Annotated in this window: 222 protein-coding genes, 3 tRNA genes, 1 other RNA gene and 1 pseudogene (2 of these 227 running past the window's edge); 76 read left to right on the forward strand and 151 right to left on the reverse strand. The window is 74.2% G+C overall.

From position 1 onward, the window contains the following. The 6 genes from LG324_RS18045 to LG324_RS18070 form a co-directional block, all read right to left on the reverse strand. Positions 1-168: the beginning of a DUF2568 domain-containing protein gene (locus tag LG324_RS18045; RefSeq protein WP_207022508.1), read on the reverse strand. It extends 201 nt beyond the left edge of the window; only the first 168 of its 369 coding nucleotides appear in the window; its start codon is at positions 166-168; the stop codon falls past the left edge of the window. Then, entirely contained in the window at positions 165-746 is a 582-nt protein-coding gene (locus LG324_RS18050; protein WP_030526734.1) for an NADH-quinone oxidoreductase subunit B, read from the reverse strand. Before LG324_RS18050 ends, LG324_RS18045 begins: the two co-directional genes overlap by 4 nt. Positions 747-759: 13 nt before the next feature. Further along, on the reverse strand, positions 760-1,125 hold the full coding sequence (locus LG324_RS18055; protein WP_207022507.1) for an NADH-quinone oxidoreductase subunit A: 366 nt from the start codon (positions 1,123-1,125) through the stop codon (positions 760-762). Between the two features lie 46 nt (positions 1,126-1,171). Further along, on the reverse strand, positions 1,172-1,618 hold the full coding sequence (locus tag LG324_RS18060) for an LppA family lipoprotein (protein WP_404350180.1): 447 nt from the start codon (positions 1,616-1,618) through the stop codon (positions 1,172-1,174). Between the two features lie 140 nt (positions 1,619-1,758). Then, positions 1,759-3,489, reverse strand: coding sequence for an alpha/beta hydrolase (locus LG324_RS18065; protein WP_404350183.1), 1,731 nt, complete (start codon positions 3,487-3,489; stop codon positions 1,759-1,761). Further along, a complete protein-coding gene (locus LG324_RS18070) occupies positions 3,486-3,791 on the reverse strand; it encodes a hypothetical protein (RefSeq protein ID WP_207022505.1) in 306 nt (101 codons plus the stop codon). Before LG324_RS18070 ends, LG324_RS18065 begins: the two co-directional genes overlap by 4 nt. A gap of 229 nt (positions 3,792-4,020) precedes the next feature. Between LG324_RS18070 and LG324_RS18075 the strand changes: the two genes are divergently transcribed. From LG324_RS18075 to LG324_RS18100, 6 genes are all read left to right on the forward strand, one after another. Continuing rightward, positions 4,021-5,886, forward strand: a complete 1,866-nt coding sequence (locus LG324_RS18075; RefSeq protein WP_404350186.1) for a 2-oxoacid:acceptor oxidoreductase subunit alpha — start codon at positions 4,021-4,023, stop codon at positions 5,884-5,886. A 17-nt stretch (positions 5,887-5,903) separates the two neighbouring features. After that, the gene (locus LG324_RS18080) at positions 5,904-6,971 is read left to right on the forward strand and encodes a 2-oxoacid:ferredoxin oxidoreductase subunit beta (RefSeq protein ID WP_030526728.1); all 1,068 of its coding nucleotides are present in this window, start codon (positions 5,904-5,906) and stop codon (positions 6,969-6,971) included. Further along, the gene (gene rarD, locus LG324_RS18085; RefSeq protein WP_404350188.1) at positions 6,968-7,957 is read left to right on the forward strand and encodes an EamA family transporter RarD; all 990 of its coding nucleotides are present in this window, start codon (positions 6,968-6,970) and stop codon (positions 7,955-7,957) included. Before LG324_RS18080 ends, rarD begins: the two co-directional genes overlap by 4 nt. A gap of 139 nt (positions 7,958-8,096) precedes the next feature. Then, positions 8,097-9,881 carry an AAA family ATPase gene (locus LG324_RS18090; RefSeq protein ID WP_404350191.1) on the forward strand — a complete coding sequence of 595 codons (1,785 nt, stop codon included), beginning with the start codon at positions 8,097-8,099 and terminating at the stop codon, positions 9,879-9,881. Between the two features lie 137 nt (positions 9,882-10,018). Beyond that, positions 10,019-10,318: a hypothetical protein gene (locus LG324_RS18095; protein ID WP_404350194.1), complete on the forward strand. Its 300-nt coding sequence runs from the start codon at positions 10,019-10,021 to the stop codon at positions 10,316-10,318. 84 nt (positions 10,319-10,402) lie between these two features. Further along, on the forward strand, positions 10,403-11,410 hold the full coding sequence (locus tag LG324_RS18100) for an ATP-binding protein (protein WP_404350196.1): 1,008 nt from the start codon (positions 10,403-10,405) through the stop codon (positions 11,408-11,410). Positions 11,411-11,428: 18 nt separating this feature from the next. On the opposite strand, the gene LG324_RS18105 is transcribed toward LG324_RS18100, so the two are convergent. From LG324_RS18105 to LG324_RS18120, 4 genes are all read right to left on the reverse strand, one after another. Beyond that, complete coding sequence (locus LG324_RS18105; protein ID WP_404350198.1) at positions 11,429-12,319, reverse strand: SDR family NAD(P)-dependent oxidoreductase; 891 nt, start codon at positions 12,317-12,319, stop codon at positions 11,429-11,431. Then, complete coding sequence (locus LG324_RS18110) at positions 12,316-13,500, reverse strand: zinc-dependent alcohol dehydrogenase (protein ID WP_404350200.1); 1,185 nt, start codon at positions 13,498-13,500, stop codon at positions 12,316-12,318. Before LG324_RS18110 ends, LG324_RS18105 begins: the two co-directional genes overlap by 4 nt. A 222-nt stretch (positions 13,501-13,722) precedes the next feature. Beyond that, positions 13,723-15,027, reverse strand: coding sequence for a D-arabinono-1,4-lactone oxidase (locus LG324_RS18115; protein ID WP_404350202.1), 1,305 nt, complete (start codon positions 15,025-15,027; stop codon positions 13,723-13,725). Beyond that, positions 15,024-16,190 carry an alanine racemase gene (locus tag LG324_RS18120; protein ID WP_404350204.1) on the reverse strand — a complete coding sequence of 389 codons (1,167 nt, stop codon included), beginning with the start codon at positions 16,188-16,190 and terminating at the stop codon, positions 15,024-15,026. The genes LG324_RS18115 and LG324_RS18120 overlap by 4 nt, the downstream gene beginning before the upstream one ends. A 29-nt stretch (positions 16,191-16,219) precedes the next feature. Between LG324_RS18120 and LG324_RS18125 the strand changes: the two genes are divergently transcribed. After that, complete coding sequence (locus tag LG324_RS18125) at positions 16,220-17,539, forward strand: MFS transporter (RefSeq protein ID WP_404350206.1); 1,320 nt, start codon at positions 16,220-16,222, stop codon at positions 17,537-17,539. Here LG324_RS18125 and LG324_RS18130 read toward each other — a convergent pair. The 16 genes and pseudogenes from LG324_RS18130 to LG324_RS18205 all read right to left on the reverse strand — a co-directional run bounded on the left by LG324_RS18130 (position 17,523) and on the right by LG324_RS18205 (position 35,776). Further along, positions 17,523-18,533 (reverse strand): polyprenyl synthetase family protein, encoded by a 1,011-nt coding sequence (locus LG324_RS18130; RefSeq protein WP_404350208.1) that lies wholly within the window; start codon positions 18,531-18,533, stop codon positions 17,523-17,525. The two genes, LG324_RS18125 and LG324_RS18130, sit on opposite strands and share 17 nt — an antisense overlap. Before the next feature lie 11 nt (positions 18,534-18,544). After that, the gene (gene nuoN / locus LG324_RS18135; RefSeq protein WP_030526717.1) at positions 18,545-20,104 is read right to left on the reverse strand and encodes an NADH-quinone oxidoreductase subunit NuoN; all 1,560 of its coding nucleotides are present in this window, start codon (positions 20,102-20,104) and stop codon (positions 18,545-18,547) included. After that, complete coding sequence (locus LG324_RS18140) at positions 20,104-21,645, reverse strand: NADH-quinone oxidoreductase subunit M (RefSeq protein ID WP_404350210.1); 1,542 nt, start codon at positions 21,643-21,645, stop codon at positions 20,104-20,106. Before LG324_RS18140 ends, nuoN begins: the two co-directional genes overlap by 1 nt. After that, positions 21,642-23,555 (reverse strand): NADH-quinone oxidoreductase subunit L, encoded by a 1,914-nt coding sequence (gene nuoL, locus LG324_RS18145; RefSeq protein ID WP_404353161.1) that lies wholly within the window; start codon positions 23,553-23,555, stop codon positions 21,642-21,644. The genes LG324_RS18140 and nuoL overlap by 4 nt, the downstream gene beginning before the upstream one ends. A 41-nt stretch (positions 23,556-23,596) precedes the next feature. Then, positions 23,597-23,896, reverse strand: coding sequence for an NADH-quinone oxidoreductase subunit NuoK (nuoK, locus tag LG324_RS18150; RefSeq protein WP_404350212.1), 300 nt, complete (start codon positions 23,894-23,896; stop codon positions 23,597-23,599). After that, on the reverse strand, positions 23,893-24,663 hold the full coding sequence (locus LG324_RS18155; protein WP_404350214.1) for an NADH-quinone oxidoreductase subunit J: 771 nt from the start codon (positions 24,661-24,663) through the stop codon (positions 23,893-23,895). The genes nuoK and LG324_RS18155 overlap by 4 nt, the downstream gene beginning before the upstream one ends. After that, positions 24,660-25,277, reverse strand: a complete 618-nt coding sequence (nuoI, locus tag LG324_RS18160; protein WP_036828718.1) for an NADH-quinone oxidoreductase subunit NuoI — start codon at positions 25,275-25,277, stop codon at positions 24,660-24,662. The genes LG324_RS18155 and nuoI overlap by 4 nt, the downstream gene beginning before the upstream one ends. Next, the gene (gene nuoH / locus LG324_RS18165) at positions 25,270-26,646 is read right to left on the reverse strand and encodes an NADH-quinone oxidoreductase subunit NuoH (protein WP_207022494.1); all 1,377 of its coding nucleotides are present in this window, start codon (positions 26,644-26,646) and stop codon (positions 25,270-25,272) included. The genes nuoI and nuoH overlap by 8 nt, the downstream gene beginning before the upstream one ends. Further along, positions 26,643-29,117, reverse strand: coding sequence for an NADH-quinone oxidoreductase subunit G (locus LG324_RS18170; protein ID WP_404350216.1), 2,475 nt, complete (start codon positions 29,115-29,117; stop codon positions 26,643-26,645). Before LG324_RS18170 ends, nuoH begins: the two co-directional genes overlap by 4 nt. Continuing rightward, a complete protein-coding gene (gene nuoF, locus LG324_RS18175; protein WP_404350218.1) occupies positions 29,114-30,439 on the reverse strand; it encodes an NADH-quinone oxidoreductase subunit NuoF in 1,326 nt (441 codons plus the stop codon). The genes LG324_RS18170 and nuoF overlap by 4 nt, the downstream gene beginning before the upstream one ends. 371 nt (positions 30,440-30,810) lie before the next feature. Beyond that, a pseudogene (gene nuoE, locus LG324_RS18180) lies at positions 30,811-31,623 on the reverse strand (NADH-quinone oxidoreductase subunit NuoE); the annotation flags it as partial. Beyond that, the gene (locus LG324_RS18185) at positions 31,623-32,996 is read right to left on the reverse strand and encodes an NADH-quinone oxidoreductase subunit D (RefSeq protein ID WP_404350220.1); all 1,374 of its coding nucleotides are present in this window, start codon (positions 32,994-32,996) and stop codon (positions 31,623-31,625) included. The pseudogene nuoE and the gene LG324_RS18185, both read right to left, overlap by 1 nt. Then, positions 32,996-33,826, reverse strand: coding sequence for an NADH-quinone oxidoreductase subunit C (locus LG324_RS18190; RefSeq protein WP_084696536.1), 831 nt, complete (start codon positions 33,824-33,826; stop codon positions 32,996-32,998). The genes LG324_RS18185 and LG324_RS18190 overlap by 1 nt, the downstream gene beginning before the upstream one ends. Continuing rightward, positions 33,823-34,422, reverse strand: coding sequence for an NADH-quinone oxidoreductase subunit B family protein (locus LG324_RS18195; RefSeq protein WP_030526705.1), 600 nt, complete (start codon positions 34,420-34,422; stop codon positions 33,823-33,825). The genes LG324_RS18190 and LG324_RS18195 overlap by 4 nt, the downstream gene beginning before the upstream one ends. 40 nt (positions 34,423-34,462) lie before the next feature. Beyond that, entirely contained in the window at positions 34,463-34,825 is a 363-nt protein-coding gene (locus LG324_RS18200) for an NADH-quinone oxidoreductase subunit A (RefSeq protein ID WP_030526704.1), read from the reverse strand. Between the two features lie 246 nt (positions 34,826-35,071). Beyond that, complete coding sequence (locus LG324_RS18205) at positions 35,072-35,776, reverse strand: demethylmenaquinone methyltransferase (RefSeq protein ID WP_207022491.1); 705 nt, start codon at positions 35,774-35,776, stop codon at positions 35,072-35,074. Positions 35,777-35,836: 60 nt separating this feature from the next. Between LG324_RS18205 and LG324_RS18210 the strand changes: the two genes are divergently transcribed. Continuing rightward, on the forward strand, positions 35,837-37,156 hold the full coding sequence (locus tag LG324_RS18210) for an isochorismate synthase MenF (protein ID WP_404350223.1): 1,320 nt from the start codon (positions 35,837-35,839) through the stop codon (positions 37,154-37,156). Between the two features lie 141 nt (positions 37,157-37,297). Here the strand turns inward: LG324_RS18210 and LG324_RS18215 are convergent, their stop codons facing one another. From LG324_RS18215 to LG324_RS18230, 4 genes are read right to left on the reverse strand one after another with little or no spacing between them, the layout of a single operon-like run. After that, the gene (locus tag LG324_RS18215; protein ID WP_404350225.1) at positions 37,298-38,533 is read right to left on the reverse strand and encodes a geranylgeranyl reductase family protein; all 1,236 of its coding nucleotides are present in this window, start codon (positions 38,531-38,533) and stop codon (positions 37,298-37,300) included. Between the two features lie 47 nt (positions 38,534-38,580). Then, a complete protein-coding gene (menD, locus tag LG324_RS18220) occupies positions 38,581-40,311 on the reverse strand; it encodes a 2-succinyl-5-enolpyruvyl-6-hydroxy-3-cyclohexene-1-carboxylic-acid synthase (RefSeq protein WP_404350227.1) in 1,731 nt (576 codons plus the stop codon). After that, positions 40,308-41,483, reverse strand: a complete 1,176-nt coding sequence (locus tag LG324_RS18225) for a hypothetical protein (protein WP_404350229.1) — start codon at positions 41,481-41,483, stop codon at positions 40,308-40,310. Before LG324_RS18225 ends, menD begins: the two co-directional genes overlap by 4 nt. After that, positions 41,480-41,743 carry a hypothetical protein gene (locus tag LG324_RS18230; protein WP_404350231.1) on the reverse strand — a complete coding sequence of 88 codons (264 nt, stop codon included), beginning with the start codon at positions 41,741-41,743 and terminating at the stop codon, positions 41,480-41,482. The genes LG324_RS18225 and LG324_RS18230 overlap by 4 nt, the downstream gene beginning before the upstream one ends. Before the next feature lie 136 nt (positions 41,744-41,879). Between LG324_RS18230 and LG324_RS18235 the strand changes: the two genes are divergently transcribed. After that, entirely contained in the window at positions 41,880-43,277 is a 1,398-nt protein-coding gene (locus tag LG324_RS18235) for a mycothione reductase (protein WP_404350233.1), read from the forward strand. Positions 43,278-43,304: 27 nt separating this feature from the next. On the opposite strand, the gene LG324_RS18240 is transcribed toward LG324_RS18235, so the two are convergent. The 3 genes from LG324_RS18240 to LG324_RS18250 form a co-directional block, all read right to left on the reverse strand. Next, positions 43,305-44,078 carry a VOC family protein gene (locus tag LG324_RS18240; RefSeq protein ID WP_404350234.1) on the reverse strand — a complete coding sequence of 258 codons (774 nt, stop codon included), beginning with the start codon at positions 44,076-44,078 and terminating at the stop codon, positions 43,305-43,307. Further along, entirely contained in the window at positions 44,075-45,016 is a 942-nt protein-coding gene (locus tag LG324_RS18245; protein ID WP_404353162.1) for an o-succinylbenzoate synthase, read from the reverse strand. The genes LG324_RS18240 and LG324_RS18245 overlap by 4 nt, the downstream gene beginning before the upstream one ends. An 89-nt stretch (positions 45,017-45,105) precedes the next feature. Continuing rightward, positions 45,106-46,377, reverse strand: coding sequence for an Nramp family divalent metal transporter (locus LG324_RS18250; protein ID WP_404350236.1), 1,272 nt, complete (start codon positions 46,375-46,377; stop codon positions 45,106-45,108). Positions 46,378-46,445: 68 nt separating this feature from the next. Between LG324_RS18250 and LG324_RS18255 the strand changes: the two genes are divergently transcribed. Beyond that, entirely contained in the window at positions 46,446-47,393 is a 948-nt protein-coding gene (locus LG324_RS18255) for a 1,4-dihydroxy-2-naphthoyl-CoA synthase (RefSeq protein ID WP_030526693.1), read from the forward strand. A 27-nt stretch (positions 47,394-47,420) separates the two neighbouring features. Continuing rightward, positions 47,421-48,851, forward strand: a complete 1,431-nt coding sequence (locus tag LG324_RS18260) for a short-chain fatty acid transporter (RefSeq protein WP_404350238.1) — start codon at positions 47,421-47,423, stop codon at positions 48,849-48,851. An 11-nt stretch (positions 48,852-48,862) separates the two neighbouring features. Here the strand turns inward: LG324_RS18260 and LG324_RS18265 are convergent, their stop codons facing one another. Continuing rightward, positions 48,863-49,318: a hypothetical protein gene (locus LG324_RS18265; RefSeq protein WP_404350240.1), complete on the reverse strand. Its 456-nt coding sequence runs from the start codon at positions 49,316-49,318 to the stop codon at positions 48,863-48,865. A 103-nt stretch (positions 49,319-49,421) separates the two neighbouring features. Between LG324_RS18265 and menE the strand changes: the two genes are divergently transcribed. From menE to LG324_RS18280, 3 genes are read left to right on the forward strand one after another with little or no spacing between them, the layout of a single operon-like run. Next, on the forward strand, positions 49,422-50,582 hold the full coding sequence (menE, locus tag LG324_RS18270) for an o-succinylbenzoate--CoA ligase (RefSeq protein WP_404350242.1): 1,161 nt from the start codon (positions 49,422-49,424) through the stop codon (positions 50,580-50,582). A 4-nt stretch (positions 50,583-50,586) separates the two neighbouring features. Beyond that, positions 50,587-50,868 carry a PLDc N-terminal domain-containing protein gene (locus tag LG324_RS18275; protein WP_404350244.1) on the forward strand — a complete coding sequence of 94 codons (282 nt, stop codon included), beginning with the start codon at positions 50,587-50,589 and terminating at the stop codon, positions 50,866-50,868. Between the two features lie 7 nt (positions 50,869-50,875). Then, a complete protein-coding gene (locus tag LG324_RS18280; RefSeq protein ID WP_030526688.1) occupies positions 50,876-51,760 on the forward strand; it encodes a 1,4-dihydroxy-2-naphthoate polyprenyltransferase in 885 nt (294 codons plus the stop codon). A gap of 298 nt (positions 51,761-52,058) precedes the next feature. On the opposite strand, the gene LG324_RS18285 is transcribed toward LG324_RS18280, so the two are convergent. The 8 genes from LG324_RS18285 to LG324_RS18320 form a co-directional block, all read right to left on the reverse strand. Beyond that, the gene (locus tag LG324_RS18285) at positions 52,059-52,394 is read right to left on the reverse strand and encodes a DUF4229 domain-containing protein (RefSeq protein WP_051750097.1); all 336 of its coding nucleotides are present in this window, start codon (positions 52,392-52,394) and stop codon (positions 52,059-52,061) included. A gap of 13 nt (positions 52,395-52,407) precedes the next feature. Beyond that, a complete protein-coding gene (gene ccsB, locus LG324_RS18290; protein WP_404350247.1) occupies positions 52,408-53,394 on the reverse strand; it encodes a c-type cytochrome biogenesis protein CcsB in 987 nt (328 codons plus the stop codon). Beyond that, positions 53,391-54,998 carry a cytochrome c biogenesis protein ResB gene (locus tag LG324_RS18295; protein ID WP_404350249.1) on the reverse strand — a complete coding sequence of 536 codons (1,608 nt, stop codon included), beginning with the start codon at positions 54,996-54,998 and terminating at the stop codon, positions 53,391-53,393. Before LG324_RS18295 ends, ccsB begins: the two co-directional genes overlap by 4 nt. Then, positions 54,995-55,756, reverse strand: a complete 762-nt coding sequence (locus tag LG324_RS18300) for a cytochrome c biogenesis CcdA family protein (RefSeq protein WP_404350251.1) — start codon at positions 55,754-55,756, stop codon at positions 54,995-54,997. The genes LG324_RS18295 and LG324_RS18300 overlap by 4 nt, the downstream gene beginning before the upstream one ends. Next, the gene (locus tag LG324_RS18305) at positions 55,753-56,352 is read right to left on the reverse strand and encodes a TlpA disulfide reductase family protein (RefSeq protein ID WP_207022476.1); all 600 of its coding nucleotides are present in this window, start codon (positions 56,350-56,352) and stop codon (positions 55,753-55,755) included. Before LG324_RS18305 ends, LG324_RS18300 begins: the two co-directional genes overlap by 4 nt. Beyond that, positions 56,349-57,023, reverse strand: a complete 675-nt coding sequence (locus LG324_RS18310) for a histidine phosphatase family protein (RefSeq protein WP_404350253.1) — start codon at positions 57,021-57,023, stop codon at positions 56,349-56,351. The genes LG324_RS18305 and LG324_RS18310 overlap by 4 nt, the downstream gene beginning before the upstream one ends. Before the next feature lie 73 nt (positions 57,024-57,096). Further along, positions 57,097-58,425 (reverse strand): glutamate-1-semialdehyde 2,1-aminomutase, encoded by a 1,329-nt coding sequence (gene hemL, locus LG324_RS18315; RefSeq protein WP_404350256.1) that lies wholly within the window; start codon positions 58,423-58,425, stop codon positions 57,097-57,099. Positions 58,426-58,440: 15 nt separating this feature from the next. Next, positions 58,441-58,929: a MarR family winged helix-turn-helix transcriptional regulator gene (locus LG324_RS18320; RefSeq protein ID WP_207022473.1), complete on the reverse strand. Its 489-nt coding sequence runs from the start codon at positions 58,927-58,929 to the stop codon at positions 58,441-58,443. Positions 58,930-59,030: 101 nt separating this feature from the next. On the opposite strand from LG324_RS18320, the gene LG324_RS18325 reads away from it, so the two are divergent. The 3 genes from LG324_RS18325 to LG324_RS18335 all read left to right on the forward strand — a co-directional run bounded on the left by LG324_RS18325 (position 59,031) and on the right by LG324_RS18335 (position 60,467). Then, positions 59,031-59,567: a YceI family protein gene (locus LG324_RS18325; RefSeq protein WP_207022472.1), complete on the forward strand. Its 537-nt coding sequence runs from the start codon at positions 59,031-59,033 to the stop codon at positions 59,565-59,567. Between the two features lie 242 nt (positions 59,568-59,809). Beyond that, entirely contained in the window at positions 59,810-60,256 is a 447-nt protein-coding gene (locus LG324_RS18330) for a hypothetical protein (RefSeq protein ID WP_404350259.1), read from the forward strand. A 13-nt stretch (positions 60,257-60,269) separates the two neighbouring features. After that, the gene (locus LG324_RS18335; protein WP_404350261.1) at positions 60,270-60,467 is read left to right on the forward strand and encodes a hypothetical protein; all 198 of its coding nucleotides are present in this window, start codon (positions 60,270-60,272) and stop codon (positions 60,465-60,467) included. A 96-nt stretch (positions 60,468-60,563) separates the two neighbouring features. Here LG324_RS18335 and hemB read toward each other — a convergent pair whose 3' ends face one another. The 11 genes from hemB to LG324_RS18390 all read right to left on the reverse strand — a co-directional run bounded on the left by hemB (position 60,564) and on the right by LG324_RS18390 (position 71,151). Beyond that, positions 60,564-61,562: a porphobilinogen synthase gene (hemB, locus tag LG324_RS18340; RefSeq protein WP_404350263.1), complete on the reverse strand. Its 999-nt coding sequence runs from the start codon at positions 61,560-61,562 to the stop codon at positions 60,564-60,566. Then, entirely contained in the window at positions 61,559-63,178 is a 1,620-nt protein-coding gene (locus LG324_RS18345) for a uroporphyrinogen-III synthase (RefSeq protein WP_404350264.1), read from the reverse strand. The genes hemB and LG324_RS18345 overlap by 4 nt, the downstream gene beginning before the upstream one ends. Further along, positions 63,175-64,125, reverse strand: coding sequence for a hydroxymethylbilane synthase (gene hemC / locus LG324_RS18350; RefSeq protein ID WP_030526676.1), 951 nt, complete (start codon positions 64,123-64,125; stop codon positions 63,175-63,177). Before hemC ends, LG324_RS18345 begins: the two co-directional genes overlap by 4 nt. After that, complete coding sequence (locus tag LG324_RS18355; protein ID WP_030526675.1) at positions 64,122-65,432, reverse strand: glutamyl-tRNA reductase; 1,311 nt, start codon at positions 65,430-65,432, stop codon at positions 64,122-64,124. Before LG324_RS18355 ends, hemC begins: the two co-directional genes overlap by 4 nt. Next, positions 65,429-66,094 (reverse strand): redox-sensing transcriptional repressor Rex, encoded by a 666-nt coding sequence (locus LG324_RS18360; RefSeq protein ID WP_404350267.1) that lies wholly within the window; start codon positions 66,092-66,094, stop codon positions 65,429-65,431. Before LG324_RS18360 ends, LG324_RS18355 begins: the two co-directional genes overlap by 4 nt. A 166-nt stretch (positions 66,095-66,260) precedes the next feature. Next, entirely contained in the window at positions 66,261-66,545 is a 285-nt protein-coding gene (locus LG324_RS18365; RefSeq protein ID WP_036828712.1) for a glutaredoxin family protein, read from the reverse strand. A 19-nt stretch (positions 66,546-66,564) separates the two neighbouring features. Then, positions 66,565-68,055: a lysophospholipid acyltransferase family protein gene (locus LG324_RS18370; RefSeq protein WP_404350269.1), complete on the reverse strand. Its 1,491-nt coding sequence runs from the start codon at positions 68,053-68,055 to the stop codon at positions 66,565-66,567. Next, on the reverse strand, positions 68,055-69,104 hold the full coding sequence (locus LG324_RS18375) for an SDR family oxidoreductase (protein WP_036828709.1): 1,050 nt from the start codon (positions 69,102-69,104) through the stop codon (positions 68,055-68,057). The genes LG324_RS18370 and LG324_RS18375 overlap by 1 nt, the downstream gene beginning before the upstream one ends. Before the next feature lie 159 nt (positions 69,105-69,263). Next, positions 69,264-69,362, reverse strand: a complete 99-nt coding sequence (locus LG324_RS18380) for a 30S ribosomal protein bS22 (RefSeq protein ID WP_003792170.1) — start codon at positions 69,360-69,362, stop codon at positions 69,264-69,266. A 156-nt stretch (positions 69,363-69,518) separates the two neighbouring features. Further along, positions 69,519-69,719, reverse strand: coding sequence for a helix-turn-helix domain-containing protein (locus LG324_RS18385; RefSeq protein WP_030526670.1), 201 nt, complete (start codon positions 69,717-69,719; stop codon positions 69,519-69,521). A gap of 241 nt (positions 69,720-69,960) precedes the next feature. Further along, complete coding sequence (locus LG324_RS18390; protein ID WP_404350273.1) at positions 69,961-71,151, reverse strand: acetoin utilization protein AcuC; 1,191 nt, start codon at positions 71,149-71,151, stop codon at positions 69,961-69,963. 74 nt (positions 71,152-71,225) lie between these two features. Between LG324_RS18390 and LG324_RS18395 the strand changes: the two genes are divergently transcribed. Next, a complete protein-coding gene (locus LG324_RS18395; protein WP_030526668.1) occupies positions 71,226-71,891 on the forward strand; it encodes a TrkA family potassium uptake protein in 666 nt (221 codons plus the stop codon). A 15-nt stretch (positions 71,892-71,906) separates the two neighbouring features. Here LG324_RS18395 and LG324_RS18400 read toward each other — a convergent pair whose 3' ends face one another. The 4 genes from LG324_RS18400 to LG324_RS18415 form a co-directional block, all read right to left on the reverse strand. After that, positions 71,907-72,437, reverse strand: a complete 531-nt coding sequence (locus tag LG324_RS18400) for a GNAT family N-acetyltransferase (RefSeq protein ID WP_030526667.1) — start codon at positions 72,435-72,437, stop codon at positions 71,907-71,909. A gap of 73 nt (positions 72,438-72,510) precedes the next feature. After that, positions 72,511-73,029 carry a GNAT family N-acetyltransferase gene (locus LG324_RS18405; protein ID WP_404350275.1) on the reverse strand — a complete coding sequence of 173 codons (519 nt, stop codon included), beginning with the start codon at positions 73,027-73,029 and terminating at the stop codon, positions 72,511-72,513. Further along, positions 73,022-73,822, reverse strand: a complete 801-nt coding sequence (gene proC / locus LG324_RS18410; RefSeq protein WP_404350277.1) for a pyrroline-5-carboxylate reductase — start codon at positions 73,820-73,822, stop codon at positions 73,022-73,024. Before proC ends, LG324_RS18405 begins: the two co-directional genes overlap by 8 nt. A 43-nt stretch (positions 73,823-73,865) precedes the next feature. Continuing rightward, a complete protein-coding gene (locus LG324_RS18415) occupies positions 73,866-74,816 on the reverse strand; it encodes a proline dehydrogenase family protein (RefSeq protein WP_157577305.1) in 951 nt (316 codons plus the stop codon). A 133-nt stretch (positions 74,817-74,949) separates the two neighbouring features. Here LG324_RS18415 and LG324_RS18420 point away from each other — a divergent pair, with 133 nt between their 5' ends. Then, complete coding sequence (locus LG324_RS18420) at positions 74,950-75,684, forward strand: M15 family metallopeptidase (protein ID WP_404350280.1); 735 nt, start codon at positions 74,950-74,952, stop codon at positions 75,682-75,684. A 13-nt stretch (positions 75,685-75,697) separates the two neighbouring features. Here the strand turns inward: LG324_RS18420 and LG324_RS18425 are convergent, their stop codons facing one another. Then, a complete protein-coding gene (locus LG324_RS18425; protein WP_404350282.1) occupies positions 75,698-76,438 on the reverse strand; it encodes an ABC transporter permease in 741 nt (246 codons plus the stop codon). Further along, on the reverse strand, positions 76,435-77,208 hold the full coding sequence (locus LG324_RS18430) for an ABC transporter ATP-binding protein (RefSeq protein ID WP_404350284.1): 774 nt from the start codon (positions 77,206-77,208) through the stop codon (positions 76,435-76,437). The genes LG324_RS18425 and LG324_RS18430 overlap by 4 nt, the downstream gene beginning before the upstream one ends. 92 nt (positions 77,209-77,300) lie before the next feature. Between LG324_RS18430 and LG324_RS18435 the strand changes: the two genes are divergently transcribed. Genes LG324_RS18435 through LG324_RS18445 form a run of 3 tightly spaced genes read left to right on the forward strand, consistent with a single transcriptional unit; the run spans position 77,301 to position 80,096 of the window. After that, positions 77,301-78,035 carry a response regulator gene (locus LG324_RS18435; RefSeq protein WP_404350287.1) on the forward strand — a complete coding sequence of 245 codons (735 nt, stop codon included), beginning with the start codon at positions 77,301-77,303 and terminating at the stop codon, positions 78,033-78,035. Then, the gene (locus LG324_RS18440) at positions 78,032-79,333 is read left to right on the forward strand and encodes an ATP-binding protein (protein WP_404350289.1); all 1,302 of its coding nucleotides are present in this window, start codon (positions 78,032-78,034) and stop codon (positions 79,331-79,333) included. Before LG324_RS18435 ends, LG324_RS18440 begins: the two co-directional genes overlap by 4 nt. A 52-nt stretch (positions 79,334-79,385) precedes the next feature. Beyond that, positions 79,386-80,096 carry a DUF4232 domain-containing protein gene (locus LG324_RS18445; protein ID WP_404350290.1) on the forward strand — a complete coding sequence of 237 codons (711 nt, stop codon included), beginning with the start codon at positions 79,386-79,388 and terminating at the stop codon, positions 80,094-80,096. Between the two features lie 39 nt (positions 80,097-80,135). Here LG324_RS18445 and LG324_RS18450 read toward each other — a convergent pair whose 3' ends face one another. Then, positions 80,136-80,963 (reverse strand): sugar phosphate isomerase/epimerase family protein, encoded by an 828-nt coding sequence (locus tag LG324_RS18450; protein WP_404350293.1) that lies wholly within the window; start codon positions 80,961-80,963, stop codon positions 80,136-80,138. Between the two features lie 2 nt (positions 80,964-80,965). Beyond that, positions 80,966-81,892, reverse strand: coding sequence for a Ppx/GppA family phosphatase (locus LG324_RS18455; RefSeq protein WP_404350296.1), 927 nt, complete (start codon positions 81,890-81,892; stop codon positions 80,966-80,968). A 77-nt stretch (positions 81,893-81,969) separates the two neighbouring features. Between LG324_RS18455 and LG324_RS18460 the strand changes: the two genes are divergently transcribed. Next, entirely contained in the window at positions 81,970-82,908 is a 939-nt protein-coding gene (locus tag LG324_RS18460) for a hypothetical protein (RefSeq protein ID WP_404350299.1), read from the forward strand. After that, on the forward strand, positions 82,905-83,603 hold the full coding sequence (locus tag LG324_RS18465) for a class I SAM-dependent methyltransferase (protein ID WP_207022453.1): 699 nt from the start codon (positions 82,905-82,907) through the stop codon (positions 83,601-83,603). The genes LG324_RS18460 and LG324_RS18465 overlap by 4 nt, the downstream gene beginning before the upstream one ends. Before the next feature lie 88 nt (positions 83,604-83,691). Here the strand turns inward: LG324_RS18465 and LG324_RS18470 are convergent, their stop codons facing one another. Together LG324_RS18470 and LG324_RS18475 are read right to left on the reverse strand one after the other, a co-directional pair. Next, complete coding sequence (locus LG324_RS18470) at positions 83,692-84,156, reverse strand: NUDIX hydrolase (protein ID WP_404350301.1); 465 nt, start codon at positions 84,154-84,156, stop codon at positions 83,692-83,694. Continuing rightward, complete coding sequence (locus LG324_RS18475) at positions 84,156-84,785, reverse strand: flavin reductase family protein (protein ID WP_404350303.1); 630 nt, start codon at positions 84,783-84,785, stop codon at positions 84,156-84,158. Before LG324_RS18475 ends, LG324_RS18470 begins: the two co-directional genes overlap by 1 nt. Positions 84,786-84,836: 51 nt before the next feature. Between LG324_RS18475 and LG324_RS18480 the strand changes: the two genes are divergently transcribed. Beyond that, the gene (locus tag LG324_RS18480; RefSeq protein ID WP_404350305.1) at positions 84,837-85,199 is read left to right on the forward strand and encodes a hypothetical protein; all 363 of its coding nucleotides are present in this window, start codon (positions 84,837-84,839) and stop codon (positions 85,197-85,199) included. 4 nt (positions 85,200-85,203) lie between these two features. Here LG324_RS18480 and nadC read toward each other — a convergent pair whose 3' ends face one another. From nadC to LG324_RS18500, 4 genes are all read right to left on the reverse strand, one after another. Further along, positions 85,204-86,097 carry a carboxylating nicotinate-nucleotide diphosphorylase gene (nadC, locus tag LG324_RS18485; RefSeq protein WP_404350307.1) on the reverse strand — a complete coding sequence of 298 codons (894 nt, stop codon included), beginning with the start codon at positions 86,095-86,097 and terminating at the stop codon, positions 85,204-85,206. Next, positions 86,094-87,833, reverse strand: coding sequence for an L-aspartate oxidase (locus LG324_RS18490; protein WP_404350309.1), 1,740 nt, complete (start codon positions 87,831-87,833; stop codon positions 86,094-86,096). Before LG324_RS18490 ends, nadC begins: the two co-directional genes overlap by 4 nt. Next, positions 87,826-88,755 carry a pantoate--beta-alanine ligase gene (gene panC, locus LG324_RS18495; RefSeq protein WP_404350311.1) on the reverse strand — a complete coding sequence of 310 codons (930 nt, stop codon included), beginning with the start codon at positions 88,753-88,755 and terminating at the stop codon, positions 87,826-87,828. The genes LG324_RS18490 and panC overlap by 8 nt, the downstream gene beginning before the upstream one ends. Before the next feature lie 67 nt (positions 88,756-88,822). Then, entirely contained in the window at positions 88,823-89,707 is an 885-nt protein-coding gene (locus LG324_RS18500) for a Rossmann-like and DUF2520 domain-containing protein (protein ID WP_030526649.1), read from the reverse strand. Positions 89,708-89,750: 43 nt separating this feature from the next. On the opposite strand from LG324_RS18500, the gene LG324_RS18505 reads away from it, so the two are divergent. The 4 genes from LG324_RS18505 to LG324_RS18520 all read left to right on the forward strand — a co-directional run bounded on the left by LG324_RS18505 (position 89,751) and on the right by LG324_RS18520 (position 93,290). Then, positions 89,751-90,710 (forward strand): SAM-dependent methyltransferase, encoded by a 960-nt coding sequence (locus LG324_RS18505; RefSeq protein ID WP_404350313.1) that lies wholly within the window; start codon positions 89,751-89,753, stop codon positions 90,708-90,710. A gap of 113 nt (positions 90,711-90,823) precedes the next feature. After that, on the forward strand, positions 90,824-91,927 hold the full coding sequence (locus tag LG324_RS18510) for an NADH-quinone oxidoreductase subunit D (RefSeq protein WP_404353163.1): 1,104 nt from the start codon (positions 90,824-90,826) through the stop codon (positions 91,925-91,927). Between the two features lie 533 nt (positions 91,928-92,460). Then, positions 92,461-92,604, forward strand: a complete 144-nt coding sequence (locus tag LG324_RS18515) for a hypothetical protein (RefSeq protein ID WP_404350315.1) — start codon at positions 92,461-92,463, stop codon at positions 92,602-92,604. A 5-nt stretch (positions 92,605-92,609) separates the two neighbouring features. Next, positions 92,610-93,290, forward strand: a complete 681-nt coding sequence (locus tag LG324_RS18520; RefSeq protein WP_404350317.1) for a class F sortase — start codon at positions 92,610-92,612, stop codon at positions 93,288-93,290. A 122-nt stretch (positions 93,291-93,412) separates the two neighbouring features. Here LG324_RS18520 and LG324_RS18525 read toward each other — a convergent pair whose 3' ends face one another. The 9 genes from LG324_RS18525 to LG324_RS18565 form a co-directional block, all read right to left on the reverse strand. After that, positions 93,413-93,907, reverse strand: a complete 495-nt coding sequence (locus LG324_RS18525) for a DUF3180 domain-containing protein (protein WP_404350319.1) — start codon at positions 93,905-93,907, stop codon at positions 93,413-93,415. Next, entirely contained in the window at positions 93,904-94,812 is a 909-nt protein-coding gene (folK, locus tag LG324_RS18530) for a 2-amino-4-hydroxy-6-hydroxymethyldihydropteridine diphosphokinase (RefSeq protein WP_404350321.1), read from the reverse strand. Before folK ends, LG324_RS18525 begins: the two co-directional genes overlap by 4 nt. Next, positions 94,809-95,648, reverse strand: coding sequence for a dihydropteroate synthase (folP, locus tag LG324_RS18535; protein ID WP_404350323.1), 840 nt, complete (start codon positions 95,646-95,648; stop codon positions 94,809-94,811). Before folP ends, folK begins: the two co-directional genes overlap by 4 nt. Positions 95,649-95,656: 8 nt before the next feature. Then, positions 95,657-96,256 (reverse strand): GTP cyclohydrolase I FolE, encoded by a 600-nt coding sequence (folE, locus tag LG324_RS18540; protein WP_036828937.1) that lies wholly within the window; start codon positions 96,254-96,256, stop codon positions 95,657-95,659. 13 nt (positions 96,257-96,269) lie between these two features. Beyond that, a complete protein-coding gene (ftsH, locus tag LG324_RS18545) occupies positions 96,270-98,369 on the reverse strand; it encodes an ATP-dependent zinc metalloprotease FtsH (RefSeq protein WP_030526641.1) in 2,100 nt (699 codons plus the stop codon). Positions 98,370-98,529: 160 nt separating this feature from the next. Continuing rightward, a complete protein-coding gene (hpt, locus tag LG324_RS18550; protein ID WP_157577342.1) occupies positions 98,530-99,066 on the reverse strand; it encodes a hypoxanthine phosphoribosyltransferase in 537 nt (178 codons plus the stop codon). Positions 99,067-99,117: 51 nt separating this feature from the next. Next, on the reverse strand, positions 99,118-100,116 hold the full coding sequence (gene tilS / locus LG324_RS18555) for a tRNA lysidine(34) synthetase TilS (RefSeq protein ID WP_404350326.1): 999 nt from the start codon (positions 100,114-100,116) through the stop codon (positions 99,118-99,120). Between the two features lie 33 nt (positions 100,117-100,149). Continuing rightward, the gene (locus tag LG324_RS18560; protein WP_207022439.1) at positions 100,150-101,190 is read right to left on the reverse strand and encodes a zinc-dependent metalloprotease; all 1,041 of its coding nucleotides are present in this window, start codon (positions 101,188-101,190) and stop codon (positions 100,150-100,152) included. Between the two features lie 21 nt (positions 101,191-101,211). Continuing rightward, positions 101,212-102,669 (reverse strand): D-alanyl-D-alanine carboxypeptidase/D-alanyl-D-alanine-endopeptidase, encoded by a 1,458-nt coding sequence (locus LG324_RS18565; protein WP_404350328.1) that lies wholly within the window; start codon positions 102,667-102,669, stop codon positions 101,212-101,214. Between the two features lie 84 nt (positions 102,670-102,753). Here LG324_RS18565 and LG324_RS18570 point away from each other — a divergent pair, with 84 nt between their 5' ends. Continuing rightward, complete coding sequence (locus LG324_RS18570) at positions 102,754-103,386, forward strand: inorganic diphosphatase (RefSeq protein ID WP_030526636.1); 633 nt, start codon at positions 102,754-102,756, stop codon at positions 103,384-103,386. Positions 103,387-103,494: 108 nt separating this feature from the next. Here LG324_RS18570 and LG324_RS18575 read toward each other — a convergent pair whose 3' ends face one another. The 16 genes from LG324_RS18575 to LG324_RS18650 all read right to left on the reverse strand — a co-directional run bounded on the left by LG324_RS18575 (position 103,495) and on the right by LG324_RS18650 (position 118,400). Next, the gene (locus tag LG324_RS18575; protein WP_207022437.1) at positions 103,495-103,992 is read right to left on the reverse strand and encodes a DUF427 domain-containing protein; all 498 of its coding nucleotides are present in this window, start codon (positions 103,990-103,992) and stop codon (positions 103,495-103,497) included. A gap of 201 nt (positions 103,993-104,193) precedes the next feature. Then, positions 104,194-104,270, reverse strand: a tRNA-Thr gene (locus LG324_RS18580). Positions 104,271-104,450: 180 nt separating this feature from the next. Continuing rightward, positions 104,451-105,998 (reverse strand): alpha/beta hydrolase, encoded by a 1,548-nt coding sequence (locus tag LG324_RS18585; RefSeq protein WP_404350331.1) that lies wholly within the window; start codon positions 105,996-105,998, stop codon positions 104,451-104,453. 79 nt (positions 105,999-106,077) lie between these two features. Continuing rightward, complete coding sequence (locus LG324_RS18590; protein ID WP_404350333.1) at positions 106,078-107,217, reverse strand: DNA polymerase III subunit delta'; 1,140 nt, start codon at positions 107,215-107,217, stop codon at positions 106,078-106,080. Next, positions 107,214-107,867, reverse strand: a complete 654-nt coding sequence (gene tmk, locus LG324_RS18595; protein ID WP_404350335.1) for a dTMP kinase — start codon at positions 107,865-107,867, stop codon at positions 107,214-107,216. Before tmk ends, LG324_RS18590 begins: the two co-directional genes overlap by 4 nt. Before the next feature lie 44 nt (positions 107,868-107,911). Beyond that, complete coding sequence (locus LG324_RS18600) at positions 107,912-108,544, reverse strand: response regulator transcription factor (RefSeq protein ID WP_030526585.1); 633 nt, start codon at positions 108,542-108,544, stop codon at positions 107,912-107,914. Beyond that, positions 108,541-109,905: a sensor histidine kinase gene (locus LG324_RS18605; protein WP_404350337.1), complete on the reverse strand. Its 1,365-nt coding sequence runs from the start codon at positions 109,903-109,905 to the stop codon at positions 108,541-108,543. Before LG324_RS18605 ends, LG324_RS18600 begins: the two co-directional genes overlap by 4 nt. Before the next feature lie 64 nt (positions 109,906-109,969). Next, the gene (locus LG324_RS18610) at positions 109,970-110,578 is read right to left on the reverse strand and encodes a hypothetical protein (protein WP_404350339.1); all 609 of its coding nucleotides are present in this window, start codon (positions 110,576-110,578) and stop codon (positions 109,970-109,972) included. 35 nt (positions 110,579-110,613) lie between these two features. Then, the gene (locus LG324_RS18615; protein ID WP_404350341.1) at positions 110,614-111,012 is read right to left on the reverse strand and encodes a hypothetical protein; all 399 of its coding nucleotides are present in this window, start codon (positions 111,010-111,012) and stop codon (positions 110,614-110,616) included. Between the two features lie 197 nt (positions 111,013-111,209). Next, positions 111,210-112,007 (reverse strand): MerR family transcriptional regulator, encoded by a 798-nt coding sequence (locus LG324_RS18620; protein WP_245616059.1) that lies wholly within the window; start codon positions 112,005-112,007, stop codon positions 111,210-111,212. 55 nt (positions 112,008-112,062) lie between these two features. Then, a complete protein-coding gene (locus LG324_RS18625; RefSeq protein WP_030526580.1) occupies positions 112,063-112,494 on the reverse strand; it encodes a VOC family protein in 432 nt (143 codons plus the stop codon). A gap of 184 nt (positions 112,495-112,678) precedes the next feature. Continuing rightward, on the reverse strand, positions 112,679-113,128 hold the full coding sequence (locus LG324_RS18630; protein WP_404350343.1) for an SCP2 sterol-binding domain-containing protein: 450 nt from the start codon (positions 113,126-113,128) through the stop codon (positions 112,679-112,681). 181 nt (positions 113,129-113,309) lie between these two features. Next, a complete protein-coding gene (gene topA, locus LG324_RS18635; protein WP_404350345.1) occupies positions 113,310-116,084 on the reverse strand; it encodes a type I DNA topoisomerase in 2,775 nt (924 codons plus the stop codon). A 135-nt stretch (positions 116,085-116,219) separates the two neighbouring features. Then, on the reverse strand, positions 116,220-116,576 hold the full coding sequence (locus tag LG324_RS18640; RefSeq protein ID WP_030526577.1) for a hypothetical protein: 357 nt from the start codon (positions 116,574-116,576) through the stop codon (positions 116,220-116,222). 124 nt (positions 116,577-116,700) lie between these two features. Further along, the gene (locus LG324_RS18645) at positions 116,701-117,510 is read right to left on the reverse strand and encodes an ABC transporter permease (RefSeq protein WP_404350347.1); all 810 of its coding nucleotides are present in this window, start codon (positions 117,508-117,510) and stop codon (positions 116,701-116,703) included. Continuing rightward, positions 117,507-118,400 (reverse strand): ATP-binding cassette domain-containing protein, encoded by an 894-nt coding sequence (locus LG324_RS18650; protein WP_030526575.1) that lies wholly within the window; start codon positions 118,398-118,400, stop codon positions 117,507-117,509. The genes LG324_RS18645 and LG324_RS18650 overlap by 4 nt, the downstream gene beginning before the upstream one ends. A gap of 141 nt (positions 118,401-118,541) precedes the next feature. Between LG324_RS18650 and LG324_RS18655 the strand changes: the two genes are divergently transcribed. From LG324_RS18655 to LG324_RS18670, 4 genes are read left to right on the forward strand one after another with little or no spacing between them, the layout of a single operon-like run. Next, entirely contained in the window at positions 118,542-119,723 is a 1,182-nt protein-coding gene (locus LG324_RS18655; RefSeq protein ID WP_404350350.1) for a sensor histidine kinase, read from the forward strand. Continuing rightward, positions 119,720-120,388: a response regulator gene (locus LG324_RS18660; protein ID WP_404350352.1), complete on the forward strand. Its 669-nt coding sequence runs from the start codon at positions 119,720-119,722 to the stop codon at positions 120,386-120,388. The genes LG324_RS18655 and LG324_RS18660 overlap by 4 nt, the downstream gene beginning before the upstream one ends. A 58-nt stretch (positions 120,389-120,446) precedes the next feature. Beyond that, positions 120,447-121,250: a dioxygenase gene (locus LG324_RS18665; protein WP_030526572.1), complete on the forward strand. Its 804-nt coding sequence runs from the start codon at positions 120,447-120,449 to the stop codon at positions 121,248-121,250. A gap of 49 nt (positions 121,251-121,299) precedes the next feature. Continuing rightward, a complete protein-coding gene (locus LG324_RS18670; protein WP_084696525.1) occupies positions 121,300-122,076 on the forward strand; it encodes a maleylpyruvate isomerase family mycothiol-dependent enzyme in 777 nt (258 codons plus the stop codon). Here LG324_RS18670 and LG324_RS18675 read toward each other — a convergent pair. The 4 genes from LG324_RS18675 to LG324_RS18690 all read right to left on the reverse strand — a co-directional run bounded on the left by LG324_RS18675 (position 122,073) and on the right by LG324_RS18690 (position 125,278). Next, positions 122,073-122,756: a dienelactone hydrolase family protein gene (locus tag LG324_RS18675; RefSeq protein ID WP_242525723.1), complete on the reverse strand. Its 684-nt coding sequence runs from the start codon at positions 122,754-122,756 to the stop codon at positions 122,073-122,075. The two genes, LG324_RS18670 and LG324_RS18675, sit on opposite strands and share 4 nt — an antisense overlap. 30 nt (positions 122,757-122,786) lie before the next feature. Further along, entirely contained in the window at positions 122,787-123,077 is a 291-nt protein-coding gene (locus tag LG324_RS18680) for a hypothetical protein (protein WP_051750061.1), read from the reverse strand. A 12-nt stretch (positions 123,078-123,089) separates the two neighbouring features. Further along, positions 123,090-124,841: a sodium:solute symporter family protein gene (locus LG324_RS18685; RefSeq protein ID WP_404353164.1), complete on the reverse strand. Its 1,752-nt coding sequence runs from the start codon at positions 124,839-124,841 to the stop codon at positions 123,090-123,092. Between the two features lie 164 nt (positions 124,842-125,005). Further along, positions 125,006-125,278 carry a hypothetical protein gene (locus tag LG324_RS18690; RefSeq protein WP_157577281.1) on the reverse strand — a complete coding sequence of 91 codons (273 nt, stop codon included), beginning with the start codon at positions 125,276-125,278 and terminating at the stop codon, positions 125,006-125,008. Positions 125,279-125,317: 39 nt separating this feature from the next. On the opposite strand from LG324_RS18690, the gene LG324_RS18695 reads away from it, so the two are divergent. After that, the gene (locus LG324_RS18695) at positions 125,318-126,175 is read left to right on the forward strand and encodes an SGNH hydrolase domain-containing protein (protein WP_404350355.1); all 858 of its coding nucleotides are present in this window, start codon (positions 125,318-125,320) and stop codon (positions 126,173-126,175) included. On the opposite strand, the gene LG324_RS18700 is transcribed toward LG324_RS18695, so the two are convergent. From LG324_RS18700 to LG324_RS18725, 6 genes are all read right to left on the reverse strand, one after another. Next, positions 126,165-128,171, reverse strand: coding sequence for an ABC transporter ATP-binding protein (locus tag LG324_RS18700; RefSeq protein ID WP_404350357.1), 2,007 nt, complete (start codon positions 128,169-128,171; stop codon positions 126,165-126,167). The two genes, LG324_RS18695 and LG324_RS18700, sit on opposite strands and share 11 nt — an antisense overlap. After that, positions 128,168-129,901, reverse strand: coding sequence for an ABC transporter ATP-binding protein (locus tag LG324_RS18705; protein WP_404350359.1), 1,734 nt, complete (start codon positions 129,899-129,901; stop codon positions 128,168-128,170). Before LG324_RS18705 ends, LG324_RS18700 begins: the two co-directional genes overlap by 4 nt. Further along, on the reverse strand, positions 129,901-130,503 hold the full coding sequence (locus LG324_RS18710; RefSeq protein ID WP_207022415.1) for a TetR/AcrR family transcriptional regulator: 603 nt from the start codon (positions 130,501-130,503) through the stop codon (positions 129,901-129,903). Before LG324_RS18710 ends, LG324_RS18705 begins: the two co-directional genes overlap by 1 nt. A 240-nt stretch (positions 130,504-130,743) precedes the next feature. Next, on the reverse strand, positions 130,744-132,252 hold the full coding sequence (locus LG324_RS18715) for a methyltransferase (RefSeq protein ID WP_404350361.1): 1,509 nt from the start codon (positions 132,250-132,252) through the stop codon (positions 130,744-130,746). Between the two features lie 84 nt (positions 132,253-132,336). Next, positions 132,337-134,706 (reverse strand): sodium-translocating pyrophosphatase, encoded by a 2,370-nt coding sequence (locus LG324_RS18720; RefSeq protein WP_404350363.1) that lies wholly within the window; start codon positions 134,704-134,706, stop codon positions 132,337-132,339. Between the two features lie 200 nt (positions 134,707-134,906). Continuing rightward, on the reverse strand, positions 134,907-135,242 hold the full coding sequence (locus tag LG324_RS18725; RefSeq protein ID WP_030526560.1) for an STAS domain-containing protein: 336 nt from the start codon (positions 135,240-135,242) through the stop codon (positions 134,907-134,909). 88 nt (positions 135,243-135,330) lie between these two features. Here LG324_RS18725 and LG324_RS18730 point away from each other — a divergent pair, with 88 nt between their 5' ends. Further along, a complete protein-coding gene (locus LG324_RS18730; protein WP_404350365.1) occupies positions 135,331-137,613 on the forward strand; it encodes a DEAD/DEAH box helicase in 2,283 nt (760 codons plus the stop codon). A 132-nt stretch (positions 137,614-137,745) separates the two neighbouring features. Next, complete coding sequence (locus LG324_RS18735; RefSeq protein WP_404350367.1) at positions 137,746-138,228, forward strand: hypothetical protein; 483 nt, start codon at positions 137,746-137,748, stop codon at positions 138,226-138,228. Positions 138,229-138,251: 23 nt separating this feature from the next. Here the strand turns inward: LG324_RS18735 and LG324_RS18740 are convergent, their stop codons facing one another. The 9 genes from LG324_RS18740 to LG324_RS18780 all read right to left on the reverse strand — a co-directional run bounded on the left by LG324_RS18740 (position 138,252) and on the right by LG324_RS18780 (position 145,073). Then, complete coding sequence (locus LG324_RS18740; RefSeq protein WP_404350369.1) at positions 138,252-138,608, reverse strand: Rv3654c family TadE-like protein; 357 nt, start codon at positions 138,606-138,608, stop codon at positions 138,252-138,254. Beyond that, a complete protein-coding gene (locus LG324_RS18745) occupies positions 138,605-138,973 on the reverse strand; it encodes a TadE family type IV pilus minor pilin (protein ID WP_404350371.1) in 369 nt (122 codons plus the stop codon). Before LG324_RS18745 ends, LG324_RS18740 begins: the two co-directional genes overlap by 4 nt. Then, positions 138,970-139,122: a DUF4244 domain-containing protein gene (locus tag LG324_RS18750; RefSeq protein WP_342666147.1), complete on the reverse strand. Its 153-nt coding sequence runs from the start codon at positions 139,120-139,122 to the stop codon at positions 138,970-138,972. The genes LG324_RS18745 and LG324_RS18750 overlap by 4 nt, the downstream gene beginning before the upstream one ends. 249 nt (positions 139,123-139,371) lie before the next feature. After that, positions 139,372-139,911 (reverse strand): type II secretion system F family protein, encoded by a 540-nt coding sequence (locus LG324_RS18755; RefSeq protein ID WP_404353165.1) that lies wholly within the window; start codon positions 139,909-139,911, stop codon positions 139,372-139,374. After that, positions 139,911-140,468, reverse strand: coding sequence for a hypothetical protein (locus LG324_RS18760; RefSeq protein ID WP_404350373.1), 558 nt, complete (start codon positions 140,466-140,468; stop codon positions 139,911-139,913). The genes LG324_RS18755 and LG324_RS18760 overlap by 1 nt, the downstream gene beginning before the upstream one ends. A gap of 164 nt (positions 140,469-140,632) precedes the next feature. Next, positions 140,633-141,826: a TadA family conjugal transfer-associated ATPase gene (locus LG324_RS18765; RefSeq protein WP_404350375.1), complete on the reverse strand. Its 1,194-nt coding sequence runs from the start codon at positions 141,824-141,826 to the stop codon at positions 140,633-140,635. Beyond that, a complete protein-coding gene (locus LG324_RS18770; RefSeq protein ID WP_404350377.1) occupies positions 141,823-142,551 on the reverse strand; it encodes a hypothetical protein in 729 nt (242 codons plus the stop codon). The genes LG324_RS18765 and LG324_RS18770 overlap by 4 nt, the downstream gene beginning before the upstream one ends. A 773-nt stretch (positions 142,552-143,324) precedes the next feature. Beyond that, the gene (locus LG324_RS18775) at positions 143,325-144,191 is read right to left on the reverse strand and encodes a hypothetical protein (RefSeq protein WP_404350379.1); all 867 of its coding nucleotides are present in this window, start codon (positions 144,189-144,191) and stop codon (positions 143,325-143,327) included. 9 nt (positions 144,192-144,200) lie between these two features. After that, positions 144,201-145,073, reverse strand: coding sequence for a thioesterase family protein (locus tag LG324_RS18780; RefSeq protein ID WP_404350381.1), 873 nt, complete (start codon positions 145,071-145,073; stop codon positions 144,201-144,203). A 57-nt stretch (positions 145,074-145,130) separates the two neighbouring features. Here LG324_RS18780 and LG324_RS18785 point away from each other — a divergent pair, with 57 nt between their 5' ends. Genes LG324_RS18785 through LG324_RS18800 form a run of 4 tightly spaced genes read left to right on the forward strand, consistent with a single transcriptional unit; the run spans position 145,131 to position 149,045 of the window. Beyond that, complete coding sequence (locus LG324_RS18785; RefSeq protein ID WP_404350383.1) at positions 145,131-146,327, forward strand: sensor histidine kinase; 1,197 nt, start codon at positions 145,131-145,133, stop codon at positions 146,325-146,327. Between the two features lie 22 nt (positions 146,328-146,349). Then, complete coding sequence (locus LG324_RS18790; RefSeq protein WP_030526548.1) at positions 146,350-147,132, forward strand: LytTR family DNA-binding domain-containing protein; 783 nt, start codon at positions 146,350-146,352, stop codon at positions 147,130-147,132. Positions 147,133-147,135: 3 nt separating this feature from the next. Continuing rightward, positions 147,136-147,516, forward strand: coding sequence for a membrane protein (locus tag LG324_RS18795; RefSeq protein ID WP_030526547.1), 381 nt, complete (start codon positions 147,136-147,138; stop codon positions 147,514-147,516). Beyond that, a complete protein-coding gene (locus LG324_RS18800) occupies positions 147,513-149,045 on the forward strand; it encodes a cation acetate symporter (protein WP_030526546.1) in 1,533 nt (510 codons plus the stop codon). The genes LG324_RS18795 and LG324_RS18800 overlap by 4 nt, the downstream gene beginning before the upstream one ends. Before the next feature lie 93 nt (positions 149,046-149,138). Here the strand turns inward: LG324_RS18800 and LG324_RS18805 are convergent, their stop codons facing one another. Both LG324_RS18805 and tdh read right to left on the reverse strand, forming a co-directional pair. Next, positions 149,139-150,332, reverse strand: a complete 1,194-nt coding sequence (locus LG324_RS18805; RefSeq protein ID WP_030526545.1) for a glycine C-acetyltransferase — start codon at positions 150,330-150,332, stop codon at positions 149,139-149,141. 73 nt (positions 150,333-150,405) lie between these two features. After that, positions 150,406-151,446: an L-threonine 3-dehydrogenase gene (tdh, locus tag LG324_RS18810; RefSeq protein ID WP_404350386.1), complete on the reverse strand. Its 1,041-nt coding sequence runs from the start codon at positions 151,444-151,446 to the stop codon at positions 150,406-150,408. 212 nt (positions 151,447-151,658) lie between these two features. Between tdh and LG324_RS18815 the strand changes: the two genes are divergently transcribed. The 3 genes from LG324_RS18815 (at position 151,659) to LG324_RS18825 (ending at position 154,400) form a co-directional block, all read left to right on the forward strand. Beyond that, entirely contained in the window at positions 151,659-151,997 is a 339-nt protein-coding gene (locus LG324_RS18815) for a DUF485 domain-containing protein (protein ID WP_030526543.1), read from the forward strand. A gap of 2 nt (positions 151,998-151,999) precedes the next feature. After that, positions 152,000-153,649, forward strand: coding sequence for a cation acetate symporter (locus tag LG324_RS18820; RefSeq protein WP_404350388.1), 1,650 nt, complete (start codon positions 152,000-152,002; stop codon positions 153,647-153,649). 178 nt (positions 153,650-153,827) lie between these two features. Beyond that, positions 153,828-154,400, forward strand: coding sequence for a hypothetical protein (locus LG324_RS18825; protein WP_404350390.1), 573 nt, complete (start codon positions 153,828-153,830; stop codon positions 154,398-154,400). A gap of 91 nt (positions 154,401-154,491) precedes the next feature. On the opposite strand, the gene LG324_RS18830 is transcribed toward LG324_RS18825, so the two are convergent. Beyond that, positions 154,492-155,397 carry a phenylalanine 4-monooxygenase gene (locus LG324_RS18830; protein ID WP_245616057.1) on the reverse strand — a complete coding sequence of 302 codons (906 nt, stop codon included), beginning with the start codon at positions 155,395-155,397 and terminating at the stop codon, positions 154,492-154,494. A 382-nt stretch (positions 155,398-155,779) separates the two neighbouring features. Here LG324_RS18830 and acs point away from each other — a divergent pair, with 382 nt between their 5' ends. The 3 genes from acs (at position 155,780) to LG324_RS18845 (ending at position 159,773) form a co-directional block, all read left to right on the forward strand. Continuing rightward, a complete protein-coding gene (gene acs, locus LG324_RS18835) occupies positions 155,780-157,747 on the forward strand; it encodes an acetate--CoA ligase (protein WP_404350392.1) in 1,968 nt (655 codons plus the stop codon). Positions 157,748-157,967: 220 nt separating this feature from the next. Next, entirely contained in the window at positions 157,968-159,335 is a 1,368-nt protein-coding gene (gene nhaA / locus LG324_RS18840) for a Na+/H+ antiporter NhaA (protein WP_030526537.1), read from the forward strand. 48 nt (positions 159,336-159,383) lie between these two features. Further along, positions 159,384-159,773 carry a phage holin family protein gene (locus LG324_RS18845; protein ID WP_404350394.1) on the forward strand — a complete coding sequence of 130 codons (390 nt, stop codon included), beginning with the start codon at positions 159,384-159,386 and terminating at the stop codon, positions 159,771-159,773. 16 nt (positions 159,774-159,789) lie between these two features. Here LG324_RS18845 and LG324_RS18850 read toward each other — a convergent pair whose 3' ends face one another. Beyond that, positions 159,790-161,001, reverse strand: a complete 1,212-nt coding sequence (locus LG324_RS18850) for a MarP family serine protease (RefSeq protein WP_404350396.1) — start codon at positions 160,999-161,001, stop codon at positions 159,790-159,792. After that, positions 160,998-161,693 (reverse strand): NUDIX hydrolase, encoded by a 696-nt coding sequence (locus LG324_RS18855; RefSeq protein WP_404350398.1) that lies wholly within the window; start codon positions 161,691-161,693, stop codon positions 160,998-161,000. The genes LG324_RS18850 and LG324_RS18855 overlap by 4 nt, the downstream gene beginning before the upstream one ends. 181 nt (positions 161,694-161,874) lie before the next feature. Between LG324_RS18855 and LG324_RS18860 the strand changes: the two genes are divergently transcribed. Next, the gene (locus LG324_RS18860; RefSeq protein WP_404350400.1) at positions 161,875-163,596 is read left to right on the forward strand and encodes a thiamine pyrophosphate-dependent enzyme; all 1,722 of its coding nucleotides are present in this window, start codon (positions 161,875-161,877) and stop codon (positions 163,594-163,596) included. 3 nt (positions 163,597-163,599) lie between these two features. Here the strand turns inward: LG324_RS18860 and nth are convergent, their stop codons facing one another. Further along, the gene (gene nth, locus LG324_RS18865; protein ID WP_404350402.1) at positions 163,600-164,388 is read right to left on the reverse strand and encodes an endonuclease III; all 789 of its coding nucleotides are present in this window, start codon (positions 164,386-164,388) and stop codon (positions 163,600-163,602) included. Between the two features lie 114 nt (positions 164,389-164,502). On the opposite strand from nth, the gene LG324_RS18870 reads away from it, so the two are divergent. Further along, complete coding sequence (locus LG324_RS18870; RefSeq protein WP_286175981.1) at positions 164,503-165,180, forward strand: Crp/Fnr family transcriptional regulator; 678 nt, start codon at positions 164,503-164,505, stop codon at positions 165,178-165,180. Positions 165,181-165,333: 153 nt separating this feature from the next. Here the strand turns inward: LG324_RS18870 and LG324_RS18875 are convergent, their stop codons facing one another. The 4 genes from LG324_RS18875 to LG324_RS18890 form a co-directional block, all read right to left on the reverse strand. Next, entirely contained in the window at positions 165,334-166,170 is an 837-nt protein-coding gene (locus LG324_RS18875; RefSeq protein ID WP_404350404.1) for an MBL fold metallo-hydrolase, read from the reverse strand. Between the two features lie 95 nt (positions 166,171-166,265). Beyond that, entirely contained in the window at positions 166,266-166,973 is a 708-nt protein-coding gene (locus tag LG324_RS18880) for an NUDIX hydrolase (protein ID WP_404350406.1), read from the reverse strand. Then, the gene (locus tag LG324_RS18885; protein ID WP_404350408.1) at positions 166,966-167,439 is read right to left on the reverse strand and encodes a RidA family protein; all 474 of its coding nucleotides are present in this window, start codon (positions 167,437-167,439) and stop codon (positions 166,966-166,968) included. The genes LG324_RS18880 and LG324_RS18885 overlap by 8 nt, the downstream gene beginning before the upstream one ends. Before the next feature lies 1 nt (position 167,440). Then, a complete protein-coding gene (locus tag LG324_RS18890; protein ID WP_157577275.1) occupies positions 167,441-167,593 on the reverse strand; it encodes a DUF4177 domain-containing protein in 153 nt (50 codons plus the stop codon). A 47-nt stretch (positions 167,594-167,640) separates the two neighbouring features. On the opposite strand from LG324_RS18890, the gene LG324_RS18895 reads away from it, so the two are divergent. From LG324_RS18895 to LG324_RS18905, 3 genes are read left to right on the forward strand one after another with little or no spacing between them, the layout of a single operon-like run. After that, on the forward strand, positions 167,641-168,429 hold the full coding sequence (locus LG324_RS18895; RefSeq protein WP_404350411.1) for an alpha/beta hydrolase family protein: 789 nt from the start codon (positions 167,641-167,643) through the stop codon (positions 168,427-168,429). A gap of 30 nt (positions 168,430-168,459) precedes the next feature. After that, positions 168,460-169,473: an ArsA family ATPase gene (locus LG324_RS18900; protein WP_404350413.1), complete on the forward strand. Its 1,014-nt coding sequence runs from the start codon at positions 168,460-168,462 to the stop codon at positions 169,471-169,473. After that, entirely contained in the window at positions 169,473-170,648 is a 1,176-nt protein-coding gene (locus tag LG324_RS18905; protein WP_404350415.1) for an ArsA family ATPase, read from the forward strand. Before LG324_RS18900 ends, LG324_RS18905 begins: the two co-directional genes overlap by 1 nt. A gap of 180 nt (positions 170,649-170,828) precedes the next feature. Here LG324_RS18905 and LG324_RS18910 read toward each other — a convergent pair whose 3' ends face one another. After that, complete coding sequence (locus tag LG324_RS18910) at positions 170,829-171,152, reverse strand: WhiB family transcriptional regulator (RefSeq protein ID WP_051750177.1); 324 nt, start codon at positions 171,150-171,152, stop codon at positions 170,829-170,831. Between the two features lie 235 nt (positions 171,153-171,387). On the opposite strand from LG324_RS18910, the gene LG324_RS18915 reads away from it, so the two are divergent. After that, the gene (locus LG324_RS18915) at positions 171,388-173,823 is read left to right on the forward strand and encodes a transglycosylase domain-containing protein (protein ID WP_404350417.1); all 2,436 of its coding nucleotides are present in this window, start codon (positions 171,388-171,390) and stop codon (positions 173,821-173,823) included. 70 nt (positions 173,824-173,893) lie between these two features. On the opposite strand, the gene LG324_RS18920 is transcribed toward LG324_RS18915, so the two are convergent. Beyond that, on the reverse strand, positions 173,894-174,358 hold the full coding sequence (locus LG324_RS18920) for a GatB/YqeY domain-containing protein (protein ID WP_404350419.1): 465 nt from the start codon (positions 174,356-174,358) through the stop codon (positions 173,894-173,896). A 79-nt stretch (positions 174,359-174,437) separates the two neighbouring features. On the opposite strand from LG324_RS18920, the gene LG324_RS18925 reads away from it, so the two are divergent. Continuing rightward, positions 174,438-175,418 (forward strand): metallophosphoesterase, encoded by a 981-nt coding sequence (locus LG324_RS18925; protein WP_404350421.1) that lies wholly within the window; start codon positions 174,438-174,440, stop codon positions 175,416-175,418. Between the two features lie 109 nt (positions 175,419-175,527). After that, positions 175,528-175,601 (forward strand) — tRNA-Pro (locus tag LG324_RS18930). 160 nt (positions 175,602-175,761) lie between these two features. Here LG324_RS18930 and LG324_RS18935 read toward each other — a convergent pair. Both LG324_RS18935 and LG324_RS18940 read right to left on the reverse strand, forming a co-directional pair. Continuing rightward, positions 175,762-177,660 (reverse strand): potassium transporter Kup, encoded by a 1,899-nt coding sequence (locus LG324_RS18935; protein WP_404350423.1) that lies wholly within the window; start codon positions 177,658-177,660, stop codon positions 175,762-175,764. A 168-nt stretch (positions 177,661-177,828) separates the two neighbouring features. Continuing rightward, entirely contained in the window at positions 177,829-178,977 is a 1,149-nt protein-coding gene (locus tag LG324_RS18940; RefSeq protein ID WP_404350425.1) for an ROK family protein, read from the reverse strand. Positions 178,978-179,071: 94 nt separating this feature from the next. Between LG324_RS18940 and LG324_RS18945 the strand changes: the two genes are divergently transcribed. Then, positions 179,072-180,382 (forward strand): DUF1479 domain-containing protein, encoded by a 1,311-nt coding sequence (locus LG324_RS18945; RefSeq protein ID WP_404350427.1) that lies wholly within the window; start codon positions 179,072-179,074, stop codon positions 180,380-180,382. A 46-nt stretch (positions 180,383-180,428) separates the two neighbouring features. Here LG324_RS18945 and LG324_RS18950 read toward each other — a convergent pair whose 3' ends face one another. Then, on the reverse strand, positions 180,429-182,018 hold the full coding sequence (locus LG324_RS18950; protein ID WP_404350429.1) for an alpha-amylase family glycosyl hydrolase: 1,590 nt from the start codon (positions 182,016-182,018) through the stop codon (positions 180,429-180,431). Positions 182,019-182,270: 252 nt separating this feature from the next. On the opposite strand from LG324_RS18950, the gene LG324_RS18955 reads away from it, so the two are divergent. Together LG324_RS18955 and LG324_RS18960 are read left to right on the forward strand one after the other, a co-directional pair. Continuing rightward, complete coding sequence (locus tag LG324_RS18955) at positions 182,271-183,554, forward strand: DUF222 domain-containing protein (RefSeq protein WP_404350431.1); 1,284 nt, start codon at positions 182,271-182,273, stop codon at positions 183,552-183,554. Positions 183,555-184,015: 461 nt separating this feature from the next. Beyond that, positions 184,016-184,819, forward strand: coding sequence for a class I SAM-dependent methyltransferase (locus LG324_RS18960; protein ID WP_404350433.1), 804 nt, complete (start codon positions 184,016-184,018; stop codon positions 184,817-184,819). Positions 184,820-185,165: 346 nt separating this feature from the next. Here the strand turns inward: LG324_RS18960 and LG324_RS18965 are convergent, their stop codons facing one another. The 4 genes from LG324_RS18965 to LG324_RS18980 are packed head-to-tail and all read right to left on the reverse strand — an operon-like array spanning position 185,166 to position 190,541. Next, positions 185,166-187,337, reverse strand: coding sequence for an alpha-galactosidase (locus LG324_RS18965; protein ID WP_404350435.1), 2,172 nt, complete (start codon positions 187,335-187,337; stop codon positions 185,166-185,168). Continuing rightward, on the reverse strand, positions 187,334-188,263 hold the full coding sequence (locus LG324_RS18970; RefSeq protein WP_030526511.1) for a carbohydrate ABC transporter permease: 930 nt from the start codon (positions 188,261-188,263) through the stop codon (positions 187,334-187,336). Before LG324_RS18970 ends, LG324_RS18965 begins: the two co-directional genes overlap by 4 nt. Next, positions 188,260-189,168, reverse strand: a complete 909-nt coding sequence (locus tag LG324_RS18975) for a carbohydrate ABC transporter permease (protein WP_404350438.1) — start codon at positions 189,166-189,168, stop codon at positions 188,260-188,262. Before LG324_RS18975 ends, LG324_RS18970 begins: the two co-directional genes overlap by 4 nt. A 20-nt stretch (positions 189,169-189,188) precedes the next feature. Continuing rightward, positions 189,189-190,541 (reverse strand): ABC transporter substrate-binding protein, encoded by a 1,353-nt coding sequence (locus LG324_RS18980; protein WP_030526509.1) that lies wholly within the window; start codon positions 190,539-190,541, stop codon positions 189,189-189,191. 234 nt (positions 190,542-190,775) lie between these two features. Between LG324_RS18980 and LG324_RS18985 the strand changes: the two genes are divergently transcribed. The 6 genes from LG324_RS18985 (at position 190,776) to LG324_RS19010 (ending at position 196,802) form a co-directional block, all read left to right on the forward strand. Beyond that, positions 190,776-192,764 carry a beta-galactosidase gene (locus LG324_RS18985; RefSeq protein WP_404350441.1) on the forward strand — a complete coding sequence of 663 codons (1,989 nt, stop codon included), beginning with the start codon at positions 190,776-190,778 and terminating at the stop codon, positions 192,762-192,764. Next, positions 192,764-193,567 carry a DeoR/GlpR family DNA-binding transcription regulator gene (locus LG324_RS18990; RefSeq protein ID WP_030526507.1) on the forward strand — a complete coding sequence of 268 codons (804 nt, stop codon included), beginning with the start codon at positions 192,764-192,766 and terminating at the stop codon, positions 193,565-193,567. The genes LG324_RS18985 and LG324_RS18990 overlap by 1 nt, the downstream gene beginning before the upstream one ends. After that, a complete protein-coding gene (galT, locus tag LG324_RS18995) occupies positions 193,564-194,682 on the forward strand; it encodes a galactose-1-phosphate uridylyltransferase (RefSeq protein WP_030526506.1) in 1,119 nt (372 codons plus the stop codon). The genes LG324_RS18990 and galT overlap by 4 nt, the downstream gene beginning before the upstream one ends. Positions 194,683-194,913: 231 nt before the next feature. Beyond that, positions 194,914-195,546: a ScbR family autoregulator-binding transcription factor gene (locus LG324_RS19000; protein WP_404350444.1), complete on the forward strand. Its 633-nt coding sequence runs from the start codon at positions 194,914-194,916 to the stop codon at positions 195,544-195,546. Between the two features lie 37 nt (positions 195,547-195,583). After that, complete coding sequence (locus tag LG324_RS19005) at positions 195,584-196,192, forward strand: flavodoxin family protein (RefSeq protein ID WP_404350446.1); 609 nt, start codon at positions 195,584-195,586, stop codon at positions 196,190-196,192. Positions 196,193-196,292: 100 nt separating this feature from the next. Further along, positions 196,293-196,802, forward strand: coding sequence for a hypothetical protein (locus tag LG324_RS19010; protein ID WP_404350448.1), 510 nt, complete (start codon positions 196,293-196,295; stop codon positions 196,800-196,802). A 53-nt stretch (positions 196,803-196,855) separates the two neighbouring features. Here the strand turns inward: LG324_RS19010 and LG324_RS19015 are convergent, their stop codons facing one another. From LG324_RS19015 to LG324_RS19040, 6 genes are all read right to left on the reverse strand, one after another. Continuing rightward, positions 196,856-197,161 carry a hypothetical protein gene (locus tag LG324_RS19015; protein ID WP_030526502.1) on the reverse strand — a complete coding sequence of 102 codons (306 nt, stop codon included), beginning with the start codon at positions 197,159-197,161 and terminating at the stop codon, positions 196,856-196,858. A 47-nt stretch (positions 197,162-197,208) separates the two neighbouring features. After that, complete coding sequence (locus tag LG324_RS19020; protein ID WP_030526501.1) at positions 197,209-197,937, reverse strand: aspartate/glutamate racemase family protein; 729 nt, start codon at positions 197,935-197,937, stop codon at positions 197,209-197,211. Then, positions 197,934-199,178 (reverse strand): carboxylate--amine ligase, encoded by a 1,245-nt coding sequence (locus tag LG324_RS19025; protein ID WP_404350450.1) that lies wholly within the window; start codon positions 199,176-199,178, stop codon positions 197,934-197,936. The genes LG324_RS19020 and LG324_RS19025 overlap by 4 nt, the downstream gene beginning before the upstream one ends. Before the next feature lie 94 nt (positions 199,179-199,272). After that, positions 199,273-199,800, reverse strand: coding sequence for a hypothetical protein (locus tag LG324_RS19030; protein WP_404350451.1), 528 nt, complete (start codon positions 199,798-199,800; stop codon positions 199,273-199,275). Continuing rightward, positions 199,797-200,420: a hypothetical protein gene (locus tag LG324_RS19035; RefSeq protein WP_404350453.1), complete on the reverse strand. Its 624-nt coding sequence runs from the start codon at positions 200,418-200,420 to the stop codon at positions 199,797-199,799. Before LG324_RS19035 ends, LG324_RS19030 begins: the two co-directional genes overlap by 4 nt. 401 nt (positions 200,421-200,821) lie before the next feature. Continuing rightward, a complete protein-coding gene (locus LG324_RS19040; protein ID WP_404350455.1) occupies positions 200,822-202,501 on the reverse strand; it encodes a phospholipase D family protein in 1,680 nt (559 codons plus the stop codon). A 112-nt stretch (positions 202,502-202,613) separates the two neighbouring features. Between LG324_RS19040 and LG324_RS19045 the strand changes: the two genes are divergently transcribed. Both LG324_RS19045 and LG324_RS19050 read left to right on the forward strand, forming a co-directional pair. Then, entirely contained in the window at positions 202,614-203,303 is a 690-nt protein-coding gene (locus LG324_RS19045; protein WP_404353166.1) for a response regulator transcription factor, read from the forward strand. 2 nt (positions 203,304-203,305) lie between these two features. Further along, entirely contained in the window at positions 203,306-204,526 is a 1,221-nt protein-coding gene (locus LG324_RS19050; protein ID WP_207022372.1) for a sensor histidine kinase, read from the forward strand. 233 nt (positions 204,527-204,759) lie between these two features. Here the strand turns inward: LG324_RS19050 and LG324_RS19055 are convergent, their stop codons facing one another. From LG324_RS19055 to LG324_RS19075, 5 genes are all read right to left on the reverse strand, one after another. After that, complete coding sequence (locus tag LG324_RS19055) at positions 204,760-204,993, reverse strand: hypothetical protein (protein WP_030526495.1); 234 nt, start codon at positions 204,991-204,993, stop codon at positions 204,760-204,762. A gap of 13 nt (positions 204,994-205,006) precedes the next feature. Further along, positions 205,007-206,206: a pyrophosphate--fructose-6-phosphate 1-phosphotransferase gene (locus LG324_RS19060; protein ID WP_207022371.1), complete on the reverse strand. Its 1,200-nt coding sequence runs from the start codon at positions 206,204-206,206 to the stop codon at positions 205,007-205,009. Between the two features lie 171 nt (positions 206,207-206,377). Beyond that, entirely contained in the window at positions 206,378-207,064 is a 687-nt protein-coding gene (locus tag LG324_RS19065; protein WP_404350458.1) for a YoaK family protein, read from the reverse strand. 7 nt (positions 207,065-207,071) lie between these two features. Next, on the reverse strand, positions 207,072-208,157 hold the full coding sequence (locus LG324_RS19070; protein ID WP_404350460.1) for an aspartate-semialdehyde dehydrogenase: 1,086 nt from the start codon (positions 208,155-208,157) through the stop codon (positions 207,072-207,074). A gap of 1 nt (position 208,158) precedes the next feature. Next, positions 208,159-209,433, reverse strand: a complete 1,275-nt coding sequence (locus LG324_RS19075) for an aspartate kinase (RefSeq protein ID WP_030526491.1) — start codon at positions 209,431-209,433, stop codon at positions 208,159-208,161. A 332-nt stretch (positions 209,434-209,765) separates the two neighbouring features. Here LG324_RS19075 and LG324_RS19080 point away from each other — a divergent pair, with 332 nt between their 5' ends. Both LG324_RS19080 and LG324_RS19085 read left to right on the forward strand, forming a co-directional pair. Beyond that, positions 209,766-210,896: an NAD(P)/FAD-dependent oxidoreductase gene (locus LG324_RS19080; RefSeq protein WP_404350462.1), complete on the forward strand. Its 1,131-nt coding sequence runs from the start codon at positions 209,766-209,768 to the stop codon at positions 210,894-210,896. A 130-nt stretch (positions 210,897-211,026) separates the two neighbouring features. Beyond that, positions 211,027-211,473 (forward strand): hypothetical protein, encoded by a 447-nt coding sequence (locus LG324_RS19085; protein ID WP_404350464.1) that lies wholly within the window; start codon positions 211,027-211,029, stop codon positions 211,471-211,473. Positions 211,474-211,510: 37 nt separating this feature from the next. Here the strand turns inward: LG324_RS19085 and LG324_RS19090 are convergent, their stop codons facing one another. The 5 genes from LG324_RS19090 to LG324_RS19110 form a co-directional block, all read right to left on the reverse strand. Then, complete coding sequence (locus LG324_RS19090; RefSeq protein ID WP_207022365.1) at positions 211,511-212,086, reverse strand: DUF5063 domain-containing protein; 576 nt, start codon at positions 212,084-212,086, stop codon at positions 211,511-211,513. Continuing rightward, complete coding sequence (recR, locus tag LG324_RS19095; RefSeq protein ID WP_030526487.1) at positions 212,079-212,681, reverse strand: recombination mediator RecR; 603 nt, start codon at positions 212,679-212,681, stop codon at positions 212,079-212,081. Before recR ends, LG324_RS19090 begins: the two co-directional genes overlap by 8 nt. A 68-nt stretch (positions 212,682-212,749) precedes the next feature. Next, positions 212,750-212,971, reverse strand: coding sequence for a heavy-metal-associated domain-containing protein (locus LG324_RS19100; RefSeq protein ID WP_404350467.1), 222 nt, complete (start codon positions 212,969-212,971; stop codon positions 212,750-212,752). A gap of 74 nt (positions 212,972-213,045) precedes the next feature. Then, the gene (locus tag LG324_RS19105) at positions 213,046-213,741 is read right to left on the reverse strand and encodes a 1-acyl-sn-glycerol-3-phosphate acyltransferase (protein ID WP_207022364.1); all 696 of its coding nucleotides are present in this window, start codon (positions 213,739-213,741) and stop codon (positions 213,046-213,048) included. Next, complete coding sequence (locus LG324_RS19110; protein WP_404350469.1) at positions 213,738-215,921, reverse strand: DNA polymerase III subunit gamma and tau; 2,184 nt, start codon at positions 215,919-215,921, stop codon at positions 213,738-213,740. The genes LG324_RS19105 and LG324_RS19110 overlap by 4 nt, the downstream gene beginning before the upstream one ends. A gap of 85 nt (positions 215,922-216,006) precedes the next feature. Here LG324_RS19110 and LG324_RS19115 point away from each other — a divergent pair, with 85 nt between their 5' ends. The 3 genes from LG324_RS19115 to LG324_RS19125 are packed head-to-tail and all read left to right on the forward strand — an operon-like array spanning position 216,007 to position 218,963. Further along, positions 216,007-216,651 (forward strand): ATP-binding cassette domain-containing protein, encoded by a 645-nt coding sequence (locus LG324_RS19115; RefSeq protein ID WP_404350471.1) that lies wholly within the window; start codon positions 216,007-216,009, stop codon positions 216,649-216,651. After that, positions 216,648-218,096 (forward strand): hypothetical protein, encoded by a 1,449-nt coding sequence (locus LG324_RS19120; protein ID WP_404350473.1) that lies wholly within the window; start codon positions 216,648-216,650, stop codon positions 218,094-218,096. The genes LG324_RS19115 and LG324_RS19120 overlap by 4 nt, the downstream gene beginning before the upstream one ends. Before the next feature lie 36 nt (positions 218,097-218,132). Next, positions 218,133-218,963, forward strand: coding sequence for a DsbA family oxidoreductase (locus LG324_RS19125; protein WP_404350474.1), 831 nt, complete (start codon positions 218,133-218,135; stop codon positions 218,961-218,963). Between the two features lie 22 nt (positions 218,964-218,985). On the opposite strand, the gene ffs is transcribed toward LG324_RS19125, so the two are convergent. After that, positions 218,986-219,082: signal recognition particle sRNA small type (gene ffs / locus LG324_RS19130), an RNA gene on the reverse strand. A gap of 158 nt (positions 219,083-219,240) precedes the next feature. On the opposite strand from ffs, the gene LG324_RS19135 reads away from it, so the two are divergent. From LG324_RS19135 to LG324_RS19150, 4 genes are all read left to right on the forward strand, one after another. Continuing rightward, positions 219,241-220,224 (forward strand): MFS transporter, encoded by a 984-nt coding sequence (locus LG324_RS19135; RefSeq protein ID WP_404350476.1) that lies wholly within the window; start codon positions 219,241-219,243, stop codon positions 220,222-220,224. Further along, positions 220,224-220,598: a hypothetical protein gene (locus LG324_RS19140; protein ID WP_404350478.1), complete on the forward strand. Its 375-nt coding sequence runs from the start codon at positions 220,224-220,226 to the stop codon at positions 220,596-220,598. Before LG324_RS19135 ends, LG324_RS19140 begins: the two co-directional genes overlap by 1 nt. Positions 220,599-220,759: 161 nt before the next feature. After that, on the forward strand, positions 220,760-221,884 hold the full coding sequence (locus LG324_RS19145) for a ScyD/ScyE family protein (RefSeq protein ID WP_404350480.1): 1,125 nt from the start codon (positions 220,760-220,762) through the stop codon (positions 221,882-221,884). Positions 221,885-222,013: 129 nt separating this feature from the next. After that, complete coding sequence (locus tag LG324_RS19150) at positions 222,014-222,478, forward strand: DUF3817 domain-containing protein (RefSeq protein WP_404350482.1); 465 nt, start codon at positions 222,014-222,016, stop codon at positions 222,476-222,478. Between the two features lie 4 nt (positions 222,479-222,482). Here LG324_RS19150 and LG324_RS19155 read toward each other — a convergent pair whose 3' ends face one another. Beyond that, positions 222,483-223,250: a hypothetical protein gene (locus LG324_RS19155; RefSeq protein WP_404350484.1), complete on the reverse strand. Its 768-nt coding sequence runs from the start codon at positions 223,248-223,250 to the stop codon at positions 222,483-222,485. Beyond that, positions 223,247-224,059 carry a hypothetical protein gene (locus LG324_RS19160; protein WP_404350486.1) on the reverse strand — a complete coding sequence of 271 codons (813 nt, stop codon included), beginning with the start codon at positions 224,057-224,059 and terminating at the stop codon, positions 223,247-223,249. The genes LG324_RS19155 and LG324_RS19160 overlap by 4 nt, the downstream gene beginning before the upstream one ends. Positions 224,060-224,161: 102 nt before the next feature. On the opposite strand from LG324_RS19160, the gene LG324_RS19165 reads away from it, so the two are divergent. Beyond that, positions 224,162-224,249: transfer RNA gene (locus tag LG324_RS19165), tRNA-Ser, on the forward strand. A gap of 164 nt (positions 224,250-224,413) precedes the next feature. Here the strand turns inward: LG324_RS19165 and LG324_RS19170 are convergent. Together LG324_RS19170 and LG324_RS19175 are read right to left on the reverse strand one after the other, a co-directional pair. Continuing rightward, positions 224,414-225,499 carry a hypothetical protein gene (locus LG324_RS19170; RefSeq protein WP_051750023.1) on the reverse strand — a complete coding sequence of 362 codons (1,086 nt, stop codon included), beginning with the start codon at positions 225,497-225,499 and terminating at the stop codon, positions 224,414-224,416. Between the two features lie 14 nt (positions 225,500-225,513). Beyond that, positions 225,514-226,385: the 3' portion of a BadF/BadG/BcrA/BcrD ATPase family protein gene (locus LG324_RS19175; protein WP_404350488.1), read on the reverse strand. The gene runs 61 nt beyond the window's last position; the window shows 872 of its 933 coding nt (coding positions 62-933); its start codon lies beyond the right edge, outside the window — the gene reads right to left on this strand; it ends in the stop codon at positions 225,514-225,516.

Below are 226,385 nucleotides of genomic sequence, written 5' to 3' on the forward strand. Positions count from 1 at the left end.
GAACAGGCCCCAGAGGACGAGCACCAGCAGCGTGGCGACGACGGCCGCGGCCCAGCCGGCCGCTCCCCCGCCGACCGCGTGGTGGGCAAGCGCCCCGACCCCGCCGAAGAGCGCGAGCTCGGTGACGAAGGCGACGAGCGCCAGCAGCGCGAGGACGGGCGTGCTCACGGGCGCGCGACCAGCCCGCGGGTGACGTCGGCGGCCGTGGCCGCGCGGTGGCCGGCGAACCGGCCCCGCCGGCGCTCGGCGATGGCGGCGCCGCTGACCCGCTCGGCGGCGATCTTCTGCTGCAGCGTGATGATCCCCTGGAGCAGCGCCTCGGGCCGCGGCGGGCACCCCGGCACGTAGACGTCGACGGGCACGAGCTGGTCGACGCCCTTGGTCACCGAGTACGAGTCCCAGTACGGCCCACCGGAGTTGCTGCACGCCCCGAACGAGATGACGTACTTGGGCTCGGGCATCTGGTCGTAGAGGCGGCGGATGGCCGGCGCCATCTTGTCGGTGACGGTGCCGGAGACGACCATGAGGTCGGCCTGCCGCGGACCGGGCGCGAACGGGATGACCCCGAGCCGGATGAAGTCGTGCCGGCCCATCGACGTGGCGATGAACTCGATGGCGCAGCAGGCGAGCCCGAAGTTGAAGACCCAGAGGCTGTAGCGGCGGCCCCAGTTGAGGACCATCCGCACCGGCTTGGGTGCGTGCTCGGCGAGCGGCCCGACGCGGGGCATCGGCAGGTCGACGCTCATCGGCGCTCCTCCGTCATCGCAGGTCCCAGCGGAGCAGGCCGCGCCGGCCGGCGTGGACGAGCCCGAGGAGCAGGACGCCGACGAAGACGACGACCTCGACGAGCGAGGCGACCCCGAGGTCGGCGTCGCGCAGGACGAGCGCCCACGGGAAGAGGTAGACGGCGTCGACGGCGAAGACGACGTAGAGGAACGCGAAGGACAGGTAGCGCACCTGCGACTGCGCCCAGCCGGTGCCGACCGGGTCGACGCCCGACTCGTAGGTCGCGCGGCCGGCGGCGTCGGCGGCGCGGGGCGCGACGAGGCGACGGACGACCATCGCGGCGGCCACGAGGAGCACGCCCGCGAGGACGACCGCCGCGACGGCGAGGTAGCCCTCCATGACGCGCCAGCCTAGCCGGGTGCGCCGACGCCGGTCCCGGCCGCGGTCAGGAGCCCTGCGCGGGCAGGAAGCAGGCGCCGTAGAGCGTGAGGACGGTCCCGGCCTTGGTGCCGAACTCGACCCGCGCGCCCGTGGCGGGGTCGCCGGCGGAGACCTGGTGCGCCCCCGGCTCGTCCTGGAGGACGGTCACCTCGCTGAAGCCCTGCTCGCGCAGCGGCACGAGCATCGCGTCGACCGTCGCCTGCCACCGCTCGTCGGGGACGACGCCCTTGGCGCCTCGGCCGATCGAGTAGTTGGCGTTCTCGGCGCCCTCGACGGAGTCGAAGGGGGCCGAGCAGACGCTCCGGCTGCGCTGCGACGGCGCGTCGGCCTGCCACTCCAGCCCCGGGGCCTGGGCGTCGATCGTGTCGCGCAGCTCCACGAGGAGCGCGAGGTACCCCTTCTCCGCCTCCTCGAAGGTGGGCCGCTGCGCCAGCTGCTCCCTGGGGTCCATGCTGCCTCCCGTGCTCGTCGTCGAAGAACATCCCGCCGTGGCCGCGAGCGCCACGGCGGCCAGCACCGTCGCGCCCCGACGCCACGCACCGCGCCCGCCCCGGTGACCGCCCATGGTCGGCCAGCCTAGGCGGCGGGCCGTCACCCCCCGAGCCACGAGGGCCACCAGTCCCAGGCGCGGGGGTCGTCGGTGATGCCGGTGTTGTTGCCCTCCACGGCGTCCTGCGGGTGGCCGGAGACGACGGTCGCCATGTTGTACTGGCTCGTCGAGTGCTGCTCGAGGTAGCTGGAGTGGCCGCTCACCCCCGCGTAGTCCTGCCCGTCGACCGTCGCGTCACTGGTCTCGAGGTGGTTGATGCCGTCCATCGCCGAGGGGTCGATGCCGAACCGGCCGAGGTCCCCGACCCCGTCCCACTTCGCCTCGGCGTAGTAGGCGCTGCCGCTCGGGATGTCGAGGTCGTCGACGTCGCTCGTGCCGAGGCCGGGCGAGCCGAAGAACACCGCCCGGTCCACCCCCGTGCCCTCGTGCTGGAGGCCGTACCCGGTCGTCGTCGACCCGTAGGAGTGGCCCAGCGCGGTGAGGTCGGGGTCGGTCGCGCGCGAGGAGTTGATCCCCCGGTAGAAGTCGGCGAGCGAGGCACCCCCGTCCTCGGCCGCGCCGGAGAGCGCGACCGAGTCGCCGGAGAACGTCGAGCCCCACTGTGGCGCCTGGTAGTCCAGCCACACGACCGTGGCGACCGTGCTGTCGAAGTCGCCGTTGCGGGCGAGCTGGTCCAGGGTCGCGTCGCGCAGGTCGGCCATGTCGTTGACGTAGCCGCCCATCCCCTCGACCGTGCTCGTCAGGCCGGGGGTGAAGACCCCGACGTGGTCGGCGGTGTCGACGTCGCCGATGGAGACCGCGGCCTGCGGGCGCTGCCCCGGGGTCAGGTCGAACACGAGCAGGTGGGTGTCGGGCTTGTCGAGCGTCTCCTCGAGCGTCCCGATGGCGCCCAGCTGCTCCCGGATGGTCTGCGCCTCGGCGAGCAGCGCGAGGTACTCGGGGTCGTAGGGGTCGGGGTCCATCGCGGCGAGCTCGTCCTCGATGTCCTGCTGCCGGTCGCGCAGCTCGGTGGCGGTCTCCTCCAGGCGGGTCCGGTTGGCCTCGTCGCGCACGCCCATCGGGATGCCGTCGAGGTTGCCGACCCAGTCCGGGTGCTCGTCGAGGACACGCTGCTGCTCCTCCGGCGAGAGCGACTCCCACCATCCGGTGTTGTCGGCGGGGGTGCCTCCGCTCGGCGGGCCGAGGAGCGAGAGGTGGCGGGCGGCGTCCCCGTCACGGGCGGCCTCGTCGAGCGAGAGGTCCGAGCCGTCGGCGATCGTCCCGTCGCGGACGGAGGTGAGCACGGCGACGAGGTCGACGTCGACGTCGTTCGCCTTCCGCAGCGCCTGCTCGACGCGGGCGACGCACTCGTCGACGAGCACCTGGCGCTCCTGGCGGGCGACCTGCTCGTCGTGCTCGGTGGCGTAGCACATCTGGAGGCCGGCCTCGTCGCTCACCGTGCCGTCGGCCGAGATCGTCAGGCCGTGGGCGCTCGCGTACTCGACCGCGGCGTCGACGGCGTGCTCGACACCGGTCACGGCGTCACCGGCCTCGATGACGGCCCGGCGGGCGGCGCTCACCTCGGCGACGAGGATCTCGAGGTCGTCGGTGACGCGGCGCAGCCGGGTGCTCGCGGTCGAGGCGGCCGAGCCGGTCCAGCGGGCCGGGCCGGCCATCGTGCGCAGGTCGTCGGCGCGGTCGGTCAGGGTGCGCCGGCTGGTCGTCAGCGCCTCCTCGGCCGTCGTGAAGGGCGCGGCCCTCCACTGCTTCACCTGGCCCCAGGTGAGGCTCATCGCGGCTGGTTGGGGCCGGCGGGCGTGAACGCGGCGCGGGCGGCGGCGTCGTCGCTCTCGTACTGCGTCGCCGCGGACTCCAGGCCCTCGGCGTAGCGGCGGGCGCCGCGGACCCAGGAGCGCACGTCGGCCTCCCAGCCGGTGGCGACGGTCTCGACGAGCGAGGCGGCGCTCGCGCCGGGGATCGCGGCGGCGATGCCGCGCAGGTCGTCCGGCGCCTTGGTGTCCTCGACGACGTCGAGCGCGTCGCGGGCCGCCTGCGCCGAGCTGCGCAGGTCCTCGATCTGGACCTCGTACCCCATGCCTCCCCCTCGTGCGGTGGACCTCTCTGCGTCCACCCTCCCGGCTGTCCCCCGACCGTACAAGGGGGAGCACTCCCCGCCGGAGCGGTCGCGACGACCCGTGGACGGGCGGGTGGCCGATACGTGGATGCGAGGAAGGGTGCCCTCACCTGCGACGTACGATGGAACACGGTGCGCCCACCAGCGGGTTGGGCCCCACGAGAGCACTCCCGACACCCCAGGGACCACCGTGACCAGCAAGACCGTCCAGACCCTCGACCGCGTCGTCATCCGGTTCGCCGGGGACTCCGGCGACGGGATGCAGCTGACCGGCGACCGCTTCACCTCCGAGACCGCGGCGCTCGGCAACGACCTGTCGACGCTGCCGAACTTCCCGGCCGAGATCCGCGCGCCCCAGGGCACGCTGCCCGGCGTCTCGAGCTTCCAGCTGCACTTCGCCGACCACGACGTCCTCACGCCGGGCGACGCCCCCGACGTCCTCGTCGCGATGAACCCGGCGGCGCTCAAGGCCAACCTCGCCGACGTGCCGCGCGGCGCGACGATCGTCGCGAACACCGACGAGTTCACCAAGCGCAACCTCGCGAAGGTCGGCTACGACGCCAACCCGCTCGAGGACGGCAGCCTCGACTCGTGGCACGTGCACCCGGTGGCGCTCACCTCGATCACCGTCGAGGCGCTCGCGCCGTTCGAGGGCCTGAGCCGCAAGGAGAAGGAGCGGGCGAAGAACATGTTCGCCCTCGGGCTGCTGTCGTGGATGTACACGCGGCCGACCACCGGCACCGAGGCCTTCCTCGCGAAGAAGTTCGGCGGCCGCCCCGAGATCCTCGAGGCCAACCTCACCGCCCTGCGTGCCGGCTGGAACTACGGCGAGACGACCGAGGACTTCGCCTCCTCGTACGTCGTCAAGGCCGCGCCGATGGCCCCGGGCACCTACCGCAACGTCACCGGCAACACGGCGCTCGCGCTCGGTCTCGTGGCCGCCGCGCACCGGGCCGGTCGCCCTCTCGTGCTCGGCTCGTACCCGATCACGCCGGCGTCCGACATCCTCCACGCGCTGTCGTCGATGAAGCGCCACGGCGTGACGACGATCCAGGCCGAGGACGAGATCGCCGGCATCGGCATCGCGCTCGGTGCGTCCTACGGCGGCTCGATCGGCGTGACGACGACGTCCGGCCCGGGCATCGCCCTGAAGTCCGAGACGATCGGCCTCGCGGTCTCGCTCGAGCTGCCGCTGGTCGTCGTCGACATCCAGCGCGGCGGCCCCTCGACCGGCCTGCCGACCAAGACCGAGCAGGCCGACCTGCTCCAGGTGATGTACGGACGCAACGGCGAGTCGCCGGTGCCCGTCGTCGCCGCGCAGACGCCGGCCGACTGCTTCGACGCGGCGATGGACGCGGTCCGTATCGCGACGACGTACCGCACGCCGGTCATCCTCCTGTCCGACGGCTACCTCGCGAACGGCTCCGAGCCGTGGTCGGTGCCGTCCGTGTCGGACCTGCCCGAGATGGCGGTCGGCCTCGCCGTCGAGCCGAACGCGGTCGACGACAAGGGCGCTGCGGTCTTCCGCCCGTACCTGCGCGACCCCGAGACGCTCGCGCGGCCGTGGGCCGTCCCGGGCACGCCGGGCCTCGAGCACCGCATCGGCGGCATCGAGAAGGCCGACGTCACGGGCGACATCAGCTACGACCCCGACAACCACGACCGGATGGTCCGGTTGCGCGCGGCCAAGGTCGCGGGTGTCACCGTGCCCGACGTCGAGGTCGACGACCCGAGCGGCGACGCGAAGGTCCTCGTGCTCGGCTGGGGCTCGACCTACGGGCCGATCGCGTCGGCCACGCGCACGGTCCGCAACGCCGGCCACCACGTGGCCCGCGCGCACCTGCGCCACCTCAACCCCTTCCCCGCGAACCTCGGCGAGGTCCTGCGCCGCTACGAGCGCGTCGTCGTGCCGGAGATGAACACCGGCCAGCTCGCGCTGCTCCTGCGCGCCGAGTACCTCGTCGACGTCCGCTCGTACACGTCGGTGCGGGGGCTGCCGTTCACCACGGTCGAGCTCGCCGACGTCGTCTCGACCACCCTCGAGGAGATCCTGTGACCACCGTCGAGCTCGGCATGCCCGTGACCGGCCTCCAGCACGTCCCGCACCTGCCGGACGACGCCGCGAAGCAGACGAAGAAGGACTTCACCTCCGACCAGGAGGTGCGCTGGTGCCCCGGCTGCGGCGACTACGTCATCCTCGCCGCGGTCCAGTCCTTCCTGCCCGAGCTCGGGCTGCGCCGCGAGAACATCGTCTTCGTCTCGGGCATCGGCTGCTCCTCGCGCTTCCCGTACTACCTCGACACCTACGGGATGCACTCGATCCACGGCCGCGCCCCGGCCATCGCGACCGGTCTCGCGACCTCCCGGCCCGACCTGTCGGTGTGGGTCGTCACCGGTGACGGCGACGCGCTGTCGATCGGCGGCAACCACCTCATCCACGCGCTGCGCCGCAACGTCAACATGACGATCCTGTTGTTCAACAACCAGATCTACGGCCTGACCAAGGGGCAGTACTCGCCCACGTCGCGCACCGGGTCGGTCACGAAGTCGAGCCCGCTCGGGTCGGTCGACGCGCCGTTCAACCCGGTGTCGCTGGCGCTCGGGGCCGAGGCGACGTTCGTCGCGCGGGCGATGGAGTCCGACCGCGACGAGCTGAAGTCGGTGCTCAAGGCCGCGGCCGAGCACCGGGGCGCCGCGCTCGTCGAGATCTACCAGAACTGCCCGATCTTCAACGACGGCGCGTTCGAGGTGCTCAAGGACCGCACGCAGCAGGCCGCGCGCATCGTGCGCCTGCGCTCGGGCGAGCCCGTGACCGTCGGGCCGGAGGACGACCGCCGCGTGCTCGTGCGGGTCGCCGGGGGCGCGTCGGAGTTCGTGCCGGAGGCCGAGGTCGGGGCCCGCGAGGTCGTCGTCCACGACGCCGCGGCCGAGGACCCGTCGGCGGCCTTCGCGCTCTCGCGCCTGGACTCCCCCGAGATGACGCACGTGCCGATGGGCATCTTCCGCCAGGTCGCGCGGCCGACGTACGACGACCTCGTGCGCGCGCAGGTCGAGGGCGCCGTCGACGCCGCCGGCGGGCCCGCCGGTGACGCGGACCTCGACGAGCTGCTGCGCGGTCGCGACACGTGGACCGTGGAGTGACCGCGGCCGGCGACGAACGCTCATCGTCGGGGGACACCGCGGCCGAGGCTGCGGCGGAGGTCCGCCGGGGCACCGGCTACGGCTTCCTCGCCTACGGCATCTGGGGGCTCTTCCCGCTCTACTTCGCGGCGCTCGAGCCGTCCGGGGCGTTCGAGATCCTCGCGCACCGCATCCTCTGGACGCTCGCCGTCTGCGTGCTCGTGCTGCTCGTGCGGCGCGACCTCGCGTGGATCCGGTCGTTCGTCTCGCGGCCCCGGCTCGTCGCGGGCATCACCGTCGCCGGGTTGCTCATCGCCGCGAACTGGGTCATCTACGTGCTCGCCGTGCTGACCGGGCGCACCTACGAGGCGGCGCTCGGGTACTTCCTCAACCCGATCGTGACGGTGGCGCTCGGCGTGTTCGTGCTGCGCGAGCGGCTGCGGCCGCTGCAGTGGGCGGCGGTCGGCATCGGGGCCCTGGCCTCGGTGTGGCTGGCCGTGGCCGGCGGCGTCGTGCCGTGGATCCCTCTCGCGCTGGCGTTCTCGTTCGGTCTCTACGGGCTCGTCAAGAAGAAGGTCGGCGCCTCGCTCGAGGCGATGCACTCGCTCGCGGCCGAGACGACGGTGCTCGCGCCGGTCGCGGTGGTCGTCCTGTTCGTGCTCGCGGCGCGCGACGAGATCACCTTCGCCGGGCACGGCGGCTGGCACACGACGCTGCTCGTGCTGTCCGGGGTCGTCACGGCGGTCCCGTTGCTGCTGTTCGCCGCTGCCGCGCGGCGCATCCCGCTCGTGACCGTCGGGCTCATCCAGTTCATCACCCCCGTGCTCCAGCTCGTCGTCGGCGTCACGCTGCTCGGCGAGCACGTGTCGGGACGGCTCTGGATCGGGTTCGGCATCGTCTGGGTGGCGCTCGTGCTGCTCTCCTACGACTCCCTCACCGCGGCCCGCACCTCCCGTCGCGCCGCCGCGGCCGCCCGCTCGCCGGAGTGCCCCGAGCCCACGGTCTGAGGATCCCGGAGCCAAACCGGAGAGCAAATCCCCCGCCCTCCCGGCCCCGTGGCAGGCCGAATAATGGCAGGGCCACAGCCTCGGCATGGCAAGGAGCGTGGGTCGCTGACCCGTGGTCGAGTGCATGAACGGGTCGCCCATGGTCGAACCATTGACCTCCCCTGAGATTGGTCCGAAGTTGCCCGCGATCAAGGCGCCCGCAAGCAGCAGTGTGCGTCCGCTCGGCTACGGTAAGCATCCCAGTTGTCGCGCAGCAAGCGTTCGCCTGCCCTACGGAGGCCAACTTTCCATGACCGAACAGTTACCCATCCGGGGCACCTCCATTAGTTTGGATGTAGGGCCTGGAACTTCCACCATGCTTGTGGGCGCCAACGGCAGTGGAAAATCGCGGCTAGCCGTTGAACTAGAAGGATCTCTTGGCGAGAGGGCTCACCGAATCTCAGCCCAGCGCGCACTCGCCCTCGATCCATCCATCGAAAAGGTTTCGGAAGAGAACGCGAGAAATCTTCTGCGCTTCGGATACGAGAATCCAGAAGGCTATGGGGGCGGCCCGGCCGCGCGAAAGATTGTCAGGTGGGGGAACGACAACCCACGCTTTGTCTTCAATGACGCAAGCGCGCTTATGCAACTTCTTTTCGCTGAGCAGGCAAACATAGCTGTAAGCGCGTACAACTCAAGCGCAACCTCCGAAGCACCTCAGCCAGTCGATAGCTATTTGCGCAGACTGAAGGTGATCTATGAGCGCATTCTGCCGACTAGACAGCTGACAATCACAGCAGACCAAGTACAGGTATCGCGGTCGGACATCGGGAATCTATCTTCAAGCTACTCCATCACTCAAATGAGCGACGGTGAGAAAGCGGTCTTTTACATAGTAGGACAGGTGCTCGCAGCGCCGCCCGAAGCGGTGTTTATCATGGATGAGCCCGAAATCCACGTGCACAGGTCTATTCTCGGTCGCCTGTGGGATGAACTTGAGGCCGCACGGCCCGATTGTGCCTTCATCGTCATAACGCACGATCTTGAGTTCGCAGGGTCCCGCGCGGGCCACAAGTACCTGATTAGGCAATACTTACCTGATAGCGGTTGGGATGTTGAGGAGATCCCCGAAGCGGCCGGGTTCTCAGATGAAACGGTGGCTCTGATCCTCGGCAGTCGCTCGCCAGTGCTCTTCGTTGAGGGAAGAAATGCCAGTTTGGACCTGGCTTTTTACCGCGCCTGCTACCCCGGCTTCACCGTCATCGCTCGCGGCAGTTGCGAAGAAGTAATACATTCTGTGGTCACCATGCGTTCCAACTCTTCCTTGACGCGGGTCGATTGTTTCGGCTTGGTCGATGCAGATAGCCGAAGCCAAGAGGACCAGCAGAGCTTGGCGGACATGGGGATCCAGTCACTTCCGGTGGCGGAGATTGAAAACATTCTCTTGCTTCCGAGCGTTTCGCGCCGCATTCTGGAGATCGAGGGATACCCCCCAGAGGCCATTGAGACCAAGCTTCAGGACCTCTCCGACGAGATCTTTTCTCAAGCCGCAGATGAAGCAAACGCCAATCGCGTTGCCCTCGACTTCTGTCGCCGGCGCATAGATCGAGCATTGAAAATTGTGGATCTGTCAGATGCTACGGTCGTGGCAGATTTGCAGAGAACTTTTGATGAACGCACGCGAGATCTTAACATTCACTCTCTAGCAGATTCCGCTCGTCGCGAGATCACCGACTCGATCACATCACGTGACCTTCCTCGACTACTAGCGATATACGACCGCAAAGGGCCTCTTCTCGCCCTTGCTTCAAGTCGCCTAAGAAATGCTAGGGTCGATGTCTTTTCAGCTTGGGTCACACGTATGCTCACAAGCCCAAACGACTCGCGATTGCGAGACGCGATCTCACAGGCTCTCCCGACAATCCCACCAACAGATCCCGATTAATGTTTGGTCCCACAGTCAACGGTGCATAAGTGCAGACTTCATTCCACAAGAGGGTCGCAAGCGCCACGACATTATGAGCGCTGTGATATAGCGCTCGGAGGCTTGACCAACTCGCACACTTGCGACAACCCTTCATCATGCCGAAGCCCGTGAACGACTATGTCGAGGTCAGCGCGATGGCGATCAACGTCGCCGTGCCGGAGCGCCTGCGGTGGACGGACTCGCGTCGCGGCGAGGAGTTCCTCCTGACGACGCTCAACGTCCGGATGCTTACCGACGGCACGCTCGCCGCGAAGGCCTACGGGCGTCCCACGGCGGGTGGGCGCGGTGCGTACACGTCCTTCCGGGTGCCCGACTCCCCCGAGCTGCGGGCCCTCGTCGAGGCGGCCGCCACCCGGGCTGCGGAGCGGTGGTCCGCCCATCGCGGCCTGGCGTGACGCTCGTCGCGCCCTCTCCACCCCTGCCGGGCCGGTCCGTCACTGCGGTCCCCCCCGGCCGGCGGGGCGCCCATGATGGGCTCCATGGACTGGTACCTCGACCGGCACGACCAGCTCGGCGAGCTGCGCCGCGAGATCGGCCGGTACCTGGCCCGGCACGCGCTCCCGGACCGGGAGGCGGTCGAGGACGCCGAGCTCGTCGTCAGCGAGGCAGTCGGCAACGCGCTGCGCCACACCGCCGGCCCGGTGTGGGTGTCCCTCTCCTGGGCCGAGGAGCACCCCGCGCTCACCGTCTACGACGTCGGAGGCTCCCTCCCGCGGCCCCTGCCGCCGGGCACCGCGCCGGCCCCGTCGACGGACGCGGACGACCTCGCCGGGCTCGCCGACCTTCCGGAGTCGGGCCGCGGCACGGGGATCATCGGGCTGCTCGCCCACGACGTCGTCTCGCGGCTGCGACGGGAGTCCGGGACCGTCGTCTCGATGCGGTTGGCCGTCTCGCGCAGGCCGACCCACAGCGTCGACCCGCCACGACGCGACGGCGGGCTCCTGCCCGCGCTCGACGAGGCCGGCCCGGACGGCGGCTTCGGCCGCGAGTCGTTCCTGCGCGCCCTCGTCGTCCAGATGTCGCGGGCGGTCGAGCACCACCACGGGCCGGACGCGGCGGAGGCCACGGTCGCCCAGGTGGGCATCGACGTCGGGGGGCAGATGGAGGCCGAGTTCCGCCTCGCCGAGCAGGTCGTCGGCCGGCTCTCGCCGCAGGACCTCGGCCGCTGCTACGTCCGCCTCAAGCACGCCATCGACGGTGGGTTCAGCGTGCTCGAGGCCACCGACGAGCGCGTGGTCCTCGTCAACACCCGCTGCCCCTTCGGCGAGACGGTCCGCCAGGCGCCGGCCCTCTGCCGGATGACCTCGAGCGTCTTCGGCGGCATCGCCGCGCGCAACCACGACGTCGGCGCCTCCGTGCTCCTCGAGGAGCGGATCGCCGTCGGCGACCCCGGCTGCCGCGTCGTCGTCTACCTCGGGCAGGCGCCGGCCGACGTCTCGCCGTTCGCCCACCACTACGGCACGCCGGCCGGCCCCGCCGCGGTGTGAGGCCGCCCGGACGAGCGCTCAGGACAGGCGGCGGCTCCAGCGGCCGTGGACGGCCTCGCCCTCCGGCGTGGGGTCGAGGACGTTGCCCGGCGAGTTCGCCACCTCCTCGCGGCCGAGGCCGCTCAGCCGCATGAGCGGTGTGACGAGCACGTCGAAGACGGCCGGCAGGAGCCGGAACCCCGCCACGACGACGCCGTTCAGCGGACCGACCATCACCTCGCGCTTCGGCGACCAGAGCGCGCGGACCGCCGCGGCGGCCACCTTCTCGGGCGGGTCGACCGGGGGCGGCGGACGGCCGTGCCGCTGCAGGTAGGTCCCCGCCTGGAGGTAGACGGGCGTGTCGACGCCACCGGGCCAGACGAGGCTCACGTCGATGCCGGGAGTGGCGCGCGCCTCGATCTGCAGGGTGCGCACGAGGCCGTGCACGCCCCACTTGGCCGTGACGTAGGAGCTCATGTAGGGCGTGCTGATCTTGCCGAGCAGCGACCCGACGACGACGAGGCTGCCCCGTCCCCGGGCGCGGAACGCCTCGAGCGCCAGGCGCGCCACGTTGGCGGTGCCCCCCAGCGTGCTCGCGAGCGCGCCGTCGAACACCGCGGCCGGGACGTCCTCGAACCGTCCGTAGGTGAGCGCGGCGGCGGAGTGGACGACGCCGTCGAGCGGCCCGAGCTCGGTCCGCGCCCGCTCGAACGCGGCCTCCAGCGCGTCGCGGTCGGTCACGTCCGCGACGGTGACGACGGCTCGCACCCCGAGCTCTTCGCACTGCGCGCGGACCTCCTCGAGCACCTCCTCCGAGCGCGACAGCAGGGCGACGTCGACGCCCGAGGCCGCCAGCTGCAGCGCCGTCGCGCGCCCGATGCCGCTCGACGCGCCGGTCACGAGCACGGTGCGCCCGGGGACACCCCTCACGGCTGGAGCACCACCTTGACGCAGCCGTCGGACTTGGCCTGGAACATCTCGTAGCCGCGGGGCGCCTCGGCCAGCGGGAGCACGTGGGTCGCCAGGTCCTCGAGGCCGAGCGGGTCGGCGGAGTCCAGGACGTGCGGCATGATCTCGTCGATCCACCGCTTGACGTGGCACTGCCCCATCCGGACGGTGATGCCGCGGTCGAACATCTCCATCATCGGCAGCGGGTCGACCTCGCCGCCGTAGACCCCGCTGATGCTCACCGTGCCCGCGCGCCGCACGGACTTGAAGGACGCGGTGAGCGCCGCGAGCCGGTCGATGGCGACGCGGTCGATGAGCGGTCGGGCCAGCGCGTCGGGCAGCAGCCCCACCGCGGCCTGCGCGGTCGCGGCGAGCGGCGACCCGTGCGCCTCCATCCCCACGGCCTCGAGCACGCCGTCCGGGCCGCGCCCGCCGGTGAGGTCGAGCAGCGCGCCGGGGACGTCGTCGACCTCGCGCAGGTCCACCGTCTCGATGCCGTACCGCTGCGCGAGGGCGAGCCGCTCGGGCACGAGGTCGACGCCGATGACCCGCTCCACGCCCAGCTGCTTCGCGATGCGGGTCGCCAGCTGCCCGACCGGCCCCAGGCCCATGACGGCGAGCGTGCCGCCCGGCTCGACGTCGGCGTAGCGCACGCCCTGCCAGGCCGTCGGCAGGATGTCGGAGAGGTAGAGGAAGCGGGTGTCGGGGTGCTCGTCCGGCACCTTGACGGGCCCGAAGTGCGCCTGCGGCACCCGCAGGTACTCGGCCTGCCCGCCGGGGACCGCACCGTAGAGGCTCGTGTAGCCGAAGAGCGACGCGCCCTTGCCCTGGTCGCGCACCTGCGTGGTCTCGCACTGCGCGTAGAAGCCGCGCTCGCACATCCAGCAGGAGCCGCAGGAGATGTTGAAGGGGATGACGACCCGGTCCCCCGGCGCGATGTGCGTCACCTCGGGGCCGACCTCCTCGACGACCCCCATCGTCTCGTGCCCGAGGACGTCACCCGGCGTGAGGTACGCGCCGAGCACCTCGTACAGGTGCAGGTCGGAGCCGCAGATCGCCGTCGAGGTCACGCGGATCACCGCGTCGGTCGGTTCCTGGATGCGCGGGTCCGGCACGTCCTCGACCCGCACGTCCCGCTTGCCCTGCCACGTCAGTGCCTTCACGCCGTCGTCCTCTCGTCCCCGAGCGCGACGTGGTCGTCGCGCTCGTCATGAGGACCCCTCCCCCGGATCGCCCGTCCGCAAACGGTCCGGCGCGGGGTTCGTCGCACCGATGTCGAGGGTTGCCGATCCGGTCGAGCGAACAGGACACGCCGTCCGCCGGCGCGCGGGACGGCGTGTCCTGCTCACTCGACGGGGTGCAGCCGCCGGGCGGGGGTGCTGGTGTCAGGCGTCCAGGAGGTGCGCGACGTGGGGGTTGGTGAAGAGGCGGGTCGGGTCGAGGCGGTCGCGAACGGCCCGGTAGTCGTCGAACCGGGGGTAGAGCGCCTGCAGCCGCTCGGCCCCGAGGGTGTGGACCTTGCCCCAGTGCGGCCGCCCCTCGTGCTCGGCGACGATCGCCTCGAAGGCGGCGAACAGGCGCGAGGGGTCCATCCGGTGGTACTGGTGCACGGCGACGTAGGCGTTGTCGCGCTCGTAGGCCGTCGAGAGCCAGACGTCGTCGGCCCCGACGAAGCGCACCTCGACCGGGAAGGGCACCGGCTCACCGGAGCGCTCGAACCAGGCGCGCAGCTCCTCGAGCACCGGAACGACCGACGCCCGCGGCACCGCGTACTCCGACTCCACGAACCGCACCTCGCGCGAGGAGCAGAACACCCTCCACGAGTCGTCGGCGTACTCGCGCGCCCCGAGCACCCGGGCGCTCAGCCGGTTGACGCGCGCCGTCGCGGCCGGCGCGCGGGTCAGCACCCGGTTGACCCCCTCGTAGAGGCGGTTGGCCAGCAGGTCGTCGTCGAGGCGCCGACGCCATCCGGGCAGTGGCCCGGGCCCCTCCCCCGGCGCGACCCGGTCGTTGCGCTTGAGCAGCACCCGGTCGGTGTGCGGGAACCAGTGCATGTCGACGTGGTCGTGCGCGTCGGCCAGGTCGTGGATGCCCTCGAGCACCGCCGAGAACGACTCCCCCGACTCGCGGGCGTGCAGCCGGAACGCCGGCACGCACTGCAGCTCGACCTCGACGACCACCCCGAGCGCGCCCAGCCCGACCCGCGCGGCCTCGAACACCTCGGGCGACTCCTCGGCCGAGCAGCGCAGCAGCGACCCGTCGGCGAGCACGAGCACCAGCCCGCAGACCGCCGCCGCGATGCCCTGCAACCGCACCCCGGTGCCGTGCGTCCCGGTCGAGATCGCCCCGCTGATGGTCTGCCGGTCGATGTCGCCGAGGTTGGGCAGCGCCAGGCCGAGCGCCTGCAGCGCGGGGTTGAGGCGGTGCAGCGGGGTGCCGGCCGCGACGCGCACCCGCATCCGGTCGCGGTCCACGACGAGGACGCCGGTCAGGCCGTCGAGGCGCAGCAGCACCCCGTCGGTGGCGACGAGCGGCGTGAACGAGTGCCCGGTGCCCGCCACCCGCAGCCGGAGCCCGCGCCCGGCCGCCGACCGCACGGCGCCGACGACGCCTTCGACCGTCGAGGTGTCCGTGACGACGCGTGGGTGCGCGACGACGTTGCCGCCCCAGTTGCGCCAGGTCGCGCTCATCCGTGGTTCCATCCCTCTCCGCGGTAGGTCGGCACCGAGTCGACGAGCCGCCCGCCCCGCACGAGGTGGAGGGTGTCGAAGCGCTCGAGCAGCTCGCCGGCCTTCGCGCCGCGCATCCACACACGGTCGCCGAGCGCGAGGCCGTGGACGCCGTCGCCGCTGACGGGCGTCTGCACCTCGCCCGCCGCCTCGGTGCGCAGCAGCGACCACCCGCGCCGCACGGGTGCCGGCACCCGCGACCAGCCGGGCTCGCCGCTCGCGACGTACCCGCCGCCGAAGGCCGTGACGACGTCGCGGGCGGGCCGCCGGACGACGTCGAGCGCGTAGGCCATCGCGGGGCGGGGGCTGAAGGCGTCGTAGCCGTCGAACAGGGTCGGGGCGTAGAGGCCGGACCCGGCCGCGAGCTCGGTGACGGAGTCGTCGCCCGTGAACGTGTGCAGGCTGCCGGTGCCGCCGCCGTTGACGAAGCGCAGGTCCGCCTCGGCCCGCACCGCCGCCACGACGGCCGCCCGCCGCTCACGCAGCTCGGCCACCGAGCGCCGCTTGAGCAGGCGGACCGGCGGGGTGTCGGGCAGGCCGGCCACCTGCGCGTCGTAGAACATCAGGCCACGCACCTCCAGGCCGATGCCCTGCGCAGCCCGCGCCACCGCGAGGGCCTGGGCCGGCGTGCGGGTCGGCGAGCGGCGCACCCCGAGGTGCAGCCGGCCGACGCGCACGGAGCAGTCGACGTCGACGGCCACCCCGACGCCCCGCACCGCCGGTCCGAGGGTGTCGCGCAGCCACCGGACGTGCTCGACCGAGTCGACGGTCAGCGTCACCTCGCGCCGCAGGTCGTCGTCGCCGGCCACCTCGCCGACGGCCGCGGCGTCGACCGAGGGGTACGCGACGTAGAGGTCGCGCAGGCCGGCGCGTCCGAGGCGCACGGCCTCGCGCACGGCGTAGGCCATCACCCCGGCGAACCCCGGGCGCGCCAGCACGTCGTCGAGCACCCACCGGCAGCGCAGCGACTTCGACGCGACCCGGACCGGCCGGCCGCCCGCCCGGCGCACGAGGTCGGCGGCGTTGGCCTCGTAGGCGTCGAGGTCGAGGACGACGAGCGGCGCGGGCAGGCCCACGGTCGCCGCGTCCCACTGGGCGGTCACGCCGTCGGGCACCGGTTCCACGGGGCCGACCCTAGTGCGATGCTGGCGCCGTGACACCGGACGACGGGGACTTCGTCGGGGAGCGCGTGCTCCCGCCGCGCGGTCTCCCCCACCGTGCGTGGCTCGTCGCCGCCGTCACCCTCGCCGCGCTCGTCGCGGCCGCGGCCTTCCGCTCCTCGACCGGGGTGCTGCTCGAGCCGGTCGAGGCCGAGTTCGGGTGGTCGCGCGCGACGACCTCCGGCGCGGTCAGCCTCAACCTCGTCCTCTACGGGCTGACGGCCCCGTTCGCCGCCGCCTTCATGGAACGGTTCGGGGTGCGGCGCACCGTCGCCGTCGCGCTCGTCGTCGTCGGCCTGTCGAGCGCCGCGACGACCGTGATGACCTCCGCCTGGCAGCTCTGGCTGCTCTGGGGCGTGCTCATCGGGATCGGCACCGGCGCGATGGCGCTCGTCCTCGGCGCCGTCGTCGCCAACCGCTGGTTCGAGCGGCACCGCGGGCTCGTCACCGGCATCTTCTCCGCCGCCAACGCCACCGGCCAGCTGCTGTTCCTGCCGGTCATCGCGCGGGCCGCGGCGGGGCCGGGATGGCGTTGGGCCGCCGGCGTCGTCGCCGTCCTCGCCCTGCTCGTCGCCGTCCTCGTCGCGCTGCTGCTCACCGACCACCCGCGCGACCGCGGCCTGCTGCCCTGGGGCGCGACCTCGGCCGCCCCTCCGGTGGCCGCCTCGACCGAGTCACCGGCCCGCCGCGCCGTCTCGACCCTCGTGCGCGTCTCGCGCCGCTGGACGTTCTGGGCGCTCGTGCTGACCTTCTGGGTCTGCGGCTGGTCGACCAACGGCATCATCCAGACGCACTTCGTCCCCGCCGCCCACGACCACGGGATGCCCGCGACGACCGCCGCCGGGCTGCTCGCCGTCGTCGGCGTCTTCGACATCGCCGGCACGGTCGGGTCCGGCTGGCTGACCGACCGGGTCGACCCCCGGCTCCTGCTGGCCGGCTACTACGGCGGGCGCGGGCTGTCGCTGCTCGCGCTCGACGCCGTGCTCGCGCCGGGTGTCGAGCCGGGGATGTGGGTGTTCATCGTCTTCTACGGCCTCGACTGGGTCGCGACCGTGCCACCGACGGTCGCCCTGTGCCGCACGCACTTCGGGGTCGCGGACTCCGGCGTCGTCTTCGGGTGGGTGTTCGCGTCGCACATGGTCGGCGCCGGGGTCGGGGCGAGCGTCGCGGGCTGGGTCCGCACCGCGCAGGGCGACTACCACTGGGCGTGGGTCGGGGCCGCCGTCCTCTGCTTCGCCGCCGTCGCGCTCGCGCTGGCCATCCCTCGGCGGCCGGTGCGCGAGCAGGAGCCGGTGCTCAGCCCACTCGGGTGACGACGCCGGTGGCGAGCGCGTACAGCGCGTCCTTGGCGTCGCCGGCCGGCAGCGGCTCGAGCACCGACTGGGCCCGGCTCGCCACGGCGAAGGTGTGCTCGCGCGCCCGGTCCATCGCGGGGTGGGCGCGCAGCAGCTCCAGCGCCTCGGCGAGGCGCGCGTCGTCGTCGAGGTCACCGCGCAGCAGCTCCTGGAGCCGCGCGTCGGCCGGGTCGGTGGAGGCGAGCACGTGCAGCACCGGGAGGGTGCGCTTGCCCTCGCGCAGGTCGGTGCCGGGGGTCTTGCCGGTCTCGTCGGCCTCGGAGGAGATGTCGATGAGGTCGTCGGCCAGCTGGAAGGCGACCCCGAGCCGCTCGCCGTACTCGCGCATCACCTCGACGGTCGCGTCGTCGCAGCCGCCGAACATCGCGCCGTAGCGGGCGGCGGTGGCGATGAGGACTCCGGTCTTGTCGGCGAGCACCCGCAGGTAGTACTCGACCGGGTCCTGCCCCTCGGGGCACGGCCGGTCGTCGCGGATCTGCCCGGCGCACAGCCGGACGAAGGTCTGCGCCTGGATCTTGACCGCCTGCGGCCCGAGGTCGGCGACGATGTCGGACGCCGTGCCGAAGAGCAGGTCCCCGACGAGGATCGCGGTCGAGTTGTCGTACAGCGCGTTGGCCGAGGGCGCCCCACGGCGCACGTCGGCCTCGTCCATCACGTCGTCGTGGTAGAGCGACGCGAGGTGGGTCAGCTCGACGCCCGCGGCCGCCGCGACGACCTCGTCGGACACCCCCGTGCCGAGCTCGGAGGCGAGCAGGGTGAGCAGCGGCCGGAACCGCTTGCCCCCGGCGGCGGTGAGGTGCGACGACGCCTGCGCGATGAACGGGTCGTCGTGGTCGACGCGCTGCGTGATGAGCGCCTCGACCCGGGCGAGCCCGTCGGTCAGCCGCTCGCGCAGCGCGTCCCCGGCGCCGGGCAGCGCGAGGACCGACGGGGTCCCCCGCTGCGCCGTCACCCCACCGGTGCTCACAGCAGGAACTGCGAGGCGTTGTTCGCGAGCTGCAGCACCACGGCCGGGGCGACGCCCGCGACGACGGTGATCGCGACACCGAGGGTGATGCCGATCGTCGACGGCACCGACGGCTGGAGGGCGACGACGCCCTCGGCCGGCTCGGTGAAGTACATGAGCACGATGAGCCGCACGTAGACGAACGCGGTGACCGCGGAGGCGAGGACACCGACGACCACCATGACGACACCCGAGGTGCCCGACTCGACGGCCGGCGCGAACGCCGCGAACTTGGCCGTGAAGCCGCTGGTCAGCGGGATGCCCGCGAAGGCCAGGAGCAGGAAGGCGAAGACGCCGGCGACGACCGGGTGGTTGCGGCCCAGGCCCGCCCACTGCGACAGGTGCGAGGCCTCGGAGCCGTCCTGGCGGACCATCGCCACGATGGCGAAGGCGGCGATGGTCGTCGCGCCGTAGGCGAGCAGGTAGAACATCACACCGCCGATCGCGCTCTGCGAGAACGCGAGCACACCGACGAGGATGAACCCGGCGTGGGCCACCGACGAGTACGCGAGCAGGCGCTTGACGTCGGTCTGGGTCACCGAGAGGACAGCGCCGACGACCATCGTGAGGATGGCGATGACGACGACGCCGATCTGCCAGTCCCAGCGGTTGGCGCCGACACCGACGTAGGTGAGGCGCAGGATCGCGCCGAAGGCCGCGAGCTTGGTGCAGGCCGCCATGAAGCCGGTGACCGGGGTCGGCGCGCCCTGGTAGGCGTCCGGCGTCCACGAGTGGAACGGCACCGCGCCGACCTTGAACAGCAGGCCCACGAGCACGAGCACGACGCCCGGCAGGAGCAGGCCCTCGAGGTCGCCCGAGTTGGTGCGGATGGCCGTCGCGATGGCCGCGAGGTCCGAGGAGCCGGCGTAGCCGAACAGCAGCGCCGCCCCGAAGAGGAAGAACGCGCTGGAGAAGGCCCCGAGGAGGAAGTACTTCAGGGCCGCCTCCTGCGAGAGCAGCCGGCGCCGGCGGGCCAGGCCCGTCATGACGTAGAGCGGCAGCGAGAGGACCTCGAGCCCGACGAAGAGCGTGATGAGGTCGTTCGCCGAGACGAACACCATCATCCCGAGCACCGCGAAGAGCGTCAGCGGGAAGACCTCGGAGGTCGCGTACCCGGCGCGGGTCGCGGCGTCCTCCTGGTGCGAGCCCGGCGTCGAGGCGCCCATCGGCGTGAACGCGTCCGAGCCGGTGCCGCCGAAGCGCTCGGCCATGACGAGGACGCCGATCGTCGCGAGGAGCAGCAGCGTGCCCTGGAGGAAGAGCGAGACCCCGTCGACGGCGACCGAGCCACCGAGGGTGATCGACTGGTGGTCACGGCTCCACACGGCGAGGACGACGAGGGCGGCGACGAGGACGCCCGTCGTCAGCCAGACCTGGATGGCGTGCCGCTTCGCCCGGGGCGCGAAGGCCTCGACGAGGACACCGACGAGGGCACCCGCGACGACGAGGAACATCGGCAGGACCGCGAGGTAGTCGATGCTCACGGCCTTGAACTCGGCCGGCATCACGCTCGGCATCACTTGGCACTCCCGGAGGCGTCGGTGGCGGCGGCCGGGTCGGTGACGCCGACGATCTGCAGCGTCTTGTCCACGGCCGGGTTGATGATGTCGAGCACCGGCTTCGGGTAGAAGCCGAGGACGACGAACGAGGCGATGATCGGCGCGACGACCCACCGCTCGCGCGAGGAGAGGTCGCGCGGGGCGCTCCCCTCGGCGAAGGAGGGCTTCGGGCCGGTCATGACGCGCTGGTACATGAGGAGGATGTACAGCGCGGCGAGCACGATGCCGAGCGCCGCGATGACGGCCGCGACCTTGTAGCGCATGAACGTGCCCTGCAGCACGAGGAACTCGGAGACGAAGCTCGACAGGCCGGGCAGCGCCAGCGAGGACAGGCCCGCGATGAGGAAGGTGCCGGCGAGGACGGGCGTGACCCGCTGCCAGCCGCCGTAGTCGGGGATGCGCTTGCTGCCGTGCCGGGTCACGAGGAAGCCGGCGATGAGGAACAGGCCGGCCGTCGAGAAGCCGTGGTTGACCATGTAGAGGGTCGACCCGGCGCCGCCGACGCTCGTCATCGCGAAGATGCCGAGGACGATGAAGCCGAAGTGGCTGATCGAGGTGAAGGCGATGAGCCGCATCATGTCGGTCTGGCCGATCGCGAGCAGCGCGCCGTAGATGACCGAGATGACCGCGAGGGTGATGACCACCGGGGTCGCCCACTGCGAGGCCTCCGGGAAGAGCTGGAGGCAGAAGCGGATCATCCCGTAGGTGCCGACCTTGTCGAGGACGCCGACGAGGAGCACGGCGGTCGCCGGGCGCGACTCGGTGGCGGCGTCGGGCAGCCAGGTGTGGACCGGCCACATCGGGGCCTTGACCGCGAAGGCGATGAAGAAGCCGACGAACATCCAGCGCAGGGCGGCCGTCGAGCCGTCCATGCCGCCGATGAGGTTCTCGACGAGGAAGCCGTCCTGCCCGCCCGGGCCCGCGAAGTACACCGCGATGACCGACACGAGCATGACGAGCCCGCCGGCGAGCGAGAAGAGGAGGAACTTGACCGCCGCGTACTGCCGCTGCGGGCCGCCGTACAGCCCGATGAGGAAGTACACCGGGATGAGCATCGCCTCGAAGAAGACGTAGAAGAGGAAGACGTCGGTGGCGGCGAAGACGCCGACCATGAACGCCTCGAGGACGAGCATGAGCGCGAAGTAGCGCTTGAGCCGCCCGGCCTCGGCCTCGCGGACGTCGTTCCAGGCCGCGAGGAGGCAGACCGGCACGAGGATCGCGGCCATGACGATGAGCGCCAGCGCGATGCCGTCGACCCCGAGCGCGTACGAGACGCCGAACTGCGGGATCCACGCGTGCGTCTCGGTCAGCTGGAACATCGCGGTCGACCCGGAGTCGAACGCCACCCACGCGAGGACCGCGAGGACGAGGGTCACCAGCGAGGCCCCGAGGGCGACCGGGCGCGCGAGGCGCACCGAGCCGTTCGGCAGGGCCGCGACGACGACCGCGCCGAGGACCGGCACGACCATCATCAGGGTGAGGAGGGGCAGGGAGGTCACTGGATCACCCACAGAGCACCGAGGACGGCGACGACACCGGTGAGCATCGTCAGGGCATACGACCGGGCGTAGCCGGTCTGGAGGCGACGCAGCCTCGAGGAGAACCCGCCGACGAGGGCGGCGAGGCCGCCGACCGCGCCGTCGACCCCCTTGCCGTCGACGTAGACGAGCGAGCGGGTCAGGTGGATGCCCGGCCGCATGAACAGGCCCTCGTTGACGGCGTCCTGGTAGAGGTCGACGCGCGCCGCGCGGGTGAGCACCGAGCCGCGCGGGGCGACCTCGGGCACGTCCTCGTTCCAGTACTGCCGCCACGCGAGGAAGATCCCGACGGCGACGAAGAGCAGGGTCAGGCCCATGAGCACCGGCACCGCGAGCACCGGGTGCTCCTCGCCGTGCTCGCCGACGACCGGCGCGAGCCACGAGACGATCGGGGCGGTCTCGGCGAACGGCCACGCGAGCAGGAGGCCGAGGAAGGCCGAGCCGCCGGCGAGGACCATCATCGGGACGGTCATGATCTTGGGCGACTCGTGCGGGTGCACGTCGTCGGTCCAGCGCTTCTCGCCGTGGAAGGTCATGAAGAACAGGCGCGACATGTAGAAGGCCGTGACCCCGGCGCCGACGAGCGCGGCGGTGCCGAGGACCCAGGGCTGCCAGCCCTCGCCGACGAAGGCGGCCTCGATGATCTTGTCCTTGGACCAGAAGCCCGAGAACGGCGGGACACCGAGGATCGCGAGCCAGCCGAGGCCGAAGGTGGCCCAGGTGATCTTCATGGCGCCCGACAGCCCGCCGAAGCGGCGCATGTTGACCTGGTCGTTCATGCCGTGCATGACCGACCCGGCGCCGAGGAACATCCCGGCCTTGAAGAAGCCGTGCGTCAGCAGGTGGAAGATCGCGAAGGCGTAGCCGACCGGGCCCAGGCCCGCCGCGAGCATCATGTAGCCGATCTGGCTCATCGTCGAGGCCGCGAGGGCCTTCTTGATGTCGTCCTTGGCGCAGCCGACGACCGCACCGAAGACCAGCGTGATCGCGCCGACGATGGCGACGGCGAGCGCGGCGTCCGGGGCGGCGTCGAAGATGACGTGCGAGCGCACGACGAGGTAGACGCCGGCGGTGACCATCGTCGCCGCGTGGATGAGCGCGGACACCGGCGTCGGGCCGGCCATCGCGTCACCGAGCCAGGACTGGAGCGGGAACTGCGCCGACTTGCCGCAGGCCCCGACGAGCAGGAGCAGGCCGATCGCCGTGAGGGTCGACTGGTTCGCGCCCGCGACGCCCTCGTTGACGGTCGCGTAGTCGACGCCGCCGAAGGTGATGAACATCGTCATGATCGCGATGGACAGGCCGAGGTCGCCGACGCGGTTGACGAAGAACGCCTTGTTGGCCGCGCTCGCGTAGGCCGGGTTCCAGTTCCAGAAGCCGATGAGGAGGTAGGACGCCAGGCCCACGCCCTCCCAGCCGACGAAGAGGAGCAGGTAGCTGTCGGCGAGGACGAGGACGAGCATCGCCGCGACGAAGAGGTTGAGGTAGGCGAAGAAGCGCCGCTTGTCGGGGTCGTGCTCCATGTACCCGAGCGAGTACACGTGGATGAGCGAGCCGACGAACGTGATGAGCATGACGAACGCGACCGACAGCGGGTCGACGAGCATCCCGAGGTCGAGGTCGAACGACCCCGCCGGGACCCAGCTCCACAGCGTCAGGTGGTGGGCGCGCGCCCCCGCGTCCTGGCCGAGCAGCTGGACGAGCACGACGACGCCGACGCCGAAGCTCGCCCAGGACAGGCCCGTGGCCAGCGCGGGGCCGACCTTGTTCGTGCGGCGTCCCCCGAGGAGGAGGATCGCCGCACCGAGGAGGGGCAGCGCGACGAGCAGCCACGCGACCGACGCGGCGCCGGTCGCGGGGGCCGCGGTCATCGCGTCGCCCTCGGTGATCAGAGAGTGCACGTCCTACTCCTTCAGAGCTTCAGCAGGTTCGCGTCGTCGACCGAGGCCGACCGGCGGGACCGGAAGATCGCCATGATGATCGCGAGGCCGACGACGACCTCCGCGGCCGCGACGACCATGACGAAGAGGGCGAGGACCTGGCCGTCGAGCGAGCCGTGCATCCGCGCGAACGTCACGAAGACGAGGTTCGCGGCGTTGAGCATCAGCTCGACCCCCATGAAGACGATGATCGCGTTGCGCCGGGTGAGGACGGTGGCCGCCCCGACGGCGAAGAGGATGGTCGCCAGGTAGACGTAGTTGACCAGGCTCATCGCTCGCCTCCTTCGCGCACGTCGCGCTCGATCTGGCGCTCACCCTCGGTGTAGACCTCGGGCGAGCGGTTCTGGTCGCGGGCGGTGAGCACGCGCGAGACGGACAGCTCCGACGGGGTGCCGTCGGGCAGGAGGGCCGGGGTGTCGACGGCGTTGTGGCGCGCGTAGACACCGGGCGCCGGCAGGCCGGCGAGGTGCTCGCCGCCCTGGAAGCGCCGCTTGCTCCACTCCTTCTGGTTCGGGCCCTTGCCGAGGCGCTCGCGGTGGGCGAGGACCATGGCGCCGAGGGCCGCGGTGATGAGCAGCGCGCTCGTGATCTCGAAGACCCAGACGTAGCGGCCGAAGATCAGCTGCGCGACGCCCGACACGTTGCCCTGGTCGGCGTTGATCGACGCGACGCCGACCGGGTCGCCGAGGGTGACGTGGCCGACCGAGAACCCGAGCAGCCCGCCGAGGCCGAGCACGAGGACGACGGTGGCCCAGCGCTGGCCGGACAGCGTCTCGACGAGGCTGTCGCTGGAGTCGACCCCGACGAGCATGAGCACGAAGAGGAAGAGCATCATCACGGCGCCGGTGTAGACGAAGATCTGGATGACGCCGAGGAAGTCGGCGTCCTGCGCGATGTAGAAGACGCCGAGGATGATCATCGTCAGGGCCATGCCGAGGGCGGCGTGGACGGCCTTCCTCGCAAAGACCAGGCCCAGGGCCCCGAGCACCGCGAGGGGCCCGAGGATCCAGAACATGACCTCCTCACCGGTGCCGGTCACGAGCCCACCTCCGCGTCCTGCTCGCCGCCGGCGCGGGCCGCGACGACCTCGCGCTGGCTGTCCGTGGCCTCGGTGACCTTGCCGAGGTAGTAGTCGCGCTCCTCCATGCCGTCGGCCATCGGGAACGGCGGCTGGAGCATGCCCGGCTGGAGCGGGGCGAGGAGCTGGTCCTTGGTGAAGATGAGGTCCGCGCGGTTGTTGTCGGCGAGCTCGTAGAAGTTCGTCATCGTCAGCGCACGCGTCGGGCACGCCTCGATGCACAGCCCGCAGAAGATGCAGCGCAGGTAGTTGATCTGGTAGACGCGGCCGTAGCGCTCGCCCGGGCTGAACCGGCCCGCGCCGCCCTCGGTGTCGTCGTTGTTCGCGCCCTCGACGAGGATCGCGTCGGCCGGGCAGGCCCATGCGCACAGCTCGCAGCCGACGCACTTCTCGAGCCCGTCGGGGTGACGGTTGAGCTGGTGGCGCCCGTGGAAGCGCGCCTGGGTCGGACGCTTCTCCTCCGGGTACTCCTCGGTGATGACCTTGCGGAACATCGTCGAGAACGTGACGCCGAAGCCGGCGACGGGGGCGAACAGGTCGGAGAAGAAGCCGGACTTCTTCTGCTCGTCAGCCACGAGTGGCCTCCTCGGTCTCGGGACGGGCGGCGAGGGCGGGGGCGAGCGAGGGCTCGCGCAGGCGCTGCCCGGGCATCGGCGGGACGGGGTGCCCACCGGCGTAGGGGTCGATCTCGTCGGGCACGCCCGGGTGCATCGAGGCCTCCTTGCGCTCGGCCCGGCTGTCCCACAGCCAGCCGGCCACGAGCGCCGCGACCGCGATGATGCCGACGAGGGCGAGCGAGAAGGTCGGGAAGCTGCGGCCCGCGACGACGACGTCACCGCCGAGCCAGCCGTTCTGGCCGGCGCGGAAGAACGCGACGAGGACGACCCAGCCGAGCGTCGTCGGGATGAGGAACTTCCACCCGAAGCGCATGAACTGGTCGTAGCGGACGCGCGGGAGGGAGCCACGCAGCCAGACGAAGACGAACATGAAGGCCCACAGCTTGGCGGTGAACCACAGGACGCCCCACCAGCCCTCGTTGAACATGCCGCCGTTGATGGCCGCGATGCCGGGAGGAGCCTCGGGCCCGCCGAGGAACATCGTCGTCGCCAGGGCCGCGACGGTGAACATGTTGATGTACTCGCCGAGGAAGAACATGGCGAAGCGCATCGAGCCGTACTCGGTGTGGAACCCACCGGTCAGCTCGCCCTCGCCCTCGGCGAGGTCGAAGGGGAGGCGGTTGGTCTCGCCGACCATCGTGATGACGTAGACGAAGAAGCTGAAGAACGCCGGGACGATGAACCAGAGGTCACGCTGCGCGCCGACGATCTGCGAGGTCGACATCGAGCCGGCGTAGAGGAAGACCGCCACGAGCGAGAGGCCCATCGCGATCTCGTAGGAGATCATCTGGGCCGACGCGCGCAGGCCACCCATGAGCGGGTAGGGCGAGCCGGAGGACCAGCCGGCGAGGACGACTCCGTAGATGCCGATGCCCGCGACGGCGAGCACGAGGAGCACCGCGACGGGGGTGTCGGTCAGCTGGAACGGCGTCGTGTGCCCGAACATCGACACCTCGCCGGCCAGCGGCATGATCGAGAACGAGACGAAGCACATCGTCGCCGTGATGAGCGGCGCGAGGGTGAAGACGAACGCGTCGGACGCCTTGGGCCGCACGTCCTCCTTGAGCATCGACTTCATGCCGTCGGCGAGGGTCTGGAGCAGACCGAACGGGCCGTTGCGGTTCGGGCCCGGACGCTGCTGCATCCGACCGATGACGCGGCGCTCGAACCAGATGACGAGCAGCGTCGAGACCAGCAGGTAGACGAAGATGATCAGCGCCTTGACCAGGCTGAGCCACAGCGGGGTGTCGCTGAAGTCGGCCGCGGGGTTGTCGGTGCCCGCCGTGGCGAGCGTGCCGAGACCGGCCAGCGCGGTGACGGTGCTCATCGCGCACCCTCCTTCGAGACGGTGACGAGCGCACCGGGTGCGCCCGCGAGGGTCGCCCGCAGGTCGCAGCCCTGCGAGTTGGTCGGGAGCCAGACGACGTGGTCCGCCATCTCGCTCACGAGGACGGGCGCGGTGACCGTGGTCTGCGCCGCGCGCACGGTGAGGTGGTCGCCGTCGACGACGCCGAGCGCCTGCGCGGTGGCCGCCGAGATGCGGGCCACGGGCTTCGGGGCGGTGCCCGCGAGGAACGGCTCGCCGTCCTGGAGGGTGCCGCGGTCGAGCAGGTGGCGCCACGTCGCGAGGACGAGCGTGCCCTCGGTCAGCTCCGGGACCTCGCCGGCCTCGGCGACCGGGGCCGCCGGACGCGCGCCGGCCCACGGCCCGAGCGACTGCATCTCGGACCGGACCTCGCGCAGCGTGCGGGTCCCGAGGAACTCGCCCATCTCGTCGGCGAGCATCTCGAGCGCGCGGTAGTCGCTGACGTAGGAGGTGTCGAGCGCGGCCTCGAAGGCGCGGACCCGGCCCTCCCAGTCGACGAACGAGCCGCCCTTCTCGGCGTGCGCCGCGACGGGCAGGACGATGTCGGCGTGCTCGGTGACCGCCGAGCGGCGGATCTCGAGGGAGACGACGAACGGGGCGGCGAGGGCCGCGGCCGCGGCGTCGCTGCCGAGGTCGGCCGGGTCGACACCACCGACGACGAGGGCGCCCAGCTCACCGGAGGCGGCCGCGGCGACGATGCCCGCGGTGTCGCGGCCCGGTGCCTCCGGCAGCGCGGCGACCTGCCACGCGGCGGCGATCTCGGCGCGGGCGGCGGCGTCGGCGACCGGACGGCCACCGGGCAGGAGGGTCGGGAGCGCGCCGGCCTCGAGTGCCCCGCGCTCGCCCGCCCGACGCGGCACCCACGCGAGGCGCGCGCCGGTGGACTCGGCGAGGGCGGCCGCCGCGCTCAGCGCGCCGGGGACCATCGCGAGCCGCTCGCCGACGAGGACGATGCCGCCCTCGCGCAGGCCGCGGGCGGCCTCCTCGACGACCTCGCTGCCGGAGCCCTCGGCGAGGGCGCCCAGCACCTCGGGCTCGGTGCCCGGGGCGGTCGGGATGAGCGTGCCGCCCATCTTCGCCAGGCCCCGGGTGGCGACCGCGGAGACGGCGAAGACGCGGGTCTTGTGCTTGCGGTAGGCCTTGCGCAGGCGCAGGAACACGATCGGGGACTCGTCCTCGGGCTCGAAGCCGACGAGGAGGACCTGACCGGCCCGCTCGAGGTCCGTGTACGTGACGGCGCCACCCTCCGGCCCCGTGCCGACGACGGTCGAGGCGAGGAAGTCCGCCTCCTCGGCCGAGTGCGGGCGGGCGCGGAAGTCGACGTCGTTCGTGCCGAGCACGGTGCGGGCGAACTTGCCGTAGGCGTAGGCGTCCTCGGCGCTGACGCGACCGCCGACGAGCACGCCGGCCTTCGCGCCGCGCAGGCCCTCGGCCGCGCGCTCGAGCGCCTCGCGCCACGACGCGACGCGCAGCTCGCCGTCCTCGCCGCGGACCATCGGGTACTCGAGGCGGTCGGCGGTGCTCGCGTAGGCGAAGGCCCAGCGGCCCTTGTCGCAGTTCCACTCGTCGTTGACGAGCGGGTCGGCGGTCGCCATCCGGCGCAGGACCGTGCCGCGGCGGTGGTCGGTGCGGGTCGCGCAACCGCTTGCGCAGTGCTCGCAGACGCTCGGGGTCGACACGAGGTCGAACGGGCGGCTGCGGAAGCGGTAGGCCGAGCCGGTCAGCGCGCCGACCGGGCAGATCTGGACGGTGTTGCCCGAGAAGTAGGACTCGAACGGCTTCTCCTCGTAGATGCCGACCTGCTGCAGCGCACCGCGCTCGACGAGGGCGATGAACGGGTCACCGGCGATCTGGTCGGAGAAGCGGGTGCAGCGCGCGCACAGGACACAGCGCTCGCGGTCGAGCAGCACCTGCGAGGAGATGTTGATCGGCTTGGGGTAGGTGCGCTTGACGTCCTCGAAGCGCGAGGTGCTGCGCCCGTTGCTCATCGCCTGGTTCTGCAGGGGGCACTCGCCGCCCTTGTCGCAGACCGGGCAGTCCAGCGGGTGGTTGATGAGCAGCAGCTCCATGACGCCCTTCTGCGCCTTGTCGGCGCCCTCGGACGTGTACTGCGTCTTGACGACCATGCCGGGGGCGACGGTCATCGTGCAGGAGGCCTGCGGCTTCATCCGGCCGGGCGGGCCCTGCATCTGCGTGGGCTCGCCCGGGGTGCCGTCCGGGCCCGGGCGGCCGGGCATCCAGACCTCGACGAGGCACTGGCGGCAGGCACCGACGGGGTCCAGGCCCGGGTGGTCGCAGAAGCGCGGGATGTCGATCCCGGCGGTCTCGGCGGCGCGGATGATGAGGGTGCCCTTGGGCACCGACACCTCGACGTCGTCGATGGTCAGCGCGACGAGCTCGACCGGGGCCTGGGTCTCGGGCGTGGCAGTCATGCGGAGACGGTCTCCTTCGCGCCGCCGGCCGTCGCCCACAGGGTCGAGGCGGCCCGGTCGAACGGGCAGCCTCCGTGGGTCAGGTGGGCGACGTACTCGTCACGGAAGTACTGGATCGAGCTCGTGATGGGGCTCGTCGCGCCGTCACCGAGGGCGCAGAAGCTGCGGCCCAGGATGTTGTCGCAGATGTCGAGGAGCTTGTCGAGGTCCTCCTCGCTGCCCTCCCCGTGCTCGAGCCGGCCGAGGATCTGCTTGAGCCACCACGTGCCCTCGCGGCACGGGGTGCACTTGCCGCAGGACTCGTGCTTGTAGAAGTCGGTCCACCGGTCGACGGCGCGCACGACGCAGACCGTCTCGTCGAAGACCTGGAGGGCGCGGGTGCCGAGCATCGAGCCGGCCGCGGCGACGTTCTCGAAGTCGAGCGGCACGTCGAGGTGCTCGTCGGTGAAGAGCGGGGTCGAGGACCCGCCGGGGGTCCAGAACTTCAGCCTCTTCTCGGGGTCGCGCATCCCGCCGCAGAGCTCGATGAGCTCGCGCATCGTGATGCCGAGCGGGGCCTCGAACTGGCCGGGGTTCTTCACGTGGCCGGAGACCGAGAAGATGCCGAAGCCGGTGGACTTCTCGGTGCCCATGCCGGTGAACCAGTCGACACCCTCGAGGATGATCCCGGGAACGGAGGCGATGGACTCGACGTTGTTCACCGACGTGGGGCGGGCGTAGAGGCCCGCCGCACCCGGGAACGGCGGCTTGCTGCGCGGCTGGCCGCGGCGGCCCTCGAGCGAGTCGAGGAGCGCGGTCTCCTCGCCGCAGATGTACGCGCCGGCGCCGGCGTGGACGGTGATGTCGACGGTGCGCCCGGAGCCCTTGATGTCGGCGCCGAGCAGGCCGGCCTCGCGGGCCTCCTCGACCGCGCGCAGGAGGCGGCGGTAGACGTGGACGACCTCGCCGCGCAGGTAGATGAAGGCGTGCTCGCAGCCGATGGCGATCGAGCTGATGATGATGCCCTCGATGAGGACGTGCGGGTTCGCCATCATCAGCGGGGTGTCCTTGCACGTCCCCGGCTCGGACTCGTCGGCGTTGACGACGAGGTAGCGCGGGCCGCCGTCCGGCGGGGCCATGAAGGACCACTTCATGCCGGTCGGGAAGCCGGCGCCGCCGCGGCCGCGGAGGCTGGAGTCCTTGACCATCGCGAGGATGTCGGCCGGCTCCATCGAGAGGGCCTTGTCGAGGGCCCGGTAGCCACCGCCGTCGCGGTAGGTCGCGAGCGTCCAGGACGTGGGGTGGTCCCAGTCGCGGGTGAGGATCGGGGTCAGCGCGGTCATCACTTGCCCTTCCCGTCGCTGTCGTCGGTGTCGTCGCCGGTGGCGTCGAAGAGGGTCGCCTCGGGCGAGGCGTCGTGGTCGGTCGGGACGCTGGCCGTCTGGGCCGAGACGACGGCGCGGCGGGCCTTGCCGGTCGGCTCGGACTTCTGGCCGGGGGCGACGTCGACGGCGTCGGCCTTCGCCTCGGCCTGGCGGGCCACGCCCTGGACGCCGTCACCCGTCGAGACGACGGCGGGGCCCTCGTCCTTCGTGGGGGTCGCGTCGTCGCTGTCGTCCGCGGCCCTCGCGTCGCCCTCGTGCTTCTCGCCGGGGGTGTCGTCGGTCTCGTCACGCTGCGCGGCGGGCTCGGCCTTGTCGGCCTTGACGTCGTCGCTGGCCGGCGTGGTCTCGGTGCTGCCCGGGGCCTCGTCGGTGGCGGTGGGTGCGGACCCGGAGCCGTGCGCGGAGGAGGAGGCGTGCGCCCCCTCGCCCTCGGGGGCGCTCCAGCCGTTGCGCCGGGCGATCTCGAGGCCGAGGAGCGAGGCCGGACCGGCGCCCACGCCCTCGTCGGCGAGCCCGTCGGAGAAACCGGCGAGCGTGCGGCTGACCTGCTTGAAGGTGCACAGGCGGTTCGGGCCGCGGGTGGGGCGGACCTCCTTGCCGGCGCGCAGGTCGTCGACGAGCTCCTTGGTGGAGTCCGGCGTCTGGTTGTCGAAGAACTCCCAGTTCGCCATGACGACCGGCGCGTAGTCGCACGCGGCGTTGCACTCGACGCGCTCGAGGGTGATCTTGCCGTCCTCGGTCGTCTCGTCGTGGCCGATCCCGAGGTGCTCCGAGACGGCGTCCCAGATCTCGTCGCCGCCCATGACCGCGCAGAGGGTGTTGGTGCAGACGCCGATCGTGTACTCGCCGTTGGGGTGGCGCTTGTACTGCGTGTAGAACGTCGCGACCCCGCTGACCTCGGCGGTCGTCAGGTCGAGCAGCTCCGCGCACAGGTCGATGCCCCGACCGGTGACGTAGCCGTCGACCGACTGCACGAGGTGCAGCAGCGGCAGGAGCGCCGAGCGCTTCTGCGGGTAGCGGGCGATGACCTCCGCGGCGTCGGCGCGGAAGGTCGCCTCGACGTCGGCGGGGTAACGCTCCTTGGACTCCTCGGGCACCGTGAGGTGACCGGAAGCGGACTGCAGACCGAAGTCGCCGGCCATCAGCGGTCGACACCTCCCATGACGGGGTCGATGGAGGCGACGGCGACGATGACGTCGGCGACCTGCGAGCCTTCGCACATCGCGGCCGTGGCCTGGAGGTTGTTGAAGCTCGGGTCGCGGAAGTGCGCCCGGTAGGGGCGGGTGCCGCCGTCGGAGACGGTGTGGCAGCCCAGCTCGCCCTTCGCGGACTCCACCGCGACGTAGGCCTGGCCCGGGGGGACCCGGAAGCCCTCGGTGACGAGCTTGAAGTGGTGGATCAGCGCCTCCATCGAGGTGCCCATGATCTCGCGGATGTGGTCGAGGCTGTTGCCCTGGCCGTCGCCGCCGACCGACAGCTGCGCCGGCCACGCGATCTTCTTGTCCTCGACCATGACCGGCTGGCCGTCAGTGCGCTGGAGGCGCTCGAGGCACTGCTCGACGATCTTCAGCGACTCGTACATCTCGTCGATGCGGATGCGCAGGCGGTCGTAGGCGTCGCAGCCGGTGCGGGTGACGACCTCGAAGTCGTAGGTCTCGTACCCGCAGTACGGCGTGGCCTTGCGCAGGTCGTGCGGCAGGCCGGTCGAGCGCAGCACCGGGCCGGTGACGCCGAGGGCGATGCAGCCGGTGAGGTCGAGGTAGCCGACGCCGACGGTGCGGCCCTTGAGCAGCGGGTTCTCGTTGAGGAGCTTCTCGAGCTCACCGAGGCCGGTGCGCAGCTCGGCGATCACCTCGCGGACCATGTCGACCGCGCCGTGGGGGACGTCCTGCGCCACGCCGCCGGGGCGGATGTAGGCGTTGTTCATCCGCAGGCCGGTGATGGCCTCGAAGACGCGCAGGATGCGCTCGCGCTCGCGGAAGCCGACGGTCATGACCGTCGTCGCGCCCATCTCCATGCCACCGGTGCCGAGGGCGACGAGGTGGGAGTTGACGCGGGTGAGCTCCATCATCATGACGCGGATGATCGAGGCGCGCTCCGGGATCCGGTCCTCGATGCCGAGCAGGCGCTCGACCGAGAGGCAGTAGGCCGCCTCCTGGAACATCGGGGTCAGGTAGTCCATCCGGGTGCAGAACGTCACGCCCTGCGTCCAGGTGCGGAACTCCATGTTCTTCTCGATGCCGGTGTGCAGGTAGCCGATGCCCGCGCGGGCCTCGGTCACCGTCTCGCCGTCGAGCTCGAGGATGAGCCGGAGCACGCCGTGGGTCGACGGGTGCTGCGGGCCCATGTTGACGACGATCCGCTCCTCGTGGAGGGCGGTGGCCTCGTCGACGAGGTCGTTCCAGTCGCCGCCGGAGACGGTGAAGACGCGCGCGCCCTCGGTGTCGTCGTCGACGGATGCGCCGTAGGGGTCGGTGAGGTCCTCGGCGACGGTGTCGTGCTCGTGGGTCGTCATCAGCTGTACGCCCTCCGCTGGTCCGGCGGCGGGACGGTGCCGCCCTTGTACTCGACGGGGATGCCGCCGAGGGGGTAGTCCTTGCGCTGCGGGTGGCCCGGCCAGTCGTCGGGCATGAGGATGCGGGTCAGGGCCGGGTGGCCGTCGAACTCGATCCCGAACATGTCCCAGGTCTCGCGCTCGTGCCAGTCGTTGCCCGGCCAGATGCTCACGAGCGAGGGCACGTGCGCGTCGTCGTCGGGGCAGGTGACCTCGAGGCGGACCCGGCGGCTGCCGTGGGTGATCGACAGCAGCGGGTAGACGACGTGGAGCTCGCGCCCGGTCTCGCCGGGGTAGTGGACGCCGGAGGCGCCCATGCACATCTCGAAGCGCAGGCCCGGGTGGTCGCGCAGGACGCGGGCGACCTCGAGGAGGTGCTCGCGCCGAACGAAGACGGTCATCTCGCCGCGGTCGACGACGACCTTCTCGACGGCGGCGCCGAGACCGGGGCCGGCCTCGAGGGCGGTGCCGAGGAGGTCGGCGACCTCGTCGTAGTAGCCGCCGTACGGGCGGGGGGAGGCGCCGGGCAGGAGCGTCGGGGTGACGAGGCCGCCGTAGCCCGTGGTGTCCTGGCCGCGGGTCGCGCCGAACATGCCGCGCCGCTCACCGATCTGCACCGGCTCGGAGTCGGCGCCGGCGAGCTCGACGACGCGGCCGCCGCCGGTGTGCTGCGCGGTGTCGGACGAGCGGGGGTCGTCGTCGGTGCGGGTGGCCGCGGTGTCGAGGGCCTTGTCGGGCACCGGGGCGCCCTCGCCGCTCTCGAGGTGCTTGGGGTCCTTGGCGTCGCTCATGCGAGGAGGTTCTTCCCGGCCGGCGCCGCGAGGTGCGCGAGGTGGTCGTGGGTCGGCGCCATGAGCGAGGTCGGGGTGGCGCGCAGGGCGGCCTCCTCGGCGGCGCGGGCGGCGGCGACGCGGTTGACGCCGAGCTTGCTGTTCTGGATCTGGTCGTGGAGCTCGATGATCGCGTTGAGCAGCATCTCGGGGCGCGGCGGGCAGCCTGGCAGGTAGATGTCGACCGGGATGACGTGGTCGACGCCCTGGACGATGGCGTAGTTGTTGAACATGCCGCCCGAGGAGGCGCAGACGCCCATCGAGATGACCCACTTGGGGTTCGGCATCTGGTCGTAGACCTGGCGGACGACGGGAGCCATCTTCTGGCTGACCCGCCCGGCGACGATCATCAGGTCCGCCTGGCGCGGCGTGGCCGAGAACCGCTCCATGCCGAAGCGGGCGATGTCGTAGTCGGGCGTGCCGACGGCCATCATCTCGATCGCGCAGCAGGCGAGCCCGAAGGTCGCCGGCCAGATCGAGGCCTTGCGCATGTACCCGGCGACGTTCTCGAGCGTCGTCAGGACGAACCCTGCGGGCAGCTTCTCCTCGAGTCCCATCACGCCTCCTCGGCGGTGTTGACGGTTGTGCGGGCGGTGCTCAGTCCCACTCGAGCCCACCCCGCTTCCAGACGTAGGCGTAGGCGACGAACACCGTGATGATGAACAGGACCATCTCGACGAGGGCGAACAGGCCCAGCTGGTCGAAGGCCACGGCGAACGGGTAGAGGAAGACCGACTCGATGTCGAAGATGATGAAGAGCATCGCGGTCAGGAAGTACTTGATCGGCACGCGCCCGCCGCCGGCGGCGCGGGGCGTCGGCTGGATGCCGCACTCGTAGGCCTCGAGCTTGGCGCGGTTGTAGCGCTTCGGTCCGACGACCAGGCTCGTCCCCACCGACAGCGCCGCGAAGCCGAAGCCGAGCGCCAGGAGGATGAGGAGGGGGACGTAGGGGTTGCTCATCGCGGGCGAACTCCCCTTTCGCTGCTCGGGTGCGACGGGTGGTCGACGGGCGCCGGGGCCGCACACGGCGTCCCCGCCATCCTAGGGGCGTTGACCGACGGCGCACCCAGGGGCGTCTCGCCCCCGGCCACGGCGCGTCGAGACGCGCGGTCAGTGCAGGTCACAGGTCCCTCGGATGCTTGTGAACGTGTTCACGAACGGTCGGAAGTCTAGGACGCGCCTCGCGGCGCCCGAACTGAGGTCTGCCTAACCCTCGACGACCGGCTTGGTCGCGCGGTGCAGGGCGACGATCCCACCGCTCAGGTCGCGCCACTGGACGGCCCCCCAGCCGGCGTCCGCCACCTGCCGGGCGAGACCCCGCTGGTCCGGCCAGGCCTGGATGGACTCGGCGAGGTAGACGTAGGAGTCGGGGTTGGAGCTGACCGCGCGGGCGATCCGCGGCAGCGAGCCCATGAGGTAGGTCGAGTAGACGCGGCGGAAGGCCTTGTTGGTCGGGCTGCTGAACTCGCAGACCACGAGGCGGCCTCCGGGCCTGGTCACCCGGAGGAACTCGCGCAGGGCGACGGACGGCTCGGCGACGTTGCGCAGGCCGAAGCTCATCGTCACGACGTCGAAGGAGTCGTCGGCGAAGGGCAGGCGCATCGCGTCGGCGGCGGTGAACCCGAGGTCCGAGCGGCGCCGGTGGCCGACGCGGAGCATCCCGAGGGAGAAGTCGGCCGGGACGACGTCGACGCCGGAGTCGGCGAACGGCTCGCTGCTCGTGCCGGTGCCGGCGGCGATGTCGAGGACGCGCTGGCCGGGTCTCGCGTCGCACGCGGCGACGACGGCCCGGCGCCACAGCCGGTCCTGGCCGAGGGAGAGGACGTCGTTCGTCACGTCGTAGCGGTCGGCGACGTCGTCGAACATCGACGCGACGTCGCGGGGGTCCTTCTCGAGGGAGGCGCGGGACATGGTGGCCATCCTCCCACCGATGCCGGAGGGCCCCGCACCGCGCCGTATCGTTGTCTGCTGATGACCTCGCTCCCCGCGGGCCGGCCGGCCCCCTCCGCACCGGCGGTGCACGCCCCGGCGGCCCCCCTCGTGGCCCGGACCGTGCCGCTGGACGCCGCGCTCGCCGCGGACCTGCTGGCCGTCCTCCCGGCGGGCGGCCCGACCGACGCGTGCTCCTGGGTGCGCCGCGGCGAGGGCCTCGTCGGGTGGGGCCGCGCCGCGTCGCACGTCGCCGTCGGGCCCGACCGGTTCGGCGAGCTCGAGCGCTGGTGGAGCGGGTTCGTCGACGGCGCCGTCGTGCGCGACGAGGTCGACCTGCCCGGCACCGGCCCGGTGGCCTTCGGGTCCGTCGCCTACGCCGCCGGGTCGGCCGAGGGCGGCACGCTCGTCGTCCCCGAGGTCGTCGTCGGACGTCGCGGCGAGGTCGCCTGGCTGACGACGATGAGCGCCGGCGCCGCCGTCCCCGGCGCGGCCGAGGTCGCCCCGCAGCCGGCGCCCCCGCGCCCCGTCGACGTCGCCTTCTCCGACGGCGCGCTCTCCCCCGCCGACTGGTCCGCCGCCGTCGCGACCGCCGTCGCGCGCATCACCGCCGGCGAGCTCGACAAGGTCGTGCTCGCCCGCGACCTCGGCGTGACCACCCGCTCGCCGCTCGACGTCCGCTGGCTGCTGCACCGGCTCGCGGAGCGCTACGACACGACGTGGGTCTTCGCGGTCGACGGCCTCGTCGGCGCGACGCCCGAGCTGCTCGTGCGCCGCGAAAAGGGGCTCGTGACGTCGCGGGTGCTCGCGGGGACCATCCGGCCGACCGGGGACGACGCCCACGACCTCGCGCTCGCGGCGTCGCTGGCCCGCTCGTCGAAGGACCTCGAGGAGCACGAGTACGCGGTGCGGTCCGTGGCCGACGCGCTGGCGCCGCACTGCTCGTCGATGAACGTGCCCGAGGCGCCCTTCGTCCTGCACCTGTCCAACGTCATGCACCTGGCCACCGACGTGGCCGGGGTGCTCGTCGACGACACCTCGTCGCTGACCCTCGCGGCCTCGCTCCATCCCTCCGCGGCCGTGTGCGGCACGCCGCGGCTCGTCGCCGACGACGTCATCACCGAGCTCGAGCACATGGACCGCGGGCGCTACGCCGGCCCGGTCGGGTGGATCGACGCCGCCGGCGACGGCGAGTGGGGCATCGCCCTGCGGTGCGGGGCGGTCGACCGGGACGACGCCTCGCGGATGCGGCTGTTCGCCGGCTGCGGCATCGTCGCGGGGTCCGACCCCGACGACGAGCTCGCCGAGTCCTCGGCCAAGCTCGTGCCGATGCGCGACGCCCTCACCGCCGACGCCCCCTGATCGCGGCCCCTTCGCGTCGAGTGCGGAAGCGGCAGCCCCGGCGACCGCCTGCGCCCTCGACTCCACGGGGTCTCGCGTCGAGTGCGGAAGCGGCGGCCCCGGCGACCGCCTGCGCCCTCGACTCCGCGGGGTCGGGGTCGGTCAGGTGAAGGGCGGGCGGGCGTCGACGGCGACCGAGCGCCGGCCGGCCCAGCGCCAGATGCGCGCGGAGGCGTCGCGGTCCTCGTCCGTGATGAGGTTGCCCATCCAGCGCAGCGCGAGCGTCATCAGCCAGTCGCTGCGCATGCCGACCGGGCCGAGGGCGGCGAGCGTGCGCGGCACCGTGAAGATCGCCGCCATCCGCCGGGCGATGGAGAACGCCTCGCCGTAGTGGTCGCGCAGCAGCGCGGGCCACACGGTCACGAGGTCGTCGTCGAGGTGCAGCGCCGCGAGCCGGCCGGTCTCGAGGCCGTAGTCGATGCCCTCGCCGTTGAGCGGGTTGACGCACGCGGCGGCGTCGCCGACGAGCGCCCAGTTCGGTCCGGCGACGTTCGACACGGCGCCGCCCATCGGCAGGAGCGCGCTCGTCGGCATCCGCTGCTCGCCGGTCAGCCCGAAGTCGGCGCGGCGCTCGTCGGTGTACCGGCGCATGAGCGGCTTGATGGCGACCTCCGCCGGGCGGCGGGTCGTGGCCAGCGTGCCGACGCCGACGTTCACCTGCCCCCCGCCGAGCGGGAAGATCCAGCCGTAGCCGGGCAGCGCCTCGCCGGCGTCGCCGCGCAGCTCGAGGTGGCTGGAGATCCACGGGTCGTCGGCCCGGTCGGAGTCGACGTAGCAGCGGCCGGCGACGGCGTAGACGGTGTCCTTGTGCCACTCGCGGCCGAGGACCTTGCCCAGGCCCGAGCGCACCCCGTCGGCGACGACGAGGCGCTCGCACTCGATCTCGTGGGTGCTGCCGTCGTCGCGGCGGAAGGTGACCGACCGGACGCGGCCGCCCTCGAGCGAGGCGTCGACCGCCTTGGCGCCCTCGACGCCGGTCGCGCCGGAGTCGAGCGCGGCCTCGCGGATACCGGCGTCGAGCTCGGTCCGCGGCACGGCCGAGCCGTGCGACGGCAGCGTGCCCCCCGGCCAGGGCAGGTGCAGCGTCTGGCCGAAGCCGTGCGCGCGCAGGCCCTGGTTGACGGTGTGCGAGCGCACCCAGTCGCCGAGGCCGAGCCGGTCGAGCTCGGCGACCGCGCGCGGGGTCAGCCCGTCGCCGCAGGTCTTGTCACGCGGGAAGGTGGCGGCGTCGGCGAGCACGACGTCACGGCCGGCGCGCGCGGCCCAGGCCGCGGCGGAGGCGCCCGCGGGGCCGGCGCCGACGACGAGGACGTCGGTACGGGTGGGGGTGGTCGGCACGGGTCGATTCTCGCAACCGCGGGCGCCGTGGCCGAATCGGCCCCCGGTCAGCTGTCGAGGGTGCGGGCGGCGAGCGCCCGGAGCGCGGCGTGCGCGTCGCGATGGGTCGAGCGGTCGAGGCGGACCTCGACGACGCGCAGCCCGTCGGGGCGGCGGGCGACGGCGGCGGCGAGCGCCTCGCGGTCGGCGACGCGCTCGTGGGCGACCCCGTGCGCCCGGCACACGGCGGCGAGGTCGGTACCGGTCGGCGTCCCGAAGACGCGCTCGAACGAGTCCGCACGCTCGGGCGCCCCGTGCTCGAGGGTGGTGAAGATGCCGCCGCCGTCGTCGTTGACGACGACGAGCGTGAGGTCGGGGCGCGGCTCGTGGGGTCCGACCAGCAACCCGTTGGCGTCGTGGAGGAAGGTCAGGTCCCCGAGCAACGCGTGGGTCGGGCGGCCGGTCCCGAGGGCGACGCCCACGGCCGTCGAGACGACGCCGTCGATGCCCGCCAGCCCGCGGTTGGCGTGGACCCGGACGCCGACGTGCGGGTCACCGGTGCGACCGGCCGTCGCGAGGTCGAGGTCGCGCACCGGGTTGGACGAGCCGAGGACGAGGACCCCGTCGGCGGGGAGGGCGTCGTGGACCACCGCCGCGACCGCGAGGCCGCTCGGCCAGGGCAGGCCCTGCGCGGCGACGGCCTCGGCGAGCCGGCGGCCGGCCTCGTGCCACGACCGCGCCCAGTCGCCGGGGGGGACGGGGTCGGCACCCGCGTCCGCGTGCAGGGCCGCCAGGGGATGGACCACCGCCGCCACGTGCGAGGGGTCGGGCCACGTGGTCGCCCCGGTGACGACCTCGACCCGCACCCCCGGCCGGCGGAGCACGGCCGCCACCGGCCGGGCGAGGGTGATTCGTCCGACGACGAGGACGCGCTCGGGCAGGTGCGCGTCGACCCACCCGGTGGCGGTGAGCAGGAGAGGACCGTGCGGCAGCGTGGCCGCCCGCGCGGACGGACCGGCGAACGGTTCCGCGACGACCGGGTACCCGCGCGAGGCCGCCCAGGCGACGGCCTCGTCGCCACCGCCCCCCGGCAGGTCGCCGACCACGACGAGGGTGCGCTCGACGTGCTCGATGCTCCCTGCCGGCGCCGTGGCGACCGCGGGCCGCACCGCGGTCCACGGCCCGTCGTCCGGCCGCCCGGTGAGGTGCTCCGGCAGCGGCTCGGGCCCTCCGGCCCCGGGCGCCAGCGGGTCGCGGAAGGCGACGTCGAGGTGGACCGGCCCGGGCTCGCCGCCGGTCGAGCCCTGCGCCGCGGCGAGCCCCCGGCAGACCGTGGCCCGCCACCAGGCGCCCCGGCCGTCGCCGTCCACCGGGACGGCGTCGGGGGCGGGCACGTCGGCCTCCCAGCGCACGGCACCGGAGAGCATCCCCGGCTGGCGGGTCGTCTGGTTCGCGCCGCTCCCCCGCAGCTCGTGCGGGCGGTCGGCCGACACGACGACGAGGGGCACGCCGGTGTGGGAGGCCTCGAGGACGGCCGGGTGGAGGTTCGCCACCGCGGTGCCGGAGGTCGTGACGACGGGCACCGGGCGGCCGGAGCCCTTCGCGAGCCCCAGCGCGAGGAAGCCCGCCGACCGCTCGTCGACCCGCACGTGCAGCCGCAGCCGACCCGCCCGGTCGGCCGCGAGCAGCGCGTAGGCGAGCGGGGCCGAGCGCGAGCCCGGCGCGAGGACGGCGTCGCGGACCCCGCCGCGCACGAGCTCGTCGACGAGCACGGTGGCGAGCGCGGTGGAGGGGGTCACGGGCCGCGATTCTGCCAGCCGGCCCCGGGCGGTGTCCGGGCCCCGCGCGTGACGGCGACCTCGCTGACCCCGAGCACCGGCCGCCCGAGCACGGACCCCGCGGACGCCTGCCACGCGCGCAGGCCCGGCACGGCGCCGAGGGGCGCTCCGGCCGCCGCTCTCACCGTGCGCTCGTAGCCGTCGAGTCCGTGGCGGGCCACGTCGACCGGCGGGCCGGCGCCGACCCGCAGCGTGAGCCAGGACGCACGCGCCGGGTTGGGGGCGAGGTCGAGCGCCGGCACCGGGTCGTCGGCGTGCTCGACGGACAGGACGCGCACGTCCTCCGGTATCTCCACGAGCCCGATGGGTGCGCCGGTGGTCAGGACGTGGGTGACCCGGTGCCCGCGCCGGAAGCCGTCGTCGGCCGCGAGGGACGCGGCGTGCAGGCCACCCTGGCTGTGCCCGACGAGGACCACCGGCTCGGTCGCGAGCGCACCCGGCGGCAGCGCCCGGCGGCGGGCGGACGCCGCGCGGGCCGCGTCGAGCGCGGCCACGACGCCGGCCCCGGCGAGCGTCGCGTCCCCGGTGACCGCCGCGAGGTCGGTCGTCAGGTCGAACGGCTGCGGCCCGGCCCGGGGGGACCACGACTGCGTGCCCGGCACGACGACGACCCAGGCCGACCCGCCGCCCGGCGCCGCGACCTCGACGACCCGCACCCGCCCGCCGTCGAGCCCGTCGCCGAGGGCCACGAGGTCGCCGGGGCCGGCGAGCGTGCGGGGCGTCCACCGCGGCGGCACCCGCTCCACCACTACCCGGGCGCCGGTCTCGTCGAACCACCCGACCGAGGCGGCCCGTGCGACCCCGGAACGCACCCCCGCGAGCGCCGCCGCCGCGAGGTCCTCGGCCCCGGCGTACGCCACGGCCGCGAGCCGCAGCCGGACCGCCAGAACGTCGAGCGCGAGCGCCTCGCCCCACAGGCCGGCCGGGCCCGCCACCCGCGCGGCGTCGGCCTCGACCCCGACCCACGCGCCGAGCACGCCGACCCCGGGCAGCCCGCCCCCGCCCACGCCGGACGCCAGCCGGGCCGCCCCACCGGCGACGGCCGACCCCTCGTCGCGCAGGACCTCGGCCGTCGACGCCAGCGCACCGGCCCAGGCCAGCAGGGCCTCGGACCGCACGGCCACCCGCGTCACGAGGCCCTCCCCAGCCCGTCGTCGGCCGAGGCCCGCAGCGCCGACGCGAGCGCGCGCAGCGAGCGTGCCAGCCACGCGAGCTCGTCGGCGAGGGCCACCAGCCGGGCGCGACGCGTGTCCACCGACGCGCGCAGGGCGTCCGCCGCCGGGCCCTCCCACCACTCGCCGGACGACCGCGTCAGGCCGCCCGCGCGCACCCCGACGACCTCGACCGCCTCCTCGACCCGCCGGGCCAGCGCCTCCACCTCCGCCACGTCCACCGCGGCCTCCTCCCGTCTCGCCTGCGCCAACCCCACCCCACGGGCCCGTCCCCGCACCAGCACCGGCGCCCGGTCTGTGGACGAGCGCCCGCGCACCGGCGCCCTGTGGATGAGCGGCACCACGTAGCGTGGCGCCATGCCCCACCACGACCTCGTGATCATCGGCAGCGGCTCGGGCAACTCGCTCCTCACCCCGGAGCTCGAGGGCCTCGACGTCGCGATCGTCGAGAAGGGGACCTTCGGGGGGACCTGCCTCAACGTCGGCTGCATCCCCACGAAGATGTTCGTCCTGCCCGCCGACCGCGTCGTCGAGGCCGAGGACGCCCACCGGCTCGGCGTCACCTTCGACCCGCCGCAGGTCGACTGGCCGGCCATCCGCGACCGCGTCTTCGGCCGGATCGACCCGATCTCGCACGGCGGCGAGGACTACCGCGCCGGCCAGGAGAACGTCGCCCTCTACCGCTCCCGGGCGCGCTTCACCGGCCCCCGGACCCTCGTCCTCGACTCCGGCGAGGAGGTCACCGCCGAGCGCGTCGTCGTCGCCGCCGGCAGCCGGCCCGTCGGCCTCGCCCTCGACGGCCTGACCGGCGCCGACCCCGCGAACGGCGTGCACACCTCCGACACCGTCATGCGCCTGGACGCCCTGCCCGCACGGATGGCCGTCGTCGGCGGCGGCTTCGTGGCCTGCGAGATGGCCCACGTCTTCTCGGCGCTCGGCGTCCACGTGACGCAGGTGCAGCGCTCGGGCCGGCTGCTCATGGCCGAGGAGTTCGAGGTCTCCGAGCGCTACACCGAGGTCGCGCGCTCGCGCTACGACGTGCGCCTGTCGACGACCGTCACGAGCGCCGAGCACGTCTCGGGCGTCTGGCGGCTGGGCACCGAGGGGCCCGAGGGCGCCGCGCACGTCGAGGCCGAGGTCGTGCTCCTCGCCGTCGGCCGCCGCCCCAACAGCGACCTCCTCGATGCCGTCACGGGCGGGCTCGACACCCACCCCGACGGGCGGCTCGTCGTCGACCGGCAGGGGCGCACGAGCGTCCCGCGCGTCTGGGCGCTCGGTGACATCAGCTCCGAGCACCAGCTGAAGCACGTCGCCAACGGGGAGGCGCGGATCGTCGCGCACAACCTCGCGGTCGACCTCGGCCGGCTCGACGGCCCGCCGCACGAGGCCGACGACCGGCCGGTGCCCCACGCCGTCTTCGGCCACCCGCAGGTCGCCTCGTTCGGCCCGACGGCGGCGCAGCTGGAGTCCGACGGCACCGAGTTCGTCACGTACACGCAGAAGGTCGGCGACGTCGCCTACGGCTGGGCGCTCGAGGACACCACCGGGGTCCTGACCCTCCACGCGACCCCGGACGGCCGCCTCCTCGCGGCGCACATGGTCGGGCCGCAGGCGTCGAGCATCGTCCAGCCCCTCGTCCAGGCGGCGAGCTTCGGCCAGCACGTGCACGACGTCGCGCGCGGGCAGTACTGGATCCACCCCGCCCTCGCCGAGGTCGTCGAGAACGCGCTGCTCGGGCTGCCGCTCGAGCGCTGAGCGCGGCCGGCAGGACCGGCGCGGACGTCAGCGCGCCGGGCTCGGCGGACGGTCGGTGAGGCAGTGCACGCGGCCGACCGGGTCGAGCAGCACCGTCCAGAACGAGCGCTCCTCGAGCACCACGGCGCCGGCGGCGACGTGCCGCGCGGTGTCCGCGGCCCGGTCCGCGCACGCGAGGTCGACGTGCCCGCGCACCTCGCCGTCCTCCTCGCCGAGGGTCTGCAGGAGGATGCGCACCGGCATCGCGGCGCCGGCGCTGACCGACGCGTACCGGGGCTCGTCGGAGGCCCGCCAGGTCCATCCGGTCAGCCTCTGCCAGTACGTGTTCTCCGCCTCCCACCGCGAGCGCGGCACGTCGAGGCAGCACTGGTCGAGGATGCTGGTCAGCCCGTCGCGTGGCTGGCCCCGACGGCCGGCCCGACCGTCCCACGTCGTGAGGCAGTGGACGAACCCTCCGGGCGAGCGCAGGACGACGACGGTGTCGCCGATGGCGCCCACGCGCGTGGCGCCGAGCGCCTCGGCCCGCGCGGCGGCGAGGTGCACGTCCTCGACATCGAGGTCGAGGTGCACTCCCCCGCGCCCCGAGCCGACGGCCTGCAGCTTGACCCACGGGTCGCCGTGCACCGGTGCGAGGGTGGCGAACTCGTCACGCTCGCCGCGGCGGTCGACGACCTCCTGCCCGGTCACCTCGGACCAGAAGGCCCAGGACCGCTCGGCGTCGGCCACGGGGGTGTCGAGGAAGAGCCAGACCCACCGGACGGCCGCGCCGTCGGGGACCTCGTCGTTCGTGGCTCCGGTCATGCGGGTGCTCCCGTCAGGTGGTCGTGGGCGGCCGCGACGCGCTCGCGCCACCAGTCGGTCCGTTCCCGGGGCGCCGCCCATCGCTCGAGCAGCCCCGGGTCGGCGGCGACGCGGCGCACCGGCAGCGCGCCGCCGGCGGGCCGCATCGGCTCGGTCGTCACGTCGCCGGCGAGCAGGGCCACCGTGCCGAGCCCGCACGCGAACGGCAGCTCGGGGAGGGCCGCGGCGAGCGCCACGCCGGCGGCCATCCCGACGCTCGTGTCGAGCGCGGACGACACGACCGCGGGCAGCCCGCAGGCCTCGACGACCTCGAGCGCCTGCCGCACGCCACCGAGCGGCGCCACCTTGACGACGACGACGTCCGCGGCCTCGAGGTCGCGCACGCGCAGCGGGTCGGACGCCTTGCGGATGGACTCGTCGGCCGCGACCGGGACGTCGAGCCCGCGACGGCCGAGCAGGAGCCGCAGGTCGCGCAGCTCCTCGACCGTGGCGCACGGCTGCTCCGCGTACTCGAGGTCGTACCGGGCCAGCCGGCCGAGGACCTGCGCGGCCTCCTCGACCCCCCAGCCCCCGTTGGCGTCGACCCGGACGCGGCCGCTGCGCCCGAGGACGGACCGTACGGCGGCGACCCGGTCGACGTCGGCGGCGGACGGCTGGCCGCGCTCGGCGACCTTGACCTTCGCGGTCGTGCAGCCCGGGAAGCGGGCGAGGACCCCGGCCACCTCGTCGGGCGCGACGGCGGGGACGGTGGCGTTGACGGGCACGCTGTCGCGCAGCGGCTCCGGCCATCCCGTCCACGCGGCCTCGATCCCGGCGGCCAGCCAGCGCGCCGCCTCGGCCGGCCCGTACTCGAGGAAGGGTGCGAACTCCCCCCACCCGCGGGGCCCCCGCAGGAGCGCCGCCTCGCGGACGAGGACCCCCCGGAAGGGGACCCGCATCGGGACGGCGACGACGTGGAGGCCGGCGAGGACCTCCGGCAGGGCTGCGACCGTCACCGCACCACCGTAGGACGGACCGCGTGCCGCGGTCAGTCGCCCGTGACGACCTTCACGAGCTCGTTGGCCGCGAGCGCGACGAAGGCGACGGCGGTGATCCCCATCCAGAGGTTCGACCACCACTTGTTGCGCCACTCGCGCGGGACCCGGTCGGTGTTGAGCAGCCAGATGAGCGTCACGGCGAGGAACGGCATGAAGAACGCCCCGAGGACGCCGTAGGCGAGCAGCAGCCAGACGGGGCGGCCGACGAGGATGAGCGCGATCGGCGGCAGGGTCAGCCAGAGGATGTACGCGCGGTACCAGCGGCCGCCGATGCCGCGCTCGGGCGCGTCCTCGGGCAGCTTGCGGACGTGGCCGACGAAGTCGGCGAACATCAGGCTGACGCCGTTCCAGACACCGAGGAGCGAGGACATCGCGGCGGCCCAGAAGCCGACGAGGAAGACCTTGCTCGCCCACGTGCCGTAGCGGTCGTCGAGGACGTTCGCGAGGTCGAGGAGCCCCTGGTCGCCGGTCTGCACGGCGATCTTCGCGGAGTAGAGCAGCTCGGCCCCGACGATGAGCGTGGCGACGACGAAGATCCCGGTGACGATGTAGGCGACACGGTTGTCGAGACGCATGACGCGCATGAACCGAGGTGTCGTCCAACCCTTCTCGCGGATCCAGTAGCCGTAGGCCGCGAGCGTGATGGTGCCGCCGACGCCGCCGGCGACCGACAGCACGTTGACGACCGACCCGGCGGGCACGGTCGGCACCAGCCCGACGAGCAGGTCCGGGACGTTGGGGACGGTCAGCACCGCTGCGCCGACGACGGTGACGAACATCAGGCCGACGAGCGCGGCGCAGAGCTTCTCGAAGAGCTCGTACCGGCCGAACCAGACGAGCAGGGCGCCGACCACGCCGGACCCGATGCCCCACACCGGGACCGACACGGCGGGGAAGAGCGAGTGCAGCGGGAGCCCCGTGCCGGCCATCGCCGCCGCGCCGTAGACGAAGCCCCAGACGACGATGTACGGCCCGAAGTAGAACGTCGTCCAGCGGCCGAGACTCGACCATCCCTCGTAGATCGTCGAGCCCGTCGCGAGCGTCCACCGGCCGGCGCCCTCGACGAGGACGATCTTCATGAGGCAGCCGACGACGACGGCCCACAGGAGGGCGTAGCCGTACTTCTGCCCGGCGATGAGGGTGGCGACGAGGTCGGCCGCCCCGACGCCGGTGGCGGCGACCACGAGGCCCGGCCCGACGAGGCGCCATCGCGGCGAGGAACCGGACTCGGACTGCTGGGGCGGCAAGGTCGCCGTCGACATGCGTCCTCACCCTGCCGGACGAGGCAGCCCGTCGGGGCTTTGCGCGCTGCCCGGCTAGCCTTGCCGCCGTGAGCGCGATCCCCGGAGTCAGCGAGACCTTCGACCCCTCGGCCTGGGAGGACGTGCCCGGCTTCGAGGACCTCACCGACGTCACGTACCACCGCGCGGTCGGGCTCGGTTGTGTCCGAGTCGCGTTCGACCGGCCCGAGGTGCTCAACGCGTTCCGGCCGCACACCGTCGACGAGCTGTACCGCGTCCTCGACCACGCCCGCCGCACCGCCGACGTCGGCGTCGTCCTCCTGACCGGCAACGGCCCGACGCCGCGCGAGGGCCAGTCGGCGCGCACGGCCGGCTGGGCGTTCTGCACCGGCGGCGACCAGCGCATCCGCGGCCGCTCGGGCTACCAGTACGCCGAGGGCGAGACCGCCGACACCGTCGACGAGCGCCGGGTCAAGGCCGAGGGCGGGCGGTTGCACATCCTCGAGGTGCAGCGGCTGATCCGCACCATGCCGAAGGTCGTCGTGGCCGTCGTGGGCGGCTGGGCGGCCGGCGGCGGGCACAGCCTCCACGTCGTCTGCGACCTCACCGTCGCCTCCCGCGAGAACGCCCGATTCAAGCAGACCGACGCCGACGTGGGCTCGTTCGACGGCGGCTACGGCAGCGCCTACCTCGCGAAGATGGTGGGGCAGAAGTTCGCCCGCGAGATCTTCTTCCTCGGCCGCGAGTACACCGCCGAGGACATGCACCGGATGGGCGCGGTCAACATCGTCGCCGACCACGCCGAGCTCGAGGCCACCGCGCTCGGGCTCGCCCGCGACGTGATGTCGAAGTCGCCGCAGGCGCAGCGGATGCTCAAGTTCGCCTTCAACCTGCTCGACGACGGGCTGATGGGCCAGCAGGTGTTCGCCGGCGAGGCCACCCGGCTCGCGTACATGACCGACGAGGCCGTCGAGGGCCGCGACCAGTTCCTGGAGAAGCGCGACCCCGACTGGTCGCCCTTCCCCTGGTACTTCTGAGACCCGACCCCTGACGCGAGGACGACCATGTCGACGACGACCGCTCCCACGACCGACGAGCGCGGGCTCGCCCGCGTCGCCCAGACCTTCGCCGCGTTCACCGAGAAGTGGTTCCCCGACGCGTGGGTCTTCGCCGCGCTCGGTGTCGTCATCGTCTCGGTCGCCGCGCTGGCCAACGGGTCCACGCCGGCCGCCGTCGTCGAGACCTTCGGCACCGGCTTCTGGGACCTGACGGCCTTCACGCTCCAGATGGCGATGGTCGTCCTCACCGGCTACGTCGTGGCGACCGCTCCCCCGGTGGCCCGGCTCATCGAGGCGCTGGCCCACCTGCCCAACGACCCCCGCCGCGCGGTGGCGTTCGTCGCGTTCCTGTCGATGAGCGTCTCGCTGCTCAACTGGGGCCTGTCGTTGATCTTCGGCGGCCTGCTCGCCCGGGCCGTCGCCCGCCGCGAGGACCTCAGCGTCGACTACCGCGCGCTCGGTGCCGCCGCGTTCATGGGCCTGGGCGCCGTCTGGGCGCTGGGCCTCTCGTCGTCGGCCGCCCAGCTCCAGGCGACGCCGGCCTCGCTGCCCGCCCCGCTGCTCGAGATCACCGGCGTCCTCGACTTCGGGAAGACCATCTTCACCTGGCAGTCGATGGTCTCGGCGCTGCTCCTCATCGTCCTGACCACCGTCATCGCGTGGGCCTCGTGCCCCCGAGGCGCGTCGGTGCGCACGGCGCAGGACATGGGCATCGACACCGAGGACCTGCCCGAGGCGCCCCCGGAGCGCGAGCGCCCCGGCGAGTGGCTCGAGTACTCGCGCGTGCTGCCGGTCCTGCTCGGGGTCATCACGCTCGGCTGGCTCGTCGGGCAGCTGCTCGAGAAGTCCGCGGTCGCGGTGCTCAGCAGCCTCAACGGCTACCTGCTCGTCTTCCTCGTCCTCGGGCTCGTCCTGCACGGCACGCCGCGGCGCTTCCTCATGGCCGTCCAGAAGGCCGTGCCCGCGACGGCCGGCATCCTCGTCCAGTTCCCGCTCTACGCGGCGATGGCGGCCGTCCTCACCAAGGCCGAGGGCCGCGGCGGCGAGACCCTCTCGGACCACCTGTCCTCGATCTTCACCTCGTTCGGCGGGGGCGGCGGGTTCGCCGTCGCGCTGGCCGTCTACACCGCCGTGCTCGGCATCCTCGTGCCCTCCGGCGGCGGCAAGTGGCTCGTCGAGGCCCCGTACGTGATGCAGGCCGCCACCGACGTGCAGATGAACCTCGGCTGGACCGTCCAGATCTACAACATGGCGGAGGCGCTGCCCAACCTCGTCAACCCGTTCTTCATGCTGCCGCTGCTCGCCGTGCTCAAGCTGCGCGCCCGTGACCTCGTCGGGTTCACGTTCCTGCAGTTCGCGATCCACCTGCCGGTGGTGCTGCTGCTCGTGTGGCTGCTGGGCAACACCTTCGACTTCGTGCCCGCCGTCCAGCCGTAACCGGCGCTCCCTCAGCCGGACCCGCCGAGGTCGACGTCGTAGGCGGCGTAGACGAGGTCGGACCCGCGCTGACGGTGGCGCACGAGGCGGCCGAGCAGCTGCGTCGCCGCCTCGCGGTGGATCCGGACGGCGTCCTCGTCGGCGAGCCCGTCGTCGCGCTCGTCGAGGAGCCGCTCGACCTCGGCGACGACCTCGACGTGGTCGACGAGCTGGCGGGCCACGTCGTGCGCCAGCCGCGGGGCGCGGGTGCGCAGGTCCGCGTAGAGGCCGTCGGGCGCCTCCGTCAGCGCGACGTGGTCGCGCAGGTCGTGGGCGAGCTCGGTCAGGGCGGCGCGCACCCGGCGCCGCCACACCGGCCCGAGCCCGACCGGCAGCGCGAGCGCCGCGTCGAGGGCGGCCATCGACTCCCCGAGCTCGGCGCGGTGCGCGCGCAGGCGCTCAAGGTCCGTCGTCGTGGTCCCGAGCATCCGGCCACCTCCTCGCGCTCGCCCCATGGTCCCGCGGGACGCCGCGGATGACCAGCCCGGGGCGGCGGCCGGGCGGCGCGCTGCGGCTGGGTACGGTGACCGCATGGACGTCGAGCCGCTGCCCGTGCCCGCGGGCGAGGAGGCCGTCGCGGTCCTCCCCCGGCTGCGCCGGGCCCTCGCCGGCGGCGGCGCGGTCGCGCCCTACGTCGCCGGGTCGCAGCCCCCGCAGCTGCCCGCGCGGGCGGCCGCGGCCGACGACCTCGCCGTCGTCGTGGGCACCTCCGGCTCCACCGGCGCACCGAAGCTCGCGATGCTCGGGGCATCTGCGCTGGGCGCGAGCGCCCGCGCCACCCACGAGCGGCTCGGGGGTCCCGGCCAGTGGCTGCTCACCCTGCCCGCCGGCCACGTCGCCGGCCTCCAGGTCCTCCTGCGCGGCCTCGACGCCGACACCGAGCCGGTCGCCACGGACCTCTCCGCCGGCTTCATCCCCGGCGCCTTCGTCGCGGCCGTGCGGCGGATGGACCCCCGCCACCGCCACTACACCTCGCTCGTGCCCACCCAGCTCGTCCGGCTGCTCGCCGACCCCGCCGCGACCCACGCCCTGACCACGCTGCACGGCGTCCTCGTCGGGGGCGCCGCCACTCCCCCGGTGCTGCGCCGCCGGGCCGAGGCCGCGGGCGTCCGCGTCCTCACGACCTACGGGATGAGCGAGACGTGCGGCGGCTGCGTCTACGACGGCACCGCCCTGCGCGGCGCGGAGGTCCGCCTCGACGACGACGGGCGCATCCGGCTCGGAGGCGCCACGCTCGCGCACGGCTACCTCGGGCGGCCGGACCTCACCTTCCGCGCCTTCGAGGTCGACCCCGACGGCTCGCGCTGGTACCGCACCGACGACGCCGGGCACCTCGACGACGACGGCCGGCTGCACGTGGACGGCCGGCTCGACGACCTCGTGACGACCGGCGGGCTCAAGGTCGCGCCCCGCGTCGTCGAGGAGGCCGCCCTCGAGCACGTCCCCGGCGTCCTCGAGGCCGTCGTCGTCGGTACGCCGGACCCGGAGTGGGGTCAGGCGGTCAGCCTCCTCGTCGTTCCGGCCCCCGACGCGCGGCCGCTCTCGCTCGCCGAGGTCCGCGACCTCCTGCGCCCCCACCTGCCGGCGCACGCCCTGCCGCGGCGTGTCACCGCGGCGGGCGCCGTCCCCCTGCGCGGGCCGGGCAAGCCGGACCGGGCCGCCGTGGCCGCGCTCTTCCCCGTGGGAGGATGACGGGGTGCTGCGGTTCCTGCCCGTCGTCCTCAGCCTCGCGCTGACGATCTGGACCCTCGTCGACTGCATCCAGACCGACGACGGGTCCGTCCGGAACCTGCCCAAGATCGCCTGGATGCTCCTCATCCTCCTCTTCCCGGTCGTCGGGCCGGTCGCCTGGCTCGTCGCCGGGCGCCCTGCCGGGCCTCTCCTCCGGGGCGGTCGGCCGGGCCGCGGCACTCCCGGGCCGACGCGGCGCCCGCCGCGCGGCCCCGACGACGACCCCGACTTCCTCAAGGGACTCTGACCGACCGATGGCCACTCTCGCCCAGTGGGTGGCGGGCGCCCGCCCGCGCACCCTGCCCGCCGCCGTCGCCCCCGTCGTCCTCGGCACCGCCGCCGCCCTGCGCGTCGGCGAGGCGGACGCCGGGCTCGCGCTGCTCGCCCTGCTCGTCGCCCTCGCGCTGCAGGTCGGCGTCAACTACGCCAACGACTACTCCGACGGCATCCGCGGCACCGACGAGGTCCGCTCGGGCCCCGTGCGGCTCGTCGGCCAGCGGCTCGCCGACCCGCGCAACGTCAAGGTCGCGGCCTTCCTCTCCTTTGGGGCGGCCGGGGTCGTCGGGCTGGCGCTCGTCGCGCTCTCGCAGGCCTGGCTGATGCTCCCGCTCGGCGCGCTGGCCGTCCTCGCGGCGTGGCGCTACACCGGCGGCGACAACCCCTACGGCTACCGCGGCCTCGGCGAGGTCTACGTCTTCGTGTTCTTCGGCCTGATGGCGACGCTGGGCACGGAGTACACCCAGGCCGGCGCGGTCTCGTGGTTCGGCCTCGCGGGCGCCGTCGGCGTCGGGGCCATCGCCTCGGGCATCCTCGTGGCGAACAACCTGCGCGACATCCCCACCGACGTCGAGCACGGCAAGCGGACCCTCGCGGTGCGGCTCGGTGACGCCCGGACGCGCGCGTTCTACGTCGGGCTCGTCGGGGTGTCGGTGCTGGCCCTGCTCGTCATGGCCCTCTGGCAGCCGTGGGCGCTGCTCGGCCTGCTCGCGCTCGTCGTCGGGTGGCGCGGGGTGCGGGTCGTGCGCGCCGGCACGACCGGGCCCGGGCTCATCCCGGTGCTCGCCGCGACCGGGCTGTACGAGGTGGCGTACGCCGTCCTCGTCCTCGCCGGCGTCGCCCTCGGCCGCGCCCTCACCTGACCCTCCCGCCCCACCCGCCTCGACATTTCGGGGTCACCCCGAAATGTCCACGAGACACGAGCTCGGAGCCGGGGTCTCGTGGACGAACCCCCGTGTCGAGGCGATGCTCGACCCCCGCAGGGTCGGGTTTCACCTCGACCCGGGACCGAGGCCGCCGTCGCGCGCGGGTCGAGGTGAAAAGCGACCACGGGAGGGTCGGGTTTCACCTCGACCCGGGACCGAGGCCGCCGGCGCGCGCGGGTAGAGGTGATGTTCGACCACGAGAGGGTCGGGTTTCACCTCGACCGGGCGGAGCGGGTCAGCGGAAGTCGTCGTCCTCGGCAGTGGCCGGGCGGGCCGCGGTCGACGGCCGGACGATGACCTCCTCGTCCTCGGCCTGCTCGTCGGTGCGCCGGTCGCCGCCCTTCTCCCGGCGGGCGGCCGCACGCCGCTCGATGGTCTCGGACAGCTGCGCCGAGTAGTCCTGGCGGAAGCGCCGCAGCGCCACGTACGAGATGGCCATCGACGCCAGGGCCGCGAGGACGACGAGGAGCAGCAGCTGCTCCTCGTCGCGCAGCCCCGCGAGCCACAGCGCGAGGACGCAGCCGAAGAAGATGAGCAGGCGCAGGACGGTGTAGCGCAGGAAGGCGTTCATCGAGCGGGGTCCCTCACATGCCCGAGTAGGAGTGCTGGCCGACGAAGAACACGTTGACCACGGCGAAGTTGAGCAGCACGCAGACGAACCCCGCGAGCGAGATCCACACGGCGTTCTGACGCTTCCAGCCGGTCGTCGCGCGGGCGTGCAGGTAGGCCGCGTAGACGGTCCAGATGACGAAGCTCCAGACCTCCTTCGGGTCCCAGTTCCAGTACGAGCCCCAGGCCTGGCGGGCCCAGATGGCGCCGGCGATGACGGTGAAGGTCCACATCGGGAAGGCGACGATGTGCGTCGCGTACGTCAGCCGCTCCAGCGCCCGGGCCGTGGGCAGCCGCCGCATGAAGGCCGCCCGGTCGGTCGCCCCGCCCTCGCGCGCCTCGACGCGGTCCTGGATCAGGTAGAGGATGCCGAGCGAGGCGCCGATGGTGAACACCGCGACCGACATCGTCGCGACCGTGACGTGGATGGCCAGCCACACCGAGCGCAGCGACGGCATGAGCTCGGAGGCGTCGGTGTACCAGACGGTGATGGCCGCGCCGAGCACGAGCAGCACCGGGCCGGTGACGAAGACCCCGAGCCAGCGCAGGTCGCGGCGGGTCGACCACGCGACGTAGGCGAGCAGCGTGAACATCGCCCCGACGATGGCGAACTCGTACATGTTGCCGAGCGGCCAGCGGTGCACCTCGAGAGCGCGCAGCACGACGCCGGCGACGACCAGCAGCGTCCCGAGGACGGTCAGCGAGTGCCCGATGCCGGCGGCCTTGCGCGCGCCGGCCGGCTCGTCGGCCCTCTCGGTGGGGACGGCGGGCGCGTCGTCCCCCGGCGCGGAGCCGCCACCGGCCGCGACGAGCTCGCGCTCGGGCGCCTCGACGGCGACGGCCTCCCGGGCGGGCACGACGCGGGCCAGGTACAGGCCGTGCGCGAGCATCGCGAGGGTCAGGACGACCATCGCCGAGTAGACGGACAGGTTCGACAGCTGCGCGAGCGTCAGGTCGGTCATCGGGTTCCTCCGGGTGCGGTGAGGACGGCGGCGACCTCGTCGGCCATCCCCTCGTCGTCGTCCTTGGCCAAGCCGCCGACGGAGACCACGGTACGACCCGTGCCCTCCTCGGGGCGAACCCGGACGAAGACCCGGCGGCGCCGGACGACGAGGCTGAGGACGAGCCCGGCGAGCGCGAGCAGCGCCGAGACGAGGGTGAGGGTCTTGCCGGGGTCGGTGCGGATCGAGAGGCCGGCGAAGCGCTCGACCCCGTCGAAGGTGATGGAGCCGCGCCCCTCGGGCAGCTCGTAGGTCTGGCCGGGCTTGAGGAGGATGCGCAGCTGGTCGGCGCCGTCCTTGCCGGGCAGCGGCTTCATCTCGGCCGTGTCGAGCGTGTAGACCGACTGCGGGCCACCGCCGGGGAACAGCGTCCCGGAGAACCCGCTGAGTGCCAGCTGCGGGTCGAGGGTGTCGGGGAAGGTCGAGTGCGGCCCGCGCTTGGAGTCGATGACACCGGTCGGCAGGAACAGCCCCGTGAAGCCGAGCTCGTCGGGCTGGGCCCCGGGCACCTTGATGGCGCCGACCGACGTGTAGTTGTTGTCCTGCGGGAGGAACGGCGTCGCCGAGGTGTAGATGGCCTTACCGGCGGCGTTGCGCACGGTCACCTTCGGGGCGTAGCCGTTGCCGAGGAGGAACACGCTGCCGCCGCCAGTCTCGAGCGGGTGGTTGACGGCGATCTCGCGCGCCTCGGTACGACCCTCGGGCGTCGTGAAGGTCGTGTACGCCCGGAAGTCGCGCGGCATCCCGAACTGCCCGCGCCCGGTGTCCTCGGTCTCGAACTTCACGTCGAGCCGGTCCAGCCGGATCGAGTACGGCGAGAGGTCGTTGACGTCGACCCACGGGCCGGGGCTGAAGGTGTCGTACGACGAGAGGCTGTTGGCGAAGGTGTCGCCGACCGGGACGATGACGTCGCCCTTCCACCCGAGCAGGTGGCCCCACGCGACGCCGACGAGGACGCCGATGAGCGCGAGGTGGAAGACGAGGTTGCCGGTCTCCTTGAGGTAGCCCTTCTCGGCCGACAGCGAGGTGTCGTCGTGGGCGTGCACCCGGTAGCGCTTCGAGCGCAGGACGCCGCGCAGCCGCTCGCGCACCTCGTCGGGGGTGCCGTCGACGACCTCCTCGGAGTGCGCGGCGAGGCGCTCGAGGCGACGCGGGGCCCGCGGCGGCCGCGAGCGCAGCTGGTGCCAGTGGATGCGGCTGCGGGGCGCGACGCACCCGATGAGCGACACGAACAGGAGGAGGTAGATCGCGGCGAACCACGGCGACGCGTAGACCGCGAAGAACCCGAGCTTGTCGAGGATGGGCCCCGCCGTCGGGTGGTCGGTGATGAACTGCGTCGTGCGCGCGGCGTCGATGGAGCGCTGCGGGAAGGTCGAGCCGGGGATGGCCGCGACCGAGAGCAGGAGCAGCAGGAACAGCGCGGTGCGCATGCTCGTCAGCTGTCGCCAGAGGAAGCGCAGCCAGCCGACGGCGCCGAGCCGCGGCTGGGTGACCGGCGCCCGAGGGGGCGTGCCGTCGCCGGCGGGGGCGGTCTCGGTCGTCGGACGGTCGTCGGTCGTGCTCACAGGGACACCTCGAAGCCGGAGACGAGCTCGGTCTGGACCCAGCGGTTCATCGTCTCCCAGACGCCGGTGAGCATGAGCAGCCCGACGACGACGAGCAGGACGCCGCCGAGGAGCTGGATGGTGCGCATGTGCCGGCGCAGCCAGGCGGACGCGCGGCCCGCGCGGTCGAGCCCGGCCGCGACGAGCAGGAACGGCAGGCCCAGCCCGAGGCCGTACGCGAGCGCGAGCGTGACCCCGCGGGTGACCTGGGCGTCGCCGGACGCGGTGGCCATCACGAGGACGGCGGCCAGGGTCGGGCCGGTGCAGGGAGCCCATCCCAGCGCGAACACCGCACCGAGCAGGGGCGCCCCGAGCAGGCCGGCCCGCGGGCGCCAGTGGATGCGCACCTCCCGCTGGCTGCCGAGGCCGACGAAGACCAGCCCCATGAGGACGACGACCGCGCCGCCGACCCGCAGCAGCACCTCGCGCTGCTCGACGAGGACGCTGCCGATGCCGGTGACGAAGATCGACCCGAGGACGAAGACGACGGTGAACCCGACGACGAACAGCAGCGCGCCCGCAAGGGTGCGCCCGCGCGAACGGTCGGCGGCGGACTCGCCGGTCAGCCCCGTGACGTAGCCGAGGAAGCCGGGGACGAGGGGCAGCACGCAGGGGCTCGCGAACGAGACGAGCCCGGCGAGCGCGGCGACACCGACCGCGAGCGGGAGCGCCCCGCTCGTCACGGTGTCGCCGGTGGCGGCGACGAGGCCGGCGGTCACTTCTCCGCGACCACGTCGTCGACGAGGCCGGAGAGGGTCGTGGCGTCGACGGGGCCGTTGACCCGGGCGGCGATGCGTCCCTCCCGGTCGAGGACGAGGGTGCTCGGCGTCGTCGGGGCCTTGCCCTGGAGGCGCAGGATGAGCAGGCCCGGCTTGTCGCTGAGGCTCGGGTAGGTGATGCCCGCCTTCTCGACGAACGCCGCGCCGCGCTCGGCCTCCTCGCGGAAGTCGATGCCCATGAACTGCACCGGCGCCTTCTTCGCCTGCTGCTCCTCCCAGGCCTTCTGGAGGTCGGGGGCCTCGGCGACGCACGGGGCGCACCAGGAGCCCCAGACGTTGAGGACGAGCACCTGCCCGCGGGTCGAGGTGATGTCCCACGCGGTGCCGTCGAGCAGCTGCCCGTCCATCGTCACCGGCTCCAGCCGGTCGGCGACCGGGATGGTCTCGACGGCGCCGTCGCCGCTGATGTACCCCTTCTGGTCGCCGGCCTTCGCCTGCGCGGCCACCGAGTTGGGGTCGCTGCTGCAGCCGGCCAGCACGAGGGCGGCCAGCGCCGCGGCGCCGAGCGCGGCCCGGCGGGACGGCGTCCGGCTCATGCGCCGGCCCCCTTCTGGGCGCGGGGCAGCAGCTGGGCGGCGGGCTCGGCGTACGACAGCGAGAGCAGCTCGTCGCCGAGGAAGGTCAGGGAGGTGAGGCTCGCGAGGGAGCACTCGCGGCGGGCGGGGTTGTGCACGAGGGGGCGTCCTTCGGTGGCGAGCCGGATCATCCAGATCGGCGCCTGGTGGCTGACGATGACCGCCTCGTGGCCGCGGGCGGCGGCCCGGGCGTCGACGATGGCGGAGCGCATCCGCTCGACGATCTCGCCGTAGGGCTCGCCCCACGACGGCCGCAGCGGGTTGAGCATCTTCGGCCACAGGCGCGGGTGGCGCAGCAGCCCCTGGCCGCCGGCGACCGGCAGTCCCTCGAACTCGTTGCCGGCCTCGAGGACCCGCTCGTCGACGGTGACGGGGAGGTCGTGCGCGGCCGCGACCGGCGCCGCGGTCTCCTGCGCCCGCTCGAGGGGGCTGGAGACGACGTGGACGACGTCGTGGTCGGCGAGGTGCTCGGCGGCGAGCTCGGCCATGTGGCGCCCGAGCTCGGAGAGGTGGTACCCGGGCAGCCGCCCGTAGAGGACCTGCCCGGGGTTGTGGACCTCGCCGTGCCGCAGCAGGTGCACGGTCGTGCGCTGCGGCTCGGCGGGGACGGCGCCACCGGCGGTCGGGGTCATGCTCGCGATTGTCGCAAACCCACCTGAGTGCCGCGGACGGGGTTCGACACCGCCGCGGCGACCCGGCGGGCCGTCAGCCGGCCGCCGCCGCGGCGGCGGCGCCGGGCAGGGCGTCGAGCACGCGCTGGACGGCCGCGTCGTCGTGCGAGGCCGAGACGAACCAGCACTCGTAGGCGCTCGGCGGCAGGTAGACGCCGGCCGAGAGCATCGCGTGGAAGAACCGACCGAAGGCGGCGGTGTCCTGGTCGCGGGCGTCGTCGTAGTCGCGCACCTCTCCGTCACGGAAGAAGACGGAGAACATCGAGGAGGCGTACTGGACGCGGTGCGCGACGCCGGCGGCCGAGAGCGCCTCGGACGCAGCGGTGCTGATGGCGCGGGACACCTCGTCGAGGCGGGCGTAGACGGCGTCGTCGCAGTGCTGCAGCGTGGCGAGGCCGGCGGCGGTCGCGACGGGGTTCCCGCTGAGGGTGCCCGCCTGGTAGACCGGCCCGTCGGGCGCGAGGAGCGCCATGACGTCAGCGCGGCCGCCGAACGCCGCCGCCGGGAAGCCGCCGCCCATCACCTTGCCGAAGGTCAGCAGGTCCGGGGCGAGGTCGAGGCCCTCGTGGCCCCACCAGCCGGCGCGGCTGCAGCGGAAGCCGGTCATCACCTCGTCCGAGACCAGGAGCGCGCCGTGCTGCGCGGTGACCCGGCGCAGCGCCTCGGTGAACCCGGGCTGCGGCGCGACGACGCCCATGTTGCCGGCGGCGGCCTCGGTGATGACGCACGCGATCTGGTCGCCGCGGGCGGCGAAGAGCTCCTCGAGGGCGGCGACGTCGTTGTACGGCAGCACGATCGTCTCGGCGGCCATCTGCTCGGGCACGCCGGCGGAGTCGGGCAGCGCGAGCGTGGCGACGCCCGAGCCGGCGGCGACGAGGAGGGAGTCGACGTGGCCGTGGTAGTGCCCGGCGAACTTGACGACGAGCGGGCGGCCCGTGAAGCCGCGGGCGAGGCGGATGGCGCTCATCGTCGCCTCGGTGCCGCTGCTCACGAGGCGGACCTGCTCGACGGGCCGGACGCGGGCCACGATCTCCTCGGCGAGCGCGACCTCGTTCTCGCTCGGGGTGCCGAAGGACGTGCCGCGCGAGGCCGCGGTGTGCACGGCGTCGAGGACGGCCGGGTGGGCGTGGCCGAGGATCATCGGGCCCCAGCTGCCGACGAGGTCGACGTACTCCTGGCCGTCGGCGTCGGTGAGGAGCGGTCCCTCGCCGCGGACCATGAAGCGGGGCGTGCCGCCGACCGAGCGGAAGGCGCGGACCGGGCTGTTGACGCCACCGGGGGTGACGGCGCGGGCCCGGGCGAGGAGGGCGGCGGAGGCGGGCGCCTCGTCAGCGGCGGCGGGGGCGGTGGAGGTGTCGGTCACCTCCCCATTGTCGGGTCAGCAGGGCTCGCAGGGGGATGCCGGGGTCGTCGGGTCGCTGGCGTACGCGTCGCGGACGGCCTCCATCGCCTCGCCGAGGGCGCGGAACTGGTACGGCGTGAGGACGTCGACGAGGTGGCGGCGGACGCTGGCGACGTGCGCGGCGGCGAGCCGCTCGACGGCGCCGAGGCCGTCGTCGGTCAGCTCGAGGACGACCCCGCGGCCGTCGTCGGGCGCCGGGGTGCGTCGCACCCAGCCGCGGCGCTCGAGGCGGGCCGCGGTGTGCGTGACCCGGCTGCGCGACTGGACGATGAGCTCGGCGAGGGCGGACATCCGCAGCCGGCGGCCCTCGGCCTCCGAGAGCATCGAGAGCAGCTCGTAGTCCGAGAGGCTCACACCCTCGCGGGAGAGGTCGCGGTCGAGGGCGACGTCGAGCTCGCGGTTGCCGCGCAGGTAGGCGCGCCACCACCGCTGCTCGTCGCTCGCCAGCCACCGGGTCGTTTCCACGGGGTCATCGTCCCACGACCCGGGAGGCGGAATAGTCGACGATGGTGCATAGTTGAAGCGTCAACTACCGCACGCCCCACCCTCTCGAAGGAGCACCACCCATGACCGACACCCTCACCGGCCTCTCCACCGGCACCTGGACCATCGACCCCACCCACACCGAGGTCGGCTTCGTCGCCCGCCACCTCATGGTGAGCAAGGTCCGCGGCTCGTTCACCGACGTCGCCGGCACCGTCGTCGTCGGCGAGACCCTCGCGGACTCCACCGCCGAGGTCACCATCAAGACCGCCTCCGTCGCCACCGGCACCGCCGACCGCGACGGCCACCTGCGCAGCGGTGACTTCTTCGACTCCGAGAACCACCCCGACATGACCTTCCGCTCGACCTCGTTCGACGGCTCCACCCTCACCGGCGACCTCACGATCAAGGGCGTCACCAAGCCGGTCTCGCTCGACGTCGAGTTCGGCGGCGTCGCGACCGACCCGTGGGGCAACGAGAAGGCGGCCTTCGAGGCCTCCGGCGAGCTCGACCGCACGCAGTGGGGCCTCACCTGGAACGCCAACCTCGAGAAGGGCGGCGTCCTCGTCTCCGAGAAGATCAAGCTCGTCATCGACCTCCAGCTCGCCAAGCAGGCCTGAGCGAGGTCCCTCCCCGGCTCCGCTCCCTCCGGCGAGCCGCCCGGGCATCCCGTCGTGCAGGGACGACGGGATGCCCCACCCCGGACCGCCCGTCACGCAGCGCGTGGCGGGCGGTTCGCCGTCCCCGCCCCATCCCGTCCGGAGTCGAGTGCGGAAGCGGTCGCCCCGGCGACCGTGTGCGCCCTCGACCCCCGGTGGATGCCGCCGCGGCCCCGTCGGTGGCGGCCCGTAGCGTCCGCGGCATGACGGAGTGGAGCGCGGTCCTGGCCGGCGTGACGCAGGCGCTCGGCGGCGAGCGCGAGGACGGGCGGGCCCGGATGCTCGCCGCCTGGGAGGGGACCGGGCCGGGCGAGCACGCCACGCGCTGCGTGCTCGCGCACTACCTCGCCGACCTCGAGCCCGCCCTCGCCGACGAGGTGGCGTGGGACGAGGCCGCGCTGCGCGAGCACGCGCACCTGGCCGACGACGCGCTGGCGCCGGTCGGCATCCCCTCGGCCGCGGCCCTCGCGCCCAGCCTCCACCTCAACCTCGGCGACGGCTACCGCCGCCAGGGGCGTATCACCGAGGCCCGTCGCGAGCTCGAGGCGGCCGAGACCACGGCCCACCTGCTCGGTGACGACGGCTACGGCGAGCTCCTGCGCGGTGGCATCGAGCGCCTGCGCGCCCGCCTCGACGCCGGCGACCACTGACGCCCGCCGTCGAGTGCGGAAGTGGTCGCTTCGGCAGCCACTTCCGCACTCACCATCGAGTGTCACCGCCTTCGTCACGGACGCGGAGGAGAAGGAGCTCGTCGTCGCCGACCTCGGCACCGGGAAGGTCCTCGCCCGGCACGCGCTCGAGCACACGCCCGTCGAGATGGTCGCGGTCACCGGCGAGGCCCCGCACGCCCACGAGCACTGACGCGGCACCCCCCGAGCGCGGGCTACACCGCAGTAACTGACGCCTCAGCGTCACGTACTGCGGTGTAGCCCGCACCTGGACAGGCTGCGTGGGCGCTCAGAGGCGCTGGGCGGCCTCGATGGCGTGGTAGCTGAGGATGATGCTCGCGCCGGCCCGGCGGATGCCGAGCAGCGCCTCCATCATGACCCGCTCGCGGTCGACCCACCCGCGCTCGGCGGCGGCCTCGATCTGGGCGTACTCGCCGGAGATCTGGTAGGCCGCGACGGGGACCGGCGAGACCGCGGCGGCCGCGGCGACGACGTCGAGGTGCGGCCCGGCGGGCTTGACCATGACGATGTCGGCGCCCTCGGCGATGTCGGCCTCGAGCTCGCGCAGCGCCTCGCGGCCGTTGGCCGGGTCCTGCTGGTAGGTCGCGCGGTCCCCGACGAGGGAGGACTGCACGGCCTCGCGGAACGGCCCGTAGAGCCCCGAGGTGTACTTCGCGGCGTACGCGAGGATCGAGGTGTCGGTGTACCCGGCAGCGTCGAGGGCCGCCCGGACGTACCCGACCTGGCCGTCCATCATCCCGGACAGGCCGAGGACCGGCGTGCCGGTCGCGGCCTGCGCGAGGGCCATCGACGCGTAGCGCTCGAGCGTCGCGTCGTTGTCGACCGAGCCGTCGGCCGCGAGCACGCCGCAGTGGCCGTGGTCGGTGAACTCGTCGAGGCAGAGGTCGCTCATGACGACGAGGTCGTCACCGACCGCCTCGACGACCCGCGAGAGCCCGACGTTGAGGATGCCGTCGGGGTCGTCGGCGCCGGAGCCCCGACCGTCCTTGGCCGACGGCACACCGAAGAGCATGATCCCGCCGAGTCCGGCGTCGGCGCAGCGCCGCGCCTCCTCGACGAGCGAGTCGAGCGTGTGCTGGACGACGCCCGGCATCGACGAGATGGCGACGGGGGCGTCGATGCCCTCGCGGACGAAGACCGGCAGGACGAGCTCGGCCGGGTGCAGCCGCGTCTCGGCGACGAGCCGCCGCAGCGCCGGGGTGCGGCGCAGCCGGCGCGGCCGGCCGACCGGGAACGGCGCCCCCGGCAGCGGCAGGCCCGCCGTCACGTGGCGCGCTTCCGGCCGCCGGCGCGACGCTGGCTCGGGCGCACGACCTCCTCGCCGGCCTCGGCGGCGTCGAGGGCGATCGAGCGGCCGTGGTCGGCGAGCGCGTCGACGAGCGCCGCGGCGCTCGGCTCCGGCGCGAGGACGTCGACCCGCAGGCCGTGCTCCTCGGCCGTCTTCGCCGTGGCCGGGCCGATGCAGGCGATGACCGTGCTCGGGTGCGGCTTGCCGGCGATGCCGACGAGGTTTCGCACGGTCGAGCTCGACGTGAAGAGCACGGCGTCGAAGGCCCCGGACTTGATGGCGTCGCGCACCGGCGCGGGCGGCGGGGCGGCCCGGACGGTGCGGTAGGCGGTGACGTCGTCGACCTCCCAGCCGGTGGCCTGCAGGCCCGCGACGAGGGTGTCGGTGGCGATGTCGGCGCGCGGCAGGAAGACCCGGTTGATGGGGTCGAGGTCGGCGTCGAACGGCGGCCACGCGTCGAGCAGGCCCTGGGCGGACTGCTCGTCGGTGGGCACGAGGTCGGGGTTGATGCCCCACTCGCGCAGCGCGTCGGCCGTGACGCCACCGACGGCGGCGACCTTGAGACCGGCGAAGGAGCGCGCGTCGAGCCCGAACTCGTCGAACTTCTCGCGGATGGCGCGCACGGCGTTGACCGACGTGAAGCCGACCCACTCGTAGCGTCCGGTGACCATGCCCTTGACGGCGCGCTCCAGCTGCTGCGGCGTGCGCGGCGGCTCGACCGAGATGGTCGGGACGATCTCGGCGTGCGCGCCGTGGTGCTCGAGGCGGGCGGTCATCGTGCCCGACTGCTCCTTCGTGCGCGGCACGAGGACCGACCAGCCGTAGAGCGGCTTGGTCTCGAACCACGAGAGGGCGTCGCGCATCCGGACGGTGTCACCGACGACGGCGAGGACGGGGAAGCGGCTGTCGGCCATGACGCCGGGCGCCTCGCCGAGGGTCGTGACGAGCGTGCGCTGCTCGGTCGTCGTGCCGCGCTCGGTGAGGGCGACCGGGGTCGCGGCGTCACGGCCGGCGTCGAGCAGCGCCCGGAGCGCGACGGCAGCGCGGTCCGGGGCGCCGAGGACGACGACGGTGACCGAGGCGTCGACCCCGCCGGCGACGGCCGGCGCACCGGGACCGGCGACGACGACGTGGACGGCCGAGGTGGACTTGGCCGTGAGCGGCACGCCGGCGTAGGCCGGCACCGCGCTCAGGCTGCTGACACCGGGCACGACCTCGAAGGAGATGCCGGCCTTGACGAGCGCCTGCGCCTCCTCGGCCAGCCCGTTGAAGACGGCCGGGTCGCCGTACATGAGGCGGACGACGAGGCCGCCGGCGTGCGCCTTGGCCGCCTTGACGACGAGCTTGGCGCGCGAGGCCTGGGTCAGGGCCTCGCCCTGGTCGCCGTGACCGGCGTCGACGACCTCGACGTCCTCGCGGGCGTGCCGCAGGGCGATCGCCTCGCGGGCGACCTGGTCGATGACGACGGCGTCGGCCGCGGCGAGCAGCTCGACGGCACGCACCGTGAGCAGGCCGGGGTCGCCCGGCCCGCCGCCGACGAAGGCGACGCGCGCGGGGGCGCGGGAGGGGCGGGTGGACGAGCGCGTGGGGCTCACTGGGCACGCTCCGTGACGGATCGGTCGGTGGACGTGGGCATGAGGTCGGCGGCGCCGTCCTCGAGGAGGAGGCGGGCCGTCCTCCGGCCGAGGTCTGCGGCCTCGGCGGGGTCACCGGTCAGGGACCGGCGCAGGTCGTGGGAGCCGTCGGGGGCGGCGACGACGGCCCGCAGGGACAGCTCGGGCCCGTCCACCCCCTCGACGACCTCGGCGAGCGCGCCGACCGGGGCAGAGCACCCGGCCTCGAGCTCGGCGAGCAGGGTGCGCTCGGCGGTGACGCAGGCGCGGGCGTCGGCGTCCTCAAGCGGGGCGACGGCGGCGCGCGTGGCGTCGTCGTCGCGGCGGACCTCGACCGCGAGGGCGCCCTGGCCGGGGGCCGGCAGCACCTGGAGCGGGTCGAGCAGCTCGGTCACCTCGTCGGCCCGGCCGAGCCGGCGCAGGCCGGCCGCCGCGAGGACGACGGCGTCGAGCCGGCCCTCGTGCACGGCGCGCAGCCGGGTGTCGACGTTGCCGCGCAGGTCGGTGAGGACCAGGCCGAGGCCGAGGGCCTCGAGCTGCGCGCGGCGGCGCGGCGAGCCGGTGCCGACGGTGGCACCGGCCGGCAGCTCGCCGAGGGTCAGGCCGTCGCGCGCGACGAGGGCGTCGCGGACGTCCTCGCGGACGGGAACGGCGGCGACGTCGACGCGGGGGTCGGGCGCGGTCGGGAGGTCCTTGAGCGAGTGGACGGCGAGGTCGACCCGGCCGTCGGCGAGCGCCTCGCGCAGCGCGGAGACGAAGACGCCGGTGCCGCCGAGCTGGGCGAGCGGGGTCGTGCGGTCGCGGTCGCCCTCGGTCGTGATCTCGACGAGCTCGACCTCGTGCCCGAGGGCGCGCAGCCGGTCGGCGACCCAGGAGGACTGGGTCGTCGCGAGGGCGGAGCGGCGGGTGCCGAGGCGCAGCGCGGTCATGCGTCCTCCCCCGGGATGGCCGGCGGCGCCGAGACGAGCGAGACGTCGCGCGGGTCGAGGTCGAACAGGTCCGAGAGGGCGCGGGCGTAGCTGCCGCCCTGGCCGTCGCGGGCGAGCTCCTTGACCCGGACGGTCGGGGTGTGGAGCAGCTTGTCGACGACGCGCTCGACGGCGCGGCGGACCTCGGCCCGCTCGTGGTCGTCGAGGCCGGGCGTGCGTCGTTCGAGGCGGGTCAGCTCGGCGTCGACGACCTCGCCGGCGCGGGCGCGCAGCGCGGTGACGGTGGGGGCGACGGCCTGCGCGGAGCGCTGGAGGAGGTAGGCGGCGACCTCGGCGGTGACGAGCTCGCGCGCGACGGCGACCTGCGGGGCGGAGCCGGCCTCGGCGAGGTCCTCACCGAGCTCGGCGAGACCGACCCGGGTGGCGCCCTCGAGGGCGTCGACGTCGAGCTCGACGTCGTGCGGCAGGGCGAGGTCGACGTAGACCTGCGGGCGTCCGCCGCGGGTGGCGAGGGCGGCGGCGACGTGCTCGGCCGTGACGACCTGGCCCCGCGCGCCGGTCGAGGCGATGACGAGGTCGGCGTCCGCGAGCGCCTCCGTCAGCTCGGCGAGCGGGCGGGCGCGACCGCCGACCCGCTCGGCGACCCCGACCGCACGGTCGGGGTTGCGGTTGACGACGACGACCTCGCGAGCGCCGTGGCGCGAGACCGTGGTCGCGGCGAGCGCGCCCATCCCGCCGGCGCCGACGACGAGGACGGACCGGGCGCCGAGGCCCCCGAGCACGGCCTCGGCGCGGGTGATGCCCGCCTGCACGAGGGAGCCGCTCACGAGGTCGATCTCGGTCTCGGAGTGGACGCGCTTGGCGACGCGCAGGCCCTGCTGGAGCAGCCCGTTGAGCGCCGGACCGACGTGGCCGTGCTTCTGGGCGCGCGAGAGGCTGCGGCGCACCTGACCGAGGATCTGCGCCTCGCCGACGGCCATCGAGTCCAGGCCGGCCGCGACGGTGAAGGCGTGCGCGATGCCGCGGTCCTCGTAGTGCACGTACAGGTGGGGCTGCAGCTCGGCGCGGTCGACCGAACAGGCCTGTGCGAGAGCGTTGGTGATGTCGACGAGCGCGCCGTGGAAGGTCAGGCTCTCGGCGTAGACCTCGGTGCGGTTGCACGTCGAGAGGACGACCGCCTCGGTGACGTGCTCCGAGCGCAGGACGGCGGTCTCGAGGTCGGTCGCGGCGGGACCGTCGAGGGCCACCGACTCGAGCAGCCCGAGGGGCGCCCCGTGGTGGGAGAGGCCGAGGACGACGAGGCTCACGGCGCCACCGCCTCGGCGACGGCGTTGCGCTGGCCGTGGAAGGCGAGGATCTGGAGCTCGGTCGAGAGGTCGACGGTGCGCACGGCGACGTCCTCGGGGACCGACAGCAGCACCGGCGCGAAGTTGAGCACGGAGCGGATGCCGGCCGCGACGAGCGCGTCGCAGGCGTCCTGCGCGCCGTCGGAGGCGGTGGCGATGACGCCGACCGAGAGCCCCTCGTCGCGCACGAGCGTCGCGAGGTCGGTCATCGGGCGCACGACGCGGCCCGACACCTCCTCGCCGACGACCCGCGGGTCGCGGTCGAGCAGGGCGATGACCCGGAAGCCGCGCTCGGCGAACCCGCGGTAGGCGGCGAGCGCCCGCCCGAGGTTGCCCATCCCGACGATGGCGACCGGCCAGTCCTGGGTCAGCCCGAGCGCCGCGGCGATCTCGGAGGCGAGCCGCTCGACGTCGTACCCGACCCCGCGCACGCCGTAGCTGCCGAGGTGCGAGAGGTCCTTGCGGAGCATCGCCGAGCTGACCCCGGCGGCGCCGGCCAGCTCCTCGGAGCTGACCGAGGCGATGCCGGCGTCGGCGAGGGCGGTGAGGGCTCGCAGGTACCCGGGCAGACGGGCCACCGACGCGTCCGGGATGCCCCGGCGGGTGGCTGCTGCGGTGGACACAGGCGGTCACCGACTCCTTTCGCGGGTCACGGGCTGCGGCGAGAGGCACGGCGAGACGCCGCACGGTCGCCCGCGGAACCCGGTCAGCCTACGACTTTGTGAAGGGAGGCACAAAGTTGCGCGGGACCCCGGTGACGTGCCTCACGACGACGATGTGCTAGTGCGCTCAACGTCCGGTCTGGCCGGATGCTTCCCCTCGGGGCGGGGTCGCGAGGGCCGCCCGCAGCCGGGTCTCGTCGACCCGCCAGAAGTCGTGCTGGCGCCCGTCGACGAGGGTGACCGGCACCTCCTCCGACCAGCGTCCGAGCAGGTCGAGGTCGCCGTCGACGTCGAGCTCGCGCCACCCGACGCCGAGGTCGGCGCACACCCGGGCGACCGTCTCGCGGGCGCTCGTGCACAGGTGACAGCCCTCGCGGGTCACGAGGGTCACGCGGGGCTCGGGGGTGCTCACGGCGCGGTACCCACGGCGCTCAGAAGAAGACCGACCGACGCTGCATGAGCAGCGTGTAGAGGGTCTGCTGGATGGTCTCGCGCACCTGGTCGGTGAGGTCGAAGACGAGCATGGGGTCCTCGGCGGCCCCCTCGTCGTGGCCGGAGGTGTCGATCGGGGCGCCGAACTCGATGATCCACTTGCTCGGCAGCGGGACCATCCCCAGCGGGCCGAGCCACGGGAAGGTCGGGGTCACCGGCGCGTACGGCAGGCCGAGCAGCCGCGCCAGGCTGCCCATGTTGCCGATGATCGGGTAGGTCTCCTCGGCGCCGACGACCGAGCACGGGACGATGGGCACCCCGGCGGCGAGCGCCGCGGAGACGAAGCCACCGCGGCCGAAGCGCTGCAGCTTGTAGCGCTCGCTGAAGGGCTTGCCGGTGCCCTTGAAGCCCTCGGGGAAGACGCCGACGAGCTCGCCGCGGCCGAAGAGACGCGCGGCGTCCTCGCTCGCGGCGAGGGTCGAGCCGGAGCGGCGGGCCATCGTCCCGACGAACGGGGTCTGGAAGACGAGGTCGGCCCCCAGCGCGCGCATCGTCCGGTGCTGCGGGTGCTCGTCGTGGATGGCCAGCTGCACCATGAGCGAGTCGAGCGCGATCGTGCCCGAGTGGTTGGAGACCACGAGGGCGCCGCCCTCCGCCGGGATGTTCTCGATGCCCCGCACCTCGACCCGGAACCAGTGCCGGTAGAGCGGCCGGAGCATCGGGTAGAAGACGTTCTCGGTGAAGTGCTCGTCGTAGCCGAAGTCGTCGACGTCGTAGTCGCCCTCGACCCGGCGGCGCAGGTACGCGAGCACCTGCGCGACCCGGCGCTCCACGTCCTCGGGCGCGACGCCGGCGGCCTCGGCCGCGACCCGCAGGCCGACGACGAGCGCGTCGAGGACGTCGGCGAGGTCGGGCACCGGCAGGCCGGAGCGGCCGGGCGCCGACGCGGTGGTGGGGTCGAGCGGGGGCACGGCGGCCAGCGGCGGGGCGGCCGCCGGCGGCGTGGCCGGGGCGGGCGGCGCGGGTCGCGCGGCCCGGCGGCGGGGCGCGGCGGGGTCGGCGACCCGCAGCTGCGGACGACGCGCGGCGGCGTCGCGGCGGGCCTTCTCGCGCGGGGTGAGGCGGCCGGCGCCGGTGCGCTCCCCCGCCTGCGTCGTCGCGCGTGGCGAGGGGGCGGAGGTGACCCGGGGCGCCGGACGGTGCTTGCGGACCGACGCGACGGGGGCGGGAGGGGCGGGAGCGGCCTTCTTCGCCGGCGCGGCCTTCCTCGCGGGAGCGGACTTCGCCGCCGCGGCCTTCCTGGCGGGCGCGGTCTTCTTCGCCGGGGTGGCCTTCTTCGCCGGGGTGGCCTTCGACGTCGCGCTCGTCGTCGCCGCCACCGGTGCGGCCGCCACCGGCTCGGCCCCGATGAGCGGCGTCGAGCGGCGGCGGGCCCGCTCGCCACCGGCGCGCGCGGCACCGGCCGCGAGGGCTCCCGGGCGGGCGGCCATCAGCGCACGCTCCCGGCGCCGAGCGCCGTGAGGACCGACTGGCTCGCGGCGCCGGCGACCCCGCTCACGGCGTCGACGACCGAGCCGAGACCCGGTCCCTGCGAGCCGAGGGTGGCGGCGAAGGCCTCGAACGCCTCCCGGGTCGTGTACCGGGGCTCGAACCCGAGCCGGTCGCGCATCCGCGTCGTGTCGAGGCCGCGGCCGTAGGCGAGGAAGGACATCTGGTCGGGCGAGAAGTCGGCGAGCCCGAGCCGGCGGGTGACGCCGCCGACGAACGAGGCGCTCCCGAGCGGCAGCGGGACCGCGGGCCGGCCGGCGAGGGCGACGGCCTGCAGGACGGTGACCACCCCGTCGCCGGCGACGTTGACGACCCCGGTCGCGTCACCGGTGGTGCCGAGCACGAGGGCGTCGATGGCGTCCTCCTCGTGGAGGAACTGCATCCGGGCGTCGTAGCCGAGCGGGACCGGCACGGCCGGCATCGAGAAGTAGTCGGTGATCGAGGTGCGGATGCGCGGGCCGATGACGTTGGCGAGGCGGAGCATGAGGATGTCGACGTCCGGGCGGCGCCGGGCGAAGCCGCGCACGTATCCCTCGACCTCGATGGAGTCCTTGCCGAAGCCGCTGCTCGGGGTGCGGCGCGCGTCCATGTCCTCGGTGAACAGCGCGGGGTCGCGCGGGGTCGAGCCGTAGACCGCGGCAGAGGACTTGACGACCAGGCGCCGCACGGTGGAGGACTTCTGGCACGCCGCGAGGAGCTGCATCGTGCCGATGACGTTGATCTCCTTCTGCGGGGTCCGGCCCCCGACGAAGGTCGGCGTCGCGATGACGTTCATGTGGACGACGGTGTCGACGCCCGAGGACTCGATGACGCGGGAGATCATCGGGTTGCGGATGTCGGCGCGCACGAACTCGACGCCGGGGACGGGGTGCGGCGGCGGGATGACGTCGACGCCGACGACGCGCTCGACGCCCGGCTCGGCCGCGACCCGCCGCGCGAGCAGCCCCCCGAGGTACCGGGACACCCCGGTGACCAGCACCACCTTCGCCACCGCGACTCCTCCCATGCCGGTCCGACGGGACCGAGACTACCGGGGCGCTCCCGGGACCCACAGGGGGAGCCGGGACGTGGTCGCGGGCCGGGCGCCCGGGGGACGACAAAGGTCCCCGGCAACGGCCGGGGACCCTCGACGCTCAGAGGTGACGCGTGGTCACTTCTTGTTGCGACGCTGGTGACGCGTCTTGCGCAGCAGCTTGCGGTGCTTCTTCTTCGCCATCCGCTTGCGCCGCTTCTTGATGACAGAGCCCATGGGTGTTCCTCACGGTGGTACGGGGGTACGGCGGCCCACCCTACCGGCGGGCCCCCACCGGCCCCAAACCGCGGGGGCCGGAGACGGTGTGCGGGTGACGCACGAGGGGCGCCCCGCCGGCCGGCGGGGCGCCCCTCCTCGGTCGGCGGGACCGGGTCACGCGGTGTCGACGAACGAGCTGCGCAGGTACGCGTGCACCTCGTCCTCCGGGACCCGGAAGGACCGGCCGACCCGGATCGCCGGCAGCTCACCGGCGTGGACCATGCGGTAGACCGTCATCTTCGAGACGCGCATGATCGTGGCGACCTCGGCGACGGTGAGGAAGCGCACCTCGCCGAGCTGACGCTCCGTGGACATCTGGACCTCGATCTTCTGCTCGCCGCAGTGCCGGATCCAGCCCGGACAGCTCCCTGTGGCGTGCTGTCGCAACCATAGGGGCAGTTGTGACCACTGTGAAGGGGAATGAACGCACTCGTGGACGTTGTCCAGCCGACACGCCGTCTGCGACAGCAGAATTTCGGCGTGTCGAGCCGATGGGCCGAACCCCCGCTCGGGCGCTCGGCCCCGGCCGGACGGCCGACCCCGGGGCGTGCGGGCATCAGTCGAACCAGGGGTCGAGGCCGTGCAGCGGGAAGACGGCCTGCCGGGTCGCGAACACCGCGCGGTCGAGCGGGCTGTCCGGGTTGTGCCCCGTCCCCCACGGCTGCACCCAGATCGGGAGCCGGTCCTTCGGCAGGTCGCCCATCCGGCGCGGCCCGGGCCGCCCGAGCAGCGACTCGACGTGGTCGAGCCAGTCCTGCGGGACCGGCGTCTGCACGTCGACCGGCGCGTGCGCCGCGATCGCCGTCAGGTGCGTCCACGAGCGCGGCACGACGTCGACGAGCTCGTAGCCCCCGCCGCCGAGCGCGACCCAGCGCCCGCCGCACACCTCGTGGGCCAGCGAGTGCAGCTCGTCGTGGGCGCGCCGCTGCGCGTCGACGGTGATGGCGAGGTGCGCGAGCGGGTCCTCGAGGTGGGTGTCGCAGCCGTGCTGGGTCACGAGGACGTCCGGCGCGAAGGCGCGCACCAGGTGCGGCACGACCGAGTCGATGGCCCGCAGCCACGACGCGTCGCCGGTGCCCGGGGGCAGGGCGACGTTGGCGACCGTGCCGCGCGCGTCGGGCCCGCCGACGTCGGCCGGCCACCCGGTGCCGGGGAAGAGGTGCTGGCCGCTCTCGTGGAGCGAGATCGTCATCACCCGCGGGTCGTTCCAGAACGCGCGCTCGACGCCGTCGCCGTGGTGGACGTCGATGTCGACGTAGGCGACGCGCTCGGCGCCGTGGTCGAGCAGCCACTGGATGCCGACGGCGATGTCGTTGTAGATGCAGAAGCCGCTCGCGTGCGTGCGCATCGCGTGGTGCAGGCCACCGCAGTAGTTGACGCCGTGCTCGGCCTCGCCCTCCCAGACGCGCCGGCAGACCTCGACGGTGCCCTGGACGATCCGGGCCGAGGCCTCGTGCATCCCCCGGAAGGCCGGGTCGTCGTCGGTCCCCAGGCCGCGGTGCACGTCGGCCCGCGCCGGGTCGGCCGAGGCGACCTTGACCGCCTCGACGTAGGCGGGGTCGTGGACGGTCGCGAGCAGGTCGTCGACCGCCACACCGGGGCTCACGAGGTCGACGTGGTCGAGGACGCCGAGGGAGCGCGCGAGGCGCGTCGTGAGGTCGAGGCGGACGGGGCCCATCGGGTGGCCGGGACCGAAGTCGTAGGCGGTGAACACGTCATCCCAGATGACGCTCGTCCGTGGGGCCATGGCTGCACGCTACTCGGTGGTCGGTCCGTGGCAGGCTGGGACCGCACGGACCCACCACCGGGAGGAACGCACCCATGGGCAGGAACGCCCGCGACGACGAGGTCCTCATCATCGGCCTCGGCCGCTTCGGCGCCGCGGCGGCCCTCGAGCTGCGACGGCTCGGGCACAAGGTCACCGCCATCGAGAAGGACGGCTTCCTCGCCGAGAAGTTCCTCGGCCGCATCTCGCAGGTCGTCCACGGCGACGCCAGCGACGCCGGCGTCATCCGCGACGCGAAGGCCGGCCGCTTCCAGATCGCCGTCGTCGCCATCGGGTCCTCGGTCGAGGCCTCGGTGCTCGCGGCGGCCAACCTCGTCGACGCGCAGGTGCCGGCCATCTGGGCCAAGGCGCTCTCGCCGGAGCACGCCCGCATCCTCGACCGGATCGGCGTGCACCACATCGTGCGTCCCGAGGCCGACACCGGCCGGCGCGTGGCCCACCTCGTCGGCGGGCGGATGCAGGACTACATCGAGTTCGACGACGGCTTCGCCATCGTCAAGATGCGGCCGCCGACCGAGACGATCGGGTTCACGCTCGAGCAGAGCCAGGTCCGCAGCAAGTACGGCGTCACCGTCGTCGGCGTCAAGGCGCCCGGCGAGGACTTCACCTACGCGGTGCCGACGACCAAGGTCTCGGCCCACGACACGCTCATCGTCAGCGGGCCGACGACGCTCATCGAGCGGCTGGCCGCCCGGCCGTAACCGGGCCGGCCGGGCTCAGATCGCGCTGGGGATGCCCCCGCGGTCACCGGCGAGGGAGAGGGTCATCGCGACCTCCTCCTCGCCGTCGTCCTCGGAGACGACGCGCATCGGACGGCGGCTCTCGGTCGGACGGAAGCCGAAGCTGCTGGCGAAGGCCACGGCGCGACCGTTGTCGGTGCCGACCCAGTAGAGGAGCTGGCGGCGGCCGTCCTCGGCGGCGACGCGCGAGGCGGCCCGCACGAGCGCGGCCGCGACGCCGGTGCCCCGGGCCGCCGGGGTGACGAAGAGGCCGAAGAGCTGGGCGTGGTCCGGGCGGTCCTCGTCGACGTCCCCGACGCTGGCGATGCCGAGGGGCTCGCCGTCGCGCTCGGCGAGCAGGCGGGTCGAGCGCTCCATCCGGGCGCGCCAGAAGTCCTCGGGTTCGGCCTCTTCCTCGTCGTGGGAGGCGACGAACGCCTCGGGCGACTCGCGCAGCGCCGTGAGGCGCATGGAGCGGTAGTGCTCCCACTCCTCGGCGCCCAGGGTGCGGACCGTGATGTCGCTCATGGCCGTCACTCTCCCACGACACCCACGGTGTGCGGCAACCGGGGAGGTGAACAGCGGGTGCGCCCCGGGTCCGTCACGCGAGCTCGAGGACCATCCGCTCCTCGACGCACGTGGGGTCCCACGGCATCGTCCCGGTCTCACCGGTGAGGGCGAAGCCGCGCCGCAGGTAGAAGCGCAGCGCCCGGGAGTTCTCGCGGGCGACGTCGAGGACGACGCGGCGCCGGCCGTCGGCGCGGGCCCGCGCCAGCGCGGCGTCGACGAGGTCGGCGGCGGCGCCGCTCCCCCGGGCGGCGCCGGCCACCCACATCCCGACGAGGTACACCTCGTCGTCCGGCTGGTCCTCGCCGTGGGCGAGGCCGACGGTGCCGACCGGGCGGTCGAGGTCCCAGGCGAGCCACAGCGCCGGGCCGGTGGCCACGAGCGCGCGCCAGTCGTCGTCGGTGCGGGCCGCGCTCTGCGCGTACGTCGTCCAGAAGGCGCGCGGGCTGTCGATGAGGGCGGCCTGGCGCACGTCGCGGTAGGCGCGCCACGTGGCGTCGGTGACCGGCTCCACCCGCAGGCCGGGGTGCACGCCCGGCGCCGCCTCAGCCACCGGCGAGCTCGCGGCTGCGGGTGGCAGCGGCCTCCATCGCGCTGATGAACGCGGCCCGCACCTTGTGGTCGTCCATGACGCGCAGCGCGGCCGCGGTCGTGCCGCCCGGCGAGGTGACCTGCTCGCGCAGGACGGTCGGGTGCTGGCCGGTCTCCTTGATCATCGTCGCGGCGCCGAAGAGGGTCTGGACGACGAGCTCGGTGGCCGTCGAGCGCGGCATGCCGAGGACGACGCCGGCCTCGATCATCGCCTCGACGACGTAGAAGATGTAGGCCGGGCCGCTGCCGGAGATGGCGGTGACGGCGTCCTGGAGCTTCTCGGGGACCTCGAGGACCTTGCCCGTCGCGGCGAGCAGCGACTGCGCCTCGGTGAGGTGCTCGGGCCCGCAGTGCGCCCCGGCCGAGACGGCGGCCATCCCCTGGTCGACGAGGGCCGGCGTGTTGGGCATCACCCGGACGACCGAACGGCCCTGCGGCAGACGGGACTCGACGAACGAGGTCGTGATGCCGGCCGCGAGGCTGACGACGAGGTCACCGGGCTCGACGTGCGGCGCGATCTCGTCGAGGAGCGCCCCCATGTCCTGCGGCTTGACGACGAGGACGAGCGTGCTCGCGGCGGCGGCGGCCTCGGCGTTCTCGAGGACGCGCACCCCGTAGCGCTCGGTCAGCTCGGCGGCGCGGTCGGCCCGGCGCTCGGTGATGACGAGGGAGTCGGCCGGCCGCCCTGCGCGGAGCAGCCCCGAGAGGAGCGTCTCGCCCATGACACCGGCACCGAAGATCGCAGTCGTGGCCATGGCGCCGAGTATGCCGTCCGGCCGCGTCGGCGGCGCGGGGGTTTCAGCTGCTGCCGGCGAGCGAGCGCAGGAAGAAGCGCAGGTTGGCCGGCCGCTCGGCGAGCCGGCGCACGAGGTAGCCGTACCAGTCCTCGCCGAAGGGCAGGTAGACGCGCATCTGGTGGCCGCGGTCGGCGATCCGCTTCTGCTCGGTGGAGCGCACACCGAGGAGCATCTGGAACTCGTAGGAGTCGGGCGTGCGACCGTGGTGCGACGCGAGCGCCTCGGCGATCTCGACGAGGCGGGGGTCGTGGCTGGCGACCATCGGGTAGCCCTCGCCGGCCATGAGCACCTTGAGGCAACGGACGTAGGAGAGGTCGACCTCGCCGCCGTCCTGGTAGGCGACGGACGCGGGCTCCTTGTAGGCGCCCTTGCACAGCCGCACCCGGCTGCCGGGGCCGGCGAGGTCGCGGCAGTCGGCCTCGGTGCGGTGGAGGTAGGCCTGGAGGACCGCCCCGACCCACGGGAAGTCGGCGCGCAGCGCGCGCACGGCCTCGAGGGTGCGGTCGGTCGTCGTGTGGTCCTCCATGTCGAGGGTCACGGTCGTCCCGGCGCGGTCGGCCGCCTCGCAGATGGCGCGGGCGTTCTCGAGGGCGATGGCGTCCCCGTCGCCGGGGATGGCCTGCCCGACGGCGCTCAGCTTGACGCTGACCTCGGCCGCGCCGAAGCGGGCGAGGTCGGCCTCGGCGAGCGCGTCGAGGAGCGCGAGGTAGGTGTCGCGGGTGCGCTCGGCCTGCGCGCGGTCGGTGACGTCCTCGCCGAGGTAGTCGATCGTCGCGAGGCGGTTGGTGCCGCGCAGCTCGCCGGTGACGGCGACGGCCTCGGGGACGAGGTCCCCGGCGACGTAGCGCTGGACGACCGACCGGCTGACCGGCGCCTTCGTCACGGCGGTGCGCACCGCGTCGGAGCCGGAGATCTGGAGCAGGGCTCCACGGAGCAGGTCGGAGGCGTCCACGACGAGCAGGCTAGCCCGGCCGCGGGCCCGCCCCGGACCGCAGGGGCGCCCGAGACCGCTCGACGCGCGCGGCGGGCGGTGCGCGCCTAGCGTGGCCGGGTCCGTCCGACCCCCTGCTCCGGAAGGCCCACCGATGCGCCTGCGCCCCACCGCCGTCCTCGCCACCGCCACCGCCCTCCTCGCGGCCCTCGCCGCGCCGGCGACCGCCCGGCCGTCGTCGCCCGACGTCGCGGCCGCCTCCGCGGCAGGCCTCGACCGGGCGGTCGCCCACTGGCGCCCGGGCCACCACCTGCCCTTCCTCGCGGTCGTCACGCCGGTCGACCGCCGGACGCGCGCCACGATGGTCGGGGTCAGCTGGAAGCCGGGGTGCCCCGTCCCGATCGAGGACCTGCGGATCGTCACGATGACGTACTGGGGCTTCGACGACCGCCCGCACCTCGGGCGGCTCATGGTGCACGAGGACGTCGCCCGCGACGTGGCCCATGTCTTCGGCGACCTCTACCGCGACCGCTTCCCGATCCGGCGGATGGAGCTCATCGAGCGCTACGACGCCGACGACGACGCCTCGATGGCCGCGGACAACACCTCGGCGTTCAACTGCCGGCCGATCACCGGGACGACCGATCGCTTCTCGATCCACAGCTACGGCAAGGCGATCGACGTCAACACCATCGAGAACCCCTACGTCAAGGGCGACCTCGTGCTGCCGACCGCCGGGTCTGCCTACCTGGACCGCACCGACGTGCGCCCGGGGATGGTCGTCGCGGGCGACGAGGTGGTCCGCGCGTTCGCGGCCCGCGGGTTCACGTGGGGCGGCGACTACACGAGGCTCAAGGACTACCAGCACTTCGAGATCGCGACCCCCTGAGGCGCGGCCGGGATCAGGGGGTGCGGCGGCGCAGGGTCAGGCTGCCGAGGACGAGCGCGACGACGATCCAGACCAGCATCACCCCGAGGCTCGGCAGCACGTCGCCGAGCGGCTCGGTCCGCGTCGCCACGTCCTTCATCGCGTCCACGGCGTACGACAGCGGCAGGACGTCCGACACCGCCTCGAGCACCCCGGGCATCCGGTCGCGCGGCACGATGAGGCCGCAGAGCAGGAACTGCGGCAGGACGAACGCGGGCATGAACTGCACGGCCTGGAACTCGGTGCGCGCGAACCCGCTCGCGAGCAGGCCGAGCGCCGTGCCGAGGACCGCGTCGACGACCGCGATGACGACGAGCAGCCACAGCGGGCCGGCGACGCCGAGCCCGCACACCCACACCGCGAACGCGCTGGCGACGACGGCCTGGACGAGCGCCATCACGCCGAAGGCCAGGGCGTAGCCGAGCATGAGATCGCCCTTGCCCAGCGGCGTCGTGAGCAGCCGCTCGAGCGTGCCCGACGTGCGCTCGCGCAGGGTCGCGATGCTCGTGACGATGAACATGACGACGAGCGGGAAGACGCCGAGCAGCGCGGGCCCGACGGAGTCGAAGACGTCGACCGGGGAGTCGGCGTAGAGCCAGGCCAGCAGGCCGAGGAGCACGCAGGGGACGACGAGCATGAGGGCGACGGTGCGGTGGTCGCCGCGCAGCTGGCGCAGGATGCGCGCGGCGGTCGCGAGCGTGATGCGCGCGTTCACGACCCCTCCCCCGCGTGCCGTCCCCGGTAGCCCTCCGGCGGTGGGTCGACGGCCCGCCCGTCGTCGGCGTCGACGAGGGCGAGGAAGGCCGACTCCGCGTCGGTGGTGCCGGTGCGCTCCAGGAGACCGGGCAGCGTCGAGTCGCTGAGCACCCGTCCGGCCCGCAGCAGCACGAGCCGGTCGCAGCGGACGGCCTCGTCCATCACGTGGCTGGAGACGAGGAGGGTGCGGCCGTCGGCGGCGAGCCCACGGAAGATGCGCCACAGGTCGCGGCGCAGCACGGGGTCGAGGCCGACGGTCGGCTCGTCGAGCACGAGGACGTCCGGGTCGCCGACGAGCGTGCACGCCAGCCCGGCCCGCGACAGCTGCCCGCCCGAGAGCGCCCCGGCCCGCGCGTCCGCGTGGTCGGTCAGGTCGACGGCGGCGATGGCGCGCTCGGCGGCCGCGGCGTCGGCGCCGACGACCCGGGCGAGGTAGCGGACGTTCTCGCGCACGGTGAGGTCGGCGTAGACGCTCGGGGCCTGCGTGAGGTAGCCGACCCTGCGCCGCAGCGCGGGCGAGCCGGCGGGCTCGCCGAGCACCGTCACCGTGCCGCTCGCGACGACCTGGACGCCGACGACGGCCCGCATCAGCGTCGACTTGCCGCCACCGCTCGGACCGAGGAGCCCGACGATCTCGCCGCGCGGCACGGTCATCGACAGGCCGGGGATCACCTCGCGCCCGCCCCGGACCACCCGGAGGTCGTCGACCACGACCGCGTCGTCGGTCATGACCCCGACGATGGCACCGCCCGCGCGCCGTGTCGAGCACCGCCGGCGTCCCGTCGGGCCACGGGGCGCGACGTCGCGCCTACTGTGGCCGCGTGAGCGAGAGCACCACCGCGACCGGACGGCGCCGCGTCCTCCTCGTCGAGGACGACGCCGTCATCGGGGAGGCCACGGCCGCCCACCTCGAGCGCGACGGCTACGACGTCGTCTGGCACACCGACGGGCTGGAGGCGTGGGATGCCTGGCGCTGTGCCGCACCGCCGTTCGACCTCGTCGTGTCGGACGTGATGCTCCCCGGCCTCGACGGCGCGAGCCTGACGCGGCGCATCCGCGAGAGCGACCAGGTGCCCGTCGTCCTCGTCTCGGCGCGCACCGACAGCCTCGACGTCGTGGGCGGGCTCGAGGCCGGCGCGGACGACTACGTGACCAAGCCCTTCGACGTGCAGGTCCTGCGGGCCCGGCTGCGCAACGCCCTGCGCCGGTCCGCCGCCGACCGGGCGCCCACCGCCACCGAGCCCTCTCCCTCGTCCGCCGACGGGACGGGCCCGGAGACCTTCGGCGACCTCGTCCTGGACCGCCGGGCCGTCCAGCTGCGCCGCGGCGACGAGGTGCTGCGCCTCACCCCGACCGAGATGCGCCTCTTCCTCGAGCTCGCCGACGAGCCCGGCCGCGTGCTCTCGCGTCGGGCGCTGCTGGAACGGGTCTGGGGCTACGGCGACACCGAGGACGACGACCACGTCGTCAACGTCCACGTCCAGCGGCTGCGCTCCAAGGTCGGCGCCGACCGGGTCGAGACCGTCCGCGGCTTCGGCTACCGGCTGGTGCGGTGAGCCGGCGGGCGCGCGGCCTGCGCGGCCGGATCGCGACGGCCGTCATCGTCGTCGCCCTCGCCGCGGTGGCCGCGCTCGGGGTCGCCGTCCACCTCCTCGTCCTGCGCGAGCAGGTCGACACCGCCCGGCGCACGGCCGCCGACCGGATCTCCGCCGCCGTCGACGTCCGGACGGCCACCGGGCTGCTCGCCTTCGACGCGCGCGTCGACGACCCGTCCGTCCCGGCCGAGCTGCGCGACGCGGTGCGTGCCGACGGCGCCCGCGCCACTCTCGTGACCGGTGGCTCGGTGCGGACGGTGTGGGCGGCGGCGCGGGACGGCGAGGTGGTCCTCTCGACGCGGACGCGGTTCGTCCCGGCCGACGGCACGGTCGCGCAGGTCGACCGCGCGCTGCTGCTCGCCGGGGCGGTCGTCGTCCTCGTCGCCGGGCTCGTCGGCTGGGTGACCGCCGGACGGCTGGCGCAGCGCCTGCGCCGGGCCGCGGACACCGCGCGCGGTGTGGCCTCCGGCGGTGACCCCGCGTCGCTGCGCCGCGTCATCGGCGAGCGGCACGACGAGGTCGGCGCGCTGGCCGACGCCGTCGACGCGATGGCCGCCCGGCTGGCCGACCGGGTCCGCGCCGAGCAGCGCTTCACCGCCGACGTCGCCCACGGCCTGCGCACCCCCGTGACCGGTCTGCTGACCGCGGCCGAGCTGCTCGAGCCCTCACGCGCAGCCGATCTCGTGCGGGACCGGGCCCGCGCCCTCGCCGCCCTGGTCGAGGAGCTGCTCGAGGTCGCCCGCCTCGACGGTGGTCGCGAGCAGGCCCTCGCCGAGCAGGTGGACCTCGGCGAGGTCGTGCACCGCGTGGTCCGCCGCGGCGTCGCGTCAGGGGAGCTGCCGGAGGGCGCCGTCACCGTCCGCACCGGCGGCGGGGCCGAGGTGGTCACCGACCCGCGCCGCGTCGACCGGGTCGTCAGCAACCTCGTCCGCAACGCCCTGCGGCACGGGGCACCCCCGGTCGAGGTCGTCCAGGACGGTCGGGTCGTGGAGGTGCGGGACCACGGCCCCGGCTTCGAGGCGTCGCTGCTCCGCGAGGGCCCTCAGCGGCTGCGGCACAGCCGGACCGCCGGCGACGGGCACGGCCTCGGGCTCGTCATCGCCACCGGGCAGGCCCGCGTGCTCGGGGCGACGCTCGAGCTCGACAACCCCGCCGGTGGCGGTGCCCGGGCACGGCTCCGGCTGCCCGAGAGCCCGTCCGGTGGACCTCACGACGAGGTCACGGCCGGGTCACCGGACCGTGAGCGGACCGGTGCGTGACGGTGACCGCCGTGAGGCGCGTCGGAGACCTCGCCGTCCTAGCGTCGTCGGCATGAGCACACGACGCCTCCGTCCCGTCCTCGCGGCGACCGCCCTGGTCGCCGCCCTCGGCCTCACCGCCTGCGGCAACGGCCTCGAGTCCTCCGGCAGCGCCTCCACGGGCCTGTCCGGCAGCCCGAGCGAGACCAGCAGCGCCGACCCGTCGGCCTCGCCGAGCACCTCCTCCACGGGCTCCAGGCCGTCGAGCTCCGCCACCTCCACCGGCGGCTCGTCGCCGACGACCTCCTCCGGCTCCGGCGCCTCCACGACGTCGACCTCGTCGACCGGCCGGGTCGGTCGGTGCCCGATCGGCTCGCTCGACGTCGGCGTCCGCAGCCCGTCCGGCGGCGCGGCGGCCGGCAGCACCTACCTGCTGATCAGCTTCCGCAACACCGGGTCCCGCAGCTGTGTCCTCGACGGCTTCCCGGGGGTGTCCTTCGTCGGCGAGGGTGACGGCACGCAGCTCGGGGCCGCCGCCGAGCGCACCGGCACGGCACGCACGGTCACCCTCGCCCCGGGCCGCTCGACGACCTCCCTCCTGCAGGTCGCCGACGCGGGCAACTACCCCCAGCGCAGCTGCGCCCCGACGACGGCGGACGGGTTCCGGGTCTACCCGCCCGGGTCGACCGAGGCCGCGTTCGTCGAGCAGTCCGTCCAGGCCTGCCAGGGCTCGACCGGCGGCTCGCCGCAGCTCGTCGTCTCGTCGGTCGGCACCTCGGGCTGACCGACCGCCGCCGCCCGCGCGCAGCCCCGGTCCCTCTGCTCAGGAGGGCACCGGGGCGAGGTGCAGCCGGGCGAAGGCCAGCGACTCCGCGAGGTCGAGGTCGCGGCGCTCGTCGTCGGCCCGGCGGGTCGAGACCTCGACGACGACGTCGCCCGCGAACCCCCGCGTCGCGAGGGCCTCCAGCACCTCGCCGCAGGGCTGGGTGCCCCGTCCGGGCACGAGGTGCTCGTCGCGGGGCGCCCCGGAGCCGTCCGCGAGGTGCAGGTGGACGAGCCGGGGTCCGAGGTCGGCAGCCATCGACAGCGCGTCCGAGCCCGCGGTCGCGGTGTGCGACAGGTCGAGCGTCACGTGGTCGTAGGGCTGGGCCACCGGGTCCCAGTGCGGCAGGTAGGCCTCCACCTCGCGCGAGCGGGCCCCCGCCTTCCACGGGTACATGTTCTCGACGGCCAGCCGCAGCCCGGTGCGCTCCTCGCGCAGCGCCACCCCGTCCGCGAAGCCCCGGGCGTAGTCGCGCTGCCAGCGGAAGGGCGGGTGGAGCACGACCGTGCCGGCGCCGAGCTCCGCGGCGAGGTCGAGCGAGCGGTCGACCTTCTCCCACGGGTCGGTCCCCCACACCCGCTGGGTCACGAGCAGCGTCGGCGCGTGCACCGAGACGACCGGCACGCCGTGGTGCTCCACGAGCCGGCGCAGCGCCCCGGCCTCGCGGGTCACTGGGTCCGTCCACACCATGACCTCGACCCCGTCGTAACCCAGCCGGGCCGCCGTGGCGAAGGCCGCGGCGCAGCCGAGCGGGTAGACCGACGACGTCGAGAGCGCGACCCGCGGCGCCGCCGGTCGGCGGCGGCGCGGGGTGCGCGGGCCCGGCACGGTCACTGCATCCGGTCGAGGTGGCGCAGGAGGATGCCCTCGCGCAGCGCCCACGGGCAGATCTCGAGGGCCTCGAGACCGAGCAGGTCCATCGTGGCGTCGGCGACGACGGCCGCGGCGAGGACCTGCCGCGAGCGCGAGGCCGACACCCCGGGCAGCTCCGCCCGCTCGCGCGCGGTCATGGCGGCGATCCTCGGGAGCCACTCGAGCAGCGCCTCGCGCGGCAGGAGCCGGCGCGCGTACATCCCCTCGGAGCTCGGCGCGGCGCCGCAGATGCGGGCGAGCGAGCGCATCGACTTGCTCGTGCCGACGGCGAGGTCGGGGGCGCCGGCCTTGGCGAGCGGCCGCAGCTCGGCGGCGATGGTGGCGCGCACCCGGCGGCGGGCCTCGCGCAGGTCGTCGGGCGAGGGCGGGTCGCCCGGCAGGAGGTCTCGTGTCACGCGGCCGGCGCCGAGGGGGACCGAGATCGCGACGTCGGGCTCCTCGTCCATCCCCATCGCGAGCTCGAGCGAACCGCCGCCGATGTCGGCGACGAGCAGCGTGCCGGCCGACCAGCCGAACCACCGGCGGACCGCGAGGAAGGTCAGCCGGGCCTCCTCCTCGCCCGTCAGGACGTCGAGCCGGACGCCGGTGCGCTCGGCGACGTGGGCGAGCACCTCCGTGCCGTTCGGGGCCTCGCGGACCGCGCTCGTCACGAAGCCGCGCAGGTCCTCGACGCCCTGGTCCTCGGCGACGCCGAGGCACTCCGCGACGAAGTCGGCGAGCGCGTCGCCGCCTTCGTCGGCGATGAGGCCCTCGTCGGTGACGTGCTCGGACAGGCGCAGGTCGATCTTGTGCTTGCTCGCCGGCAGCGGCTGGGCCCCGGGATGGGCGTCGACGACGAGGAGGTGGACGGTGTTCGAACCGACGTCGACGACCCCGAGGCGCATGGGCACAAGGTAGCCGCTGCGGGGTGACGCGGCCCCACCGCGCCCATCCCGCGGCCGACCGTGCATAGGGTGGGCGCGTGCCCGAAGCGTCCCTCGACATCCCCCGCACCTGGGCCGAGTTCGCCGACCCCGACGACCCGGGGCAGCGCTTCCTGGTCGACCTCACCTGGCTGACCTCGAGCTGGAGCTGCATCTTCGGTTCCGGCTGCCGCGGCATCTACGCCGACCGGCCCGACGACGGGTGCTGCACCCTCGGCGCGCACTTCACCGACGACGACGACCTCGAGCGCGTCCGCGCCGTCGTCGCCGAGCTCGGCGAGGACGAGTGGCAGCACCACCCGGGGCACGGCAAGCGCGGCGACAAGAGCCCGGCCCGGCGCTCGGCGTGGACCGAGGTCGACGACGAGGGCGACCGCAAGACCAAGGTCGTCGACGGTGCCTGCATCTTCCTCAACCGGCCGGGCTTCCCCGCCGGGGCCGGGTGCGCGCTCCACCAGCACGCGGTCCTCACCGGCCAGCAGCCCCACGAGGTCAAGCCCGACGTCTGCTGGCAGCTGCCGATCCGCCGCTCGTACCGGACGGTCGAGCAGCCCGACGACACCTCGTACCTCGAGGTGACCATCGCCGAGTACACGCGCCGCGGCTGGGGCCCCGGCGGGCACGACCTCGACTGGTACTGCTCCTCCAACCCCGAGGCGCACGTCGGGCGGGAGCCGGTCTACCGCAGCAGCCACGCCGAGCTCGTCGCCCTCATGGGGCAGGCCGGCTACGACGAGCTCGTCGTCCGCTGCGAGGCGCACCTCGCCGTCGTCCGCCACGCGCAGTCGGCCGGCGCCCGCAAGCTCATCCCGCTGCTCGTCCACCCCGCCACGGCCGAGGCCGGGACCATCGGGGGCCGGCGCGAGCGGGTCAAGCGCCGCCGGGGCACCAACGCCCTGCCCGGTGACGAGGACGGCGCGAACGAGCCGGCGCACCCGGTGGCCGCCCGGCCGGCGCGGGGACGCCGCGAGGGGTGAGCGGGTCCGGGCGGGCCATCCGCAGCCCGAACATCTGGGACACCCCCGAGGTCTACGAGCTCGAGAACCTCGCGTCCGACCGGGCCGGCGTCATCGACGCCGCGATCGCCGCGCTGCACCCCCTGCGCGGGGCGGTGCTCGTCGACGTCGGCTGCGGCACCGGGTTCCACCTGCCCCGGTTCGCGGAGCGCGGCGCGACCGTGCTGGGTGTGGAGCCGTATCTCCCGCTCGTCCGCCGGGCAGCGAACCGGCTGCGGGCCAAGGGGTCCCGCGCCCGGGTCGTGGCGGGGAGCGCCGAGGCGCTGCCGGTGGCCGACGCCTCCGTCGACGTCGTGCACGCACGATGGGCGTACTTCTTCGGCGCCGGGTGCGAGCCGGGGCTCGCCGAGCTGGAGCGCGTCCTGCGGCCCGGCGGGGTCGCCTGCCTCGTCGACAACGACGCGACGCGCTCGACCTTCGGCGGGTGGTTCGCACGCGCCTACCCCGCCTACGACCCCGTCGCCGTGCAGCGCTTCTGGGACCGGCAGGGCTTCACGACGCAGGCGCTGACCATCCGGTGGACCTTCGACCGGCGCGAGGACCTCGAGGCGGTCGTCCGCATCGAGCTGCCGCCCGGGCCCGCCGACGCCGTCCTCGCCGAGCACGAGGGGCTCGAGGTCGACTACGCCGTGGCCCTCCGCTGGCGCCGCTCCTGACCTCGACCCCTCCCCCACTTCTCCCCGAACGTGTGTGAACTCGCCGGGGTCCTCCGGCGGTTTCACACGCGTTCGCGGGGAGGAGGGGTCAGGTGAGGCGGGTGGGGCCGGTGTGCGCGACGGCGGTGCGGATGCGCTCGTGGTGGTCCGCGGCCATGTGCGGCAGCGCCCGCAGCGCGAACCACGCGACCTCCGACGACTCGTCGTCGGCGACGTGCGCGTCCCCGCCGAGCCAGCGGCAGCGGAAGGTGTGGTCGACGTGCTGCGACCGGTCACCGTTCGGGTACTCGATGACCGGCGTGACGTCGACCCACGCGAGGAGCTCGACCTCGCAGCGGACGCCGGTCTCCTCGAGACACTCCCGCACGGCGGTCGTCGCCGGGTGCTCGCCGGGGTCGCAGATGCCCGTGACCGGCGTCCACTCCCCAGTGTCGGCGCGGCGGACGAGCAGCACGTCGTCGCCGCGCAGCACGACCGCCGTGATGCCGGGCAGCCACAACAGCTCGTGACCGACCGAGCGCCGGAGCGAGACGATGAAGTCGGGCGTCGCCATCAGCCGTCGTACCTCGGCCGCTCGATCTCGCGGATCTCGCCGAGCAGGCCCCACTCGTCGGCGCCGAGGCGCGACCAGGGCTGCAGCGCATCGATGTCCACGTGCGGACGGCGCACCATGTCGTCGCTGGCGGCGACCGAGGCGTCGACGGCCGCGTGCAGGACGAGCCCGACGACGACGAAGCAGTTGCCGGTCGGGCGCACCTCGTGCAGCCGGCACTCGAAGGCGACCGGCGACCCCGCGACGCGGGGCGGCGCGACGGTCAGCGACGGCTCGCGCGCCACGCCCTCGGCGTCGAACTCGCCGACCTCCGGCGGGTAGTCCGCACTCGTCGCGTTGACGACCTCGAACAGCGGGCCGGGCGCGACGTTGACGACGAACTCGCCGGTGGCCTCGATGTTGTTCAGCGTGTCCTTGCGACCGACCGAGGTGAACGCGAGCATCGCCGGGTCGGTGCTGACGACGGTGAAGAACGAGTGCGGCGCCAGGTTGTCGACGCCGTCGGCGGACCGGCTGCTCACCCACGCGATGGGCCGCGGCACGACGGCCGACGTCATCAGCCGGTAGGCGGCGCCGGGGCGCATCCGGTCGTCCTCGGGGCCGTGCTGGACGGCGAGCTCGTGGCGCATCCACCGAGCCTAGGTCTTCCGTAAGGCCTGCTCCGCCCGCAGACTGGCGGGATGCTGACCCGGTTCGTGGCGACCGTCTTCTACGCCGACCTCGAGGTCGGTCTCGACCTGTTCGTCGGCGGCCTGCGAATGGAGGTCGTGCACCGCGACGGCGGCTTCGTCGTGCTGGAGCGGGACGGCGCGAAGATCCAGCTCGCCGAGAACGCCGAGGCCGCGGCCCACAGCGAGCGTCCCGAGCTCGGCCTCGAGACCGACGACCTCGACGCCGTGTTCGCGGACGACGCCGCGCGGCGCCCGGACCTGCTGCACCCCAACCTGCCGAGCCCCACCCTGCGCCCCTGGGGCGCGCGGGAGTTCGCGATGCTCGACGCGACGACGGTGTGCGTCGTGGTGCGCGAGTGGCCCCGCGCCTGACGCGTCAGGCGTCCGACGGGTCGAGGTCGAGGGCGATGTCGACGATCGGCGAGGAGTGCGTCAGCCCCCCGACCGACAGGTAGTCGACCCCGGTCTCGGCGTACTCGCGCACCACCTCGAGCGTCAGTCCTCCGGTGGCCTCGAGCTCGACCATCTCACTGGTGGCGCGGACGGCCTCGACCGTCGCCCGCAGCAGGTCCGGGGACATGTTGTCGCAGAGGAGGAACCGGGCGCCGACCGCCACCGACTCCAGCGCCTCGGCCGTCGTCGTCACCTCGACCTGCACCTCGACGTCGGGGTAGGCGTTCCGCACCGCCGCGTAGGCCGCCCCCAGCCCACCGGCCGCGAGCTTGTGGTTGTCCTTGATCATCGCGACGTCGTACAGGCCCATCCGCTTGTTCGTGCCGCCGCCGCAGCGCACCGCGTACTTCTCGAGCGCGCGCAAACCCGGGGTGGTCTTCCGGGTGTCGAGCACGGTCGCGCCGGTGCCGTCGAGGGCGTCGGCCCACCGCCGGGTGTGCGTCGCGACGCCCGAGGTCCGGGAGAGGACGTTGAGCAGGGTCCGCTCGGCGACGAGCGTCGTCCGGGTCGACCCCCGCAGCGTCGCGAGGTGGTCGCCGCGGGCGATGCGCGCCCCGTCGGCCACGTGCTCCTCGACCTCGACGGCACCCGTCCCGAGCCTGCGGGCCACCGCCTCGCACACGAGCGCGGCGACCGGCAGCCCGGCGAGGACGCCGCCCGCGCGGGCCACGACGTGCGCCACGGACCGCTGCTCGGCGGGGATCGTGGACAGCGTGGTCACGTCGCGCCCACCGGAGCCCGACGTGCCGAGGTCCTCGTCGAGCGCGCGCTCGACGACGAGCCGGGCGTCGTCGAGGGGGAAGCCGAGGTCGCTCACAGGGGTCCTCCGAGGGGGTCGAGGGCGGGGCGCTCGAGCACGTCGAGCCGTCCGTCGGCAGCCCGCACGACGGACTGGTGCACGAGCCAGCGCTCGTCGTCGCGTCGCGGGACGTCGGTGCGCACGTGCCCGCCGCGCGTCTCCTCGCGCCGGTGGGCCAGGAGCGCAAGCGCCTGCCCGAGGTGCAGGAGGTTGGTCGTCTCCCAGGTGCGCGGACCCGGCTCGGCGTCGCTCGCCGCCACGGTCGAGAGGGCCTCGAGCTCGCGCAGCGTCTCCACCGTCGACACCGCGCTGCGCAGCGGGCCGCATCCACGGGTCATGCTGCGCTGCACCGAGATCCGCTCGGAGGAGTCGAGCAGGTCGGCGCCACCGTCCTCGTCGTCGTTCAGCTCGCGCCACGGGAGGTCGCCGGCCGCGAGGCGCTGGGTCACGTCGTCCGCGATGCGGTGGGCGAAGACGAGGCCCTCCAGCAGCGAGTTGGAGGCGAGGCGGTTCGCCCCGTGCACACCGGTGCACGAGACCTCGCCGCAGGCGTAGAGGCCCTCGAGGGAGGTCCGCCCGCGCAGGTCGGTCTCGACCCCGCCGGAGGCGTAGTGCTGCGCCGGTGCGACCGGCAGCAGCTCGGTCGCGGGGTCGAACCCGAGCTCGCGGCACCGGGCGACGATGGACGGGAAGCGCTCCTCCAGGAAGTCGCCGCCGAGGTGCCGAGCGTCGAGCCAGACGTGGGCCAGCCCGCGCTCCCCCATGACGTCGAGGATCCCGCGCGCCACGACGTCGCGCGGCGCGAGGTCGGCGAGCTCGTGCCGCCCGACCATGAACCGCTCGCCGCGGTCGTCGACGAGGAAGGCGCCCTCGCCGCGCACGGCCTCGGAGATGAGCGGCTGCTGGCCGGTCGAGCCCTCGCCGAGGAAGAGGACCGTCGGGTGGAACTGCACGAACTCGAGGTCGGTGGTGCGGGCGCCGGCGCGCAGGGCGGCCGCCATCCCGTCACCCGTCGCGACTGGCGGGTTGGTCGTCGAGGTGTAGATCTGGCCGAGTCCCCCGGTCGCGAGCACCACCGCGCGCGCCCGCGCGGCCCCCACGCCGTCGACCTGGCCCTCGCCGATGACGTGGAGCGTCACGCCGCCCACCGCCCCCTCGGCGTCGGTCAGGAGGTCGACGACGAGCGCGTGCTCGACGACCTCGATGCCGGGGTCGTCGACGACGGCCCGCAGCGCGGCGATGAGCGCCCGCGAGATCTCGGCGCCGGTGGCGTCACCCCCGGCGTGCGCGATGCGGTCGCGGTGGTGCCCGCCCTCGCGCGTCAGCTTGATGTCGCCGCCGGCGTCGCGGTCGAACTCGGCACCGAGGGCGACGAGCTCGCGGACGCGGTCGGGCCCTTCGGTGACCAGCGCCCGGACCGCCTCGACGTCGCAGAGCCCGACGCCGGCGACGAGGGTGTCGTCGAGGTGCTCCTGCGGGGTGTCCTCGGGGTGCAAGGCCGCGGCGATGCCGCCCTGCGCCCAGGTGGTCGAGCCCGCCGACAGCACCGTCTTCGTCACGAGGAGCACGCGCTCGACCCGCTCGCGCAGCCGCAGCGCACAGGTGAGCCCGGCGATGCCCGACCCGACGACGACCACGTCGGCCTCGACCGTCCAGCCCGGGGCGGGTGCGGCGAGGCGGCGGGGGAGCAGCGGCGAGCCGGGCAGCACCACGGGGTCCGCGGCCTCCCCCGCGACCGGCGCGGGCTCAGACATCGGCGCGGGCGTGCGGGACGTCGGAGAAGACGTCGACGGCCCCGCCCCCCGGCCCGACGACGAGCGGGGTGTTGTCGATGAGCCGGGTCGTGCCGATGCGCGCGGCGACGGCGAGGAGCGCCTCGCCCCGGTACCACTCGGGCACGTCGGCGAGCGTGTGCGGGTGGACGAGCACGAGGTAGTCGACGAGGGCCAGCGGCTCCTCGACGAGCACCTCGCGCGCCGCCCGCCGGACCGCCGACGGGCCGAAGGGCGCGGCGTCGGCGCCGGCGCGCAGCGCACGGCTCAGGCAGCGCGCGACCTCGCGGTCGGACGGGGTGAGGTAGGTGTTGCGGCTGCTCATCGCGAGGCCGTCGCCCTCGCGGACGGTCGGCACCGACACGACGTCGACCGGCACGTCGAGGTCACGCACCATCCGCCGGATGAGGAGCAGCTGCTGGGCGTCCTTCTGGCCGAAGTACGCGCTCCGGGCAGCCGTGAGGTGCAGCAGCTTGCCGACGACGGTGAGCACGCCGTCGAAGTGCCCGGGGCGCGAGGCCCCCTCGAGCAGCTCGCCGAGCGGGCCGGCCGAGATGCGGACCCCCGGGTCACCGTCGGGGTAGACGACGTCGGGCGTCGGCGCGAAGACGACGTCGACACCCGCGGCGGTGCAGATCGCCATGTCGTCGTCGAAGGTGCGCGGGTAGCGCGAGAGGTCCTCCTTCGGCCCGAACTGGAGCGGGTTGAGGAAGATCGTCACGACGACGTGGTCGTGGCGCTGCCGGGCGGCGCGGATGAGCTGCGCGTGCCCCTCGTGCAGGGCCCCCATCGTCATGACCACCGCGACGTCCCGGCTGGGCAGGGCCTCGCGCGCGGCCTTGAGCTCCTCGCGGGTCATCGCGACCGTCGGGACGGCACGGGTGTCGGTCGACTGCGACGTCATGCCCGCATCCTTGCGCACCCACACGCGGACGGGACGGGCGGGAGGCCCGGCGTGACCACGCCCACGCTCACTCCGTGCCGAGGACACCGAGCAGCGGCTCGGCGGCGGCGGGCGACAGGCGCCCGCTGTCGAGCGCCCGCAGCGCGGTCGCCCGGGCGAGCGCGACGTAGGTGCGTCGGACCTCGGGCGCCGTCCGGTCCAGCTCGCGCAGGTGGTCCGCCACGGTCCCGACGTCCCCGCGCGCGACGGGCCCGGTGAGCGCGGCGTCACCCATCCGCAGGGCGTTGTCGAGGGCGGCGTGCATGAGCGGGGCGAGGACCGCCCGGGGGTCCGGCACGCCGGCGCGCGCGAGCACCTCCATCGCCTCGGCGGTCAGGGTGACGAGGTGGTTCGCGCCGTGGGCGAGGGCCGCGTGGTACGCGAGCCGGTCCTCCTCCGGGACCCAGACGGGGGTGCCACCCATCTCGAGGACGAGGGCCTCGGCGACCGGCCGCAGCGCCTCGTCGGCGGTCACCCCGAAGGCGCAGTCGACGAGCCGGTCGAGGTCCATCGCCGTGCCGGTGAACGTCATCGCCGGATGGAGCGCGAGCGGCATCGCGTGGTGCTCGCGGACCGGCTCGAGGACGGTCGTGCCGTGCCGCCCGCTCGTGTGGACGACGAGCTGGCCGGCCTGCCACGCCCCCGTGGCCGCGAGCCCACGGACGAGGTGCCCGAGGGCGTCGTCGGGGACGGCGAGCAGCACGAGCTCGGCCCCCTCCACGACGGTGGGGACGTCGGCGACCGGGACGCCGGGCAGGAGGCTCTCGGCGCGGTCGCGGCTCGCGTCCGAGACGGCGTAGGCACCCGTCACCCGGTGGCCGGCGCGGGCGAGCGCCGCCCCGAGGACCGCCCCCACGCGGCCGGCGCCGACGACGCCGACGGTGAGGCGGGCAGGGTGCTCGAGGCCGTCCACCCGTCGCACGCTACCGCCGTCGCGCACCGGTAGCGTGCGGCGGGTGGACCCCGTGCCGTGGCGTGACGCGTGGCAGGACGCGCTCTACGGCCCGGACGGCTTCTATCGGCGACCCGAGGGACCGGCCGGCCACTTCACGACCTCGGCGCACGGCGGGCCCGGCGCCGTCCTCGCGCAGGCCCTGGCCCACCTCGCGGACGCCGAGGGAGCGACCCACGTCGTCGACCTCGGCGCCGGTCGCGGCGAGCTCCTCGGGGCGCTGGACGCGCACCGGCCGGACCTGCGGCTCACCGGCATCGACGTCGTCGGCCGGCCCGCCTCCCTGCCCGCCGCCGTCGAATGGACGGCCTCGCCCGGCGGCGCGGCGCTGCCCGACGCGCTGCAGGACCTGGACGGGGTCCTCGTCGTCGCCCACGAGTGGCTCGACGTCGTGCCCTGCACGGTCGCCGAGGTCGACGAGTCCGGCCGGCTGCGCACGGTGCTCGTCGACCCCCGCTCGGGCGAGGAGTCCCTCGGCGGCCCGCTCGACCCCGCCGACGCCGCATGGTGCGCGGCCCACTGGCCCACGGACGACGCGGCCCCCGGCGACCGCGTCGAGGTCGGGCTGGCGCGCGACCGCGCCTGGGCCGACCTGCTCGCTCGCGTCCGGCGCGGGGCGGTGCTCGCCGTCGACTACGGCCACACGCGTGAGAACCGTCCGGACGGCGGCACCCTCGTCGGCTACCGCGACGGCGTCGTCGTCGACGACCCGGTGCCCGACGGCTCGTGCGACGTCACCGCGCACGTCGCGGTCGACTCGCTCCGGCACGACGAGCTGACGACCCAGCGGGAGGCCCTGCACCGTCTCCTCGGCCGCCCCCTGGTGCCCGACCACGGCCTGTCCCGCACCGACCCGGCCGGCTACCTCGCGGCGCTGGCGGGCACGTCGGCGCTCACCGCGCTGACCGACCCGAGCGGGCTCGGCGGCTTCCGCTGGGTGCTCGCCCGCGTGCGGGCCGGATGACCCCGCCGGGCGTGCGGCAGACTGGCCGCGTGAGCCCCGCCCCCCCCACCGAGCAGCACGCGCCACGTGCCCTCGACGTCGCGGTCGGGGCCGGCGGGCTCGCGACGGCCGACATGGTGCTCAACATCGGTCCGCAGCACCCGGCGACGCATGGGGTGCTCCGGCTCAAGGTCGTCCTCGACGGCGAGCGCATCGTCGCCGCCGAGCCGGTCGTCGGCTACATGCACCGCGGGGCCGAGAAGCTCTTCGAGGTCCGCGACTACCGGCAGATCACCGTCCTCGCGAACCGCCACGACTGGCTGTCCGCGTTCTCCAACGAGCTCGGGGTCGTGCTCGGTGTCGAGGCGATGCTCGGGATGGAGGTGCCCGAGCGCGCGGTCTGGCTGCGCACGCTGCTCGCCGAGCTCAACCGGGTGCTCAACCACCTGATGTTCCTCGGCTCCTACCCGCTCGAGCTCGGCGCCATCACGCCCGTCTTCTACGCGTTCCGCGAGCGCGAGGAGCTGCAGGCCGTCATGGAGGAGGCCTCCGGCGGCCGGATGCACTACATGTTCAACCGGGTCGGCGGCCTCAAGGAGGACGTCCCGGCCGGCTGGCTCGGCCGGGTCGCCGACGCGGTCGATGCCGTTCGCCGCCGACTGCCCGAGCTCGAGTCGCTGCTCGTCGGCAACGAGATCCTCCTCGCCCGCACCCGTGGCGTCGGGGTGCTCGACCCCGCGACCGTCCACGCGTACGGCGTCTCGGGCCCCATCGCCCGCGCGAGCGGCGTCGACCTCGACCTGCGCCGCGACGACCCCTACCTCGCCTACGCCGAGCTCTTCGCGCCCGGGGGCCCCGGCCGGGTCGTCACCCGCACCGAGGGCGACTGCCTGGCCCGGCTCGAGGTGCTGCTCGAGCAGGTGCACGTCAGCCTCGACCTCGCCGACGCCTGCCTCGACCGGCTGCGGACCCTGCCGCCCGGGCCCGTCAACCAGCGCCTGCCCAAGGTGCTCAAGGTGCCGGAGGGCGAGCGGTACACGGCGACCGAGAACCCGTTGGGGCTCAACGGGTACCACCTCGTCTCACGCGGCGAGAAGACGCCGTGGCGCCTCAAGCTGCGCTCGGCGTCGTTCAACAACGTGCAGGTGCTCACCGAGGTGCTGCCCGGCTGCCTCGTCGCCGACATGGTCGCCGTGCTCGGGTCGATGTTCTTCGTCGTCGGCGACGTCGACAAGTAGCCACCGGGGGAGCCGCGGCGTGGCGGGTCGTCCGCCGGTGTACGAAAGTCGACACATTCGTCAGTTCCTGCGCACCCGCGAGACCCGTCAGCCCAGCCATCCGTGTGCAGGAATCGACGCTTTCGTCGATTGACGCACGGGGCGGGGGCGCCGGCCTCAGGGGCGGGGCGTCGAGAGCGTCCAGGGCGGCGGGTCCGTCCTGTTCTCCATCGCCGACAAGCGCGACACCGAGGACCTCTTCGACGCCGCCCTCCCCGAGACGGCGGTGCCGGCCACCGGACCGATGACACTGCCCTTCGAGGACGACACGCGAGCGTGGGGCTGGGCACGCCTCTCGGCACCAACGTCCTGGTGTTCACCGAGCTGAACCTCTCGGTCTCCGACGCCTCCACGACGGACGGCCCCGACCTCGGCCTGCGGTGCCGACTCGTCGAGGAGGGTGACGTCGGTGTCGACACCTTCGTGGTGGAGGCCGACCCGACGGCAACTCGACCGAGACCGCGACCGCCGACCCGAGCACGACCGCCTCGCCGGTGCGCCCCGGCTTGGTGCAGACCGACGCACCCGAGGACGAGGGCACCCCGCTCCTGCCCGCCGCGCTCCTCGGTGCCGCCGCCCTGACCGCCGCGGCCCTCGGCGCGCGCAGCCTGCGCTCGGCCGCCACCCGGCGCCACTGAGGCCCGTGCCCGCCGGACCCCCGGGAGCCTCCCGCCGCAGCCTGCTCGCGGCGGGGCTCCTCGGCGTCGGCGTGCTGACCGGCTGCGGCGGCCGTCTGCGCTCACCGGCGCCCTCGCCCGCCCCGGCGCAGCCCACGGCCGCCCCGAGCCCGGTGGCGCTCACGACTCCGACCCCCACGCCCTCCCCGACCGCGGCCGCGACTCCCCGGGCGTCCCGCGACCCCGCCGGCTCACCGGACCGGGTGGTCCTCGTGCGCGGCGACGGCACCACGCTCGTCGACGCGCCCGTGCGCCCCGTCGGCCTCGACGAGCGCGGCGTCCTCTCCCCGCCGGGCGGCGTCGTCGGCTGGTACGACGAGCCCGGCTGGCCCCGGCCCGGCCACCCCGGCGCCGCCATCCTCGCCGGGCACGTCGGCACCCCGGGCAACGGCCCCGACGTCTTCCGCCGCCTCCCCCAGGCCCGCCGTGGGGACACGGTCAGCGTGCGCTACGACTCCGGCGACGTCGTCCGCTTCGTCGTGCGCCGCTCCGCCGGGATGCCCAAGCAGCAGACCCCGACCGACGACACCATCTGGGATGCGGGCAACCCGGAGCCGCTCCTGCGGCTCATCACGTGCGACCCCCGCACGCCCCTCGCGCGCGGCCACTACGAGGGCAACTGGGTCCTCTGGGCCGACCTCGCCTGACCTCCTCGCACGGGGCCTCGGGCCGGTGTGCAGGAACCGTCACATTCGACGATTGCTGCACGGGACGGGGGCGGCGGCGGGAGCGGGGCGGCGGTGGGAGCGGGGCGGGGCGGGGCGCAGCGTCAGTGGTGGGGCGCGGGCTCGTCGGCCTGGCCCGGGCGGTCCTCGTCGTCGTCGCGGTCGATGCGGCACCACGCCTGCGCCACCATCCCGGCGACGACGAGCAGCACCGAGGCCAGCAGCATGAGGCCGAAGACGAGCAGCCGGTCGCGGTTGGCGACGAGCGAGAGGTCGCCGAGCAGGCTCGCGAGCTGCCCGAGGTACCAGCCGGCGGCCGCGGCCCCGGTCAGCGCCGCTGCCTGGGCGAGGACGACGGTCCGCGCCGCCCGCAGCGCCTCGACCGACGTGCGGTGGCCGCTGCGCACGTGGCGCCGGACCGGGCGGGCCAGCCAGAGCACGAGCCCACCCATGACGACGAGCAGGACGCCGGCCGCCCACGGGGGACGCTGCAGCAGCGTGCCGTCGCGGGTGACGACGAAGGCCACCAGCCAGCCGACCACTGCCGTGACGAGCGCGACGAGGGCCAGCACCTGCAGGCGGATGCCGTTGCGGCTCAAGAGGTCTCCTCGTGCAGCGGCGTGATGTCGGAGGTGTCGAGACCCGTCAGCAGGTCGGCCACGGGGACGACGCCGCCGTCGTGCCGCAGCACCGCCGACGGGTCGGCGTCGTGCCAGGGCGCGAGCACGAAGCCGCGCTCGTGCGCCCGCGGGTGGGGGAGCTGCAGGTGCGGTCGGTCGGACGTCACGTCGGTGCCGTCGGCCGGGTCGCCGTACTGGACGAGGTCGAGGTCGAGGGTGCGGGCGCCCCACCGCACATCGCGCACCCGGTCGAACGCGGCCTCGAGCCGGTGCAGCTCGCGCAGGAAGGACGCCGGCGAGAGCGAGGTGCGCATCGTCGCGACGGCGTTGGCGTAGCGCGGCTGCTCGGGCCCGCCGACCGGGTCGGTGCCGACGACGCCGGAGGCCTGCAGCCCGTGCACGGCGGGGTGGTGGGCCAGCGCCTCGAGGGCCGAGCGCACGGTGTCGGCGGGCGCGCTGGCGCCGTGTGGCAGGTTGGCCCCCACCGCGACGACGACCGGCACCGGCTCCCGGTGGCGCACGACCCGGACGGTGACGTCGCCGAACGGCACGCCGACCGGCGCCTGCGGCTTGTGCACGGTGACGACCACCTCGTCGACGGCGGTGTGCCGCAACGCGTCCTGTGCGACGACCTCGGCGAGCCGCTCGATGAGGTCGAACGGCTCGCCCTCGATGCGGGCCAGGGTCGCGGCGCCGATCTCGCCGTAGTTGACGGTGTCGCCGAGGTCGTCGGTACGACCGGCCGGCGCCAGGTCGACGGCGATCTCGACGTCGACGACGAACTCCTGGCCCTCGCGCTTCTCGTGCTCGAAGACGCCGTGGAACCCGCGCCCGCGCACCCCGCTGAGGGTGACGCGGTCGCGCGAGGTGCCGGCGGGGATCACGCGTCGACCCCGGGGCCGCGCAGGGCCAGCGCGACGTCGAGGGCGTCGACCGCCGCGACGACGTCATGAACGCGAACGCCCCACGCGCCGTGGGCGGCCGCGTGCGCGGTCGTCACCGCGGTCGCGACGTCGCGCTCGAGCGGCGCCCGCTCCGCGCGACCCTCGCGGCCGACGAGGCCGAGGAACTTCTTGCGCGAGGTGCCGACGAGCACCGGCTGCCCGAGGGCGAGCACCTCGTCGAGGCGGCGCAGCAGCTCCCAGTTGTGGGCCGCGAGCTTCGCGAACCCGAACCCCGGGTCGAGGACGAGCCGCGAGGCGTCGACCCCCGCCGCCAGCGCGGCGTCGAGGCGACCCTGCAGCTCGCGACCGACGTCGGCGACGACGTCGTCGTACCGGGCGCGGTCCTGCATCTCCGCGCTGTGGCCGCGCCAGTGCATCGCGACGTAGGGGACGCCGCGCTCCGCGACCAGCGGCAGCATGTCGGAGTCGGCGAGGCCGCCGGAGACGTCGTTGACGAGCGTGGCGCCGGCGTCGAGCGCCGCGGCGGCGACCGAGGCGCGCATCGTGTCGACCGACACCGGGCCGTCCGCGGCCAGCGCCTCGACGACGGGCAGCACCCGGCGCAGCTCCTCGGCCTCGGAGGGCCGCTCGGCCCCCGGGCGGGTGGACTCACCGCCGACGTCGAGGACGTCGGCGCCCTGCTCGCGCAGCAGCCGGCCGTGCGCGACGGCGTCGTCGGGCTGGAACCACTCGCCGCCGTCGCTGAAGGAGTCGGGCGTGACGTTGACGACGCCGAGGACCAGCGGCCGGCCGGGCCGGCCGGTGGGGAGGGGCACCGCCCCGGTCACCGCTTCCCGCCGAGCAGCAGCGACATCGCCTCTGCCCGGGTGGCCACGTCGCGCAGCTGCCCGCGCACCGCGGAGGTGATCGTCCGCGAGCCCGGCTTCTGCACACCGCGCATCGACATGCACAGGTGCTCCGCCTCGATGACGACGATGACGCCCTGCACCCCGAGGTGCTCGACGAGCGCGTCGGCGACCTGCGTCGTGATCTGCTCCTGCACCTGCGGGCGCCGGGCGTAGACCTCGACGAGCCGGCCGAGCTTCGACAGGCCCGTCACGCGGCCGTCGGTGCCCGGGATGTACCCGATGTGCGCGACGCCGTGGAAGGGCAGGAGGTGGTGCTCGCACGTCGAGTACATCGGGATGTCCCGGACGATCACGAGCTCCTCGTGCTCGATCGGGAACGTCGCCGACAGCACCTCGGCGGGGTCCTGCCACAGACCGGCGTAGAGCTCGTGCGCGGCCTTGGCCACCCGCTTCGGGGTGTCGAGGAGACCGTCGCGGTCGGGGTCCTCGCCGATGGCGTAGAGGAACTCCCGGACCGCGGCCTCGGCGCGCGCGACGTCGACCGGAGGTCGCGTCGTGCTGGTGTCCTGCGTCATGACGACCTCCTGGTCAGGGTTCGACACGCCCACCCTCCGGCACCTCGACGGTCTCGGACGCGGGGTGCTCCGAGGGTCCGGCACCGTCCTGGGCCCGGGCGTCGATGGCGGCCTCGGTCGCCGGGTCGCCCGGGGTGACGACGGCGCCGTGGGGGGCGCCGGAGCCGTTGGCGCGCCCGGCGAGGGCGGCCTCCTCGGCCGGCGTCAGGACCGGCGGGATGTCGGAGAGGGTGCGGTGCTCGCTCGAGAGCCACAGCGGGCGCCGGGGGCGCTTGTTGATGTCCTCGAAGATCGTCGCGAGCTCGGCCGCGTTGAGCGTCTCCTTCTCGAGGAGCTCGAGGACGAGGCGGTCGAGGATGTGGCGGTTGTCGTTGACGACGTGCCACGCCTCGTCGTGCGCGGCGTCGATGAGCTTGCGCACCTCCTCGTCGACGACCGCGGCGACCTGCTCGGAGTAGTCGCGCTGGTGCCCCATGTCGCGGCCGAGGAACGGCTCGCCCTGGCTCTGGCCGAGCTTGATCGCGCCGACGCGCTCGCTCATCCCGAACTCGGTGACCATCTTGCGGGCCATCGCCGTGGCCTTCTCGATGTCGTTCGCGGCGCCGGTGGTCGGGTCGTGGAAGATGATCTCCTCCGCGACGCGGCCGCCGAGGGCGTAAGCGAGCTGGTCGAGGATCTCGTTGCGGGTCGTCGAGTACTTGTCGTCGACCGGCATGACCATCGTGTAGCCGAGGGCCCGGCCGCGCGGCAGGATCGTCACCTTGGTCACCGGGTCGAGGTGGTTCATCCCCGCCGCGACGAGGGCGTGGCCGCCCTCGTGGTAGGCCGTGATCTTGCGCTCCTTGGCCGACATGATGCGCGTGCGCTTCTGCGGGCCGGCGATGACGCGGTCGATGGCCTCGTCGAGGACCTCGTCGTCGATGAGCTTCTTGTCGCCGCGGGCGGTGAGCAGCGCCGCCTCGTTGAGGACGTTCGCGAGGTCGGCACCGGTCATGCCGGGGGTGCGCCGCGCGACGGCGAGGAGGTCGACGTTGGCACCCATCGGCTTGCCCGCCGCGTGCACCTGGAGGATGCGGTGGCGGCCGATCATGTCGGGGTTCTCGACCGCGATCTGGCGGTCGAAGCGGCCCGGGCGCAGCAGCGCCGGGTCGAGGATGTCGGGGCGGTTGGTCGCCGCGATGAGGATGACGTTGGTCTTGACGTCGAAGCCGTCCATCTCGACGAGCAGCTGGTTGAGCGTCTGCTCGCGCTCGTCGTGACCGCCGCCGAGCCCGGCGCCGCGGTGGCGGCCGACGGCGTCGATCTCGTCGACGAAGACGATGGCGGGGGCGTTGGCCTTGGCCTGCTCGAAGAGGTCACGGACGCGGCTGGCGCCGACACCGACGAACATCTCGACGAAGTCCGAGCCGGAGATCGAGTAGAACGGCACACCCGCCTCGCCGGCGACGGCGCGCGCGAGGAGGGTCTTGCCGGTACCGGGCTGGCCGTAGAGCAGCACGCCCTTGGGGATCTTCGCGCCGACGGCGAGGAACTTGGCCGGCTCGCGGAGGAACTCGACGATCTCGTGGAGCTCCTCGACGGCCTCGTCGGCGCCCGCGACGTCGGCGAAGGTGACCTTGGGGGTGTCCTTCGTCGCGAGCTTGGCGCGCGACTTGCCGAACTGCATGACGCGCGAGCCGCCGCCCTGGGCCTGGGTCATGAGGAACCAGAAGAGACCGACGAGCAGGAGCACGGGGAAGAAGCTGATGAACAGGGTCCAGAAGGCGCTGTCGCCCTCGACCTTGTCGTCGTAGCCGTCGGGGAGGTTGGACTTGAGCTCGGCGACGAGGTCCGCGGCGCGGGCGTCGACGTACTCGGCCCGGACCTGCGTGGCGCCGGAGATCTTCTTCTCGGGGTCGGAGAAGGTCTGGCCGCTCTTGAGGTCGAGGGTGAGCACGTTGTCGGTGCTCATGACCGCCGACTCGACCTTCTTGTCGGTGATGAGCTTCTCGGCCTGGGCCGTCGTGATCGTCGTGTAGCTGCCGTTCCCGCCCACCGTGAAGACGAGGAGGAGGAGCACGAGGGCGGCGAGCACCCAGAACACGGGGGCCCGGAGAATGCGTTTGAAGTCCATCTGGTCGCGGGGCGCGGGGCCCCACCCTCCTGGTGCTCGTCGAGAGTGGCCCGGGCGGTCCGTCCGGGACTGGTACACGCTAGCAACGAGCCCGTCCGCGCTCGTGTTCCGCCGTCGAACCCGGACCCGGTCGGTCACGGGTCGGCGGCGGGCGCGGGGGTCAGCTGTAGACGTGCGGGGCGAGCGTGCCGACGACGCGCAGGCCGCGGTAGGCCTCCGCGTAGTCGAGGCCGTAGCCGACGACGAACTCGTTGGGGATGTCGAAGCCGACCCACTTGACGTCGACCTCGACCTTGGCGGCCTCGGGCTTGCGCAGGAGGGTGCAGATCTCGACCGAGGCGGGGCTGCGCGACTCGAGGTTGGACTTGATCCACGACAGCGTGAGGCCGGAGTCGACGATGTCCTCGACGATGAGCACGTGGCGGCCGCTGATGTCGGTGTCGAGGTCCTTGAGGATGCGGACGACACCGCTGCTCTTGGTCCCGGAGCCGTAGGACGAGACGGCCATCCAGTCGACCGGCGCGGTCATCGGCAGCGCGCGCATGAGGTCGGCCATCACCATGACGGCGCCCTTGAGGACCCCGACGAGGAGGAGGTCCTTGCCCGCGTACTCGTCGGCGATGAGACCGGCCAGCTCCTCGAGCTTGGCGTGGATCTCGTCCTCGGTGATGAGGACTCGTTCGAGGTCGGCTCCCATGTGGGCAGCGTCCACGTCGGCTCCTGGTGAAGGGGATGGGTGGGTCGCGCCCTATTCAACCCGAGCGGGGGGACCGATGGACACCCGGCCGTCGACCCGCTGCACCCTCAGGTCCCCCGGCGCGTGGACCGCGCCCTGCCCGCGCCAGTGGGTCAGCAGCCGGTCGCAGGCCTCGACGTGGCGGGACGAGACCTGCCCGGCCGGGGCGCCGGCGGCGACGAGGAGCCGCCGCCAGACCCGGGTGCGGACGGCGCGCGGCAGGGTCACGAGCGCGTCGGCCGCCCACGGGCCCGGCCCGAGGGTCGCGGCCGCCTCGTCGGCGAGGGCATCGAGGTGGTCGGCGTCCTCGCGCAGGAGGTCGGCGCTGCGGGCCAGCGCCGCGCCGAGCCCGGGGCCGAGGTCGGCCTCGAGGGCGCGCAGGGCGCGGCGGGCGCGCACCCGCGCGAAGGCCGGGTCCTCGTTCATCGGGTCTTCCCACCACGCGAGGCCCTCGGCCGTGCAGGCGGCGCGGGTCTGCTCCCGGGTGAGGCCGAGCAGCGGCCGGCGGTAGGGGCCGCGGGCGGCGGGCATCCCGGCGAGGCTGCGCGCGCCGGAGCCCCGGGCCAGGCCGAGGAGCACCTGCTCGGCCTGGTCGTCGCGGGTGTGGCCGAGGAGGACCAGGCGCGCCCCGTGGTGGCGCACGGCATCGTCGAGGACGCGGTAGCGGGCCTGCCGGGCCATCGCCTCGAGCCCGTCCGGGCCGTCGGCCGGCACCCACGTCGAGGCGACGGACACGGGGTCGAGCCCGAGCGAGCGCAGGCGCGCCCCGGTCTCCTCGGCGACCTCGCGCGAGCCCTCCCGGAGCCCGTGGTCGACGACGACCGCCCCGGCCCGCAGGCCGGCGCGCTCCCCCTCGTACCGGGCGGCGTCCGCGAGCGCCGTCGAGTCGGCGCCGCCGCTGCACGCCACGAGGACGAGGTCACCGGGGTCGCACCCCGCGAGCACGGCGCGCACCGCCGAGCGCACGGCGGCGACGGCCGCGTGCGGGCGGCCCCACGCGCGTCCCGTCATCCGGGCAGTGTGCCGCAGGCGGGGCGCGCCGCGTCAGGCGTGGACGCGGCGGACCCAGGCGGCGGGGTCGGCGATCTCCTGCGGCAGCGGCAGGGTCTCGGGCGAGGTCCACACGGCGTTGAAGCCGTCGACGCCCACCTGCTCCTGCACCCCGCGGACGAACGCGGCGCCGTCGCGGTACTGGCGCATCTTGGCCTCGAGGCCGAGCAGGCGGCGCAGCAGGCGGTCCGGCGCGCCAGAGCCGCGCCGGCGGTCCGTGAAGCGCGAGCGGATGTCGGCGACGGTCGGGATGTGTGCCGGGCCCACGTCGTCCATGACGACGTCGGCGTGGCCCTCGAGGAGGGACATGACGGCGGTGACGCGGGCCAGCTGCTCGCGCTGCTCGGGGGTCGCGAAGAGCTCCGTGATGCCCGTGCCGCCCTCGGAGAAGACCTCGGGCAGCCGCTCGGTGACGCGCGAGACGATCTCCTGGATGCGCTCGGAGTCGGGCGCGAGGTCGACCGCGAGGCGGCGGGCCTGCGTGACGAGGTGGTCGCGCAGCCACGGGTTCGCCGTGAACTGCACGCGGTGGGTCTCCTCGTGCATGCAGACCCAGGCGCGGAAGTCGGCGGCGTCGACCCCGAGCTCGCGCGCCGTGGCGACGAGGTTGGGCGCCACGAGCAGCAGCGCCGGGGTGCCCCCGGGGGCGATGTCGTACTGGCCGAGCACCTTGCTCGCCATGAACGCGAGGAGGGCCCCGGCCTCGGCGCCGGTCACCTTGCCGCCGATGGCCTGCGCGGTCGCGCCCGGGGTCACGCCGCGCTTGCCGACGATCGCGTCGACCGCGGGGTCGAGCAGGGCCGACATCGAGTCGGCGTTGACGGTGATCCACGTCGCCCGGTCGACGACGAGCGCGTCCGGCGCGTCGGCGGGCGTGTGCATCCGGGCGGTCTCGGCGACCGGCTGCCGGGCCGCCCGCGCCGCGGCGCGGATGGCCTCGACCTCGGCCCTGGCCTGCGTCGGTGACACCACGGGACCGGCCGGCACGAGCGTGCGGCCGGTGCTCTTCGCGAACTCCCAGTCGACGTATCCCACGGGCTCAGCCTCTCATCCGCGTCAGCCGGTCGTGCCGCTGCAGCCGCACCGGGTCACGGCAGCGACGACGCGGTCCATCGCGGCGCGGGCGCGCAGCGTGCCGTCGTAGGTCCGGGGGAAGCCGTCGACCTGCACGACGAAGGTCAGCGGTCGGCCGTCGGCGTCGACGGTCGTCCCGGCCAGCGACGAGCCGGCCCGCAGGGTGCCGGTCTTGGCGCGCGGCACGCCCAGCACGTCGCGCGTCGCGTCCGCCGAGAAGCGGTGCCGGAGCGTGCCGGACAGCCCGGAGACCGGCAGCCCGGCGACGACCCCGCGCAGCTGCTCGGGCTCACCGCGCACCGCGAGCCCGAGGACGGCCGAGAGCGTCGCGGGCGCCACGGCCTGCCCGGGGCTGAGGCCGCTCGCGTCCTTGAGGCGCATCCCGGCGGTGGGGACGTCGGCGGCCTCGAGGCGCGCGGTGATGAGGTCGGCGTTGGCGTCGGCGTCCTCGGTCGGCCGGCCGAGCGTCGCGGCGGCCTGCCGGACGAGGCTCTCGGCGAGGGAGTTGTCGCTCTCGGCGAGCGCGAGCCCGAGCAGCTCGCCGTAGGTGGCGGACTCGACCGTGCCGAGGGCGACCGCGTCGGCCGGGGCGGGCCGCGACCACGTCGAGGTCGGGCGCAGACGGGCCGTGACCCCCTCGGCGCGCAGCCGCTGGACGAGGGTGCGGGCGACGACGTCCTCGGGCCGGGTGGGCGCCGGGCGGGCCGGGGTCGCGCGGGTCGTCGTCAGGCCGGTCATGACGACCGGCCCGGCGAAGCCGTCGCGGACGTCGTTGGGGTTCCACGTCGGCGGCACCCGGGGGCCGGGCGCGAACGAGGTGTCCAGGCGCAGGGTGACGGTGGTTCGTCCGTCGGCCACCAGCGTGCGGGCGACCCGGCGGGCGAGGTCGGTCAGGCCCGCGCGCCCGGCGACCGCGTCGGCGTCGCCGCGGCCGGGCGCGAGCAGCATGTCGCCGCGGACGACGAGGACGAGGTCGCGCGAGCCGGGGGCGGCCACGACGCTCGTCGGGACCCGCTCGTCGAGGTCGAGGGTGTCGGCGACGGCGTAGGCGGCGAGCAGCTTGGCGGTGGAGGCCGGCGGGCGCGGGGTGCCGCCCGCGCGCGACCACAGCTCCTCCCCCGTCACGCCGTCGCGGATGCTCACGCCGAGGCCCTTCCGCAGCGCGGGGTCGTCGTCGGCCGCCGCGACCGCCGCGGCCAGGCCGGCGGCCGAGGGGACCGGCGCACTCGTCCCGTCGGTCGCCGCGAGGGAGGGCGCGGCGGTGGGCAGCAGCGAGGGGACCTCGCCCTCGTCCGCGTCGGCTCCCGGTGCCGGGGCGAGCGCCACCGGGCGGTCGAGGGTGAGCACGCCGGGGACGACGTCGTACACGTCGGCGGTCACGTAGCCGGCGCCCACGAGGAGGACCAGGGCGCTCGCGCCGGCGAGCATGACACGTCTCACCCGGCCTCCCTTCGTCCCCTGGGCCCTCCATGCGCCAGACTGTCGGACGAGCCTAGGTCACGCAGCAGAGGGAGTCTTTCCACCGTGGAGTTCGACGTCACCATCGAGATCCCCAAGGGTCACCGCAACAAGTACGAGGTCGACCACGAGTCGGGCCGCATCCGGCTGGACCGCATGCTGTTCACCGCGATGTCGTACCCGTCGGACTACGGGTACATCGAGGACTCGCTCGGCGAGGACGGCGACCCGCTGGACGCGCTCGTGCTCCTCGACGAGCCGACCTTCCCGGGCTGCGTCGTGAGAGCCCGGCCCATCGGCATGTTCCACATGCGCGACGAGGCCGGTGGCGACGACAAGATCCTCTGCATCCCGGCGGGCGACCCGCGCAAGGCGCACATCAGCGAGCTCGAGCACGTCACCGAGTTCGACCGCCTCGAGATCCAGCACTTCTTCGAGACCTACAAGGACCTCGAGCCCGGCAAGTCGGTCGAGGGCGCGCACTGGGCGGGGCGCGTGGAGGCCGAGGCCTGCATCACCGACGCCATCGAGCGGGCCCGCGCGGCCGGCCTGAGCACCGCCCGCTGGCGGATGCCCCCGCACGCCGAGGTCCCCGCGAACGCGTCGACCTCCGCCCACACGAGCGACGAGCTGGCCGCCGCCTCCGAGCGGGCCCGCGCCGAGCTGGCCACGAAGGACAAGCCGCTCAGCGACGACTGACTCCCCGCGCCGCCCGGACGTCCCGGGCGCGACGGCGACAGACCCCCGGGCGCACCGACGTGGTGCGACCGGGGGTCCGTCGTCTCCCGGGGTGGCGGCGGTCCGGGCTCACCATCCCCAGGTGCCGGGTCCGCCCTTGAACGGCCCGACGACGCGGCTGGTCACCCATCCCCCGTAGAAACCGCCCTCCTGGGGGGTGACGACCTCGCCCGCCACGACGCAGCGGTCCATCGCCGCGGGCATGACGGCGACGTGGTCGACGAGGGCCGTGAAGCCGGGGTTGGGGTGCGGGTAGGTCCACGCGGCCGACTCGGCCACCTCGCGCCGGCCGAGCACGTCGAAGTAGACGGCCTCGCCCTTCCACTCGCAGTACGACGAGCCGTGCGCCCGCCGCAGGGCGCCCTCGGTGAAGTCCTCGCGCGGCAGGTAGTAGGTCGGGGGGTGGCTCGTCTCGAGGACGCGCAGGCTGCGGGTGGAGCGGGCGACGAGGACGCCGCCGAACCAGACCTCGACCGGCTCGTCGCTCGGCTCGACCGCGGGCGGACGCGGGTAGTCCCACACCGACTCCTGGCCGGGGGCGGTGGGCAGCGGCACGGGTCTGGTCATCTCGCCACGCTATGCCCGGCGCCGCGCCCGTGACCCGCCGTCCGCCGACGTTCGACAACCCCTGCCCCGCGCCACCCGACTTCTTGCGAGTTCGGCCGGTCGACACGCCTGCGCACGGGGTGTCGGGCGGCGGAACTCGCAATCAGTGAAGAGAAAAATGCGCGAAGGCCCCCTCGACGCGGGGTCGAGGGGGCCTTCGGGTGGAGCCGCCTATCGGAATCGAACCGATGACCTATTCATTACGAGTGAATCGCTCTGGCCGACTGAGCTAAGGCGGCGTGCGCACACGGCGGACCGGGCGCGCCGGACGAGTATATGGACATCGGCGCGGCGATCGCGAATCGGCCCGTCGGACACCCCGCCCGAGCCGCTCCCCCGGGTGCCTCGAGCACGTCTACACCGCAGTACGTGTCGCTGGGCGACCCGTACTGCGGTGTAGCCCGCGACGAGGGCGCGGGTCAGCAGCGCAGGCCGTCCTCGGGGAGCTTCCCGTCGACGTACCAGCCGTCGACGGCGTCGTCGACGCAGGAGTTCGAGCGGGTGTACGCCGTGTGCCCGTCGCCGTCGAAGGAGATGAGCGAGGCCTTGGCCAGCTGGTCGTGCAGGCGCACCGACCACTCGTACGGCGTCGCGGGGTCGCGGGTCGTGCCGATGACGACGATCGGCTCCGCGCCCTCGGCCCGGATCTCGTGCGGCTCGTTCGTCGGCTCGAACGGCCACGACCCGCACGGCAGCGAGCTCCACGCGAGGTAGCGACCCCACGTCGGCGCCTTCTCGGCGGCGGCGTCGGCGAGCGCCTCGTGCTCGGGGACGGAGTCGGACTCCGGCTTGTCGAGGCAGTTGACCGCGTAGATGACCTCCATGATGTTGCCCGCGTAGCCACCGCCCGGGTTGCGGTCGGCGTACTGGTCGGCGAGCTGCATCAGGGCGGTGCCGTCACCGTCGACGGCGTCGGTCATCGCGTCGACGAGGGTCCGCCAGGCGCCCTGGTCGTACATCGCGGCGGCGATGCCGAGGGAGGCCCAGCCCTCCGTGAGCGCCGGCACCGAGCCGTCGCCGGTCTTCGGCAGCGGGGAGGCGTCGACGTCGGCGAGGAAGCCGCGCAGGCCCTCCATCACGGAGTCGACCGAGTCGCCGAGGGGGCAGTCGCCCTCCGAGACGCAGTACTGCGCCCACGCCCGCGTCGCGCGCTCGAAGCCCTCGGCCTGGCCGAGGTTGATCTCGGCGGAGGTGAGGTCGGGGGCGACGACGCCGTCGAGGACGAAGCGGCCCACCTGCTGCGGGAACAGCTCGGCGTAGGTGGCCCCGAGGTAGGTGCCGTACGACTTGCCGAGGTAGGTCAGCTTCTCCTCGCCGAGCGCGGCGCGCAGCACGTCCATGTCGCGCGCGGCGTCCTCGGTCGAGACGTGGGCGAGCAGCGGGCCGGCGTTCTTGGCGCAGGACGCGGCGAACCCGGCTGCGCCGGCGGAGAACTGCTGCTCCTCCGCGGCGTCGTCCGGCGTCGGGTCGGCCCCGAGGAACGCGTCGAGCCCGGCGTCGGAGAGGCAGTCGATCGGCGAGGAGCGGGCGACGCCGCGCGGGTCGAACCCCACGACGTCGTAGCGGTTGCGGACGTCCTTGCCGACGATGAAGTCCGCGGCACGCGCGTAGTCGACCCCCGAGCCGCCGGGGCCGCCCGGGTTGACGACGAGCGAACCGAGCCGCTGGCCCGACTTCTTCGCCGGGACGCGCAGCACGGAGATCTCGATGGTCGCCCCGGTCGGCTGCGCGTAGTCGACGGGCACGGTCAGCTGGGCGCACTCGGCGCCGGAGCACCCCGTCCACGCGAGCTGCTGGGAGTAGAACCGGTCCAGCCCCTGCGTGCCCGGGGGCGGTGACTGCGGGCTGACGGACACCGACGGGCGGGCGCTGCCCTGACCACGCAGGCCGTCGACGACCGAGCATCCGGCGAGGGCGGTGGAGACGGCGACGGCGCCCGCGACGAGGGCGAGGCGGCGCGGGGTCATGGGCGCACCCTAGGCGAGCAGCATGGGAGCCTTCTCGCCGGGGAGGTCACGAATCGGCCGCAACCGCGCACGCGTCGGCTCAGCGGGGCAGCCGCAGGGAGAGCGCCATCGCCTCGAGCGCCAGCAGCGGCGCCACGTTGGCCCCGATGCGCTCGCGCGCCGTGCCGACGGCGTCCATCGCCCGGAGGAGCTGCTCGGGCGTGAACGCCTCGGCGACACGGGTGACGACGGCCCGACTGTCCTCGTTGACGAGCGCGGCGCCGGCGCGGGTGCGGTGCACGAGCGCGTCGCGGTAGACCGACAGGAGGTCGACGAGGGCGCGGTCGACGACGTCGCGGGTGAAGCGTGTGGCGCGCGTCTTCTGCTCGCGCTCGAGCGCCGCGACCTGCGAGCGCACGTGCGGCGGCTGCGTGCGTGCGGTGGGGTCGGCGCCGAGCACCTCGAGCAGGCGGGCCCGCTCGGCGGCGTCGCGCTCCCCCGACGCCGCGGCCGACTCCTCCTGGGCGATGGTGACGATGTCCTGCGCCGCCCCGACGGCCTCGCCGACCGAGACGATCTTCCCGGCCATCGACACGACGTCGTGGCGGCGGATGCGGGCGTGCTCGTCGCGGGCGAGGCGGCGCGCGAGCCCGACGTGCGACTGTGCGGCGCGGGCGGCGTAGAGGGCCATCGAGTGGTCGACGCCGTCGCGGCGCACGAGGAGGTCGGCGACGGCCTCGACCGACGGCGTGCGCAGCCGCACGTGCCGCGAGCGCGAGCGGATCGTGATGATGACGTCCTCGACCGACGGCGCGCAGAGCATCCAGACGGTGCGCGGCGCGGGCTCCTCGAGAGCCTTGAGGAGGGCGTCGGCGGCGCGCTCGGTGAGCCGGTCGGCGTCCTCGACGACGATGACGCGGTAGCGACCGACGCTCGGCCGGTGGGCCGCGAGCTGGACGAGGTCGCGCGCCCGCTCGACCTTGATCGAGAGCCCCTCGGTGGCGATGACGTCGACGTCGGCGTGCGTGGCGTCGAGCGCGGTGCGGCACTCGCGGCACTCGCCGCAGCCGCCCTGCGGGCAGAGCAGCGCGGCCGCGAACGCGCGCGCGGCGACCGACCGGCCCGACCCCGGCGGCCCGGTGAACAGCCACGCGTGGGTCATCGACGCCGGGTCCCGGACGGCCCGCTCGAGGACGGCGACCGCGGCCTCCTGGCCGATGACGTCGCGCCAGACGCTCACGGCGCTCCCCCGTCGGCGGCGTCGAGGGCATCGAGGGCACCGGTCGCGCGGACCCGGTCGAGGACGGACGCGTGGACCGCGTCGGGCGGCTGCGTCCCGTCGACGACGAGGTAGCGCTCGGGGTTGCCGCGCGCCATCGCGAGGAAGTGCTCGCGGATCGCGGCGTGGAAGGCGTCGGCCTCCGCCTCGAGCCGGTCGTGGACCTCGCCGCGGCGCCGGCGCCCCTCGGCGGGGTCGACGTCGACGACGACGGTGAGGTCCGGGACGAGGGCGTCGACGGCCCACATCTGCAGGTCGTGGACCTCGGCGGCCCCGAGGTCGCGCCCGGCCCCCTGGTAGGCGACCGAGGAGTCGGTGTAGCGGTCGGTGAGGACGACCTGCCCGGCGGCGAGGGCCGGCCGGATGACGAGGTCGACGTGGTGGGCCTTGTCGGCCGCGAAGAGCAGCGCCTCGGCCCGCGGCGAGACGTGGTCGCCGTGCAGGACGAGGTCGCGGATGGCCGACCCGAGGTCGGTGCCCCCGGGCTGGCGGGTGACGAGGACCTCGCGGCCGTGGGCGCGCAGGGCCTCGGCGAGCAGCCGGACCTGTGTCGACTTGCCCGCCCCGTCGCCGCCCTCGAAGGCGATGAAGACCCCGTCCCGTGCGCTCACGTCGCGAGCCTAGGCCAGCGCCCCGACGGCCGTCCCCGCGCGGGTCAGGGGGTGGGCAGGTGGTCGCGCGCCCAGAGGGCCGCGCTGGTGCGGTCGACGACCCCGATCTCGCGGAACACGCGGCCGAGGTGCGCCTTGACGGTGCGCTCGGTGATGCCGAGGGCCCGTGCGATCTGCTTGTTGGCCAGGCCCTGCGAGACCAGCCGGAGCACCTCGGTCTCGCGCGGGGAGAGCCCGACGGCCTCGCCGTCGCGCACCGGGTCGCCGGTGGCGGGCAGGAGGGCGGCCGCGACCCGCGGGTCGATGGGGACGTGCCCCTGCGCGGCCGCGCGGACCGCCGCGACGAGGTCGGCCGGCTCGGAGTCCTTGAGGACGTACCCGATGGCCCCGGCGGCGAGGACCTCGCGGACGCGGTCGCGGTCGGAGAAGCTCGTGAGGACGAGGACGCGGGTGCCCGGGAGGGCGGCCAGCACCCCGCGGGTGCCCTCGACCCCGTCGAGCACGGGCATCGAGAGGTCCATGAGGACGACGTCGGGCTCGGTGCCGACCGCCGACTCGACCGCCTCGGCGCCGTCGCGGGCCTCGGCGACGACCGTGATGTCGGGCTCGGCGTCGAGGAGCGTGCGCACCCCGGCCCGGACCAGCTGGTGGTCGTCGGCCACGAGCACCCGGATCATGCGCGCACCCCCATCGGGCCGTCGAGGTCGAGGCGCCAGTGCGTCCCGGCGCCCAGCGAGCTGGCCACTCGCAGTGTCGCACCCGGGACCGACGCGGCGTCGGCGATCAGCGCGGTCCCGAGGTGCCCGGGCTCGGGGTCGGCGAGGACGGCCTCGACGTCGAAGCCGAGCCCGTCGTCGAGGACCTCGAGCTCGACCGTCCCGGGGCCGGTGCGGTGCAGCGACACGACGACCTCGGCCGGGCCCGCGTGGCGCGCGGCGTTGCGGACGCACTCCTGCGCGACGCGGTGGACGAGGCGCTGGGCGTCGGCGGTCAGGGCGAGCTCGGCCTCGGGGTCGGTGTCGAGCCGGACGACGACGCCGTCGGCCCGGACGGACGTCGCGAGGTCGGTCAGCGCGGCGACCACCCCGGCCCGGGACAGGCTCGGCGGGTGGAGGTCGACCAGCAGCGTGCGCAGCGAGCGGATGCTCGCGCGCACGGCGGTCGCGGCGGCGTCGAGGTCGCGGGCCAGCGCGCTCTCGCCGCGGGCCGCGGCCGTCGCGGAGGCACCCGAGACGGTGAACGAGGTGGCGGCGAGCTCCTGGACGGGTCCGTCGTGGAGGGTCGCGGCGATGCGCCGGCGCTCGACCTCCGAGGCGTCGACCGCCCGCTGGAGGAAGGCGACCTGGCGCGCCTCGGCGCTGCGGACCCGCTTGAGGAGCGCGAGGACGAGCGGGGTGACGATGAGGACGAAGAGCACGAGGCTGCTGGCCGTCACCCCGGCGAAGCCGCGCCACAGCTCGCCGGTGCGGCTGGCCACGGGGTCGTAGGAGACGTAGATCTCGAACAGCGCGGTCTGCCCGTCCGGCATCCACACCGGGCGGTACACCTCGACGAGCCGGTCGCCCCTCTCGAACTGGTTCTCGGACGCGTCGAGCTCCGAGACCTCCGCGACGGTGGTGGGTCCGTCGAGGGCCTCGCGCTGCCCCTCGTCCAGCCCGAAGGTGCGCCCCACGAGCTGGGGCTCGTCGGCCCACAGGACGTAGCCGTCGGGGCGCCAGAGCTTGACCCGGACGACCGTCTCGCGGTCGAGGCTGCGCTCCAGGGTCGCCCCGAACGCGTCGGCGGCCGCGGGGTCGCCGGCCATCAGCTCCTCGGTCATCGCCGGCTGGACGACCGCCTCGGCGATGACCCCGGCCATCGAGGCGGCGTCGTTGACGGCCTCCCGCTCGGCCAGCTGCCGCGCCGCGAGGGAGCCGAGGACGCCGACGAGCAGGAGGGCGGCGAGGACACCGAGCGCGAGCTGGGCGAGGACCCGGCGCGGGTGCACGGGGCCGTCGTCGGCGTCGATCGCCGCGGGGCGGGAGACCGTGACCCACACCGGTTCCGGGCACGGAGCGCCCCCGGCCGGGGCAGGGACCTCGACCGGGGACGGGACCGTGGGATCAGTCGTCGGATCCGTGCCCACCCGCGTCCCCACCGTGGTCGTCGCCGGCGTCGTGGCCGGAGCCGTCGTCGCCGCCGTGCCGCGAGCGGCCGGAGTCGTCCGAGCCGGAGTCGTCGGAGCCGTGGCCCGAGGAGCCGCTCGACGAGGAGTCGTCCGACCCGCTGTCGTCGGAGCCGCCCCGCGAGCTGCCGCTGGTCGAGCTGCTGCCGCTGGAGCTGCTGCCCCCCGAGCGCTGGTGGCCCGAGCGGTGGCCGGAGCTGCTCGAGTCCTCGCCCGACCGGGCGCGGTCGCCGCCGTGGTCGTCGTTCGCGTCGTGGTCGGCCGGGTCGTCGGAGGTGCCGCGCGGGCGGTCACCACCGTGGTCGTCGTTCGCGTCGTGGTCGGCCGGGTCGTCGGAGGTGCCGCGCGGACGGTCACCGCCGTGGTCGTCGCCCGCGTCGTGCGTGGCCGGGTCGTCGGAGGTGGCCGACGGCGAGGGGCTCGAGGTGGCGCTCGAGGGCGCCCGGACGGGCAGCCGCTCGGCGAAGGAGGCGTTGCCGAGCACGCCCAGCAGGGCGGGGGTGACGGCCACGGCGGCTCCGAGGGTGATGAGGGCGATGCGTCGCACGGTCCTGGTCCTTTCGTGGAGTGTGACAGGTGGGGTCAGCCGGGGAAGACGACTCGGGCGGAGCAGGTCTGCCCGGCGTGCGTCGCGACGGCGGTGATGGTGTCGGTGCCGGCGCGGTTCGCGATCCGGCGGGCGACGGTGAAGGAGCCGCTCGGCGCGACGGTGACCGCGGTGCCGGAGCCGACCTTGACGCCGTTGTCGCGCAGGGTCCACGCCCAGCTCTGGCCGTTGCGGTTGGAGTCGACCTCGAGCTCGACCTCGACCCGGCCGTTGTCGGCCTTGGCCTTGAGCTTCCAGGTGGCGCCCTGGCTGCAGGTGCCGGAGGCCTTGGACTCGGGGGCCTTCGCGAAGGTGGCGGGGGCGGCGCCGGCGACGAGGGCGGCGGCGACCGCGGCGGTGGCGGCGACCCGGGACAGGGACTGCGTGCGGATCATGGGGTGCTCCTGGGGCTCGAGGTGGGCCGCTCCTCGGCCCGATGACGAGAACGGTGCCCGTGACCGATGGACACCCACCATCGGGCTTTGGTCCTAGTACCTCCCCCGCCGGCCTCCCCCGCTCGACGCAGCAGGACACGCCACCGGCACCGGGGTGCGGGCGGCGTGTCCTGTGCGCTCGACGGGTGGGGCGGGCCTCAGCCGGCCGGGCGCTCGTGCCGGTCGGCGTTGGCGTGGATGGCGTCGCGCACGTACTGCGCGAGCCCCGGCGCCTGCTCCTCGTACGTGGCGGTGAACCGCGGGTCGGAGACGTACATGTCCCCGAGGCCCCGGTGGAAGGCGTGGTCGAGGTCGTAGAACCACCGCTCGATCTGCACCCGGTGCGCCTCGGCGGCGTCCATCGCCCGCTGCGAGGTCGGCGGCTCGCCGGCCCGCATCGCGGCGACGAGCTCGGCGTTGACGGCGTCCTGCTCGGCCTTGACCGCCTCCCAGTCGGCCTTCGTGTAGCCGTCGGTGCGGCGCCTGGACTGCGCCCACTGGTCGGTCTCGCCCCAGCGCTCCTGCGCCTCCCGGGGGTAGTCGTCGCCGAAGGCGTCCCCGAAGAGCTCCTTGAGGTCCTCGGTCGTCGCGGGCTGCTCGGTCATCTCTCGCTCCAGTGCTCGGTCGATGGCGTGGACGAGCTCCTCGAGCTCGCCCAGCCGGGACACGACCACGGCGCGCTGGCGGCGCAGGTGCTCCGCCGCCGTCCCCTCGCCGTCGAGCAGAGCACGCACCTCGTCGAGGGGCAGGTCCAGCCGGCGGTAGGTGACGACGGTCGCGAGCCGGGCCAGGTCCGCGTCCGTGTAGAGGCGGTAGCCCGCGGGGGTGCGGCCGGAGGGGACGACGAGACCGATGGCGTCGTAGTGGTGCAGCGTGCGCACCGTGACGCCGAAGGTCTCGGCGACCTGCCCGACCGTCAGCTCCATCCCTGCAGTGTGCTGGCTCGTCGTGGTCATGGCACCACCGTGGGGCCTCACGTCGCGTGAGGGTCAAGCCGGTTCGGGCACGGGCTCAGGACAGCGGCGCGGTGAGCTCGAGGTTGACGTCGTCCGGGTCCTGGAAGGAGAGGATCGCGATGCCGGCGTCGGCCAGCTCGACGACCTCGCCGTGCGTGATGCCCGCGCCGTCGAGCTCCCGGGCGGCGCCGTCCAGGTCGGCGCGCGAGTCGACGGCGAAGCTCACGTGGTCGAGGCCGGTGACGTCGGAGCGGAAGGCCTGCGACCCGACCGGCCGCAGGCCGAAGAGCGTGCCCTGGGGGGTCTGGTAGACGACGCCGCCGTAGAACTTCTCGGGGGCGTCCTCGAGACCGGGCTCACCCTGGTGCTCGCGTGCGTCGACCGCCTTCGGCCAGCCGAAGACCCGGTCGTAGAAGTCGACCGAGCGCTCGATGTCGGTGACGGTGAGGCGGACGTGGGCGTAGCCGGAGCTCGTGACGAGGGACATACCCGCCACGCTACGTCGCGACGCCACCGGGATCGCCCGCAGCGACGACGACGTCCTCACCCCACGCGTCACTCGCGTATCGGGTCACCCGATACGGGCGCGCTTCACCCCGGAACGGTTCCCGGGTGAAGCGCAGGTGTATCGGGTCACCCGATACGTGTGGTGCGTCGGGGGCGGGCCGGCGTCAGGCCCTGGGGGTCTCGAACCAGTTCGCCAGGGCGGTCGCGAGGCCGAGGTCGCCGCGGGCCTTGATCTTCCCCATCATGAACATCATCGCCGGGTTGCCGGTCCCCGAGATGAGCTTGAGGAACTCGACCGGGCCGGCCATGAGCGAGAGGTCGGGCTCGGCGGTCGGCGCCTTCTCGACGGTGCACGTGCCGTGGTCGACGACGACGGCGTAGGTGTCGCTGGAGTCCCCCGGCCCGCCGGTGACCCGGAAGTCGATGCGCGCGGCGCGGTCACCGGCCTTGTCGGCCCGGAACTGCTCGGGGAAGCGGCCGAAGACGGCGTCGAGCATCGCGGTGCGGTGCTCGCCGGCGAAGGCGTCGCGGATCTCGCCGTCCGAGGCCCGCTTCACCGCCGCGACGAACTCGGCGGGCGAGGCGGTGGTCAGGGTCTGCGGGTCGAAGGCCATGCGTCGAACCTACTGGCCGGTAACTGCCGCCGCAATCGGGGTCGAGGGCGGACGCGGTCGCCGGGGCAGCCACCTCCGCACTCGACCTCGACGAGGGTGGAGTTCCAACGGGGTCGAGGGCGGACTCGGTCGCCGGGGCAGCCGCTTCCGCACTCGACTCCGGAGACGAGGCGGGGCCGGGTCAGGCCTTCTTCGTCGCCGCCTTCTTCGTGGCGGTCTTCCTGGTCGCGGTCTTCTTCGTCGCGGCCTTCTTCGTCGTCGTCTTCTTGGCCGTCTTGCGCGCGGTCTTCTTGGCCGGACCCTTGGCCCGCTTGTCGGCGAGCAGCTCGTACCCGCGCTCGGGCGTGATCTTCTCGGGGTCGTCGTCCTTGCGCAGGGTCGCGTTCGTCTCGCCGTCGGTGACGTACGGCCCGAACCGCCCGTCCTTGACGACGACCGGCTTGCCCGACACGGGGTCCGTGCCGAGCTCGGCGAGCGGCGGCTTGGCCGCGGCCCGCCCGCGCTGCTTGGGCTGCGCGTAGATCGCCAGCGCCTCCTCGAGCGTGATGTCGAACAGCTGCTGCTCGCTCGTCAGCGACCGCGAGTCGGTGCCCTTCTTGAGGTAGGGCCCGTAGCGCCCGTTCTGCGCCGTGATCTCGACGGTGCTGCCGTCCTCCTCGGTGCTCGTGCCGACGACGCGCGGCAGCGACAGCAGCCGCAGCGCGGTGTCGAGCTCGATCGTGCCGAGGTCCATGTCCTTGAAGAGCGAGGCGGTGCGCGGCTTGACCTTCGACTTCCCCTTGCCCTGCTCCTCCTCGGGCAGCACCTCGGTGACGTAGGGGCCGTAGCGGCCGGCCTTGGCGACGATGTCGCGCCCGGTGCCGGGGTCCTGCCCGAGGACGCGGCCGTCGTCCGCGGCGCGCTCGAGCAGCTCGCGGGCGATGGCCGGCGTCATCTCGTCGGGGGCGATGTCGTCGTTGATGGTCGCGCGACGCGGCTGTGCCGCAGCGGAGTCCGCGGCCGCGGCGTCGGTGACCTCACCGGTCGACGGGTCCACGCCGGCGGGCACGACCTCCTCGACGTACGGCCCGTAGCGGCCGACGCGCACGACGACGCCGTCGCCGATGTCGATCGTCGAGATGGCCCGGGCGTCGATGTCGCCGAGGTCCTCGACGAGGGAGCGCAGCCCCTTGGCCGAGCTCGCCTCGTCGCCGAAGTAGAAGCGGCGCAGCCAGGCCGCGCGCTGCTCGTCGCCGCGGGCGATGGCGTCGAGGTCCTCCTCCATCGAGGCGGTGAAGTCGTAGTCGACGAGCCGTCCGAAGTGCTCCTCCATGAGGCGGGTCACCGCGAACGCGAGCCACGACGGGACGAGCGCCGAGCCGCGGTTGGAGACGTAGCCACGGTCCTGGATGGTGCCGATCGTCGAGGCGTAGGTCGAGGGCCGGCCGATGCCACGCTCCTCCATCGCCTTGACGAGCGTCGCCTCGGTGTACCGGGCGGGCGGCGAGGTCTCGTGGCCGTTCGCCTCGGCGCGCTTGACGTCGAGGCGGCGCCCGGCGCCGAGCTTGGGCAGGCGACGCTCGTCGTCGTCGCGGGTGCGGGCGTCATCGCGCCCCTCCTCGTAGGCGGCGAGGAAGCCGCGGAAGGTGATGACGGTGCCGCTGGCGGACAGCTCGACCTCGCGGGCCGGGGCGCCCTCGCGCAGCGTCGCCGCGAGCCGCACCGACGCAGTCGAGCCGCGGGCGTCGGCCATCTGCGAGGCGACGGTGCGCATCCAGATCAGCTCGTAGAGGCGGAACTCCTCGCCGCGCAGCTCGCCGGCGACCTGGGCCGGGGTGCGGAAGCGGTCACCGGCCGGGCGGATGGCCTCGTGCGCCTCCTGCGCGTTCTTGACCTTCTTCTCGTAGCGGCGCGGCGCGTCGGGCACGGAGTCGCCCCCGTACATCTCGCGCGCCTGCTGCCGGGCGGCGGTCAGGGCGGTGTCGGACAGCGCGGTGCTGTCGGTCCGCATGTAGGTGATGTAGCCGTTCTCGTAGAGCCGCTGGGCCACCCGCATCGCGTTGCGGGAGTTGAGCCGCAGCTTGCGCGAGGCCTCCTGCTGGAGGGTGCTCGTCGTGAACGGGGCGCTCGGGCGGCGCGTGTACGGCTTCTCGGAGACCTCGGCGACGGTGACCTCGGCGGTGCGCAGCGCCTCGGCGATGCCGGTGGCGCGCTCCTCGTCGAGCTGCACGGAGCGCTCGCCCTTGAGGGTGCCGTCGTCGGCGAAGTCACGGCCGGTCGCGACGCGCTTGCCGTCGACCCCGGTGAGGCGCGCGGTGAAGAGGTCCTCGTCAGCGCCGGGCGTGACGTCGGCGTCGACGTCCCAGTACGAGGCGCGGACGAACGCCATCCGCTCGCGCTCGCGCTCGACGACGAGGCGGGTGGCGACGGACTGCACGCGGCCGGCGGACAGGCCGGCCTTGACCTTGCGCCAGAGCACGGGCGAGACCTCGTAGCCGTAGAGGCGGTCGAGGATGCGGCGGGTCTCCTGGGCGTCGACGAGCGCGACGTTGATGTCGCGGGTCTGGTTGGCGGCCCGCTGGATCGCCTCGCGGGTGATCTCGTGGAAGACCATCCGCTTGACCGGGACCTTGGGCTGGAGGGTCTCGAAGAGGTGCCACGCGATGGCCTCGCCCTCGCGGTCCTCATCAGTGGCCAGGTAGAGCTCGTCGGCGTTCTTCAGGAGGGCCTTGAGCTCGCGGACCTTCTTCTTCTTGTCCGCGTCGACGACGTAGTACGGGTCAAAGTCGTCGTCGACGTTGACCCCGAACTTGCCGAACGGGCCCTTCTTGATCTCCGCCGGCATCTCGCTCGGGGTCGGGATGTCACGGATGTGGCCGACCGAGGCCTCCACGTCCCAGTCGCTGCCGAGGTAGCCCGCGATGGTCTTCGCCTTCGCCGGGGACTCGACGATGACGAGCTTGCGTCCGGATGCCATGCCTCACACCTGCCTGTTCCGTCGGCCACGTGCAGCGGATTCGTCGCTGCTCGGACGTGGTGACGGCCCGACGGTAGCGCCCGCAGGCGTCCCGTCGCACACCCGGGTCACCGGCGGCGCGGCGCCGGTGAGGCGTCAGCGGTGGCTGCGGTGCAGCTGCGCGAGGACGGCCGCGGCGGCGACGAGGCCGATGACGAGCGTCTGGACGGGGCTGGTGCCGGCGGTCGCCCAGCCCAGGGCCCAGAGCCCGGCGGCGACGACCACGAGCAGCGCGGAGATCCCCCGGCGGGGGGCGGTGCCGGCGCCGAGCGTGTAGGCCACGCAGGCCGCGACGGCGACGAGGACCGCGACGAGCGGCACGACGGACGGCAGCCCCCGCAGCGTCACCGCGGCGGCGGACGAGGACGTGACCGCGACGAGGGCCAGCGCGAGGCCCCTCGTGACGTGCTCGGTGGTCGTGGACGGCGCGGGACGCTGCAGCTGGTCGGTCACGAGGTGCTCTTTCGGCGAGGCCGGGCCCCCTACAAGCCCGACCGGTACCCCTCACGCTAGGGCACCCGACGGGGGCGGCGCGGGTCGTTTCGCGGAAACCCGCGACGCGACCCGCGCCGACCTCTCAGGCGATCTCCTTGTGGGTCACCCGCCAGGTGCCGACGGCGAACGGCAGGACCACCCAGACGAGGACCGAGGTGCCCAGGTGCGCCCAGTCCTCGCCCTGCATCGTCCCGGCCATGAGCGGCTCGGTGACGAGCGAAAGGTCGACCCACGCGGTCACCCGCTGCGCCCCCTCGGTGAGCCCGCCGACGATGCTCTGGGCCACCGGCAGGACGAACGACGCGGCGATGGCCAGCGGGGTGTTGAGGAAGAGCAGCCCGAACCCGACACCCTGCACGAGGAAGACCAGGAGCGCGAGCGCAAGCCCGAGGGCGAGCGCACCGGGCACGCGCCACTCCGTGGCCCCGTCCCGGACGAACGAGCCGACGAGCCGGGCCAGCGCCACCGCGGCCGCCGTCGTCGCGAGGACGACGAGGCCGAGGACGACGGACGCGAGCGCCTTGGCCGCCACGACCCGGCCGCGGTGCGGCTCGAGGGCGAAGGTCACGAGCCCGGTGCGCTGCGACCACTCGGCCGTGGCCGCCATGATGCCGAGGACCGGCAGGAGGACCGACAGGGGCAGCGCGGCCAGCCCGAGCAGGCCCGCGTAGCCCGAGTCCTTCGCCGAGCCCCAGACGAGGAACGCGACGACGAGGGCGACGGCGATCCCGGCGGTCACACCGAGCAGCCAGCGGCCGGCCCGGGTGTCGACGAGCTTGCGGACCTCGACGCGGACGAGCCGCGCGAGCGGGACCCCGGGCCGCCCGGTGCGGCCCGGCGCCGGGGACGCGGCACGCGACGGCGCCTCGGGGGTGCGGGTCACGGTGCTCACGCCGCCACCTCCCGCGCGTCGTCGGCGGTCAGCCGCAGGAAGAGCTCCTCGAGGCCCTGGGCGCCGTGCGGGCGCAGGTCGGTGACGACCACCCCCGCGGCGAGCGCCGTGCGGCCCACCACGGCGGGCTCGACGTCGACGACCACCCCCTCGGGCGTTCGGGTCGCGTCGTGCCCGGCGGCCTCGAGGGCCGCGGCGAGCGCGGCGTCGTCCTCGGAGGAGACGCGGGTGCCCTCGCCGGCGACGAGCTCGGCGACCGCACCGCTGGCGACGACCCGGCCGCGGCCGATGACGACGACGTCGTCGGCGACGGCCTGCACCTCGTGGAGCAGGTGCGAGGAGAGCAGCACCGCGCCCCCGCGGTCGGCGAAGCCGCGCAGCAGGGTGCGCATCCAGTGGATGCCCTGGGGGTCGAGGCCGTTGGCGGGCTCGTCGAGGACGAGCACCTCCGGCTCGCCGAGGAAGGCCCCGGCGAGGCCGAGGCGCTGGCGCATCCCGAGGGAGTAGGTGCGCACGCGCCGCCCGGCCTCGTCGTCGCTCAGCCCGACGAGCCGCAGGACGTCGTCGACGCGGCTGCGCGGGACGCCGATCGTCAGCGCGGCGAGGACGAGCGCCTCGCGCCCGGTGCGGCCGGGGTGCTGGGCCGACGCGTCGAGCATGACGCCGACGCGGGAGCCCGGGTCGACGAGGTCGCGGTAGTCGCGACCGAGGACGGTGGCGCGCCCGCTCGTCGGCGGGGTGAGGCCGGTGAGCATCCGCATGACGGTGGACTTGCCGGCGCCGTTGGGGCCGAGGAAGCCGGTGACCGACCCCGCCCGGACCTCGAAGGTGACGCCGTCGACGGCCGTGACGCGGCCGTAGCGCTTGGTGAGGTTCTCGACTCTGATCATGGCTCCAGCCTCGGCGCGGGCCGGGGTGCGCCGCATCGCCCGGCGGTCTGCTCCGGGGTAGACCTCGGTCTACATCCGTGGCGGGCCGGGGTGGACCTCCGGCCGACGCGGCGACCGTCCGGCCGCTCCTAGAGTGGCCGGATGCCTCCTGCGACGCCCGTCCCCCGCCTCTCCTGGTGGGGCCACGCGTGGCGCGTCGTCGTCGTCCTGCTGGCGAGCCTCACCCTCTGGGTCCTCACGCTCGAGTCGCTCGAGGACGCCGGGTTCGAGGAGCACCCACTGACCGTCTGGGTGCTCGTCGGCGACCCCGTGCTCTGCCTGCTCCTCGTCGTCCTCGTCGTCGTCGCGCGGCGTCGGCTGCCGCTGCCGGTCGCGCTCGCGACGGCCGCGCTGACCGCCGTCTCGCCGATGGCCTTCGGGCCGGCGACGCTGGCCCTCTGCTCGCTCGCCACCCGGCGCCGCCCTCGCGAGCTGCTCCTCGTCGGCGGCACCACGGTCGTGGCCGCGCTCGTCTTCGAGGCCGTGTACCCGGAACCGAGCCCGCTGCCCCTCTGGGCCGCCGCGCTGGTCGTGTCCCTCTTCGTCGCGGTCGTGCTCGCCGTCGGGTGGTCCGTGGGCACCGACCGCGACCACCTCGTCACCCTCCGGGACCGGGCCGAGACGAGCGAGCGGGAGCAGCACGCCCGCGTCGCGGCGGCCCGGTCCGCCGAGCGGACCCGCATCGCCCGCGAGATGCACGACGTCCTCGCCCACCGCATCAGTCTCGTCGCGATGCACGCGGGTGCGCTGACCTACCGGACCGACCTGGCGCCCGAGCAGCAGGCGGAGGCCGCGCGCACCATCGAGGAGAACGCACACCTGGCGCTGCGCGACCTGCGCGACGTCCTCGGGGTGCTGCGCGCCGACGCCGTCGACGCCACCCTCGCGCCGGAACGGCCGCAGCCGGGGCTCACCGACCTGCCCGACCTCGTCGCCGAGGCCCGGGCCGCCGGGACCCGCCTCACCTTCGAGGACCGGACCGAGGACGAGGTCCCGGCGACGACCGGCCGGACGGTCTACCGGCTCGTGCAGGAGGCGCTGACCAACGCGCGCAAGCACGCCCCCGGGTGCCCGGTCACCGTCTCGGTCGAGGGGCGGGCGGGGCGCGCGGTCGAGGTCGTCGTCAGCAACCCCGTGCCGCTGGGCGCCGGGGCGGCGCTGCCCGGGGCCGGGCTCGGGCTGCTCGGCCTCCACGAGCGCGTCGACCTGCTCGGCGGGGTGCTGCGGCACGGGCCGGAGGACGGCCGGTTCGTCGTGCGGGCCTCGCTACCGTGGGCGGCATGAGCACCGCCACCGTCCGGGTCGCCCTCGTCGACGACGACCCGCTGGTGCGCGCCGGCCTCACGATGATCCTCGGTGGCGACCCGGCCCTCGAGCTGGTCGGCGAGGCGGCGGACGGCGCCGACGCCGCGGACCTCGTGCGCCGCACGCGTCCCGACGTCGTCCTCATGGACATCCGGATGCCGCGGCGCGACGGCATCGCCGCGACGGGCGACCTGCTCGCACTGCCCGACGCCCCGAAGGTGCTCGTCCTCACGACCTTCGACGCCGACGAGATGGTGCTGCGGGCGCTGCGGGTCGGCGCGCACGGCTTCCTCCTCAAGGACACGCCGCCGGCCCGCCTCGTCGAGGCCGTGCACGCGGTGGCGGCGGGCGAGCCGACCCTCTCGCCACGCGCGACGACCGCGCTCATCGCGGCGGTCGCCGGGCGCGACGGCGGGGACGTCGTGGAGCGCCGGCGCGCCGTGGCCCGACGGGCGCTCTCGGCCCTCACGGAGCGGGAGCGGGAGGTCGCGCTCGCTCTCGGGCGCGGGCAGACCAACCTCGAGATCGGCGGCGCCCTGCACCTGAGCGTCGCGACCGTCAAGGCGCACGTCGGGCGCATCCTCACCAAGCTCGGGCTCGAGAACCGCACGCAGGTCGCGATCCTCGTCCACGACGCGGAGTAGGGAACACCGGCGGGCGGCATGTGGTTGAATGTTCAACAACTTGTCCGAGGAGACCGCCATGACCGACACCACCGCGTCGAGCCGCCCGCCCGTGCTCTACCTCAGCCACGGCGCCCCGCCCCTGGCGGACGACGCCCTGTGGACCTCGCAGCTGGCCGGCTGGTCGTCGGACCTCCCCCGCCCGGACGCCGTCCTCATGGTCTCGGCCCACTGGGAGCAGGCGCCCGTCTCGGTGTCGGCCACGAGCGGCGACGTGCCGCTCACCTACGACTTCTGGGGCTTCCCGCAGCGCTACTACGACGTCACCTACGACGCCCCGGGCGCGCCCGAGGTCGCCCGGTCCGTGGCCCGGCTGCTCGCCCCGGCCGGCGAGACGCTGCACCAGGACCCGACCCGCGGCCTCGACCACGGCGCGTACGTCCCGCTCAAGGAGATGTACCCCGACGCCGACGTGCCGGTCGTCCAGCTCTCGATGCCGACCCTCGACCCGCACCGCCTCTTCGACCTCGGCCGGCGCCTCGCCCCGTTGCGCGACGAGAACGTGCTCATCGTCGGGTCGGGCTTCACGACGCACAACCTCGGCTGGTTCGACCCGCGCGCCGGGTCCGACGCGGCGCCACCCACGCCGTCCGCGGAGTTCGACCACTGGGCCGCCGAGACGGTCGCGGCCGGTGACGTCGACGCCGTCCTCGACTTCCTCGCCAAGGCCCCCGCGGCCCGCGAGGCCCACCCGCGCACCGAGCACTGGGCCCCGCTCTACGTCGCGCTCGGTGCGGCGTCGGTCCACGGCGACACCGCCGGGACGAGCGTCATCGACGGGTTCTGGTTCGGCCTGAGCAAGCGCTCCTGGCAGTTCGCCTGAGCCGGACGCCCCCTCGCGCCGGTGCCCGGCGCAGCGGCACACTGGCGCGATGACCGCCGCCGTCGACCTCGACACCCACCTCGCCGGGCTCGCCGAGGCCACCGACCGCCTCGTGCGGTGGGCGGGCGAGACGGACCCGGGAGCCGCCGTCCCCACCTGCCCCGACTGGACCGTCGGTGACCTGCTGGTGCACCAGGGCGCCGTGCACCGGTGGGCGACGGCCATGCTGCGCGGCGGCGACCCGCGCACGGTCGACATCCCGGACCTCGAGCCGGAGGGGCGCGCCGCACCGGACGTAACGGCCTGGCTGCGCGCGGGCGCCGACGAGCTGCTGGCGACGCTCGACGACGCGCCGGACGACCTGGAGGCCTTCACCTTCCTGCGCGAGGCGCCGCCGGCCCGCCTGTTCTGGGCCCGGCGTCAGCACCACGAGACCGCGGTGCACGCGCTCGACGTGCTCGCCGCCCGCGAGGGGCGGGCACCGACGGCGGCCGACGCCTGGTGGACCCCCGCGGTGGCGGCCGACGCGGTCGACGAGCTCCTCGTCGGCTTCTGGCCGCGGCGCGGCAGGGGCCCTCGCGCGGAGGGCGACCCGTACGAGGCGCTCGTCTCGGCCGCGGACACCGGCGACCGGTGGCTCGTCGGCGTGGGCACCGACGCCACGACCACCGGACGGCTCACGCCCGGCGTCGGGGCGCCGGACGGCGCGGCGTCGCTGGCCGGTCCGGCGGTCGACCTGCACCTGGCCCTGTGGAACCGCGGCGGCGTCGTCGAGGACCCGGACGGCCTCCTTCCCCGCTGGGTGGACCGGGGCCGCGTCGTCTAGCGCGCCGGGGCGCCGAGGTGCTCGGCGAGGAAGGCGTCGATGCGCTCCCAGGCGTCGGAGGCCGCGACGGGGTCGGGCCCCGCGTGCAGGACCAGGCGCGTCACCGGGGCCATCCACCACGGCGCCGAGTCGGTGGGGTTGAGGAAGGAGTGCCCCGCGCCCGGGTACTCGCGGACGTCGTGCGGCACCCCGCGGGCCGCCAGGGCCACCTCGAGCCTCTCGGCGGCGCCGCTCAGGCTGCGGTCGCGGCCGCCGTAGCTCGCGACGACCGGGCAGGCACCGTCGAGGGCGTCCGGCGTGCTCGGGAGCATCCCGTAGTTGACCGACGCGGCGGCCCACCCGGGGCGCGGCGCGAGGGCGAGCGCGAAGGCCCCGCCCATGCAGAAGCCGATGACGCCGACCCGGCCGGTGCAGCGCTCGTCACCGACCAGCTGCGCGCGGGCGGCCTCGACGTCGTCGAACGCCGGCCCGTGGCCGCGCCGCAGCGCCGTGAAGGTCGCCCGGAGGCACGCCGAGCGGCGCCCGCGCGAGAAGAGGTCGGGGGCCAGGGTGAGGAACCCCGCCCCGGCCATCCGGTCCGCCAGGACGCGCATGTTCCCGTCGAGCCCGAAGGCCTCGTGGACGAGCACGAGCCCCGGCCACGGGCCCTCGCCCGCGGGGACGGCCAGGTGGGCCGGCACGTCACCGACCCTCGTCGCGCCACCCACGGCTCAGTGCCCGGCGCGCGGGCGCTTCTTGGGCGCCGGACGGGTGGGGTCGTCGGTGACGGGCTCCACGTCCTCCGGGACCACCACCGGCCGCAGCCGGGACCAGGCGACGAACCCGAGCCCGACGACGAGCAGGGCGAGACCCGCCCAGAGGTTGGCGTTCGGCCCGCCCGTCTTGTCGGTCTCGGGGTCGGCGAAGATCCCCATGGCCGTGAGGATCACGCCGTAGATCGCGAGGAGGCCACCGATGACGTTGCGGATGTCGAAGGCTCCGGCCGTGTGCTTCTCTGCCATGACGACTCCCGCTCAGAAGAGGATGTTGAGGACGATGACCATGCCGAGCGCCACGCCGGCGAGCGGCACGGTGCGGCGGTACCAGGGGTAGGACGCCTCGTTCGGGTCGGTGCGGCTCTCCACCGGGGTCTCGGAGTACACGAGCCCGACGAGCTGCTCGGCCGGTTTCGGCTGCGTCACCATGGTGACCGCCACCGACACCGCGATGTCGACGACGAAGGCCGTGGAGGCGGCCACGAACGCCGCGCCCTGGCCGGAGAGGGGGAGCACCCCGAGCGAGGCCGACCCGAACGCGTCCTCGCTGAGGAACGCGACGACCACGGCGGAGAGCGTTCCCGAGACCAGCCCGCTCCACCCGGCGGCCGGGGTCATCCGCTTCCAGAACATCCCGAGGATGAAGGTCGCGAACAGCGGCGCGTTGAAGAAGCCGAAGAGGGTCTGGAGGTAGTTCATGATGTTGCTGAACGAGCTCGCGATGAGCGCCGTGAAGATGGCGACGACGGTCGCACCGATCGTGGCCAGGCGCCCGATCCTCAGGTAGTAGTCGTCGGACCGGTCCTTGCGGATGTAGTTCTCCCACAGGTCGTAGCTGAAGACCGTGTTGAACGCCGAGATGTTGGCCGCCATGCCGGCCATGAACGCCGCGAGCAGGCCGGTGAGGGCCAGCCCGAGCAGGCCGTTGGGCAGCACGTCGCGCATGAGGTAGAGCAGCGAGTCGTTGTAGGCGACCCCCTGGCCCGAGGCCCCGCCGGGCGGGCTGCCCCCGTTCTTCAGCTCGACGATCTCGGGGACCAGGACCGCGGCGATCATCCCCGGGAAGATCGTGAGGAACGGGACGAACATCTTCGGGAAGGCCCCGATGACCGGCGTCTTGCGGGCCGCCGCGATGGAGTCCGAGGCCATGGCGCGCTGGACCTCGACGAAGTTGGTCGTCCAGTAGCCGAAGGAGAGGACGAAGCCGAGGCCGAAGACGATCCCGATGACCGACAGCACCGGGCTGTCGAACCCGGTGAGCGCCTGACCGGGCCAGGAGCTGAGCTGCTGGTCGGCGGGGGGCACCGCGGCCTCGGCCGGTGCGTTGGCCGCCATCTCGGTGATCTTGTCCTTGAGCCCCCCGTAGCCGCCGACCCGGTGCAGGCCGATGAGCACGAGCGGGAGGAGGCTCGCGACGATGACGAAGAACTGGAGCACCTCGTTGTAGATCGCCGCCGAGAGACCACCGAGGGTGATGTACGAGAGGACGATGGCCGCGGCGACGGCCAGGGCGATCCACAGCGGCCAGCCGAGGAGGGCGTGGACGATGGAGCCGAGCAGGTAGAGGTTGACGCCCGCGATGAGCAGCTGGGCCACGGCGAAGGAGACCGCGTTGACCAGGTGTGCGCGCTTGTCGAACCGGCGGAGCATGAACTCCGGCACCGAGCGGACCTTGGAGCCGTAGTAGAAGGGCATCATCACGATGCCGAGGAAGAGCATCGCCGGGATGGCGCCGACCCAGAAGTAGTGGACGGTCGAGATGCCGAACTGGGCGCCGTTGGCGCTCATGCCCATGATCTCGACGGCGCCGAGGTTGGCGGAGATGAACGCCAGGCCGGTCACCCAGGCCGGCAGGGAGCGCCCGGAGAGGAAGAAGTCGACCGAGTCCGACACCGACCGCCGCGCGATGAGGCCGATGCCGAGGACGAAGACGAAGTAGACGACGAGGATGAGGTAGTCCACCGGGCTCGCGTCGATGAGGGTGTCCGCAGCGGGCAGCGCCGCCGGCACCCCCTGGACCAACGCCTGTGCTCCTGCAGCGACCACGACCACCACCAGCTCCACGTCGAGGGTGACGCCGGGCCCGACGCCGCCCGCCACGCTAACGCCTGCGCGGGGGCGTGCGGGGGCCGGGTGACCGGCGGTTTCGCGGGGTCAGCGGGTGGGGCCCCGGGTCACGCCGCGCGCCGGGCCGCCGGTGCCGCGAGGGCCCGCCCCGAGCGTGGGGTGACGATCCAGTCGTGGGCGCCGGTCAGCTCGCGGACGTGCGCGACCCGGGCGACCGCGTTGCGGAACTCGGTGTAGAAGAACATCCCCGCGAGGAGGTAGCCCACGAACCACAGCGGCCGGCGGCGCAGGGCGGGCGTCGCGTTGAGCCACGCGAAGAAGGTCTGGGCGGGAGCCGTCGAGAGCGGCACGAGCACCGCGAGGACGAGGACGGTCGTCACCGGCACCTGCGCGAGGTCCCCGTCGACCCCGCGCAGGTCGTGACGGCGGTCGGGGACGCGACGACGACGCGTGCCCTCCCCGCCAACCTCTCGCCGGCGCTGGCCGACGTCCCGCAGGACACCCCCTCCCCGACGACCGGCGACGGCATCTCGTGCATGGTCGACCTGCTCGACACGAGCATCGCCCGCGACCCCGCCGGCACCTGCGTCTTCGGCGACCCGACCGCCGACACCACCGTCGTCCTCGTGGGCGACAGCCACGCCTACCAGTGGCTGCCCGCGCTCGAGGCCGTGGCGGTGCAGCGGCGCTGGCGCGTCGTCTCGATGACCAAGTCCGGCTGCCCGCTCTACGACGTCCGGCTCGTCAACACCCCGCTCAAGCGGGACTACCGCGAGTGCTACGCCTGGCGCGACGAGGTGCTCGCCCGCATCGCCGCGGAGAAGCCGGACCAGGTGCTGCTCAGCGCCTTCACCGGCTCCGAGAAGCCCGACCCCGGGTTCACCGGCCGCTGGGCCGACGGCGTGGAGACGACGGTCGGCGGCCTGCGCGCGCAGGGCATCGGGGTGACGGTCCTCGCCGACACGCCCTACCCCCGCCGCGACGTGCCCGAGTGCCTCGCCGCCCACCTCGACGACGCCAGGGCGTGCGCCGTCCCCCGGGACGAGGCCCTCAGCGACCCGACGCGCCGCGCGGCCACCCTGCGTGCGGCCAAGAAGGCCGGCGCGAGCACCGTCGACCCCACCGCGTGGTTCTGCACGCGCAGCACCTGCCCGGTCGTCGTCGGCACGACGGTCGTCTACAGCGACAACAGCCACATGAGCGCGACGTGGTCCACGGCCACCCGCCGGCTGCTCGCCGACGAGCTCGGGCGGGTCTCGCCGGTCCTCAGGGGCTGACCGAGGCCTCCTCGAGGTCGCCGACGGCGCCCTCGAACTGGGCGGCGTGCAGCCGGGCGAACGCGCCGCCGGCGGCGAGCAGCTCGGCGTGCGAGCCGCGCTCGACGATGCGTCCGGCCTCCATGACGAGGATGAGGTCGGCGTCCCGGATCGTCGAGAGCCGGTGCGCGATGACGAAGCTCGTGCGGTCGCTGCGCAGCGCCGCCATCGCGTGCTGGACGAGCAGCTCGGTGCGGGTGTCGACCGAGCTCGTGGCCTCGTCGAGGATGAGCAGCGACGGGTCGGCGAGGAACGCACGGGCGATCGTGATGAGCTGCCGCTCACCGGCGCTGATGTTGTCGGCCTCGGCGTTGAGCACGGTGTCGTAGCCGTCCGGCAGCGAGTGCACGAAGCGGTCGACGTACGTGGCGCGGGCGGCCTCGAGGATCTCGCCCTCGGTGGCACCGGGCCGCCCGTAGGCGATGTTGTCGCGGATCGTGCCGGCGAAGAGCCAGGTGTCCTGCAGGACCATGCCGGTGCGCGAGCGCAGGTCGTGACGGGTCAGCTCGCGGATGTCCCTGCCGTCGAGGGTGATCCGCCCGCCGTCGAGCTCGTAGAAGCGCATCACGAGATTGACCAGCGTCGTCTTGCCGGCGCCGGTCGGGCCGACGATGGCGACGGTCTGCCCGGGCTCCACGAGGAGGTCGAGGTGCTCGATGAGCGGCTCGTCCGGCGAGTACGAGAACGACACGTCCTCGAAGGCCACGCGGCCGCGGGGGTCGTCGATGCGGGCGGGCGTCCCGGAGTCGGGCTCCTGCTCGGGGGCGTCGAGGACCTCGAACACCCGCTCGGCGGAGGCGACCCCGCTCTGCATGAGGTTCGCCATCGACGCCACCTGGGTCAGCGGCTGCGTGAACTGGCGCGAGTACTGGATGAACGCCTGCACGTCACCGAGGCTCATCGTGCCGCTCGCGACTCGCAGGCCGCCGACGACGGCAATCGCGACGTAGTTGAGGTTCCCGATGAACATGAGCGTCGGCATGATGACGCCGCTGATGAACTGCGCGCGGAAGCTCGCGTGGTGCAGCGCGTCGTTGGACACGGCGAACTCGCGGTCGGCCTCGGCCTGCCGGCCGAAGACCTTGACGAGCTCGTGCCCGGTGAAGGTCTCCTCGACGACGGCGTTGACCTCGCCGGTGCTCTTCCACTGCTGGACGAAGTGCCCCTGCGACCGCTTGCCGATGGCCGCCGTGACGACCATCGTCACCGGGATCGTCACGAGGGCGATGACCGCGAGCAGCGGCGAGATGTAGACCATCATCGCGATCATCGCGACGACGGTGAGGAGCGAGGTGACGAGCTGGCTGAGGGTCTGCTGGAGGCTCTGCGCGACGTTGTCGATGTCGTTGGTGACCCGGCTCAGCAGCTCGCCGCGCGGCTGGGCGTCGAAGTACGGCAGCGGGAGCCGGTTGAGCTTGTCCTCCACCGCCTCGCGCAGCCGGTAGACGGTGCGGTTGACCGCGCTGACGAGCAGCCGTCCCTGGACGAGCTGGAGCACCGCGGCGACGACGTAGATGCCGAGGACGAGCAGCAGCACGCGCCCGACCGCGCCGAAGTCGATGCCCTGCCCGGGCACGACGTCGTCCATGGCGGCGAGCACGTCGGCGACGGTGCCCTGCCCGCGCTGTCGGAGCCCCTCGACGGCCTGCTCCTGCGTGACCCCGGCCGGGATCTGTCGGCTGAAGACACCGGCGAAGATCAGGTCGGTCGCCCGGCCGAGGATCTTCGGGCCGACCGCGTTGAGCACGACCGAGCCGAGGGCCAGGACGAGCGCCCCGACGACGACCGGGCGCTCCGGTCGCAGCAGGCCGAGGACGCGCTTGGCCGACGGCCCGAAGTTCTGCGACTTCTCGGTCGGCATGCCGAGCTGGGCGTGCGGCGGGCCGCCGCGGCGGGCCCCCGCGGGACCGCGCCGGGCCTCGGCCGCCTTCTCCTCCTCGTTCTTCAGCTCGCTCATGCGACCTCCTCCATCGCCTGCTGGCTCTCGACGATCTCGACGTACGTGGGGCACGACGCGACGAGCTCGTCGTGGGTGCCGACCCCGACCACCGCGCCGTCCTCGAGGACGACGACCTGGTCGGCGTGGCGGATGCTCGAGACGCGCTGCGCCACGACCACGACGGTCGCGTCGCGGGTGACCGGCCGCAGGGCCGCACGCAGCCGCGCGTCGGTGGCGACGTCGAGCGCCGAGAACGCGTCGTCGAAGAGGTAGACGGCCGGGCGCCGGACCAGGGCCCGGGCGATGGCCAGCCGCTGGCGCTGGCCGCCGCTGACGTTGGTGCCGCCCTGCGCGATGGGCGTCTCGAGGCCCTGCGGCATCGCCCGCACGAAGTCCTCGGCCTGCGCGATGCGCAGGGCCTCCCACAGCTCCTCGTCCGTCGCGTCCGGGTCGCCGTGGCGCAGGTTGCTCGCGACCGTCCCGCTGAACAGGTAGGGCCGCTGCGGCACGAGCCCGACCCGCGACCACAGGTCCTCGGGCGCGGCGTCGCGCACGTCGACCCCGCCGACGAGCACCGCCCCCTCGGAGACGTCGTGCAGGCGCGGGACGAGGCCCACGAGCGTCGTCTTGCCCGAGCCCGTCGAGCCGATGACGGCCGTCGTCGTGCCCGGCCGCGCGGTGAACGACACCTCACGCAGGACCGGCGCGTCGGCGCCGGGGTAGGCGAAGGTCGCGGCACGCAGCTCGACGGCGACCGAGCCGTCCGGGAGGGCGACCGGCTGCTCCGACGGGTGGACGGAGGAGCGGGTGTCGAGCACCTCGACGATGCGCCCGGCCGAGACGGTGGCCCGCGGGATCATCATCGACATGAAGGTCGCCATCATCACCGACATGAGGATCTGGATCAGGTAGGACATGAAGGCGGTCAGGGCGCCGATCTGCATGGCGCCGGAGTCGATCCGCATCGCCCCGAACCACAGCACGGCGACGGTCGAGGCGTTGAAGACGACCATGACGATGGGGAAGGCCAGGGCCATGAGCCGGCCGACCGCGAGCGCGGTGCCCGTATAGGTGTCGTTGGCGTCGGCGAAGCGCTGCCGCTCGACGTCCTCGCGGACGAAGGCGCGCACGACGCGGATGCCGGTGATCTGCTCGCGCAGGATCCGGTTGACCGTGTCGACGGCCTTCTGCATCGCGCGGAAGTGGGGGATCATCCGGCTGATGACGAGGCCGACCGAGGCCCCGAGCAGCGGGACCGCGACGGCGACGAGCCACGAGAGCCCGATGTCCTCGCGTAGCGCCATGACGACGCCGCCGACCATCATGATCGGCGCCGAGACCATGATGGCCAGCCCCATGTAGACGACCTGCTGCACCTGCGTGACGTCGTTCGTCGAGCGGCTGATGAGGGTCGGCGCACCGAACCGCGAGACCTCGCGCGCGGAGAACGACCCGACCCGGCTGAACACCGCCGCCCGCACGTCGCGGCCCATCGACGCCGCGGTGAGGGCGGCAATCCGGGTCGCGGCGATCGTCGCGACGACCTGGAGCAGTGAGACACCGAGCATGAGCATCCCCGCGTTGAGGATGAACCCGGTGTCCCCCACCGCGACTCCCTCGTCGATGATGCGCCCGTTGAGGCTCGGCAGGTAGAGGGAGGCCAGCGTGCCGGCCAGCTGGAGGAGGAGCAGCAGCACGAGCGGACCGGCGTAGGGGCGCAGGTGCGTGCGGACGAGGCGGACGAGCATCAGCGGGCCTCTCGGTCGGTGTGGTGGCGGGTGCCGTCGAGGACGACGGAGACGATCTCGGCCGGCGTCATCGACCGGACGGGGAACATCGGGTGGGCGCTCGAGAGCGTCAGGTGGGCGAGGATGTTGACGACGGTCGAGGGGTCGAACCGCAGGGAGCCGGCGTCCGGGCCGATGAGGTCGACGAACGCGGCGTCGACGGCCGGGTCGCTCATCGAGCGGCGCTTCGGCGGCCCGTCCGGCGGGCGCTGCGGCGGCACCGCAGCCGAGTGGAGGGTGGCCATCAGCCCGATGGCCCGCTCGAGGTGCGCGTGCATCACGGCGACCCCGGCGGCCAGGCGCTCGTCGAGGGTGAGCCCGGGGTCGATGCCCCGCAGGCGCGCCACCGCCGCGGTGGTGTCGAAGACGGCTGCGGCACAGGCCCCGACGAGCTCCTCCTTGGTGCCGAAGGCCCGGAAGACGGTGCCCTCGGCGATGCCGGCGGCCTCGGCGACCTGCTTCGTCGTCAGCGCCGGGCCGTGCTCGCGCAGGAGCGGGATCGTCACCTCGACGATCGCCGAGCGGCGGTCCTCGGGGCTCATGGCGGGGGCGCGAGGGGTCACGAGCAGCCATCGTAAGTGAGTGAGCACTCACTCACAAGCAGTTTTCCCGGACACGGCGGACCCCGCCCTCCGGGCAGGGGTGGAGGGCGGGGCCGAGGAGCCGCGCGTCGGGCGGGAACACGTTCCCGTGCAGGGGGGTTCCGACCGCAGCGGGTTCATCCTGTCCGGAGGTGGACAGGCGCGGCCCACCCCGGCCCGGCGTGCCGCTGTGGCCTGCGTCACACTCGCAGGACCCGCAGGTCAGCGGGTCTCGACGAGCAGCCCGTCCTTGACCGCGTCCCGGAGGAAGCGGGTCACCTCGGCCCGCACGGCCTCGTCGTCGGCCCCGAGCAGGCCGCCGATGGCCGCGGCGGCCTGCCGCGCGGTGAGCTCGCCGTCGCACACCGAGACCAGCGCGGCGGTCACCGTCGACAGGGTCAGCTGGCGACGCAGCCCGCCGCCCTGCCGCAGGAGGACGAGCAGCGCGTCCTCCTCCCCCGGCGTGCGGTGGGTCTCGACGTCGACGTCGGCGGCGCACCGCCAGGCGACGTCGAGGAGCGCGTCGTCGTCGTGCTCGGCGAGCCAGGTCCGGGCGTCGAGGCCGGCGAGGACCGTCGGGCCCATCGGCGTGGCGACCGGCCAGCCGACCTCGACGAGGTCGCGGAAGGGCGCGCGGTCGGTCCTCGGCCGCTGCAGCGTGATGACCCCGAAGCCGATGGACTCGACGTCGCGGGCCGCGAAGTCGTCGAGCCACGCCGCGTACATCGCGTTGAAGTCGGCCGTGCCGGGGTGGTGCCCACCGTCGCGCGACCACGTCTCGGCGTACTCGGCCGGGTCCTGCACCTCGCGCTGGACGACCCACGCGTCCAGGCCCGTCCCCTCGAGCCACTCCTCGACCCGGGTGCGCCAGTGGGCGCCCCGCGGCACCTCCCAGTTGCCGAGCAGCTGGGCGATGCCGCCCGGCTCCAGGTGCTCGCCCACGGAGCGGACGAGGTCGCGGACGACGTCGTCGCCGGAGGCCCCGCCGTCGCGGTACTCGAAGAGCGGGACCGCGCCCGAGCGCGGCGTGATGACGAACGGCGGGTTGCTCACGACGAGGCCGAAGCGCTCGCCGTCGACCGGGGCCAGCATCGAGCCGGCGCGCACGTCCCACTCGGCGCCGTCGAGGAGCGCGTTGAACCGGGCGTAGCCGAGGGCCCGCTCGGACAGGTCGGTGACGACCACCTCGTCCGCGTGGTCCTCGAGGTGAAGGGCCTGCACCCCGCACCCCGTGCCGAGGTCGAGCGCACGCTCGACGTGCGGCCGAGGCGTCCACGCCGCGAGGGTCGCGGAGGCGCCGCCGATGCCGAGGACGTGGTCGGGCTCGAGGGGCCGGCCGAGCGCGAGCTCGCCGAGGTCGGAGGCCACCCAGCGCTCGCGCCCGTCGGCGGCGTAGGGACGCAGGTCGCAGAGCGCCACGAGGGCGTCCCCCTCCGGCGCCACGAGCCCGAGGGCGACCGCGCCCTCCACGCCGAGGGTCGGCAGGGCCGTGGCCACCTCGGCGGCGTCGACGGGGTCGCCGAGCGTGAAGAGGCGCACGAGGACGGCGCGCGGGTCCTCGGAGTCGGCCGTCGCGCGGCGGGCGGGCAGCGCCTGCTCGCGGTCGAGCGCCGCGGCCGCCATCGGGCCGAGGAGGGCGGTCACGCCGCCGACGGTGAAGCCGGTCGCGGTGAGGTCGTCGCGCAGGCGCCCGACGAGGTCGGCGTCGGCGAGGGGCGGGTTCGCGGTCATCGGGACGAGCCTAGGGGGTCCGCCGGGACGCGACGAGGGGCCGGCCCCGGGTGGGACCGGCCCCTCGTCGAGGGTGGGCCGGGGTCAGACCTGCGCGGGGCGGGTCTCCTCCGCCGGGGCCGCCTCGGGGTCCTCGTCCCCGCCGATGGCGAGGTCGCGGCTCTTGGAGACCGCGACCGCCGCGACGACGACGACGAACGCGATCGCCGCGATGCCGTAGCGGATCGGGGCCGAGGCGTCCACGCCGATCGACAGGGTGATGATGGCCGGCGCGATGAGCACCGAGACGAGGTTCATCACCTTGATGAGCGGGTTGATGGCCGGGCCGGCGGTGTCCTTGAAGGGGTCGCCGACGGTGTCGCCGATGACGGTCGCGGCGTGGGCCTCGCTGCCCTTGCCGCCGTGCGCACCGTCCTCGACGATCTTCTTCGCGTTGTCCCACGCCCCGCCGGAGTTGGCGAGGAAGACGGCCATGAGCGCACCGGACCCGATGGCGCCCGCGAGGAAGCCGGCGAGCGCGCCGACCCCCAGGCCGAAGCCGACGGCGACCGGCATGAGCGCGGCGAGGAGACCCGGCGTGGCGAGCTCGCGCAGCGAGTCCTTCGTGCAGATGTCGACGACCTTGCCGTACTCGGGCTTGGCCGTGCCCTCCATGATCCCGGGGATCTCACGGAACTGGCGGCGCACCTCGAAGACGATGGCGCCGGCGGCACGGGTCACCGCGTTGATGGCGAGGCCGGAGAAGAGGAACACGACCGCCGCGCCGAGGATGAGCCCCACGAGCGTGGACGGCGTCGTGATGACACCCTCCGCCTCCGTGACGAACTCCTGGGCCGACTGCAGCTGCTCCTGGCTGAGCCCGCTCGCGTCGAGCGAGCGGACCGCGCTCTGCCAGGCGTCGGTGTAGGAGCCGAAGAGCGCGGTCGCCGCGAGGACCGCGGTCGCGATCGCGATGCCCTTGGTGATCGCCTTCGTCGTGTTGCCGACGGCGTCGAGCTCGGTGAGGATCTGGGCGCCCTCGCCGTCGACGTCGCCGGACATCTCGGCGATGCCCTGGGCGTTGTCCGAGACCGGGCCGAAGGTGTCCATCGCGACGATGACGCCGACCGTGGTCAGCAGGCCGCAGCCGGCGAGGGCGATGAGGAAGAGCGCGAGGGCCGTCGAGCCGCCACCGAGGAGGAAGGCGAGGTAGACGGCACCACCGATGATCGCCGCGGTGTAGACGGCCGACTCGAGGCCGACGCCGATGCCCGAGAGGACGACCGTGGCCGCCCCGGTGAGCGAGGTCCGCGCGACGTCCTTCGTCGGGCGCTTGTCGGTCCCGGTGAAGTGGCCGGTCAGCCAGAGGATGACGCCGGCGAGCGCGATGCCGATGACGACCGCGAGGACCGCCGCCTGGCGGGGGTCGCCCGCGAGCTGCTGGATGCCGGCGTTGGCGCTCCCGAGCTCGGCGTAGGTGCTCGGGAGGTAGGTGTAGGCCGCGACCGCGGAGAGCACGACCGAGACGGCGGCCGCGATGTAGAAGCCGCGGTTGATGGCACTCAGCGGGTTCTCGCCGGGGCGGGCCTTGGTGATGTAGACGCCGAGCAGCGCGGTGATGGCGCCGATCGCCGGGACGATGAGCGGGAAGACGAGACCGTAGGCGCCGAACGCGACCGAGCCGAGGATCAGCGCCGCGACGAGGGTCACCGCGTAGGACTCGAAGAGGTCGGCGGCCATGCCGGCGCAGTCGCCGACGTTGTCACCGACGTTGTCGGCGATGGTCGCCGCGTTGCGCGGGTCGTCCTCGGGGATGCCGGCCTCGACCTTGCCGACGAGGTCGGCGCCGACGTCGGCGGCCTTGGTGAAGATGCCGCCACCGACGCGCATGAACATCGCGAGCAGGGCCGCGCCGAAGCCGAAGCCCTCGAGGACCTTCGGGGCGTCGCCCTTGTAGAGCAGGACGACGACCGAGGCACCGAGCAGGCCCAGGCCGACGGTCGCCATGCCGACGACGCCGCCGGTGCGGAAGGCGATCTTCATGCCGAGGTCACGACCGCCCGGCTGGCGGGCCGCGGAGGCGACGCGCACGTTCGCCTTCACCGCGAGGCTCATGCCCAGGTAGCCGATGGCCGCGGAGAACAGCGCGCCGACGACGAAGAACGCCGACCGGCCGAGCCGGACCCCGAAGGTGTCGGCGGGCAGGAGGAACAGCAGGCCGAAGACGAGGACGACGAAGATGCCGAGGGTGCGGAACTGGCGGCTCAGGTACGCCTGGGCCCCCTCCTCCACGGCGGCGCCGATCTCCTGCATCTTCTCCGTGCCCGGGTCGGCGGCGAGGACCTGTCGACGGAACACGACGCCCATGACGAGGGACACGAGCGCGATGACCGCGACCGTGACCACCAGCGTCAGGTTCGTGCCCGTGAGGTCCAGGCCTCCTGACTCGGCGGTCGCGAGTGCGAGGGGTGCCATTCCATCCTCCTTGACGGCGTGGACCGCCCCCGAGCGCGAACAGCGCCTCGACAAGGGCGGACGGCACGGACCCTACCGGTCCCCTCCGGCCGCCCGCCCGCGCAGGCCGGAGTGACGCGTTTCACACTCGTCGGCGACGCCGCTGGTCAGGGGCGTGCGGTACCGACCGCGAGGACCCGCGGCGGGGACGTCGTCGCCGGTCAGGCGCCGAGGGCGTCGTCGAGCGTGCCGTGGATGCCGAAGACCTTGTCCAGGCCGGTGATCCGGAAGACCCGCAGGATGCGGTCGCTCGTGCAGACGATGCGCAGCCAGCCGCTGCTGTTGCGGACCGTCTTGAGCCGGCCGACGAGCACACCGAGACCGGTGGAGTCGAGGAACGAGACGGCGTCGAGGTCGACGACGAGGCGGGTGTGCCCGTCGGCGATCTCCTGGTCGAGCGTCTGGCGGAGCTGGGCCGCCGTGTAGACGTCGACCTCGCCCTCGACCGTGACGACGCTGACGTCGTCGTGGTGGGACGTCGTGACGGAAAGCTCCACGCGTCGTACTCCTCGGGTGGCTCAGGCAGCGGTCGGTGCTGGTCACCGGGCTCTGGGGGCGTCGGGACCAAGGATTACCGTAACCGGCGTGTCCAGCCCCGCGCAGCACCTCTCCCGGCTCGCCGGTGACGGGCCGCCCGGTCGGCTGGTCCACGTCGAGGAGATCCCGGCCCGCCCGGCCCGCCTCGCGCAGTGGCCGGACGACCTCGAGCCGGCCGTGCTCTCGGCCCTGCTGGCCGGTGGGCTGGAGCGCCCGTGGAGCCACCAGCGCGAGGCCATCGACCTCGCCCGGGCCGGGCAGCACGTCGTCCTCGCCACCGGCACCGCGTCCGGCAAGAGCCTGGGTTACCTCGTGCCGGTGCTGTCCTCGGTGCTCGAGGCGTCGACCCGCGGCGGCGTGCGCGGACCGACGGCGCTCTACCTCGCACCGACGAAGGCCCTCGCCGCCGACCAGCTCGCCCGCATCGAGGCGTTCGCGGTGCCGGGCGTGCGGGCGGCGACCTACGACGGCGACACCCCACCCGACGAGCGCCGCTGGATCCGCGAGCACGCGAACGTCGTCCTCACCAACCCCGACCTGCTCCACCACTCGCTGCTGCCGGGGCACGCCCGCTGGTCGCGTTTTCTCAGGGACCTCCGGTACGTCGTCGTCGACGAGTGCCACGTGTACCGCGGAGTGTTCGGCGCCCACGTCGCCGCGGTGCTGCGGCGGCTGCGTCGGGTCGCCGGCCGGTACGGCGCGTCCCCGACGGTCGTCCTCGCCTCCGCCACCGTCACCGACCCGGCGGCCCACGCCTCGCGCCTGACCGGCCTGCCGGTGCAGGCCGTGACGACCGACGGCTCCCCGCGCGGGGCGATGACCTTCGCCCTCTGGGAGCCGGTCACCGACGCCGACGGCACGCGGCGCTCGGCGACGACGGAGGCGGCCGAGCTGCTCGCCGACCTCGTCGGGCACGGGGTGCAGACGGTGGCCTTCGCCCGCAGCCGGGCCGGGGCGGAGTCGCTGGCCACCGGCGCGCGGCGCCGGCTCGAGGCCCTCGACCCGGGGTCCGGCGCGGCCGTGGCGGCCTACCGGGGCGGCTACCTGCCGCAGGACCGCCGCGAGCTCGAGCGCGGGCTGCGGTCCGGCGCGGTGCGGGGGCTCGCGGCGACGAACGCGCTCGAGCTCGGCATCGACGTCAGCGGCCTCGACGCCGTGCTCGTGGCCGGATGGCCGGGACGGCGGGCGAGCCTGTGGCAGCAGGCGGGTCGTGCCGGCCGCTCCGGCGGCGACTCGCTCGCCGTGCTCGTCGCCGCCGACGACCCGCTCGACAGCTACCTCGTGACCCATCCCGAGGCGATCTTCGAGGCGCCCGTCGAGGCCACGGTCGTCGACCCCGAGAACCCGCACGTCCTCGCCCCGCACCTCGCGGCAGCCGCCGCCGAGCTGCCGCTCGGCGAGGCCGACCTCGAGCTCTTCGGCCCCGGCAGCCGGCGCCTGCTCGACGTCCTCGTCGCGGGCGGCATCCTGCGACGACGCCCGACCGGGTGGTTCTGGGCCCGGGAGGACCGGCCCGCCGAGCACATCTCGCTGCGCGGGGCGAGCGACGTCGTCGCCGTCGTCGAGACGCGCACCGGCCGGGTCGTCGGCACCGTCGACGAGGCCTCGGCCCACGCGCAGGTGCACACCGGGGCGGTGCACGTCCACCAGGGCGAGGCGTGGGTCGTCACCGAGCTCGACCTCGAGGGCCGGGCGGCGCACGTCGTCCGGGGGGACCCGGGCTGGTCGACCTTCGCGGAGTCGGTGAGCCGCTTCGACGTGCTCTCGACCGACCGCGTGGCGCAGCGGGCCCGGGTCCGGGCCGCGTACGGGTCCGTGCGCGTCACGGGGCAGGTCACCGCCTTCACGCGGCGGCTGCCGAGCGGCGAGGTCATCGGCCGGCACGCCCTCGACCTGCCCGAGCGCTCGCTGACGACGAAGGCGGTGTGGTGGACGGTCGACCCCGACGTGCTCGTGGCGGCCGGGGTGGCCGAGGAGGCCGTCCCCGGCGCGCTGCACGCCGCCGAGCACGCGGCGATCGGGATGCTGCCGCTCGTCGCGACCTCCGACCGCTGGGACGTCGGCGGCGTCTCGACCGCGCTGCACCCGGACACGGGCCGGCCGACCGTCATGGTCTACGACGGCTACCCCGGCGGCGCCGGGTTCGCGGAGCGCGCCTTCGTCGCGTTCGAGGCCTGGGTGCGCGCGACCCGGGACGCCGTGCTCGGCTGCCCGTGCCGCAGCGGCTGCCCCGCGTGCGTGCAGTCGCCGAAGTGCGGCAACGGCAACGAGCCGCTGGACAAGGCCGGGGCCGTGGTCGTCCTCGAGCTGGCCCTCGCGGCCGCGGGCTGAACGCCGTCCGGCCGACCGGCTCCGACCTCTGCGGAGGGCGCAGCCGGCTCCGCCGGCCACCGACCCTCGACGCCTGACGACGGGTGCCACGCAGGGCGCTCCGCCGCTGGTCAGGGCGGTAGCCTCCGGGACATGGTCCTCCTCGGTGTCGTCCTCGTCGTCCTCGCCCTCGGCGTGGGGGCTCTCCTCGTCCTCGGCGCCGTCCGCCTCGACGACCCGGTGGTGATGAACGTGCTCGGCGGCCAGGTCGAGCTGCCGCCGATCGTCTTCCTCGTCAGCGGCATGGTCGTCATCTCCCTCTTCTGGCTGGGCTGGGTCGTCCTGCGCAGCGGCCTCAAGCGCGGCCACCGCCGCCGGGTCCAGGCCCGCGAGGCCGATCGCACCGCCCAGGAGGAGCGCGCCGCCGAGCAGAAGCGCCTCAAGGAGGAGGTCGACGCCCGCGAGCGCCAGCTCGCCGAGGAGCGTCGCCGCCACGAGGAGGAGGCCGCCGAGCTGCGCCGCCAGGCCGACGAGCGCGTCGCCGAGCAGCACGTCGCGACCGAGACCGCCCGCCGCCGGGCCGAGGTCGCCGAGTCCCGCACCGACGGCACTTCCACCGACGTCCGCCGCGACTGACCACCACCCCTCCGCCCAGCACGTCACCTCGCGCCGCCGCCCCCGGCCTCGGGGCCGGCGCGGGCCGTCGCGTCGACCGTCGTGGGCAGGCCCGGCCAGCCCACGGCGTCGAGCGTGACCGACACCCGCACGAGGACCGACCCGTCCTCCCCTGCGCCACAGGCGACGAGCCGCGCCCCGTTGCGGGTCGCCACGTCGCCGGCCGCGGAGCAGTCGGGCGGGCCTCCACCCACGAGCCAACCGGCCGCCGCCAGCGCCCCGAGGTCGGCGGCGGCGCGGGCGCGGTGGACGTCGGTGGCCACCCCGGCGAGGACCAGGCCCCCGGTCGCCACGGCCACGACCGCCCCCGCCGCTCCGACCGCGAGCACGGTGGCGCTCACGGGAGGGCCTGACCGGCGTCCTCACGCCGGGCGACGACGACCGCCTCGACGGACGGTGCCGGCCCGAGCGTGCCCAGCAAGGGTGGCGCCGCCGACCGGACCGCCACCTCGACCCGGCCGTCCGCCACGGACACCCCGATGACGGCGTCGCGCGGCGCGACCCGCTGCGCCGCCGCGCGCGCGAGCGCCTCGTCCTCGCCCCGCGCGAGCAGCCGCGCTCCGACCTGCGCGGCGTCCGCGCAGCGCAGCCGGTCGACCCCGAGCTGCACCGCGGACAGGGCCAGGGCCAGCACGAGGAGGAGCGCCGGGACGGCCACGGCCAGCTCGGCCGTGACCGCCCCGCGCTCGCACCGACGACCGGTCACGTCCCGAGCGCCGACACGATGATGCTCGTCAGCGCACCCTTGACCGGGCCGGACCTGACGACCACCAGCAGCAGCGCCGCGAACGCGACAGCGGCGACGGTGCCGACGGCGTACTCGGCCGTCGTCATCCCGGCCTCGCCGCGCGGCACCCGACGGACCACCCTCCTGACGAACCGAACCACCCGTGCTCCCATGGCAGACCTCCCTGCGTCCGGGGCGCGACCGCTCGCGCCCTCCTCGCCCACCGTCGCCCGCCACGGTCGGCGGGGTCGAGGGGCGCCGGCCGATCTGTGGACGACGGCGTCGCGCCGGCACCCCTGTGGACGACGGAGCGCCTCTGACGGACCCGCGGCGACGACCGGGCAGCGCACGACCCGGCACCCGTCGGCGTCCGGGCGTCAGCCCCAGCGGGAGAGCAGCGTCAGGACGACGGGCACGACCGTCGTCGCGACGAACCCCGGCAGGAAGCACAGCCCGAGCGGCAGCACGAGCAGGACACCGGCGCGGGCGCCCGCGGCCTCCACGCGGCGGGACTCGGCGACGCGCATCCGGTCCGCGGCGTCCTCCACGAGGTCCGCGGGCGGCGCCCCGGCGGACGCGGCGGCGTGCCACGCCGCCGCGGCGGGCGCCCACCCCGGACCGACGCGGGCCCACGCGCGGTCCGTGGGCTCGCCCCAGCGCTGCGCGGCCGCGACGACGCCGAGGGCGCTGCCCGCCGGCCCGTCGTCAACGGCCGCGACGGTCTCGAGGGCCTCGACCACCCCGCCACCGCCCCGGACGACGGCCGCGAGGAGGAGCAGGGCCGTCGCCGCCTCCTCGACCGTCGCCGGGGCCGACCCGTCTGTCCGTCGGCCGCGTGGCCGCCTGGGCCACGGCGCGCCCCGGCGGCGCCCCACGAGCAGCAGGGCGAGCGCGGACGCGAGGGCCGCGAGCAGCATCACGCGCTCCCGTCGGTGCGGCCCGGACGCCCGGCCGCCCCGACCACACGACGCGCCCACGCCCAGCCCGAGAGCGTCAGGAGGGCGCCGACGCCGGCGGAGAGCCGGGCCGCGGGCGTCGCGTAGAGGACGGCCGGCGACAGGCCCAGGGCGAGGCCCACGGCCGGCCCGACCAGCGGCAGTGCGGTGAGGACGCGCATCGAGGCCCGGGGCCCGGCGAGCGTCGCGTCCCGGAGGTCGCGCGCCGCCGAGCGCGCGCGCAGCGACGCGGCCGCCGCAGCGGTCGTGTGCGCGGCGGCCGCTCCGGTCTCCTCGGAGAGGCTCCAGGCCCGGGCGAGCAGCCGCAGGTCCTCGCACGCCCGCGGCGGACCATCGACGGACGGCGCCGTGAGGACACCGGCCACGCCGTCACCGCGCGCGAGCGCGGCCTCCAGGCGCGTCCGCAGCCACGGTGCAGCCGCCACGACCCCGGGAGAGCGGGCGGCCACGAGCGCCGCGGCGGCCAGGGGCACGCCGGCGCGCAGCGCGACCGCGGCCACCTCCGCCGCCTCGGCCACCCAGGACTCCTCCCCGCGCCGCCCGGGCCCGGGCACCCACCGCCGGGAGGACGTCCCGGCCCGCCCGGTGCTGCTCCGGCCGGTCCCGGCGCGGGACGTACCGGGTGCGGGCCCGGGCCACGCCAGTAGGGTCGCGGCCACGACGAGGAGCGCGGCGACGAGGCTCACGTCGCCCCCCGCGGCAGCGGTGTGGTGCCGGGTGGCAGGAGCGCCGAGAGGCGCGGCCACGCCGGGCCGGCCCGGGCGCCCGCCGGCCCGTTCTCCAGCGCCACGTCGACGTGCACGAACCCGTCGGGGCCGGGGCGCAGGACACCGACCGAGCCGATCCGCCGGCCAGCCCCGTCGCGCACGACGTGGACCACGGCGTGCAGGGCCCCGCGCAGCTGGGCGTGCACCGCCGCCCGGGGCATCCCGACGAGGGAGGCGAGCGCCTCGAGGCGGGCCGGGACCTCCTGCGGGCCGTTGGCGTGCAGCGTCCCGGCCCCGCCCTCGTGCCCCGTGTTGAGCGCCGCGAGGAGGTCGCGGACCTCGCCGCCGCGCACCTCCCCCACCACGAGGCGGTCCGGACGCATCCGCAGCGCCTGCCGGACGAGCACCGACAGCGAGACCTCGCCGGCGCCCTCGACGTTGGGCGCACGGCCCTGCAGCCGGACGACGTGCGGGTGGAGCGGGTCGAGCTCGCGGACGTCCTCGACGACGACGAGCCGCTCGTGGGGCGGGCACTGCGCGAGCAGCGCACCGAGGACCGTCGTCTTGCCGGCGCCCGTCCCCCCGGTGACGAGCAGGCTGCGCCGGGCCGCGACGAGCCCGCCGAGCACCGCTGCGGTCGCGGCGTCGGCCATCCCGTGCTCGACGAGCGAGGGCACCCCGGCGAGCCGCCGCCGGGGGATGCGCAGGCTGAGGTGCGCGCCGTCCTCGACGAGCGGCGGCAGGACGGCGTGGAGACGCACGCCCCCGGGCAGGAGGCCGTCGACCCACGGCTGGGCGTCGTCGAGCCGGCGGCCGGCCAGCCCGGCGAGCCGGGTCGCCAACGGCCGGACCCCGGCCCGCGGGACGCGGACGTCCGCGGCGTGGACGCCGTCACCGCGGTCGACCCACACGGAGCCGTCGCCGTTGACGAGGACGTCGGTGACCGCGTGGTCCTCGAGGAGCGGGGCGAGGGGCCCCAGGCCGACGAGAGCGACCTCGAGCTCGCGACCGGCGCGGGCCCCACCCTCGTGCCCGAGCAGCGGCACCGAGGCCCGGGCGACCGCGGCGATGCGGGCCGGGGTCGGCCCCTCCCCCGCGGCGATGGACCGCTCGACGGGGCCGGCGAACCGGCCGGGCGGCGCCGGGCCCCGGCGAGCGCCGGGCCTCACGACGCCTCCGCGAGGGCCGCGGCCACGGCCTCGGCACACCGGCGCAGGCCCCCTCGGGTGCTTCCCGGCCACAGACCCCGCTCGGCCTCGCGCTCCGCCTGCGGGTCGTCCGAGAGGTGGTGGAGGTGAGGGACCCCGAGGTGGTGGCGCAGGTCGTCGAGGACCGCCGCGTCCGGCCGGGTCCCCCGGGTCACGAGCCGGAGCCCCGGCGGCTCGACACAGCCCTCGGCGACCTCGGCGAGGTGGCCGACGACGGCGTCCGCGTCGGCCAGGCGACGCGTCTGCAGCCCGGTGAGGACGACGACGAGCGCCGCCCGGGGCAGCAGGGCGGTCAGGTGGGGCGAGGCGCCGGGGACGTCGACGACGACCGGCTCCCCCGCCTCGACGAGGCAGGTCAGGGTGTCGGCGACGGCCTCGGGCGCGAGGTCGCGGGTCGCCGCCCCGGCCGCTGCGAGGACCCGCACCCCCGCCTCGGCCGGCAGCGCGTCGAGGAGCGGCCGCGCGGGAGCCGCCCCCCGCAGGCGGGCGAGCGCCGGCCACCGGTGACCGGGCAGGTGCTCGACGCCCGCGGTGACGTCGAGGCCGCCACCGGTGACGTCGAGGTCGACGACGGTCGCGCCGCCGTGCACCCCGGCGAGCCGGCGCCCGGCCGCGAGGGCGGTGCTGCTCGCCCCGAGGCCGCCCGAGGCGCCGACGACGAGGAGGAGCGGTGTGGGTGCGTCCATGACGGCAGGCTGGCCCGCCGGCTCCGCACCCCACCAGGGGGTCGGGCTCATCTGTGGACGACCGCGGCCGGGTCGCCCCCCTGTGGACGACCACATCGTCCCAACCGGGTCCGGACATGGGACGGCCCCGGTCGGGGGGACAACCGGGGCCGTCGGCGAGCCGAGCTCCGGGGGGGAGAAGCCGGTTCGCCGGTCGCTCAACCCCGAAGGGGAGCGAGTGAGTACATCGTGACCCATGGGTGGCCTCGCGCGCAAGCCCGGCGCATCGACCACGGAAAACTACCTGAGAATGTCCACAGGTATACGGGATCCGTAGGTTTCCTCCGGATTCTTCCACGATTGCCGACAGTTTGTCCCCACCTTCGCGTGATCGACGCCGTGCGTGGGCCGAGCACGAGTTCGCGTGGCCTGCGGCACCCCGGTTCGTCCGCGAGACCCCGGCTCGGAGCCGGGGTCTCGTGGACATCTCGGGGTCACCCCGACATGTGCAGGTGAGAGGGGCGCCGAGGGACGACGACGCGCCGGGGCGGGCGCACGACGACGCCCTCGTCGGGGGACGAGGGCGTCGTCCTGCCGCGGTCTCCGGGCGACCAGGCGTGCTGTCGTGCCGTGGCCGTGGGACGAGCCCGACGGCGACCGGTCCATCAGTGGACTGCCCGCGCGTGGGTACCCGTCGTCCGCGGTAGGTCTGGCGTGAGGGCCGGGGCCCTCACCACCAGTTGTACTCCTGCGCACCGCCGCCGACAACCGGTCGGGACGGGAAGGGGCGCTGCTCAGCCGAGGCGGCCGGCGAGCACGGCGTCGGCGACGAGCACGCCCTCGTCGGCGGCGGCGCGGACCGCGGTGCAGCAGTGCGAGACCCAGAGGCCGACGCCCGCGGCGTCCCCGCGTCCGTACGCGGCGAGCGCGCCGAGGTAGGCCGCGCCACCGCCGGCGGCGTGCCCGGCCTCGGTCACCGCGACCCCGGTCGGGTCCAGGCCGCCGGCGTGGACGACGGCCCGGTCGAGGGCGCGGGCGACGACCGCGTTGCCCCGCACGAACGGGCGGACCGTCGCGAGCTCGGCGTGCACGACGGCCGCGGCGACGACGACGGGCAGGCGCGGGAGGGCGAGCAGCACCTCGGCGACCCCCCGCAGCCGCCCGGCGACCTCGACGGCCGCCGGCGCCGAGCCGAGGTCGGTCAGCTCGCCGCAGTCCTCGCCCGGCAGTCGCGGGCGACCCAGCGCGTCGTCGGGGACGAGACCGGCCGCGGCCACCGTGTGCAGGCGGGCGAGCGCCTGGGCCGGGGCGCGCAGGACGAGGGCCTCGACGTGCTCGGTCTCCGCGGTGGCCGCCACCACCCCGCGTGCCACACGCTCGACGGGGTCGGGCTGCGGCGTCCAGGTCGCGGCGCCGCGGACGATGTCGCGGACGGCGTCGAGCGGGACCGTCGCGCCCTCGAGCCCGGCGCTCGCGACGGCGCCGCGCACCCGCGACTCGGCCGCGGCCTCCGCGGTGCGGCGGCGCAGCGCGTTGTGCCAGCGCAGCCGGGTGCACGCCTCGCGGGCGGCCTCGACCTGCTCGGGCAGCCCCGGCAGCTCGGCGAGCCGGGCCACGGCCTCGACGGCGGGCGACGGGCCGGACGGCGGGGCAGCAGGCACGCGCGCAGCCTAGCCAGCGGGGTCGACGAGGCCCCCGGCCGGGACCCGGATGCCCGCCAGCTGCCGGGCCCGCGCGACGAGCCGTCCGGTGGAGTCCCACACGTCGGCGTCCTCGACGTACACCGAGCCGGCGACGGCGTCGGCGCGCAGGGCGACCTGCAGCCACCCCGGCGCGGGCCGGCCGAGCACCTGCCCGCTCATCTCGTACGTCGGGGCCCAGCCCGCGACCCCGAGGTCGAAGGCGACGGGCATGAGGCAGTCGACGACGAAGGGCAGCATCGCGACGTCGGGCTCGCGGCCGTCGGCCATCCGCACCCAGGCGCGCAGCTCGCCGCGCCCGGTCGGGCGGCCCACGGCGAACCCTGCCGTCGCGGGGTCGACGCGCACGTCGAGCCGGTCGAGCAGCGTGATGCCCTCGCCGGGCCCCCCGGGCTCGCGCCGCGCCGGCACGCACGCCTCGGGCGCCGGCATCGCGGGCGCGGCGGGCCAGCGGTGCCCCGGCTCGGCGGTGACCGAGAGGTCGCCGAGCGTGGCGGTGACCCTGGCCCGCTCGACCCGCCCCTCACCGGCGTCCTGCAGCAGGCGCACCGCCCCGGTCGACACGGAGCGGCCGACGCGCAGCACCTCGGCGCGCACCTCGACCGGGCCGGGCTGGGCCGCCGAGAGGAAGAACGTGCTCCACGCGAGGACGTCGGGGTGCCCCTCCCCCGCCGGCCCCTCGACGAGCGCGCGCGCCCCGAGCGCCATGAGCACGCCGCCGTTGACCGCCGCACCGACGACCCATCCGGCGCCGAGCTCGCCGACCCCCACCGCCTCACCCGCGCCCACGGTCGCCGGCCCGTCGGGCCAGGACAGCCGCAGCACCTCGTCGAGCTCGCCCACGCACCACACCTCTTCGTCGCTCTGCCGCACCGGACCCCGCGAGCCTAGGGTGTGCCCATGACGGGCAGCATCCACTGGCCGACGGCGGTGCTCGTCGCCGGGACGATGCTGCTGCTCTGGCTCGGTGTCGCGCTCCTGCGGCGCAGCCGGCGGCGCGGCTTCATCTCCGAGACCGACCGCGCGACGTACGCCACGCTGCACACCGCCTCGCTCGCCTCGCGCCACCTCGCGGACGGCCTCACCCCCGAGTCGGCCGAGCGCGCCGGGCGCCACCTCCTGTCCATCCTCGGCGCCCACGCCGTGTCGCTCGCGACGCCCGGCAGCGTGCTGTCGTGGACCGGTACCGGCGAGCACCACCGCGACCTCGCCGTGCCCCTCGGCGAGCAGACCCTCGAGACCGGCCGCACCGTCGCGCACGGCCCCGACACCGTCGGCTGCTCCGACCCCGACTGCCCGGTGCGGATGGCCGTCACGGCGCCGCTCGTCTCGGACGACCTCGTCGTCGGCACCCTCACGGCGTGGACCGCGTACTCCTCCCCCGGCCTGACCCGCGCGACCCAGGAGGTCGCCGCGTGGGTCTCGAGCCAGCTCGCCCTCGCCGAGCTCGCGCGCACCCGCGGGCAGGTCGTCGAGGCCGAGCTGCGGGCGCTGCGGGCGCAGATCAGCCCGCACTTCATCTACAACAGCCTCGCCGCGATCGCCTCGTTCGTGCGCACCGACCCCGACCGCGCCCGCGAGCTGCTGCTCGACTTCGCCGACTTCACCCGGTACGCGCTGCGCACCGGCGGCACGTTCACGACGCTCGCCGAGGAGCTGCGCAACGTCGAGCGCTACCTCGTCCTCGAGCAGGCCCGCTTCGGCGACCGGCTCCAGGTGTCGCTCCTCGTCGCGCCGGAGGTGCTCACCGTCACCGTCCCCTACCTCGCGGTGCAGCCGCTCGTGGAGAACGCGGTCCGCCACGGGCTCGCGGCGAAGGAGGGGCCGGGGCACGTGAGCATCACCGCGACCGACCTCGGCACCGAGGCCGAGATCGCCATCGAGGACGACGGCGTCGGCACCGACCCCGAGCACGTCCGGACCATCCTCGACGGCGCCCGGGCCACCGACTCGGTGGGCCTCGGCAACGTCGACGCGCGGCTGCGGCAGGTCTACGGCGACGAGTTCGGGCTCGTCGTCGAGACCGCCCCGGGGGCCGGGACGCGGGTCAGCTTCCGTGTGCCGAAGTTCGCACCCGGGGTCCACGCACAATCCTGACCGGTGGCCTAGGCTGCCCGGCATGTCCGCGGAGCGGGGGCTGGTGGTGCTCGTCGTCGACGACGAGCTCCCCGCGCTGTCCGAGCTCGGGTACCTCCTCGAGCGCGACGAGCGCGTCGCCGAGGTCATCACCGCGAGCAGCGGCACCGAGGCGCTCCAGGTGCTCGACGCCCGAGACGTCGACGTCGTCTTCAGCGACATCTCGATGCCCGGCCTGGACGGGATGGCCCTCGCGCGGGTCATCAGCCGGTTCAGCGAGCGGCCGCAGGTCGTGTTCGTCACCGCGCACGAGCGGCACGCCGTCGACGCCTTCGCGCTCGACGTCACCGACTACGTCATGAAGCCGGTCCGCGAGCAGCGCATCGCCGAGGCCGTCCGCCGCGTCGTCGAGCAGCGCGAGCGCGGCAGCGCCCGCCCCCCGGCCGACGCACCGCCCGCCGCGCCGGCGGTCGAGGACGAGACCATCCCCGTCGAGCTCGGCGGCGTCACCCGCTTCATCACGCGCAGCCAGATCCGCTACGCCCAGGCGCACGGCGACTACGCCCGCCTGCACACCGAGGCCGGCAGCCACCTCGTCCGCGTGCCGCTCAGCCTGCTCGAGGAGAAGTGGGCGGACTTCGGGTTCGTCCGCATCCACCGCAGCACCCTCGTCGCGCTCCCCCACGTCTCCGAGGTCCGGATGGACCACGGCCGCTGCTCGGTGCTCGTCGGTCGCGTCGAGCTGCAGGTCAGCCGCCGCCACACCAAGGAGCTGCGCGACACCCTCCTGCGTCGCCCGCTCGGCGAGCGCCACGCCGGGGACTGACCGGTGAGCACGCCCGCGCAGCCCCCGCCGCGGGTGCGGGTCACGAGCTCGCGCCGCGGCGCCGCTCCGCTGCGCCCGCGTCCGCCGGCCCGCGACATCGACGAGCAGACCGAGCTCGGCGACGTCTACCTCGAGGGCCTGATGCGGGCGCAGCTGCGCCTCTCGCTGGCCGTCCTCGCGATCACGGTCGCGGGGCTGACCGCCCTCCCCGTCGTCCTCCTGCTCGTGCCCGCGACCCGGGGGGTGACCGTGGTCGGGGTCCCCTTCGCGTGGCTCGTGCTCGGCGTGGCCGTCTACCCGGCGGCCTGGGTGCTGGCCCGTTGGTACACCCGGCAGAGCGAGCGCGTCGAGTCGGACTTCGTCGACGTCGTCGAGGACCCGTGAGCCAGCCGCTGTCGCTCGCCGCGGTCGTCGCGGTGTGCCTGACGACCCTCGCCGTCGGCGGCCTCGGGCTGCGCCTCTCGCGCCGCACGAGCGACTTCTACGTCGCGGGCCGCACCGTGTCGCCGCGCCTCAACGCCTCGGCCATCGGCGGCGAGTACCTGTCGGCGGCGAGCTTCCTCGGCGTCGCCGGCCTCGTCTACGGGGGCGGGGTCGACCTGCTCTGGCTGCCGGTCGGGTACACGCTCGGCTACCTCGTGCTCCTCGTGATGGTCGCCGCCCCGATGCGCCGCTCCGGTGCGTACACGCTGCCCGACTTCGCCGAGGCGCGGCTGGGGTCCAAGGCGATCCGCCGCGTCTCGTCCGTCCTCGTGCTCGCCATCGGGTGGCTCTACCTCGTGCCGCAGTTCCAGGGCGCGAGCCTGACGCTCACCCTCGTCACCGGCGCCCCCGAGTGGGTCGGCGGGCTCGTCGTCATGGTCGTCATCGCCGCGGCCGTCGGCGCCGGCGGGATGCGCTCGATCACCTTCGTCCAGGCCGTGCAGTACTGGGTCAAGCTGACCGCGCTCGCGGTGCCGGCGTTCGTCCTGCTGCTCCTGTGGTTCCGCGACGGCCACCCCGCGCCGGTCGTCCCGCCGGAGTGGAGCATCCCCCTCACGCCGTCCGGCCCCGAGGACCACCCGGTCTACCGCAACGCCTCGACCGTCCTCGCGCTCTGCCTCGGGACGATGGGCCTGCCGCACGTGCTCGTCCGCTACTACACCAACCCCGACGGCGTCGGCGCGCGCCGCACGACGGTCACGGTCATCGCCCTGCTCGGCACCTTCTACCTCATCCCCCCGGTCTACGGGATGCTCGGCCGGGTCGCCTTCCCCTCGCTGCCGGACGGGATGCGCTCGGACTCGGTCGTGCTCCGGCTGCCCGGAGAGCTCGTCGGCGGCCTCGGCGGCGACCTCCTCACCGCGATGCTCGCCGGTGGCGCCTTCGCGGCGTTCCTGTCGACGGCCTCCGGCCTCGCGATGTCGGTGACCGGCGTCATCGACCAGGAGCTGCTGCGCCCCCGGCTCGCGCGGTTCACCGGCGGCGACGCCCCCGGCGTCCGTGGCTTCCGGTTCGCCGCCGTCGTCGGCGTGGTCGTCCCCTACGTCGTCAGCCGGGTGGCCGAGCCGCTCGGTGTCGCGACGACGGTCGGGCTCGCGTTCGCCGTGGCCGCCGCGACCTTCGCCCCGCTCATCATGCTCGGGGTCTGGTGGCGGCGGCTGTCGACGACCGGCGCGCTGGCCGGGCTGCTCGTCGGCGGCGGCGCCACCGTCGCGGCGCTCGCGCTGACGATGACGACGAGCCACCTCGGCGGGTGGCCGGCCGCGCTGCTCGCCAACCCGGCGCTGTGGGCGGTGCCGCTGGCCTTCGCGACGGCCGTGCTCGTGTCGTACGCGACGCCGGGGCGCGTCCCGGCCTCGACGACGCGTGTGCTCGTGCGGCTGCACACGCCCGAGCGGGTCCGGTTGGCGCGCAGCCGCGTCCGCGACTGACCCACCGCGGACCCCACCGCGAACGTGTGTGAAACCGCCGGGGACCACCGGCGGTTTCACACGCGTTCGCGGGAGGTGGAGCCGGCCGAGCGGTCAGGCGACGGCGTCGCGGCCGGCCACGAAGGCCTCCACGCAGCGCCGCACGTCGGCCTCCGAGTGCGCCGCCGAGAGCTGGACGCGGATGCGCGCCTTGCCCCGCGGGACGACCGGGAAGCTGAACGCGATGACGTACACGCCGTTCGCGAGCATGTGGTCGGCGATCTGGGTGGCCTGGCGCGCACCGTCGTCGCCGGGGAACATCACGGGGACGATCGGGTGGCTGCCCGGCAGGAGGTCGAAGCCGGCCTCGACCATCAGCTCACGGAAGAGGGCTGCGTTGCGCCGCAGCGTCTCCCGCGCGTCGTCGGACGAGGCCACGAGGTCGAGCGCGGCGAGCGAGCCCGCGACGACCGCCGGCGCGACGGAGTTGGAGAACAGGTACGGGCGCGAGCGCTGGCGCAGCAGCTCGACGACCTCGCGGTGGCTCGCGACGTAGCCGCCGGACGCGCCGCCGAGGGCCTTGCCGAGCGTGCCCGTGAGGATGTCGACGCGGTCGCGCACGCCGAACAGCTCGGGGGTGCCACCGCCGTGCTGCCCGACGAAGCCCACGGCGTGGCTGTCGTCGACGAGGACCATCGCCTCGAACTCCTCGGCGAGGTCGCAGATCTCGTCGAGCGGCGCGTACGAGCCGTCCATCGAGAAGACGCCGTCGGTGACGACGCAGACGCGGCGGGCGCCGGCCTCGCGCGCGGCGACGAGCTGGGCGCGCAGGTCGGCCATGTCGGCGTTCTTGTAGCGGTAGCGAGCGGCCTTCGACAGGCGCACGCCGTCGATGATCGAGGCGTGGTTGAGCTCGTCGGAGACGATCGCGTCCTCGGCGCCGAAGAGCACCTCGAAGACACCGCCGTTGGCGTCGAAGCACGAGCTGTAGAGGATCGTCGCCTCGGTGCCGAGGAACTCCGAGAGGCGGCGCTCGAGCTCGGTGTGCTGCGTCTGGGTGCCGCAGATGAAGCGGACCGAGGCCATCCCGAAGCCCCACGTGTCGAGGGCGGCCTTGGAGGCGCCGACGACGGCCTCGTGGTCGGCCAGGCCGAGGTAGTTGTTGGCGCAGAAGTTGAGGGACTCGCCCGCGGTCGTCCCGACGTGCGCCGACTGCGGCGTCGTGATCTCGCGCTCGCGCTTGGTGAGCCCGGCGTCCTCGATCTCCTGCAGCGTCGCCTGCAGCTGGTCCTTGACAGCGCCGTACACGGGTGGCTCCTCACGAGTCGGGGTCGGGGCGGGCGTCGGGGTGGCCGACCGATCCAGCCTAGGCCCGCCGGCGTCAGGACCAGTCGAGGACGACCTTGCCGCCGGTGCCCGAGCGGGTCTCGGCGAAGGCGGCCTCCCAGTCCTCGGCGGCATGCCGACCGGTGACGACGGACGACACCGCCGAGCGCAGCCGCTCCGACGTCGCGAGCATCGAGCCCATGAGGTACCAGGTCTCGAACATCTCGCGGCCGTAGATCCCGCGCAGCGTGATCATGTGCGTGATGACCCGGCCCCAGTCGATGGCGTAGCGGTCCTTCGGCAGCCCGAGCAGCGCGACCTTGCCGCCGTGGTTCATGTTGTCGAGCATCTCCTCGACGGCCACCGGCGACCCGGACATCTCCAGCCCGATGTCGAAGCCCTCGAGCATCCCCAGCTCCGCCTGCGCCGCGCGCAGCGACCCGCCGCGGCCGACGTTGACCCCGAGGTCGGCGCCGGCGGCCTCGGCGAGCGCGAGCCGCTCGTCGGACAGGTCCGTGACGACGATGCGCCGCGCGCCGGCGTGCCGGGCGACGGCGGTGGCCATCACGCCGATCGGGCCGGCCCCGGTGACGACGACGTCCTCGCCGACGACCGGCCACTGCAGCGCCGTGTGGACGGCGTTGCCGAGCGGGTCGAAGAGCGCACCGAGGTCGGGGTCGAGGTCGGTCGGCTGCACCCAGGCGTTCGTCGCGGGGATGACCACGTAGTCGGCGAACGCGCCGTCGCGGTTGACCCCGACACCGACGGTGTTGATGCACAGGTGCCGGCGGCCGGCGCGGCAGTTGCGGCACGTGCCGCAGACGAGGTGCCCCTCGCCGGAGACACGGTCGCCGACGGCCACGTGGTCGACGTCGGCGCCGACCTCGACGACCTCCCCGAAGAACTCGTGCCCGAGGGTCATCGGCGCCCGCACGGTCGCGGCGGCCCACTCGTCCCACTGCTCGAGGTGGAGGTCGGTGCCGCACAGGCCCGCCCGCAGCACCCGGATCTTGACGTCCTTCGGGCCGCACTCGGGCTCCGGCACGTCGACCAGCGACAGCCCCGGACCGGCGGAGACCTTCCTCAGCGCACGCACGGCGCCCATCATGCCGGGGCGACCGCTCGTCGCACCACGCGGCCCGTTCGGCGCGCTGTGACCCACCGCACACCGTGGTCGGCGCCCCGCCCACCGACGCGCGGCGCCGCCCGTCGAGGGACCCGGCGCGGGGTCTCGCCAGCGCACCCCCGGGGCGCCCACCCTTGGGGCGTTCCGGGCAGAGCCGCTCGGACCCGACCCTGGAGGTGACCGTGAGCAACGAAGCTCGCACGCAGGCCGAGGACCCGTACCTCGCCCTGCAGACCACGTCGGAGTTCCAGGAGCTGCGCCGCAAGTTCCGGGGCTTCGTGTTCCCGATGACGGCGTTCTTCCTCGCCTGGTACTTCCTCTACGTCCTGCTGTCGATCTTCGCCCCGGGCTTCATGGGCACCAAGGTCGCCGGCAACATCACGATCGGCCTGCTCTTCGGCCTCGGCCAGTTCGTGACGACCTTCGCGATCACGATCATCTACTCGCGCTGGGCCACCCGTGAGTTCGACCCGGCCGCCGACGCCCTCGGCGCGCGCCTCGACGCGGACAAGGGGCACTGACCATGGCGCTCACCCTCCCGATGGCCGACGCGGCGACGACGGTCGGCTCGCCGGCCCTCAACATCGGCATCTTCGCGGCCTTCGTCGTCGTCACGCTCGTCATCGTCATCCGCGTCGCCGCGGGCAAGAAGACGGCCGAGCAGTACTACACCGCCGCCGGCGCCTTCAACGGCCGCCAGAACGGCATCGCCATCGCCGGCGACTACCTGTCGGCGGCGTCCTTCCTCGGCATCGCCGGCGCCATCGCCCTCCAGGGCTACGACGGCTTCCTGTACTCGATCGGCTTCCTCGTCGCGTGGCTCGTGGCGCTCCTGCTCGTCGCCGAGCTGCTGCGCAACACCGGCCGCTTCACGATGGCCGACGTCCTCAGCTACCGCCTCAAGCAGCGCCCGGTCCGCATCGCGACCGCCATCTCGGTCATCGCGGTGTCGTTCTTCTACCTGCTCGCGCAGATGGCCGGCGCCGGCGGCCTCGTGTCGCTGCTGCTCGGCATCTCGGGCGAGTTCGCGCAGGACCTCGTCATCGCGATCGTCGGCATCATCATGATCGCGTACGTCCTCATCGGCGGGATGAAGGGCACGACCTGGGTGCAGATCATCAAGGCGCTCCTGCTCATCGCGGGCACCTTCGTCATCACGGTCTGGGTGCTCGGCAAGTACTCGTTCAACATCAGCTCGCTCTTCCAGGCCGCGGCCGACAACTCCCCCAAGGCCGGCGAGAAGCTCTTCGAGCCGGGCCTGAAGTACGGCAAGAACCTCACGACGAAGATCGACTTCATCTCGCTGTCGATGGCGCTCGTGCTCGGCACCGCCGGCCTCCCGCACGTGCTCCAGCGCTTCTACACGGTCCCGACGAGCAAGCAGGCCCGCAAGTCGGTCGAGTGGGCCATCTGGCTCATCGGCGGCTTCTACCTGCTGACCCTCGTCGTCGGCTACGGCGCCGCCGCCCTCGTCGGCCCGACGGCCATCAACGCCGCCCCCGGCAAGGCCAACGCGGCCGCACCGCTCCTCGCCTACGAGCTCGGCGGCTCGGTGCTCCTCGGCATCATCTCGGGCGTCGCGTTCGCGACGATCCTCGCGGTCGTCGCCGGCCTGACCATCACCACCTCGGCGACCTTCGCCCACGACCTCTACAAGGAGGTCTTCAAGCGGGGCTCGGGCAGCCAGGAGCAGGAGGTGCGGGTCGCCCGCATCGCCGCCATCGTCATCGGCATCGTCGCCATCGTCGGCGGCATCTTCGCCAAGAGCCAGAACATCGCGTTCCTCGTGGCGCTGGCCTTCGCCGTCGCGGCGTCGGCCAACCTGCCGACGATCCTCTACTCGCTGTTCTGGAAGGGCTTCAACACCCGCGGCGCCCTGTTCTCCATCTACGGCGGCCTCATCAGCGCGATCGGCCTGATCATCTTCAGCCCGGTCGTCTCCGGCAAGCCGCCGCTGGAGCCGGGCGGGCCCAGCCAGTCGATGATCCAGAACACGGCGATCGACTTCCACTGGTTCCCGCTCGACAACCCGGGCCTGGTCTCCATCCCGCTCGCGTTCTTCCTCGGCTGGCTCGGCTCGGTGACGAGCAAGGAGCACAACGCCGCGAAGTACGCCGAGATGGAGGTCCGCTCCCTCACCGGCCACGGGGTCGGGGAGGCGATCGACCACTGACCGGTCGGATCGGGGGACCGCCTCCCCCGACCCGACCCACCGGCAGCAGCGGCCGCGGGGCTGGAGAGCCCTCCGCGGTCGCTGCGTCGTGTCCGGGGGTGCTTGGCGCGCGGCGTCACCTCCCGGGTCTGGCGTGTCGCGTCCCGACCGGTGTATACCGGCGGTGAAGGAGGCCGTCATGTCCACGACCCGACCCACCCGCCGCCGCTCCTCCGCCACCGCCCGGGGCAGGGTCACGGTCCTCGCCGCGGCGCTCGCCGTCGCGGCTGCTCCCGCCCTCGTCTCCGCCGCCCCCGCCACGGCCCTGCCCACCGCTGCGAGCGCCTGCTCGACCGCGTGGGGGTCCCTGCCCAAGACCTCGGCCCCGCTCGCGACCGGACGCCTCACGGGGGTCCGCGCGGGGCACCACGCGTGCTATGACCGGCTCGTCGTGGACATGACGGGGGTCGCCCCCGGGTACGACGTGCGCTACGTGAGCAGCGTGCGCGCTGAGGGCTCGGGGGCCGTCGTGCCGGTCGCCGGCGGGGCGCGCCTGGCGGTCGTCGTCCGGAGGGGCGCCACCAGCGTGCCGGCGATGCCGACCGTCGCGGGCTACCCGACCTTCCGCCAGGTCCGGTGGGCCGGCACCTTCGAGGGGTACACGACGATCGGGCTCGGCGTGCGGGCCCGGCTGCCCTTCCGGGTCTTCACCCTCGAGGACACCACGACCCGCACGAGCCGTCTCGTCGTCGACGTCGCCCACACCTGGTGAGCCGGCACCCTGTCGAGCGAACAGAACACGCCGCCGGCCCGGGGTGGCTGACGGCGCGTCCTGTTCGCTCGACGGGTGGAGCGCGTCCAGGTCAGACCGCGGCGGCGGCCTGCGCGCGCAGCCGGGCGGCGAGGTCGTCGTCGACCGTCTCGAAGAAGGTCCCGACGACGTCCTCGAGGTGATCGACGCTCTCGGCCCGGAACAGCACCGGCTGGTAGGCGGTGATGTCGTAGTTGAGCGTCCCCATCGCCACGAGCTCGAGCGGGCGGATGTCCATCGACCGGAACTCGTCCATCTCGCCGTAGCTGCTGAGGATGCCGGCGCCGTAGGCCTTGAGCTCGTCGCCGTCGGCCATGACGCCGAACTCCATCGAGAACCAGAAGACGTCGGCGACGAACTTGACGGCCTCGTCGGTCTCGAGGCGGGTCGTCGCCTCCCCGGCGGCCTGCGTCACCGCGGCGAAGCGGGGGCTCGCGAGCTGGTTCCCGTGGCCGACGACCTCGTGGAGGATGTCCGGCTCGGGCGTGTAGAGCGGCCGGCTGTCGTGGCGCAGGTACTGCGTCGAGCTGAACACCCGGCGGCCGAGGTCGCGGTAGAAGTCGCGCAGCGGGACCAGGCCCGGGGCGCACGTGTAGGACCAGCCCGTGAGCGGCAGGAGGCGCTCGGTCACCTCGTGCAGCTGCGGCACGTGGTCGACCGGCAGGTCGAGGGCGGCCTTGCCGCGGAGGAACTCCGGGTGGGCGTAGCGCTCGTGCTTGGGCGCGAGCTCGGTGCTCACGGTGCGCCAGACGGCGTGCTCGGCCTCGGTGTACCCGACCGTCGGGACGGGGTCCCCGGGGCGGTGCGCGAGCGACACGGCGGCGATCTCGCCCCGGCGCCGCAGGTAGGCCTCGTCGTGCAGCCCGGGGTGGTTGTCCGACAGGTGCACCCTGACGGTGCCGTCGTCCTCGGTCGTCACGGCCGAGTACAGCTGTCCTTCCTCGAACACCGCGCTCACCTCCTCGTGAGTGGTCGTGGCCTCGTGGGCCGGACCACCACGGAATCATGCGATCGCACAGAGCGGAACCGTTGACCGTCGTCCTGGGCAACGAGCGCACAGTTTCGTCACCCGGATCCGCGTGTCGCTGGTCAGGATGTCCAGCCGGGCGCCGCCCTGTCCCGCCGCCTCCATGCCGCCCCGCCGCCCGACTTCGCCCCGCCGCCCCACCAGGGCACCCCGGCACGGCGCGACCCCACCGGCGCAGCGAGACCCCACCCCGAGGATCCGCTCGGCGCGCCGCACGCCCCGCTGGACCGGTCCCTCCGGACGGACGGTTGCCTCGGTCGCCGTCGTCGGGTTGGCTGTGGCCGTACCCGCCACTCGACGACGAGGAGGACCCGTGACCGACGACAGCCTGTCGAGCCACCTGCACGAGCTGGACCTGAGCCCCGACCCGGCGTTCACCGCGCAGGCCAACGGCACCGCGGAGATGTACGACGAGGCCGCGGCCGACCACGAGGGCTTCTGGGCGCGGCAGGCGCGCGAGCGGGTCACCTGGGCGAAGGACTTCGACACCACGCTCGACTGGAGCGAGGCCCCCTTCGCGAAGTGGTTCGTCGGCGGCGAGCTCAACGTCGCGTACAACTGCGTCGACCGCCACGTCGAGGCCGGGAACGGCGACCGCGTCGCCATCCACTTCGAGGGCGAGCAGGGCGACACCCGCACCATCACCTACGCCGACCTCCAGCGCGAGGTGAGCAAGGCCGCCAACGCGCTGGCCTCGCTCGGCGTCTCGACGGGCGACCGCGTCGCGGTCTACATGCCGATGATCCCCGAGACCGTCTTCACGATGCTCGCCTGCGCGCGCCTCGGGGCCCCGCACTCGGTCATCTTCGGCGGCTTCTCGGCCGAGGCCCTGCACACCCGCATCGCCGACGCCGAGGCCAAGGTCGTCGTGACGACCGACGGCCAGTGGCGCCGCGGCAAGCCGGCGCCGCTCAAGGCCGCCGTCGACGCCGCCATCCACCACGGCGACGACGCCTCCCCCGTCGAGAAGGTGCTCGTCGTCAAGCGCACCGACACCGAGGTCGAGTGGGACGACGAGCGCGACGTCTGGTGGCACGACCTCGTCGAGGGCCAGCCCGACACGCACGAGGCGGCGCCGGTCGACAGCGAGCACCCGCTCTTCATCCTCTACACCTCGGGGACGACCGGGAAGCCGAAGGGCATCTTCCACACGACCGGCGGCTACCTCACCCAGGCCGCGTACACGAACGCCGTCGTCCACGACCTGCACCCCGAGACCGACGTCTACTGGTGCACCGCCGACGTCGGCTGGGTCACCGGCCACAGCTACATCGTCTACGGGCCGCTGGCCAACGGCGCGACCCAGGTGCTCTACGAGGGCACCCCCGACAGCCCGCACCAGGGCCGCTGGTGGGAGATCGTCGAGAAGTACAAGGTCTCGATCCTCTACACGGCGCCGACCGCGATCCGCACGTTCATGAAGTGGGGCACCGACATCCCCGCCAAGTACGACATGAGCTCGATCCGCGTCCTGGGCAGCGTCGGCGAGCCGATCAACCCCGAGGCGTGGCTCTGGTACCGCAAGCACGTCGGCGGCGACCGGGCGCCCATCGTCGACACGTGGTGGCAGACCGAGACCGGCGCGATCATGATCAGCCCCCTGCCCGGCGTCACGACGCTCGAGCCGGGCTCGGCGCAGCGGCCCATCCCGGGCATCTCGGCCGAGATCCTCGACGACGACGGCAACCCGTTCACCGAGGCCGAGAAGGTCGGCTACCTCGTCCTCACCAAGCCGTGGCCCTCGATGCTGCGCGGGATCTGGGGCGACCCGGAGCGCTACAAGGAGACGTACTGGTCGCGGTTCGGGCCGAAGTACTACTTCGCCGGCGACGGCGCCAAGTACGACGAGAAGGGCAACATCTGGCTGCTGGGACGCGTCGACGACGTCATGAACGTCTCCGGCCACCGCCTCTCGACCGCCGAGATCGAGTCGGCCCTCGTGTCGCACCCGTCGGTCGCGGAGGCCGCGGTCGTCGGCGCCGCCGACGAGACGACCGGCCAGGCGGTGTGCGCGTTCGTCATCCTCCGGAGCGGCGCGACGGACCACGGCGAGGAGACCGTCCAGGAGCTGCGCAACCACGTGGCGAAGGAGATCGGCCCGATCGCCAAGCCGCGCCAGGTGATGATCGTCCAGGAGCTGCCGAAGACGCGCTCGGGCAAGATCATGCGCCGCCTGCTCAAGGACGTCGCCGAGAACCGCGAGGTCGGGGACGTCACGACGCTCGCCGACAGCTCGGTGATGAACCTCATCAAGCAGGGGATGTCCTCCGGCTCCGACTGACGCCGGACCCTCCCGACAGGGCGCCACCCACGGCGGGTGGCGCCCCGTCGCGCGTCCGGCTCCGCGGCCCACGCCTCGACGGGCGGGCGTCCGGCTCGTGGCCGACCGGGAGGCCGGCCCGCGCCCGGTAGACTCGGGAGCGGTGCGCCGGGAAGTCTGGTCGGCAACGACCTCGCCGCGCCCGCCCGCGGCCCCCGCCCCTCCGTCAGGAGCCGCCCCGATGACCTCCGCACCGCCCGGCCGCCGCCCCGAGGGCCACCGCCTCCTCTCCCGCCCCTCGACCTGGGCCGAGACCCAGTTCGTCGCCAACGCCCTGCGCACCGAGACCATCGGCGGGGCCGTCCTCCTCGGCGCCGCCGTCGTCGCGATCATCCTCGCCAACAGCCCCCTGAGCGACGCCTACTTCTCGCTGCGCGACACCGAGATCGGCACCGACTGGTTCCACCTGCGCCTCAGCCTCGGCCACTGGGCGGCCGACGGCCTGCTCGCGATCTTCTTCTTCGTCGCCGGGCTCGAGCTCAAGCGCGAGTTCCTCGTCGGCGACCTCCGCTCGCCCGCCAAGGCGGCCGTGCCGGTCGTCGCCGCGTTCTGCGGCGTCGCCGTCCCCGCCGTCGTCTTCGTCGGCGTCGTCACCCTCATGGGGGGCGAGGGGGACGCGCTGCAGGGCTGGGCCATCCCGACGGCCACCGACATCGCCTTCGCCCTCGCGGTGCTCGCGGTCATCGGCTCGCACCTGCCGTCCGGGCTGCGCTCGTTCCTCCTGACGCTCGCCGTCGTCGACGACCTCATCGCCATCACGATCATCGCGGTCTTCTACACCTCCGACCTCGACCCGATGATGCTCCTCCTCGGGCTCGTGCCGCTCGCTGCGTTCGCGGCCCTCGTCCAGCGCCGGATCGCGGCCTGGTGGCTGCTCGTGCCGCTCGCCGCGCTCACCTGGGCCTTCGTCCACGCCTCCGGCGTCCACGCCACCGTGGCCGGCGTCCTCCTCGGGCTCGTCGTTCCGGTCCGCCCGCGCAAGCGCGGAGTGCCCGCGGTCAGCACGCTGCCGGCCGACGCCGACGTCGCGCACCGCTTCGAGCACCGCATCCGCCCGCTGTCGGCCGGCGTCGCGGTGCCCGTGTTCGCGTTCTTCGCCTCCGGCGTGGCCGTGCTCGGCGGCGGCTTCGGCGAGACGCTGCGCGACCCGGTGGCCATCGGCGTCGTCGCCGGCCTCGTCGTCGGCAAGCTCGTCGGCGTCCTCGGGTCGACCTACCTCATGGCCCGGTTCACCCGCGCCCGGCTCGACGACGACCTCGCGTGGTCCGACATCGCCGGCCTCGCCATCCTCACCGGGGTCGGGTTCACGGTCTCGCTGCTCGTCGGCGAGCTCGCCTTCGGGGCCGGGTCCGCACGCGACGAGCACGTCAAGCTCGGCATCCTCCTCGGGTCGCTCACCGCGGCCGCGCTCGCGTCGGTCATCCTCCGGCGGCGCAACGCCGTCTACCGGCGCATCCACGAGCAGGAGACCCGTGACGACGACGGCGACGGCGTGCCGGACTGCTTCCAGGAGGAGCACGCGGGCCCCGGCTCCACGAGCACTCGGTAAGGTCGGCACGTACCGATCCGCAGGACCCACGACACGAGCTGAGGACGCATGGCACCCGAGAGCACCGAGCGCACCATCGGACAGCTCGTCGCCGACGCGACGCACGACGTCCAGGGCATCGTCAAGGGCGAGATCGCCCTGGCCAAGGCCGAGGTCGCGCAGGGCGCCAAGAAGGTCGGCATCGGGGCCGGGCTGCTCGCCGGGGCGGCGTTCGTCGGCCTGCTCGGGCTGGTCTTCCTCTTCCACACCCTCGCCCAGGTCCTCGCGATCTGGCTGCCCCTGTGGGCGGGCTACCTCATCGTCACGGTGCTGATGTTCGTCGTCGCCGGCGTGCTCGCCCTCCTCGGCAAGAACGCGCTGCAGAAGGCGAAGCCCGCGCCCGAGAGGGCCATCGCCCAGGGCAAGGAGACGGTGGCCGCGCTCAAGCACCAGGGCTGAGCGCCGGCCGGTCCGCTCAGGCCGCCCCGCGGCACTGGCCGGTCGAGACCGTCGGGTCGCCGACCGACGAGCCGCGCACGACGGGCGCGAGCTCCGAGTACGTCATCGCGTAGCCGGTCTGCGGGTCGTCGAGCGAGGTCGCGAAGACCATCCCCACGACGTGGCCCTCGGGGTCGACCATCGGGCCGCCGGAGGCGCCGCGGCGGACCTCGGCCCGCAGGGAGTAGACCTGGCGGACCGTGCCGTCGCCGCCGTAGATGTCGCCGCCCTTCGCCTCGAGGACGCTGCGGACCCGGGCCGGCCCGACCCAGAGGCCGTGGTCGCCGGGGAAGCCCGCGAGCACGGCGTCGTCGCCCCGGCCCAGCGCGTCACCGCGGGTCAGCGCGGGCGCGTCGAGCTTCGAGGTGACGACGACGGCGACGTCGCGGTCGGGGTCGAAGCGCACGACCCGGCCGGTCACCTCCGGGCCGGTGCCGCGCACGCTGAGCCGCACCGTCCGCGCCCCCGCGACGACGTGCGCGTTGGTGACGACGACCCCCGGCGAGAGCACCCACCCGGAGCCCACCTGGGTCTGCCCGCACCGCGGCGAGGAGGCCCGCACGTGGACGACCGAGCGCAGCGCCCGCGACACGGCGGCGTCCTCGACGAGCGCGCGGTCAGGCGCCTGCACCGAGGCGATCGGCTCGGGCCCCAGCCCCTCGAAGACGCGGGGGAAGCCGCCGCGGTCGAGGGCCTCGGTGAGGTCGTCGACGAGCGTCTGCGCCGAGCGGGGCACGACGGCGTCGACCGTGCGCACGACAGCCGAGGAGGCGATGGCGTTGCGCAGGCCCACCGGGCCGCTGACTCGCGCGGCCCCGGCGACCACCCAGACGACGAGGACGGACGCCACGAGCACCGCGACCGCGCCGAGGAGGTTGTCGACGAGCCGCAGCCCGGCCATCCCGATGACGGTGCGGACCCGCGAGGCGAGCAGGAGCATGAGCCACTGCCCGAGCGTCGCGGCGACGAGGACGATCCCGATGAGCAGGAGCGTCCCGGCCGGGCTGCCGAGGTCGATGCCGCCCCGGCCGTCGATCAGCCCCGGGGCGACCTTGACCGCGGCGAAGGCCCCGGCGAGCAGCCCGACGAGCCCGAGGACGGCGGCGACCAGCCCCTGGCGCCATCCGCTCCAGGCGTAGGCGAGCAGGACGAGGGCGAGGACGACGTCGAGGACGGTCGAGCCGGTCACGGCGCGTCCTCGGTCTCCGGCGGGTCGGGGCGCTCCTCGGCCCCGCGCATCCACGGGGAGCGCACGCGGTCGGGCAGCGCCCGCTCGTGGGCGTGGTCCCACGGCCGGGTCAGGCCGGCGAGGTCGAGGAGGGTGTCGAGGAGCATCGCGGTGAAGCCCCAGACGAAGAGGCCGTCGACCTCGAACCCGGGGCCCCGGTAGGGACCGAAGACGGTGGTGAAGCGGTGGCGGGGGTCGAGCAGGTCCTCGACCGCCACGCGGTCGACGCGCGCGACCTCGGCGGTGTCGACGACCCCGACCGGCACCGGGCGCGGCCACCAGCCGAGGACCGGGGTCACGGCGTTGCCGCTCGGTGCCAGGTGCAGCGCCGGCAGGGCCGCGAGCACCTCGACACCCGCCGGCTCGAGACCGACCTCCTCCTGCGCCTCGCGCAGGGCCGCGCCGACCGGGCCGTCGTCACCGGGGTCCATCCGGCCGCCGGGGAAGGAGACCTGCCCCGGGTGCGAGCGCAGCGTGTGCGCGCGCTCGGTGAGGACGACGTCGGTGCGCCCGTCGGGGCCGGGGCCGAAGAGCACGAGGACCGCCGAGGACCGGGCACCCTCCGGGGGCGCCGGGTGCTCGGCGAACCAGGGGTGGGCCGCGACGTCCGCCCGGGTGGCGAGCCGCCTCAGCCACACGGGTGCGGAGGTCATGGGCGTCATCGTAGGCACGCCGGATGTGCGCGACCCGGGAGTCCGCCGGGAGCGCCCGGGCGCGGGCGCGACCGGCCCGGCGGTGTCGCGGGCGGCCGCGCGGGGTAGCGCTGCGGTGACGGGCCGGGCACCGCCCCGCGCGGCGCCCGGTCCACACCCATCCGCCACCGGGAGGACCCCCATGAGCACCGTCGCCGAGCACATCGTCACCGCCCTCGCCGAGCACGGCGTCACGCACGTCTGGGGTGTCGTCGGCGACGCCCTCAACCCGCTGACCGACGCCATCCGTCGGGAGGAGCGGGTCGAGTGGGTGGGCGTGCGGCACGAGGAGGTGGGCGCCTTCGCGGCGAGCGCCCAGGCGCAGCTCGGCGCCCCGCTGGGCGTCGTCATGGGCACGGTCGGGCCGGGCTCGGTCCACCTGCTCAACGGTCTCTACGACGCGAAGAAGTCGCACGCGCCGGTGCTCGCGATCTGCGGCCAGGTGCCGTCGGGCGACATCGGCACCGACTTCTTCCAGGAGGTCGACAACGACGTCCTGTTCTCGGACGTCGCGGTGTGGGCCCGCACGCTCACCTCCGTCGAGCAGCTGCCGCACGTCCTCGAGCAGGGCGTCAACGCGGCGCTCGCGCAGGGCGGCGTCGCGGTCCTCACGATCCCCGGGGACGTCGGTGACCTCGAGCTGCCGCAGGACACCCCGCTCCCCCGCTTCGCCCCGGCCGGGGTGCCCGCCCCGGCGCCCGAGGTGCAGGTCGCCGCCGTCGCCGAGCTGCTGGCGGGCGACGCGGAGGTCACGCTGCTCGTCGGGCACGGCGCCCTCGGTGCGCGCGAGGAGGTCCTCGAGCTCGCCGAACGCCTCGCGGCCCCGATGGTCCTCACCCTCAAGGCCAAGGAGGGGCTCGAGCGCGACAACCCCTACGAGGTCGGCCAGTCCGGGCTCATCGGCAACCCGGCCGCCGCGCACGCGATGGACTCCTGCGACGTCCTCGTGCTCGTCGGCAGCGACTTCCCCTACCGCGACTGGTACCCGAGCGGGAAGACCGTCGTGCAGCTCGACGTGCGCGGCTCGCACATCGGGCGGCGCGTGCCCGTCGACCTCGCGCTCGTCGGCGACGCCGCGGGGACGCTGCGGGCCCTGCTGCCCCGCCTCGCCCCGCGCACGGACCGCGGCCACCTCGACGCGGCGCGACGCGAGTACGAGCAGTGGCACGAGCGGCAGCGCTCGCTGCTCGACCCGGGCCACGACCGGCGCCTGCTCGGCCGGGTGCGCGCGGTCTTCGACAACCCGGACACCCGGATCCGGCCCGAGGCCGTCGCCGCCGCGGTCGACCGGCACGCCGCCAACGACGCCGTCCTCACCGCCGACACCGGCATGTCGACGGCCTGGGTCGCGCGCCACGTGACGATGCGCGGCACCCGCCGCCTCGTCGGGTCCTTCAACCTCGGGTCGATGGCCAACGCGGTGCCGATGGCACTCGGCGCGTCGGCGCTCGACCGCGACCGCCAGGTCGTCGCGATGGCCGGCGACGGCGGCCTGATGATGCTGCTCGGCGACCTGCGCACGGCCGTCACCTACCGGCTGCCGGTCACCGTCGTCGTCTGTGACAACGGGCGGCTCGGGATGGTCAAGCTCGAGCAGGAGCAGGGCGGCCTGCCCGAGTTCGGCACCGAGCTGGACAACCCCGACCTCGCCGCGGTGGCCACGGCGATGGGCCTGACCGCGCGGCGGGTCGAGGACCCCGCCGACCTCGACGACGCCGTGCGATGGGCGCTCGGGCACGACGGGCCGACGCTCCTCGACGTCGTCACCAACCCCGACGAGGTCGCGGTGCCGCCGAAGCCGACCGTCTCGCAGGGCTGGGGCTTCGCCATCGCGAAGACGAAGGAGGCGTTCGAGAGCCGGTGAGGGTCAGGCGTCGTCGGGCAGCGGGCCCGGTGGCGGGTCGGGCAGGACGGCGCCCGGGGCCAGCTCGAACTTGAGGAGCTTCGCGGCCTTCTCGGGGTCGGTCTCGCCCTCGCCGTACGCGGGGCACCACCGGGTGACCGGGCAGGCGCCGCACGCCGGCTTGCGCGCGAAGCAGGTGCGCCGGCCGTGGAAGATGACGACGTGGCTGAGCATCGTCCAGTCGCTCTTCGGGATGATCGCGGCGACGTCGGCCTCGACCTTGACCGGGTCGGTCTCCTGCGTCCAGCCCCACCGCCGGACGAGGCGGCCGAAGTGCGTGTCGACGGTGATGCCGGGGACGCCGAAGGCGTTGCCCAGCACGACGTTCGCCGTCTTGCGGCCGACCCCCGGGAGGGTCACGAGGTCCTCGAGCCGGCCGGGGACCTCGCCCCCGTACCGCTCGACGACGGCCTGGGCGAGGGTGATGACCGAGTTGGTCTTGGCCCGGAAGAAGCCGGTGGGCCGCAGGACGGCCTCCAACTCGGCCCGGTCGGCCGCCGCGAGCGCCTCGGCGGTGGGCCAGCGCGAGAAGAGGGTCGGCGTCACCGTGTTGACCATGACGTCGGTGGTCTGCGCGGAGAGGACGGTGGCCACGAGCAGCTGCAGCGGCGTCTCGAAGTCGAGCTCGCAGTGGGCGTAGGGGTACCGGTCCAGCAGAGCGCGGTACGTGCGGCGGGCACGGCGGGTGCGGGCGACCGGCGACTCGTCACCGGTGGCCGCGCGGCGGACGGCGGGCGAGGGACGGACGGGCACGGCGACAGCCTAGGGCCGGGCCCCGACAGACCACCCGTGGCGACCGGTCCGGGCGCCGCCCGGGGGCCGCGACCACCCGGCCCCCGACCTGCCCGTTCTGGCACACTGTGCGACGTGGACCACGACGTCGTGCGCAAAGCCCCGCTCCTGTCCCCCCTCGACGACGGTGCGGCGGAGGGGCTCATCGCGCAGATGAACCCCTCGCGGCTCGAGCGCGGCGACGTCCTCTTCCACGAGGGCGACCAGGGCGACCGGCTCTACGTCATCGGCGAGGGCAAGATCAAGCTCGGGCGCACGAGCACCGACGGCCGCGAGAACCTCCTGGCCATCCTCGGCCCCGGCGAGATGTTCGGCGAGCTCTCGCTCTTCGACCCCGGGCCCCGCACGGCCACCGCGACCGCCGTCGCCGAGACCCAGCTGCTCTCGATGGGCCACGAGCAGCTCAAGGACTTCCTCCACGAGCGCCCCGGTGTCGCGCTCACCCTGCTCAGCGCGCTGGCCCGCCGGCTGCGCCGTACCAACGACGTCCTCGCCGACCTCGTCTTCACCGACGTCCCCGGCCGCGTCGCCAAGGCCCTGCTCGACCTCGCCAAGCGCTTCGGCCGCCCGGTCGAGGAGGGTGTCATGGTCTCGCACGACCTCACCCAGGAGGAGCTCGCGCAGCTCGTCGGCGCCTCCCGCGAGACGGTCAACAAGGCGCTCGCCGACTTCGCCTCGCGCGGGTGGCTGCGCCTCGAGGCGCGCGCCGTCCTCCTCATGGACGTCGAGCGCCTGCGCCGCCGCGCCCGCTGACCCGCCTCACCCCCTCGCCCCACACCGGGGCGCCCGCCCGACCTCGCCCCACCCGTCACGCGCGTATCGGGTCACCCGATACGGGCGCGCTCCACCCCGGAACGGTTCCCGGGTGAAGCGCAGGCGTATCGGGTCACCCGATACGCGTGGGGTTCACCAGGGGATGCCCAGGTGGTCCAGCTGCGCGCGGATGGACATCCGCGCGGCCGGCCACACGTCCGGTGACACCTCGGCGTAGACGCGCCGCAGCACGCCCTCGACCGGGTCCGCCTCGGCCGCCGCGCCGTCACGCAGCGCCTGCCGGACCTGCTCGAGCCGCTGCGCGCGGTGCGTCCGGTAGAACGCCACCATCGCCGCGGCGTCCGGGACGAGCGGGCCGTGCCCGGGGAGGATGCGCGTCACGTCGCCGTCCCCGGTGAGCGCGGCGATCCGCTCGAGCGACGCGAGATAGGCGTCCAGCTCGCCGTCGGGGTGCGCGACCACGGTCGTCCCGCGGCCGAGCACCGTGTCGCCGGTGAGCAGCGCGTGGTCTGCCGGCAGGGCGAACGACACCGAGTCGGCGGTGTGCCCCGGCGTCGCGACGACGCGCAGCTCGAGGCCGCCGACCGCGAGCACGTCCCCGTCGCCGAGGTCGCCGTGGCCGGCGCCGACCGCCCGCGTCGGGGCACCGGACAGCTCGGCGAAGCGCGGGGCGGCCTGGGCGTGGTCGTGGTGGCCGTGGGTGAGGACGGTCAGCGCGACGCGCGCCCCGCGGGAGGCCACGAGGTCGAGGACCGCGCGCAGGTGCTCGTCACCGTGCGGCCCGGGGTCGACGACGACGGCCTCGCTCGAGCCCGGCTCGAGCAGCACCCAGGTGTTCGTGCCGTCGAGGGTCATCGGGCCGGGGTTGGGCGCGAGGACGCAGTGCGCCCGCTCGCCCACCGCTCCCCCGTCCCACGGGTCCCGCACCGAGGCCGGCGGCTGCGCGGGGGACGATGACGACGGGGTCATCCGACCACCCTAGGCCCGCCTTCTCCCCGTGGCCTGCGCTGCTGCGGGTGCGGTCGCACGCGGACCCGCGCAGGTCGCGGGGAGGACGGACGGGGTCAGAGCGCGGTGACGAGGACGAGCGTGCCGTCCGGGTCCTGCTCGAGCACCGGCACGACGCGGCGGATGTCGGGGCGGTCGGCGAGGAAGGCCGCGGCGGAGTCGAAGCGCTCCAGCGCCTCGAGGGCCCAGACCTGCGGCGGCATCATCCGCACCTCGCCCCGCCCGGCGCGCTGCAGCAGGACCGACGCGCGGGCCCAGCCGCCGCCGTCGCTCTCGCCGCTCGTCTCGCGGGCCTCCTGCTCCTCCGGCATGCCGGCGGCGAGGATCCACGTGTCGTAGCGCCGGGGCTCGAACGCCGGCGTGACCCAGTGGCCGCGGCCGCGCAGCGCCGCGACCTCGACCCGCACGCCGCACTCCTCCTCGACCTCGCGGACGGCGGCCGCCGCGAAGGGCGCGGCCTCCGCCGGCGTCACGCCGAGGTGCGCGGCGAGGTCGGCGAGCCCGGGGGTCGCGGGGTCGAGCCCGGCGTCGGCGGGGTCGACGCACCCGCCGGGAAAGACGACCATCGACGGCGCGAAGGCCATCGTGGCCACGCGCCGCTGGACGTAGACCTCCGGCCCGGCGTCGGTGTCGCGCACGAGCATCACCGTCGCGGCCGGCCGCGGCTCGGGCCCGTCGCCGGACCCCGCCTCGACCCAGGCGCGGGCCAGGTCGAGCAGGCCGGCGTCGCGCACCGGGCGGCGCAGGACGGTCGGCTCAGTCACGGACGTGGGCGATGACCTCGACCTCGACCGGGGCACCGAGCGGCAGCGCCGCGACCCCCACGGCCGAGCGGGCGTGGACCCCGGCGTCGCCGAAGACCTTGCCGAACAGCTCGCTCGCGCCGTTGACGACACCGGGCTGACCGGTGAACGACGGGTCGCAGGCGACGAAGCCGGTGACCTTGACGATGCGCTCGACGCGGTCGAGGTCAAGGACGACGGACCGGATCGCCGCGATGGCGTTGAGCGCGCAGACGGCCGCGAGCTCGGCAGCCTTCTCGGGCGTCACGAGGCCGACGAGCTCGCCGACCTGGCCGGTCGCGGGCAGCACGCCCTCGACGAACGGCACCTGCCCCGAGACGTAGACCCGCGAGCCGTCGAGCACCGCCGGGACGTACGCCGCGAGCGGCGGCACGACCTCGGGGAGGGTGAGGCCCAGCTCGGCGAGGCGGTCCTCGACGGCACCCACGTCAGGCCTTCGCGCGCTTGAGGTAGGCGACGAGGTTGCCCTCGGGCATCGCGAGGACCTGGACTAGCTCCCAGCCGTCCTCACCCCACTGGTCGAGGATCTGCTTCGTCGCGTGGACGATGAGCGGCACGGTCGCGTACTCCCACTTCTGCATGCGCGCCACCCTAACCGCGGGGCCGGTCCGCGGCTACGGTGGCCGTGATGAGCGACGACGTCATGAGCCGACCCGCCCGCCAGCCCGACCGCACCGAGGTGACCGGGCCGGAGCAGACCGACGTCTACGACGTGTTCGAGCCCGACCCGCACCGGGCCCGCGGCTACACCGTCGCCCTCGTCCACGGCGGCTTCTGGCGGCCCACCCACGACCGCACCCACCTCGGCCCTCTGGCCGAGGCGCTGTCGCGCGACGGCTTCCACGTCGTCAACCTCGAGTACCCGCGGACCGGGATGCCGGGCGGCGGCTGGCCCGGCACCGCCGACGCGCTGCTCGCGAACCTCGCGGCCGCCCACGCCGACACCGACCTGCCCGACGCCGTCGTGCTCGTCGGGCACTCGGCGGGCGGCCTCCTCGTGACGTGGCTCGCCTCCGAGGACCGCGTCCCCGACCTCCTCGGCGCCGTCGCGCTCGGGCCGGTCGCGGACCTCGCGACGGCCGACCGGCTGCACCTCGGCGACGACGCCGCCCGCGCCTTCCTCGGCGGCTCGCCCGACGAGGTCCCCGACGTCTGGGCCGCCGCGGACCCCGGCCGTCAGCGCCTCACCGCCCCGGTCGCCCTCGTCAGCGGCGAGCACGACGACGTCGTCCCCCCCGAGGTCGCCGAGGCCTACGCCGCGACCCGCACCGAGGACGACGCGAAGGCGACGACCGCCCTGGCCCGCGGCGCGGACCACTTCGACCTCGTCGACCCCGAGCACCCCGCGTACCTCCTGCTGCTCGCCGAGGTCGAGGAGCTGACCCTCGGCCGCGGCGGACCGCACCACCCGGCCTGAGGGCCCGGCGGCCCGATCTAGGCTGGCCGCATGGCCGCCCCTCCTCTCGCGCGCGTCCTCGACGGTGTCCGGCTGCACGTCGTCACCGGCAAGGGCGGTGTCGGCAAGACGACGGTCGCCAGCGCGCTCGGGCTCGCCCTGGCCCGGCAGGGTCGGCGCGTCCTCCTCGTCGAGGTCGAGAACCGGCAGGGCATCAGCCAGACCTTCGGGGTGCCACCGCTCGGCACCGACGAGGTCCGCCTCGTCCAGGACCCCTCGGGCGGCGAGCTCTGGGGGCTGTCGGTCGAGGCCAAGGCCGCGCTGCTCGAGTACCTCCAGACGTTCTACAAGCTCGGTCGCGCGGGTGGGGCGCTCGAGCGGATGGGCGTCGTCGACTTCGCGACGACGATCGCCCCGGGTGTGCGCGACGTCCTCCTGACCGGCAAGGTGTACGAGGCGGTGGGCCGCACGACGGGCGGGAAGCGCGGCCAGGGCGCCCACGCCTGGGACGCCGTCGTCCTCGACGCCCCGCCGACCGGCCGCGTCGGCCGCTTCCTCGGGGTCAACGAGCAGGTGGCGGGCCTGGCGCGGATGGGTCCCATCCACCAGCAGGCCGAGTCGATCACCCGGATGCTCCGCAGCCGCCGCAGCCTCGTCCACGTCGTGACCCTCCTCGAGGAGATGCCGGTGCAGGAGACCGCCGACGCCGTCGCCGAGCTGTCGGCGGCCGGCTTCGGGCTCGGCGCCATCGTCGTCAACCAGGTCCGCGAGCCGCTCCTGCCGGACGCCCTCATCGCCCGGCTGGCGCAGGACCCGGCCGGCCTCGAGGAGCAGGTGCGCGCCGACCTCGCGGCCGTCGGCGTCCGGTCCGGCGCCCGGACGGTCGGGGGGCTGCTCGCCGAGGCGGCCGACCACGCCGCCCGCGTGGCGCTCGAGCACGAGCTCGGTGGCGAGGTCCGCGGGCTGGGGCTGCCGACCGTCACCCTCCCGGCGCTGACGACGGGCACCGACGACGGCGGGGTGGGCGTCCTCGCCGACGAGCTGCACGAGCAGGGGGTCGGCTGATGGCCCCGCGCACCCCCGCCGACGCCTTCGACGTCGACGCCCTCCTCGCCGACCCCACCACCGGCATCGTCGTCTGCTGCGGCAGCGGCGGCGTGGGCAAGACGACGACCGCGGCGGCGCTCGGCGTGCGCGCCGCCGAGGCCGGCCGGCGGGTCGTCGTGCTCACCATCGACCCCGCACGGCGGCTCGCGCAGTCGCTCGGCCTGTCGACCCTCGACAACACCCCGCGCCCGGTCGAGGGCGTCGGCGCCGAGGCGGGCGGCTCGCTCGACGCGATGATGCTCGACATGAAGCGGACCTTCGACGAGGTCGTGCTCGCGCACTCGACCCCCGAGAAGGCGCAGCAGATCCTCGACAACCCCTTCTACCAGGCGGTCTCCAGCTCGTTCGCGGGCACGCAGGAGTACATGGCGATGGAGAAGCTGGGCCAGCTGCGCGCGCAGGCCGACGCCGACGGCACGTGGGACCTCGTGGTCGTCGACACCCCGCCGTCGCGCTCGGCCCTGGACTTCCTCGACGCCCCGAAGCGCCTGGGCTCCTTCCTCGACGGCCGCTTCATCCGCCTGCTCATGGCCCCCGCGAAGGCCGGCGGGCGGGCCTACCTCAAGGTGTTCTCGGTCGGCGCCAACCTCGCCGCGGCCACCCTCTCGAAGGTCCTCGGCGGGCAGTTCCTCAGCGACGTGCAGACCTTCGTCGCGGCGCTCGACACGATGTTCGGCGGCTTCCGCGAGCGCGCCGACGTCACGTACGCCCTGCTCAAGGAGCCCTCGACGGCGTTCGTCGTCGTCGCCGCCCCCGAGCGCGACGCGCTGCGCGAGGCCGCCTACTTCGTCGAGCGCCTCGAGGCGGAGTCGATGCCGCTCGCCGGTGTCGTCGTCAACCGGATGCAGCAGCTCGCCGCGCCGGGGCTCAGCGGGTCACGGGCGACGGCCGCGGCCGAGCAGCTCGAGGACCGCGCGGACGACGCCGACGCGGTGGGCCCGAGCACGGGGCCGACGCCGGCTCTCCTGCGGCTGCACGCCACGCTGGCCGAGGTCGCGGCGCGCCACGAGGCCCGGGTGCGGCGGTTCGTCGCGACCCACCCCGGCGTGCCGGTGCGCACGGTGCCGGCGGCCGCGACCGACATCCACGACCTCGACGGCCTGCGCGAGGTCGGCGCCGCGCTCGGCGGCTGAGGCCGGGACCCCCGGCCCGGAGGCCGGTCCCCGGACGCCCCTGGACACCCCGGACGCACAAGGCCCCGGGGAGCCGACCGGTGCCCGTGACTGCAGGGGGTGCCACGGGCGTGCAGGGGGATGGTCGGCCCCACCGGGGGGTCTTGGGGGGGGAGGCGGCGCGCACGGCGCCGCCTGCGGTCAGGCGATGGCGCCCTCGGCGCCACGGGCCTTCGCCGCGGACAGCAGCGCCGTCCAGGAGCGCACGTCGGGACGGCGGCGCAGCAGGGCGCGCCGCTCGCGTTCCGTCATGCCGCCCCACACACCGAACTCGGTGCGGTTGTCGAGCGCGTCGGCGAGGCACTCGGCCACGACCGGGCAGCCCTTGCAGACGATCTTGGCGGCGCGCTGCGCCTTGCCCTGGACGAAGAGCGCGTCGGGGTCGCTGCCGGCACACTTGCCGAGCGGCGCCCACTCCGTCACCCACTGCCCCTCGGTCGGGGCCGTCACCGGTGAGATGCTCATGTCCACCTCTCTTCGCTGTCTCGGGTCCTCGCCCCCCTCTCGGAAGAGGACATGCATCAACCGTAGGTTGATACCTGACCTGCAGGTATCGGCCGAAGCGGTCCCCCGGCTGGCCGAACGGACGACCCCCGTCACCGACCCCTGACCCACCGCTCCGGCGGGCCCTCGACGGCCACCCGCGCGCCGCGGTCTCGGCCCTCGGGCATCGTCAGGTCCCCGCGTTACCCTGTCGCGCATGGACGGACGTGCGCAGAACTTCCCGGCCGTGCTCAGGTTGCTCCTCGGTTTCGTGGTGCTGAGCACGGTCGCCGGCCTGCTGCTGGCGGGCATCGCCGTCCCCGCGATCGGGGCGAGCGGGCAGGCGGCCAAGAGCGGGGTCGACTTCTTCAACGACCTGCCGAGCGACTTCGAGGTCTCGCCGCTCGCGCAGCAGTCGAAGATCGTCGACGCGAAGAACCACGTCATCGCCAACCCGTACGACGAGAACCGCATCATCGTCCCGCTCAACAAGATCTCGAAGAACATGCGCAACGCGCAGATCGCCATCGAGGACGCGCGCTTCTACGAGCACGGCGGCCTCGACCTGCGCGGCTTCACCCGGGCGGTCGTCTCCAACGCCCAGGGTGGTGACGTGCAGGGCGCGTCGACGCTGACCCAGCAGTTCGTCAAGGTCACCCTGCAGGAGCAGGCACTGCGCGCCGGCGACGAGCAGGCGGCCAAGGCGGCCGTCGCCGAGAACTACGGACGCAAGCTGCAGGAGCTCAAGTACGCGGTCAACGTCGAGGAGAACTTCACCAAGGACCAGATCCTCCAGGGCTACCTCAACCTCGTCTACTACGGCGACCAGGCCTACGGCGTCGAGGCCGCGGCCCTCAACTACTTCGGCGTGCACGCGAACAAGCTGACGCTCGGCCAGTCCGCCCTCCTCGCGGGCATCGTCCAGCAGCCCACCGCGTACAACCCGGTCATCAACCCCAAGCAGGCGCAGGCGCGGCGCAACGTCGTCCTCACCCGGATGCAGCAGCTGGGCTTCGCCTCCGCCAAGGACGTCGCGGCCGCCAAGAAGCAGCCGGTCGAGAAGATGCTGCACAAGAAGCCGGCCAAGGGCGTGTGCCACCGCTCGAGCGAGCCGTACTTCTGCGCCTACGTCATGGCCTACCTCCAGCACTCGCCGCAGCTCGCGGCCCTCGGCAAGACCCCCGAGGAGCGGCTCAAGCGGATCAACCAGGGCGGGCTGACCATCCGCACGACGCTCGACCCCGCGATGCAGAAGATCACCCAGCGCGAGATCACCAAGGCCGTGCCCGTGGGCAACAAGAGCAACCTCGGCGGCGCCATCACGGTCGTGGAGCCCGGGACCGGCAAGGTCCTCGCGATGGGCCAGGCCGCCGACTTCGACAAGAACCAGACCAACTGGAACGTCGACCAGGTCTACGGCGGCGGGCCCTACGGCTACCAGTTCGGCTCCACCGCGAAGATGTTCGGCCTCGTCACCGCCATCGAGCAGGGCATGCCGATGAACGCGCAGATCTTCACCCCGTTCGCCACCAACCACGTCGACCACTCCTTCGGCGGCCCCAAGGTCGTCGGTGCCCCGTGCGGCGCCGACAAGCCCTGGGACGTCGGCAACGACTACGCCATCGGCGGCCGGATGATGTCCCTGTCCGAGGGCATCGCCAAGTCGGTCAACACGTGGGCGGCGCAGCTGAGCATCGAGGTCGGGCCGTGCAACGTCCTCGACACGATGAAGAAGATGGGCATCCACATGGCCAACGGCAAGGAGGTCGACCGCACGATCTCCAACGCCACGCTCGGCTCGGGCACGACCACGCCGCTCGCCCTCGCCAGCGCCTACGCGACCCTCGCCGCCGACGGCACCTACTGCGAGCCGAGCCCGATCGTCTCGATCACCACGCCGGACAAGAAGGAGATCAAGGTCCCCAAGACCTCCTGCAAGCAGGTCATCAAGAAGGAGACCGCCGCCGCCGTGTCGTCCCTCCTCGAGGGCACGCTGAAGAACGGCGGCACGGCCGACGGCCTCTGGGACGTCAGCGCCCGCCCCGCCGCCGGCAAGACGGGGACGACCAACGGCCACAACCAGTCCTGGTTCGCCGGGTACACCCGCCAGCTCGCGAGCGCCGTCTGGATCGGCAGCGTCAACGTCTCCGACAAGAACGGCAAGTTCTACTCGCTCAACGGCAAGTGCTTCGGCTCCTACGGCTGCTTCAGCCAGGTCTTCGGTGGCACGGTCAGCGCGCCGGTGTGGGCCAACACGATGAAGGCGCTCTCGAAGGGCATGAAGGTCGAGCAGTTCCCGACCCCGAGCTCGCAGACCCAGCGCGGCAACCTCGACCCGATCCCCAACGTCTACGCCCGCAACCCGGGCTCGGCCGCGGCGATCCTCCAGGGCGCCGGGTTCGGGAGCACGGTCGGCCAGAGCATCCCGAGCAACGCGCCGGTCGGCACGGTGGCGGGCACCTCGCCGTCCGGCGAGGCCGTCCGCGGCTCGACGGTGACCCTGCTCATCTCCTCGGGTGCGGCGGCCTCCCCCGCGGTCAACGTCAAGCCGACCCGGCCCGCGCAGACCAAGCCCCCGACCAAGGGCAAGCCCGGCAAGGGCAAGCCCGGCAAGGGCAAGGGGGCTCCCAAGCCGCCGGGCGGCAAGGGCTGACGCCTGGCGCACGACGAGGGCCCGACCGGAGCATCCGGTCGGGCCCTCGTCGTCCGGCGGGAGCTGGGGGTCAGCGCCCCGCGAGGACGGCCTTGACGACCCCGGCGACCCGGCCGCCCTCGGCGCGGCCGGCGACCTCACCCTGGGCGGTCTTCATGACCCGGCCCATGTCGGCCATGCCGCTCGCGCCCGTGGAGGCGACGGCCCGCCCGACGATGGCCCGCAACTCGTCGTCGCCGAGCTGGGCGGGCAGGTAGGCCTCGAGGACGGCGAGCTCGGCGTCCTCGACGTCGGCGAGCTCGGGGCGCTGCGCGTCGCGGAAGGCGGCCGAGGCCTCGCGCCGCTTCTTCGCCTCCTTGGCGACGACCTTGAGGACCTCGTCGTCGTCGAGCTCGCGGGCCTCGTCACCGGCGACCTCGGCGGTCGTCACGGACGTGAGGGCCATCCGCAGCGTGGAGGCGCGGACCTTGTCGCGGGCGCGCATCGCGTCGTGGAGGTCGCTCTGCAGCTTCGCCTTGAGGCTCTGGGCGTTCATGGGGCCACTCTCCCACCCGGGCGCGCGCGCGGTCACCCGGGATTCCCCGACGGGCGACGCCGTTTGCGAGGATGGACCGATGACGCCTCCCGCCCGCACCGCCCTGCGCGCCGTCGGCGGGCTCGTCGGCGCCGGCCTCGCGGGGGTGGCGTACGCCTCCCTCGTCGAGCGCACCTTGTTCGCCCTGCGCCGCTTCACCGTGCCCGTCCTGCCGGCCGGGTCGGCGCCGGTGCGCATCCTCCAGGTCTCGGACCTGCACCTGACGCCGGGCCAGCGCCGCAAGATCGACTGGGTCCGCTCCCTCGCCGAGCTGCGCCCCGACTTCGTCGTCAACTCCGGCGACAACCTCGCCCACCTCGAGGCCGTCCCGCCACTGCTGCGGGCGATGGAGCCGCTCATGGAGTTCCCGGGGGCGTTCGTCCTGGGCTCCAACGACTACTTCGCACCGATCCCGAAGAACCCGGCGCGCTACCTGACCTCCCGCCACGCGACGGCGCCGCGACCCCGGGGCGACCTGCCGGTCGGCGCGCTCGTCGACGGGCTGCGGGCGGGCGGCTGGGCGGACCTCGACAACGCCCGCACGGTCGTCGAGATGGGCGGGCACCGGGTCGAGCTCGTCGGGGTCGACGACCCGCACGTCGAGTTCGACCGCTACGACCGGGTCGCCGGCCCGGCCCGGGACGACGTCGCGCTGACGATGGGGCTGGTCCACGCGCCCTACCAGCGCATCCTCGACGCGATGGTCGCCGACGGCGCCGGCCTCGTCCTCGCCGGCCACACGCACGGCGGTCAGCTCGCGCTCCCCGTCTACGGCGCGCTCGTGACGAACTGCGACCTCGACACCGGCCGCGCCAAGGGCGTCTCGCGGTGGTGGCCGGGGGCCGGTCCCGGCGGTGGCGAGGGCCGCGTGCTGCCCTCGTCGGCGGCGCCGGCGGACGCCGCGTGGCTGCACGTCTCCGCGGGCCTGGGGACCTCGCCGTACGCGCCGGTGCGCTTCGCGTGCCGTCCGGAGGCGACGCTGCTCACCCTCGTGGCGCACGGCGCGGACGACCTCGGCTGAGGTCGCGGGGCCTCTCGCGTGACCGTCGGGGGGACCGATTTCGGATGCTCGCGGGTGGTCGGCTATCCTCGGGTGTCGCGGCGGCCCTCGGGTCGTCGATGACGTGCCACGGGGTGTGGCGCAGCTTGGTAGCGCGCTTCGTTCGGGACGAAGAGGTCGCAGGTTCAAATCCTGTCACCCCGACATCACGAGAGGGCCGGGCCGGATCGACGGAGTCGATCCCGCCCGGCCCTCTCGCTCGTCGGGGGACAGGATGCCGGGAGCGCGATCCGGCGCCGACGGAGGAGGCGACGGGGAGCGCGGCGTCCTGTCACCCCGGCCGGCCGGACGAGCGCACCCCGGCTCAGACGTGCAGCTGGGCGCCGACGACGACCGTGCGGGCGATCGGCAGGTGGAAGTACTCCGTGGGGTCGGCCGCGTTGTGCGACATCGCGATGTAGACGCGCTTGCGCCAGCGCGACATCCCGGGCCGGTCGGCGGCGTGGACGGAGACCCGCGAGAGGAAGTACAGCGCGGTGTCGCGGTCGAAGGAGAGGTCCGGGGTCTGCGCGGCGAGCGAGAGCGCGGCCGGGATGTTCTGCTCGTCGGCGAACCCGAAGTGCAGCCGGACGAGGCAGATGCCGTCCCACTCGTCGCCGAGGTCGTCGACGACGACCCGCTCCTCGTCGGGCACGTGCGGGACGTTCATCCGGATCGTGTTGGTGATGATGACGTTCTCGTGGAGCACCTTGTTGAAGTCGACGTTCTCGCGCAGCGACAGTGGGGTCGTGTCGTGACTCGTGTGGAGGAACACGGCGGTGCCGGGCACCCGCTGCAGTCCGCCCGCGTGCGCCTCCTCGAGGAACTCGGTGAGGGGTCGCTCGACCTTGGCCCGCCGCGCCTTGACGACGCGCTGCCCCTTGGACCACGTGAGCATGACGAACGCGATGACGGTCGCGAGCAGCACCGGCAGCCAGCCGCCGTGGGTGATCTTCGTGGCGTTGGCGGCGACGAAGCTCAGCTCGACCCAGAGGAACAGCCCCCCGAACGCCCACAGCCGCCACCGGGGCCAGTCGAGCGCGGCGTCGGCGTAGACGAGGAAGAGGCACGTCGTGAGGGCCAGGGTCGCGGTGACGGCGAGGCCGTAGGCGACCGCCAGGTGCTCGGAGCTGCGGAAGCTGAGCATGAGGGCGAGGACGCCCGCGAAGAGCACCCAGTTGATCGCCGGCACGTAGATCTGCCCGCCCTCGTGCTCGGAGGTCTGGCGGACGGTGAGGCGGGGCAGGAAGTCGAGCCGCTCGGCCTGCCGCGACACCGAGAAGGCCCCCGAGATGACGGCCTGCGACGCGATGACGGTGGCCGCCGTGGCGAGGACGACGAGCGGAAGCGTCGCCCAGTCGGGTGCGAGGTGGAAGAAGGGCCGGTCGATCGTCGTGGGGTCCTTGACGATGAGCTCGGCCTGCCCGAGGTAGTTGAGGGTGAGGCTCGGGAAGACGAGCCAGAACCACCCCGTGGCGATGGCCGGTCGCCCGAAGTGGCCCATGTCGGCGTAGAGCGCCTCGGCCCCGGTGATCGCGAGGACCACCGCGCCGAGGGCGAGGAAGCTGACGAGCGGGTGGGCCAGCGCGAACTGGAGCGCGAGGTGCGGGCTGAGCGCGAGCAGGGCCTGGGGGTAGGCGAGGACGTGCGGCAGCCCGAGCGCGGCGAGCGTGAGGAACCACAGGACCATGACGGGGCCGAAGAACCGTCCGACCCGGTCGGTGCCGTGGCGCTGGACGACGAACAGGACCGTGATGACCGCCGCGCCGAGCGGCAGCACCCACGACGTGAGCCCGGGCTCGACGACCTCGAGACCCTCGACGGCGGACATCACGGAGATCGCGGGTGTGATGACCGAGTCGCCGTAGAACAGGGCGGCCCCGATGACCCCGAGCACCATGACGAGCCGGAACCGCTTGCCGCCGGGGCGCACCGAGCGCCGTGCGAGGAAGGCGAGCGAGAGCACCCCACCCTCGCCGTCGTTGTCGGCCCGCAGGACGAAGAGCACGTACTTGACCGACACGACGAGCGTGATGGCCCAGACGACGGTCGAGACGACGCCGAGCGCGTTGTCGCGCGTCGGCTCGACGATGCCGCCGTCGAGCGCGAACACGGTCTGCATCGCGTAGAGCGGGCTCGTGCCGATGTCGCCGAAGACGACGCCCAGGGCCCCGAGCACGAGGGCGCGCCGGGTCGTGGACGAGGGGGCGGACGGTGCGTTCACGGTGCCGAGCGTAGGCGGCGCAGGGGCCCGTCCCGCCCGGAGTCGAGGGCGGAAGCGGTCGCGGGGGCAACCTCGAACGCCCTCGACCTGGCACCGGCGTTCCCACCCCCGGGGTCGAGTGCGCAGGTGGTTGCCCTGGGTGCCGTGCGCGCACTCGACACCGAGGGGTCAGCGCGCGGCGGACCCGGTGACGACGTGCTCGCGCAGCCGCCGCAGCGCCTCCTGCCGGGCGCCGGCGAGCGCGGGCTGCTCGCGCACCGCGGGCGGGCGGAGCGGGACGCGCCGGGGCATCGCGTCGACCTGCCGCGCCACCCGCTCCAGGAACGCCGGGTGCGACCCCCACACCCCGCCGAGGACGACGGCGGCGGGGTCGGTCAGCGCGACGAGCGCCGCGAGGACGCCACAGACGGCGCTCGCGAGCGCGTCGAGCGTGGCGGCGGCCGCGGCGTCGCCGTCACCGGCCTCGAGGAGGCCCAGGACGGCTTCGGTGTCGACGGCGGTGCTGCCGCCTTCGCGCAGGCCGAGCGCGCCGATGACGTCGGTGAACGGACCGGCCCGCCCGTCGGGCCCGGTGGTCACGAGGTGCGCGACCTCCCCCGCGAGGCCGCGGGCGCCCCGCAGCACCACGCCGTCGGCGACGACGGCGCACCCGAGCCCGCGGTCGAGGTAGAGGTAGGCCAGCTCGCCCCTGCCGGCGGCGTCCGGGCCCGCCGCGGCGAGCTCGGCGCGCGCTGCCCAGTTGACGTCGTTGTCGACGACCACCTCGCCCTCGACGAGGGGCGCGAGGAGCGGGACGGGCGAGAGGTCGCCGACGAGGAAGGGCGCGTCGGGCAGGTGGACGAGCGCCCCGCTCGCGCGGTCGACGGGGTCCGCGGCGCTGACGACGGCCACGCGGACGGCGCCGGGGGCCGCGGCCGCCGCGCGGGCGACGACCTCGGGCAGGACGCGCTCGAGCCGGTCGGGCGTGGTGGGCAGGGCCAGCCCCTCCGTGGCCCCGCTCACCACCCGTCCGTGGACGTCGACGGCCTCGGCGCGCACGCCGTCGGGGGCGATGCTCACCGCCAGCGCGACGCCGAGGTCGGGGACGAGGTCGAGGATGGTGCCCGCGCGTCCGCGGCCTCCGGTGCGCTCACCGGTGTCGCGCACGACGCCGGCCTCGGTCAGCCGGCGCACGCTCTCGCCGACGGTGGGCTTCGACAGGCCCGCCCGGGTCGCGATCTGCGCCCGGGTCAGCGCCGGCTCCTCGAAGAGCACCCCGAGCACGTGCCGGTCGGACAGCTGCCGCAGCAGCCGGAGGGAGGGCTTGGGGGGCTCCACGGCCGCGATCCTAGTAAGGACTCTTGCCGAGATCGACCCGTCGCGCCTACACTCGGGATTCAGTCAGGAGTCCTTACTGAATGGAGACCGGCCGATGACGACCACCGCCACGCCCCGCGGGCAGCACGCGCAGCCCCTGCCCGCCCTCCCCCACTGGGAGGAGCCGCCCGCGGACCTGCGCGCCGCGACGCGGGAGGTCAAGGCCGCGCTGCGCGCCCGCCTGGAGGCCTCCGGGCGCAGCGTCGAGGAGGTCTTCGCCGTCGTCGAGGCGCGTGTCCGGGCGGCCGTCGAGGAGGTCGAGGCGCAGCGGGCGCGCGGCGAGGAGGTCTGGCCGGTGCTCGACTACGCCGACATCGCCTCGGGCGCGGTGACCGCCGCCGACCTCGAGCGGCTGCGCCGCCGCGGCTGCCTCGTCGTGCGCGGCCACTTCCCCCGCGAGCAGGCCCTCGCCTGGGACGCCGGCATCGTCGACTACGTCGAGGGCAACCGCTTCTTCGAGGACTACCGAGGCCCCGGCGACGACTTCTTCGGCAGCGTCGGCTCGCGGCCCGAGATCTACCCCGTCTACTGGTCCCCCGCCCAGATGGAGGCCCGCCAGAGCGAGCGGATGGCCACCGTGCAGCGCTTCCTCAACGGCCTGTGGCGGCACGAGTCCGAGGGCACGACGTGGTTCGACCCCGAGCGCGACTCGCTCTACCCCGACCGCATCCGGCGCCGCCCGCCGGGCGCCGACTCGGGCGGCCTCGGCACGCACCTCGACCCCGGCACCCTGGACCTCTGGATGACGCAGGCCTACCAGCGCGCCTTCCGCCACCTCTTCGACGGCAGCGTCGAGCAGTACGACCCGTGGGACGCCGCGCACCGCACCGCGGGCCCGCAGTACCCCGGGACGACGATGTGCTCGGCCTTCCGGACCTTCCAGGGCTGGACGGCGCTCTCGGACATGGACCACGACCAAGGCGTCCTGCACACCGTGCCGGTCCCGGAGGCGATGGCCTACCTGATGCTGCGGCCGCTGCTCGCTGACGTGCCGGACGACGACATGTGCGGCGTCACGACCAACCAGGTCTTCCCGGCCTCGGAGCAGTGGCACTCGCTGCTGCTGCGCGCGGTGAGCGGCATCCCCGACGTCCGCGCCGGCGACTCCGTCTGGTGGCACTGCGACATGATCCACGGGGTCGCCCCGGTCACCGACCAGCAGGGCTGGGGCAACGTCATGTACATCCCGGCGGCGCCGTGGTGCCCGCGCAACGAGGCGTACGCGGCGTCTGTGCGCGAGGCCTTCGCCGACGGCAGCAGCCCGTCGGACTTCCCGGCCGAGCACTACGAGCGCACGTGGCCGGACCGCTTCGTCCCCGAGCAGCTGAACCGCACCGGCCGCCGGGGCCTCGGCCTCGAGGACTGAGCGGCGCGGCGCCGGTGTCCGAGGGGGACGCCGGCGCCGCTCGCGCTCAGGCGCGCTCGAAGATCCCGTACGAGAAGCCGGAGGCCTCGGCGCGGCCGCTCTCGAGGCGGACCCCCTCGACCTCGAGGCCGCGCGCGCCGTCCCACCCGGCCGGCAGTGTGGCGGTGGCCGGCTCGCGCCGCGGGTTGACCACGACGAGGTGCGTGCCGCCCCGGACGTACACGAACGGGTAGTCCTCGGTCAGCACCTCGAGCGAGCCCTCCGGCTGCAGCGCCGGGGTGGCGTGCCGCAGGGCGAGCAGGCGCCGGACGAGGTGCAGCAGCGAGCCCTCGTCCGCGCGCTGGGTCGCGACGTCCGGGCGCTCGGGCGAGGGGTCGAGCGGCAGGTAGAAGTCCGACTCCGGCGCGGTGGAGAAGCCGGCTCCCGGCCCGGGCTCCCACTGCATCGGCGTCCGGGAGCCGGTGCGGTCCTGCGTCGTCTGCAGCAGGCTGCCCTCGCGGTCCGGCAGCCCCTCGACGTAGCGCATCCCGATCTCGTCGCCGTAGTAGATCGTCGGCAGCGACGGCCACGTGGCGACGAACGCGAAGGCCGCGCGGGCCATCGGCGCGGTGCGCGGGCCGGTGACGAGGCGCGCGTAGTCGTGGTTGGAGGTCGGCAGGGCGACGTGTCCGCCGCCGACCCCAATGGCGTCCGTGGCCCGCCGCCACTCGCGCAGGAAGGTGTCGACACCGCCGCTGCCCTCGGGGTCGAAGAAGTAGCGGTCGGTGTCCGTCCACGAGGGGTCGTACGTGCCGACGCCGGTGTGCCACAGGGAGCGCAGGCCCGGGCGGCCGAAGTGCAGGAAGAAGTCGGCGTGGAACCCGGCCGGCACCGCGACGGCGGGGTCGCCCCACTCCGAGAGCAGCGCCCGGTCGGGGTGCTCGCGGTCGAGCCACTCCCGCATCTCGGCCCACAGCCGCGCGGTCTCGTCGTGCCCCGGGTCGTCCTTGACGAGCGAGGCCGCCATGTCGACGCGGAAGCCGCTGATGCCGAGGTCGAACCAGTGCGCCATGACGTCGCGCAGCGCCTGCCGGTTGGCCCGCGGGCCCTCGGCGTCGACCGGGTCGCGCCACGGCTGGTCGGGGTCCTGGCGGGCGTAGCCGAAGTTGAGCGCCGGCTGGCAGGGGTAGAAGTTCAGCTGGTAGTAGCCGCCCCGGCGGCCCGGCACGGGGCACCAGATGCCGGCCGGAATCCCGACCCGCTCGTTCCAGATGTAGCGCCCGTCGGCCGGGTCGTCGACCCACTCGCGGAACCACGGGTGCTGGTCGCTCGTGTGCCCGGCGACGAGGTCGAGCAGGACGCGGATGCCGCGGCTGCGGGCGGCGTCGACGAACGCGGCGAGGTCCTCGTTCGTGCCGTAGCGCGGGGCGACGGAGAGGTAGTCGGCGACGTCGTAGCCGGCGTCCGCGAAGGGCGAGGCGAACAGCGGGCTGAACCAGACCGCGTCGACCCCGAGCCACGCGAGGTGGTCGAGCTTCTCCGTGGCCCCGGCGAGGTCACCGATGCCGTCGCCGTTGCCGTCCGCGAAGGTCTGCGGGTAGATCTGGTAGAGGACCGAGTTCGCCAGCCAGGCCGGCTGGGGGCGGGTGCTGGCCATCCGGCCACCATAACCAGCCGCTGGTGGTCGTGGGCTGCTCGGTTCTCCACAGGTCGCTCGTCGCCCGCTCGTGGTCCACAGGCGGGTCCTCGGGCCCGGGCGGCTGTCGGTGCCGGGTGGAATCATGGTGGCATGTCAACGGGGACAACCGAACTCGCGAAGCGCCGCTCCGCGATGGAGGCTGCCGGCGATGCGTTGACGGGTATCTCGGAAGTGCTGTTCGGGGCGGTAGGAGCGGAGCTGGGTGAGCTGATGGGAGTGGCCGACCGGCTCGCGGCGCTGGCCTCGGCGGCGCGGGTGGCGGTCGCGGTGGAGGCGGTTCGTCGGGGTGAGGTCGCGGGGGCCGGGGTGCAGGAGTGGGTGCGCGGGCTCGCGCCGTCGCTGCGCCAGGGCGGGGCGGTCGCGGTGGCGCGGATCGCGGTGGACGTCGCCGCGGCCGGGTCGGGCCCGGACCGTCCCCCGGCAGAGGACTCACCGCTGGGGATCGTCTATGACGCGGTCCGCGACGGGCGCCTGGAGGCCGGCACCGGATGCGCGGTCCTGCGCGAGAGCGCCCGGGTGCAGCCGCTGCTGCGCGACGAGGCGCTCCCGACCGTGGCCACCGCGCTCGTCGACCTCGCGCAGCAGCACGGGACGGCGCTGATGCGCGGGCTCCGGCCACGGCTGATCTCGCAGTACGGCCACCACGGCGCCTTCGACGACCTGCAGGCCCGCCTCGCGCCCTCGGCCCGGCTGTCGACGCCGCACGTGGAGTCCGGCGACCTGACCGAGTACCAGCTGTGGATGACCCCGGAGCAGGCGGCCGCCCTCGAAGCCGCGATCGGGCCGCGGTCCGCGCCCCGCCCGGACGGGCAGACCGGTCAGCGAGACCTGCGCCCGGCCGGGCAACGCCGCGTCGAGGCCCTGACCGAGGTCTGCACGATCGCGAGTGGCGTCGAGGCCGAGGCCCGGGCCGGGTCCCCCGCGACGCTGCACGTCGCGATGAGCCTGGCCGACCTGCAGGCCGAGACCGGCGCCGGCGAGGTCCTCGGCTCGGTCGCCACCGGCACCCTCCTCGGCCCGGACACCCTGCGCCGCCTGACCTGCGACGCCGCCCTCGTCGCGCACGTCCTGGGCACCCAGGGCGAACCCTTGGCCTTGGCCCGGCTGCTGCGGCTCTTCACCCGGGCCCAACGCCGCCACCTCCTGATCCGCGACCGCGGCTGCACCTACCCCGGATGCACCGCCCCCGCCGCCTGGACCCGCGCCCACCACGTCCGTCACTGGGCCGACGGCGGCCCGACCGACGTCCTCAACGCCGCCCTGCTCTGCCAACGCCACCACACGACGGTCCACCGACGTCGGCTCTGGGCCGAGGTTCGGCAGCAGCCCGACGATCGCGGCCGCCACGTCGTCTGGGACCTGACCGACGGCTCCTACGACCGCGCCCTCGCCGCTCTGCCACCCCCGACGCCCGATGAGCCGGTTCTGTCGGCCACGGACCACGTCCCGGACGACCCCCCGGACCTGCACTTCGACACCTGGCGGTATGCGTGACTCACGGCAGCCGGGCCACCCGCGCCGCCGGACCGCAGGCGCAACCCAACCATCGCTCATGCCGTTGAGCGCGAGCTTCCGCGACGTCACGGTGATGACGCAGAAACTCACGGCGGACGCGGATACATCCGCGTCCCGTGCCAGCTTCCGCGTCATCCCAGTGGCGGCAGGGATGTCCACGATGAAAGCGCAGGTGCGACATCATCGGGCAAGTCCCCGGCGCGCCAGTCTTATCGCTCATGCCGCAGGCCGGGAAGCGCGGCACGGGGCATGACCACTGGGGCGCCGGTGGATCGGGGACCTGCCTCGGTGCCGTGTGGCGGTTTCCCACTGGATATCCGGTGCAGTCTCAGGGCCAGAAGTGGTTGGGTCCTTCCCAACGCGTCTCAGACATGCCTTGGCACAGCACGAGGGGCAAGGTACGAATCGAAGGCGCGGTCCACCCCGCGTGTCGTCGAAAGATGGAGGGGATCGCGGTGGCCGGATATGGGGCGCTCTCCGACGTGTACGAGTGGCTGATCGGAGACGACAAGCTGACCCCCGCCAAGGCAGCCGAGGCCTACTACAGCGAAGTCGTGGGCTCTCTGCCGCCCAACGCGCGCGTCCTCGACTGCGCGTGTGGAACCGGCCAGCTCGCCGTCGGCCTGGCGAGTCTTGGCCTTGACGTGGTCGCCACAGACGCCAGCGACGGGATGGTTCGCCGGACCGAAAGGGTCGCCAACGAGCAGGGTGTCTCGCTTCGAACCCTCCGCGCGCCCTGGGCCGAGCTACCCGACCACCTGGAGGACTCCACGTTCGACCTGGTGTTCTGCGTCGGCAACTCGCTCGGGCACGCCGAGGGCGCAGCCGGTCGCCTGACAGCACTGGCAGCGATGTCGCGGCTGCTGAATCCAGGCGGACGACTCGTGCTCACCTCACGCAACTGGGAGCTCGTGCGCTCCGCCGGCTCACGGGTGGACGTGCGCGATCACCTCATCCGCCGCAACGACCGCGATGCGGTCGTCAGCTACTACTGGCAGATCGAACAGCGCTGGGAACAGGAGCACTTCCTCGAGATCGTGGTCGCCCAGATCGAGCCGGATGGGGCAGTGCGAACCTGCTCGGAGCGGTTGTCCATCTGGCCCTATCGGTACGAGGACCTCGTGGCGCAGTTGCGGAGCGTCGGGCTCACGGTGCAATCCACCACCTTCGACCCAGAGAGCGATGGCTACCTGGTGGTCGCCGGCCACGGCCAGGCGCGAGGCGCGCCCGAGCCGGTGCGCTGACCCGCGTCCTTCGTCCGGCCGGCACTCGATCCGTCCTCAATTGCCGCGGATGGCGCACCTCTCCCCGTAAAGCGGATGGTGGTGGACGGTGAGCGCTTCGAAGTCACCGAGCGTGCCGGCGAACCCGGCGTCTACGACCTCCTCTGGGTCTCGGGGCCCATGAGGGATACGGGTTCACCAGCTCCGCCTACGGCGGTGACCTCCAGACAGATGCTGTGCTCGAAGACGCCGTCCGCAACGTTCTGAGCCAGGTAGATCGCAGGACTGGCTACATCGACTGAGCAGCCTCAGCTTCCGCGCTGGGGGCGGGTGCTGGTCATCGCTCCACCCTGGCCAGCGGGCCCGCTCACGCCCCGTCGACGGAGGTCAGGTGCAGGAGGTACCCCTGGCCCGGCGCGAGGGCGGGGACGGGTAGCCCGTGGTCGTCGAGCACCGCACCCGCGACGAGGATGCCGTCGTCGCCCTGCGCCTGCTCGAACCACCGCGGGCCCCGCACCTGCTGGCTCTCCGGCAGGCCGGCCTCCGGTCGCACGCGCACCCGGTAGCGACGGGCCGGGTCGAGCCCCGGCAGCGGCACCGCCCCGGGCGTGACCCCGCGGCCGCTGACGACCCGGACCACGGTGAGAGCGGCCGCGGACCGGTCCGCCGCGACGACGCCGCCGACGACGAGCGAGGGGTCGGGATGGTCCGAGCGCACGACGTCGCCGGTGTGCAGCAGCGGCCGCAGCTCGCGGTAGAGGCCGCTCCACGCCCGCAGGGCGTCGAGCTCCTGCGGCGAGCAGGTCGAGATGTCCCACTCGAGGCCGGCGTGCCCGCCGAGCGCGACGAGCATCCGCAGCGAGAGGTCGAGGTCGCGGTGCGTCGTGTGGGCGCGGGGCGGCCCGACGTGCGTGCCCATCCGCTCCGGCGGCACGAGCAGGCCGGTCCACCGCTGGATGGCGACCCGCTCGAGGGCGTCGTTGCAGTCCGAGGTCCACACGCGGTCGGTGCGCGCGAGGACGCCGAGGTCGACGCGGGCCCCGCCGCTGGAGCACGACTCGATCTCGAGCGCGGGGAACCGCTCGCGCAGCGCGTCGAGGAGCCGGTAGGTCGCGCGGGTCTGGGCCGCGACGGCGGGCCGGTCGGTGCCGGTGGCGTCGGTGCGCACGGCCTCGTGGAGGTCGCGGTTGTGGTCCCACTTGACGAAGTCGACACCGTACGTGCCGATGACCTCGGACATCGCGGCGAGGACGTGGTCGAAGGCGTCGGGGTTCGCGAGGTCGAGGACGTGCTGGTGGCGCGAGGGCGGCGTCGGACCGGCGGCCGGGCCGAGGACCCACTCCGGGTGGGCGCGCACGACGTCGGAGTCGAGGTTGAGCATCTCGGGCTCGAACCACAGCCCGAACTCCATCCCGAGGCCCTTGACGTGCTCGACGAGCGGGCCGAGGCCGTCGGGCCAGACCTCGTCCGAGACCTGCCAGTCGCCGAGGCCACGGGTGTCGTCGCGGCGCGACCCGAACCAGCCGTCGTCGAGGACGAAGCGCTCGACGCCGATGGACGCCGCGGTGTCGGCGAGCCGTTGCAGGTGCCCGAGGTCGGTCTCGAAGTAGACCGCCTCCCACGTGTTGAGGACCAGCGGGCGGGGGCGACCGGCGCGGTAGTCCGCCCCGGCGCGCTGGTGGCGCACGAGGCGCGCGGTGAGGCCGTCCAGGCCCGCGTCGGACCAGACCGCGACGACGTCCGGGGACGTCCAGGTCTCGCCCGGGCCGAGCCGGACCTCGCCGGACTCCAGCGCCTCGCCCGCGCCGATGACGGCCGCGTGGGCGCCGGCGCCCTCGGGGAGGCGCTCGACGAGGTGCTCGTGGTGGCCGCTCCAAGCGGCGTGCACCGCCCAGACCTCACCGTGGCGGAAGCCGAACCCGGCCGTCCCGGCGGTCATGAGCAGGGTCGCGTCGTGGCCGGTGCGGCCGCGGCGGCCGGTGCGCAGCCAGGTGCCGTCGGCGACGAGACGCCGCTGCGGCGTGCGCTCGCGCACCCAGCGCCCGCTGAGGTCGAGGACCTCCTCGGCGCGGGCCGGCAACGGCAGGAGGGTGCGCAGGGCCGCGACCTCGAGCGGCGCCGTGCCGGCGTCGGCGGTCGACGTGACCGAGGTCGACGTCGTGAGCACCCCGTGCTCGTCGAGCGCGAGGACGAGCTCGACGACCGCCTCGCTGTCGACGGCCTCGGCCCGCACCGTCGCGCGCCCGCCACCGCCGGTGACCGTCGCGACCCAGCGCGGGGCGGCGGCGCCCCCGGCGCGGTGCAGGGCGATGCCGGGCGTCCCGAGCCAGCCGTCGCCGGAGGTCGGCAGGACGGTGAGGTCCCACGGCTCGTCGAGCGCGTTGTTCGCGACGGGGGTGTCGCGCAGCAGGGCCAGGTCGGCGGCCGCCGCGTCGGGGAGGTCGGCGCCCCAGTGCAGGACGGCGGGCAGGCCGTGGTCGCGGTGGGCGAGGACGAGGGCGACGCCCCCTCCCCGCAGGACGGTGTGGTCGGCGCTCACCCCTTGGTCGACCCGAGCGTCAGGCCGGAGACGAACTGCTTCTGCAGGACGAAGAACACGACGAGGACCGGCAGTGCCACGAGGATGGATCCCGCCGCGACGAGGTTGGTGTCGGAGAAGAACTGCCCGCGCAGGTTGTTGAGCGCGCTGGTCACCGGGTACTTGTCGCCGCGCGAGATGAGGACGGTCGCCCAGAAGAACTCGTTGTAGATCCACGTGACCTGGAGGGTCGCGAGGGCGGCGAGGGCCGGGCGCACGAGCGGCATGGTCAGCTGCCAGTACTGGCGCCACACGCTCGCGCCGTCGAGCTCGGCCGACTCGTAGATCTCGTGCGGCAGCGTCTTCATGTAGTTGCTGAGTACGAAGGTGCAGAAGCCCAGCTGGAAGGCCGTGTTGACGAGGATGAGCGCCCAGAAGCTGTTGAGCATCGTCCCGCTCGAGCTCATGAACTCCGGGAGGGGGATCTCGCGGAACATCCGGAACACGGGGATGAGGAGCGCCTGCGGCGGCAGCAGGTTCGCCGCGAGGAAGATGCCGAGCAGGGTGAGGTTGAAGCGGTACGAGAACCGCGCGAGGACGAACGCGACGAGCGAGGACAGGAACAGCGTCAGCGCCACCGCCGGCACGGTGATGAGGAGCGAGTTCTTGAAGTGCAGGCCGAAGTTGCCTCGGCTCCACGCGTTCTCGTAGTTGGCGAGGGTCCATCCACCGAACGACAGGTACCCGTTGGTCTGCGTGTACGAGTAGTCGCGGAAGGAGTTGTAGAGGGCCCACAGCAGCGGGAACAGCCAGGCGATCGCGAGGACGAGCATGATCACCGTCGCGACCTTGCCCCGGCGCTTGTTGAGGACGCCGCCGGAGGGCCCACGGCCCCCCGGGCTCGAGGGGCGGCTCCTCACGGGGGCCGGGGGTGCGGTGGTGGTCATCGGCGGTCCTCCCGGAAGACGATGCGCAGGTAGATGGTGATGAACACCGACGAGATGACCATCATGATGACGGCGAGCGCCGACCCGAAGCCGTAGCGCGTGGCCTCGCCGATGACGTTCTGCGACACCAGCGCCGAGATCAGCTCGAGGCCGTTGCGGCCCTTGTTGATGATCCAGACGAGGTCGAACGCGCGGAGCGACTCGATGACGACGATGACGAGGACGATCATGTTGATCGGGCGCATGACCGGGAAGATGACGTTGAAGAACGTCTTGACCTCGTTCGCGCCGTCGACGGCCGCGGCCTCGCGCAGCGACCCGTCGACGCCCTTCAGGCCCGCCAGGTAGATGAGCATGATGTAGCCGGTGTGCCGCCACGCGGTGGCGACGAGCACGGCCCACAGGTTGACGTCGGGGTCGCCGTACCAGTCGACGTTGCCCTTGAAGAGCTCGTTGATGAGGCCCTGGTCGGTCGAGTAGAAGAGCTGCCAGATGAAGCCGACGAGCGCGAGCGACAGCACGACCGGCAGGTAGAACGCGGTCTGGTAGAACCGGCTGCCCCACATCTCGCGGTCGAGGACGACCGCCAGCACGACCCCGAGGATCGTCGGGAGGACGAAGAGGAAGACCAGCCAGACGAGGTTGTGCTGGATGGCCGGCCAGAACGGCGGGTAGATCGTCGCGATGTCGACGTAGTTCTTCGTCCCGACCCACTCGATCGAGCTGAACTTGAACCCGTTCCACTTCGTGAACGACAGCGCCACCGAGGCCACCGCCGGCAGCCAGACGAGCCAAACCACGAGGATCGTGGGGACGCCGATCATCAGGGAGATGACCAGACGGTCGCGTGCTCCTCGCTTCTTCTCGACCCGTCGTGACTGCCGGCGTGCGGTCCTGGTGGCCATCGTTCCTCCTCGTCCCCGGCTCAGCCGAGGATGGACGCGGCCTGCTGCTGGATGGACGACGTGACCTTGTCGATGTCGTTCGGGTTCTTGATGAAGTCCTGGAGCGCGACGGTGACGACGGTGTTGGCGAGGTCGGCGTTGGTGTCGCGGTCGAGGAACTGGGCGATGTTCTTCGCGTTCTGGACGACCTCGACCGACTTCTTCTGCAGCGCACCGTACTTCGCGGTGCTGGCACCCGAGTTGGCGGCGATGAACGGGGCCGAGCCCGCGTTGTTGCCGGCGTCCGCGGCCTCGGCGCTGCCGAGCCACTTGATGAACGCCTTGCCGGCCTCGGTGTCCTGCGCGCCCTCGGCGACGCAGAAGCCGTCGATCGGGGCGTCGAGCGCGTCGGCGCCGATCGTCGAGTCGAGCGCCGGGAAGGTGAAGAAGTCCAGGTCCTCCTGCGCCTCGGTCGGGACGCCGTCGACGACGAAGGTGCCGAGGAGGTACATCCCGCACTCGCCCTTGGACATCGAGGTCGCGGCCTCCTGCCAGGTGCGGCCGAGCGAGTTCTCCTGGTGGTAGGGCAGGAGGGTCTTCCAGGTCTCGAAGACCTTCTTGACCTCGGGGCTGTCCCACTTCTGCTCGCCCTTGGTCAGCTGCATGTGGAAGTCGAAGCCGTTGAGACGCATGTTGAGGATGTCGAAGGTGCCCATCGGCGCCCACGCGTCCTTGGCCGCGAAGGCGAAGGGGGTGATCTTCTTGCCCTGCATGTCGGTCATGAGGGCGTTGAGCTCGTCCATCGTCTTCGGCTCGGTCCAGCCGTTCTTCTCGAAGACCGACGGGCGGTAGAAGACGGCCCACGGGTAGTAGCTGATCGGGACGAAGTACTGCTTGCCGTCCGACGCGGTGGAGGCCTGCTTGAAGGCGTCGCTCATGCCGTCGATGGGCCACACGTCGCTGAGGTCGGCGATCTGGCCCGCCTCGGCGAACTGCGACATGCGGAAGCCGGCGAACCACGTGAACACGTCGTCCGGGCTGCCCTGGAGGTAGGTGGTGATGCTCTCCTGGAAGGTGTTGTGGTCGACCGCGTTGACCGAGACCTGCACACCCTCCTTCTTCGCGTAGGCGTCGGCCATGCCCTGCAGGCGCTCGTAGGCCGGCCCGGAGCCCTTGGCCTCGTTGACGCCGAACTTGACGTTGCCGGCCTTGGCCGAGGCGCCGCCGCCGCTCGTCGAGGGCGAGTCGTCGCTGCCGCAGCCGGCGAGGGAGCCCGCGCCGAACAGGGCGCCGGCACCGAGGGCGCCCGACAGGAGGGTCCGGCGGTTCACCCCGCGGACGGAGGCGGGAAGGGAGCTCGCGAACCGGGGGTCGCGCGGGGCCGGGCGTGCCATGGGTGTCTCCTTTGACGAACGTGCCGCTCCTGACAGTTTCGATCAGAAACGAACAACCGATGGCTCCAGAGTGTGGAGTCGCGCCGCGAGGGTGTCAAGGGTCGTGACCAACCTTTGACCTTCGGAAACCACGGGCACAGCCGGATTGGCGCCTCACCCGCCACGGCGGCCGCCGTGTCGGTCGATGTTCGTATCTGTTGACAGATGTCGATTCCGCGCAACACACTGTCCGCCATGCGTCCATGGCCCGACGACCGCGTCGCCTTCGGTGGGGACTACAACCCGGAGCAGTGGCCGCGTGCGGTGTGGGACGACGACATGCGGCTGATGGCCGCGGCCGGGGTCAGCTTCGTCACCCTCGGCGTCTTCTCGTGGTCGTGGCTGGAGCCGACCAAGGGCGAGTACGAGTTCGGCTGGCTGGACGAGGTGATGGACCTCCTCCACGCGCACGGCATCGCCGTCGACCTCGCCACCGCCACCGCCACCCCGCCGCCGTGGCTGAGCGCCGCCTACCCCGAGATCCTCCCCGTCGACCGTGAGGGTCACACCCTCTGGCCGGGCAGCCGGCAGGCCTGGTGCCCGTCGTCGCCGCTCTACCGCGAGTTCGCCCTCGCCCTCACCGACCGGATGGCGCAGCGCTACCACGACCACCCGGCGCTGGCGATGTGGCACGTCTCCAACGAGTACGCCTGCCACAACCTGCCCTGCTACTGCGACACCTGCGCGGTGTTCTTCCGGCGCTGGCTCGAGCGCCGCTACGGGACGCTCGACGCCCTCAACGAGGCGTGGGGCACGGCCTTCTGGAGCCAGCGCTACACCGCGTGGGACGACGTGCTGCCGCCGCGGATCACGACGACGTTCGGCAACCCGACCCACGAGCTCGACTACCACCGCTTCGGGTCCGACACCCTGCTCGACTTCCACGTCGCCGAGAAGGAGGTCATCCGGCGCCACTCCCCCGACGTGCCGGTGACGACCAACTTCATGACGATGAGCGGCTTCCGGCTGCTCGACTACCACGACTGGGCGCCGCACCAGGACGTCGTGAGCACCGACCACTACGTCGTCGACGCGCTCGAGCACCCCCGCGCCGAGCTCTCGTTCCACGGCGACCTGACCCGCGGCCTCGCCGGCGGCGCGCCGTGGATGCTCATGGAGCACTCGACGAGCGCGGTCAACTGGCAGCCGGTCAACCCCGCCAAGCCACCGCGCGAGACCCTCCTCGACAGTCTCACCCACGTCGCCCGCGGCGCGGACGCCCTCGGGTTCTTCCAGTGGCGCCAGTCGCGCGCCGGCTCCGAGAAGTTCCACTCCGCCCTCGTCCCCCACGCCGGCGAGGACAGCGACCGCTTCCGCGAGGTCTGCGAGCTCGGCGCCGTCGCCGGGCGGCTCGGCGAGCTCGTCGGCTCGCGCGTCGTGGCCGACGTCGCCGTCCTCTGGGACTACGAAACGCAGTGGGCGGTCAGCGGGCCGTGCATGCCGTCGGCCGCGCTCGACTACCCGCAGGCCGCGCACACCGTCCACCGCCTGCTGCGCGACGCCGGCGTCACGTGCGACGTCGTCCACCCCGACACCGACCTCTCGGGCTACCGGGTCGTCGTCGTCCCGACGCTCTACCTCGTCTCCGACTCCGCGGCCGAGCGCATCGCGGCGGCCGCCGCGGCCGGGGCCCATGTCGTCGTCACCTACTTCTCCGGCATCTCCGACCCCGACGACCACGTCCGGCTCGGCGGCTACCCCGGCGCGTTCCGCGACCTGCTCGGCGTCCGCGTCGAGGAGCTGTTCCCGCTGCGGGTCGGCGAGTCCGTCGCCCTCGCCGGAGGCGGCAGCGGCTCGGTATGGTCCGAGGACGCCCGCGTCCGCGACGCCGAGGTGCTCGACTCCTACGCCGACGGGCCGCTGGCCGGCCGGGCCGCCGTCACCCGCCGCACCGTCGGTGAGGGCGCCGCCTGGTACCTCGGCACGCTGCCCGACGACGCGACCCTCGCCGCGCTCCTCGCCCGCGTCACCGACGAGGCCGGGGTCGCGCCGGTCGCCGACGTGCCGGCCGGTGTCGAGGTCACCCGCCGCCGCTCCGCCTCGGGCTCCTGGCTCTTCGTCCTCAACCACACCGACGCCGGCTGCGAGGTCGCCGTCACCGGCCACGACCTCGTCGCGGGCGCCGACGTGGGCCCGGTCACCACCGTGGCGGCGCGCAGCGCGGCGATCGTCCGGGAGGCCTGATGCTCGCCAGCCAGCGCCGCGCCGCCATCCTCTCCATCGTCGAGGAGCACGGCGCCGCCCGCGTCTCCGAGCTCGTCGACCAGCTCGGCGTCTCGGACATGACCGTCCGCCGCGACATCGAGCGGCTCGACGGCGACGGCCTCCTCGAGCGCGTGCACGGCGGGGCGGTCGCCATCACCCCACGCGCCACCGACGAGCCGGGCTTCACCGCGAAGTCGACGCTCATGACCGCCGAGAAGCAGGCCATCGCGCTCGAGGCCGCGCGGCTGGTCCAGCCCGGCGCGACCATCGGGATCTCGGCCGGCACGACGACCTACGAGCTGGCCCGCGCCGTCCGCGACGTGCCCCAGCTGACCGTGGTCACGAACTCGGTCCCCGTCGCGCAGCTGCTCCACGAGTCGCAGTCGGCCGCGCACGTCGTCGTCCTCACGGGGGGCGTCCGCACGCCGTCGGACGCGCTCGTCGGGCCCGTCGCCGTCACCGCTCTCGCCGGCCTGCACGTCGACCGGCTCTTCCTCGGCGCGCACGGCATCGACCGCGCGGCGGGCCTCACCACGCCCAACCTCGTCGAGGCCGAGACGAACCGGGCGCTCGTCCGCTCGGCCCGCTCGGTGTGCGTCCTCGCCGACCGCTCGAAGATCGGGATCGTCGGCCTCTCGACCTTCATGGACCTCTCCGAGGTCGACACGCTCATCACCGACTCGGGCATCCCGGCCCGGGCGCGGCAGGTGCTCGTCGAGTCGGTCGAGCACCTCGTCCTCGCCGAGCCGGGCCGCCCCCGCCAGGTGGGCGACGCCGGATGACCCGGACCCGCACGGTCCGGCGCACGGTCCGCTCGCTCGCCGACGGCCGCGAGATCATCTACTTCGACGACTCCCCGGACGCGCCGGAACGCACCGCGGTCGACCGGCGCGAGCTCGGGCCGCGGGCCTCCGCCGGGCACGTCCGCTACGACGCGCTCGTCGGCGACTGGGTGGCCGTCGCGGGGCACCGGATGAACCGCACCTTCCTGCCGCCCAAGGACGAGTGCCCGCTCTGCCCGACCGGGCGCGGCAGCGTCCCCTCCGAGATCCCCGACGCCGAGTACGACGTCGTCGTCTTCGAGAACCGCTTCCCCTCATACGCCCCCGTCGCGCTCGACGACGTCGTCGCCCCCGAGGGGTACCTGCACCGTCCGGCGCACGGCCGCACCGAGGTCGTCTGCTTCACGAGCGACCACGACTCCTCGTTCGCGGCGCTCGGCCCGGAGCGCGCCCGCACCGTCGTCGACGTCTGGGCCGACCGCACGGCCGAGCTCGGGGCCACGCCCGGCGTCGAGCACGTCTTCTGCTTCGAGAACCGCGGCCAGGAGATCGGGGTGACGCTGCACCACCCCCACGGTCAGGTGTACGCCTACCCCTACGTCCCCGCGCGCACCGCCGAGATGCTGGCCCGGGCCACCGAGCACCACGCCCGCACCGGTCGGCTGCTCGGCGCCGACCTCCTCGCCGCCGAGCGCGCGGACGGCTCGCGCGTCGTCCTCGCCGGCGAGCACTGGACGGCCTACGTCCCCTACGCCGCGCGCTGGCCGGTCGAGGTGCACCTCGCCCCCCACCGCGACGTCCCCGACCTCGTCGCCCTCGACGACGCCGAGCGCGACGAGCTCGCCCACCTCTACCTCGAGCTCCTGCGCCGCCTCGACGGCTACCACGTCGGCGACGACGGACCGGTCCGGCTGCCGTACATCGCCGCGTGGCACCAGGCCCCGGCGCGCACCGGCCGCGAGGTGTCGCGGCTGCTGCTCCAGGTGATGTCCGTCCTGCGCGGACCCGGCAAGCTCAAGTACCTCGCGGGGTCCGAGAGCGCGGTCGGTGGCTGGGTCACCGACACCAGGCCCGAGGCGGTCGCGGCGCGCCTGCGCTCGCTCGCCGGCGCCTGACGCCGGCAGCGGCGCCCGGCGGAGTCCCTGCGCCCCGCCGGGCACCGCCGTGCGGACTACTCGCCCCTCCTCGAGCGGTCACGCACCCCCTGCGAGGCGTGGCGTGGGCATCGTACGACAAAACCGACCAGCCGGTCTGTTGTCGTTCGTCGACGACCGGCACAGCCCGGCCACAGACGGCACGCGTAGCCTCGTCCGCGACCGACCCGGCCGACGACCACGAGGAGCCACGTGCCCCGGCAGCAGCGGGCCGTCGCCACGCGCAGCAGCATCCTGCGCGCCGCGGCGGCCGTCATCGAGCGGCGTGGCTACGGGGCCGCGACGGTCGCCGAGATCGTCCGCGAGGCGGGCATCACCAAGGGCGCGCTGTACTTCCACTTCGCCTCGAAGGAGGCCCTCGCCGAGGCCGTCATCGCCGAGCAGGGCGAGTGGCGCACGCAGCACGGCCCGGACGCCGACGCCCCGGTCCAGGCCGTCGTCGACCTCGCGTACTCCTTCGTCGAGGCGCTGCTCACCGACCCGCTGATGCGCGCGAGCGTCCGGATGACGCTGGACCGCGTCGCCGCGGACGAGGTCATCCGCGCCGGCTACCTCGGCTGGATCGAGGCGGTCGCCGACCTGCTGCGCGAGGCCGAGGCGGCCGGGTCCCTCGTGCCGGGCACCGACCCCGAGCGGTTCGCCTACGTCGTCACCTCCGTCGTCACCGGCATGCAGCTGACGAGCGAGGCCCTGACCGGCCGGGCCGACCTGATCGAGCGGGTCGAGGACTTCTGGCGGCTCGTGCTCCCGGTCCTCGTGCGCCCCGAGGAGCTCGCGGGCGTCGACCCACGGCCACCGGGGTTGCGCACCACCGAGGCCGGGTAGCACCGCGGGGACCGCACCCCACCCCGATCGGAGAACCGTGGCCGACCTCACCGCCCTCGTCCTCAGCTGCACCCTCTCGCCCTCCCCCGCGCCCTCGAGCACCGAGCTGCTCTCGGGCCAGCTCCTCGAGGCGCTCGCCGAGCACGGCGTGACCGGCTCGACCGTCCGCGTCGTCGACCACGACGTCACGCCCGGCGTCGAGGCCGACATGGGCGACGGGGACGCCTGGCCGGCCATCCGCCGCCAGGTGCTCGCCGCCGACATCGTCGTGCTCGCCACCCCGACGTGGATGGGCCAGCACTCGAGCGTCGCCCAGCGCGTCCTCGAGCGCCTCGACGCCGAGCTCGGCGAGTCCGACGACGAGGGCCGCCTGCTCACGTACGTCAAGGTCGGCCTCGTCGTGGTCGTCGGCAACGAGGACGGCGCGCACCACATCTGCGCCGTCGCCTACCAGGGGATGAACGACGTCGGCTTCACGATCCCCGCCAACGGCTGCACCTTCTGGAACGGTGAGGCGATGACCGGCACCGACTACCGGGACCTCGACGAGACGCCCGAGCAGACGGCCTCGGCCACGCGGACCGCCGCCGCCAACGCCGCGCACCTCGCCCGCGTCCTGCGGGAACGGCCCTACCCGGCGTCCTGACCCGGCGCTGACCGACCCGGCAGACCCCTGACCGGACCCGTACCGCACGCTCACGCACGCTTGGGCCGGGGCTGACCCCCGCCGAGCAGGCTGTCCCCCCGTGAGCACCCCCACCGCCGCCCCGTCCGCCCGTCGTCCCCGCCGTCGCCTCCCCCGCGGGCTGCGCCGGGCGGCGGCCGCCCTCCTGCTCGCCACGCTCGGTGCGCCCGCCGCCGCGAGCGCCGCGCAGGCGCTCCCGCCGGCGCCCCCGAGCGTCGCCGACGCCCGCGACCAGCTGGCCGGGCTGCACGTCGGCTACGAGGACAACGTCGGCTACGACCGCAGCGCGTTCACCCACTGGGTCACCATCAGCGGCACGTGCGACACCCGCGAGACGGTGCTGAAGCGCGACGGGTCGGGCGTGACGACGGACTCCTCGTGCCACGCGACCTCGGGCACCTGGCGCAGCGTCTACGACGACACGACCTTCACCGACTCCTCGTCGCTCGACATCGACCACGTAGTCCCGCTCGCCGAGGCCTGGGGCTCCGGTGCCAACCTCTGGACCGCCGCCGAGCGCAAGGCGTTCGCCAACGACCTGGCCGTCCCGCAGCTCGACGCGGACTGCTGACGACCTCGCCTCGCCGCCCCGACCTCGCCTCGCCGGGGTGTCCTGACGCACCGTCAGGACGAGGTGACCCCGGCACGACGAGACGTGCCCGGCGCGGCGGACGTCCGTTGCCGGCGGGCGCGGACGAGCGCGACGACGCCGCAGCCGAGCAGCCCCGCCGGGAGGAGGAACGGGGCGGCCATCATCCCGAGGAGGACGACGGCGTCGGCCGGCGGGAGGGTGCAGCCCCACCCGAGTCCCTCGCACTGGCCGCCGGCGTTGTGGTCGGGCAGCGAGAGGTGCAGCACCGCGACGGTCGCCGCCGGCAGGAGCCAGAGCACGCCGAGCACGACGAGGTACGGGCGGAGGGAGCGCAGCACCCGTCCACCGTGCCACGCCCGGCGGGTGCCCGCCCGAGCAGGAGTGCTCAGGCGCGCAGGCGCCCGCCGGCCCGGCGGATGGTGGCGACGGCCACGGCGTCGATGGAGTCGACGACGAGCGGGTCCTCGACCCCGAGGTCGCCCCGCAGCACCGACAGCTCGGTGCAGCCGAGCGCGACGGCCTCGGCCCCCTTGGCCCTCAGGTGCTCGACGAGCGCGTCGAAGCGGCTGCGCGACACCGGGTTCCCCGCCTTGACGCCGTCGTAGATGACGCTCATCGTCTCGCGCTGCTCGTCGGGGTCCGGCAGGACGAGCTCGACACCGGCGCGCTCGGCGGAGCGGGCGTAGGTGCCGGCCGCGAGGGTGCCGTCGGTCGCGAGCACGCCGAGGCGGCGCAGGCCCGGGACGGCCGCGCGGGCGGCGGCCACGGTCTCGTCGACGGTGTCGAGGACCTCGATGTCGACGGCGGCGCGCATCTGGTCCACCCAGACGAGCGCGGTGTTGCAGGGGATGGCCACGAACGTCGCGCCGGCACGTTCGAGGGCCCGCACGTCGGCGACGAGCGCGGGCTCGGGGCTCTCGTTCTCGCCTCGGAGGAAGCCGGTGCGGTCCGGGATCGAGCCGTGCTGCCAGACGAGGAGGTCGACGTGGTCCTGGTCGCGGCGCGCGTCGGTCAGCTCGACGACGCGGCGCAGGAAGTGGACGGTGGCGGCGGGTCCGAGGCCGCCGAGCACGCCGCCCGGCTGCCCCGGCACCGGGACGTCGGCGCCCGTCATCGGCGGTCCGTGAAGTGAGCGCGGAACTTGCGCACCTGGTTGAGGTGGTAGGCCGCGTTGTACGCCCGCCGCTTGAGCGTGAGGTCGGGGGCGTAGACGTTCGGGTCGCTCGCCCGACCGCTCTTCATCAGCCCGATCGCCTTGTCGCGCAGCGCCTCGTCGAGGACGTAGTGCTTGACGACGTACTTCGGGACGAACGCGAAGAGGTGCTCGCCGCGGGCGATCGTCAGCCCCTCCATCGGCTCGTGGCGCACCCAGTCGCGGACGTACCACTCCGAGACGTTGTGGCCGCCGGCCGTCACGTAGAAGTTCGAGCGGCCGAGGCGGACGTTGATCTCGAAGAACTTGTACGTGCCGTCGCGCCGGTCGTACTTGAGGTCGAAGTTGCTGAACCCGACGTAGCCGATGTGCTCGAGGAAGCGCTTGGCCTGCTCGACGACCTCGTCGATCTCGGTCGTGATGATGACGCAGGGGTTGCCGATGGCCAGCGGGTGGTGCTCCTCGAGGAGGACGTGCCCGACCGACCCGAAGACGACCTTCCCGTCGCGGTCGGAGTAGCAGGTGAGCACCCGCATGTTCGTGTCGTCACCCGGGACGAAGTCCTGGAGGAGGAAGTTGCCGTCGTAGCTGCTGGCCCGCACCCGCCGCAGGGTGTCGGCGAGCTCCTCGGGGGTGTCGCAGACGTAGACCTTCTTCTTCCCGTCGAAGCTCGCGTAGTGGTACAGCGCGCTGTCGGCGGGCTTGGCGACGACCGGGAACTCCCACGGCAGGTCGCGCTCCTCCCCGTGCTCGCCCGAGCAGTCGACGACGATGGTCGCCGGGTGCGGCACGCCGACCTCGTCGAGGATCCCGTAGAAGACGTCCTTGCGCACGATCCGGTCGAGCAGGTCCAGGTCGATGTACGGGATCGTGAACCAGGCCGAGAGCCGGTCCTTGTGCTCGATGATCATCCGCACGTACCAGTCGCCGGCCGCCACGAGCAGCAGCGGCGGGCGGCCCTCGCCCCCGTGCTCGCGCCCGACCCGCTCGAGCTCGCGCACGAAGGTGTCGGCCTCCTCGAAGCCCGGCACGAGGACGTGGTCGCACAGCGTCGAGAGGGCGACCGGGCCGCCCTCGCTCATGTTGACGACGAGCGGGCGCACGCCGTACGCCTCGTGGAAGGTGCGCACGAGCGTGTAGGCGGTGATGTCGCCACCGAGGACGACGGGGCGGAAGTCGGTGGCGGGAGCGGCAGGAGGCACGCGTGGGGTCCTTCGCGGCAGGGGGCGTCTGGCTCGGCCACCCATGATCCCCCATCGGCCGGGCCGGGCCGAATCGCCGCGCGACCCGGCGCGCTCAGGAGGCGAAGACGACGGTGTTGTCGGTGTAGTGGCCGGTCACCGGGTCGATCTCGCCGCTGCACGTCACCAGGCGCAGGACCGGGCCCGGCCGCGGGCCGTAGACCGCCGGGTCGCGCGGCACCTCCATCGTCCCGTCGGGGGCGATGCCGAGGTCGACGAGGCGCGAGTCGACCCCGATGGCCGGGATGCGCACCCGCGCGGGGCGGTCGCCCGGCGCCGCCGACCCACCGGTCGCCCGGGCCGGGAGCGAGGCGTCGTTCGGGCCGCGGCGCGTGACGGCGACCGAGTCGGGGACGTCGGGGGTCGGCCAGGCCTCCGGGGCGAGCTGGGCGAACCCCCCGGGCCCGGCGACCGTGGCCCGCGCGGTCGGGGAGGGGCTCACGGCCGGGACGGAGCCCGCGACGACCGGGCCGGCGAGGCGGGCGGGCTCGTCACGGGTCGCGGCGACCGCCGCCACCGCGAGACCGCCCGCGGCGGCCACGGCCGCGCCGGCGGTCAGCAGGCGGGTCGCCGCCGGGGTCACCAGACCGGCCCCGGGCGCGGACGACGGCGCCGCCCGACGACCGTCAGCAGGAGGACGATGCTCGTGCTCAGGGCGCCGACGGTCAGCCCGCCGCGCACGGCCGCGTCGCCGGGCCGGCTCGCCACGCCGCCGAAGCCGGTCTGCACGCCGTCGACCGGGGCGGTGCTCGCCCCCATCGCGTCGGAGACCGGCTTGAGCACGACCCCGCCGTTGCCGTCGCCGAGGAGGGCGGGGTCGAGGGCGACCGCACCGGCGAGCGCGACGACCCCGGTGCCGAGACCCGGCGTGGACACCACCCCGGCGGCGACGGCCGCGAGCCCGGCGACGAGGAGCACGCACGCCGTGAGGGCGGTCAGGTCACCGATCGCGGCCGCGTCCTGGACGGGCGGGCAGAGCGGCACGAGGACGACACCCGCGGCGGCCGCCAAGCGCGGCAGGTCGAGGCGGCGCGCGAGGGCCCACGCCCCGACGCACAGCAGGAGGACCACGACGGTCGCGAGGTCGTCGCGGACCTCGCCCCGGGCCGGTGGTGCCACCTCGCGGGCGACGGCGGCGAGGAGGAGCGCGGGCGCGAGCAGCAGCACGTCGAGACCCGCCCCGGCACGCACGTCCTGCGCCATCCCCGACTCCCTCCCGCACGGCGGACGGCAGGGTCGGACGAGTGGCCGTGGCGCCCCTGCCGCGCCGTACCGCGAGGACCGTGACCCCGCGACCCGGGTGATGGGAAGACCCCGGGGCCGGCGGATTCGCAGGTCAGCCCGGCCCTCCGTCGCCCAGTCCGAGCCGTGCGCCCACCCCGCACGTGCGGGGTCATCGCGGTCCGGGACCATCCAGCAGCGACAACCCCGCACGTGCGGGGTCATCGCGGTCCGGGAGTCGAACAGGCAACGACAAGCCCGCACGTGCGGGGTCATCGCGGTCCGGGAGTCGAACAGGCAACGACAAGCCCGCACGTGCGGGGTCATCGCGGTCCGGGTGTGGTCCGGAGGGGCCTGCACCGCACCGCCGAGCCCGCGGCGGCTCAGTCCTGCTCGAGGCCGTTCGTCAGCCCGAGGGTCCCGTTGGGGTCGAAGAGGTCGTAGAGGCGGGGCGCGACGAGCTCCTGCCACCGGCCCAGCTCGGGCGGGCCGATGCGCCGCAGCCGCCCCGGCGGGCGGGGTACACCCGCGGCCCCCAGCGCGGGCCGGCCCCGCCGGCGCCAGCGGACCGCGGTGCCCTTGAGCGGCGCCTTGGGCCGCGGGACGTGCACCCGGCCCCGGGACGGACCGCCGTCGCCGTACCAGGCGTCGAGGGCGTCGGCCGTGCGGCCCATCAGCTCCCAGACCTCCATCGGGTCGTCCGGGACCTCGTCGGCGGCCAGGCCGACGTGCTCACCGACGAGCTCGCGCCGCAGCCGCCGGGCGAACGCGTCGCGGGGCGCGCCGTCGTCACCGCGGGCCCGGTCGTCCTGGATGGCCAGCGAGAGCTCGGAGTCGTTGGTCCACGAGCGCCGGTTGAAGTTGTCGGACCCGACGCTGGCCCACACGTCGTCGACGATGCACACCTTGGAGTGCACGTAGACGGGGTAGCCGGTCGGGCTCGTCAGGCCGAAGAGCGCGACCCGGTCCGGCGCCGCGTCGAGGAGCAGGTCCATCGCCAGCCGTCGGCCGTACAGCTGGGCGGCGAGCGACAGGCCGCCGTCCATGTCCGGGACGATCGGGATGACCGCCACGAGGTGGAGGTCGGGCTGCTCGCGCAGCGCCCCGCCGAAGTGCCGGCCCACCTCCTCCGACCAGAGGTACTGGTCCTCCAGGTAGACCAGGCGCCGGGCGGAGCGGACGGCCTTCGAGTTGCCCCGGGCGATGCTCCGCTCCCCCTCGGGGGCGAAGTCGAAGCCCTTCGCGATGAGCTCCGGATAGGTCCGCAGCACCTGGACGGCCTCGTGGCCACCCTCGACGGGCGGCGGGGGTGGGGCCTGCGCGGGCAGCGGGCGGGGGTCGAGGTCCTCACCCTGCAGCCGGCTCGAGGCGAAGCGTCCCGGGTTGCTCGTCAGCGGCGTCGAGTCCTCCCACCGCTCGCGGAACGTCGTCTCGACGTCGTGCACGGCGGGGCCGGTGAGCGCGGCGTGGACGTCGTGCCAGGCCGGGCGCGGCCCGAACACCTGCGGCATCGCGATCGGCTGGGGGTCGCCGTCGTGGTCCGCGGTGTCGCGACGGCTGTGGCAGAGGTCGATGCCGCCGACGTAGGCGATGTCGCGCGTGGGGTCGTCGGCGTGCCGCAGCACGACGACCTTCTGGTGGTGCGAGCCGCCGGGCGCGACGCGCATGTCGCGCAGGCACTGGCCACCCGCCTCGTTGACCTCGATGCCGAGCAGCCGCGACTTCTCGGAGTGGAAGCCGAACCGCCGCCAGTGCGAGCGCCACAGCAGGCCGCGGACGGTCACCCCGCGGCGGGCCGCGGCGCTCAGGGTGGCGCTGAGGGTCGAGCCGGGGTCGTCGGTCAGCCGCTCGTCGGGGTCGCCGCGCCAGTCGGCGAAGAGGAGCAGGTCGCCGGGGCCGAGCGCCGTGATCCGCTCGTGGAGCTCGGCGAAGTACGCGGCGCCGTGGACGATCGGCCGCACGTGGTTGCCGGTGCTCCAGGCGACGTCGTCGGGGTGGCGCGCATCGACCCGGGTGTGCGGGTTGCCACGCTCCTGCGGCAGGAGGAAGACGTCGGAGAGCATCGGGCCCATCCTGTCGGACCGCGGCCCTCCGCGGGAGGGGCGGGTGGTGGTCCGCGTCACGGACCCGGCGATCGGCGCAGGTCGGCGCCCCTACGATGCCCTCATGGCCGGGTTGCGGGTGGTGCTCGCCGAGGACAACGCGCTGCTGCGTCGGGGGCTGGCGGCGCTGCTCACCGAGCACGACGACGTCGCGTCCGTCGTCGAGACCGGCGACCTCGACGAGCTGCTCGCCGCGGTCGCCCGCGAGCGCCCCGACGCGGTGCTCACCGACATCCGGATGCCGCCGACCCACACGGACGAGGGCATCCGGGCGGCCGCCACGTTCCGCGCCACGGCACCGGGCCTCGGTGTCGTCGTCCTCTCGCAGCACGCCGACGCCGACGGTGCGCTGTCGCTCGTCGCCGGCGGCAGCCGGGGGCGCGGCTACCTCCTCAAGGAGCGGGTGTCGGACGTCGACCAGCTCGTGGCGGCGCTCTCCGCGGTGCGTCGCGGCGAGAGCGTCATCGACCCGCACGTCGTCGACGCGCTCATGCAGCACCGGATGCGCTTCGAGGGCCCGGTCGCACGGCTGACCGCCCGCGAGCGGGAGGTGCTCGGGCTCATCGCGACGGGGGCGTCGAACTCGGCGATCGCGGCCCGGCTCCACGTGACCTCGCGGGCCGTCGAGAAGCACATCAACTCGATCTTCAGCAAGCTCGACCTGCCCGAGGGCGAGGCCCTCCACCGGCGGGTCTCGGCGGTGCTCCTCTACCTCGCCGAGAGTGGCGCGGCCGGGATGGACCCACGGCCGGTGAGGCGCTGACCGTGCGACGGGTGCGGCTGCCCGGGTGGGTGCGCGGACCGGGCCCCGACGGCTCGACCGAGGCCCGGGTGCGGGCCTACCTCGTCCTCAACCTCGGGGCCATCTGGCTCTCTGTCGTCTTCCTCGTCGTCCTGGACCAGGCCATCGGGACGTCGGCCTCGTTGCGGCAGAACATCGTCGCGCTCGTCCTCGCGGGGTTCTCCTACGGCGTGGCCCTGGTGCTGGCCCGGCGGGAGCACCTCCGGGGCGCCGCCGCGACGGCGCTCGTCGCGACGTGGTTCGTCGCCTTCTCGCTCGCCTGGGCCACGCCCTTCACGACACCGGTCGCCCTGCTCGTGCTCCACGTCCCCTCGCTCATCCTCACCGACGCGCTGGGGCTGCGCCTGCGAACCGCCCTCCTCACCGCGACGATCGGGCTCACCGGGGCGCTCGTCGCGCTCGGCGAGTGGCGGCGTGCGGCGTGGACGGCCGACCACCCGGACCTGCCGATGACGCCGCTGCTCGTCGGGTTCTTCACCGTCGTCGTCGCGGCCGTGCTCGTCCTCGGCATCCGGGACGCCGTGCTCCGGCTGGCCCGCAGCCGCGACGAGCTCGAGGACTCCCGGGCCCGCCTCGCCGGCGCGTCCATCGAGGCCCGCCGCGAGATCGAGCGCGACCTGCACGACGGCGCGCAGCAGCGCCTCACCACGCTCGCGGTCGACCTCGGCCGTCTCGGCCGCGCCGTCGACCGGGACCCGGAGCAGGCGCGCGCCCTCGTCGCCGCCGTCCAGGAGCAGCTCGCGGAGGCCATCCGCGAGCTGCGCGACCTCGCCCACGGCATCTACCCGCCGCTGCTCGCGGAGCGCGGCCTCGCCGGCGCCCTCCCGGCCGCGGCGCGCCGCACGACGCTCCCCTGCGTCGTCGAGGTCGAGCTGCGCGGGGGCCGGCCCGCCCCGGAGGTCGAGGCCGCCGTCTACTTCTGCTGCCTCGAGGCGATGCAGAACGCCGACCGGCACTCCGGCGGCTCGCTCATCTCGGTGAGCGTCGACGACGAGCGTGGCCTGCGCTTCTCGGTGTCCGACGACGGGTGCGGCTTCGACGCAGCGGCGCGCGCGGACGCCAGCGGCATCACGGGGATGCGCGACCGGATCCAGTCCGCCGGCGGGGTGCTCGAGGTGCACTCGGTGCCGGAGGTCGGCACGTCCGTCGTCGGGGTGTTCCCGCCCCGCTCGCTGCCGCACTGAGCCCTCGACCGGTCCCGGCGCCCGGGGGTGGTGCCAGCACCACCCGGGAGCGGGGGGCCGACGCTACCGACAGCGCCCCGGGCGTGCGACAGAGTGTGCGCGTGACCGTCGCAGGGGACGGTGCACGCACACCACAGGGGCCGAGCGCATGCGCCCGGGTGACGCCTGGTGGGCCCACGGACCGCTGTCCGTGGGCCCACCCGTGCGACCGGCGTCCCGCGCGGGCGCCGGCGTCAGATGGCGAAGAAGGCGATGAAGACCGCGAACAGCAACGGCACGCCGAAGACGACGTCGAGGACGTGGAAGGGCACCCAGAACAGGTGCGTCACCTTCCAGCCGTAGTCCGCGTCCGGCCACTCCGGCGGCACCCAGCGCCGCGCGCGGTAGAGCCGCTGGCCGAGGAGGAGGGCGGCGTAGATCACGACGGCCACCCACCAGCCGTCGACGAACCCCGTCGTCTCCCTCATCGTCGTGGCCGGCTCACGCCTGGCCGATGGACCCCAGCAGATCGGTGAACCACGGCACGGTCGGGTCGAAGGCCTTGCCGCCGCGGATCCGGGGGAACTCGACCGGACGCAGCTCGTCGCCGCGCTCCTCGTCGTGGCCGATGACGCCGGCCTCGCCGCGCAGCGCCGCGTCGACCGCGAGGTCCGTGCACTCCTTGATGAGCGCGAGGTCGCGCTCGTTGGCGGGCGCGGAGCGGGAGAAGTAGCCGGACTTCTGGACCATCGTCTTCTCGGCGCCCAGGACCTCGGCGAACTGCTTGGCGAACCACGCGCCGGGGTTGACCTTGTCGAGCTGGACGTGGCCGAACGGGTCGCGCGGGACCTCCTGGCCGCTCGCCTCGAGCTGCGCGACGACCTCCTCGACGCCGGCGCCCTCGGAGAGGAAGACGTTGACGCAGCCGACCTCGTCCATGACGGCGCGCAGGCGGGCACCCTCGGCCTCGATGTCGATGTGCCGCTCGGGCACGAAGACGGCGTGGACGTCCCAGGCGCGCGGGTCGTTGCCGATCGCCGGCACGAACTCCTGCTCGCCGACCCAGCGGTGGTACTCGGCGGCCGTGGCGGCGGTCAGCCAGCCGCAGTGCCGGCCCATCACCTCGTGGACGATGAGCATCCGCGGGTTCGAGGAGTGCTCGGCGATGATGTTCTGCGCGAACCGGCTTCCCTGCTCGGCCGCGGTCCACGCGCCGAGGGACTGGCGGATCGGGACGACGTCGTTGTCGATCGTCTTGGGGAGGCCGACGACGGTCAGCTCGTAGCCGTTCTCGTGGAGGTAGGCGGCGAGGTCGGCGGCGGTCGTGTTGGTGTCGTCGCCGCCGATCGTGTGCAGGACGTCGACGCCGTCGGCGGTCAGGCGTTCGGCCGCGACGTGCAGCGGGTCCTGGCCCTCCTGGACGAGGCCGCGGCGCACGCAGTCGGCGACGTTGGTCAGCTTGACGCGGCTGTTGCCGATCGGGCTGCCGCCGAAGCGGTGCAGGAGGTGGGCCTTCTCGCGGACCTCGGGCGTGACCTCGACGTACTCGCCCTTGAGCAGGCCGGTGTAGCCGCCCGTGTAGGCGATGATCCGCACGTCGGGCGCGACCTCGGTGTACCGCTCGATGAGGCCGCCGACGGCCGACGAGAGGCACGGGGCCAGGCCACCGGCGGTGAGCATGGCGACGGTGCGGACGGTCATGGTGCGGGCTCCTTCGATGGCTGACGGTGCGGCACCGGCCATTCTGGCAACACCGGGGGTGATCGTGTGGCGGCGGTCACCATCGGGGACGGACGGCGGGGTCGGCGCAGCACCTCCCACGCCTCCCGGCACCTCCGCGGCGCCGCGGGAGCTCCTGCGTGGGCGGAGCGGTCAGCCGCGGACCCGGCGGCTGGCGAGCAGGACGAGGCCGACCGGCAGGAGCTGCGCCAGCGGCACCGCGACCGGCGCCCACCGCACGAGCGCCGCACCGAGCGCCGCTCCGCCGACGAGCCCGGCGAGGATGGTCAGCGAGTGCCCGACGGCCCGCAGCCCGTGGCCCGAGACGAGGCGGCCGACGACGCTCGTCAGCGTGCCCGTGAGGTAGGTCGTCGAGAGCCCCGGCACCCCGAAGCGCTGGATCGCGCTGCTCTGGAGGCCGAGCGCCACGGCGTTGAGCGCGAGCAGCGGCAGGAAGGCGCCCTCCGGCGGGGCCGAGCCGAGCGCCCACCACGCGAGCGCGAACACCGCGAACAGGGCGAGCTCGACCGCGAGGGCGACGCGGACGCGCCCCGGCCACACCGGGTCGCCCGGCCGCGGGGTGCCCGCGACCCGGGCCCCGAGCGCGGCGCCGGCGACGAACGACGCGATGGCGACGGCGGTCAGCGCGAGGGCGGCGCCGTCGCCGTGGGCCAGGCCCATCCCGAAGAGCACCATGTTGCCGGTCATGACGCTCGTGAACGCGCTGCCGAGGGCGAGGAAGCCGACGGCGTCCGTGGCGCCGCTGGCGACCGCGAGCACGACGACGAGCCCGTCGCGGACGGACGTCGGCGCCGGGGCGCGGGACGCGGTCGCGGCCACGCCCGCGTCAGAGCGCGGCGGCGACGAGCTCGGCCGTCTGCACCATGTTGAGCGCGGCGCCCTTGCGCAGGTTGTCGCCGCAGATGAACAGGTCGAGGGTCGTCGGCGCCCCGGGGTCCTGCCGGATGCGGCCGACGAAGCGCGGGTCGGCGCCGACCACGTCGTTGGGCGTGGGGAACTCCGGCTCGTCCGGGTCGTCGAGGACGACGACGGCCGGGGCCTCGACGAGCGCCTGGCGCGCGGCCTCGACGTCGACCTTGCGGCCGAACGAGGCGTGCAGCGAGACCGAGTGCGTCGAGACGACCGGGACGCGCACGCACGTGGCCGAGACCGGCAGACCCGGGAGGTCGAGGATCTTGCGGGTCTCGTCGCGGACCTTGACCTCCTCGGAGGTCCAGCCCGCCCCGAGGTGGTGCCCGACGAAGGGGACGACGTTGAGCGCCAACGGCGCCGGGAACGGCGAGTCCTCGCCGAGCTCGTGCTCGACGAGCCGGCGCACGTCGCCCGGCCGGGTGCCGAGCTCGCGGTCGGCGACGACGACCTCGAGCTCGTCACGCAGCCGGGCCATCCCGGCACGGCCGAGCCCGGAGGCGGCCTGGAAGGTCGTGACGACGAGCTCGGTCAGCTCCCAGCCGCTGTGCAGCACGGCGAGGACGTCGATCATCGTCATCACCGTGGCGCCGGGGTTGGCGATGATCCCGCGCGGCCGGTCGGCGACCCGCCGAGGGTTGACCTCGGGGACGACGAGCGGCACGTCGGGCTCGGTGCGGAAGACCGTGCTGTTGTCGATGCACACGACCCCCTTGGCGGCCGCGAGCTCGACCCACTCGCGGGCGATGCCCGGCGGGATGTCGAAGATCGCGACGTCGAGGCCGTCGAAGAACTCCGGCGCCAGCGCCTCGACGGTCAGCTCCTCGTCGCCGACCCGCAGCGTCGTCCCGACGTCCTCGGCGCCGGCGGCGACCCGCAGCTCGCCCCAGACGTGCCGGTGCATCGGCAGGACCTGGAGGACGACCCGACCCACGGCCCCGGTGCCGCCGACGACCCCGAGCGTGGGGCGCCGGTCGGTGCGGTGCGTGGTCGTGGCGGTCACGTCAGCGGCCGGTGCCCCCGTAGACGACGGCTTCGCCCTCGCTGGAGTCCAGCCCGAACGCGGTGTGGACGGCGCGCACGGCGTCGTCGAGGAGCTCGTCGCGGGTGACGACGGAGATGCGGATCTCGGAGGTGGAGATCATCTCGATGTTGACGCCGGCGACCGCGAGCGCGTTGAAGAACGTGGCGCTGACGCCGGGGTTGGAGCGCATCCCGGCGCCGACGAGGCTCAGCTTGCCGATCTGGTCGTCGTACTGGATCTGGCTGAAGCCGACCTCGGGCTGGATGCGCTGGAGGGCCTGGACCGCCGTCTTGCCGTCGGTCTTCGGCAGCGTGAAGGAGATGTCGGTCAGGCCGGTCTCCACGGCGGAGACGTTCTGGACGATCATGTCGATGTTGATCTCGGCGGCGGCGACCGCCTCGAAGATCTTGGCGGCCATGCCCGTGCGGTCGGGGACGCCGACGACGGTGACCTTGGCCTCGCTGCGGTCGTGGGCGACGCCGGCGATGATCGGGGCTTCCACGGGGACTCCTTCGGGGGCGGGCTGGTCGGAGACGACGGTGCCGGTCTTCTGCGAGAACGAGGACCGGACGTGGATCGGGATGTCGAAGCGGCGCGCGTACTCGACGCTGCGGAGGTGGAGGACCTTCGAGCCGCTCGCCGCGAGCTCCAGCATCTCCTCGTTCGTGATGCGGTCGAGCTTGCGGGCGGCCGGGACGATGCGCGGGTCGGCGGTGAAGACGCCGTCGACGTCGGTGTAGATCTCGCAGACGTCGGCCGAGAGGGCGGCGGCCAGCGCGACGGCGGTCGTGTCGGTGCCCCCGCGTCCGAGCGTGGTGATCTCCTTGGTGTCCTGGCTGACGCCCTGGAACCCGGCGACGATGACGACGTGCCCCTTGCCGAGGGCCTCGGTGATGCGGCCCGGCGTGACGTCGATGATCTTCGCCTTGCCGTGGACGCTGTCGGTGATGACGCCGGCCTGGCTGCCGGTGAAGCTGCGCGCGCTGTGGCCGAGGTCGGTGATGGCCATCGCGACGAGCGCCATCGAGATGCGCTCGCCGGCCGTCATGAGCATGTCGAGCTCGCGCGGGGGCGGCAGCGGGCTGACGTCCTGGGCGAGGTCGAGGAGCTCGTCGGTCGTGTCCCCCATCGCCGAGACGGCGACGACGACGTCGTTGCCCGCCTTCTTCGTCTCCGAGATGCGCTGGGCGACGCGCTTGATGCTCTCGGCGTCGGCGAGCGAGGAGCCGCCGTACTTCTGGACGACGATGGGCACGGTGGTTCTCCCGGGTCGTGGCGCTGGAGGGTCGGCACCACTCTAACGAGGTGTCCACGGACCGGACCGCACGCCCACGATCCGGATGCCCGCCGCCGTACACGAACCGACGGAAGTGTCGACTGCTGCACACTCCATCACCTGCGGGCGTACAGGAAGTGACACATTCGTCGATTGCTGCACATTCCATCACCTGCGGGCGTACAGGAAGTGACACATTCGTCGATTGCTGCACGGAGGGAGGTGCCCGTCTGCGCCGGGTTCCGGACGCGGGGAACATCCCGGTGACGCGAAGGCGCACGTCGGCCGGGGTGCGGCGCTAGCGTCGAGCCATGTCGATCGTCATCGTCGGAGCAGGGCTCGCCGGAGCGACCGCCGCCACCGAGCTGAGGGAGCAGGGCCACACCGGCCCGATCGTGCTGCTGGGCAGCGAGGAGCACCCGCCGTACGAGCGGCCGCCGCTCTCGAAGAGCTACCTCCTCGGCGAGGACCCCTTCGAGAAGGCCCTCGTCCACCCCCGCGAGTGGTACGCCGAGCACGACGTCGACCTGCGGCTCGGGGTGACGGCCACCGGCCTCGACACCGACGCCCACGTCGTCACGACGTCCGACGGCGACGTCCCCTACGAGCGGCTGCTCCTCGCGACCGGCGCCGAGCCCCGCGTGCTCGACGTCGCCGAGGACGCCGGCGTCCCCGTGGCCTACCTGCGCACCAAGGACGACTCCGACCGGCTGCGCGAGGCCTTCGCGAAGGGCCGCAAGGTCGTCGTCGTGGGCGGCGGGTGGATCGGGCTCGAGGCCGCGGCCGCCGCCCGCCAGGCCGGCGCCGAGGTCACCCTCTACGAGACCGAGGACCTGCCGCTCGTCCACGTTCTCGGCCCGACGGTCGCCCAGGTGTTCGCCGACCTGCATCGCGAGCACGGTGTGCAGCTGCGCCTCGGCACCGAGGTCACCGCCGAGCACCTCGAGGGCGCCGACCTCGTCGTCGCCGGCATCGGCGTCAAGCCGCGCGTCGACCTCGCCCACTCGGGCGGCCTCGACGTCGACAACGGCGTGCTCGTCGACTCCCGCCTGCGCACGTCGGTGCCGTCGGTGCTCGCCGTCGGCGACATCGCCAACCACGCCCACCCGCGCCTCGGGCGGCGCATCCGGGTCGAGCACTGGGACACCGCGATCAAGCAGGCCAAGGTCGCCGCGCACAACCTCGCGGGCGGTGACGAGGAGTACGAGGAGATGCCGTACTTCTTCACCGACCAGTACGACCTCGGGATGGAGTACGTCGGCAGCGCGAGCGAGGACGACGAGGTGGTCGTCCACGGCAGCCTCGAGGACCGCGAGTTCCGCGCCTTCTGGCTGCGCGACGGCGACGTCGTCGCGGCGATGCACGTCAACGACTGGGACGCGGGGGACGTCATCAAGGAGGCCGTCGACTCCGGTGAGCTGCCCGAGGACGAGAGCGACTGAGCGCGCCGCCCTCCGGATCCTCCACAGGGGTACGGTGGGGGTGACAGGGACCGACCCGTGCGGGCCAACTCGTGGCCCACCTGCTCTGTGGACGAGCCACCAGCGGTGTTCGCCGCCGAACGGACCCCTCATGTCCCTGCCCGTCACCGAGACCGACTCGGTCCGCCTGTCGCTGCGCCTCTCCCCCGGACAGCTGGTCATCGAGGGGGCGTGGTGGCCGCGCTCGCTGCGGCTCGAGGACGAGCTGCCGCCGCTCGTCGTCGTCCCGCCGGACGCCGGCGCGGCCGAGTCCGCCGCCGCCATGTCGGCGTTCGACCTCGGCGGGACCCGCTCGACTTCCACCGAGGGCACGCAGCCCCCGCCGTACCACGCGCCGGACCTGCCGTCGGTGCTCGCGCAACAGCTCCTCTCGACGAAGGAGACCGTCCGTCAGGCGATGCTGCGCGTCCGGGGGATCGCCGACGCCGGGACCCGGGCCCGGGCGGCGGCCGTCCTCGAGGTCGACCTCACGCTGGCCGCCACGGAGGCCCGCACCGTCGTGGACCAGGCCGAGCCCGCGACCGACGCGCGCGCCTGACCGCAGCGGCCGGACGGCCCCCCGCCGCCCCGCGCCCTCAGGGGTGGAGCGCGTCGAACTCCGCCTCGGCGACGGCGTCCGCGTCGGCGTCGAGGCGGACGTGCGCGAGCAGGCCGTGGACGACCCGCAGCGAGGACGCGGCGCGCTCGCCCCAGAGCGACAGGTAGCTGAACTGCCACCACCAGAGGGCCTCGAGGGGGCGGCCGGCGTCGTGGTGCTCGAGCCCGTGGGCCAGCGCGGCGGCGACGTCGACGAGGTCGTTGCTCACGGTGCCGACACCGAGCTCGGGCGTGGTCAGGGGGTCCACGACGTCGGCGTACTCGTCGAGGCCGTCGAAGAGGTTGCGCAGGTTCTCGCGCAGCGGGTCGAGCTCGGGGTCCGGGCCGGGGTCGGGCTCGAAGCGCTCCTCCGGCACGACGTCCTCGACGGCGCCGAGGCGGGCCCCGGCGACGAGGACCTGGGAGAGGGCGAGCAGCAGCATCGGCAGCGCGGCGCCGGGGGCCTCCCCGGCCGCCACCTCGCGGATGGTGACCAGGTAGGTGCGCGCGTCGACGGCGGTCTCGGCGGCCAGCTGGCCCCAGTCGCCGCCCATCACCCCGGGAGCCTCAGACATCGAGCAGCCTCCGTCCCTCGAACGCGCGGCCGAGCGTCACCTCGTCGGCGTACTCGAGGTCGCCACCGACCGGCAGGCCGGACGCGAGCCGGGTGACGCGCTGGACGCCGATGTCGCGGAGCATCCGCGAGAGGTAGCTGGCCGTCGCCTCGCCCTCGAGGTTGGGGTCGGTGGCGATGATGACCTCGGTCACCACGCCGTCGCCGAGCCGCGCGAGGAGCTCACGGACGCGCAGGTCCTCCGGGCCGATGCCGTCGATCGGGCTGATCGCGCCGCCGAGCACGTGGTAGCGGCCGCGGAACTCGCGGGTGCGCTCGATGGCGACGACGTCCTTGGGCTCCTCGACGACACAGATCGAGCTGTCGTCGCGGCGCGGGTCGGCGCAGATCCGGCAGCGCTCGCCCTCGGCGACGTTGAAGCAGACCGCGCAGAAGCGCACCCGGGCCTTGACCTCGGACAGGGCGTGCGCGAGCCGCTCGACGTCGGCGGGGTCGGCCTGCAGGAGGTGGAAGGCGATGCGCTGGGCGCTCTTGGGGCCGACGCCCGGCAGCCTGCCGAGCTCGTCGATGAGGTCCTGGACCGCGCCTTCGTACACGCCGACGAGCCTACGGCCTCAGCGGCCCGGAGGGCGGCTCGGGGCGCGCGGGTGCGGCGCGGCGCGGGTCAGGCCGGGACGAGCGCGTAGTCGCCGGCCTCGTCGAGCGCGGCGGCGACCTCGGCACGGGTCAGCTCGCGGCCGGTGACGGTGACGACCGACTCGCCCCCGCTCACGACCTCGACCGCCACGTCGTCGACACCGTCGAGGGCGGTGAGCTCCTCGGTGACGGCGTGGGCGCAGTGGCCGCAGGTCAGGCCGGTGGCGCGGAACTGCTGGGTGCTCGGCACGGGCCGGCTCCTCTCGTTGACGGATACCTCCCCCCAGTATGCGCCGGACCCGTTCGACCGGTGCGGGGCGGGGCTCAGATGCCGACGGCGGCGCCGGTGCTCTCGGGCGGGAGCTCGTTGTGGGTGTCGGCGCGCTCCTGGCCCGTGAGGCCGGCGATGGCGTCCATCACCGCGTCGGTCATCAGGCGGCGCGCCTTGCCGGCCGGAAGATCGGCGTACGGCTCGGGGTCGATGGGCGGGCCGAACGAGACGCGGACCTTCGCCCGCCGGGGGAAGCTGCTGCCGACCGGCTGGACCTCGTCGGTGCCGACGAGGCCGACGGGGACGACCGGCACGCCGGCCGTCAGCGCCAACCAGGCGACCCCGGTGCGGCCCTTGTAGAGCCGGCCGTCGCGCGAGCGCGTGCCCTCGGGGTAGATGCCGAAGGCCCGCCCGGCGCGCAGCACCTCGAGCGCGGCGTCGAGCGACTCCTGCGCCGCGCGCGAGGAGTGCCGGTCGACGGGGATCGCCTCGATGGCCTCGAAGAAGCCGCGCCGCACGGCGCCGCCGAGGCCGGGCCCGGTGAAGTAGTCGGACTTCGCGAGGAAGCTGACCGGCCGCGGGGCGACGATCGGGATGGCGAAGGAGTCGATGAACGACAGGTGGTTCGACGCGAGGACGACGCCGCCGGTGCGCGGCACGTGGTGGGTGCCGGTGACCGTCGGGCGCCACACCAGCTTGGCCGTCGGTGCGACGACGAGGTGACCGGCCCGGTAGGCGACCCGGCTCACCGGTCGTGCTCCTGGATGACCGTGCCGCCGAGGATGCGCTCGACGACGGGCACGCCGACGTCGGAGAGGTCGTCGATCGACTCGTCGTCGTCGCTGATGGCGGTGTCGTCGACGACGTGCTGCTGCGCGACGACCTCCTGCTCGGACTCGGCCGCCACCGTGGCCCGGGCCTGCTCGAGCGGGCTGGCCCACGAGGGCGCGGACTCCGGCGGCGGCGGGGCGTCGGACCAGCTCGGCGCCTCGGACCGGGGACCGGGGCCGGAGGCCACCCCCATCTCGGCCGGGGACGGGCCGCGGTCGCGCGCCGGCGTGGACGGCGCCGGGCCGTCCTGGTGCGAGGTCGCGGAGGGGTGCGAGGGCTCCGGGCCCGGGTCCGGCGGCGGCGGGACGTCGGCGGGCTCGGGGACGGGGGCCACCTGGACGTCGCCGGGACGGCCCTCGACCTTGGCGTCGACGCCGAGGACGTCGATGAGCGCCTGGCGCACGTACTCGGCGTGCGCCCCGCGACGGAAGGTCTCGGCGAGCCCACTCGTCGAGATGGCGAGCATGACGCGCACGCCGTCGTACTCGACGACCTGGGCGTTCTGCGAGACGAAGGTCCACGTGACGCGCTTGTGCCGGCTCAGCCAGTCGAGGACGTCGGGCCACGAGCGGCGGATCGCGTCGGTGTCGAGGCCGCCGGGGCCGCGGCGCTCCGCCATGGAGGCGGCAGGGGCCTGCTGGGGCGGCGGGGCGGACGCCTGCTGCGGCGGTGCCGGCCGGTCCGCCGGCGGCTGCGCCGACGGGGTGGGCGGCTGCTGCTGGGTCGGCGGGGGCGTGGGGGCCTCGCGCTCGGCGGCCGGCGGCGGGGCCGGGGCCGGGCGCTCGGGGGCGGCCTCCGGCTCCGCGGGGACGGACGACGGCGCGGCCGGGGCCGGCGACGGGGCGGCCGGCGCCTCACCGACCGGTGCCGGGGCGGGCGCCGGGGCCTGCGCGACCGGGGCGGGGGCAGCGGGCGCCGCCGCGGCCGTCGGGACGCCCCCGACGTCGAGGCGGCGCTCGAGGCGGTCGATGCGTGCCGCGTAGCCCGACTCCCCCGCGGCGCCGGGCAGGAGGATGCGGGCCGCGAGCAGCTCGAGCTGCAGGCGCGGCGCCGTCGCGCCCGTCATCTCGGTGAGGCCGGCGTTGGCGACGTCGGCGGCCCGCGAGAGGGACCCCGCACCGAAGGCGGCCGCCTGCCGGCGCATCCGCTCGAGCTGGTCCTCGGGGACGTGCCGCAGCACCTGGGCGGCACCCTCGCGCATCGCCTCGACGACGATGAGGTCGCGCAGCCGCTCGAGGAGGTCCTCGACGAAGCGGCGCGGGTCCAGGCCGGTCTCGACGACCCGGTCGATGGCCCGGAAGACCGCCGCCGCGTCGCCGGCCGCGAAGGCCTCGACGGTGGCGTCGAGCAGCTCGCCGTCGGTGAAGCCGAGCAGCGCCGCGGCCGACTCGTAGGTCAGCCCGGCGTCGCCGGAGCCGGCCATCAGCTGGTCGAGGACCGAGAGCGAGTCGCGGACCGAGCCGCCGCCCGCGCGGACGACGAACGACAGGACGCCCGGCGCGACGGCGACACCCTCGCGCGCGCAGAGCTCCTCCATGTAGGACTGCAGCCGGGCCGGCGGCACGAGCCGGAACGGGTAGTGGTGGGTGCGGGAGCGGATCGTGCCGATGACCTTCTCGGGCTCGGTCGTCGCGAAGACGAACTTCACGTGCTCCGGCGGCTCCTCGACGATCTTGAGCAGGGCGTTGAAGCCCTGCGGCGTCACCATGTGCGCCTCGTCGATGATGTAGATCTTGAAGCGGCTCTGGGCCGGGCCGTACGAGGCCCGCTCGCGCAGGTCGCGGGCGTCGTCGACACCGCCGTGGCTCGCGGCGTCGATCTCGATGACGTCGACGGTGCCGGGCCCGCCGCGCGCGAGCGCCACGCACGAGTCGCACGTCCCGCACGGCTCGGGGGTCGGCCCCTGCTCGCAGTTGAGGCAGCGGGCGAGGATGCGCGCGCTCGTCGTCTTGCCGCAGCCGCGTGGGCCGGAGAACAGGTACGCGTGCCCGACCCGCCCCGTCCGCAGCGCCTGCATGAGGGGCTCGGTCACGTGCTCCTGCCCGATGACGTCGACGAACGTCTCGGGCCGGTAGCGGCGGTAGAGGGCGGTGCTCACCCGGACGACCCTAGCCGTCGGCGCGGACACCGGGAACGCCCGTCCCGAGGCGTGTGGACGGCCCGCGGGTGAGAGAGTGAGGCCCGTGACCGGAACCCGCGTGGAGGTCCGCGACGCCTCGAAGGACATCGACGGCGCCGTCCTCCTGCACCCCACGTCCTTCACCGTCGACGCCGGCTCCTGCGTCGTCCTGCGCGGCCCGAACGGGGCCGGCAAGACGACCGCGCTGCGGCTCGTCGCCGGGCTCACCTCGCCCTCGACCGGCACCGTCACGCTCGACGGCGAGCCGGCCGACGAGCGCCGGTCCGCCACCCGCGAGGCGGTCGCCGCGCTGCTCGGCACCCCGGCCGGCTGGCGCGACCTCACCCTCGTCGACCACCTGACCCTCGTCGACGCCTCGTGGGGCCGCGACCCCGCGACGTGTCACGAGCGGGTCCTCGCCGCGCTCGACGAGGTCGGCATCGGGCACCTCCCCGACCGCTTCCCGCACGAGCTGTCGTCGGGACAGACGCAGCTGTTCCACCTCGCGCTGACGCTCTTCCGCCCGGGCCGCCTCCTCGTCCTCGACGAGCCGGAGCAGCGTCTCGACACCGAGCGCCGGATGCTCCTCGCCGGTCTCCTGCGCGCCCGCCGCGACGCCGGCACGACCATCCTCCTGGCCTGCCACGACCCGGCCGTCACGGAGGCGGTGGCCGACGCCGTCGTCGACATCGACCCGGGGCACCGGTGACCCACGCGTCGGGGCACGACGGGCCCGTCGGCACCGACCGCGAGCGTCTCGCGGACGTCCAGCACGTCCTCCACGGCGAGGAGGGCTCGGGCTCGTGGCGCTCGCTGCTCTACACGCTCTACGTCGTCGCGCTGCTCAGCGGCATCTACGGCTTCACCGTGCTGCGGGGCGTCGTCGAGGTCGCGGACCTGCCGGCCCGCGGTGTCTCGCTCGGCCCGACGTCCGGGGTCGGCGCCCTCGTCCTCGGCAGTGTCGTGGCCCTCGTCGTCGTCCTCGCGCTCCTGGCCCACGCGACCGGCCGGCGGCGCGGCCCGGTGACGCCCGACCTGCCCTGGCTCGACCACGTCGCGACCGGGCCCGCCGACCGCCGGCTCGTCCTGCGCGAGGCCTGGCGGCTGCCGGCCACGGGCCTGCTCGTCGGCGGCACGCTCGTGGCGTCGGTGCTCGGCGCCGCGGTCTGGGGCGGCGGGGCGGCCGGCCCCGCGGCCGCGGTCACCGGCCTCGCGGTCGGGGGGCTCGGGTCGACGACGGTGCTCCTCGCCTGGCTGGCCGGCCAGCTCGCGGCCGACGACCACGCCGGGATGCGCACCGGCGCCGCCCTGCGCACGGCGGCGCGCCCCGGGACGGCGCTGCGGGCGCTCGGCCTCGACGGGCTGCGGGCGCACAGCGCGCGTTCCGCCCGCCTCGGCGGCGGGGTCCTCGCCGGCGACCCGCGGGCGATCCGGCTCGAGGCCGCCTCCCCCGTCCGCCGCGGCCGGACCTGGCGGCTGCGCTCGCGCGGCCCGGTGCGGACGGTGCTCGCCCGCGACCTCCTCGGCCTGCGCCGCCAGCCGTTCCTCGTCGTCGGCAGCGCCGTCCTGCTCCTCGCGGCCGGGGTCGCGCTCGGCGCCGTCGTCGCGGGGCGCCCGGGCAACATCGTCCCCGCGGCCCTCTGCGCGCTGCTGTTCCACCTCGGGGCCGGGCCGGTCGCGGAGGGCCTGCGCCTCCTTGGGGACACCCTCGGGGCGCCACGCCTGCTCGGCGGCTCCGTGACGCGGGAGGCGGTGGCGCACACCGCTGCCCCGGCCGCCCTCGTCCTCGTCGTCGCGGTCCCGGCCGCCGGCGTCACCGCCGGGCTGCTCGCGGGTGGGGTGGCCGCGGCGACGGCCGCGCTCGTCACGGCCTCGGTCGGCGCCGTCGTGCTCGGGTCGCAGTGGCTGGCCGCCTTCCGGGTGATGCCGCCCTCGTTCGCCTTCCTCCCCGACGTCGGCCCGCAGGTGCTCCTCGCGTGGCTCGCCGTGCCGCTGCTCGTGTCCGCCGGGGCCGGGGTCGTCGTCGTCCAGACCCTCCTCGCGGCGACCGCCGACGTACCGCTCGCCGCGGCGTCGGCCGCGCTCGCGGTGGTCGTCGTGTGGCTGCGCGCGCACGGCGTCCTGGGCCGCGCGTCCTCCGCCCACCGGGACTGAGCCCCGACCGTCAGGAGCGTGACCTACCCTCGGGGGGTGCGCATCGACGTCTGGTCCGACATCCTCTGCCCGTTCTGCCACCTGGGACGGCGCCACCTCGAGCTCGCCCTCGAGCAGTTCGAGCACGCCGACGAGGTGGGGGTCGTCTGGCACAGCTTCCAGCTCGACCGCAACGCGGCGGCCGTCGACGCCACCCCGCAGGTCGACCGCATCGCCGAGAAGTACGGCACGCCGCGCGAGCAGATGGTCGCGCAGCACGAGCAGATGGCCCGCGACGCGGCCGAGGTGGGTCTCGACTTCGCGTGGGAGCGCCTCGTCGGCGGCAACTCCTACGACGCCCACCGCCTGCTGCACCTCGCGCGCTCGCGCGACCTCGAGCAGCCGGTGACCGACCGCGTCCTGCGCGCCTGGTACTCCGAGGGCGCCGCGATCGGCGACCACGAGACCCTCGTCCGTCTCGGTGTCGAGGGCGGCCTCGACGAGCAGGCAGTCCGCGACCTGCTCGCCTCCGACGACTTCGGCATCGACGTCCGCACCGACGAGGCGCTCGCCGGCCAGATCGGCATCACCTCCGTGCCGACGTTCGTCCTCGACCAGAAGTACGGCGTCACCGGCGCCCAGCCCGTCGAGGTCCTCCTCCAGGCGATCCGCCAGGTCTGGGACCTCCAGGGCACCGAGCCCGAGATGCCCGCCGCCGGTGGCGGCTGCGGTGGTGGGTGCTGCGGCGGCGCGTGCGGCAGCGGCGGCGCCGCCGAGGCCGAGACGACGCAGCCCGAGGCCACCGGCTGCGGGTGCGGGGCGGGGGGCTGTGGCGGGGTCTGCGGCCCCGACGAGCACGCCGGACAGGCCGAGCCCGCCACGCGCTGACCTCGCGCGGGGCGTCCCCGGACACGAGGACACCCCGCGTACCTGGAAGAGCCCACCTGCCCTTGCTGCATTCCTGCCCTGGGGGAGTTCAGTGGGGTACCACCACGCGGGGTGCCGGGCACGATCGTACGGGGTGAGCCGCGTCGGGCGGAAATCCCGGGGTGGCCTCACCCGCCCCGCCGACCCGACGGCGCGTCGACGGCGCCGACGACCGCACCCCGCCATCCCGCCGTCCGTGCTCGGGGGTGGCTCCCCGCACCACCCTCCTCGTCGAGATGTGTCCGGCACGCACGCCCCCCTCGACCGCGGACATCCCTACGGTTGCGGCTCATGTCCGACACCGTCGTCAGTCCCGCCGGCTCCGCGTCCCCGACGCCGACCCGCAGCAACATCGTCAAGATCGTCTTCGCCAGCGTCGTCGGCACCGCCGTCGAGTGGTACGACTTCTTCCTCCACGGCTCCGCCGCGGCCCTCGTCTTCGGCAGCCTGTTCTTCCCCGAGCGCGACCGTCGCGATCGGCCTCCTGCCGACCTACGCGACGATCGGCATCGCGGCGCCGCTGCTGCTGCTCCTGTGCCGCCTGGTCCAGGGCTTCGCGGTCGGCGGCGAGTGGGGCGGCGCGGTCCTCATGGTGGCCGAGCACGGCAAGGACGAGCACCGCGGCTTCTGGTCGAGCTGGCCGCAGGCCGGTGTGCCCTTCGGCAACCTCCTCGCGACCGGTGTCCTCTGGCTGCTCTCGGTCTTCCAGTCCGACGCCGCGTTCAACGCCTGGGGCTGGCGCATCCCGTTCCTCCTCTCGGCCGTCATGGTCCTCATCGGCCTCTGGGTCCGCGTCAGCCTCGAGGAGTCCCCCGTCTTCGCCGAGGCCAAGGCCGAGATCGAGTCCTCGGACAAGGCCCACCTGCCGATCCTCGGGGTCCTGCGCCGCTACCCCCGTGAGGTCCTCCTCGCGATGGGCATGCGGATGGCCGAGAACATCAGCTACTACATCTTCACGATCGTCGTCATCACGTACGTCACGACCTACCTCGGTGCGCAGAAGGGCGTCGTCCTCGGGGCGCTGCTCGCCGGCGCGGCGATGCAGTCGGTCCTCATCCCGGCCATCGGGGCCCTCTCGGACAAGGTCGGCCGCCGGCCGCTGTACCTCGTCGGCGCCGTCGGCGTCGGGGTCTGGGGCTTCGTGTACTTCGGGATGATCGACAGCCTGAGCGGGCCGCAGATCATGCTCGCGACGCTCGTCGGCCTGTTCTTCGCGCGCTGATGTACTCGCCGCAGGCCACGTTCTTCTCGGAGCTCTTCGGCACCTCAGTGCGCTACACCGGCGCGTCGGTCGGCTACCAGCTCGCGTCGATCCTCGCCGGTGCGCTGGCACCGATCATCGCCCTGCAGCTCCTCGGCTCGACCGACGAGAAGAACACCGGTGCGGTCGCCGTCTACCTCGCCGTGGCGGCGGCGATCACCGTCGTCTCCGTCCTCCTCGCCAAGGAGACCAAGGCGACCTCGCTGCGGCACGACCGGGTGCTCGACGGGCCCGCGACTGACCTCACCACTTCCGCACGACCCCACGGACCCGGTCCGAGCCGACGCTCGGGCCGGAGCCGGCGTCTGCCCGGCATGGCTCGATCGGGCCATTGACCGGCGGCGCCGCCGGCCGGAAGCATGACCGCCGGCGCCTCACCGTGACCCGCAGGACCGGGGTCACCACCGCGGCGGCCGAGGGGGACCACCCACCTGCGCCGTCGCCCAGCACCGCCCACCGCGCGACCAGGGGGCCGCGCACCGCAGGGAGACCACGCATGACCAGACCCACCAGGATGCTCGCCGCGGTCGCGGCCGCGAGCGCGTTCCTCCTCGTCCCACCGACCGCCGCGTCGGCCCACGGAGGGCACCCCACGCCCCACCCGGTCCCGCGCTCGGACCAGCTCGCCGCCCCGTTCAACATCGACACCTCGGGCAGATCGGTGCTCGTCGCCGACGGCGGGCCCGGCCTCGTCGGGCGGCTCCAGCGCGACGGGTCGATCACGCCCATCGCGACCGAGCAGCCCGGGGCCTCCGGCGTCGCCCGTTCCCGGGACGGCAAGCGGATCGCGTGGACGACGACGGTCACCGACTTCTCGACGTTCGAGAACTCCGAGAGCGGCCTGACCATACGCGACGCCCGCGGCCGGACGACCTACGCCGACACGCACGCCTTCGAGGTCGCGAAGAACCCCGACTCGCGCATCCGCTACGGGGTGCGCAACCCGAGCCAGTGCGTCACCGACGCCTTCACGGCGGCGCAGTTCCCGGTGTCCTACACCGGCGGCGTCGACTCGCACGCCTACTCGGTCGCCGCGACCCGCAGCGGCTGGGTCGTCGCCGACGCCGGGGCCAACGCCCTGTTCACGGTGACGAACAGCGGGCGCATCCGCACGCTCGCGGTGCTCCCGGCGCAGCCGACGACCTTCACGGCCGAGATGACCGCCGCGCTCGGCCTGCCCGACTGCGTCGTCGGCGTGACGTACCGGTTCGAGTCGGTGCCGACCGACGTCGAGGTCGGCCGGGACGGGATGCTCTACGTGACGACCCTGCCGGGCGGCCCGGAGTCGCCGGTCCTCGGCGCGCGGGGCTCGGTCTACCGCGTCGACCCGCGCACCGGCGAGGTGTGCCTCGTCGCGCGCGGCCTCCTCGGCGCGACCAACCTCGCGCTCGGGTCGCACGGCGAGATCTACGTCGCCGAGCTCTTCGCCGGACGCATCTCGGTGGTCCGCCACGGGAAGGTCCGGCCCTACCTCGACCTGCCCGGGGTCGTGGCCGTCGAGTCGGGCCGCAACGGCTCGCTGTGGGCCGCGACGCTCGGCAACGAGGACCCGCCGGCGCCCGGCACGATCGTGCAGATCTACGACGGGAAGAAGCACTGGCGCGGCTCCTGGAAGGGCTGAGCCACCCTCCACCGCAGGGCGGGTCGTCGTCGCGACCCGCCCTGCGGCGCGCCGTCGGCCGCCCCGGTCGCAGCGCTCCCAGCATCGTCACGGAGGATGGTGGCGCCCCCGCCACGACCCGAGGACGACATGACCCCCGCGACCCTGTACCCCGCGCTCGCCCGCACCGAGGCCGTCACCTGGGGCCTGCTGCTGCTCGGCATGGTGCTCAAGTACGTCACCCGGACGACCGAGCTCGGCGTCGCCGTCTTCGGGCTCGTCCACGGCGTCGTGTTCCTCGCGTACGTGCTCGTCACGGTCGTCGTCGCCCTCGACCAGCGCTGGTCGCGCCGGATGACCGCCCTCGCGCTCGTCGCGGCGCTGCCGCCGTTCGCGACCCTCTGGGTCGAGCGGCGCGTGGAGCGCAGCGGCCGCCTCGCGACGTCGTGGCGGCTCGCCCCCGGCGGCGACCGTCCGGCGCACGCGCTCGAGCGCGTGCTCGCCCGGGCGCTGTCACGGCCGGTCCTCGCCGCGGTGGTCGGCGGGGCGCTCGTGCTCGTGGCGACGGCCGCGCTGCTCGTCGTCGGCCCGCCCGGAGGACGCGCCGGCGCCTGAGCGGCTAGAAGGACACCCCGGCCCCGAGGAGGCGCCGCACGCCCGCGCCGACGAGCGGAACCGCCACCGAGAGCACGAACCCGAGGCCGAAGCCCGCCCAGCCGCCGAGCCGGCGCAGACCCTCGGGGTGGTGGCGCCGTCGCGTCACGAGCTCGAGGACGGCGAAGGCCCAGACCCCGAGCGGCACGGCCGCGCCGCACACCCAGAACCAGAACCACCGGGTCCCCCAGCGCGGCGGCGGACCGGCGACGACGAGCCCGAGCACCCCGAGCGCGACGAGCGCCGGGAGGACGCCCCGCACCGGGTCGGGGTCGCCGACCTGCGAGGAGACCCCGCCCGTCCTGGAGCGCACCTCGGCGAGGAGCGCCTCGGGGCCGGACGTCGCCCGGACGTCGACGAGCCGCAGCGGGCCGACGAGGTCGGTCGTGCGGTAGACCAGGGCGGTGCCGCCGCCGTCCGGTGCGCCGTCGCCGTGGACCGTCCACGTCGTCGAGTCCCAAAGGCGCGACCCGAAGCCGCCGCCGTCCTCCCGGACGTCCTCGACGAGGGTCGCGGCCACGACGCGCCCCTGCGCGAGGTCGAGCTGCAGCCGGTCGACATCCACGGTCCGGACGGCGCCCGCCCACGCGAGGACCGACCAGGCCGTCGTGGCGACGAGGACGAGCAGCCCGGCGGCGAGGCGCAGCACCTGCGGTGACGGACGTCGCGGGAGCAGCACGCGCCGGGCGAGCTCCGGCACCCCGGGTGACCCGGGGGTGGTCTGCGCGCTCACGGCCGCACGACCCAGAGCCAGTGGGTGGCGTCGGCCAGCGCCGTGAGGAGCCCGGTCACGAGCAGGCCGCCGGCGATCGCCACCGCCAGCCCCCTCCATCCACCACGGCGATGGCCCTGCCCCGCGGCGAGCGCGGGGGCGGGCCGCACCTGCTCGAGGACGGCGTAGGCGAGGACGCCGAGACCCAGCGGCACCCAGAGCTGCCAGAACCAGAACCACCGGCTGCCGCGCGTGGGTCGGGGACCCACGCCGACCGCGACCAGCATCATGAGCAGGAGGGGCAGCGCGGCGAAGACCACCGACTCGCGGCTGGGCCCGGACGTCTCGAACGGGACGTCGTGGGCCGCCACCGGCACCCCGGCCGCCCGGAGCGACGCCGCGGCGGCGCCCCCGCCGTCACCGACCGTCCCGGGGTCGAGGATCCGGCGCGGACCGAGCAGCGAGTCGACGTCGTACTCGACGCTCGGGCGGCCCCCGAGGGCGGGCTGCTGGGGGTCGAGGGTGCCGTCGGGTCGCATCGCGGGCAGGGTGACCTGCGGGTCACCGGCCCAGCCGTCGCGCGCCGCGGACGGCAGGCCGACGAGCCGCCACTCCGTCACCCGGCCCGCCGCGAGGTCGTCCCGCAGCTGCTCGGCGGTCACGAGGCGGGCCTGGGTCATGCCGGTGAGGACGAGCCACGCCACCCAGAGCAGCACCATGACGAGCCCGAAGACCCCGTCGCTGCGGCGGGGCGGGTGCGGCGACCCGTCGTCGGGCGGTGTCCAGGCGCCCCGTGGTGACCGCGTCGCGACCTTCGCCCCCTCGTCCATGCCCGGATGATGGCAGCGCCGCCGCCGGCTGTCGACCGCTCCTGCGGGTGTGCGCAGCGCCCGATTTCTGGTGCACCCCTGCCCTCGGGTAGCCTCCTCGGCGGAGGATTCGCATAGTGGCCTAGTGCGCACGATTGGAAATCGTGTTGGGATAAAACCCTCGGGGGTTCAAATCCCCCATCCTCCGCCACCAGGAACCCCCCGGTCGCTCGCGACCGGGGGGTTCCTCGTTGCTCTCCCCCGGTCGAGGTGAAAACCGACCGCCAGAGGGTCTCTTGTCACCTCGACCCGCCGGCGCATCCCCGCGTCGAGGTGAAACCCGACCGCGAGGGGGTCGAGCTCCACCTCGACCGGTCAGGCGAGGGGCAGGCGCTCCGCGACCCCGGTGCGCTCGTCGTGCAGCTCGACGAGCCGCTGCTCGTCCGGCCCCGGCACCGGCCCCGACGCGCTGACCAGACGGCACACCGCGTACTCGCCGACCGCGGCCTCGTAGGTGTCGACCCAGCGCAGGTACCGGCGCTCCTCGGCGTCGTCGCGACACGGCCAGGGCACGGTCAGCGCGGCCTGCCCGATGCGGAACGGCTTGGGGGTCAGGCGGGCCCGGTAGCTGGCGTGCGTCGCGCAGAGCTCGACGTACAACGGGTCCGACTCGAGCTCCATCAGCAGCGCCCGGGCCTCGGGCGACTGCGGCGCCAGCCCGGCGCCGGTGACGACGACGCGCAGCCCGGCCGCCGTCCGGTAGACCCGCACCCCGAGCCCGGGATGGCGGCGCCCGAACTCCCACGCGTTCTCGGCGGCCAGGCAGTCGGCCACCGACGGCCCGCCCGGACCGGTGGCGGTGACGACCCGGCCCTCCTCGCCGGGCGGGTCGGGGTAGGCCTCGTACCCCGACGCGCCGGAGGACGACGACGCGCTCCCCGCCGGCCCGGCGACCGGCTCGGGGCCGTCGAGCCCGGCCGCGTCCTCGCCGGAGGGCTCCATCGGGGTGGGGTCCGGGCGGCCGAGCACGAGCCGGCGCAGGAAACCCCCGACCCCGCGGCCCCGGTCGCCCGCCGTCGACTGCGTCGAGCGACGCCGGGCGGCCGGGCGCTCGTCGGCGAGCTCGGGGCAGTCGACGTCGGCGATGAGGAGCAGGTCGGTGCAGAGGACCTCGCAGCCCATCCGGTTGCGGGTGACGACCCCGATGAGCCGGCCGTCGTCGGCGCGGACCTCCTCGAGGACGGGCTCGCGCAGCGGCGTGCGCGGGTAGTAGCCGCGCGTCTCGGGCAGGCGCCCCTCGCGCGCGACCCGCTCGAGGAGCTCGGCGAGCCGCTCGCGGCCCACCCGCTCGGCGTCCGCGTCGGACTCGGCCGACCAGCCCCACACCGTCAGCGGCGCGCCGGAACGCCCGAGGTGGGGGCTGAAGCCCTCGACCCGGACCCAGTGCTGCGGGATCTCCATGGCGCGAGAGTCTGTCAGGCGCCGGCGAGGTGCACGTACTGCGGATGCCGCGGCAGCCCACCGTCCGCGTCGAGCCGCGCGGCGAGGACGAGCGCGCCGTCGAGCGCGCCCCCGGAGGCCGTCTCGACCCGCGCACCGGCGGCGGCCACGACGGCCTGGACCTCGCGCCGCACCGCGGGGGCCGACAGCAGCCCGCCCGTCGCGACGAGCCGCGGCCGCGCGAGCCCGGCGGCGGCGGCGAGCAGCGACTCCCCGAGCGCGTGCCCGGCGGCGACGCAGACCCCGGCGGCGACGACGTCACCCGCGCCGGCGGCCGCGGTCACGAGCGGGGCCACGGAGGCGAGGGCCTCGGGTGCGTCGGCAGCGGTCATGACCCGACGCGGCCATCCCTCGCACGGCCCGAGCAGGTCCTCCGCGGCGGCGAGCAGCCCGGGCGAGCCACCACCCACGCCGTCCCGCGACCGCAGCGCGGCGCGCAGGCCCTCCATCCCCACCCAGGCCGCCGACCCGCGGTCGCCGAGGACGTGGCCCCAGCCGTCGACCCGCGTCCAGTGCGCCGAGAAGTCCGAACCGAAGGCCACGGCCCCGGTCCCGGCCGCGACGACCGCACCGGGCACGACCTCGCCGAGGGCGCCGACGAGGCTCGCGACCGCGTCGCTGACGACGGCCGTCCGCCGGGCGCGCAGGGCGGCCGCGACCGCGCGCAGCACCTCGGCCGGGTCGGCGAGGAAGAGCAGCCCGCGCGTCGACCAGCAGACGGCCTCCGGGGCGTCGACCCCCTCGGCGTCGAGGAGCACCCGGGCGTCGGCGGCCAGCGCGGCGACGTCGAGGCCACCGGCGCCGACCCGCGCCCCGGCGGCCTGCCGCCGCTCCCCGTCGACGCCGT

This window comes from Phycicoccus jejuensis (assembly GCF_044797865.1).
Lineage (GTDB): Bacteria > Actinomycetota > Actinomycetes > Actinomycetales > Dermatophilaceae > Phycicoccus > Phycicoccus jejuensis.

Excerpts from the sequence above, each read along its gene's own strand:
- LG324_RS18050 (WP_030526734.1), bottom strand. The coding sequence starts at position 746 with ATGAGCGTCGACCTGCCGATGCCCCGCGTCGGGCCGCTCGCCGAGCAC.
- LG324_RS18055 (WP_207022507.1), bottom strand. The coding sequence starts at position 1,125 with ATGGAGGGCTACCTCGCCGTCGCGGCGGTCGTCCTCGCGGGCGTGCTC.
- LG324_RS18060 (WP_404350180.1), bottom strand. The coding sequence starts at position 1,618 with ATGGACCCCAGGGAGCAGCTGGCGCAGCGGCCCACCTTCGAGGAGGCG.
- LG324_RS18065 (WP_404350183.1), bottom strand. The coding sequence starts at position 3,489 with ATGAGCCTCACCTGGGGCCAGGTGAAGCAGTGGAGGGCCGCGCCCTTC.
- LG324_RS18070 (WP_207022505.1), bottom strand. The coding sequence starts at position 3,791 with ATGGGGTACGAGGTCCAGATCGAGGACCTGCGCAGCTCGGCGCAGGCG.
- LG324_RS18080 (WP_030526728.1), top strand. The coding sequence starts at position 5,904 with ATGCCCGTGACCGGCCTCCAGCACGTCCCGCACCTGCCGGACGACGCC.
- LG324_RS18090 (WP_404350191.1), top strand. The coding sequence starts at position 8,097 with ATGGTCGAACCATTGACCTCCCCTGAGATTGGTCCGAAGTTGCCCGCG.
- LG324_RS18095 (WP_404350194.1), top strand. The coding sequence starts at position 10,019 with ATGCCGAAGCCCGTGAACGACTATGTCGAGGTCAGCGCGATGGCGATC.
- LG324_RS18100 (WP_404350196.1), top strand. The coding sequence starts at position 10,403 with ATGGACTGGTACCTCGACCGGCACGACCAGCTCGGCGAGCTGCGCCGC.
- LG324_RS18115 (WP_404350202.1), bottom strand. The coding sequence starts at position 15,027 with ATGAGCGCGACCTGGCGCAACTGGGGCGGCAACGTCGTCGCGCACCCA.
- nuoN (WP_030526717.1), bottom strand. The coding sequence starts at position 20,104 with ATGCCGAGCGTGATGCCGGCCGAGTTCAAGGCCGTGAGCATCGACTAC.
- nuoL (WP_404353161.1), bottom strand. The coding sequence starts at position 23,555 with ATGACCGCGGCCCCCGCGACCGGCGCCGCGTCGGTCGCGTGGCTGCTC.
- nuoK (WP_404350212.1), bottom strand. The coding sequence starts at position 23,896 with ATGAGCCTGGTCAACTACGTCTACCTGGCGACCATCCTCTTCGCCGTC.
- nuoH (WP_207022494.1), bottom strand. The coding sequence starts at position 26,646 with ATGAGCACCGTCACCGCGCTGGCCGGTCTCGGCACGCTCGCCACGGCG.
- LG324_RS18170 (WP_404350216.1), bottom strand. The coding sequence starts at position 29,117 with ATGACTGCCACGCCCGAGACCCAGGCCCCGGTCGAGCTCGTCGCGCTG.
- nuoF (WP_404350218.1), bottom strand. The coding sequence starts at position 30,439 with ATGACCGCGCTGACCCCGATCCTCACCCGCGACTGGGACCACCCCACG.
- LG324_RS18185 (WP_404350220.1), bottom strand. The coding sequence starts at position 32,996 with ATGACGACCCACGAGCACGACACCGTCGCCGAGGACCTCACCGACCCC.
- LG324_RS18190 (WP_084696536.1), bottom strand. The coding sequence starts at position 33,826 with ATGAGCGACGCCAAGGACCCCAAGCACCTCGAGAGCGGCGAGGGCGCC.
- LG324_RS18195 (WP_030526705.1), bottom strand. The coding sequence starts at position 34,422 with ATGGGACTCGAGGAGAAGCTGCCCGCAGGGTTCGTCCTGACGACGCTC.
- LG324_RS18200 (WP_030526704.1), bottom strand. The coding sequence starts at position 34,825 with ATGAGCAACCCCTACGTCCCCCTCCTCATCCTCCTGGCGCTCGGCTTC.
- LG324_RS18205 (WP_207022491.1), bottom strand. The coding sequence starts at position 35,776 with ATGTCCCGCGCCTCCCTCGAGAAGGACCCCCGCGACGTCGCGTCGATG.
- LG324_RS18210 (WP_404350223.1), top strand. The coding sequence starts at position 35,837 with ATGACCTCGCTCCCCGCGGGCCGGCCGGCCCCCTCCGCACCGGCGGTG.
- LG324_RS18235 (WP_404350233.1), top strand. The coding sequence starts at position 41,880 with ATGCCCCACCACGACCTCGTGATCATCGGCAGCGGCTCGGGCAACTCG.
- LG324_RS18240 (WP_404350234.1), bottom strand. The coding sequence starts at position 44,078 with ATGACCGGAGCCACGAACGACGAGGTCCCCGACGGCGCGGCCGTCCGG.
- LG324_RS18245 (WP_404353162.1), bottom strand. The coding sequence starts at position 45,016 with ATGCGGGTCCCCTTCCGGGGGGTCCTCGTCCGCGAGGCGGCGCTCCTG.
- LG324_RS18250 (WP_404350236.1), bottom strand. The coding sequence starts at position 46,377 with ATGTCGACGGCGACCTTGCCGCCCCAGCAGTCCGAGTCCGGTTCCTCG.
- LG324_RS18260 (WP_404350238.1), top strand. The coding sequence starts at position 47,421 with ATGTCGACGACGACCGCTCCCACGACCGACGAGCGCGGGCTCGCCCGC.
- LG324_RS18265 (WP_404350240.1), bottom strand. The coding sequence starts at position 49,318 with ATGCTCGGGACCACGACGACGGACCTTGAGCGCCTGCGCGCGCACCGC.
- menE (WP_404350242.1), top strand. The coding sequence starts at position 49,422 with ATGGACGTCGAGCCGCTGCCCGTGCCCGCGGGCGAGGAGGCCGTCGCG.
- LG324_RS18280 (WP_030526688.1), top strand. The coding sequence starts at position 50,876 with ATGGCCACTCTCGCCCAGTGGGTGGCGGGCGCCCGCCCGCGCACCCTG.
- LG324_RS18285 (WP_051750097.1), bottom strand. The coding sequence starts at position 52,394 with ATGAACGCCTTCCTGCGCTACACCGTCCTGCGCCTGCTCATCTTCTTC.
- ccsB (WP_404350247.1), bottom strand. The coding sequence starts at position 53,394 with ATGACCGACCTGACGCTCGCGCAGCTGTCGAACCTGTCCGTCTACTCG.
- LG324_RS18305 (WP_207022476.1), bottom strand. The coding sequence starts at position 56,352 with ATGAGCCGGACGCCGTCCCGCCGGGCCGCGCTCGGCGCCGCGGCGCTG.
- LG324_RS18310 (WP_404350253.1), bottom strand. The coding sequence starts at position 57,023 with ATGACCCCGACCGCCGGTGGCGCCGTCCCCGCCGAGCCGCAGCGCACG.
- LG324_RS18325 (WP_207022472.1), top strand. The coding sequence starts at position 59,031 with ATGACCGACACCCTCACCGGCCTCTCCACCGGCACCTGGACCATCGAC.
- LG324_RS18330 (WP_404350259.1), top strand. The coding sequence starts at position 59,810 with ATGACGGAGTGGAGCGCGGTCCTGGCCGGCGTGACGCAGGCGCTCGGC.
- hemC (WP_030526676.1), bottom strand. The coding sequence starts at position 64,125 with ATGACCGCGCTGCGCCTCGGCACCCGCCGCTCCGCCCTCGCGACGACC.
- LG324_RS18370 (WP_404350269.1), bottom strand. The coding sequence starts at position 68,055 with ATGGCCGCCCGCCCGGGAGCCCTCGCGGCCGGTGCCGCGCGCGCCGGT.
- LG324_RS18380 (WP_003792170.1), bottom strand. The coding sequence starts at position 69,362 with ATGGGCTCTGTCATCAAGAAGCGGCGCAAGCGGATGGCGAAGAAGAAG.
- LG324_RS18385 (WP_030526670.1), bottom strand. The coding sequence starts at position 69,719 with ATGTCCACGGAGCGTCAGCTCGGCGAGGTGCGCTTCCTCACCGTCGCC.
- LG324_RS18390 (WP_404350273.1), bottom strand. The coding sequence starts at position 71,151 with ATGGCCCCACGGACGAGCGTCATCTGGGATGACGTGTTCACCGCCTAC.
- LG324_RS18395 (WP_030526668.1), top strand. The coding sequence starts at position 71,226 with ATGGGCAGGAACGCCCGCGACGACGAGGTCCTCATCATCGGCCTCGGC.
- LG324_RS18400 (WP_030526667.1), bottom strand. The coding sequence starts at position 72,437 with ATGAGCGACATCACGGTCCGCACCCTGGGCGCCGAGGAGTGGGAGCAC.
- proC (WP_404350277.1), bottom strand. The coding sequence starts at position 73,822 with ATGGCCACGACTGCGATCTTCGGTGCCGGTGTCATGGGCGAGACGCTC.
- LG324_RS18420 (WP_404350280.1), top strand. The coding sequence starts at position 74,950 with ATGCGCCTGCGCCCCACCGCCGTCCTCGCCACCGCCACCGCCCTCCTC.
- LG324_RS18430 (WP_404350284.1), bottom strand. The coding sequence starts at position 77,208 with ATGACCGACGACGCGGTCGTGGTCGACGACCTCCGGGTGGTCCGGGGC.
- LG324_RS18445 (WP_404350290.1), top strand. The coding sequence starts at position 79,386 with ATGAGCACACGACGCCTCCGTCCCGTCCTCGCGGCGACCGCCCTGGTC.
- LG324_RS18455 (WP_404350296.1), bottom strand. The coding sequence starts at position 81,892 with ATGCGCCTCGGGGTCGTCGACGTCGGTTCGAACACCGTCCACCTCCTC.
- LG324_RS18470 (WP_404350301.1), bottom strand. The coding sequence starts at position 84,156 with ATGGCGACGCCCGACTTCATCGTCTCGCTCCGGCGCTCGGTCGGTCAC.
- LG324_RS18475 (WP_404350303.1), bottom strand. The coding sequence starts at position 84,785 with ATGCGCCACGAGCTCGCCGTCCAGCACGGCCCCGAGGACGACCGGATG.
- LG324_RS18480 (WP_404350305.1), top strand. The coding sequence starts at position 84,837 with ATGCTGACCCGGTTCGTGGCGACCGTCTTCTACGCCGACCTCGAGGTC.
- LG324_RS18490 (WP_404350309.1), bottom strand. The coding sequence starts at position 87,833 with ATGTCTGAGCCCGCGCCGGTCGCGGGGGAGGCCGCGGACCCCGTGGTG.
- panC (WP_404350311.1), bottom strand. The coding sequence starts at position 88,755 with ATGACGTCGCAGTCGACCGACACCCGTGCCGTCCCGACGGTCGCGATG.
- LG324_RS18510 (WP_404353163.1), top strand. The coding sequence starts at position 90,824 with ATGGTGCTCAACATCGGTCCGCAGCACCCGGCGACGCATGGGGTGCTC.
- folE (WP_036828937.1), bottom strand. The coding sequence starts at position 96,256 with ATGACGCAGGACACCAGCACGACGCGACCTCCGGTCGACGTCGCGCGC.
- ftsH (WP_030526641.1), bottom strand. The coding sequence starts at position 98,369 with ATGGACTTCAAACGCATTCTCCGGGCCCCCGTGTTCTGGGTGCTCGCC.
- hpt (WP_157577342.1), bottom strand. The coding sequence starts at position 99,066 with ATGGGAGCCGACCTCGAACGAGTCCTCATCACCGAGGACGAGATCCAC.
- tilS (WP_404350326.1), bottom strand. The coding sequence starts at position 100,116 with ATGACGGGACGCGCGTGGGGCCGCCCGCACGCGGCCGTCGCCGCCGTG.
- LG324_RS18575 (WP_207022437.1), bottom strand. The coding sequence starts at position 103,992 with ATGACCAGACCCGTGCCGCTGCCCACCGCCCCCGGCCAGGAGTCGGTG.
- LG324_RS18585 (WP_404350331.1), bottom strand. The coding sequence starts at position 105,998 with ATGACCCCGCGCCGCCTCGCCCTCGTCGCGGGCGCCGTCGCCGTCTCC.
- LG324_RS18600 (WP_030526585.1), bottom strand. The coding sequence starts at position 108,544 with ATGATCCGGGTGCTCGTGGCCGACGACCACCAGCTGGTCCGGGCCGGG.
- LG324_RS18615 (WP_404350341.1), bottom strand. The coding sequence starts at position 111,012 with ATGATCCGCACGCAGTCCCTGTCCCGGGTCGCCGCCACCGCCGCGGTC.
- LG324_RS18620 (WP_245616059.1), bottom strand. The coding sequence starts at position 112,007 with ATGACCACGACGAGCCAGCACACTGCAGGGATGGAGCTGACGGTCGGG.
- LG324_RS18625 (WP_030526580.1), bottom strand. The coding sequence starts at position 112,494 with ATGTCCCTCGTCACGAGCTCCGGCTACGCCCACGTCCGCCTCACCGTC.
- LG324_RS18630 (WP_404350343.1), bottom strand. The coding sequence starts at position 113,128 with ATGGCCTTCGACCCGCAGACCCTGACCACCGCCTCGCCCGCCGAGTTC.
- topA (WP_404350345.1), bottom strand. The coding sequence starts at position 116,084 with ATGGCATCCGGACGCAAGCTCGTCATCGTCGAGTCCCCGGCGAAGGCG.
- LG324_RS18650 (WP_030526575.1), bottom strand. The coding sequence starts at position 118,400 with ATGATCAGAGTCGAGAACCTCACCAAGCGCTACGGCCGCGTCACGGCC.
- LG324_RS18655 (WP_404350350.1), top strand. The coding sequence starts at position 118,542 with ATGCCTCCTGCGACGCCCGTCCCCCGCCTCTCCTGGTGGGGCCACGCG.
- LG324_RS18660 (WP_404350352.1), top strand. The coding sequence starts at position 119,720 with ATGAGCACCGCCACCGTCCGGGTCGCCCTCGTCGACGACGACCCGCTG.
- LG324_RS18665 (WP_030526572.1), top strand. The coding sequence starts at position 120,447 with ATGACCGACACCACCGCGTCGAGCCGCCCGCCCGTGCTCTACCTCAGC.
- LG324_RS18670 (WP_084696525.1), top strand. The coding sequence starts at position 121,300 with ATGACCGCCGCCGTCGACCTCGACACCCACCTCGCCGGGCTCGCCGAG.
- LG324_RS18680 (WP_051750061.1), bottom strand. The coding sequence starts at position 123,077 with ATGGCAGAGAAGCACACGGCCGGAGCCTTCGACATCCGCAACGTCATC.
- LG324_RS18700 (WP_404350357.1), bottom strand. The coding sequence starts at position 128,171 with ATGAGCGAGCTGAAGAACGAGGAGGAGAAGGCGGCCGAGGCCCGGCGC.
- LG324_RS18705 (WP_404350359.1), bottom strand. The coding sequence starts at position 129,901 with ATGCTCGTCCGCCTCGTCCGCACGCACCTGCGCCCCTACGCCGGTCCG.
- LG324_RS18715 (WP_404350361.1), bottom strand. The coding sequence starts at position 132,252 with ATGACCGCGAACCCGCCCCTCGCCGACGCCGACCTCGTCGGGCGCCTG.
- LG324_RS18720 (WP_404350363.1), bottom strand. The coding sequence starts at position 134,706 with ATGGCACCCCTCGCACTCGCGACCGCCGAGTCAGGAGGCCTGGACCTC.
- LG324_RS18735 (WP_404350367.1), top strand. The coding sequence starts at position 137,746 with ATGGTCCTCCTCGGTGTCGTCCTCGTCGTCCTCGCCCTCGGCGTGGGG.
- LG324_RS18755 (WP_404353165.1), bottom strand. The coding sequence starts at position 139,911 with ATGCTGCTCGCGGCCCTCGCGTCCGCGCTCGCCCTGCTGCTCGTGGGG.
- LG324_RS18770 (WP_404350377.1), bottom strand. The coding sequence starts at position 142,551 with ATGGACGCACCCACACCGCTCCTCCTCGTCGTCGGCGCCTCGGGCGGC.
- LG324_RS18785 (WP_404350383.1), top strand. The coding sequence starts at position 145,131 with ATGACGGGCAGCATCCACTGGCCGACGGCGGTGCTCGTCGCCGGGACG.
- LG324_RS18790 (WP_030526548.1), top strand. The coding sequence starts at position 146,350 with ATGTCCGCGGAGCGGGGGCTGGTGGTGCTCGTCGTCGACGACGAGCTC.
- LG324_RS18820 (WP_404350388.1), top strand. The coding sequence starts at position 152,000 with ATGGCGCTCACCCTCCCGATGGCCGACGCGGCGACGACGGTCGGCTCG.
- LG324_RS18825 (WP_404350390.1), top strand. The coding sequence starts at position 153,828 with ATGTCCACGACCCGACCCACCCGCCGCCGCTCCTCCGCCACCGCCCGG.
- nhaA (WP_030526537.1), top strand. The coding sequence starts at position 157,968 with ATGACCTCCGCACCGCCCGGCCGCCGCCCCGAGGGCCACCGCCTCCTC.
- LG324_RS18845 (WP_404350394.1), top strand. The coding sequence starts at position 159,384 with ATGGCACCCGAGAGCACCGAGCGCACCATCGGACAGCTCGTCGCCGAC.
- LG324_RS18855 (WP_404350398.1), bottom strand. The coding sequence starts at position 161,693 with ATGACCTCCGCACCCGTGTGGCTGAGGCGGCTCGCCACCCGGGCGGAC.
- LG324_RS18860 (WP_404350400.1), top strand. The coding sequence starts at position 161,875 with ATGAGCACCGTCGCCGAGCACATCGTCACCGCCCTCGCCGAGCACGGC.
- LG324_RS18875 (WP_404350404.1), bottom strand. The coding sequence starts at position 166,170 with ATGACCCCGTCGTCATCGTCCCCCGCGCAGCCGCCGGCCTCGGTGCGG.
- LG324_RS18890 (WP_157577275.1), bottom strand. The coding sequence starts at position 167,593 with ATGCAGAAGTGGGAGTACGCGACCGTGCCGCTCATCGTCCACGCGACG.
- LG324_RS18895 (WP_404350411.1), top strand. The coding sequence starts at position 167,641 with ATGAGCGACGACGTCATGAGCCGACCCGCCCGCCAGCCCGACCGCACC.
- LG324_RS18900 (WP_404350413.1), top strand. The coding sequence starts at position 168,460 with ATGGCCGCCCCTCCTCTCGCGCGCGTCCTCGACGGTGTCCGGCTGCAC.
- LG324_RS18905 (WP_404350415.1), top strand. The coding sequence starts at position 169,473 with ATGGCCCCGCGCACCCCCGCCGACGCCTTCGACGTCGACGCCCTCCTC.
- LG324_RS18910 (WP_051750177.1), bottom strand. The coding sequence starts at position 171,152 with ATGAGCATCTCACCGGTGACGGCCCCGACCGAGGGGCAGTGGGTGACG.
- LG324_RS18915 (WP_404350417.1), top strand. The coding sequence starts at position 171,388 with ATGGACGGACGTGCGCAGAACTTCCCGGCCGTGCTCAGGTTGCTCCTC.
- LG324_RS18920 (WP_404350419.1), bottom strand. The coding sequence starts at position 174,358 with ATGAACGCCCAGAGCCTCAAGGCGAAGCTGCAGAGCGACCTCCACGAC.
- LG324_RS18925 (WP_404350421.1), top strand. The coding sequence starts at position 174,438 with ATGACGCCTCCCGCCCGCACCGCCCTGCGCGCCGTCGGCGGGCTCGTC.
- LG324_RS18945 (WP_404350427.1), top strand. The coding sequence starts at position 179,072 with ATGACGACCACCGCCACGCCCCGCGGGCAGCACGCGCAGCCCCTGCCC.
- LG324_RS18950 (WP_404350429.1), bottom strand. The coding sequence starts at position 182,018 with ATGGCCAGCACCCGCCCCCAGCCGGCCTGGCTGGCGAACTCGGTCCTC.
- LG324_RS18955 (WP_404350431.1), top strand. The coding sequence starts at position 182,271 with ATGGGAGTGGCCGACCGGCTCGCGGCGCTGGCCTCGGCGGCGCGGGTG.
- LG324_RS18960 (WP_404350433.1), top strand. The coding sequence starts at position 184,016 with ATGGAGGGGATCGCGGTGGCCGGATATGGGGCGCTCTCCGACGTGTAC.
- LG324_RS18970 (WP_030526511.1), bottom strand. The coding sequence starts at position 188,263 with ATGACCACCACCGCACCCCCGGCCCCCGTGAGGAGCCGCCCCTCGAGC.
- LG324_RS18975 (WP_404350438.1), bottom strand. The coding sequence starts at position 189,168 with ATGGCCACCAGGACCGCACGCCGGCAGTCACGACGGGTCGAGAAGAAG.
- LG324_RS18980 (WP_030526509.1), bottom strand. The coding sequence starts at position 190,541 with ATGGCACGCCCGGCCCCGCGCGACCCCCGGTTCGCGAGCTCCCTTCCC.
- LG324_RS18985 (WP_404350441.1), top strand. The coding sequence starts at position 190,776 with ATGCGTCCATGGCCCGACGACCGCGTCGCCTTCGGTGGGGACTACAAC.
- LG324_RS18990 (WP_030526507.1), top strand. The coding sequence starts at position 192,764 with ATGCTCGCCAGCCAGCGCCGCGCCGCCATCCTCTCCATCGTCGAGGAG.
- galT (WP_030526506.1), top strand. The coding sequence starts at position 193,564 with ATGACCCGGACCCGCACGGTCCGGCGCACGGTCCGCTCGCTCGCCGAC.
- LG324_RS19020 (WP_030526501.1), bottom strand. The coding sequence starts at position 197,937 with ATGACGGGCGCCGACGTCCCGGTGCCGGGGCAGCCGGGCGGCGTGCTC.
- LG324_RS19035 (WP_404350453.1), bottom strand. The coding sequence starts at position 200,420 with ATGGCGCAGGACGTGCGTGCCGGGGCGGGTCTCGACGTGCTGCTGCTC.
- LG324_RS19040 (WP_404350455.1), bottom strand. The coding sequence starts at position 202,501 with ATGCTCTCCGACGTCTTCCTCCTGCCGCAGGAGCGTGGCAACCCGCAC.
- LG324_RS19055 (WP_030526495.1), bottom strand. The coding sequence starts at position 204,993 with ATGAGGGAGACGACGGGGTTCGTCGACGGCTGGTGGGTGGCCGTCGTG.
- LG324_RS19060 (WP_207022371.1), bottom strand. The coding sequence starts at position 206,206 with ATGACCGTCCGCACCGTCGCCATGCTCACCGCCGGTGGCCTGGCCCCG.
- LG324_RS19080 (WP_404350462.1), top strand. The coding sequence starts at position 209,766 with ATGTCGATCGTCATCGTCGGAGCAGGGCTCGCCGGAGCGACCGCCGCC.
- LG324_RS19085 (WP_404350464.1), top strand. The coding sequence starts at position 211,027 with ATGTCCCTGCCCGTCACCGAGACCGACTCGGTCCGCCTGTCGCTGCGC.
- LG324_RS19090 (WP_207022365.1), bottom strand. The coding sequence starts at position 212,086 with ATGTCTGAGGCTCCCGGGGTGATGGGCGGCGACTGGGGCCAGCTGGCC.
- LG324_RS19140 (WP_404350478.1), top strand. The coding sequence starts at position 220,224 with ATGTACTCGCCGCAGGCCACGTTCTTCTCGGAGCTCTTCGGCACCTCA.
- LG324_RS19145 (WP_404350480.1), top strand. The coding sequence starts at position 220,760 with ATGACCAGACCCACCAGGATGCTCGCCGCGGTCGCGGCCGCGAGCGCG.
- LG324_RS19150 (WP_404350482.1), top strand. The coding sequence starts at position 222,014 with ATGACCCCCGCGACCCTGTACCCCGCGCTCGCCCGCACCGAGGCCGTC.
- LG324_RS19160 (WP_404350486.1), bottom strand. The coding sequence starts at position 224,059 with ATGGACGAGGGGGCGAAGGTCGCGACGCGGTCACCACGGGGCGCCTGG.
- LG324_RS19170 (WP_051750023.1), bottom strand. The coding sequence starts at position 225,499 with ATGGAGATCCCGCAGCACTGGGTCCGGGTCGAGGGCTTCAGCCCCCAC.